The sequence below is a fragment of the Actinomyces sp. HMT 175 genome (genome assembly GCF_016694895.1).
Lineage (GTDB): Bacteria > Actinomycetota > Actinomycetes > Actinomycetales > Actinomycetaceae > Actinomyces > Actinomyces oris.
Genome location: NZ_CP068012.1, coordinates 1,783,494 through 2,014,179, shown reverse-complemented (window position 1 = coordinate 2,014,179; position 230,686 = coordinate 1,783,494). Strand labels below are relative to the sequence as shown.

The 230,686-nt window shown below is 69.4% G+C and carries 183 protein-coding genes and 1 riboswitch (1 of these 184 running past the window's edge); of the genes, 132 read left to right on the top strand and 51 right to left on the bottom strand.

The annotated features are described in order from the left end of the window. Positions 1-259: 259 nt before the first annotated feature. A complete protein-coding gene (locus tag JJJ14_RS08545; RefSeq protein WP_009747840.1) occupies positions 260-628 on the bottom strand; it encodes a cupin domain-containing protein in 369 nt (122 codons plus the stop codon). A gap of 317 nt (positions 629-945) precedes the next feature. Between JJJ14_RS08545 and JJJ14_RS08540 the strand changes: the two genes are divergently transcribed. The 4 genes from JJJ14_RS08540 to JJJ14_RS08525 all read left to right on the top strand — a co-directional run bounded on the left by JJJ14_RS08540 (position 946) and on the right by JJJ14_RS08525 (position 4,144). Then, positions 946-1,584 carry an ATP-dependent Clp protease proteolytic subunit gene (locus JJJ14_RS08540; protein ID WP_003786603.1) on the top strand — a complete coding sequence of 213 codons (639 nt, stop codon included), beginning with the start codon at positions 946-948 and terminating at the stop codon, positions 1,582-1,584. 1 nt (position 1,585) lies between these two features. Next, positions 1,586-2,260 (top strand): ATP-dependent Clp protease proteolytic subunit, encoded by a 675-nt coding sequence (locus JJJ14_RS08535; RefSeq protein WP_003786600.1) that lies wholly within the window; start codon positions 1,586-1,588, stop codon positions 2,258-2,260. Between the two features lie 253 nt (positions 2,261-2,513). Further along, the gene (gene clpX, locus JJJ14_RS08530; protein WP_003786598.1) at positions 2,514-3,815 is read left to right on the top strand and encodes an ATP-dependent Clp protease ATP-binding subunit ClpX; all 1,302 of its coding nucleotides are present in this window, start codon (positions 2,514-2,516) and stop codon (positions 3,813-3,815) included. Then, positions 3,812-4,144, top strand: a complete 333-nt coding sequence (locus tag JJJ14_RS08525) for a chorismate mutase (protein ID WP_201443866.1) — start codon at positions 3,812-3,814, stop codon at positions 4,142-4,144. Before clpX ends, JJJ14_RS08525 begins: the two co-directional genes overlap by 4 nt. Positions 4,145-4,259: 115 nt before the next feature. Here the strand turns inward: JJJ14_RS08525 and JJJ14_RS08520 are convergent, their stop codons facing one another. Then, positions 4,260-6,161 carry an AMP-dependent synthetase/ligase gene (locus tag JJJ14_RS08520; RefSeq protein ID WP_201443865.1) on the bottom strand — a complete coding sequence of 634 codons (1,902 nt, stop codon included), beginning with the start codon at positions 6,159-6,161 and terminating at the stop codon, positions 4,260-4,262. A gap of 47 nt (positions 6,162-6,208) precedes the next feature. After that, positions 6,209-8,101 carry an AMP-dependent synthetase/ligase gene (locus JJJ14_RS08515; protein WP_201443864.1) on the bottom strand — a complete coding sequence of 631 codons (1,893 nt, stop codon included), beginning with the start codon at positions 8,099-8,101 and terminating at the stop codon, positions 6,209-6,211. A gap of 312 nt (positions 8,102-8,413) precedes the next feature. Between JJJ14_RS08515 and JJJ14_RS08510 the strand changes: the two genes are divergently transcribed. From JJJ14_RS08510 to JJJ14_RS08490, 5 genes are all read left to right on the top strand, one after another. Further along, entirely contained in the window at positions 8,414-9,706 is a 1,293-nt protein-coding gene (locus JJJ14_RS08510; RefSeq protein WP_201443863.1) for an ABC transporter substrate-binding protein, read from the top strand. Between the two features lie 81 nt (positions 9,707-9,787). Further along, positions 9,788-10,825, top strand: coding sequence for a carbohydrate ABC transporter permease (locus JJJ14_RS08505; RefSeq protein ID WP_201443862.1), 1,038 nt, complete (start codon positions 9,788-9,790; stop codon positions 10,823-10,825). Next, entirely contained in the window at positions 10,822-11,685 is an 864-nt protein-coding gene (locus tag JJJ14_RS08500; protein ID WP_075418664.1) for a carbohydrate ABC transporter permease, read from the top strand. Before JJJ14_RS08505 ends, JJJ14_RS08500 begins: the two co-directional genes overlap by 4 nt. 191 nt (positions 11,686-11,876) lie before the next feature. Next, entirely contained in the window at positions 11,877-13,655 is a 1,779-nt protein-coding gene (locus JJJ14_RS08495; RefSeq protein ID WP_201443861.1) for a glycoside hydrolase family 13 protein, read from the top strand. Further along, positions 13,636-14,649 carry a LacI family DNA-binding transcriptional regulator gene (locus tag JJJ14_RS08490; RefSeq protein ID WP_201443860.1) on the top strand — a complete coding sequence of 338 codons (1,014 nt, stop codon included), beginning with the start codon at positions 13,636-13,638 and terminating at the stop codon, positions 14,647-14,649. Before JJJ14_RS08495 ends, JJJ14_RS08490 begins: the two co-directional genes overlap by 20 nt. 26 nt (positions 14,650-14,675) lie before the next feature. On the opposite strand, the gene JJJ14_RS08485 is transcribed toward JJJ14_RS08490, so the two are convergent. Together JJJ14_RS08485 and valS are read right to left on the bottom strand one after the other, a co-directional pair. Then, entirely contained in the window at positions 14,676-15,221 is a 546-nt protein-coding gene (locus JJJ14_RS08485) for a GNAT family N-acetyltransferase (RefSeq protein ID WP_075379528.1), read from the bottom strand. A 113-nt stretch (positions 15,222-15,334) separates the two neighbouring features. Further along, positions 15,335-18,151 carry a valine--tRNA ligase gene (valS, locus tag JJJ14_RS08480; protein ID WP_201443859.1) on the bottom strand — a complete coding sequence of 939 codons (2,817 nt, stop codon included), beginning with the start codon at positions 18,149-18,151 and terminating at the stop codon, positions 15,335-15,337. A gap of 191 nt (positions 18,152-18,342) precedes the next feature. Between valS and arc the strand changes: the two genes are divergently transcribed. The 11 genes from arc (at position 18,343) to JJJ14_RS08425 (ending at position 33,535) form a co-directional block, all read left to right on the top strand. Further along, complete coding sequence (arc, locus tag JJJ14_RS08475) at positions 18,343-19,992, top strand: proteasome ATPase (RefSeq protein ID WP_201443858.1); 1,650 nt, start codon at positions 18,343-18,345, stop codon at positions 19,990-19,992. A 5-nt stretch (positions 19,993-19,997) separates the two neighbouring features. Further along, complete coding sequence (locus JJJ14_RS08470) at positions 19,998-21,773, top strand: proteasome accessory factor PafA2 family protein (protein ID WP_236592783.1); 1,776 nt, start codon at positions 19,998-20,000, stop codon at positions 21,771-21,773. Continuing rightward, positions 21,770-21,958 carry a ubiquitin-like protein Pup gene (locus JJJ14_RS08465; protein WP_003786115.1) on the top strand — a complete coding sequence of 63 codons (189 nt, stop codon included), beginning with the start codon at positions 21,770-21,772 and terminating at the stop codon, positions 21,956-21,958. The genes JJJ14_RS08470 and JJJ14_RS08465 overlap by 4 nt, the downstream gene beginning before the upstream one ends. Then, positions 21,955-23,499, top strand: a complete 1,545-nt coding sequence (locus JJJ14_RS08460; RefSeq protein WP_201443857.1) for a proteasome accessory factor PafA2 family protein — start codon at positions 21,955-21,957, stop codon at positions 23,497-23,499. Before JJJ14_RS08465 ends, JJJ14_RS08460 begins: the two co-directional genes overlap by 4 nt. Before the next feature lie 404 nt (positions 23,500-23,903). After that, complete coding sequence (locus JJJ14_RS08455) at positions 23,904-24,539, top strand: ECF transporter S component (RefSeq protein ID WP_201443856.1); 636 nt, start codon at positions 23,904-23,906, stop codon at positions 24,537-24,539. Between the two features lie 70 nt (positions 24,540-24,609). Continuing rightward, positions 24,610-26,943 carry an ATP-binding cassette domain-containing protein gene (locus JJJ14_RS08450; protein ID WP_201445137.1) on the top strand — a complete coding sequence of 778 codons (2,334 nt, stop codon included), beginning with the start codon at positions 24,610-24,612 and terminating at the stop codon, positions 26,941-26,943. Positions 26,944-26,953: 10 nt separating this feature from the next. Then, positions 26,954-28,789 (top strand): ABC transporter ATP-binding protein, encoded by a 1,836-nt coding sequence (locus tag JJJ14_RS08445; RefSeq protein WP_201443855.1) that lies wholly within the window; start codon positions 26,954-26,956, stop codon positions 28,787-28,789. Positions 28,790-28,791: 2 nt separating this feature from the next. Further along, the gene (locus JJJ14_RS08440; protein ID WP_201443854.1) at positions 28,792-30,531 is read left to right on the top strand and encodes an ABC transporter ATP-binding protein; all 1,740 of its coding nucleotides are present in this window, start codon (positions 28,792-28,794) and stop codon (positions 30,529-30,531) included. Positions 30,532-30,744: 213 nt separating this feature from the next. Continuing rightward, positions 30,745-31,698 (top strand): ABC transporter ATP-binding protein, encoded by a 954-nt coding sequence (locus tag JJJ14_RS08435; RefSeq protein ID WP_201443853.1) that lies wholly within the window; start codon positions 30,745-30,747, stop codon positions 31,696-31,698. A 117-nt stretch (positions 31,699-31,815) separates the two neighbouring features. After that, entirely contained in the window at positions 31,816-32,625 is an 810-nt protein-coding gene (locus JJJ14_RS08430; RefSeq protein WP_070513803.1) for an ABC transporter permease, read from the top strand. Positions 32,626-32,731: 106 nt separating this feature from the next. After that, complete coding sequence (locus JJJ14_RS08425) at positions 32,732-33,535, top strand: TetR/AcrR family transcriptional regulator (protein ID WP_101559659.1); 804 nt, start codon at positions 32,732-32,734, stop codon at positions 33,533-33,535. Positions 33,536-33,634: 99 nt separating this feature from the next. On the opposite strand, the gene JJJ14_RS08420 is transcribed toward JJJ14_RS08425, so the two are convergent. From JJJ14_RS08420 to JJJ14_RS08380, 9 genes are all read right to left on the bottom strand, one after another. Then, complete coding sequence (locus tag JJJ14_RS08420; RefSeq protein ID WP_101559658.1) at positions 33,635-34,321, bottom strand: sirohydrochlorin chelatase; 687 nt, start codon at positions 34,319-34,321, stop codon at positions 33,635-33,637. After that, entirely contained in the window at positions 34,318-35,361 is a 1,044-nt protein-coding gene (locus JJJ14_RS08415) for a sulfite exporter TauE/SafE family protein (RefSeq protein WP_201443852.1), read from the bottom strand. The genes JJJ14_RS08420 and JJJ14_RS08415 overlap by 4 nt, the downstream gene beginning before the upstream one ends. A gap of 42 nt (positions 35,362-35,403) precedes the next feature. Beyond that, positions 35,404-36,195 (bottom strand): uroporphyrinogen-III C-methyltransferase, encoded by a 792-nt coding sequence (cobA, locus tag JJJ14_RS08410; protein WP_201443851.1) that lies wholly within the window; start codon positions 36,193-36,195, stop codon positions 35,404-35,406. Between the two features lie 3 nt (positions 36,196-36,198). Beyond that, positions 36,199-37,557, bottom strand: coding sequence for a sulfate adenylyltransferase subunit 1 (locus tag JJJ14_RS08405; RefSeq protein ID WP_201443850.1), 1,359 nt, complete (start codon positions 37,555-37,557; stop codon positions 36,199-36,201). Beyond that, positions 37,557-38,567 (bottom strand): sulfate adenylyltransferase subunit CysD, encoded by a 1,011-nt coding sequence (gene cysD / locus JJJ14_RS08400; protein ID WP_236592782.1) that lies wholly within the window; start codon positions 38,565-38,567, stop codon positions 37,557-37,559. The genes JJJ14_RS08405 and cysD overlap by 1 nt, the downstream gene beginning before the upstream one ends. Continuing rightward, a complete protein-coding gene (locus JJJ14_RS08395) occupies positions 38,564-39,355 on the bottom strand; it encodes a phosphoadenylyl-sulfate reductase (RefSeq protein WP_201443849.1) in 792 nt (263 codons plus the stop codon). The genes cysD and JJJ14_RS08395 overlap by 4 nt, the downstream gene beginning before the upstream one ends. Continuing rightward, positions 39,352-41,055, bottom strand: a complete 1,704-nt coding sequence (locus JJJ14_RS08390; RefSeq protein ID WP_201443848.1) for a nitrite/sulfite reductase — start codon at positions 41,053-41,055, stop codon at positions 39,352-39,354. The genes JJJ14_RS08395 and JJJ14_RS08390 overlap by 4 nt, the downstream gene beginning before the upstream one ends. A 466-nt stretch (positions 41,056-41,521) precedes the next feature. Further along, positions 41,522-42,346, bottom strand: a complete 825-nt coding sequence (proC, locus tag JJJ14_RS08385; protein ID WP_201443847.1) for a pyrroline-5-carboxylate reductase — start codon at positions 42,344-42,346, stop codon at positions 41,522-41,524. 89 nt (positions 42,347-42,435) lie between these two features. Beyond that, positions 42,436-43,803 (bottom strand): Na+/H+ antiporter family protein, encoded by a 1,368-nt coding sequence (locus JJJ14_RS08380; protein ID WP_201443846.1) that lies wholly within the window; start codon positions 43,801-43,803, stop codon positions 42,436-42,438. Between the two features lie 116 nt (positions 43,804-43,919). Between JJJ14_RS08380 and JJJ14_RS08375 the strand changes: the two genes are divergently transcribed. The 6 genes from JJJ14_RS08375 (at position 43,920) to JJJ14_RS08350 (ending at position 52,716) form a co-directional block, all read left to right on the top strand. Beyond that, positions 43,920-44,711, top strand: coding sequence for an SDR family NAD(P)-dependent oxidoreductase (locus tag JJJ14_RS08375; RefSeq protein ID WP_201443845.1), 792 nt, complete (start codon positions 43,920-43,922; stop codon positions 44,709-44,711). Positions 44,712-44,839: 128 nt separating this feature from the next. Further along, complete coding sequence (locus JJJ14_RS08370; RefSeq protein ID WP_201443844.1) at positions 44,840-45,733, top strand: hypothetical protein; 894 nt, start codon at positions 44,840-44,842, stop codon at positions 45,731-45,733. 155 nt (positions 45,734-45,888) lie between these two features. Beyond that, positions 45,889-46,836, top strand: a complete 948-nt coding sequence (locus tag JJJ14_RS08365) for an aldo/keto reductase (RefSeq protein ID WP_201443843.1) — start codon at positions 45,889-45,891, stop codon at positions 46,834-46,836. A 127-nt stretch (positions 46,837-46,963) separates the two neighbouring features. Then, positions 46,964-47,953: an IS481 family transposase gene (locus tag JJJ14_RS08360; RefSeq protein WP_201443842.1), complete on the top strand. Its 990-nt coding sequence runs from the start codon at positions 46,964-46,966 to the stop codon at positions 47,951-47,953. Between the two features lie 553 nt (positions 47,954-48,506). After that, positions 48,507-51,866 (top strand): isoleucine--tRNA ligase, encoded by a 3,360-nt coding sequence (gene ileS / locus JJJ14_RS08355; protein ID WP_201445134.1) that lies wholly within the window; start codon positions 48,507-48,509, stop codon positions 51,864-51,866. A gap of 412 nt (positions 51,867-52,278) precedes the next feature. Beyond that, complete coding sequence (locus tag JJJ14_RS08350) at positions 52,279-52,716, top strand: ATP-grasp fold amidoligase family protein (protein WP_236592781.1); 438 nt, start codon at positions 52,279-52,281, stop codon at positions 52,714-52,716. Here JJJ14_RS08350 and JJJ14_RS08345 read toward each other — a convergent pair. Then, positions 52,694-54,082: an IS30 family transposase gene (locus JJJ14_RS08345; RefSeq protein WP_201443841.1), complete on the bottom strand. Its 1,389-nt coding sequence runs from the start codon at positions 54,080-54,082 to the stop codon at positions 52,694-52,696. The genes JJJ14_RS08350 and JJJ14_RS08345 overlap by 23 nt on opposite strands. Positions 54,083-54,130: 48 nt before the next feature. Between JJJ14_RS08345 and JJJ14_RS08340 the strand changes: the two genes are divergently transcribed. The 11 genes from JJJ14_RS08340 to JJJ14_RS08290 all read left to right on the top strand — a co-directional run bounded on the left by JJJ14_RS08340 (position 54,131) and on the right by JJJ14_RS08290 (position 68,143). Then, positions 54,131-54,691, top strand: coding sequence for an ATP-grasp fold amidoligase family protein (locus tag JJJ14_RS08340; protein WP_236592780.1), 561 nt, complete (start codon positions 54,131-54,133; stop codon positions 54,689-54,691). A 356-nt stretch (positions 54,692-55,047) separates the two neighbouring features. Then, positions 55,048-56,292: a polysaccharide biosynthesis tyrosine autokinase gene (locus tag JJJ14_RS08335; RefSeq protein ID WP_233431764.1), complete on the top strand. Its 1,245-nt coding sequence runs from the start codon at positions 55,048-55,050 to the stop codon at positions 56,290-56,292. Positions 56,293-56,985: 693 nt separating this feature from the next. Continuing rightward, complete coding sequence (locus JJJ14_RS08330; protein WP_236592779.1) at positions 56,986-58,911, top strand: polysaccharide biosynthesis protein; 1,926 nt, start codon at positions 56,986-56,988, stop codon at positions 58,909-58,911. Beyond that, positions 58,911-60,122: a DegT/DnrJ/EryC1/StrS family aminotransferase gene (locus JJJ14_RS08325; RefSeq protein WP_070512981.1), complete on the top strand. Its 1,212-nt coding sequence runs from the start codon at positions 58,911-58,913 to the stop codon at positions 60,120-60,122. The genes JJJ14_RS08330 and JJJ14_RS08325 overlap by 1 nt, the downstream gene beginning before the upstream one ends. Further along, positions 60,119-60,805, top strand: coding sequence for a sugar transferase (locus JJJ14_RS08320; RefSeq protein WP_201443840.1), 687 nt, complete (start codon positions 60,119-60,121; stop codon positions 60,803-60,805). The genes JJJ14_RS08325 and JJJ14_RS08320 overlap by 4 nt, the downstream gene beginning before the upstream one ends. 31 nt (positions 60,806-60,836) lie before the next feature. After that, complete coding sequence (locus JJJ14_RS08315) at positions 60,837-61,619, top strand: glycosyltransferase family 2 protein (RefSeq protein ID WP_101559640.1); 783 nt, start codon at positions 60,837-60,839, stop codon at positions 61,617-61,619. A 65-nt stretch (positions 61,620-61,684) separates the two neighbouring features. Beyond that, positions 61,685-62,836: a glycosyltransferase family 1 protein gene (locus tag JJJ14_RS08310; protein WP_201443839.1), complete on the top strand. Its 1,152-nt coding sequence runs from the start codon at positions 61,685-61,687 to the stop codon at positions 62,834-62,836. Positions 62,837-62,845: 9 nt separating this feature from the next. Further along, positions 62,846-63,952 carry an EpsG family protein gene (locus JJJ14_RS08305; protein WP_101559638.1) on the top strand — a complete coding sequence of 369 codons (1,107 nt, stop codon included), beginning with the start codon at positions 62,846-62,848 and terminating at the stop codon, positions 63,950-63,952. Between the two features lie 108 nt (positions 63,953-64,060). Beyond that, positions 64,061-65,500, top strand: a complete 1,440-nt coding sequence (locus JJJ14_RS08300; protein WP_180806263.1) for a lipopolysaccharide biosynthesis protein — start codon at positions 64,061-64,063, stop codon at positions 65,498-65,500. A 290-nt stretch (positions 65,501-65,790) separates the two neighbouring features. Beyond that, positions 65,791-66,732, top strand: a complete 942-nt coding sequence (locus JJJ14_RS08295; RefSeq protein WP_236592778.1) for a polysaccharide pyruvyl transferase family protein — start codon at positions 65,791-65,793, stop codon at positions 66,730-66,732. 7 nt (positions 66,733-66,739) lie between these two features. Continuing rightward, on the top strand, positions 66,740-68,143 hold the full coding sequence (locus JJJ14_RS08290; protein WP_236592777.1) for a lipopolysaccharide biosynthesis protein: 1,404 nt from the start codon (positions 66,740-66,742) through the stop codon (positions 68,141-68,143). A 23-nt stretch (positions 68,144-68,166) separates the two neighbouring features. On the opposite strand, the gene JJJ14_RS08285 is transcribed toward JJJ14_RS08290, so the two are convergent. Then, on the bottom strand, positions 68,167-69,489 hold the full coding sequence (locus JJJ14_RS08285) for a UDP-glucose dehydrogenase family protein (protein ID WP_201443837.1): 1,323 nt from the start codon (positions 69,487-69,489) through the stop codon (positions 68,167-68,169). Between the two features lie 362 nt (positions 69,490-69,851). Here JJJ14_RS08285 and JJJ14_RS08280 point away from each other — a divergent pair, with 362 nt between their 5' ends. The 3 genes from JJJ14_RS08280 (at position 69,852) to ndk (ending at position 73,187) form a co-directional block, all read left to right on the top strand. Continuing rightward, a complete protein-coding gene (locus JJJ14_RS08280; protein ID WP_201443836.1) occupies positions 69,852-71,660 on the top strand; it encodes a bifunctional folylpolyglutamate synthase/dihydrofolate synthase in 1,809 nt (602 codons plus the stop codon). Positions 71,661-71,978: 318 nt separating this feature from the next. Next, positions 71,979-72,659 carry a dihydroxyacetone kinase subunit DhaL gene (gene dhaL / locus JJJ14_RS08275; RefSeq protein WP_201443835.1) on the top strand — a complete coding sequence of 227 codons (681 nt, stop codon included), beginning with the start codon at positions 71,979-71,981 and terminating at the stop codon, positions 72,657-72,659. An 87-nt stretch (positions 72,660-72,746) separates the two neighbouring features. Further along, positions 72,747-73,187: a nucleoside-diphosphate kinase gene (gene ndk / locus JJJ14_RS08270; protein ID WP_201443834.1), complete on the top strand. Its 441-nt coding sequence runs from the start codon at positions 72,747-72,749 to the stop codon at positions 73,185-73,187. A gap of 121 nt (positions 73,188-73,308) precedes the next feature. Here the strand turns inward: ndk and JJJ14_RS08265 are convergent, their stop codons facing one another. Together JJJ14_RS08265 and JJJ14_RS08260 are read right to left on the bottom strand one after the other, a co-directional pair. Further along, positions 73,309-74,553: an ABC transporter permease gene (locus JJJ14_RS08265; protein ID WP_101559632.1), complete on the bottom strand. Its 1,245-nt coding sequence runs from the start codon at positions 74,551-74,553 to the stop codon at positions 73,309-73,311. Beyond that, complete coding sequence (locus JJJ14_RS08260; RefSeq protein WP_201443833.1) at positions 74,553-75,500, bottom strand: ABC transporter ATP-binding protein; 948 nt, start codon at positions 75,498-75,500, stop codon at positions 74,553-74,555. The genes JJJ14_RS08265 and JJJ14_RS08260 overlap by 1 nt, the downstream gene beginning before the upstream one ends. Before the next feature lie 170 nt (positions 75,501-75,670). Between JJJ14_RS08260 and smc the strand changes: the two genes are divergently transcribed. The 3 genes from smc (at position 75,671) to ftsY (ending at position 81,508) form a co-directional block, all read left to right on the top strand. Then, positions 75,671-79,450, top strand: coding sequence for a chromosome segregation protein SMC (gene smc, locus JJJ14_RS08255; protein ID WP_201443832.1), 3,780 nt, complete (start codon positions 75,671-75,673; stop codon positions 79,448-79,450). A 161-nt stretch (positions 79,451-79,611) separates the two neighbouring features. After that, positions 79,612-79,986: a hypothetical protein gene (locus JJJ14_RS08250; protein ID WP_010613567.1), complete on the top strand. Its 375-nt coding sequence runs from the start codon at positions 79,612-79,614 to the stop codon at positions 79,984-79,986. Positions 79,987-80,347: 361 nt separating this feature from the next. Continuing rightward, complete coding sequence (gene ftsY, locus JJJ14_RS08245) at positions 80,348-81,508, top strand: signal recognition particle-docking protein FtsY (protein WP_201443831.1); 1,161 nt, start codon at positions 80,348-80,350, stop codon at positions 81,506-81,508. 23 nt (positions 81,509-81,531) lie between these two features. Here ftsY and JJJ14_RS08240 read toward each other — a convergent pair whose 3' ends face one another. The 4 genes from JJJ14_RS08240 to JJJ14_RS08225 all read right to left on the bottom strand — a co-directional run bounded on the left by JJJ14_RS08240 (position 81,532) and on the right by JJJ14_RS08225 (position 85,270). Further along, a complete protein-coding gene (locus JJJ14_RS08240) occupies positions 81,532-82,143 on the bottom strand; it encodes a response regulator transcription factor (RefSeq protein WP_009407399.1) in 612 nt (203 codons plus the stop codon). A 79-nt stretch (positions 82,144-82,222) separates the two neighbouring features. Continuing rightward, on the bottom strand, positions 82,223-83,380 hold the full coding sequence (locus JJJ14_RS08235; RefSeq protein ID WP_201443830.1) for a sensor histidine kinase: 1,158 nt from the start codon (positions 83,378-83,380) through the stop codon (positions 82,223-82,225). 22 nt (positions 83,381-83,402) lie between these two features. Continuing rightward, positions 83,403-84,131, bottom strand: coding sequence for an ABC transporter permease (locus JJJ14_RS08230; RefSeq protein ID WP_201445130.1), 729 nt, complete (start codon positions 84,129-84,131; stop codon positions 83,403-83,405). Between the two features lie 146 nt (positions 84,132-84,277). Beyond that, positions 84,278-85,270, bottom strand: a complete 993-nt coding sequence (locus JJJ14_RS08225) for an ABC transporter ATP-binding protein (RefSeq protein WP_236592775.1) — start codon at positions 85,268-85,270, stop codon at positions 84,278-84,280. A 351-nt stretch (positions 85,271-85,621) separates the two neighbouring features. Between JJJ14_RS08225 and ffh the strand changes: the two genes are divergently transcribed. Next, positions 85,622-87,307, top strand: a complete 1,686-nt coding sequence (ffh, locus tag JJJ14_RS08220) for a signal recognition particle protein (RefSeq protein ID WP_201443829.1) — start codon at positions 85,622-85,624, stop codon at positions 87,305-87,307. A 13-nt stretch (positions 87,308-87,320) separates the two neighbouring features. Here ffh and JJJ14_RS08215 read toward each other — a convergent pair whose 3' ends face one another. From JJJ14_RS08215 to JJJ14_RS12615, 5 genes are all read right to left on the bottom strand, one after another. Then, entirely contained in the window at positions 87,321-87,932 is a 612-nt protein-coding gene (locus JJJ14_RS08215) for a response regulator transcription factor (protein ID WP_010613576.1), read from the bottom strand. Beyond that, positions 87,929-89,023, bottom strand: a complete 1,095-nt coding sequence (locus JJJ14_RS08210; protein ID WP_201445126.1) for a sensor histidine kinase — start codon at positions 89,021-89,023, stop codon at positions 87,929-87,931. Before JJJ14_RS08210 ends, JJJ14_RS08215 begins: the two co-directional genes overlap by 4 nt. Before the next feature lie 134 nt (positions 89,024-89,157). After that, on the bottom strand, positions 89,158-90,042 hold the full coding sequence (locus JJJ14_RS08205) for a hypothetical protein (RefSeq protein WP_201443828.1): 885 nt from the start codon (positions 90,040-90,042) through the stop codon (positions 89,158-89,160). A gap of 56 nt (positions 90,043-90,098) precedes the next feature. Beyond that, a complete protein-coding gene (locus JJJ14_RS08200; protein WP_201443827.1) occupies positions 90,099-91,109 on the bottom strand; it encodes an ABC transporter ATP-binding protein in 1,011 nt (336 codons plus the stop codon). A gap of 106 nt (positions 91,110-91,215) precedes the next feature. Continuing rightward, on the bottom strand, positions 91,216-92,472 hold the full coding sequence (locus tag JJJ14_RS12615; protein ID WP_236592773.1) for a hypothetical protein: 1,257 nt from the start codon (positions 92,470-92,472) through the stop codon (positions 91,216-91,218). Positions 92,473-93,083: 611 nt separating this feature from the next. Here JJJ14_RS12615 and rpsP point away from each other — a divergent pair. From rpsP to JJJ14_RS08135, 12 genes are all read left to right on the top strand, one after another. Then, positions 93,084-93,566 carry a 30S ribosomal protein S16 gene (rpsP, locus tag JJJ14_RS08190; RefSeq protein WP_009407308.1) on the top strand — a complete coding sequence of 161 codons (483 nt, stop codon included), beginning with the start codon at positions 93,084-93,086 and terminating at the stop codon, positions 93,564-93,566. 1 nt (position 93,567) lies between these two features. After that, positions 93,568-93,804 (top strand): RNA-binding protein, encoded by a 237-nt coding sequence (locus JJJ14_RS08185; protein WP_003786440.1) that lies wholly within the window; start codon positions 93,568-93,570, stop codon positions 93,802-93,804. 310 nt (positions 93,805-94,114) lie between these two features. Then, positions 94,115-94,660, top strand: a complete 546-nt coding sequence (gene rimM, locus JJJ14_RS08180; protein ID WP_201443826.1) for a ribosome maturation factor RimM — start codon at positions 94,115-94,117, stop codon at positions 94,658-94,660. Beyond that, positions 94,657-96,075, top strand: a complete 1,419-nt coding sequence (gene trmD, locus JJJ14_RS08175; RefSeq protein WP_201443825.1) for a tRNA (guanosine(37)-N1)-methyltransferase TrmD — start codon at positions 94,657-94,659, stop codon at positions 96,073-96,075. Before rimM ends, trmD begins: the two co-directional genes overlap by 4 nt. Beyond that, a complete protein-coding gene (lepB, locus tag JJJ14_RS08170) occupies positions 96,072-96,980 on the top strand; it encodes a signal peptidase I (RefSeq protein ID WP_201443824.1) in 909 nt (302 codons plus the stop codon). The genes trmD and lepB (JJJ14_RS08170) overlap by 4 nt, the downstream gene beginning before the upstream one ends. A gap of 243 nt (positions 96,981-97,223) precedes the next feature. Continuing rightward, positions 97,224-97,571 (top strand): 50S ribosomal protein L19, encoded by a 348-nt coding sequence (rplS, locus tag JJJ14_RS08165; protein ID WP_003786428.1) that lies wholly within the window; start codon positions 97,224-97,226, stop codon positions 97,569-97,571. A 111-nt stretch (positions 97,572-97,682) separates the two neighbouring features. After that, positions 97,683-98,903: a signal peptidase I gene (lepB, locus tag JJJ14_RS08160; RefSeq protein WP_201443823.1), complete on the top strand. Its 1,221-nt coding sequence runs from the start codon at positions 97,683-97,685 to the stop codon at positions 98,901-98,903. Then, on the top strand, positions 98,900-99,622 hold the full coding sequence (locus tag JJJ14_RS08155; protein ID WP_201443822.1) for a ribonuclease HII: 723 nt from the start codon (positions 98,900-98,902) through the stop codon (positions 99,620-99,622). Before lepB (JJJ14_RS08160) ends, JJJ14_RS08155 begins: the two co-directional genes overlap by 4 nt. A gap of 108 nt (positions 99,623-99,730) precedes the next feature. Continuing rightward, positions 99,731-100,039 (top strand): DUF2469 domain-containing protein, encoded by a 309-nt coding sequence (locus tag JJJ14_RS08150; RefSeq protein WP_003781502.1) that lies wholly within the window; start codon positions 99,731-99,733, stop codon positions 100,037-100,039. A 162-nt stretch (positions 100,040-100,201) separates the two neighbouring features. Beyond that, on the top strand, positions 100,202-100,762 hold the full coding sequence (locus tag JJJ14_RS08145; RefSeq protein WP_201443821.1) for a YraN family protein: 561 nt from the start codon (positions 100,202-100,204) through the stop codon (positions 100,760-100,762). Continuing rightward, complete coding sequence (locus JJJ14_RS08140) at positions 100,753-102,324, top strand: YifB family Mg chelatase-like AAA ATPase (RefSeq protein WP_201443820.1); 1,572 nt, start codon at positions 100,753-100,755, stop codon at positions 102,322-102,324. Before JJJ14_RS08145 ends, JJJ14_RS08140 begins: the two co-directional genes overlap by 10 nt. Beyond that, complete coding sequence (locus JJJ14_RS08135) at positions 102,321-103,709, top strand: DNA-processing protein DprA (RefSeq protein WP_236592772.1); 1,389 nt, start codon at positions 102,321-102,323, stop codon at positions 103,707-103,709. Before JJJ14_RS08140 ends, JJJ14_RS08135 begins: the two co-directional genes overlap by 4 nt. A 135-nt stretch (positions 103,710-103,844) precedes the next feature. Here JJJ14_RS08135 and JJJ14_RS08130 read toward each other — a convergent pair whose 3' ends face one another. From JJJ14_RS08130 to JJJ14_RS08120, 3 genes are read right to left on the bottom strand one after another with little or no spacing between them, the layout of a single operon-like run. Then, positions 103,845-105,107, bottom strand: coding sequence for a serine/threonine-protein kinase (locus tag JJJ14_RS08130; RefSeq protein ID WP_236592771.1), 1,263 nt, complete (start codon positions 105,105-105,107; stop codon positions 103,845-103,847). Further along, on the bottom strand, positions 105,107-106,735 hold the full coding sequence (locus JJJ14_RS08125) for an FHA domain-containing protein (protein WP_201443818.1): 1,629 nt from the start codon (positions 106,733-106,735) through the stop codon (positions 105,107-105,109). The genes JJJ14_RS08130 and JJJ14_RS08125 overlap by 1 nt, the downstream gene beginning before the upstream one ends. Continuing rightward, on the bottom strand, positions 106,732-107,097 hold the full coding sequence (locus JJJ14_RS08120) for a serine/arginine repetitive matrix protein 1 (RefSeq protein ID WP_201443817.1): 366 nt from the start codon (positions 107,095-107,097) through the stop codon (positions 106,732-106,734). The genes JJJ14_RS08125 and JJJ14_RS08120 overlap by 4 nt, the downstream gene beginning before the upstream one ends. A gap of 455 nt (positions 107,098-107,552) precedes the next feature. Here JJJ14_RS08120 and JJJ14_RS08115 point away from each other — a divergent pair, with 455 nt between their 5' ends. Continuing rightward, complete coding sequence (locus tag JJJ14_RS08115) at positions 107,553-108,476, top strand: tyrosine recombinase XerC (protein WP_201443816.1); 924 nt, start codon at positions 107,553-107,555, stop codon at positions 108,474-108,476. 25 nt (positions 108,477-108,501) lie between these two features. On the opposite strand, the gene JJJ14_RS08110 is transcribed toward JJJ14_RS08115, so the two are convergent. Next, a complete protein-coding gene (locus tag JJJ14_RS08110; RefSeq protein ID WP_236592770.1) occupies positions 108,502-109,155 on the bottom strand; it encodes a M23 family metallopeptidase in 654 nt (217 codons plus the stop codon). A 656-nt stretch (positions 109,156-109,811) separates the two neighbouring features. Between JJJ14_RS08110 and rpsB the strand changes: the two genes are divergently transcribed. The 13 genes from rpsB (at position 109,812) to JJJ14_RS08045 (ending at position 122,961) form a co-directional block, all read left to right on the top strand. Continuing rightward, on the top strand, positions 109,812-110,660 hold the full coding sequence (gene rpsB, locus JJJ14_RS08105; RefSeq protein ID WP_009747744.1) for a 30S ribosomal protein S2: 849 nt from the start codon (positions 109,812-109,814) through the stop codon (positions 110,658-110,660). Positions 110,661-110,768: 108 nt separating this feature from the next. Continuing rightward, the gene (gene tsf, locus JJJ14_RS08100) at positions 110,769-111,608 is read left to right on the top strand and encodes a translation elongation factor Ts (RefSeq protein ID WP_003786404.1); all 840 of its coding nucleotides are present in this window, start codon (positions 110,769-110,771) and stop codon (positions 111,606-111,608) included. Positions 111,609-111,865: 257 nt separating this feature from the next. After that, positions 111,866-112,618: a UMP kinase gene (gene pyrH / locus JJJ14_RS08095; protein ID WP_201443815.1), complete on the top strand. Its 753-nt coding sequence runs from the start codon at positions 111,866-111,868 to the stop codon at positions 112,616-112,618. A gap of 155 nt (positions 112,619-112,773) precedes the next feature. Continuing rightward, positions 112,774-113,331: a ribosome recycling factor gene (gene frr / locus JJJ14_RS08090; protein ID WP_003786400.1), complete on the top strand. Its 558-nt coding sequence runs from the start codon at positions 112,774-112,776 to the stop codon at positions 113,329-113,331. Between the two features lie 72 nt (positions 113,332-113,403). Then, positions 113,404-114,333 (top strand): phosphatidate cytidylyltransferase, encoded by a 930-nt coding sequence (locus tag JJJ14_RS08085; protein ID WP_009407305.1) that lies wholly within the window; start codon positions 113,404-113,406, stop codon positions 114,331-114,333. Between the two features lie 71 nt (positions 114,334-114,404). Further along, complete coding sequence (rlmN, locus tag JJJ14_RS08080) at positions 114,405-115,667, top strand: 23S rRNA (adenine(2503)-C(2))-methyltransferase RlmN (RefSeq protein WP_060957681.1); 1,263 nt, start codon at positions 114,405-114,407, stop codon at positions 115,665-115,667. Beyond that, positions 115,664-116,209 carry a DivIVA domain-containing protein gene (locus JJJ14_RS08075; RefSeq protein WP_003786395.1) on the top strand — a complete coding sequence of 182 codons (546 nt, stop codon included), beginning with the start codon at positions 115,664-115,666 and terminating at the stop codon, positions 116,207-116,209. The genes rlmN and JJJ14_RS08075 overlap by 4 nt, the downstream gene beginning before the upstream one ends. 41 nt (positions 116,210-116,250) lie before the next feature. Continuing rightward, a complete protein-coding gene (dxr, locus tag JJJ14_RS08070; protein ID WP_201443814.1) occupies positions 116,251-117,543 on the top strand; it encodes a 1-deoxy-D-xylulose-5-phosphate reductoisomerase in 1,293 nt (430 codons plus the stop codon). Beyond that, complete coding sequence (locus JJJ14_RS08065; protein ID WP_201443813.1) at positions 117,540-118,874, top strand: M50 family metallopeptidase; 1,335 nt, start codon at positions 117,540-117,542, stop codon at positions 118,872-118,874. Before dxr ends, JJJ14_RS08065 begins: the two co-directional genes overlap by 4 nt. A gap of 102 nt (positions 118,875-118,976) precedes the next feature. Continuing rightward, positions 118,977-120,158, top strand: a complete 1,182-nt coding sequence (ispG, locus tag JJJ14_RS08060; protein ID WP_201443812.1) for a flavodoxin-dependent (E)-4-hydroxy-3-methylbut-2-enyl-diphosphate synthase — start codon at positions 118,977-118,979, stop codon at positions 120,156-120,158. 48 nt (positions 120,159-120,206) lie between these two features. Beyond that, positions 120,207-121,196, top strand: a complete 990-nt coding sequence (locus JJJ14_RS08055; protein WP_201443811.1) for a GNAT family N-acetyltransferase — start codon at positions 120,207-120,209, stop codon at positions 121,194-121,196. A 101-nt stretch (positions 121,197-121,297) separates the two neighbouring features. After that, positions 121,298-121,588, top strand: a complete 291-nt coding sequence (locus JJJ14_RS08050; RefSeq protein WP_101559606.1) for a hypothetical protein — start codon at positions 121,298-121,300, stop codon at positions 121,586-121,588. Next, positions 121,585-122,961: a tripartite tricarboxylate transporter permease gene (locus JJJ14_RS08045; RefSeq protein ID WP_101559605.1), complete on the top strand. Its 1,377-nt coding sequence runs from the start codon at positions 121,585-121,587 to the stop codon at positions 122,959-122,961. Before JJJ14_RS08050 ends, JJJ14_RS08045 begins: the two co-directional genes overlap by 4 nt. 171 nt (positions 122,962-123,132) lie before the next feature. Here JJJ14_RS08045 and fni read toward each other — a convergent pair whose 3' ends face one another. Genes fni through mvk form a run of 4 tightly spaced genes read right to left on the bottom strand, consistent with a single transcriptional unit; the run spans position 123,133 to position 127,341 of the window. Next, complete coding sequence (fni, locus tag JJJ14_RS08040; RefSeq protein ID WP_201443810.1) at positions 123,133-124,221, bottom strand: type 2 isopentenyl-diphosphate Delta-isomerase; 1,089 nt, start codon at positions 124,219-124,221, stop codon at positions 123,133-123,135. After that, on the bottom strand, positions 124,218-125,363 hold the full coding sequence (locus tag JJJ14_RS08035) for a phosphomevalonate kinase (protein WP_201443809.1): 1,146 nt from the start codon (positions 125,361-125,363) through the stop codon (positions 124,218-124,220). Before JJJ14_RS08035 ends, fni begins: the two co-directional genes overlap by 4 nt. Beyond that, positions 125,354-126,382, bottom strand: coding sequence for a diphosphomevalonate decarboxylase (gene mvaD / locus JJJ14_RS08030; protein ID WP_201443808.1), 1,029 nt, complete (start codon positions 126,380-126,382; stop codon positions 125,354-125,356). The genes JJJ14_RS08035 and mvaD overlap by 10 nt, the downstream gene beginning before the upstream one ends. After that, positions 126,379-127,341, bottom strand: coding sequence for a mevalonate kinase (mvk, locus tag JJJ14_RS08025; protein WP_201443807.1), 963 nt, complete (start codon positions 127,339-127,341; stop codon positions 126,379-126,381). Before mvk ends, mvaD begins: the two co-directional genes overlap by 4 nt. A gap of 259 nt (positions 127,342-127,600) precedes the next feature. On the opposite strand from mvk, the gene JJJ14_RS08020 reads away from it, so the two are divergent. Next, positions 127,601-129,433 carry a proline--tRNA ligase gene (locus JJJ14_RS08020; RefSeq protein WP_201443806.1) on the top strand — a complete coding sequence of 611 codons (1,833 nt, stop codon included), beginning with the start codon at positions 127,601-127,603 and terminating at the stop codon, positions 129,431-129,433. Positions 129,434-129,445: 12 nt separating this feature from the next. On the opposite strand, the gene JJJ14_RS08015 is transcribed toward JJJ14_RS08020, so the two are convergent. Genes JJJ14_RS08015 through JJJ14_RS08005 form a run of 3 tightly spaced genes read right to left on the bottom strand, consistent with a single transcriptional unit; the run spans position 129,446 to position 133,763 of the window. Beyond that, on the bottom strand, positions 129,446-132,472 hold the full coding sequence (locus JJJ14_RS08015; RefSeq protein WP_201443805.1) for a DEAD/DEAH box helicase family protein: 3,027 nt from the start codon (positions 132,470-132,472) through the stop codon (positions 129,446-129,448). A 3-nt stretch (positions 132,473-132,475) separates the two neighbouring features. Continuing rightward, positions 132,476-132,712, bottom strand: a complete 237-nt coding sequence (locus JJJ14_RS08010) for a hypothetical protein (RefSeq protein ID WP_020991649.1) — start codon at positions 132,710-132,712, stop codon at positions 132,476-132,478. Between the two features lies 1 nt (position 132,713). Then, complete coding sequence (locus JJJ14_RS08005) at positions 132,714-133,763, bottom strand: Tat pathway signal protein (protein WP_201443804.1); 1,050 nt, start codon at positions 133,761-133,763, stop codon at positions 132,714-132,716. 124 nt (positions 133,764-133,887) lie between these two features. On the opposite strand from JJJ14_RS08005, the gene rimP reads away from it, so the two are divergent. From rimP to infB, 4 genes are all read left to right on the top strand, one after another. After that, entirely contained in the window at positions 133,888-134,406 is a 519-nt protein-coding gene (gene rimP, locus JJJ14_RS08000; protein WP_201443803.1) for a ribosome maturation factor RimP, read from the top strand. A gap of 193 nt (positions 134,407-134,599) precedes the next feature. Then, positions 134,600-135,640 (top strand): transcription termination factor NusA, encoded by a 1,041-nt coding sequence (gene nusA, locus JJJ14_RS07995; protein ID WP_003786363.1) that lies wholly within the window; start codon positions 134,600-134,602, stop codon positions 135,638-135,640. Positions 135,641-135,758: 118 nt separating this feature from the next. Next, positions 135,759-136,091: a YlxR family protein gene (locus JJJ14_RS07990; RefSeq protein WP_003786360.1), complete on the top strand. Its 333-nt coding sequence runs from the start codon at positions 135,759-135,761 to the stop codon at positions 136,089-136,091. A 91-nt stretch (positions 136,092-136,182) separates the two neighbouring features. After that, positions 136,183-139,143 carry a translation initiation factor IF-2 gene (gene infB, locus JJJ14_RS07985; RefSeq protein ID WP_201443802.1) on the top strand — a complete coding sequence of 987 codons (2,961 nt, stop codon included), beginning with the start codon at positions 136,183-136,185 and terminating at the stop codon, positions 139,141-139,143. A 119-nt stretch (positions 139,144-139,262) separates the two neighbouring features. Here infB and JJJ14_RS07980 read toward each other — a convergent pair whose 3' ends face one another. Continuing rightward, positions 139,263-140,834, bottom strand: a complete 1,572-nt coding sequence (locus JJJ14_RS07980) for a molybdopterin-dependent oxidoreductase (protein WP_201443801.1) — start codon at positions 140,832-140,834, stop codon at positions 139,263-139,265. Positions 140,835-141,198: 364 nt separating this feature from the next. Between JJJ14_RS07980 and JJJ14_RS07975 the strand changes: the two genes are divergently transcribed. Genes JJJ14_RS07975 through JJJ14_RS07965 form a run of 3 tightly spaced genes read left to right on the top strand, consistent with a single transcriptional unit; the run spans position 141,199 to position 145,345 of the window. Continuing rightward, the gene (locus tag JJJ14_RS07975; protein ID WP_075253314.1) at positions 141,199-143,541 is read left to right on the top strand and encodes a nitric-oxide reductase large subunit; all 2,343 of its coding nucleotides are present in this window, start codon (positions 141,199-141,201) and stop codon (positions 143,539-143,541) included. Then, the gene (locus JJJ14_RS07970) at positions 143,541-144,470 is read left to right on the top strand and encodes a hypothetical protein (protein WP_101559593.1); all 930 of its coding nucleotides are present in this window, start codon (positions 143,541-143,543) and stop codon (positions 144,468-144,470) included. Before JJJ14_RS07975 ends, JJJ14_RS07970 begins: the two co-directional genes overlap by 1 nt. A gap of 50 nt (positions 144,471-144,520) precedes the next feature. After that, on the top strand, positions 144,521-145,345 hold the full coding sequence (locus tag JJJ14_RS07965; RefSeq protein WP_003786350.1) for a slipin family protein: 825 nt from the start codon (positions 144,521-144,523) through the stop codon (positions 145,343-145,345). Here JJJ14_RS07965 and rarD read toward each other — a convergent pair. Next, positions 145,296-146,288, bottom strand: coding sequence for an EamA family transporter RarD (rarD, locus tag JJJ14_RS07960; protein ID WP_101559592.1), 993 nt, complete (start codon positions 146,286-146,288; stop codon positions 145,296-145,298). The two genes, JJJ14_RS07965 and rarD, sit on opposite strands and share 50 nt — an antisense overlap. Positions 146,289-146,485: 197 nt before the next feature. Between rarD and rbfA the strand changes: the two genes are divergently transcribed. From rbfA to JJJ14_RS07945, 3 genes are all read left to right on the top strand, one after another. After that, positions 146,486-146,983, top strand: a complete 498-nt coding sequence (gene rbfA / locus JJJ14_RS07955; protein WP_075378340.1) for a 30S ribosome-binding factor RbfA — start codon at positions 146,486-146,488, stop codon at positions 146,981-146,983. Continuing rightward, positions 146,980-148,074 carry a tRNA pseudouridine(55) synthase TruB gene (truB, locus tag JJJ14_RS07950; protein ID WP_101559591.1) on the top strand — a complete coding sequence of 365 codons (1,095 nt, stop codon included), beginning with the start codon at positions 146,980-146,982 and terminating at the stop codon, positions 148,072-148,074. Before rbfA ends, truB begins: the two co-directional genes overlap by 4 nt. A gap of 71 nt (positions 148,075-148,145) precedes the next feature. After that, positions 148,146-148,448: a hypothetical protein gene (locus JJJ14_RS07945; protein ID WP_009406136.1), complete on the top strand. Its 303-nt coding sequence runs from the start codon at positions 148,146-148,148 to the stop codon at positions 148,446-148,448. 22 nt (positions 148,449-148,470) lie between these two features. Here the strand turns inward: JJJ14_RS07945 and JJJ14_RS07940 are convergent, their stop codons facing one another. Both JJJ14_RS07940 and JJJ14_RS07935 read right to left on the bottom strand, forming a co-directional pair. After that, a complete protein-coding gene (locus JJJ14_RS07940; RefSeq protein ID WP_101559590.1) occupies positions 148,471-149,292 on the bottom strand; it encodes an ABC transporter ATP-binding protein in 822 nt (273 codons plus the stop codon). A gap of 11 nt (positions 149,293-149,303) precedes the next feature. Continuing rightward, the gene (locus JJJ14_RS07935; protein ID WP_201443800.1) at positions 149,304-151,634 is read right to left on the bottom strand and encodes an FtsX-like permease family protein; all 2,331 of its coding nucleotides are present in this window, start codon (positions 151,632-151,634) and stop codon (positions 149,304-149,306) included. 302 nt (positions 151,635-151,936) lie between these two features. Here JJJ14_RS07935 and JJJ14_RS07930 point away from each other — a divergent pair, with 302 nt between their 5' ends. From JJJ14_RS07930 to JJJ14_RS07915, 4 genes are all read left to right on the top strand, one after another. Then, on the top strand, positions 151,937-152,962 hold the full coding sequence (locus JJJ14_RS07930; RefSeq protein WP_075374516.1) for a bifunctional riboflavin kinase/FAD synthetase: 1,026 nt from the start codon (positions 151,937-151,939) through the stop codon (positions 152,960-152,962). 220 nt (positions 152,963-153,182) lie between these two features. Further along, the gene (gene rpsO, locus JJJ14_RS07925) at positions 153,183-153,452 is read left to right on the top strand and encodes a 30S ribosomal protein S15 (protein WP_003786006.1); all 270 of its coding nucleotides are present in this window, start codon (positions 153,183-153,185) and stop codon (positions 153,450-153,452) included. A gap of 538 nt (positions 153,453-153,990) precedes the next feature. Then, the gene (locus JJJ14_RS07920; protein WP_075374518.1) at positions 153,991-156,348 is read left to right on the top strand and encodes a polyribonucleotide nucleotidyltransferase; all 2,358 of its coding nucleotides are present in this window, start codon (positions 153,991-153,993) and stop codon (positions 156,346-156,348) included. A gap of 185 nt (positions 156,349-156,533) precedes the next feature. Beyond that, positions 156,534-157,940: a M16 family metallopeptidase gene (locus tag JJJ14_RS07915; RefSeq protein ID WP_201445118.1), complete on the top strand. Its 1,407-nt coding sequence runs from the start codon at positions 156,534-156,536 to the stop codon at positions 157,938-157,940. A 253-nt stretch (positions 157,941-158,193) separates the two neighbouring features. Here JJJ14_RS07915 and JJJ14_RS07910 read toward each other — a convergent pair whose 3' ends face one another. Then, positions 158,194-159,126 (bottom strand): oxidoreductase, encoded by a 933-nt coding sequence (locus JJJ14_RS07910; RefSeq protein WP_201445116.1) that lies wholly within the window; start codon positions 159,124-159,126, stop codon positions 158,194-158,196. A 169-nt stretch (positions 159,127-159,295) separates the two neighbouring features. On the opposite strand from JJJ14_RS07910, the gene dapB reads away from it, so the two are divergent. After that, positions 159,296-160,048 (top strand): 4-hydroxy-tetrahydrodipicolinate reductase, encoded by a 753-nt coding sequence (gene dapB, locus JJJ14_RS07905; RefSeq protein WP_201443799.1) that lies wholly within the window; start codon positions 159,296-159,298, stop codon positions 160,046-160,048. A 40-nt stretch (positions 160,049-160,088) separates the two neighbouring features. On the opposite strand, the gene JJJ14_RS07900 is transcribed toward dapB, so the two are convergent. After that, complete coding sequence (locus tag JJJ14_RS07900) at positions 160,089-160,841, bottom strand: GNAT family N-acetyltransferase (protein ID WP_201443798.1); 753 nt, start codon at positions 160,839-160,841, stop codon at positions 160,089-160,091. A gap of 121 nt (positions 160,842-160,962) precedes the next feature. On the opposite strand from JJJ14_RS07900, the gene dapA reads away from it, so the two are divergent. Beyond that, positions 160,963-161,859, top strand: coding sequence for a 4-hydroxy-tetrahydrodipicolinate synthase (dapA, locus tag JJJ14_RS07895; protein ID WP_201443797.1), 897 nt, complete (start codon positions 160,963-160,965; stop codon positions 161,857-161,859). Between the two features lie 22 nt (positions 161,860-161,881). Further along, a complete protein-coding gene (locus JJJ14_RS07890) occupies positions 161,882-162,328 on the top strand; it encodes a pyrimidine dimer DNA glycosylase/endonuclease V (RefSeq protein ID WP_201443796.1) in 447 nt (148 codons plus the stop codon). Positions 162,329-162,368: 40 nt separating this feature from the next. Here JJJ14_RS07890 and JJJ14_RS07885 read toward each other — a convergent pair whose 3' ends face one another. The 3 genes from JJJ14_RS07885 to JJJ14_RS07875 all read right to left on the bottom strand — a co-directional run bounded on the left by JJJ14_RS07885 (position 162,369) and on the right by JJJ14_RS07875 (position 168,930). Next, the gene (locus JJJ14_RS07885) at positions 162,369-164,153 is read right to left on the bottom strand and encodes an AMP-binding protein (RefSeq protein WP_201443795.1); all 1,785 of its coding nucleotides are present in this window, start codon (positions 164,151-164,153) and stop codon (positions 162,369-162,371) included. Positions 164,154-164,228: 75 nt separating this feature from the next. Next, complete coding sequence (locus tag JJJ14_RS07880; RefSeq protein ID WP_201443794.1) at positions 164,229-166,154, bottom strand: AMP-binding protein; 1,926 nt, start codon at positions 166,152-166,154, stop codon at positions 164,229-164,231. 160 nt (positions 166,155-166,314) lie between these two features. Next, on the bottom strand, positions 166,315-168,930 hold the full coding sequence (locus JJJ14_RS07875; protein ID WP_201443793.1) for a HelD family protein: 2,616 nt from the start codon (positions 168,928-168,930) through the stop codon (positions 166,315-166,317). A 494-nt stretch (positions 168,931-169,424) separates the two neighbouring features. Here JJJ14_RS07875 and JJJ14_RS07870 point away from each other — a divergent pair, with 494 nt between their 5' ends. Further along, on the top strand, positions 169,425-170,363 hold the full coding sequence (locus JJJ14_RS07870; RefSeq protein ID WP_201443792.1) for a PAC2 family protein: 939 nt from the start codon (positions 169,425-169,427) through the stop codon (positions 170,361-170,363). Positions 170,364-170,423: 60 nt separating this feature from the next. On the opposite strand, the gene JJJ14_RS07865 is transcribed toward JJJ14_RS07870, so the two are convergent. Continuing rightward, positions 170,424-171,260 carry a spermidine synthase gene (locus JJJ14_RS07865; protein WP_236592769.1) on the bottom strand — a complete coding sequence of 279 codons (837 nt, stop codon included), beginning with the start codon at positions 171,258-171,260 and terminating at the stop codon, positions 170,424-170,426. 87 nt (positions 171,261-171,347) lie between these two features. Here JJJ14_RS07865 and dinB point away from each other — a divergent pair, with 87 nt between their 5' ends. The 25 genes from dinB to JJJ14_RS07740 all read left to right on the top strand — a co-directional run bounded on the left by dinB (position 171,348) and on the right by JJJ14_RS07740 (position 203,406). Continuing rightward, positions 171,348-172,610, top strand: a complete 1,263-nt coding sequence (dinB, locus tag JJJ14_RS07860; RefSeq protein WP_201443791.1) for a DNA polymerase IV — start codon at positions 171,348-171,350, stop codon at positions 172,608-172,610. Positions 172,611-172,734: 124 nt separating this feature from the next. After that, complete coding sequence (locus JJJ14_RS07855) at positions 172,735-173,142, top strand: DUF3040 domain-containing protein (protein WP_201443790.1); 408 nt, start codon at positions 172,735-172,737, stop codon at positions 173,140-173,142. Between the two features lie 635 nt (positions 173,143-173,777). Then, positions 173,778-174,209 carry a division/cell wall cluster transcriptional repressor MraZ gene (gene mraZ / locus JJJ14_RS07850; protein ID WP_201443789.1) on the top strand — a complete coding sequence of 144 codons (432 nt, stop codon included), beginning with the start codon at positions 173,778-173,780 and terminating at the stop codon, positions 174,207-174,209. Positions 174,210-174,475: 266 nt separating this feature from the next. Then, on the top strand, positions 174,476-175,603 hold the full coding sequence (gene rsmH, locus JJJ14_RS07845; protein ID WP_201443788.1) for a 16S rRNA (cytosine(1402)-N(4))-methyltransferase RsmH: 1,128 nt from the start codon (positions 174,476-174,478) through the stop codon (positions 175,601-175,603). A 107-nt stretch (positions 175,604-175,710) separates the two neighbouring features. Next, positions 175,711-176,175 (top strand): hypothetical protein, encoded by a 465-nt coding sequence (locus tag JJJ14_RS07840; protein WP_075374531.1) that lies wholly within the window; start codon positions 175,711-175,713, stop codon positions 176,173-176,175. 6 nt (positions 176,176-176,181) lie between these two features. Continuing rightward, the gene (locus JJJ14_RS07835) at positions 176,182-177,981 is read left to right on the top strand and encodes a peptidoglycan D,D-transpeptidase FtsI family protein (protein WP_075374532.1); all 1,800 of its coding nucleotides are present in this window, start codon (positions 176,182-176,184) and stop codon (positions 177,979-177,981) included. A gap of 106 nt (positions 177,982-178,087) precedes the next feature. Beyond that, positions 178,088-179,674 (top strand): UDP-N-acetylmuramoyl-L-alanyl-D-glutamate--2,6-diaminopimelate ligase, encoded by a 1,587-nt coding sequence (locus JJJ14_RS07830; protein ID WP_201443787.1) that lies wholly within the window; start codon positions 178,088-178,090, stop codon positions 179,672-179,674. Beyond that, positions 179,659-181,110, top strand: coding sequence for a UDP-N-acetylmuramoyl-tripeptide--D-alanyl-D-alanine ligase (locus JJJ14_RS07825; RefSeq protein WP_201443786.1), 1,452 nt, complete (start codon positions 179,659-179,661; stop codon positions 181,108-181,110). The genes JJJ14_RS07830 and JJJ14_RS07825 overlap by 16 nt, the downstream gene beginning before the upstream one ends. Continuing rightward, the gene (mraY, locus tag JJJ14_RS07820) at positions 181,107-182,207 is read left to right on the top strand and encodes a phospho-N-acetylmuramoyl-pentapeptide-transferase (protein WP_003786289.1); all 1,101 of its coding nucleotides are present in this window, start codon (positions 181,107-181,109) and stop codon (positions 182,205-182,207) included. Before JJJ14_RS07825 ends, mraY begins: the two co-directional genes overlap by 4 nt. A 102-nt stretch (positions 182,208-182,309) precedes the next feature. After that, the gene (murD, locus tag JJJ14_RS07815) at positions 182,310-183,869 is read left to right on the top strand and encodes a UDP-N-acetylmuramoyl-L-alanine--D-glutamate ligase (RefSeq protein WP_201443785.1); all 1,560 of its coding nucleotides are present in this window, start codon (positions 182,310-182,312) and stop codon (positions 183,867-183,869) included. Next, positions 183,866-185,395 (top strand): FtsW/RodA/SpoVE family cell cycle protein, encoded by a 1,530-nt coding sequence (locus tag JJJ14_RS07810; RefSeq protein ID WP_201443784.1) that lies wholly within the window; start codon positions 183,866-183,868, stop codon positions 185,393-185,395. The genes murD and JJJ14_RS07810 overlap by 4 nt, the downstream gene beginning before the upstream one ends. Then, positions 185,379-186,638 carry an undecaprenyldiphospho-muramoylpentapeptide beta-N-acetylglucosaminyltransferase gene (gene murG, locus JJJ14_RS07805; RefSeq protein WP_201443783.1) on the top strand — a complete coding sequence of 420 codons (1,260 nt, stop codon included), beginning with the start codon at positions 185,379-185,381 and terminating at the stop codon, positions 186,636-186,638. The genes JJJ14_RS07810 and murG overlap by 17 nt, the downstream gene beginning before the upstream one ends. Continuing rightward, a complete protein-coding gene (gene murC, locus JJJ14_RS07800; RefSeq protein WP_201443782.1) occupies positions 186,635-188,209 on the top strand; it encodes a UDP-N-acetylmuramate--L-alanine ligase in 1,575 nt (524 codons plus the stop codon). The genes murG and murC overlap by 4 nt, the downstream gene beginning before the upstream one ends. Then, positions 188,206-189,444, top strand: coding sequence for a cell division protein FtsQ/DivIB (locus tag JJJ14_RS07795; protein WP_236592768.1), 1,239 nt, complete (start codon positions 188,206-188,208; stop codon positions 189,442-189,444). Before murC ends, JJJ14_RS07795 begins: the two co-directional genes overlap by 4 nt. Before the next feature lie 267 nt (positions 189,445-189,711). Further along, positions 189,712-191,085, top strand: coding sequence for a cell division protein FtsZ (gene ftsZ, locus JJJ14_RS07790; protein ID WP_178388634.1), 1,374 nt, complete (start codon positions 189,712-189,714; stop codon positions 191,083-191,085). A 29-nt stretch (positions 191,086-191,114) separates the two neighbouring features. Then, positions 191,115-191,930, top strand: a complete 816-nt coding sequence (locus JJJ14_RS07785) for a polyphenol oxidase family protein (protein WP_101559569.1) — start codon at positions 191,115-191,117, stop codon at positions 191,928-191,930. A gap of 151 nt (positions 191,931-192,081) precedes the next feature. Then, positions 192,082-192,546 carry a cell division protein SepF gene (locus tag JJJ14_RS07780; protein ID WP_009747222.1) on the top strand — a complete coding sequence of 155 codons (465 nt, stop codon included), beginning with the start codon at positions 192,082-192,084 and terminating at the stop codon, positions 192,544-192,546. 12 nt (positions 192,547-192,558) lie between these two features. Next, positions 192,559-192,855 carry a YggT family protein gene (locus JJJ14_RS07775; RefSeq protein WP_003786269.1) on the top strand — a complete coding sequence of 99 codons (297 nt, stop codon included), beginning with the start codon at positions 192,559-192,561 and terminating at the stop codon, positions 192,853-192,855. 165 nt (positions 192,856-193,020) lie between these two features. Continuing rightward, positions 193,021-193,629, top strand: a complete 609-nt coding sequence (locus JJJ14_RS07770) for a DivIVA domain-containing protein (protein WP_003786267.1) — start codon at positions 193,021-193,023, stop codon at positions 193,627-193,629. Positions 193,630-193,885: 256 nt separating this feature from the next. Continuing rightward, positions 193,886-194,695, top strand: coding sequence for a signal peptidase II (gene lspA / locus JJJ14_RS07765; protein WP_201443781.1), 810 nt, complete (start codon positions 193,886-193,888; stop codon positions 194,693-194,695). Continuing rightward, positions 194,692-195,612 (top strand): RluA family pseudouridine synthase, encoded by a 921-nt coding sequence (locus JJJ14_RS07760; protein WP_070511262.1) that lies wholly within the window; start codon positions 194,692-194,694, stop codon positions 195,610-195,612. The genes lspA and JJJ14_RS07760 overlap by 4 nt, the downstream gene beginning before the upstream one ends. Positions 195,613-195,669: 57 nt before the next feature. After that, a complete protein-coding gene (locus tag JJJ14_RS07755; protein WP_201445112.1) occupies positions 195,670-196,272 on the top strand; it encodes a GNAT family N-acetyltransferase in 603 nt (200 codons plus the stop codon). 62 nt (positions 196,273-196,334) lie between these two features. Continuing rightward, the gene (locus JJJ14_RS07750; RefSeq protein ID WP_201443780.1) at positions 196,335-197,303 is read left to right on the top strand and encodes a ketopantoate reductase family protein; all 969 of its coding nucleotides are present in this window, start codon (positions 196,335-196,337) and stop codon (positions 197,301-197,303) included. Positions 197,304-197,479: 176 nt separating this feature from the next. After that, positions 197,480-201,073: a DNA polymerase III subunit alpha gene (gene dnaE / locus JJJ14_RS07745; RefSeq protein ID WP_003786255.1), complete on the top strand. Its 3,594-nt coding sequence runs from the start codon at positions 197,480-197,482 to the stop codon at positions 201,071-201,073. A 308-nt stretch (positions 201,074-201,381) separates the two neighbouring features. Beyond that, positions 201,382-203,406, top strand: coding sequence for a BCCT family transporter (locus JJJ14_RS07740; protein ID WP_201443779.1), 2,025 nt, complete (start codon positions 201,382-201,384; stop codon positions 203,404-203,406). A gap of 34 nt (positions 203,407-203,440) precedes the next feature. On the opposite strand, the gene JJJ14_RS07735 is transcribed toward JJJ14_RS07740, so the two are convergent. Next, a complete protein-coding gene (locus JJJ14_RS07735) occupies positions 203,441-203,707 on the bottom strand; it encodes an RNA-binding S4 domain-containing protein (protein WP_020991635.1) in 267 nt (88 codons plus the stop codon). A 186-nt stretch (positions 203,708-203,893) separates the two neighbouring features. Between JJJ14_RS07735 and JJJ14_RS07730 the strand changes: the two genes are divergently transcribed. The 11 genes from JJJ14_RS07730 (at position 203,894) to JJJ14_RS07680 (ending at position 219,745) form a co-directional block, all read left to right on the top strand. Next, positions 203,894-206,377, top strand: coding sequence for a right-handed parallel beta-helix repeat-containing protein (locus tag JJJ14_RS07730; RefSeq protein ID WP_201443778.1), 2,484 nt, complete (start codon positions 203,894-203,896; stop codon positions 206,375-206,377). Positions 206,378-206,451: 74 nt separating this feature from the next. After that, positions 206,452-206,820, top strand: a complete 369-nt coding sequence (locus JJJ14_RS07725; protein ID WP_201443777.1) for a hypothetical protein — start codon at positions 206,452-206,454, stop codon at positions 206,818-206,820. A 64-nt stretch (positions 206,821-206,884) separates the two neighbouring features. Further along, positions 206,885-206,969: riboswitch (SAM riboswitch) on the top strand. A gap of 4 nt (positions 206,970-206,973) precedes the next feature. Next, positions 206,974-208,182, top strand: coding sequence for a methylenetetrahydrofolate reductase (locus tag JJJ14_RS07720; protein ID WP_201443776.1), 1,209 nt, complete (start codon positions 206,974-206,976; stop codon positions 208,180-208,182). Continuing rightward, entirely contained in the window at positions 208,179-210,566 is a 2,388-nt protein-coding gene (gene metE, locus JJJ14_RS07715) for a 5-methyltetrahydropteroyltriglutamate--homocysteine S-methyltransferase (protein WP_201443775.1), read from the top strand. The genes JJJ14_RS07720 and metE overlap by 4 nt, the downstream gene beginning before the upstream one ends. Positions 210,567-210,658: 92 nt before the next feature. Further along, positions 210,659-211,999 carry a histidinol dehydrogenase gene (gene hisD, locus JJJ14_RS07710; protein ID WP_201443774.1) on the top strand — a complete coding sequence of 447 codons (1,341 nt, stop codon included), beginning with the start codon at positions 210,659-210,661 and terminating at the stop codon, positions 211,997-211,999. 380 nt (positions 212,000-212,379) lie between these two features. Continuing rightward, positions 212,380-212,628: a hypothetical protein gene (locus JJJ14_RS07705; protein WP_232211289.1), complete on the top strand. Its 249-nt coding sequence runs from the start codon at positions 212,380-212,382 to the stop codon at positions 212,626-212,628. Continuing rightward, positions 212,628-214,208 (top strand): glycosyltransferase family 2 protein, encoded by a 1,581-nt coding sequence (locus JJJ14_RS07700; RefSeq protein ID WP_201445111.1) that lies wholly within the window; start codon positions 212,628-212,630, stop codon positions 214,206-214,208. Before JJJ14_RS07705 ends, JJJ14_RS07700 begins: the two co-directional genes overlap by 1 nt. Beyond that, positions 214,205-214,918, top strand: a complete 714-nt coding sequence (locus JJJ14_RS07695; RefSeq protein ID WP_201443773.1) for a hypothetical protein — start codon at positions 214,205-214,207, stop codon at positions 214,916-214,918. Before JJJ14_RS07700 ends, JJJ14_RS07695 begins: the two co-directional genes overlap by 4 nt. An 84-nt stretch (positions 214,919-215,002) precedes the next feature. Continuing rightward, positions 215,003-216,205, top strand: coding sequence for a non-hydrolyzing UDP-N-acetylglucosamine 2-epimerase (gene wecB, locus JJJ14_RS07690; protein WP_201443772.1), 1,203 nt, complete (start codon positions 215,003-215,005; stop codon positions 216,203-216,205). Beyond that, on the top strand, positions 216,202-218,157 hold the full coding sequence (locus tag JJJ14_RS07685) for a DUF2334 domain-containing protein (RefSeq protein ID WP_201443771.1): 1,956 nt from the start codon (positions 216,202-216,204) through the stop codon (positions 218,155-218,157). The genes wecB and JJJ14_RS07685 overlap by 4 nt, the downstream gene beginning before the upstream one ends. 94 nt (positions 218,158-218,251) lie before the next feature. Next, positions 218,252-219,745 carry a Tat pathway signal sequence gene (locus JJJ14_RS07680; RefSeq protein WP_075378306.1) on the top strand — a complete coding sequence of 498 codons (1,494 nt, stop codon included), beginning with the start codon at positions 218,252-218,254 and terminating at the stop codon, positions 219,743-219,745. 48 nt (positions 219,746-219,793) lie between these two features. On the opposite strand, the gene JJJ14_RS07675 is transcribed toward JJJ14_RS07680, so the two are convergent. Continuing rightward, positions 219,794-222,127 carry a RecQ family ATP-dependent DNA helicase gene (locus tag JJJ14_RS07675; RefSeq protein ID WP_201443770.1) on the bottom strand — a complete coding sequence of 778 codons (2,334 nt, stop codon included), beginning with the start codon at positions 222,125-222,127 and terminating at the stop codon, positions 219,794-219,796. A 54-nt stretch (positions 222,128-222,181) separates the two neighbouring features. Here JJJ14_RS07675 and JJJ14_RS07670 point away from each other — a divergent pair, with 54 nt between their 5' ends. The 4 genes from JJJ14_RS07670 to JJJ14_RS07655 all read left to right on the top strand — a co-directional run bounded on the left by JJJ14_RS07670 (position 222,182) and on the right by JJJ14_RS07655 (position 226,982). Beyond that, positions 222,182-224,116: a cation:proton antiporter gene (locus JJJ14_RS07670; protein WP_201443769.1), complete on the top strand. Its 1,935-nt coding sequence runs from the start codon at positions 222,182-222,184 to the stop codon at positions 224,114-224,116. Positions 224,117-224,217: 101 nt separating this feature from the next. Then, positions 224,218-225,360, top strand: a complete 1,143-nt coding sequence (locus tag JJJ14_RS07665) for a histidinol-phosphate transaminase (protein WP_201443768.1) — start codon at positions 224,218-224,220, stop codon at positions 225,358-225,360. A 111-nt stretch (positions 225,361-225,471) separates the two neighbouring features. Further along, positions 225,472-226,071, top strand: coding sequence for an imidazoleglycerol-phosphate dehydratase HisB (gene hisB / locus JJJ14_RS07660; protein WP_003786233.1), 600 nt, complete (start codon positions 225,472-225,474; stop codon positions 226,069-226,071). Continuing rightward, entirely contained in the window at positions 226,071-226,982 is a 912-nt protein-coding gene (locus JJJ14_RS07655) for a hypothetical protein (protein ID WP_201443767.1), read from the top strand. The genes hisB and JJJ14_RS07655 overlap by 1 nt, the downstream gene beginning before the upstream one ends. 46 nt (positions 226,983-227,028) lie before the next feature. Here the strand turns inward: JJJ14_RS07655 and JJJ14_RS07650 are convergent, their stop codons facing one another. Next, the gene (locus JJJ14_RS07650) at positions 227,029-228,612 is read right to left on the bottom strand and encodes a serine/threonine-protein kinase (RefSeq protein WP_201445110.1); all 1,584 of its coding nucleotides are present in this window, start codon (positions 228,610-228,612) and stop codon (positions 227,029-227,031) included. Between the two features lie 425 nt (positions 228,613-229,037). Between JJJ14_RS07650 and hisH the strand changes: the two genes are divergently transcribed. The 3 genes from hisH to JJJ14_RS07635 form a co-directional block, all read left to right on the top strand. Beyond that, on the top strand, positions 229,038-229,676 hold the full coding sequence (hisH, locus tag JJJ14_RS07645; RefSeq protein ID WP_040321356.1) for an imidazole glycerol phosphate synthase subunit HisH: 639 nt from the start codon (positions 229,038-229,040) through the stop codon (positions 229,674-229,676). Positions 229,677-229,717: 41 nt separating this feature from the next. Next, entirely contained in the window at positions 229,718-230,470 is a 753-nt protein-coding gene (gene priA, locus JJJ14_RS07640) for a bifunctional 1-(5-phosphoribosyl)-5-((5-phosphoribosylamino)methylideneamino)imidazole-4-carboxamide isomerase/phosphoribosylanthranilate isomerase PriA (RefSeq protein ID WP_009406038.1), read from the top strand. Between the two features lie 83 nt (positions 230,471-230,553). Further along, on the top strand, positions 230,554-230,686 hold the start of the coding sequence (locus JJJ14_RS07635) for an SseB family protein (protein ID WP_236592766.1). 770 nt of this gene lie beyond the right edge of the window; 133 of the gene's 903 nt are visible here — the first part of the coding sequence; the start codon lies at positions 230,554-230,556; its stop codon lies off the right edge, out of view.

The following is a 230,686-nucleotide window of genomic DNA, read 5'->3' as shown; positions in this document are numbered from 1 at the left end:
GTTTTCCTACAAGGAAGGGTGAGTTGGCTTACCGTCGTCTCGCGCCTGTGGGAGCGAGTGATCCGCGACACCGGGCGCGATACGTCAGGTGGTGCTTGGTCGGCCGGCGTCTGTACTGCGGCCGGATGAGGTGCTCGACTTAGTGGAACTCACAAGGAAACGGGATGGGGGCGAAGGCTCGGCGCCTCGCTCCCATCCCGCGCGGTGGTGGCCGTCAGTCGGACGGCTCCCGATCGGTAGGCGGTTGCCCGCTCCCGGGCTACTTCTCGTTCGCTGCTGCGGCCTTGTCGACGTCGACCATCACCAGCTGCATGCGGCACGGCGTCACGGCCGTCAGCGCGTGACGGTCACCGGGTGCCAGGTAGATGACGTCCCCGGCGCCCATCCGCTCGGTGCGCTCGCCGATGGAGAAGTCCATCTCGCCCTCCAGGAGCGTGACGATCACCGCCCTGGGGGAGGAGTGCTCGGTGAGGACCTGACCGGCGTCGAAGGTGAAGACGACGGTGCGCAGAATCTCGTTGTTGACGACGACCCGTGAGGTGGTCGCCTCCTCGGAGATGGGCAGGGCGGCGTTGAGGCCGAGTCGGAACAGGGACTCGGTGGAGGGGGTGCTGGATGAGGGGGACATGTGTGCTCCTACGGTGTTGGGTGGACAGGACTGTGAGGGTTGTATGGCTGTGAGGGCTGGGCCGAGCGCGTTCCGAGGTGACGGCGTGCCGGGCGTCGGATGATGCTGTTATGGCAGACAGTACTGGTGACAAGACTGAGGGGCGCGATCTGCCGAGGTGCTGACCGTCGGGAATGGTGCCGTGATCGTGAGGAGGCTCGAGGAGATGCGCCCCGTGGTCGTCACACCTGCGCCGTGGGCGAAAAGGGTGCGACGGCGGGCATGGTGGCCGAGGGGGTCGCGTTAGCGTTGGTGACACCGACCATGAGAGGACTGACGTGAGCGAGCTCTACACACCCGCTGCGGTCGCCCCTCCCCAGGCAGCCGACGCCGCAGGCGCGGGTCTGGGGTTGACCGACTCCATCTACAACCGCCTCCTCAAGGAGCGCATCATCTGGCTCGGCTCCGAGGTGCGTGACGACAACGCCAACGCCATCTGCGCCCAGATGCTGCTGCTGGCCGCCGAGGATCCCGAGCGGGACATCTACCTCTACATCAACAGCCCCGGCGGCTCGGTGACCGCCGGCATGGCCATCTATGACACCATGCAGTACGTCCAGCCCGACGTCGCCACCGTGGCCACGGGGCTGGCCGCCTCCATGGGACAGCACCTGCTGTCGGCCGGCGCCAAGGGCAAGCGCTACCTCACCCCCCACGCCCGCGTGCTCATGCACCAGCCCTCCGGTGGTGCCGGGGGCTCGGCCACCGACATCCGCATCAACGCCGACCTCATCATCAAGATGAAGCAGGAGCTGGCGGAGATCACCGCAGCCAACACCGGGCACACGGTGGAGGAGATCATCGCCGACTCCGACCGTGACCACTGGTTCTCGGCCCAGGAGGCCCTGGAGTACGGGTTCGTCGACCACATCGTGCGCTCCAGCCGGGAGATCGGCAAGCAGAACGGAGACAACTGACATGTCCTCGACCCGTCCCTACTTCGAGGCCATCGCCCGCCAGGCCGGTGCCATGCCGCAGGCCCGTTACGTGCTGCCCCAGTTCGAGGAGCGCACCGCCTACGGCTTCAAGCGTCAGGACCCCTACGCCAAGCTCTTCGAGGACCGCATCGTCTTCATGGGTGTCCAGGTCGACGACGCCTCCGCCGACGACATCATGGCCCAGCTCCTGGTCCTGGAGTCCCAGGACCCAGACGGTCTCATCACCATGTACATCAACAGTCCCGGCGGATCCTTCACGGCGCTGACGGCCATCTACGACACCATGCAGTACATCAAGCCGCAGGTGCAGACCGTCTGCCTGGGGCAGGCGGCCTCCGCCGCCGCCGTGCTCCTGGCCGCCGGCAGCGAGGGCAAGCGTCTGGCCCTGCCCAACGCGCGCGTCCTCATCCACCAGCCCGCCATGGAGGGGATGCAGGGCCAGGCCAGCGACATCGAGATCGTCGCCAATGAGATCGACCGCATGCGCTCCTGGTTGGAGGACACCCTGGCCGCGCACACCGGACGGGACCGCGAGAAGATCCACGCCGACCTCGAGCGCGACAAGATTCTCACGGCCGCCGCCGCCAAGGAGTACGGGATCGTGGACCAGGTGCTCACGTCCCGCAAGGCCCCGGCCTCTCCGCACTCCTCCTGAGGAGTGCCGGGATGCAGGCCGGGCCTTCGGTGCCGTGCTGAGGCCGTGTGTGGCGCTCCCTCCCATGACCGGTGGGAGCGCCACACACGCAGCCGGTGGAAATAAGTCCAGCAAACCCTGGCAGCATGGCGCCCAACGTGGCATATTGCGGACTGGACACGCCGCCATGCACTCGGCGCACCTGCCGTCTGAGCCCGTAGGCTGACGCAGGGCCGCCCGGGCGCGGGGGCCGATGACGAACCTGGAGGAAACTGTGGCACGTAACGCTGAGAGTGTGGATCTGCTCAAGTGCTCCTTCTGCGGCAAGAGCCAGAAGCAGGTCAAGAAGCTCATCGCCGGGCCCGGTGTCTACATCTGCGACGAGTGCATCGAGCTGTGCAATGAGATCGTCGACGAGGAGCTGAGCGACTCAGGAGCCGGAGTTCCTCTCGAGCTGCCCAAGCCCCAGGAGATCTTCGACTTCCTCAACCAGTACGTCATCGGACAGGAGGCCGCCAAGCGCGCCATGAGCGTGGCGGTCTACAACCACTACAAGCGCGTCCAGGTCAAGGAGCGCTCCGTGGCCGAGGGGGACGGCCTGGAGCTGGGTAAGTCCAACATCCTTCTGCTGGGGCCCACCGGAACCGGTAAGACTCACCTGGCCCGAACCCTGGCCCGCCTCCTCGACGTCCCCTTCGCCATCGTCGACGCCACGGCTCTGACCGAGGCGGGGTATGTCGGCGAGGACGTGGAGAACATTCTCCTCAAGCTCATCCAGGCCGCCGACGGCGACGTCAAGCGCGCTGAGAAGGGCATCATCTACATCGACGAGATCGACAAGATCGGTCGCAAGGCGGAGAACCCGTCGATCACCCGCGACGTCTCGGGTGAGGGCGTCCAGCAGGCCCTGCTCAAGATCATTGAGGGGACGACGGCCTCCGTGCCGCCCGGCGGCGGGCGCAAGCACCCGCACCAGGAGTTCCTGGAGATCGATACCACCAATATTCTCTTCATCGCCGCAGGCGCCTTCGCCGGTATTGAGGAGATCGTGCGCCAGCGTCAGCGCAAGGAGTCCGGGGCCCAGATGGTGGGCTTCGGGGCGCAGCTGACCGGCAGCACGGGATCGCAGGACGTCTTCACCTCACCGGTACGCCCCGAAGACCTTCACAAGTTCGGCCTCATCCCCGAGTTCATCGGCCGCCTGCCCGTCATCGCCACGGTTCAGGACCTGGGGGTGCGTGAGCTCGTGCGCGTCATGACCGAGCCCAAGAACGCTCTGGTCTCTCAGTACCAGTACCTCTTCAGTCTCGACGGCGTCGAACTCGAGCTGACCGATGCCGCTATCGAGGCGGTGGCCTCCCTCGCCCTGGAGCGCAAGACCGGCGCCCGGGGACTGACCTCCATCGTCGAGGAGGTCCTGGGACAGGCCATGTTCGAGGTTCCCTCCCTGCCCGAGGTCGGGCGCGTCGTCGTCGACGCCGATGCCGTCCGGGGTACCGGCAAGCCCAGCTACCAGTCCGGTTCGGGAACGCTGCGCTCGACGAACAAGATGGGGGAGCGGAGCCGGACCGCATGAGCGAGGAGCAAGGCGGCGTCCCCCCTCAGCTGGCCGTCTATCGGGCCACCATCGACAACCTCGACGCCGCCCTCGTCCATCTCCTGGCTGAGCGCTTCCGCTGCACTCAGCAGGTGGGCCTGCTCAAGGCCCGACTTGACCTACCGCCGGCCGACCCCGGGCGCGAGCGGCAGCAGGTGGCACGTCTGCGGGCACTGGCTGAGGAGTCCGGCCTGGACCCGATCTTCGCCGAGAAGTTCTTCACCTTCATCGTCGCCGAGGTCATCCAGCACCACGAGGAGATCCGCGACGACCATGAGGCCGAGCGGGCCAAGCAGACCGAACTGTAGGAACCACCGGAGGCATCCGGTCAGGTGAGTTCTCGGTGACTCGCAGCGACACGAGCCAGAAGGATGGCCCCGGAGCAGCCGGCGGGCCGAGCCCGGTGGGCTCTCGCGGCGGCCTTCAGTCCTGCGACGGTGAGACGGTGGTGCCGGGGATGAGCGGCGTGCGCGTGTAGAGAGCCTCGATCTCGGCCGAGAAGCGCTTCTCCGCCTCGGCGCGGCGTACCTTGAGCGAGGGGGTCAGCAAGCCGTTGGCCACGGTGAAGTCCGTGGGCAGTACCTCGAAGGTGCGGATCGACTCCGCCCGTGAGACCGCCTCGTTGGCCCGGGCCACCGCCTTCTCCAGGGCGGCGCGCACCCGCGGGTCCCGGGCGGCGTCGACCACCGTCATCTCCTCCAGCCCGTGGGAGGACAGCCACAGTGGCAGCATCTCCGCATCCAGGGTGAGCAGTGCACCGATGCAGGGACGGTTCTCCCCGACGACGAGTACCTGGCTGACCAGCGGGTGACCCCGCAGGCGGTCCTCCAGAGGGGCTGGGGCGACGTTCTTCCCACCTGCGGTGACAATGAGCTCCTTCTTGCGCCCCGTGATCCGTAGGAAGCCCTCGGCGCCTTCGAAGGAGCCGATGTCCCCGGTGCGCAGCCAGCCGTCGTCGGTGAAGGCCTCGGCCGTGGCCTCGGGGTTGTTGTGGTAGCCCGTGAAGGTGCCGATGCCCCGGACCAGGATCTCCCCGTCGTCGGCCAGGCGGAGCGAGCAGCCGGGCAGTGGGGTGCCCACAGTCCCGATCCGGGTGGCCTGGGGCAGGTTGACGCTGCACGGACCCATCGTCTCGGTCAGGCCGTAGCCCTCCAGGACGGTGACTCCGGCGCCGCGGTAGAAGTGCCCCAGGCGCTCGCCCAAAGGCCCGCCCCCGGAGACCACGTGCGTGACCTGCCCACCCAGTACGGAGCGCAGGGTGGAGAAGACGAGCTTGTCGAAGGCGGCGCGCTGAGCCTTGAGCCGGCGTGATGGGCCCTCAGGGGTGTCCAGGGCCCGGGAGTACGCGATCGCGGTCTTGGCCGCCAGCCGGAAGACCTTCTGCTTGGCGCCGGTCGCCTTGGCGTCGGCGGCGTTATAGATCTTCTCGAACACCCGGGGGACGGCCAGGACCGCGGTGGGCCGGAAGGAGCCCAGGTCGTTGAGGAGATTACGCACGTCGGGCACGTGCCCCAGTACGCCCGCGCGCGAGCAGACGACCGCGATCTCCACGAACCGGCCGAGCACGTGGGCCAGGGGCAGGAACAGCAGGAAACGGACCTCGGCCCCGCCCAGGACCTCGGGCACGTGCGGGCAGACGTTGACGCACAGGTGCACGAGGTTGCCGTGGCTGAGCTCGACGCCCTTGGGGCGGCCGGTCGTCCCGGAGGTGTAGACGATGGTGGCCAGGGACTGTGAGGTCAGGGCCGCGCTGCGCCGGTCGAGCTCGCCGGCATCCACGCCTCGACCGGCCTTGATGAGCCCCAGGACGTCCTCACGCTCGATGCACAGCACCTGCAGGCTCTCGAGCTCGGGCACGGTGGAGGTCAGCGCGCCGACCATGGAGGCCATGGCCTCGTTCTCCACGACGATGAGCTTCACGCCGGCGTCGGTAAGGATCCACTGGGCCTGCTCGGCCGAGGAGGTCTCATAGACGGGGACCACGACGAGGCCCGCCTCCCAGGCGGCGAAGTCCAGCAGCGTCCACTCGTACGACGTGTGCGACATGATGCCGACGGCGTCTCCGGGCTGAAGCCCGCGGGCCACCAGACCCGCGGCCACCTCACGCACCTGGGTGCGGAAGGCACTGGCGCTCATCTCCCGCCAACGCCGCCCCAAGGGGGACTTGCGGGCGATGAGCCCGCCGTCGGGGCTGCGGCGCACGCGCTCGGCCAGCGCCCAGGGCGTCGTCATGCCGTCGTGAACCGGGACCAGGAGCTCGGTGGCGTGCTCCTCGGAGGAGGCGGAGGGGCTGGAGTCGGCCGGTCGGGCGGAGGCGTCGGTCATGATGGCAAGTATGCCCGCCCGAGGCCGCCGGCGAGGCTTGCTCCCGTTTACTCCTGCGGCCCTTTGCGCGTGGAGCTGTAGATGTCCGCGATGACGTCGGCGTGGGCCTCCATGACCGGGCCGCGCTTGACCTTCAGCGACGGGGTGAGCAGGCCGTTGGCCTCGGTGAAGTCGGTGGCCAGCACCCGGAAGGTGCGGATCGACTCGGCCCGCGAGACCGCGCGGTTCGTGCGCGCCACGGCCCGGTCCAGGGCGGCGAGCACCTGCGGGTGGGAGGAGGCCTCAACCACGTCCATCGCCGCCAGCCCGTGGTTGCGCAGCCACTGGGGGAGCATCTCCTTGTCCAGGGTGATGAGGGCGGAGATGAAGGGCTCCCCGTCCCCGATGACGAGCACCTGGCTGATGAGCGGGTGACCGCGCAGGCGGTCCTCGAGCTGGGCGGGGGCGACGTTCTTGCCTCCGGCGGTGACGATGAGCTCCTTCTTGCGTCCGGTGATGCGCAGGTAGCCGTCCTCGTCGAGGGCGCCGATGTCACCGGTGCGGAACCATCCGTCGGCGGTGAAGGCCTCGGCGGTGGCCGAGGGGTTGTTGTGGTAGGTGGAGAAGACTCCGATACCGCGGACCTGGATCTCCTCGTCCTCACCGATGCGGATCTCGTTGCCGCAGACGGGCGGGCCGACGGTGCCGATCTTGTTGAGCCAGTCGGTGTTGACGCTGACCGGGCCGATGGTCTCGGTCAGGCCGTAGCCCTCCAGGGTGGCCAGGCCCAGGCCGCGGTAGAAGTGGCCCAGGCGCTGTCCCAGCGGCCCTCCGCCGGAGATGATGAAACGGGCGTTGGGTCCCATGAGTCCCCGGATCTTGCGGAAGACGAGACGGTCGGCCATGGCGTGCGCCCGACGCAGGCCGCGCGAGGGGCCCTGTGGGGTGTCCAGAGCGCGGGAGTAGGCGATGGCGACCTTGGCGGCCCAACGGAACAGCTTGAGCTTGGCGCCGCTGCCGGCCTTGGCATCGGCGGCGTTGTAGATCTTCTCCAGGACGCGTGGGACGGCCAGGATGTAGGAGGGAGCGAAGGACTGCAGGTCGGGCAGGAGGGTCTTGGCGTCGGGGGTGTGGCCCAGCACGCCCTCGCCGGCCAGGGACAGCAGCTGGAGGCAGCGGGCGTAGACGTGCGCCAGCGGCAGGAACAGCAGCAGGCGCACGTTGGTGCCCCACAGGACTCCGGGCAGGTAGCGCACCCCGTGATACGGGATGCCGACGGCGTTGCGGTGGGTGAGCTCGACGCCCTTGGGGCGGCCCGTGGTGCCGGAGGTGTAGATGATGGAGTAGACGTCGTCGACCGTGAGGGCGTTGGAGCGCTGGTCGACCTGCGAGGGGCTGACGCCCGAGCCCGCCTGGACGATGGTGGTGATCGCGTCCGCGTCCAGGGCGAGGACCCTCACCGGCTGCTCGATACCGGCGACGGCGCCGCGCACGAGCTCGGCCAGCGTGCCGCTCTCGGTGATGACCACGCGCACGTCGGCGTCGGTGACGATCCACTCGACCTGCTCGGCCGAGCTCGTCTCGTAGATGGGCACGGAGATGAGGCCCGCGCGGGCGATGGCCATGTCCAGGAGGAACCAGTCGTAGGAGGTGTGCGCCATGATGCCGACGGCGGTGCCCGCCTCCAGCCCCATGCCGATGAGACCCGCGGCCACGTGGGCCACCTCCTCGCCGAAGGCTCGGGCCGACACCTCCTGCCAGTCCCCCGACAGGGGCGACTTGCGGGCCACCAGTGGCCGGTCGCCGCTGCGGGCGATGCGGTCGGCGAGCAGCCACGGCACCGACCAGTGCGCCTCGGGCTGGAAGGGGATCTCGGTGCTGGAGACCCCGCCGGCCATATGGCCGGGATAGCGCGGCGGCCTGGTGCTGGTGGCCTGGGGCGAGGAGGGGTGAGAGCTCACGGCCTCATTGTGTCAGGCGACGGTCAGGGCGGCGCACCGTTGAGGTGAGAGAAGGAGAGCGGTGCTGTGGAGGTTTTCACAGGCGGTACGCGGTGGTCTCGTGGGGATCACGGGGTGCGGGCAGCGGGAGGGCAGTCCGCGGTTCGGAGGTTCCTCTCAAGGATTCCGGGACGACAAGCGCGAATTAGGTTTGACCGGTCGGTTGCAGATGTGTAACGTGCCTCTCATGCCCTAGTCGACGCGCGTCGACGATGTGGGTCCTTCCGGAACGGAGCCGGTGGGCTTCGCAGCAGTTTCAAGGAGGAAACACACATGACACCCCTACCCCGTCGTCAGTTCATCCAGGGCTCGGCCCTGGCTGCGGCACTGGCCTCCGTCGGGGCCTGCGCCACCTCCCACGGAGACGACGACGGACCCGTCACTTTTGAAGGCACCGGACCGATCACCTGGGTCCAGGGCAAGGACAACTCGGGCGGCAAGGTGCAGGCCAGGATCGATGAGTGGAACAAGGCTCATCCCGGTGAGGAGGTCAAGCTCATCGAGCTCTCCGCCGAGGCCGACCAGCAGCGCACCGCTCTCGTCAACGCCGCCAGAATCAACTCCAACGCCTACGACGTCGTCTCCCTGGACAATGTCTGGGTCTCGGAGTTCGCCGCCAACCGGTGGGTGGTCGAGTTGCCCCAGGACGAGCTCAAGAATGACGACATCCTGGAACCCGTCTGGAAGACGGGCGTGTACAAGGACAAGCTCTTCGCGGTCCCCTTCGTCACTGATGCTCCGATGATGTACTACCGCAAGGACTTCCTGGCGAAGGCCGGTGTCGCGGTCCCCAAGACCTGGGATGAGGTCAAGGCCGCCATCGACAAGGTCCGGGCCCTGCCCGACCACAAGGACATTGGTGGGTTCGGCGGTCAGTTCGCCAAGTATGAGGGCCTGACCTGCTGCGCCTCGGAGTTCATCCACACCGCCGGAGGTGGCTTCTACAACGACGACGCCCAGGTCATCCTCGACTCCACCGAGTCGGTCACCGGTCTGCAGTGGCTCATCGACGGCTTCGCCAAGGGCTACATCCCCAAGGAGTCCCTGGAGTGGAAGGAGGAGGACGGACGTAACGCCTTCGAGTCGGGCGACCTCCTCTTCTACCGGCAGTGGCCCTATCAGTACGCCAACAACAAGGAGTCCCTGGGGACGGAGAAGTTCGACGTCGCACCGCTACCGAGCATCGACGGCAAGCCCTTCGTCTCCACGCTGGGTGGGCACAACTGCGCCATCACCAAGGGTTCCAAGAACAAGGCGACCGCCTTGAAGTTCGTCAAGTGGTGGATCAACGAGGAATCCCAGCGCTACCAGCTCAAGACCCAGACGCTCGCCCCGATCCTCGGATCCCTCTATGAGGATCCCGAGCTCCTCAAGGAGTTCCCCTACCTGCCGATCCTCAAGAAGAGCCTCGAGAACGCCAAGAGCCGTCCTCAGGCCGTCTACTACGGCGACGTCACCGCGAAGATCCAGGACAGCATCTATCCCGCGATCCAGCAGCCGGGGAGCCGGTCCTCCAAGGACGTCATCGCCGGCCTGAGCAGCAACCTGAAGAAGCTGGAGGGGTAAGGCCATAGCAACGGCCGCCGCCGCGGGCGGCGCCCCCTGAGACAAACCGGTCATGTCAACAAGGACGGTCAAAGGACAGTCATGAGTACCACGACGCACTCCGAGCAAGTCGTCAATCACCAGTCCAAGAGCTCCAAGGCGCAGGCCCGTCTGGCCTGGATGCTCATCTCGCCCACGGTACTGGTGCTGACGATCGTCATCCTCATCCCCATCGCTCAGTCCCTCTACCAGTCGCTCTTCGGGCGTCCCCGGCTGAAGGACGACGGCTTCTTCTCCACCACCGAGCCCTTTGTGGGCCTGAAGAACTACACCGACATCTTCTCCAGCGCCGGTGAGAGGTTCTGGGTGGCCTTCTACAACACGACCCTCTTCGGCGTGGTCACCGTGGTCCTGGAGACCGTTCTGGGCGTGGCCATGGCGCTCATCATGCACAAGGCGATGAAGGGGCGCGGCATCGTGCGCGCCTCCATCCTCGTGCCCTGGGCGATCCCCACCGCCGTCTCCGCCATCCTGTGGGGGTGGATCTTCAACCAGAACGGTGTCGCCAACGCCATCCTGGGTCGGCACGTCATGTGGGCCTCGGGGGACCTGAGCGCCAAGGCGGCCATCATCATCGCCGACGTGTGGAAGACGGCCCCCTACATCGGGCTGCTCACCCTGGCCGGGCTCCAGCTCATTCCCGATGAGGTCTACGAGGCCGCCAAGATCGACGGCGCGAGCGCCTGGAAGCGCTTCACCTCCATCACCCTGCCGCTGGTCAAGCCCGCGCTCGTCGTGGCCGTGGTCTTCCGTGCCCTGGACGCCCTGCGCATGTTCGACCTGCCCTACATCCTCATCGGCCCCAGGAAGGGCAGCGTGGAGACCCTCTCCATGCTGGTCCAGGACGAGAGCTCCAACTCCCGCTACGGCAGCGCCGCGGCCTACGCCCTCATCCTGTTCCTCTACGTCTTCGTCTTCGCCGTCGCGTTCTTGAAGATCACCAACACCGACATCAGTGGTAACGACGAGGCCCGACGCAAGCGCAATGAGCGCAAGCTGCCGGTCAGCGCTCTCTTCAAGCGCTCCGGCTCCTCCACCCCGGCCTCCCAGACGGCTACTGAAAGGAGCCAGCAGGCATGAGCACCTCCACCGCCGCACCTGTCCGCAAGACCAAGAGGGACTGGGGAAGCCTCTTCTCCACCGTCGGCATCGTCCTCATCGTCATCTACTGCCTGGCGCCCTTCTACTGGATGCTGGTCTCCTCCCTGCGCCCCGACAGTGAGATCTTCGAGAACAGCTGGTGGCCCCGCCACCCCTCCTTCGAGAACTACAAGGCGGTCTTCTCCGAGAAGAACGACTTCGCCAACGGCCTCATCAACTCCCTGGTCGTCTCGATCATCGTGACGATCGTGGCGCTGGCGGTGGCGACTTTCACCGCCTACGCCCTGGCGCGCCTCGACTTCCGGGGCAAGGGAGTGCTCATGCTCCTCATCATCGCCACCTCGATGTTCCCGCTCGTGGCCATCATCGTGCCCCTGCTGAAGAACTTCGCCGCCTGGGGCTGGACGGACACCTACCAGGCGATGATCGTCCCGGATCTGTCCTTCTCTCTGCCGCTGGCGGTGTGGAACCTGACGAGCTTCTTCCGGCAGATGCCCCAGGAGCTCGAGCAGTCCGCCATGGTTGACGGATGCACCCCGGGCCAGGCCTTCCGCAAGGTCATCCTCCCGCTGGCCGCGCCGGGAATCTTCACCACCGCCATCATCATCTTCATCGGCGCCTGGAACGAGTTCCTCGTGGCCGTCACGATGATTATCAACCCCTCCATGCAGCCGGCCACGGTGCTCCTGTCGAAGTTCACCGGGGACTCCCAGTTCAACACGCCCTTCGGCTCACAGATGGCGGCGGGAGTCATCATGACGCTGCCGCTGGTCGTCATGGTGCTGCTCTTCCAGCGCCGGATCGTGGCCGGACTGGCCGCAGGAGGTCTCAAGCAGTAGGGCAGCTGCAGTCCCCGGGCCCGGCTCACCGGAGAGCCCGCCCATCACCCGTTCGTCTCTGTGGGGCGGCACCGCCACCGCGCTGCCGCCCCGCAGAGGGCGTTCGGGACGAGGCCGGCTGCCTCCGACCTCCTACTCCCTCATCTTCACCCACCTGACCGCAGCGCCGCGGCCTGACATAGGACCTGTTCATGACCTCGACCAGTGCCCGCCCGCAGGGCCTCCTGCCGCGCACCGACACCGACGCCTGGTGGCGCGATGCCGTCATCTACCAGATCTACCCGCGCTCCTTCGCCGACGCCAACGGCGACGGTATCGGCGATATCCAAGGGATCCGGGAGCACATCGACCACCTGGTGGCGCTCGGCGTGGACGCCGTGTGGCTCTCGCCCTTCTACCCCTCGCCCCAGGTCGACGCCGGCTACGACGTCTCGGACTACTTCGACCTGGCCCCCGAGTACGGTTCCCTGCAGGACCTCGACGCCCTCATCGCCGACCTCCACGAGGCCGGCATCCGCGTCATCGTCGACCTGGTCCCCAACCACTCCTCCGACCAGCACGAGTGGTTCCGTGCCGCCTTGGAGGCGGGCCCGGGGTCTCCCGAGCGTGACCGCTACATCTTCCGCCACAGTGACGACGGCGCCCCGAACAACTGGGGCTCGCTCTTCGGCGGGCCGGCCTGGCAGCCGGTGGAGCCGCTCACCGGCCGTAGCGAGGACCGGGGGTGGTACTACCTCCACCTGTTCGCAGCCGAGCAACCCGACTTCAACTGGTCCAACGCGGACGTCCATGAGCACTTCCGCACCTTCCTGCGCTTCTGGGTGGAGCGTGGTGTCGAGGGCTTCCGCGTGGACGTCGCCCACGGTCTGGTCAAGGCCGAGGGCCTGCCCGACGACGACCTCGGCCCCGACCGGTGGAATATTGCCGCCTCCCCGGATGAGGACACGGCCCACGAGAAGCTGCCCGATGTCGGACCCGCCTTCAACCAGCCCGGGGTCCACGACATCTACCGCGAGTGGCGCCGTGTCCTGGACGAGGTCGGTGAGGACATCCTCCTGGTCGCCGAGGCCTGGGTGCCCACGGAGGCCGATGCCGCCCAGTACGTGCGCGCCGACGAGATGAGCCAGGCCTTCAACTTCCCCTTCCTGGGTGCCGGATGGGACGCCGACGCGCTGCGCCGTGTCATCGACGTCTCCCTGAGCGAGTACGGTGCCGTGGGGGCGCCCGCCACCTGGGTGCTGTCCAACCACGACGTCGTGCGCCACGCCTCCCGCCTGGCCTACCCCGCCGACATGGACACCGACCCCGGGATCGGCCCCAAGGACCCCCAGCCCGACGCCGAGCTCGGCCTGGCCCGAGCGCGCGCCGCCACCCTGTTCATGCTGGGGCTGCCCGGCAGCGCCTACCTCTACCAGGGCGAGGAGCTCGGACTGCCCGAGCACACCACCATGGAGGACGAGGCCCGCCAGGACCCCCTGTGGGAGCGCACCAACCACCTCGTACCGGGGCGCGACGGCTGCCGGGTCCCCCTGCCCTGGACGCGGGACGGGGCCTCCTACGGCTACAACGCCACCGGCCGCACCTGGCTGCCTCAACCCGAGGGCTGGGGCGAGTACTCGCCCCAGGCCCAGGAGGGACGCGAGGACTCCACCCTCACCCTGTACCGGCGGGCCATCGCCCTGCGCCGCGAGCTCCGACTCGGGCGCGGGTCAGTGGAATGGCTGGACAGCGAGCCCGGGGTCCTGCACCTGCGCAACGGCATTACCGCGATCGTCCTCAACACCACCGAGCAGCCGGTGACGATCAAGGGGGCCGGCAGGCCCCTCATCACCTCCTGGCGCCGGAGCGAGACTGACGGGTCGACTGCAGCGAATGCCGTGGAGGCTGCGGGCGCCGTCGTCGTACCATCCAACGGCGCCTGCTGGCTGGATGTCTCCGCCGGAGGAACCGATGGCGGCGACCCGCGCTGATGTGGCCCGGGCGGCGGGGGTGTCGCCCTCGACCGTCACCTACGTCCTGAGCGGTCAGCGCTCGACGAGCTCGAGCACGCGGGAGCGGGTCATGCGGGCCGTGCGCGACCTCGACTACCACCCCAACACCGCCGCCCGCTCACTGGCCTCGCCGGTGCTGCGCACCGTAGGAGTCCTCTTCCGGCGCCAGCGCTCCACCATCGACGCCAACGACCTGGACTACGTCGATGGTGTGCGTCGCGCACTGACACCCAGCGGAATCCAGGTCGTCATCCCGGTCATGACTTCCTCGGCACCGCTGATCGAGCTGCGCTCGCTCGTGCGCTCCGGCGCCCTGGGCGGGGTGGTTCTCATGGACGTGGCTGACGGTGATGAGCGCGAGGCGATGCTGCTGGAGGAGAAGGTCCCCACCGTCCTCATTGGCTCCTCGGATCGCGCCGGTGGGGCGCCCGGCATTGACGCGGACTTCGCTCAGATGGCCCGCGCCGGCGTGGATCATCTGTCCGAACTCGGGCACCGTCGCATCGTCGCGCTCATGCGGGAGACCGCATCCGATGACGCTCACGCCCGCCAGGACCAGGCCCGCGAGCTCCTGCGCGCCGCGCAGGAGCTGGGGGTGGAGGTCCTGGTGCGTCAGGTGCCGGAGGCGGCGCTGGCCGGCGCCGAGATCGTGGGAGCCGGCGGCCTCATCGAGGGGTGCAGCGCCGTCCTGTCCAACAACCCCGCCGCCGTGGTGGGACTGGCCTGCGCGGCGCAGGCCAACGGGTTGTCCGTTCCCGCCGACCTGTCCGTGCTCACCCTCGGGATCACCCAGGGCAACGGCCGCCACGGGGAGGCCTTCAGCGAGCTCAGCGTGGACCGGGAGGCCATGGGGGCCGAGGCGGGCTCGCTCCTGCTCAGATGCCTCAGAGGAGAACCGGACCCGGCCCAGCACCGCGGGCTCATGCCCGCCGTCCTCACCGACCGCGGCTCCACGGCGCGCCATCAGGAATAGCCGGAGCCGCTACGGATTGCGTCCCCCTACTCCGGGAGCCCCACATACTTGACGAAGCGGAAGGAGAGGTCCTTGTCCATGCCCGGGGCACAGGGGGCGGGGTGATGCTCATTGAAGAACTCCACGATGTGGAAACCGCACTTGTTGACGTAGAAGTGGATGTTGCGCACCTCGAAGTAAGGGGTCACCAGCTCCCACTCCCGCACATCGGGGTACGCCTCCTCGATGGCGGTCCAAGCGCGTGCGCCGATGCCGCGTCCGTGCGCGCTCGCATTGATCGCGAGAATCTCGATCTCTCCGCGATCTCCCTTCACTGTGAGGATGACGCCGCCGACCGCAGTGCCGTTCTCAATGATGCGTAGAGCCTGGGCATCGGACCTGCTGAGTGACTCCTCAATGTCCTCTCGCGGAAGGATCGGAGGGGCGGCGGGGTTGACGGTTCCGTCCTCGAGCAGGGATGTGTCGATGAATGAGTCTCGTGCGTCGCCTACGAAGTGCTCGAAGGCCTCCTGCAGGTCGGCGATGAAGGACTCGCGGTCGGCGGCATCCAGGGGCTTCAGGCTGATCGTCATCGAGACGAGTGTATGAGACCGTCGTCAGGGAGCGCTGAGCAGATCGACGACGACGGTGGCGCCGCCCAAGGGAGACGGCGCCACCGTTCGTCACAGGACCGGGTGCTCGCGGCTCACTTCTTCTTGGCCGGGGCCTCGCCGAGCTCTGCGGCGGTCACGGTCACCGGGGAGGCGCCTTCAACCGAGTCGGCTGCCGGGGCGGCCTGCTCCACAGTGAAGGTGCCAGTCACCTTGGCGGCCTCCGTCAGGTCCGCACGAACCGCCTCGATGGCCTCGGCGTACTCGGGCCGGTCGGCGGCAACGGCCAGCGCCACTGAGAGGATCGGCGTCTTCTGACTCGTCTTGGCCTCCGACTTCACCTTGCGCAGTGCCGCCAGGGCGACTCCCGCACGGGCCACCAGCTCGGCGTCGGCCCCGGTGGAGGCCTCCCGCAGACCATCGGACTGCGGCCAGGCGGCCCGGTGCACCGAGCCGGTGCGGTACCAGCTCCACACCTCCTCGGTCGCGAAGGGCAGGAAGGGGGCCAGCAGGCGCACGAAGGTGTCCACGGCGATCGCCAGCGTCGCCCGCGCCGAGCGGACGGCGGCGGCGTCGTGAGATCCGTCGAAGTCATTGGCCCGGTTCTTGACCAGCTCGATGTAGTCATCGCAGAAGGTCCAGAAGAAGGACTCGGTGACCTCCAGGGCCCGGGCGTGACCGAACTCCTCGAAGGCCGCCGTGGCGGCGTCGACGACGTCGGCCAGAGCCGCCAGGACCGCACGGTCGATCGGCTCACTGACCACCGAGGCGTCCAGGCAGGGGGCGGGGGCCGCGGCCACGGTGGCCTCGTCGGCGTCCCAGGGGATCCCCATGGACAGGGCGAACTTGGAGGCGTTGAGGACCTTGATGGCCAGGCGACGGCCGATCTTGATCTGGGTCTCCTCGAAGGCCGCGTCCAGGCCCAGGCGGGCCGAGCTGGCCCAGTAGCGCACGGCGTCGGAGCCGTACTGCTCCAGCAGGCCCATGGGGGTGACGACATTGCCCTTCGACTTGGACATCTTCTTGTGGTCGGAGTCCAGGATCCAGCCCGACAGGCCGGCATTCGTCCACGGCAGGGCCGCAAACTCCAGGTTCGCGCGCACCACCGTGGTGAACAGCCAGGTGCGGATGATGTCCTGCCCCTGCGGGCGCAGGTCCATCGGGTAGACCCGGCCGAAGAGGTCCTCGTCGCTCAGCCAGCCCGAGGCCAGCTGGGGAGAGAGGGAGGAAGTGGCCCAGGTGTCCATGATGTCGAGCTCGCCGACGAAACCACCGGGCTCGCCGCGCTGGTCCTCGGTGTAGCCGGCCGGGACGTCGGAGGAGGGGTCCACGGGCAGCTCGGACTCGGCCGGCGTCAGGATCGCGTCGTAGTCGACCTCGCCGTCGGCCCCGACCTGGTACCACAGCGGGAAGGGGACGCCGAAGAAGCGCTGACGCGAGACCAGCCAGTCGTTGTTGAGGCCACGCACCCAGTTCTCGTAGCGCACGCGCATGAAGTCGGGGTGGAACTCCAGCTGGCGGCCGCGCGCGAGCAGCTCCTCGCGCAGGTCGGTGCCGGAGGCCGGGTTCGTCCACTCCTTGCCGCCGTTGCGGATGTACCACTGGCGGGAGGTGACGATCTCCAGGGGCTTGTCGCCCTTCTCGAAGAAGTTGGTCTGACGCACCGTCTTGACGGGCTCGCCGCGCATCTCACCGGTCTGCGCCAGGCGGGCCACAAGAGCCTCACGGGCCGAGAAGGTGGTCTTGCCGGCCATGGCCTCGTACATCTCGCGGCCGGACTGGGAGGTGATCCACTCGGGGGTCTCGGTCTCGATGCGCCCGTCCTTGCGAAGGATCGCTCGCAGCGGCAGCTGCAGGTCGCGCCACCAGTCGATGTCCGTGGTGTCACCGAAGGTGCAGCACATGGCGATGCCGGCGCCCTTGTCCTTCTCCGCGGCCGGGTGCGGCAGGACCGGCACCTCGACGCCGAAGACGGGGGAGGACACGGTGGTGCCGAACAGGGGCTGGTAGCGCTCGTCGTCGGGGTGGGCCACCAGGGCCACGCACGCGGGCAGCAGCTCGGGGCGGGTGGTCTCGATGCACACGTCGACGCCGTTCTCCACCGGGGCGCCGGCGGCCTCGGCCTTGGCGGCGGCGGCCTCATCGACGATGTGGAAGGCCAGGCGGTGGTAGAAGCCGGGGTACTCGCGCGACTCCAGCTCGGCCTGAGCCACCGCCGTCTGGAAGGTGACGTCCCACAGACCGGGCGCCGCGGCCTGGTAGGCCTCCCCGCGCTCGAGGTTGTGCAGGAAGGCGGTCTGGGCGACCTTGCGGGCCCGCTCGCCAATGGTCTGGTAGGTGTGCGACCAGTCCACACTCAGGCCCAGGCGACGCCACAGGGCCTCGAACTGCTTCTCGTCCTCCACCGTGAGGCGCTCGCACAGCTCGACGAAGTTGCGACGCGAGACCGGCACCTGGTCGCGCGCCTTGATCGACTTGCCCTCCCCGCCGGTGTGCGGGGGAGTGAAGTCCGGGTCGTAGGGCAGGGAGGGGTCGCAGCGCACCCCGAAGTAGTTCTGGACGCGGCGCTCAGTGGGCAGGCCGTTGTCGTCCCAGCCCATGGGGTAGAACACCGCCTTGCCGCGCATGCGCTGGAAGCGGGCCACGGTGTCGGTGTGCGTGTAGGAGAAGACGTGCCCCACGTGCAGGGAGCCGGAGACCGTCGGCGGCGGAGTGTCGATGGAGAAGACCTCGGCGCGCTCGGCGCTGCGGTCGAAGGCGTAGGTCCCCTCGGACTCCCAGCGCTCGCCCCAGGTGGTCTCCAGGCCGTCGGTCGACACCTTGGCCGGCACTCGCGGGCTGTGGGGCTCGGAGGGCAGCAGACGGCTGGACGATGACGGGGGAGCGGAGTGGCTCGTGGGGATCTCAGACATGGGTCGATTCTGTCACGGCGTGGCCCAGGGCCTCGACCGGCTGCGGTGTGAGGTCGGCGGGCGTTAACGCCGCTCCGCCTGACTCATGGATACGGATACGGGTTACGAAACGGGCGCGGATTGGTACGCTTGTACCAATATGGATCGAAGGGGATCGCAGCGGCCCCGAGCCGCAGTCGAGGAGGACGCGCATGGATGAGGAACCGGTGGAGCACAAGGACCCAGTGGCGCAGACGCTGACGGGCGTCTCCCAGGCCCCGTTAGCGCAGGCAGGCGGCCAGCCCGGAGGGGACGTCACCGATCGCCTGCGGGAGCTCAGCGAGCACGCCGGCGTCCTCAGTCGCAAGAACACTCATCTGGCCAACGCCCTCAGGGCGGCGCGCCAGGAGCTGGCGGCCCTCCACGAGGACATCAAGGCCCTCCAGCTCCCGCCCCTGGCGCACGCCACCGTCCTGGCCGTGGACGCAGGCGCGCGCACAGCCGACGTCTCCATCGCCGGGCGGCGCCACCGGGTGGGCGTGGGGCCCGCCGTCGTGTCCTCCTCCCTCCACCCGGGCGACGACGTCGTCCTCAACGAGCACCTCGTCATCACCGCCACCTGCCCCTCACCGCGCTTCGGGGAGGTCGTCACCGTCAAGGAGACCTACGGCGACGGCACCGTCCTGGTCCTGGCCCGTCACGACGAGGAGCAGGTCCTCAGCCTCTCGGAGACCCTGAGCGACCACCGCCCTCGGGTCGGTGACGCCCTCGTGGCCGACCTGGCCGTGCGCATGGCACTGCGTCCCGTGGTGCGCTCCGAGGTCGAGGAGCTCGTCCTGGAGGAGGTGCCCGACGTCGGGTACGGCGACATCGGGGGACTGGGCGAGCAGATCGAGCTCATCCGCGACGCCGTCGAGCTGCCCTTCCTCCACCCCGACCTCTACCGCGAGCACCGGCTCACCCCGCCGCGCGGAGTGCTGCTCTACGGGCCGCCCGGATGCGGCAAGACCCTCATCGCCAAGGCAGTCGCCGCCTCCCTGGGGGCCGGCGGGCGCGGCGAGGCCTACTTCCTCAACATCAAGGGCCCCCAGCTGCTGGACAAGTACGTGGGGGAGACCGAGCGGCGCATCCGCGTCATCTTCGCCCGCGCCCGGGAGAAGGCGGCCACCGGCGTGCCTGTCGTCGTCTTCTTCGACGAGATGGACTCCCTGTTCCGCACCCGCGGGTCCGGACGCTCCTCAGACGTGGAGACCACCGTCGTCCCGCAGATGCTCGCCGAGATCGACGGCGTCGACGAGCTCGACAATGTCGTGGTCATCGGCGCCACCAACCGCGAGGACATGATCGACCCGGCGATCCTGCGGCCGGGCCGCCTGGACGTCAAGATCCGCATCGGACGGCCGGACCGGCGCGGCGCCGCCGAGATCCTGGCGACATACCTGGCCCCCGACCTCCCCATCAGCGAGGAGCTCCTGGCGGCACACGGTGACGCGCAGGGCGCGGTGGACGCCCTCATCGAGCAGGTGATCGATGCCCTCTACACCCGCCGCCGCGCCACCGAGATGGTCGAGCTCACCCGCGCCGACGGGCAGGTCGAGATCCTCCACGTCGCCGACCTCGTCAGCGGCGCCATGCTCGCCAACATCGTCGACCGCGCCAAGAAGGCGGCCGTCAAGGACCTGGTCACCAACGGCAGGCGCGGCCTGACGTCCGAGCACCTGCGCCGCGCCGTCATCGAGGAGATCATGGAGAACGAGGGCCTGCCCGCCACCGTCCACCCCGACGACTGGGCCCGCGTCAGCGGGAGGCGCGGCACGCCGGTGGTCTCCATGAGCGTGCTCCAGCGCTCGAGGGAGGAGTGAGTGCCGTGGCGCCGGCGAGCACCCATCGGATCCCCGGCCGTGAGGTCACGGTCATGGGCCTGGAGACCGAGTACGGCATCCTCGGGGCCGAGCCCGAGGACGTCGTGGCCGCCTGCCTGGAGGCCGAGGGTGAGGCCGGGCGCAGCCGAGGCGTGCGCTGGGACTACTCCGGGGAGTACCCCCTGCGTGATGCCCGCGGCTTCGAGATGGACCGCGCAGCGGCCGACCCCTCCATGCTCACCGACATCCCCGGAGCCGCCTCCGTCGAGGCCCCCGTCCCCGGACGGGTGCGTACCACCGCCGTCGTGCGCCTGACCGCCCAGGAGGAGGCCTGGCAGCGCGGCACCGCCACCTGCGTGGGCACCGGCGGGCGCCTCTACGTGGACCACGGTCACCCCGAGTACGCCACACCCGAGTGCACCGGTGCCGCGCAGGTAGTCCTGGCCGACCGGGCGGGGGACCTCCTGGTGGCCAGCGGGGCCGAGCGGCTGCGCCGCGGGGGCGTGAAGGCCCGGCTGTTCAAGAACAACGTCGACGGCAAGGGCGCCACCTACGGCACCCACGAGAACTACCTCGTGCCCCGCGCCCTCGACTTCGACGACCTCGTCCAGGCCCTGGTCCCCCTGCTCGTGGTCCGCCCGCTCCTGGTGGGCTCGGGCCGGGTCGGCACCGGCGCTATCGCCCAGGGCGCCGACTTCCAGATCAGCCAGCGGGCCGACTACCTGGAGAAGGTCGTCGGCCTGGGCACCACGGTGGACCGCCCCCTGGTCAACACCCGCGACGAGCCCCACGCCGACCCCCAGCGCTGGCGCCGTCTTCACCTGGTGGCCGGTGACGCCAACTGCTTCGACACCATCGGCTGGCTCAAGCTCGGCATGACCGCCCTCGTCCTCCAAGTGCTGGCCGACGGCGTCCCCGCCGCCTGGCGCCGCCTGCGCCTGGCAGACCCCGTGGCCCAGGCCCGGGACGTCTCCCGTGACACCCGCCTTCAAGGCACGCTGGAGCTGGACGACGGGCGGCGCCTGAGCGCCCTGGAGATCCTGGAGCACTACCTTCAGACGGTGCGCAGCCACCTGAAGGACCACGGCCGCCCCGCGCCGGCGCCGCAAGGCGACCCCCTGCGCCCGGACCTGGCCGCGCTGGCCGACGGCGCCGACACCGATGGCGCCGAGACCGGCGCGATCCTCGCCTTCTGGGAGGCCTCACTGGCCTCCCTGCGCGAGCTGCAGGCCCAGTGCGCCGGTGGCCACGAGCCGGGGGAGTCGCAAGGAGCGGCCGGGCACCTGGAGTGGGTCGCCAAGAAGCAGCTCCTGGACGCCACCGCCCGCCGCCATCCCGGCGCCGGCGGACACGACGTCCTCCATGCCGTCGACCTGGCCTGGTCCGAGCTCTCCCCGGCCGGGAGGGGCCTGGCCGAGCGGGTGCCAGCCGGCGTCGACGCGCGAGGCGGGCTCAGTGACGAGGTGGTGGAGACGGCCCTCGCCGAGCCTCCCACCACGACCCGGGCCTGGCTCAGGGGTAGGCTCGTGAGCGACTTCCCCGGGCAGGTGGTCGCCGCCGGCTGGCACTCCATGGTCCTGGAAACCGGTGAGAGGGCCCAGCGCCGCCTGCCCCTGACCGGCACCCTGGCCTTCACCCGCACCGCCACGGCGCCGGCCCTCAAGGACGCCGCCGACGTCGTCGAGGTCCTCTCTCGCCTCACGGGCGAGCGTCCCGGCGACCCGGGGCGAGCCACCGAAGCAGTGACCACATCCGCCACCCTGTCAGGAGAGCAGACATGAGTGAGTTCGCCCAGCCGTCCCGCAGCCGCCAGGACGACCCCGCCCCCGACGACGACCCGACCCCCGCCCCCGCCGGCCCCGCCCGGGGCCAGGGCCTGGACTCGGTGCTGGACATGATCGACGACGTCCTGGCCGTCGACGCCCAGGAGTTCGTGCGCGGCTTCGTCCAGAAGGGCGGCCAGTGAGCACCAGCGCCCCGGGGCCGCGCGTCACCGGCCTGGAGACCGAGTTCGGCCTCCTGTGCGCCCCCGCGGGGCCGTCGGAAGCGACTAAGAGCGACCTGCCGGATGTCGAGCGGGCGGCGGCGCTCATCTTCCGTCACCGGCCGGTCGGCTACCGCAGCACCAACCTCTTCCTGCCCAACGGCGGGCGCCTCTACCTCGACATCGGCGCCCACCCCGAGTACGCCACCGCCGAGTGCGTGAGCGTGCGCGACCTCGTCGCCCAGGACCAGGCCGGCCGGGCGATCCTGGCCGACATGGCCACGCGCGCCGCCGCGGGCCTCGCCCAGGAGGGGACCGCGGTCCGCTTCCACCTCCTGGCCAACAACACCGATTCGGCCGGCCACACCTACGGCTGCCACGAGAGCTACTCCGTGCCCCGCAGCCTGCTCGACGCCACCAACGACGCATCCGGCGCCAGCAGTGAGACCACCATGGCGGTCCTCACCTCCTTCCTGGCCACGCGCCCCGTGCTGGTCGGCTCCGGGCGCCCACTGGCAGGCGGCCCGACGGAGCCGAACGAGGGCGGCCGGGGTGCGGGGGAGGAGACCGCCTGGGGCCTGTCACCGCGCGCCCCCCACCTGCGGGCCCTGACCTCGGCCGACACCACCGGGCAGCGCGCCCTGGTCAACACCCGCGACGAGCCCCACGCCGACGCCACCCGCCTGCGCCGCCTGCACATCACCTGCGCCGACACCACCATGGCCGAGCCGACAACGGGCCTGCGCAGCGCCGTGACCCTGCTGCTCCTGGACGCCCTTGAGGCCGGCTGGGACTTCACCGACCTGATCCTGGCCGACCCTCTGGTCACGCTGTCCGCACTGGGGGAGAGCCCCTGGGGGGACGTGCCCGCCACCACCGTCCAGGGCCGGTGCCTGAGCGCCGTCGACATCCAGGAGGCCTTCCTGGAGCGGCTGACCTCCTACCTGGACGACGCCGGAGTGCCGGACTTCCTGCGCGGCGCCGAGCATCTGCTCACCGACCTGGCGCCACGCGTCATCTCCGCGCTGCGCCGCCACGACGACAGCGCCATCGACACCGAGATCGACTGGGCCATCAAGCGTCGCCTCATGCGCGCCCAGCGCGAGCGCCACCCCCAGCTGAGCGGCCAGTCCCTGGAGACCCTGCGCTCGCGGGTGGACCTGGCCTACCACGACCTCAACGCCGAGACCGGACTGGTTCCGCGCCTGGTCGCCCAAGGGGCCATGGTGAACCTGTGCGATCCGGAGGAGATCGAGCGCGCCCGCCAGACGCCCCCGGCCACGCGCGCCGCCCTCCGGGGGGCCTTCGTGGCGGCCTGCCTGGAGGTGGGAGTTGACTTCTCCGTCTCCTGGGAGAGCTTGCGACTGGACTCGCCGCCCACTGCGCCCGTGGACCTGCCGGACCCGCTGGAGACGGCCCACGAGGCCGCCGAGTCCCTGACCCAGCGGGTGCTGGACCTGCGCCCCGAGGAGATGCACCGCATCGACCTCGTGGGACGCGGAGGCCTGGGTGCGCCGGGCTGAGACTCCTGAGGGCCTGGGCCTCGTCGCCCTTCAGTGCTGTCCACTACTAGTTTCTCCCGTCTTTTCAACGGTCGGGACCGGGTGCTCCCTGACGGCCCGGTGCCTGGTTGACCCTTGCGTGAAGTCCCGAGAAGGAGTAGACACTTAGGTGTGCCTCACCAAAGCCGCGAGGCGTGCTGCCTCTCGGGGTGACACACCTGGGTGGCTCGTTCGACATGACGATCGCACCGCTCGGGTCAAGCATTTCTCTGAGCAAGTCAATAATGATAATGATTTGCAAAATGGGGTGGTGGCGGAGTAGATGTGCGGTCATCACGTCGGCGTGCCCGCCCAGGCTCGCCCCGGGGCTCCGGCACGAGGCCGGAGCGGTCACCGTGACCCGTGAGAACACGCAAGGAGACAGCATGAGCACCACCAACCGCACGCCGGCCGCCACCGAGCAGGACAAGCCCTCGGTTCACACCTCATCGCGCTCAGGTCTAGCCGACTCCGCCCTGGGAACCCGAAACCTCATGATGATCGCCGCACTGGCGGTCGTCTGCATGATCCTCATGGTCCCCCTGAACTACCTGGCCCCGGCGGCGGGAGCCTCCCGGGACGCAGTTCTTCTGGGCTGCGCGATCATGGGACTGTGGCTCGTTCCGTTCCTGCTGCCCGCCACCGTCGTTCGCCGCCCCGGCGCTGTCATGATCGCGGCCCTTCTCATGGGGATCATGAGTGTCTTCACCACTCCGACGGGTCCCGCCGCCATCGTCGGCACCCTCATCGGCGGAGTCTTCGTCGAGGCGCCCCTTGCCCTCATGCTCTACCGGAAGTGGACCTGGTGGTCCTTCCTCATCTCGGCGGCAACCTTCGGCCTGCTCAACGGCATCATGTACGTCTCCGTCATGAGTGCCTCAGCGGGAATGGCCTCGGCGAGCGCCGGCGTCATCATCGCCGTGGTCTCGGCACTTGTCGGTGGTGTCGTCACCATTGTCCTGACCCGGCTGCTCAACCGCGCCGGCGTCGGCATCGATCACCGCGCGACCGGCCGTGCCTGAGGCAGTGCCCGCCGCACCGGCTGCTCTCGGGGCGGAGCAGCCTCAGGGAGAGCCGGCCGATCCGGCACTGGTGAGCATCGAGGGCCTGAGCGTCCACTACCTCGGACGCGAGAACTGGGTCCTGGATGCCGTCGACCTGACCCACCTGCGCGCTCAGGTCACCGCCGTCATCGGCCCCTCGGGATGCGGCAAGACCACCCTCGTGCGCGCGCTGTGCGGCCTCATCCCGCACTGCCTGCCCTCGGAGTACGCCGGCAGCCTGAGACTGGCCGGCACCGAGGTCGCCGACGCCACCGTCCAGAACCTGGCCCAGACCGTCGCCTACGTCGGCCAGAGCCCCGACGCCGCCGTCGTCACCCGCACCGTCCACGACGATGTCGCCTTCCCGCTGCAGAACCTGTGCCTGACCAGGCCGGAGATCACCGCGCGGGTCGAGCAGGCCCTGCGCGCGGTGGGACTCATCGAGCGCATCTGGGACGACCCCTGGACGCTCTCCGGCGGACAGCGTCAACGACTCGCGCTCGCCGTCGCCCTGGCCATGCGCCCACAGCTCCTCGTGCTCGACGAGCCGACCAGCACCATCGATGCCACCGGCCGGGAGGAGTTCTACACCCTCATCTCCTCCCTGACGGCCACGGGCACGGCGGTCGTCGTCATCGACCACGACCTCGACCCGGTACTGCCCATCGTCGACCAGGTCCTCGCCCTCAACGCCGACGGGCGGACCATCGCCGTCGGCTCGCCGCGTGAGGTCTTCATGAGCCACCGCCGCGAGCTGACCGACGCCGGAGTGTGGATGCCCCGAGCCCTGCGTGAGGCCGGCGACGACCTCCCCGCGGGGATGCAGGCCTCGGAGGCGGCGCTGACCTGTGCCAAGGCCGGAATCCGGGTGCCCCGGCTCGCCGACCTGTGCGCCGAGGGCGAGGTGCGCTACCTGGAGAAACAGGCGCCCGGCTCCGCTGAGAGCTGGCAACAGGTCGAGGCCATCGACACCCGCGAGGTACTCGCCGGCCGCCCCCGGCCCGAGCCCAGAACCAGTGTCGAGCTGGTCGACCTCGAAGTGCCGGGACGCTCACCCCGGGTGTCCCTGCGTCTGGGTGGCGGCGAGCTCGTGGCGCTGCTCGGCCCCAACGGCGCGGGCAAGTCCTCAATCCTGTCCGCCCTAGCCGGACTTGTGCGCTCCGCAGCATCCAAGGCGGTGGTCGGTGGCCAGGATGTCGGCAAGGGCAGGCACCTGGTCGGCTACGTCTTCCAGAATCCTGAGCACCAGTTCGTGGCCACCACCGTCGGGGCAGAACTCGCCGTCGGAGGGACCTCGCCGCAGCGGGTCGATGAGCTCCTCGAGCAGTTCCACCTGACCGCCCACCGGGACCACCATCCCCTGACCCTCTCGGGCGGCCAGGCCCGCAGGCTCTCAGTGGCCACCATGGTCAGCGAGGAGCGCGACGTCGTCGTCCTCGACGAGCCCACCTACGGGCAGGACTGGGACAACACCTGCGAGCTCATGGACTTCATCGACCAGCTGCGCCACCAGGGGCGCACGGTCATCATGGCCACCCACGACCTCGAGCTCGCCCTGGCGCACTGCACCCATATCGTCGCCCTGCCCGGGGCGGCCGGAACCGGAGCAGCGGACTCGCGCGCCGGTCTGCCCGAGCCCGCCCCGGTACCGCCCCGGCCCCAGCCACGGCCAGGCCTGTTCACCTCGCTCAACCCCTTCACCCTCTTCGCCTCGGTCCTGCCGGTCATGGTGATGGTCTTCGCCCTGCGCAACCATCACCTCAACTTGGGCATCCTGCTGACATCCTCGGTCCTCATCGTCGCCGCGCGCGCCTCTCTGAGACGCACCATGGCCTCGGTGGTCGCCCCCTGGGTGGTCGCCGCGCTCATGACCTGGATCTTCAGCAGCGGGGTCCACCACCAGGAGACGGCCGCGCGCCTCTACGACCTGGGTGACGCGGTGACGGGAGGCACCGGTATCGGCGCGCTCGTCGCACTGGTCCTCGTCTCGGGCGTCTCCACCGACCCCGAGGCCCTCATCCGCACCCTGACCACTACCTTCCACATGCCCTACCGCCTCGGGGCGGCGGGGACCGCGGCCATCGCCTTCATCACCCGCTTCCACGGCGACTTCGTCCTCCTGCGCACCGCCAGGGCGCTGCGCGGGGTCGGCGGCCGCTGGGGGATGCTCGCGCCTGTGGTCCGCTGGATCGGCTCCATCCTGCCGCTGATGATCCTGGCCATCCAGCACGCCGAGCGCGTCGCCCTGTCCATGGACTCACGCGCCTTCGGCGCCCACCGACGGCGCACCGAGATGGCTGACGAGCCCTGGAGAGGACGCGACTGGGGAGTCGTCGCTCTCACCTGGGCGCTGGCCCTCATCATCTGGAACACCCTCCGCTGAGGAGACAACCATGCCTAAGCAATCGAGTCACCAGGAGGACGCAGGCGTCACTGTCGGCGAGCTCATCCGGCCGGCGCGCCCGGCCATGATCGCGACCGGGCTGCTGACCACCCTCGGAGCGCTGCTGTCCATCGTCCCCTTCGAGGCCATGCGCAACCTGGCAGCCATCTGGCTGGGCGAGACCTCACCGCAGGGCTGGCGCGGCAGCCCATGGACCTGGGCGGCCATCGCCGTCGGAGCGCTCTTCGCCTCCCAGGCCCTCTACCTGGCGGGCCTGGGGATCACGCACCTGGCCGAGGCCCGGCTGCGCCACCACCTGCGTGAGCGAGTCGTCGAGGCCATCAGCGGCCTGCCCCTGGGTCGGGTGGCGCAGATCCCGCACGGCACCATCCGCAAGATGGTCTGTGACGACACCACCTCCATCCACACCCTCGTCGCCCACGTCCCCGGTGACGCCACCAACGCCGTCGTCATGGCGGCGGCGGGGACGGCCTACCTGCTGTGGACCGACTGGCGCCTGGCCTGTGCGCTGGTGGGGCTGTGGGTCCTCGCCCTGGGAGCGATGCTCCTGACCATGTCCGGCCTGTCGGGCATCACCGAGCGCTTCGGCGCCGCTCAGACCGCGCTGGCCGCCGCGACCGTCGAGATGCTCGAGGGCATCAAGGAGATCAAGGGCTTCCAGGCCACCGACGCCTCCCGCACCCGCTTCAGCCAGGCGCGCACCGAGTTCTCCAGCCTGTCCTACGAGTGGGTGAGCAGGTCCGGGAAGGCCATCAGCGCCATGACCGCCGTCCTGCGTCCCTCCACGGTCTTCGCCACGGTCGCGCTCCTGGCCGTCCTGTTCACCTCCCAGGGCTGGACGCCCCTGTCGGCCACCCTGCCGTTCTTCCTGGTGGCCCTCGGGCTGCCGGAGGGACTCATGACCCTCATCGGCCTCATGCAGCACATGTACGAGTCCAGGATGGCCGCCCAGGCCACCGCGGACCTGCTCTCCCTGCCACCGATGCCTGAGGGAACCCATGACGAGGGCGAGGGACTTGCGCCCGGGCGCGTCGACGTCGAGGACGTCACCTTCTCCTACGAGGCCGGCTCCCCGGTCCTGCACGGCGCCTCCTTCACCGCCGAGCCCGGAACCGTCACTGCGCTCGTCGGCCCCTCCGGCGGGGGCAAGTCGACCCTGGCCCGCCTCATCGCCCGCTTCTACGACGTCGACGACGGAGCCGTGCGCATCAGCGGCGTCGACGTGCGCGAGGCGACTTTCCCCTGGCTGCTCTCGCGCGTGGCGGTCGTGCTGCAGGACGTGGCCCTGGCCCACGAGTCCGTCCACGACAACATCGCCCTGGGACGCCCCGACGCCACCCGGGAACAGGTCGAGGCAGCTGCCCGGGCGGCCTGCATCCACGAGCGCATCGCACGTCTGCCCCATGGCTACGACACGATCCTGGGTGAGGAAGGCGGGTTCCTCTCCGGAGGGGAGCGCCAGCGCGTCACCCTGGCGCGCGCCTACCTCCAGGACGCCCCCATCCTTGTCCTGGACGAGGCCACCGCCCAGGCCGACCCGGCCTCCGAGCGCGACATCCACCAGGCCCTGTCCCGGCTCGCCGCCGGGCGGACCGTCATCATCATCGCCCACCGCCTGTCCACGATCCGCGACGCAGACCAGATCCTCGTCGTCGACGCCGGACGCATCACCGAGCGCGGCACGCACGAGGAGCTGCTGGCCGCCGGCGGACGCTATGCCGCCATGTGGCGCAGTCAGGACCTGAGTGAGGAGACCGACGCCGCCGCACTGACCGCCCAGATCGACCGGCTGAGAGCCGAATCCGCTGGGCAGGAGGAGAAGTAACCATGTGGAAGCTGCTGACGCGAGTCGTCAACGCCGACGAGATGCGCACCATCATCGCCTGGTTCGTAGCCTCCGCCGTCCTCCAGGGCCTCACCCTGGCCCTCATGATCCCCTTCCTGCGCGCCCTCTACTCCCGCTCGCAGTTCCTGACCGCCTGGCTGGTCGCCGTCGTAGTCATGGCAGTCAGCGCCGCGCTGGTCGAGACCATCGCCATGCACCGCTCCTACCGGGTCAGTGTCTTCGAGGTCTGCGACACCATGATCGACCGCGTCGCCGATCACGTCCTGACCCTGCCGCTGGGCTGGTTCAGTGCCGAGCGGGAGGCCGCCGTCGTCAACGCCACCTCCAAGGAGGTCAACACCCTCTCCCACCTGGCCTCCATGGTGATCCCCAACCTGTGCAACGCCTTCATCGTCCCGCTGGTCATGCTCGGGGCCACCGCCGTCGTCGAATGGCCCCTGGCGCTCATCATGGCCGCCGCCATCGTCCCGCTGGTCCTGACGTGGCGGCTCATGGGCGCCGCGACCACTCGCGCCAACGAGATGGAGGACCGCACCTCGAGCGCCGCGGCCGGACGCCTCGTGGAGTTCGCCCGACTCCAGCCCGTGCTGCGCGCCACCGGTGCCACCAAGACGGGCTGGGCGCCGGTGCAAGCCGCCCTGGAGGCCGACTCCGCCTCCACCCTGGACGGCCTACGGGTCAAGGGCAGGCCCGGGCAGTACTTCAACCTCATCGTCAACATCGCCTTCGCCCTGGTCATGGCGATGGGGCTGGCACGGGTCAGTGGGCACCGGCTCGACGTCGTCGCATACCTGGCGATCATGGCCGTCACCGCGCGCACGCTCCTGCCACTGACCAAGGCCGCCATGTACGGATCCGAGGCCGACAACGCGAAGGTCGCCTTGCGGGCCGTGGGGGACATTCTCGACGCGCGTCCCCTGTCCGACCCCGAGCCCGGTCAGGAGATCGAGCCTCGGGGGACCACGATCGCCCTGAACGACGTCTCCTTCTCCTACGACGCAGGCCGCCCCGTCCTGGCGGGCGTCTCCTTGAGCGCACCGCAGGGGAGAGTGACCGCCCTGGTGGGCCCGTCAGGGGCGGGCAAGTCCACGATCCTGCGCCTGGCGGCCCGGTTCTGGGACGTCGACGACGGGACCGTCACCATTGGCGGCGCACCGGTTCGCTCCATGCGCGCCTCGACGATCATGGGCATGACCTCCATGGTCTTCCAGGACGTCTACCTGTTCGACACCACCATCCGGGAGAACCTGCGCATCGCCAGGCCCGAGGCCACCGACGCCGAGCTGGCCGAGGCCGCCCGGCGCGCCCGCCTGGACCGCGTCATCGAGGCGCTGCCGCACGGGTGGGACACGCAGGTCGGTCCCGGCGGGCTGAGCCTGTCCGGTGGGGAGCGTCAGCGTGTCGCCATTGCCCGGGCCTTCGTCAAGGACGCCCCCATCCTGCTGCTCGACGAGATCACCTCGGCCCTGGACGGGGAGAACGAGTCCGCCATCACCGAGGTGGTGCGCGAGCTCTCCGAGGGGCGGACCGTCATCGTGGTGGCCCACCGCCTGTCCACCGTCCGCCAGGCCGACGAGGTCGTCTTCCTCGAGCCGACTCAGGCCGGCGCCCGCGTGGCCCAGCGTGGTACGCCCCAGGAGCTGGCGGCCGTTCCCGGCCCCTTCCGCGAATTCATCGAGGCCTCCACGGCCTCCTCGCGCTGGCACATCCGTCAGGGGTGAGGCGGGGCCGCTTCAGGTTAGACGACAGGGTGGGCAGACGCTGTCCCGTACCGGTTGGTATGGGACAGCGTTTCTGTTGTTATGAGAACCCTCAGGGTCCTGTGAAACCTTCTGGTAGTACTGAGTGGTATGTTAGATACCAACCGGTACGGATCGGTCTGATGGTCGATCAGGTGCTCGGTTCCAGGTAGTTGAACGAAAGGAGGGGGCTTCATGGCCGACGTACTAGCCATTGAGGACCTTCACAAGCACTTCGGAAGCGGGCCTCACGCGGTAAGGGCCAACGCCGGTGTCACTATGCGGGTGGGTGCTGGCGAGGTGGTCGGGCTCCTCGGCCACAACGGTGCGGGCAAGACCACGCTGGTCAACCAGGTGGTGGGGCTCTTGCGCCCGACCTCCGGGAGCATCAGGCTCGACGGGGTTGACGCCGTCGCCAACCCCGCTCTCGCCCGCCGCCTCACCAACGTCCAGGCACAGGCCAACGTCCCCATCACGGGACTGACGCCCCTGACGGCAATCAACCTCGTGGGGCGCATGCGAGGAGGGCGCCCGCGTCAGACGCGCAGACGCGCCGAGCAGCTCATCGAGGCTCTCGACCTGGGGGAGTGGGCGAGGACTCCCGCTCAGAAGATCTCCGGCGGTGTTGCCCGTCTGACTGCCTTCGCCATGTGCGCCGTCGTCCCCGGGCGCCTAGTCATCCTCGATGAGCCCACCAACGACGTCGACCCGGTACGTCGGCGCCTGCTGTGGGACCAGATCCGTCTTCTGGCCGAGGCCGGCGCGGCGGTCCTCCTGGTGACCCACAACGTACGGGAGGCCGAGCGGGCGGTCGACCGGCTCACCATCCTGGACCACGGCCACGTCATCGCCGAGGGAACCCCTGCGGCACTCGTGGCCGGCCACGGATCCTCCTTCGTCCTGGAGATCAGCCGGGCCCCCGGCCGGCGGATCGAGCCGCTCGCTGGAATGAGCCTGACGCAGCACGACGCCGTGCGAGCATCCGTGGCGGTGGACTCTGACTGTACGACCCAGGCCGTGGAGTGGGCCGCTCATGCCCTCAAGGACGGAGTGATCGAGCGCTACGAGCTGTCACCGATCTCACTGGAGGACGTCTACGTGGACCTGACTGGGAGTACCGGCGAGGAGGTGAGCCGTCATGCTGCCTGAACTGTGTGAATCCGCGGAAGGCCCGATCCGTCCCGATGATTCGCGTCGCCCCCGCGCTGGCGCGAGAGCGCGGTGCGACTCCCGTCCCCAAAGAATCAGGAAATGAAGGAGAACATGATGTCTACTCCAACCAGTACGACGGCTGATCCGGACCAGGCCAGTGGCACCGGCCTCGGGGAGGTGTCTCGGGCGACTCCGCTCCGATACCAGCTCGGCCTGCTCATCCAGTGGCAGTTCCGACGTAGCCTCCCCATGCTGCCCCTGTTCATCATCGTCCAGACGCTGCTGTCCGTCTCCATGGTCCTGGGATACGGGCTCATCGCGGGACACCCAGACCGCGAGGCGAGTCTCTACCTGGCCGGCGGCGGCCCGGCGATCGCGCTCATCTCGCTGGGACTCATCATGACGCCCCAGTGGGTCTCCCAGTCCCGCACTGAGGGCAGCCTGGACTGGATGCGCACCCTGCCCGTCCCCAGGATCGCCTTCCTCCTGGCAGACCTCGCGATCTGGACCACTCTTGCACTGCCCGGTCTGGTTGTGGGCGTCATCGTCGCCAACGCCCGCTTCGACGTCGACCTCGCCCCGCAGTGGTGGCTGGTGCCCGGCGCTGTACTGGTTGCCCTGACAGCAGCCTGCATCGGATACGCCATCGCCACGCTCCTGGCTCCGGCCCTGGCTCAGATCCTCTCCCAGGTGCTTGCCTTCAGCATCATGTTGTTCTCGCCCGTCAGCTTCCCCGCCGACAGGCTCCCCGACTGGGCCCAGGAGATCCACCGCTGGTTGCCCTTCGAGCCCATGGCTCAGGTGGTGCGTGCCGGTCTGTTCTCCCACGATGCCACCATGCCCGCCCGTTCCTGGGGCCTCCTGGGCGGATGGTGCCTGGTGGCCGTCGCCGGAGCGTCATGGGCCCTGGGAAGGCGGCCCTGAGTCGGCCGGGATGCCCGAATGGTTGGAGCCCGGTGGGGGAAGTGACGAACGTGGAGGGGGAAGTGCCGTGAACCCCTTTCTGAGGGGCCTCCTCTACAGTGGGGGCATGACCGCCAGGAGCTCCGCCCGTGGGCCGAACAGTGACAGTGATGACTCCGGGGCCTCCGCCTCTGATGACATCAGGGAGGCGACGCGCGCCCTCAATGAGGCGATCACCGCCTTCTCCCGTGCGGTGGGGGCGGCCGGTCAGGGTGCGCGTCGGAGCAGTGAGAGTGCGGTAGCGGCCTCCCTGGAGTTCGCCTCCCGGAAGCTGGCCTCCGCCTCCACTGCAGTCAGCGGCGCCGCCCCGAGTCGGAGCGGCGGGCGCCGTCGGAGCGAGGAGACCAGGGCGCGGATTCTTGCTGCTGCCAGGGAGGTCTTCGCTGCCAAGGGCTACGAGGGGGCGTCGGTCAGTGACATCGCCTCGGCGGCCGGATTCACCAAGGGCGCCTTCTACTCCTCCTTCCCCTCCAAGGAGGCCCTGTTCCTGGAGGTCGTCACCTGTGGTGAGGAGAGTCCGGATGAGGCCGCTCGCCAGATGGCGAGCCCCGAGCAGTGGGGCGAGCAGCTCCAGGAGCTTCCCATGGAGGATGTTGTCCTGCACCTGGAGACCTGGCTCTACGCGATTCGTCATGAGGACTCCCGGGACCGGCTGGCCGGCAGCTGGCGCCGCTGGCTGAGAGAGACCTCCCTCCTGGTGGCCCGTTCCCATGGACGCCGTGAGCCGAGCCAGCAGGATGAGGAGACGGCCTTCGGACTTCTGGCGGTGGGCATCTTCGGCCGCGTGAGCGCCGCAGCCACCACCTCGCAGGAGGTCGAACCCATCATCCAGCGCCTGTCCGAGCGGCTCCTTGAGGATGGCCGTGACTGATATGCCTCTCCGCCGAGAGCGGCATGTTTCGCGTAAAGACACGGACAACGGTTGTCTTACGCGAACAGTGTCCTTCTCGATGGAGGAAGGGGCTCGCGGTCAGGCGACCTGCTCCCGGTAGCGGAGGGCCACCAGCTCAGCGACCGCCGGGTGGTCGCCGATGGGAGCGGCTACGACATCGGCGCCCGTGGAGTGCAGGGTCCGGTGGAAACGTCCCTCCGCCAGCAGGTAGGTGGCCACACCCACCCGCCTGGCACCCTGGGCCCGGGCCGAGCTCACCGCGTCACGGACGCTGGGGCGTGCAGCCGAGAGGTAGGCTGGCGTTACCTTGCGCCCCAGACGTGCCTCGAGCAAGTGGGTGATGGCCTCGACCTCCTCCAGCGCCGCCGCCTGACGCGACCCGGCTGCCCCCAGGACGATGTGGTCGAGCCCTGGGAGCCCGCCCAGGGGCGCGGAGGCCTCCTGGAGCCGCTGCGTGACGGCCTCCACCAGGTGCTCCTCGACGCCCAGGTGCCCGGTGACCGTCCCCGACCCGTGTCGTTCCACTGCGGCCGGCACGTCATGGACGACGTGATAGCCGCGGGCCAGGAAGAAGGGCAGCACCACCGGATCCACCAGCCCCTCCAGGGTCGTGGCCGGGTCCGGGGACTGGAGCTCGACGTAGCCGGTGCGCACCTCCACCCCCGGCAGGATCGTGCCGACGCGCTCAGCGGTACGCGACAGGACCGAGGACGGCCCGGGCCGGCGCGAGCCGTGGGCCAGCAGGACCAGGGGACGAGTGCTCATGCCGGCTCCACCACCAGAACCGCGTGTGCGTGAGGACGAGTCGGCTCGACCGGCCTCGGGGTGACGGGACCGCCGGCGGCGATCGCCTCCTCCAGGACAGTAGCCTCAGGCTCGTGGCCTCGTGGAGGATCAGCGTGGACCTCCTCAAGCACCTGCTCTGTCTCCTCTCGAATCTCTGTGGCAGCGGCGCGTGCCTTGCGGACCGCCAGGGTCAGGAAGGCCGCCCAGATCACCCCGAGCGCGCTGTACAACACGACCCCGGTTTGAGCCGAGGCCTCGGCCCAGGACAGTAGCACCCGCAGGTTCGTGGCCAGGATCAGCCCGCCGACGGCGGTGCCCAGCACCGCTCCGGGCAGGCGGGAGACCAGCCAGGCGGAGATCGGTGCGGCCACGAGCCCGCCGGCCAGCAGGGTCAGGACGATCCCGAGGCTGATGCCTGCGGTGCCTAGTCCGGTGAGGAATCCGGCTGAGGCCGCCACCGTCACCAGGAACTCCGAGGCCCCCACCGAGCCGACCACGGTGCGCGGCGCTGTGCGACCACCCGTGAGCAGTGTCGTCGTCACGACCGGCCCCCAGCCGCCACCACCGGTGGCGTCAACGAAACCGCCCACCAGTCCCAGGGGAACCAGGAGCCGCCTGCCGTGCGGCGAGCGCCGGCTACCGGATCCGCTGGGCGGGCGCAGTGCGAAGCGCCCCAGGACATAGGTCCCCAGCAGGATCAGCAGGCTCGCCGTCACCGGGGTCGCCGCGCGGGTCGACAGGTGAGACAGAACCGCGGCACCGCTGAAGGCCCCCACCGCGCCGGGCAGCCCCAGCCGGACCACCAGGCGAGGATCGGTGTTGCCCAGCCTCCAGTGGGAGGCCCCCGAGGCCAGGGTCGTGCCGATCTCGGCCAGGTGCACGGAGGCCGAGGCCAGTGCCGGGCTCAGCCCGGCCAGAAGCAGCAGGGAGGAGGAGGTCATGCCGTACCCCATCCCGAGGGAGCCGTCGACCAGCTGGGCGGCCAGGCCGACGAGGGCGAGAAGAACAAGCTTGCGCATCAGTGACTCCGGGACATTCAGTCTGCATGCGCCGAGGAGGACTCACACGGCCGGGTTCGCCGGCCGGGCCTCCTCGACGACTCGGTCAGCCCAGTACGGGCTCAGGGTGACGACGTCGCCGATGACGATGACCGCGGGGGCGGTCACGCCGTACCGGGCGGCGACGTCGGCCAGACATCGCAGCTCGGTGGTGGTCACACGCTGGTCGGGGTGGTAGCCGCGCTCGATGATCGCCGCTGGAGTGGCCGGGTCGCTGCCGGCCTCCAGCAGGGAGGCGACCGAGTCCCGCAGCCGGGAGACCCCCATGAGCAGGATGAGGGTGTGGTCGCGGCGCTGGGGGAGCACCCCCAGATCCGCGTGAGCCGTGATGACCGAGAAGCCGCGCGACAGTCCCCGGTGGGTGACGGGGATCCCCGCTGCCGCGGGCACGGCGATGGCGCTGGTGATCCCCGGGACGACCTCGACGGCCACGTCGGCTGCACGGCAGGCGGCCGCCTCCTCCCCGCCGCGCCCGAGTACGTAGGGGTCGCCGCCCTTGAGACGGACCACCCCCTTTCCGTGGCGGGCCAGGTCGACCAGGAGCGCGTCGATCTCCTCCTGGCTCATGACGTGTCGGCCGCGACGCTTGGAGGCGTCGATGATCTCGGTGCCGGGGTCAAGGTCCTCCAGGAGGTCGCGGGGGGCCAGCGCGTCGACGACGACCACGTCCGCCCGGCCCAGCAGCTCCAGGCCACGGGCGGTGATGAGGCCGCTGCTGCCCGGGCCGCCGCCCACCAGCGCCACCCAGCCATCCGCGGAACCGTCGGGTCCATGGGGAGAGACGTCGTGGGTCATGCCTCAGCCCCTGCCTGAGGAGGCGGCCGCAGCCGGTTCTGCGCGCCCTGCGCCTGCCAGCTGCACCATGCCCGCCCCGAGCGTGCCGCCCTCGTGGGCGTCGATGAGGAGGAAGGCGCCGTCGGAGCGGGAGACCGAGTAGTCGGCCAAGGGCACCGGCGAGGCCAGACGCAGCCGAACCAGGCCGATGTCGTTGAGCTCCAGGCGGTCAGTGGGCACCGTGGACAGGTCATCGAGGTCGAGGCGCCCCTCAATGGCGCGTACGATCGCCTGGACCGTCTGGGCGCCGTGCTTGAGCAGCACTCGCGCCCGGGGGCGCAGGGGCTCCTCGCTCAGCCAGGACACGCGGGCGTCGACCTCGGTGAGCACCTGGGGCGCGTCCCCCGCCGCGGCCAGAGTGTCACCGCGGGCGACGTCGATATCGTCGGTCAGGCGAACCGTCACCGACTGGCCCTCGACGGCCTCCTCCAGGCTGCGCTCGCCCAGGTTGATGCCGGCCACGCGCGAGTGCCTGCCCGAGGGCAGCACCACCACGGGGTCGCCGACGCGTACCGTGCCCGAGGCGATCCGCCCGGCGTAGCCGCGGTAGTCGCGCAGCTCGGGCGCCGGCGCCGCCCCCTGGGGACGGATGACCAGCTGGACCGGCAGGCGGAAGGCGCCCTCCTCGCGGGCGGTGGGCAGGGACTCCAGCAGCCCCAGCAGGGTCGGCCCCTCGTAGAAGGGCGTGCTGGTCGAGGCCTCGACGATGTTGTCCCCCAGGAGCGCGGAGGTCGGCAGGACATGGATCTCGGCCACGCCCAGCTCGGCGGCCACGGCACGGATATCGGCCTCGATGGCCGCGTAGACCTCGGCGGAGAAGTCCACCAGGTCGATCTTGTTGACCGCGACGATGACGTGCGGGACCCGCAGGAGGGCGGCGACCGCCAGGTGGCGGCGCGTCTGCTCCAGGACCCCGTTGCGGGCGTCCACCAGCAGCACGACGACATCGGCCGTGGAGCAGCCGGTGACCGTGTTGCGGGTATACTGCACGTGCCCGGGGCAGTCGGCCAGGATGAAGGAGCGCTGCGGGGTGGCGAAGTAGCGGTAGGCGACGTCGATCGTGATGCCCTGCTCCCGCTCGGCCCGCAGACCGTCGGTCAGCAGCGCGAGGTCGGCGCTGGTCAGGCCCCGATCCAGGCTGACCTGCTCGACGGCGGCCAGCTGGTCGCGCAGCACGGACTTGGAGTCGAACAGCAGGCGGCCCACGAGCGTGGACTTGCCGTCGTCGACGCTGCCGGCCGTGGCCAGTCGCAGCAGTGAGCCGGTGGCGGCGGCGCGAGCCTCGGCCTCGGCGGGGATGTCGGTGAGGGTGGGGGTGCTCATCAGAAGTAGCCCTCCTTCTTGCGGTCCTCCATGGCCGCCTCGCTCAGGCGGTCATCGGCGCGGGTGGCTCCCCGCTCGGTCAGGGTGGAGGCGGCGACCTCCAGAACGATGTCGTGGTTGGTGGCAGCCTCGGACTCGACGGCGCCGGTGCAGGACATGTCGCCCACGGTGCGGTAGCGCACGGTGCGGGTGACGACATGCTCGCCGTCGCGCAGCCGGTTGACACCGCCGGCCGCCAGCCACATCCCGTCACGCAGGAAGACCTCGCGCTCATGGGCGTAGTAGAGGCCGGGCAGGGCGATGTTCTCGCGCTCGATGTAGCGCCACACGTCGAGCTCGGTCCAGTTGCTCAAGGGGAAGACCCGCACGTGCTCGCCGGGGCGATGGCGGGGGTTGAGCAGGTTCCACAGCTCGGGGCGCTGGTTGCGCGGGTCCCACTGGCCGAACTCGTCGCGCAGCGAGACGATGCGCTCCTTGGCCCGGGCCTTCTCCTCGTCGCGGCGCCCGCCGCCGAAGACGCCGTCGAAGCCGCCCTCCTCGATGGCGTCGAGAAGCGGGATGGTCTGGAGCGGGTTACGGGTGCCGTCGGTGCGCTCACGCAGACGGCCGTCGTCGATGTAGTCCTGGACGCGGGCCACCACGAGCCGCAGACCGAGCTCCTCGACCGTCCGGTCGCGGTAGGCCAGCAACTCGGGGAAGTTGTGACCGGTGTCCACGTGCAGGACGGGGAAGGGGATCGGAGCGGGCCAGAAGGCCTTGCGCGCCAGGTGCAGCATGACCACGGAGTCCTTGCCCCCGGAGAACAGCAGCACGGGGCGGCGGCACTCGGCGGCGATCTCCCGGATGACGAGGATGGCCTCGGCCTCCAGGACGTCAAGGATGTCCAGGGCCTCAGTGGTGACGGGGGCCCGGGAGAGGTCGGCCAGGCCGGCCGGTTCGAGCTCCGGCGTCTGATGGGGGGCGGAGGAGGGGGCTGGGGCCGGACGGGTGTGGGTCAGGGTGATGCTCATAGGTGGATTCCGCATTCTGTCTTGGTGAATCCGGCCCAACGGCCGGAACGGGGGTCGTCTCCGGGCTTGACTCGCGCCGTGCACGGGGCGCAGCCGATCGAGGGGTAGCCGTCGTACAGGAGGGGGTTGATGAGCACGCCGTGCTGGTCGGCGTAGCCGGTCAGCTCCTCCATGCTCCAGGCAGCCAGGGGATTGATCTTGACGATCTCGTGGGTGGCGTCCCATCCGATCAACGGTGTGTGGGTGCGGGTGGGGGCGTCCTCGCGGCGCACCCCGGTGGCCCAGGCCTCGTAGCCGCTCAGGGCCCTCGCCAGCGGCTCGACCTTGCGCAGACGGCAGCAGGCGGCCGGGTCCCGCGACCACAGATCCGGCCCGTAGCGCTCGTCCTGCTCGGTCAGGCTCAGCTCAGGAGTCACGTCGACGACGGTGACGTCCATGGTGGCGGCCACGGCGTCGCGGGTACCCACGGTCTCGGTGAAGTGGTAGCCGGTGTCCAGGAAGAGGACGTCGACGCCGGGCAGGACCCGGGAGACCACGTGCGGCAGGACGGCGTCGGCCATGGAGCAGGCCACGGCCAGCGTGTCGGGGAAGTTCTGGGCCGCCCACTGGGCGACGTCGAGGGCCGGGGCATCGTCACCGAGCTCGCGCGCACCGGCCTCGGCCAGGGCGCGCAGCTCCTCGGTGGACCGCAGCGGGGCCGAGCCGGCTCCCCGTGACCTCGAGGCGGCAGGAGCACGGTGCGCCACGTTCAGGGATGCCTGGGCGCGGTCAGTGGTTGTGGCGCTCACTGCAGGGCCTCCTCATCGGCTCGGTGCGCCCATTGGGCGAAGGTCTCCTCAGGGAGGCGCTGGTCCAGGTAGCGGCGCACCAGGCGCTCGACGTAGTCGGTCAGGCCGGAGGCGGGGACCTTCAGGCCCCGCACCGTGCGGCCCAGGCCGGCCTCGGCGCGTCCGTCGGTGGCCAGGCCGCCGCCCAGGTGCACCTGAAAGCCGGGCATCTGCTCGCCGTCGACCGTGATGATCTGGCCCTTGAGGCCGATATCCGCGATCTGGATGCGGGCGCAGGAGTTCGGGCAGCCGTTGACGGTCAGGGTGATGCGCCGCTCCAGGTCGGTGTCGGCCAGGCGCGCGTCGAGCTCGGCCGAGACGCGCGCCGCCAGCTTCTTGGTCTCCACGATCGCGAACTTGCAGAACTCCAGCCCGGTGCAGGCCAGGGTCGAGCGGGTGAAGGCGCCCGGATCGGGATCGAGCCCCAGCTCGCGCAGGCCGGCGACGGCGTCGTCGACCTTCTCGGCGGGCACGTCCAGGAGCAGCAGGTTCTGCAGCGGGGTGGTGCGCACCCGGTTGGAGCCGACCCGCTCGGCCAGGTCGGCCAGACCCAGCAGGACATCCCCGCTCAACCGGCCGACGGGCGGCTTGGCCCCCACCCAGAAGCGGCCGTCCTTCTGCTCGTGGACGCCGATGTGGTCGGAGTCCCCGCTCGGCTCCTCAGGGGCCGGGCCATCGGGCAGGGCGCGCCCCAGGTAGTCGTCCTGGAGGACCTGTCGGAACTTCTCCGGCCCCCACTCGGCCATGAGGAACTTCAGCCGGGCCTTGTTGCGCAGGCGACGGTAACCGTAGTCGCGGAAGATGCGGATGACGCCGTACCAGACGTCCAGGGCATCCGCCGGCGTGACGAAGGCCCCCAGCCGCTGGCCCAGACGCGGGGCGGTGGACAGGGCTCCGGCCACCCACAGGTCGTAGCCGGGACCGAGCTCGGGGTGGTTGACGCCCACGAAGGAGATGTCATTGATCTCGTGGAGGATGTCGAGGCTGGGGGAGCCGGTGATGGCCGTCTTGAACTTGCGGGGCAGATTGGCCAGCTCGGGGTCACCCAGGTAGGTGTCCTTGATGGCGCGGGCCAGCGGGGTCGGATCGATGACCTCGTCCTTGGCGATGCCGGCCACCGGGGAGACCAGGAATCCCCGAGGCGTGTCCCCACAGCCCTCAATCGTGGTCAGTCCCACCGACTCCAGGCGCTGCCATAGCTCGGGCACGTTGTCGATCTCCACCCAGTGCAGCTGGATGTTCTGGCGGTCAGTGATATCGGCGGTGCCGCGGGCGAAGTCGTTGGAGACCGAGCCGAGCACTCGCAGCTGCTCGCGGCTCAGGCTGCCACCATCCAGGCGCACCCGCTGCAGGAAGTAGCGGTCGGACAGCTCCGAGGCCTCCAGCTGGGCGGTGCGGCCGCCGTCGATCCCCTGCTTGCGCTGGGTGTACAGACCCCACCAGCGGAAACGGCCGTTGAGGTCATCGGGCGCGATGCTCTCGTAGCCGCAGGGACCGTAGATGTTCACGATCCGGTCGCGCACCGCCAGCGGGTCCCCGTCCTGCTTGAAGGCTTCGTTGTCATTGAGCGGCTTGCGCCCGTCGAGGGCCCACTGGCCGTTGGAACGGGCCTTGCGCGGTGGGCGCAGGGTGCGGGCGGGTGGCGTGACGGTGGTGGTCATTGCTCCTCCATGACGGTGGCGTGTCATTGGCGTATGAGGAGCGTCCGGGGGGCGGCCTGGTGTGCTGCTGCGTGGAGAGCCTGCAGGGCCGTTCGGTTGGCGTCAGCCGTCTCAACGGGGCCTTCCGGACGCTTCATTGCGCCGGATACCTCGTTGCGGGGGAAGTCCCCGTGGTGTCAGGCGCTGGTCAGGCCCGACAACACATGACCGCATGGGCACGCAGAAGATCAGCGGGATAGGTACCGCTGAAGAGCGCTGCGTGAGAGAAGGTCATGGCCGAAACATTAACCATGCATTTACCTGGCGACAAGCAGGAATGATCTGTGCTTCGAGTCACGGCAGGGGCGTTGGGGGTGCACTTTAACCCGTCAGGACGCGGAATAAGATCGCGCTGCCGCACACGGCACCGGTGGTGGTCTGCGGCAGCGGATAGGCGGGAAATGGGTCCTTGGGCCTGGGACTGCGATCAGGCGCCCAGCTCGCGGTCCCTCTCGGCAATGGCCTCGAAGGCGCGCACGACGGCGTCGGAGAAACCGGCCCGCTCCAGGGCCACCATGCCCGCCACTGTTGTCCCTCCGGGGGAGCAGACCGCGTCGATGAGGTCGGCCGGGGTGCGGCCGTGACCTCCCTCAGCGGTGCGCTGAGCCTCGGTCTGCACGGTGCGGGCGGTCCCCAGCACCGCCTGTGCCACGATCTGGACGGCCTGGTCCTTGGGGATGCCTCCCATGACGCCGGCGCGCGCCAAGGCGTCGATGAAGGCGCACACCAGGGCGGGGGAGGAGCCCGCCAGACCGATGAAGGAGGAGAAGTCCTTCTCCTCCAGGACCACGGTGCGACCGATGGTCTCCATGAGGGTGCGTACCGTCTCCAGGTCCTCGGCACTCGCACTGCTGCCAGGGGCCAGTGCCGTCATCGACTCGCCCACGGAGGCGGCCATGTTCGGCATGGTGCGCACCACCCGGGTACCGCTCGGCAGCATCGACTCCAAACGCTCCAAGGGCACACCGGCCGCGATGGAGACCACCAGGGGGTGGCTGGCGGCGATGGCCTCCGACAGCCGGGGCAGGACATCGGGGATGACGTAGGGCTTGAGGCCCACGATGAGGACGTCGCTGCGTGAAACCAGGTCGGCGGCGTCGGGAACATGGACGGCCCCGACCTGCCCGGCCAGGCGCTCCGCGGAGCCGTGCTTGCTGGTCAGCAGCAGGTGCCCGGCCGGTGTTCCCGCGGCCACGGCCCCTCGCACAATGGCGCTGACCATGTTGCCGGCGCCGATGAACCCGATACGCATGAAGGCCTCCTGCTCGTGAGCGACATGAGGCCATCACCGTACCGCGGCGGCGCGCTGGGCAGTGCGACTTCCGGGGCGCCGGTCGGCCTTCAGAGCACCAGTGCGGCGATCCACCCGGCGATGAGTAAGGGGATGTTGAAGTGCAGGAAGGTCGGGATGACCGAGTCGCGCATGTGGTCGTGCTGCCCGTCGGCGTTGAGCCCGGCCGTGGGCCCCAGCGTGGAGTCCGACGCCGGTGAGCCGGCGTCCCCCAGGGCCCCAGCGGTCCCGATGAGGGAGACCGTGGCGACCGGCGAGAAGCCCAGCGAGACGCACAGCGGCACGTAGATCGCCGAGATGATCGGCAGGGTGGAGAAGGACGAGCCGATGCCCATGGTCACGATGAGGCCCACGAGCAGCATGACGAAAGCGGCGGCGGGCTTGGAGCCCGCGAACAAGGAGGTCGCCGACGTCACCAGCGGCTCGATCTGCTTGGTCTCCTTGAGGACATTGGCGAAGCCCTGCGCCGTTATCATGATGAGCCCGATAAGGGCCATCATCCGCATGCCTCCGGTGAAGACGTCGTCGGCCTCAGCGATGGTGACGACCCGGGTGGCCATGAACAGCAGCAGACCGATCAGGGCCCCGACCAGGAGCGGGTCGGCTTTGGACTCCGTCCAGGTCAGGATCGTCTGGACCACGAAACAGGCGAGAACAGCGATCAGTGCCACGACGACCTTGACAGGCTTGACCTCGACCGGGCCGGAGACCTCATCGCCCGAGCCGGCGTTGCCGCCGGTGTCGATCCGGTAGACGCGGGGCTTGCGGTAGGTGACGAACACGGCGATGAGCAGCCCCGCGAGCATGCCCAGCGCCGGGATCCCCATGGCCTGGGTGGCCGGGATGTTGGAGACGTCCAGGCCCGCCTCCTCGATGTTGGCGTAGAGGATGTCATGGAGGAAGACCCGCCCGAAGCCCAGGGGCAGGAACATGTAGGTGGTCACCAGACCGAAGGTGATGGCGCAGGCCACGGCGCGACGGTCCAGCTGCAGACGGCTCATGACGATGAGCAGCGGAGGGACCACCAGTGGGATGAAGGCGATGTGAACCGGGATGAGGTTCTGACTCATGACAGCCATGGCCGTGAGTCCGCCCAGCACCAGCATGGTGGTGGTGCGCACGGCCCTGCGGGAGGCGGACTCGTCCTTGTTCTCAATGCGGCCGATGAGCCAGTTCGCCAGCAGCTGGGGCAGACCGGAGTGCGCCACCGCCATGGCGAAGGCTCCCAGCAGCGCGTAGGACAGGGCGATCTTGGCCCCGGCGGCCAGCCCGTCCTGGAAGGCGACCATGGTGCGGCTGATGCCCAGGCCGGCGCTCAGTCCGCCCGCGAGCGCGCCGACGAACAGGGACAGGACCACATGGACGCGCAGCATCGCCAGGATGAGCATGACCAGGACGGCGAGGATGATGGCGTTCATGGGGGCCTTCCGATGTGGGGCCGAGTGTGCTGGGCTTCGCGAGCGGGTCTGGGTGAACCCGTGCGAATCGAGGCCGATTGTGCCAGGCGAGCGTGACGGGGACGTATCGTGGACCAATGAACGAGAACCCGAAGAACGTCACCGTCGACTCCGCCGTCTCCGCACCGGTCCGCCGCGCCGTGGTCACCGGCGCCTCCACCGGCATCGGTGCCGCCACCGTCCGCCTCCTGCGCTCCCACGGGTGGGAGGTCGTCGCCACCGCGCGGCGGGTGGAGCGTCTTGAGGTGCTGGCCGCCGAGACCGGCTGCACGTGGGTGGCCGCCGACCTCCAGGAGCCCGGCGACGTCGAGCGCCTGGCCGGTGAGGTGCTGACCGGCGGAGCTGTCGACGCCGTCGTCAACAATGCCGGTGGCGCGCTGGGGGTCGACCCGGTCGCCGAGGGCAGCGCCCAGGAGTGGGCCACCATGTATGAGCGCAATGCGCTCGCGGCCCTGCGCGTGAGCCAGGCCTTCCTGCCCGGGCTTCGGGAGCGGGGAGGGGACCTGGTCTTCCTCACCTCCACGGCGGCCCACGACACCTACCCCGGTGGGGGCGGATACGTGGCGGCCAAGCACGCCGAGCGGATCATCGCCAACACGCTGCGCCTGGAGCTGGTGGGGGAACCGGTGCGCGTCATTGAGATCGCCCCCGGCATGGTGGCCACCGAGGAGTTCTCCCTCAACCGTCTCCACGGGGACGCCGAGGCCGCCGCGAAGGTATACGCAGGTGTCGCCGAGCCGCTGAGCGCCGACGACGTCGCCGCCTGCATCGTCTGGACGCTGGAGCTGCCCGCCCACGTCAACATCGACTCCATGGTGGTGCGGCCGCGGGCCCAGGCCTCCAACACCCTGGTGGCCAGGGATCAGTAGGGATCAGTAGGGGAGCGGCGTCGTCGCACATAGGTGGTCCACAGGCTCGACCTGCCCCGGGCACAGCGCGGGTTCCTAACGTCTCTTCCAGCCCCGGCCGGGCCGGGAACCAGACTGAAAGGACACCCATGACCAAGCACGTCTCCTCCTGTGGCGAGGCCACTTCCTCCCCGCGCGACGCGGCCACGGAGAGCCTTCCCATCAGGGAATCCGCCGACGCCGCCGATGCCGCTGCGCAGCACCTGCCGCAGGGCGCCGTAAGCGCCCCCGGCAGTGATGGCAACACTGCCGGCAATACGGACGGCAGCACGGACGTCAAGGACCTCAAGGACACGGCGGGTAGCGCTGGCTCAGAGGCGGTGAGGACCGAGGCTCTCTCCAAGGACGTCACGCCGGACTCCGCCAAGGGCTCCGGGGCGACTCACTCGGCTGCTGGCAGCAGCACTGCCGACACCCGGCTGGGCGGGGCGTGGGCATCTCCGGATGCTCAGAACGCCGCGACCATCGGCGTCGTGCCCTCCACGTCCGCGGCGGCCAAGAAGGCCCGGACCAAGGCGCGTGGGCCCTGGTACCGCCGTCGCGCCGTCGTGGGCGCTGCCGGGGTGGCGCTGCTGGCGGGCTCCTTCGGGGCTGGGTGGGGGACCAACGAGCTCCTCAGCTCCCACTCCCAGCACGGTCAGGCCCAGCAGCAGGGGGCCGGCAACGGTCAGGGCATGCCCGGAGGGGGCCAGGGAGGCCCCGGCGGGGGAGGCCCCGGTGGTCAGGGCGGGCCCGGTGGGCAGATGCCCGGAGGCGGCCCCGGCGGACAGGGAGGCCCGGGCGGCAAGAACGGCCAGGGCGGTCCGGAAGGAGGCTCTGGTGGAGCCGGCCGGACCACCCCCAACGGGGACGCCTCCAGTGGCTCGGGCTCGAGTGGTGGCCAGCAGTCGGGCTCCGGCTCGGGTGATGGCAACCAGAAGGGTGGCTCAGGCTCCTCGGGCGTCCTCCAGCAGCAGGACGCCTCTCCGAGCACGCAGAGCTGAGGCCGCCGGCACGGCCGCCCACAGATCACCATTTTCTTCACAGGCGACGCGTATTCGTGTCGCCTGTGAAGTTCTTGTCGGTGTGTGCAGATTCGGTTACGGTCGCTGGCACGCCTCGCAGCGCTCACCCTGATGACACGGAGGAGAGGAACCCGATGACTGACGCACACCCCCGCATGGCGTTGGGCACCATGCACTTCGGAACCCGCCTGCCTGCCACCCAGTCCCGTGAAATCCTCGACGCCTACCTGGAGCTGGGCGGCCAGTGGATCGACACCGCGAACTGCTACGCCTTCTGGGGAGCCGAGTCCGGCCTCGGGGGCCAGAGCGAGACCGTCATCGGCCAGTGGCTCGCTGATCGCGGCGTGCGCGACCAGGTGAAAATCAGCACCAAGGTCGGTGCGGAGCCGACCCGCCCCCACGGCTTTCCGGGCGCCGTGGAAGGGATGGGTAGGGGCACCGTCAACCAGGCCATCCGGGACAGTCTGCAGCGCCTGCAGACGGAGCGCGTCGACATGTACTGGGCCCATATGGAGGACCGGGAGCAGTCGGTCGCGGATGTCGCTGAGAGCTTCGGCGCCCTGGTTGACCAAGGGCTGACCGCACGGATCGGGCTGTCCAACCACCCGGCCTGGTACGCCGCCGCAGCCAACGTGCACGCTCAGCAGCGGGGCTCGGCCGGCTTCAGCGCCCTGCAGCTGCGGGAGTCGTACCTCCACCCGAGGCCGGATACCCCGGTAGAGGGCGAGGACCACCCCCACGGGATGATGACCAGCGAGAGCAAGGACCTCGCCGAGCGCTGCGGGCTGGACCTGTGGGCCTACACGCCGCTGCTGACCGGCGCCTACGAGCACCCAGAACGTCCGCTGCCTGAGGCATACAGGCACCCGGGGACTGACAAGCGGTTGACAGCGCTGCGCACGTGGTCGGAGTGTCTTGCCATGAAGCCGAGCCAGGTCGTCCTGGCCCTTCTCAACGCCCAGCAGCCGACGATCACCCCGATCGTGGGCGTCAGCAGTGTCGCCCAGCTCACTGACGCCATCGAGGCCACGCGCTTCAGCCTCCCTCAGGAGGCCGTCGAGGAGCTCAACGCAGCCGGCTAGATGTACTGATCGGGAGGGTTGGTTGAGGGGGTGTGATCTGAGTCTTTGAGGTGAGGAGAGCGCCTTGGGCTGGTTGAGTGGAGGTGTTGCAGTTCCCCATCAGCCAGACACGAAAGGTGCTCTCCTCATGTCCCACGCTAACGCAGCCCTGACCCCGCGTGCTCGTTTGAGGGTCGCCCGTCTGGTGGTTGAGGAGGGCTGGCCCGTCAGCGAGGTTGCTGCCCGGTTCCAGTGCTCATGGCCCACCGTCAAGCGCTGGGCCGACAGGTACAGGGCCGGCCAGCCCATGACCGACCGCTCCAGCCGCCCACGCTCGTGCCCTCACCGCACACCCAAGGCAGTGGTCAAACGGATCGTCTCGCTGCGCATGCGCCTGCGTGAGGGCCCCGTCCAGCTCGCTGCCCGCACCGGGGTCGCGGCCTCGACCGTCCACCGCATCCTGCGAGCCGCCCACCTCAACCGCCTGTCGTACACCGACCGGGCCACCGGTCAGGTCGTGCGCCGCTACGAGCACCCCTACCCCGGATCTCTTGTCCACGTCGACGTCAAGAAGATCGGCAACATCCCCGACGGTGGTGGATGGCGCTACGTCGGTGCGCGCCAGGGCGCGCGCAACCGCGCCTCCACCCCCGGCAAGGCCCGTAGCCAGGCCAGCCGCAGACCGGTGATGGGCTACGCCTGCGTGCACTCGGTGATTGATGACTACTCCCGCGTGGTCTACAGCGAGATCCACGACGATGAGAAGGCCGATACCGCCGTCGGAGTGCTCCAGCGCGCGGTGTCATGGTTCAGCGCCCGAGGAGTCAAGGTGGAGCGAGTCCTGTCCGACAACGGTTCTGCCTACCGTTCCCAGGCCTGGCAAGCCGCCTGTCAGCAGCTGGGCATCAAGGCCAAGCACACCCGCCCCTACCGCCCCCAGACCAACGGCAAGATCGAGCGCTTCCACCGCACCCTGGCCGACGGCTGGGCCTACGCCCGCCACTACACCTCCGAGACCCAACGCCGCCAGGCCCTACCCGCATGGCTGCACCTCTACAATCACCACCGACCCCACACCGCCACCCAAGGCCACCCACCCATCACCCGCCTAACCAACCTCCCCGATCAGTACAGCTAGAGGTACGGCTAGACCGAGCGGCTCCGAGCCGTCGACCAGCAGGACCACTGCCCACAGACCAACATTTTCTTCACAGGCGACGCGTATTCGTGTCGCCTTTGAAGTTCTTGTCGGTGTGTGCAGATTCGGTCGCTGGCGCTGGGGTCGGGTCTGGGCTAGGGAAGGTGGTGCCCGCCGCTATTCCACCGCCGGGTGTGGGGAGGATGACGCCGCCAAGCCGCGGCGTGAACTGGCCCCGGCGGCACGCTCCCCACTACACTCCCCGGAGCAAAGGCAGTGACCCGGCCATCACCGGCGAGCCTCCGGAAGAACCGGACCCCGGCGCACCAGCGTCGTCGGCCCTCAGTAGAACCGGACGGGACAGCCCGTCACAGCTGGAAACGAAGCGGTCGTGCACACCGTCCCTCTCAGGGCGCGCAGCACGGCAAGCGAGGTGGTACCGCGGTGCGGCACCAGCCGGGCACCAGTCCCGGTCGGGAGCCGACGTCGTCCTCGTCAGGCCCCGGGCACCCGCCCGAGGCGGCAGGAACGAGTGAGACGAGAGCACACCGCGATGGCTGAGAAGATGGCTGACAGCACCACCGCCGACGGCAGCGAGCCGACCGGCGCCGCCTTCTACCCCCTGCACCGCCCGGGGGAGCAGATCGACCCCTCGCCCTCCTTCCCCGCCATTGAGGAGGACGTCCTGGCCTACTGGAAGGCCGACGGTACCTTCCATGCCTCCATCGACAACCGCGCCGAGCCCTGCGACGAGTTCGTCTTCTACGACGGACCGCCCTTCGCCAACGGCCTGCCCCACTACGGCCACCTGCTGACCGGCTACGTCAAGGACGCCGTCGGGCGCTACCAGACCCAGCGCGGCAAGCGCGTCGAGCGCCGCTTCGGCTGGGACACCCACGGCCTGCCCGCCGAGCTCGAGGCCCAGCGTCTGCTCGGCATCGACGACGTCACCGAGATCACCCGCCCCGGCGGCATCGGCATCGAGAAGTTCAACGAGGAGTGCCGCAGCTCCGTCCTGCGCTACACCAAGGAGTGGGAGGACTACGTCACCCGCCAGGCCCGCTGGGTCGACTTCGACAACGACTACAAGACCCTCGACCCTGACTACATGGAGTCGGTGCTGTGGGCCTTCAAGCAGCTGTGGGACAAGGGGCTGGCCTACCAGGGCTACCGCGTCCTGCCCTACTGCTGGCACGATCGCACCCCCTTGAGCAACCACGAGCTCAAGATGGACGACGACGTCTACCAGGACCGCCAGGACAACACGGTCACGGTGGGCCTACGCCTGGAGGAGCCCCTGCGCCAGGGCGCCGAGCGCCCCGAGCTGGTCCTCATCTGGACCACCACCCCCTGGACGCTGCCCTCCAACCTGGCCATCGCCGTGGGCCCCGACGTCGAGTACGCGATCGTCCACGTCGACGAGGACCTCGACTCGCCGGTGGCCGGTCAGGACGTCGTCATCGCGAAGGACCTGCTGGGCTCCTACGCCCGCGAGCTCGGCGAGGACCCGCAGGTGCTGGCCACCTGCACCGGGGCCGACCTGGTGGGGCGGCGCTACCACCCGATCTTCGACTACTTCGACGACGCCGCCCACCGGGCCGAGGGCGCCGCGCCCGGGCCGAATGCCTGGACGATCATCGCCGCCGACTTCGTGACCACCTCCGACGGAACCGGCCTGGTGCACATGGCCTCGGCCTTCGGTGAGGACGACATGATCGCCTGCTCCGAGGCCGGCATCGAGACGGTCGTGCCCGTCGACGACGGCGGCTGCCTGACCGAGGAGATCCGCGACTACGCCGGGTTGCAGGTCTTCGAGGCCAACAAGCCCATCGTCGCCGACCTGCGCGACGGTACCGGCCCCCTGGCCCGCCGTGACGAGAACCAGCGGGCCGTCCTGGTGCGCCAGGCCTCCTACGTGCACTCCTACCCGCACTGCTGGCGCTGCCGCAAGCCGCTCATCTACAAGGCCGTCTCCTCCTGGTTCGTGCGCGTCTCGGCGATCCGCGACCGCATGGTCGAGCTCAACCAGGACATCGACTGGTACCCCGGCCACATCAAGGACGGCATCTTCGGCAAGTGGCTGGCGAACGCGCGCGACTGGTCGATCTCCCGCAACCGTTTCTGGGGCGCGCCCATCCCGGTGTGGGTCAGCGACAACCCCGACTACCCGCGCACCGACGTCTACGGCTCCTACGCCGAGCTCGAGCGCGACTTCGGTGTCAAGGTCACCGACCTGCACCGCCCCTTCATCGACACCCTCGTGCGGCCCAACCCCGACGACCCCACGGGTAAGTCCATGATGCGCCGCATCCCCGACGTCCTGGACTGTTGGTTCGAGTCCGGCTCCATGCCCTTCGCCCAGGTGCACTACCCCTTCGAGAACGTCGAGTGGTTCGAGTCGCACTACCCGGGCGACTTCATCGTGGAGTACATCGGCCAGACCCGCGGCTGGTTCTACACCCTCCACGTCCTGGCCACCGCCCTGTTCGACCGGCCCGCCTTCACCTCTTGCGTCTCCCACGGCATCCTCCTGGGTAACGACGGGGCCAAGATGAGCAAGTCGCTGCGCAACTACCCGGACGTCTCCATGGTCTTCGACCGCGACGGGGCCGACGCCATGCGCTGGTTCCTGCTCTCGGCGCCGGTCATGCGCGGAGGCAACCTCGTGGTCACCGACAAGGCCATCCGCGACACCGTGCGCCAGGTGGTGCTGCCGCTGTGGAACACCTGGTACTTCTTCGCCCTCTACGCGGGCCAGGTGGGCCAGTCCGGCTACGTCACGAGCGGCGTCGACCTGGACGACGCGAGCCTGTTCGCCAAGCACGGCGGCCTGCACGTCATGGACCGCTACGTCCTGGCCCGCACCAAGGACCTGACCGAGACGGTGGCCGCCCAGATGGACGGCTACGACATCACCGGGGCCTGCGCCACGATCCGCGACTTCCTCGACGTGCTCACCAACTGGTACCTGCGCACCTCGCGCCAGCGCTTCACCGACGGCGAGACGACCGCCTTCGACACCCTGGCCACCGTGCTGCGGGTGCTCACCGAGGTCATGGCGCCGCTGGCGCCGCTGGTGAGCGAGGAGATCTGGCGGGGCCTGACCGGTGGGCGCTCCGTGCACCTGACCGACTGGCCCGTGCTGCCCGGGCATGTTGCCAATGCCGAGCTCGTGGCGGCCATGGATGAGGCCCGAGCCGCGGTCTCGGCCGCCCTGAGCCTGCGCAAGGCCGAGAAGCTGCGCGTGCGCCAGCCGCTTCGCAGCCTGACCATCGCTACCGCCGACCCGGCCGGGCTGGCCCCCTTCCGCGAGCTCGTGGCCGAGGAGGTCAACGTCAAGGAGGTACGGGTCCTGGACGCCGAGTCCGCCGGCTACGAGGCCCGAACGGACCTGGCCCTCAACCCGCGCGCCTTCAGCCCCGAGGTCCGCAAGCTCACCTCCAAGCTCTTCGCCGCCGTCAAGGCGGGCCAGTGGGAGCTCACCGAGGACGGGGACGTGCGCTTCAACGACGTCCTGCTCGATGGCGCCCCCGTGGTCCTGGAGGCGGAGGACTCCGCCTTCACCCTGACCACCCGCATCGAGGTCGACGATGACTCCCTGGCCGCCACCATGCTGCCCTCGGGGGCCTTCGTGGTCCTGGAGACGGCCCTCGACGACGCCCTGGAGGCCGAGGGCTGGGCCCGCGACCTGGTGCGTCTGGTCCAGGACGAGCGCAAGGCTGTCGGCCTGCACGTGGGGGACCGGATTCGCCTGGAGCTGAGGGTTCCGGAGGACAAGGGCGCCTGGACCGGTGCCCACCTGGACCTCATCAAGCGGGAGGTCGGCTGCGTGGACGCCTCCGTTGTGGCCGACCCGGCCGTGAAGGAGCCCACCGCCACGGTTGAGAAGGTCACCGAGGCGAGGGAGAGCTGACCCAGCCGGCGAACGGGCCGCGTCGTGGGGTCGGCCAGACCGATGAGCTCGGTCTGGCCGGCCCCACTCCTGCATCCAAGTCCGAGAGACGAGCTGAGGTTCTCCCGCCCCAGCCCAGTGATGTCGTCGTGGCGATGAGCTGCCGGGAGGGGCGCTGCGCACGGCGACGCGGAGCCGATCCGACACGCCGGTAGGTTAACTTTCCTATTACCTGAGGTGTGAGGCAGAATAATCCCGTTGCTCGGCCACCAGGACCTGGTTGAGCGACGGTGCTCCTCCTCCCGCGGTTCGCCTCTCCCATCTCCCGGTCAGCATGCCTTCTACCGCCATGATGGCGGTAGGGGAAGCGTCGTGCGCAGCCTTCTCCCTGGAGCAGGCTCGCTGGTGACCTTGGTTGTGAGAGGTGCGGACGATGAGTATCAAGGGTGCTGCAGAAGCAGTTCTTCCCCCGCCGGCTCAGGGATGGTTGAAGCAGGCGATCTACCACCGCAACTGTCACCTGTCGCCGCCCCAGTACCGTGCGGCCCTCAAACACTGGTACTGGCTCTTCAAGGGACGCCCCTGCCACCTGGAGGCGCCGCGCACCATGACTGACAAGATCCACTGGCTCAAGCTCTATGACTCCACACCCCTCAAAGGGCGTCTGGCGGACAAGTTCCTGGTGCGCGAGTGGGTCGCTGACACGGTGGGGGAGGAGTACCTCGTACCTCTGCTGGGTGTGTGGGACTCGCCTGATGAGATCGACTTCGCCTCCCTGCCGGCCAGCTTCGTCCTCAAGGCCACGCACGGCTCGGGGTGGAACATCCTCGTACCGAACAAGGGTGGGGTCAGGTGGTGTTTGCACCGTTGATGATGTCGTTGAGTTTCTCAGTTGGGGTCTGTCCGTTCAAGACGATGCGGGGTCGGCGGTTGAGGCGGTCCTGGATGGCTTGGACCTGGGTGTCGGTGACGTCGGTGAAGCTGGTGCCTTTGGGGAGGTACTCGCGGATCAGGCGGTTGGTGTTCTCGTTGGTGGGGCGCTGCCAGGGGCTGTGGGGGTCGGCGAAGTAGACCGGGATGTCGGTGGCGGCGGTGAAGTCGGCGTGCCGGGCCATCTCGCTTCCCTGGTCCCAGGTGATCGAGGCCCTTACGGCTCGGGGCAGGTCAGCGACCATGGTCTGCAAGGCGGTGGTGACGGTCTGGGAGTCGTGGCCGGCGCCCAGGCGGTGTATGAGCACGAAGCGGCTGGTGCGCTCCACCAGGGTGATCAGGGCGCTGCGCCCGCCGGCGCCGATGACCAGGTCGCCCTCCCAGTGCCCTGGCACGGCCCGGTCGGCGGCCTGGGGCGGGCGCACACTGATCTGGGCTCCTTCGATCCAGGGACGGTTGGATCTGCGGGGCAGGCCGGCCAGTGGTGAGCGGGGCAGGCGCCGGGTGCGTCCTGAGCGCAGGGCCTTGTCCACCCGCAGCTGCTGGCGCAGGCTCCCGGCGCCCTGGACGTAGAGGGCCTGGTAGATCTGCTCATGGGATATGCGCATGGACTCATTGTCGGGGTGGGCCCAGCGCAGGCGCGCGCTGATCTGGCGGGGGCTGGCCCCGTCCTCGAGCAGGGCCACCACCTCGGCGCGCAGGACGGGATCGGCGTCGAGCCTCCTGGTCTTGGGGCGGGCCAGGCGCTCCTGGGCCGCAGCTGAGGCCCCCGGGGCCCGGTAGACCCCGTCAGGGCCGGTGTTGCGGGTGATCTCTCGTGAGACGGTCTGACGGCACCGCCCCAGAATGCGGGCGATGGCGGCGGCCGACTCCCCGCGGGCCCGGCCCTGAGCGATCAGGACCCGCTCGGCGTCGCTGACGCGCTGCCCGCGCCCGACCCGCCCGGCGCAGGCCGACGCCGACCAGCCCTCACGCCCCCGCCGCCCCGACGAGCGTCCTGACGAGCGTCTTGATGCTGTTGCTGCGTCCTCCATGGCCTGATCGTGCCAGTACCGCCTGGCGGTGTCCCGAGTCACCCCGGCCTCGGCTCCCGCTCGGGTCAGGGACGCTCCGGCCAGGACGGCCTGAACGACCTTGGCGCGTCTGGCCTGGTCAGCCTCGAGCGTGCCGCCCTTGGGGCCGCGCACCAGCTCCACCCCCGCCGCCTGGCACCACCGGCTCACCGTCCCACGCCGGTACCCCAGAACCCGACCCACCGCCGAGGCCGACTCACCAGCCACCACCCGCGCCACCGCATCACGACGCACATCCTGACCAACCCCAGTACCAGACACAAAACACCCCTCCCACGAGTGGTGCATCCACCACCAGACCCCACCAAGAGTGCTCTTGATGAGGAGTGGGCCCGTGGACGCCTCAGGGAGTGGCTCGGCCTGCGCCAGGCGATGAAGGGCGGCTTCGAACTGCACTACGAGTACTGTGAGCCGCGCATCGTGTGCGAGCGCTTCCTGCGTGACGGCACAGGGGGCCTGAGGGACTACAAGTTCATGGTGTTCGACGGCGTCGTCCAGTTCGCCTTCACCGTGGACAGGCGTGCGGGGCTCGCGATGCGGGGGACCTACCTGCCGGACTGGACCCGAGCCCCCTTCGAGTACACCTGCGAGGCTGTCCGTGCCCCGGACGTTCCCCCGCCGAGCGGCCTGGAGACCATGCTCCGGCTCGCCAGCAGGCTCGGGAAGGGGTTCGCCTGCGCGCGCGTTGACTTCTACCAGGTGCGGGGACGTGTCTACTTCGGTGAGATCACCTTCACCGACGCCGATGGGTTGTCTGAATTTGCTCCCGCTCGCTACAACCGTATATTCGGTGATCGAATCGTCCTTCCTGAGAAGAAGTCGTTCAAGGGCATCATCCTGTGATGGTTTAATGCTCAGAGAATGGTGTCTGTAGATTTTCTACGAAGATCGTCGTGCTCGGTGAGTGAGACCTCTCAAGTCTCTCGATGTGCGTGAGGGCTTTCTCATTAAATCCGTCGGTTACTTGCTCTGTTCGGGCTCTTGCGTGTTACTGTCTGTGTCATTAATTCTGGCGCTCCTTCGTGGGGTATCGTGACTGTCGCTTCATGCTGGTGAGTGCTGTGTCCTATCAGTCCTGAATAATGACAGGTGGTATGCGGATGACGCTCGAGGACCTTCTTCATCTAACTCGTCGACGCTTTGGATCTCTCGCGCTGGCGATCGTGATCTGCGTACTTTTGTCAGTAGCGTTCGCTTTCGTGACGCCGAGTTCCTACACGGCGACGGCTCAGGCCTACCTGCACGTGGAGGTGGGCGGAGACCCGGGGCTGAACACGCAGTCCCACTACAACGCCGCACAGCTCGCCGACTTGAAGGCCGACGCCGCCGTTCCGGTCTTCACCTCGGAGGCGGTCGCCCAGCGCGTGATCGAGTCCCTCAAGCTGGATGTCACCCCGGAGGAGCTGGCCTCCTCGGTGTCGGCGGTGCGGACGCCTGAGACCGTGTCGGTGCAGGTCTCCGTGGAGGCCTCCACCTCGCGTCAGGCTCAGGTTCTGGCCGATGAGGTCGTCCGCCAGACGGCCGAAGAGGTGACCGAGCTGGAGGGCAGTGACTCTCCGGTGAAGATCTCCCTGCTGTCCTCCGCTGAGCTGGTGAGTGCCACTCGGTCCCCTGCCCTGGTCACCTGTGTGGGTGTGGGGCTGCTGGCCGGTCTGGTTCTGGGTTACGTGTGGATTCTCGTCCAGGAGCTGCTCGACAAGAGCCTCAAGGGGCCGGAGGATGTGCGCAAGGCCCTGTCGACGCCCGTGCTCGGTGTGCTGCCGAAGGATCCGTCGCCTCTGCGGCTGGGGCGTGGTGCGCAGACGGAGGTCGAGGAGCGGCTTCGGGCCGCTCGCACCAACGTGCTTCACGCCCTGTCTCACGGGGCTCGGCAGGTCGTGGTCGTCACCTCTGCTGGTCCGCGGGAGGGGGCCTCGACGACGGCTGCGGGTCTGGCGCGGGTCCTGGCTCTGTCCGGTCATCGGGTCGTCCTGGTCGGAGGAGACCTGCGCTCGCCAAGTGCGGTCGGCGCCCCGGGTGCCCCAGGGCTCGCGGAGGTCCTGGTGGGGACGGCTCGTCTCAGTCAGGTCCTGGTCGAAGGCGAGGTGCCGGGCCTGGAGCTCCTGCCTGCCGGCGACATGCCCGGGAACCCCTCTGAGCTGCTCGGGGGCCGCAACATGAGTGACCTCCTGCATCATCTGGCCGCAGACCGCATCGTGATTATCGATGCGCCTCCGGTGTGCCGCTTCACCGACGCTGTGGTGCTGGCCGAGTATGCCGGTGGCGTCCTCCTCGTGGCGCGAGCCGGGCGCACGTCTGCCGAAGAGCTTCGCGAGGCCGCGCTGGCCGTGGGGCAGGGAGGCGGGCACATGCTCGGCGTGGTGCTCACCAACGTGTCCGATCTCGGGCGCGGTAGTCGGAGTGCCCAGACCGCCGTCACTCATGCGGAGAGTGCCACCGTCTGACCCTTCCTTCCCTGAATGCGGCACGTGCGCAGAGAGCCGAGCCGTGACGTCAAGGATGTTTATCCAAATGTTACTTTGCAGTCGCACTGACGTTAGTCGTTGGGGCGTGTGCTCCGGGGTCCCGCTGGAATGAATCTTGACGCTTCAGGCTCTCAGGTCCAGTCGCCTGTGGATTTATACCATTGTGTCGAAGTGGATCTGTTGGTAAACGATGATCGAGGAGTAGCATCCTCAAAATCTTCCAATCGGTGACTCTCGGTGTTAGATTAACGCTGAGCATTAAATACGGAATCTAATAGTGATGATTCAATGGGTTCCGCATGCCCTTTTCTGTGCCGTCTCCTCCTGTTGAGCAGTAGGAGCCGCATCCCCAAGTCCGTCCCGCGAAGCAGTGAAACCTGCTCGCCCATATGCAGATTGAAACCCTGATGACATTTGAAATCTGTCGCTCCTGCCAGCGTCAAACGCTTGATCGGAGTTCCTCACTCTCAGGCGGTGTGTCCCATGCTCCTCAGCAGACTCAATGGAGCGTGACGACTCATGGCTGAAGCACATCAGGACTCCCATGGCACCGCCGGCCGTGATGAGCGCAGTACCGAGGTTGGTCGCCCTGGCGCACCTCAACCCGCACGATCCCTCGCAGCGCCCGGGGGTGCCACCGCGGGCGCCCCTTCAGCACCGGGCTCAGCGCCCGTGAGACCGTCGGACTGCGGCGCGCAGCGGGGAGGCTTCGCCCTGTGCCGGCTCGAGCCCCTCGCCTTGATGGTCATCGACTTCCTGGCCACGTATATGGCGCTGTACTCCGCGGCCTGGGGGACCACGAAGTGGGCGACCGCCACAGGGGCGACCGGCGGCCTCCTGGCCGTCGGGGTGCTCGGGATCGTCAACGTGGGCGTCTTCGCCACCTTCAAGATGTACAACAGCCTGTGGCGCTACGCCTCGATGGCGGAGGCGCTGAGGATTCTGTACGCGACCGTCGTCGGCTCGATCTGCGGCGACCTGCTCTTCTCCCTGGCCTTCGATGGTGGGCTGTCAGTGCGTTCCTACGTCATGGCCTGGGCGCTGCTCGTCATCATGACCGCGGGGACTCGCCTCGCCGCCCGGGCGCTGTGGCACAGCCGCGCCCAGCGCAGTGCTCGCGCAGGTGAGCCGGGCTCCCGCCCCCGTACCCTCATCGTCGGAGCCGGGCAGACCGGTTCTCTGACCATCAAGCGCATGCACCTGGGGGACGAGGACATGTGCGGAGAACCGGTGGCCCTGGTCGATGACGACATCACCAAGCACGGTCGCCACGTCCACGGCGTCAAGGTCTACGGTGCGAGTGACGACATCCCCCGCATCGCCCAGGAGTGCCGGGCCGAGCAGATCGTCCTGGCCTGCCCCTCGGCGCTGGCCTCCGAGCGCCAGCGCATCCTGTCCATCTGCCTGACAACGGGCCTGAGGATCCTCACCCTCCCGAACGTACGGGACCTGGCTCAGCAGGATGACGGGCGGATCGCACTGCGGGAGGTCGAGATCTCCGAGCTGCTCTCCCGTGACGAGGTCGCCTTCGACTCCACGGGGATGGGGTACGTGCGCGACCAGGTCGTCCTGGTCACCGGCGGTGGTGGCTCCATCGGCTCTGAGCTGGTCCGTCAGCTCATCGAGGCCCGGCCTAGCCAGATCATCATCTTCGACGTCTACGAGAACACGGCCTACGAGCTGCTCCACGAGATGCAGCCCAAGGCGACCGAGCTGGGGGTGACGCTCTCGGTCGTCATCGGCTCGGTGACCAACGAGCGCATCGTCCGCGACTGCTTCCAGCGGTACCGGCCCAAGGTCGTCTTCCACGCGGCGGCCCACAAGCACGTGCCGCTCATGGAGGACAACGCCCGTGAGGCCGTGGAGAACAACGTGCTGGGCACCTGGGTCGTCTGCCGTCTGGCGGAGGAGCTCGGCTGCAGCCACTGCATCCTGGTCTCCACCGACAAGGCGGTCAACCCCACCAACGTCATGGGGGCCACCAAGCGGCTGTGCGAGCTGGAGATCCAGGCCCTGGCCCAGACCAGCCGCTCCACCGTCTTCGCCGCCGTGCGCTTCGGCAACGTGCTCGGCAGCCACGGCTCGGTCATCCCGCTGTTCAGGCGCCAGCTCAGATCAGGTGGGCCGCTGACTGTCACCCACCCCGACATCACCCGCTACTTCATGACGATCCCCGAAGCGGCCCAGCTGGTCATCACCGCCGGCTCCATGGCCCAGGCCGGAGAGATCTTCATCCTGGAGATGGGCAAGCCCGTGCGGATCTACGACCTGGCTGTCAACCTCATCAAGCTCTCGGGCCTGCGGGTGGGGCGTGACATCGAGGTCGTCTTCACCGGGCTGCGTCCTGGCGAGAAGCTCTACGAGGAGCTGCAGATGCACGATGAGGATCTGCACCCCACTCAGAACCCCTCGATCCTCGTCTCCACGGCACCGCCTCCCACCAGGCTGGAGGTGGAGGACAAGATCGCTCGGCTCATGGCCTGTCTGCCCCAGGGCGGTGAGCAGATCAAGCGGGAGCTTGCTCGCGCGGTGCCCACCTATCACCCACGTTTTGACAACAGTACGAATCCGTCGCCAACAGTGAGGACAGCTGACTGATGCGTGTTGATTTCTCGCCTCCAGACATCACCGACGCCGAGTGCCAGGAAGTGGTGGATGCACTGCGCTCTGGCTGGATCACCACCGGACCGCGCACCAAGACCCTGGAGAAGCAGGTGGCGCAGCGCTGTGGAACCACCCGGGCCGCCTGTCTGAACTCCGCGACCGCCTCGCTGGAGCTGACCCTCCGGGTCCTGGGCATCGGTCCCGGAGACGAGGTCATCGTCCCGGCCTACACCTACACGGCCTCTGCCTCCCCGATCGTTCATGTGGGCGCCACCCCCGTGATCGTCGATGCCGGCCAGGCCGACGGCGGCTACGGGCTGGACCCCGGCGCCCTGGAGGCCGCCATCACCCCGCGGACCAAGGCCGTCATCCCGGTCGACATCGGTGGTCGCATGTGCGACTACCCGGCGCTGCGCGCGGTCGTCGACAGCCACAGCCATCTGTTCACACCGGCAGGGGCAGTCCAGGAGGCGCTGGGACGTGTCGCCCTCGTCGCCGACGGCGCCCACAGCTTCGGTGCCCGGCGCGACGGCACGCCCTCGGGCAGCGCCGCCGACTTCACCACCTTCAGCTTCCACGCCGTGAAGAACCTGACCACCGCGGAGGGCGGTGCCGTCACGTGGAGGCCGGAGCTGGGCCTGGACGAGGAGCTCTACCGCCAGTACATGCTGCTGTCCTTGCACGGGCAGAGCAAGGACGCCCTGTCCAAGACCCGCCTGGGGGCCTGGGAGTACGACGTCGTCAGCCCCGCTTACAAGTGCAACATGACCGACGTGTGCGCCGCGATCGGCCTGGCGCAGATGACCCGCTACGACTCGATGCTCGAGCGTCGGCGCCAGATCATCACCCGCTACGACCAGGCCCTGGCGCCGGCGGGCGTGACATCGCTGCGGCACTACGAGGACGGGAGCGTCTCATCCGGGCACCTCTACCTGGCGAACCTGCCGGGCCTGGGGGAGGAGGCGCGCAACGAGTTCATCGAGCGCATGGCGGGCGCGGACGTGGCCTGCAACGTCCACTACAAGCCGCTGCCCCTGCTGAGCGCCTACCGCGACCTCGGCTTCTCCATTGAGGACTTCCCGCAGGCCTACGCCCTCTACGCCAGTGAGGTGAGTCTGCCTCTGCACACCTCACTGACCGACGAGCAGGTCGACTACGTCATCAGCTGCGCGCTCGAGACGCTCGCGGCGATGGGCCGCTCATGACGATGCCGCCCTGGGAGGAGCTGCCGGCCTCCCTGCGTACCGAGGAGGTCCGCCCCTACTACGAGGCACTGGCCCGGCGCGGTCTCCAGCTGCGGCTCAAGCGCCTGCTCGACGTCGTCGGAGCGACGATCCTGATGGTGCTGCTCGGGTGGCTGTTCATCATCCTGGCGGCCCTCATCAAGCTGGACTCGCCCGGACCGGTGTTCTTCCGCCAACGGCGGGTCACCCAGTTCGGGCGCGAGTTCCGGATCGTCAAGTTCCGCACCATGACGCACCGGCCGGCAGATCCCGGTGACCAGATCACCCGGGGCAACGACCCCCGGGTCACCAAGGTCGGGGCGGTGCTGCGCCGCTACCGGCTCGATGAGATCAGTCAGCTCATCGACATCCTGCGCGGCACGATGAGCTTCGTGGGGACCAGGCCGGAGGTGCCCGAGTACGTCCAGCAGTACACCCCGCAGATGCGGGCCACCTTGCTGCTGCCCGCCGGAGTCACCTCCACAGCCTCCATCGAGTTCAAGGACGAGGCCGAGATCCTGGCGGCCGCCCCGCCGGGCCAGGACGCCTACCTCACTCAGGTCCTGCCGGCCAAGATGCGCCTCAACCTGCGTGACGTCCAGAACTTCAGCATCGGACGAGATCTGTCGATCGCGCTGAGGACCGTCCTGGCGGTGGCCAGGTGAGGCGCGCAACGACGACACCTAAGGAGCAAGCATGACAGCAGGCACTGAGCACGATCACGAACTGGACTCCGACCTGGTCTCCATCATCATGCCGACGTACAACTGTGGCGCCTTCATCGCCGAGACCATCGCCACCGTCCAGGCCCAGACCCACCCCCGCTGGGAGCTGATCGTCGTCGACGACTGCTCCACCGACGACACCACCGATGTCGTGGAGGCCCTGGCCAAGGACGACCCGCGGATCCGGTACGTACGGCTGGAGACCAACAGCGGTGCCGCCATGGCCCGTAACCGGGCGATGGAGCTGGCCCAGGGGCGCTACATGGCCTTCCTGGACTCCGACGACCTGTGGCACCCCGACAAGCTCAGGCGCCAGATCGACTTCATGACCTCGCGTGACGTGGCGATGTCCTGCACCGCCTACGCCCAGATCGACGAGCAGGGCGTGCCCACCGGCAGGATCGTGCGCAGCCCGGCCAGGATCAGCTACAACCGCCTGCTCCTGGACTGCCCGGTGGGCAACTCCACCGTCATGTACGACGTGGCGCGCCTGGGCAAGTTCGAGGTTCCCAACATCCGCAAGCGCAACGACGACGCCCTGTGGCTGCGCATGCTCCGCACCGAGCCCTACATCTGGGGGATGCCGGTGGTGCTCATGAGGTACCGGCTCCGCTCGGGATCGGTGTCGGCCAACAAACGGAGCCTGGTCAAGTACCACTGGACGCTCTACCGCGACATCGAGCATCTCAGCGTCCCCCGCTCCGTCTTCCACATCGGCGTGTGGGTCCTCATCAAGACCCTCAAGGTGAAATGAGGACCGGCGTTAGCAGGACGAGCAGTTCCCCGGACCGATCCGGGGCCGACGGAGGCAGACAGGCAATGAGCCAGGAACAGTCATCGACCACGCGGGACCTTGGGGGCGGCCCCCTGCGGGTCCTGCAGATCAACTCATCAATCTCCCGGCGCTCCGGAGTCATGAGCGTGCTCATGAACTACCTCAGGCACATGGATCGCTCGCAGGTGGTGTTCGACTTCTTCTGCTACGCCACGCCCGATGAGACCCACCGCGAGGAGATCGAGGCACTGGGCGGGCGCTGCTACGTCATCGATGCCGGGAACCATATCGGACGCATCCGATCATCCCTGGGGCAGGTGCTGGAGCAGCGTGCAGGGCAGTACCCCGTGGCGCACCTGCACGACCCTATCCTGTCGCGCTTCCTCTACCCGGTGGCCCATCGCCACGGGGTGCGGTCCCTCGCCGTCCACTCCCATGCGACGGCGTACTCCGACTCCCGGCTGCGGAGCCTGCGCAACTGGCTCGTCTGCCGCAATATCGGGGCCTACTCCGACGCGCGCCTGGCCTGCTCCCGGGCGGCCGGTGACTTCCTGTTCGGCTCAGGCCGCTTCGAGGTGGTTCCCAACGCGATCGACGTGGAGACCTACCGCTTCAACGAGTCGGTCCGTGCCCAGGTGCGCTCCCGGCTGGGGCTGGGGGAGGCACCCGTCGTCGGCCATGTGGGACGGTTCAGTGAGCAGAAGAACCACCGGTTCCTCATCGATGTGTGCACCGAGCTGTTCCGTGCGCGCCCCGAGGCCCGTCTCATGCTCATCGGCGACGGCCCGCTACGGCCGGGCATCGAGGCCGTGGTGGCCGAGCGCGGCCTGAGTGACCGCGTTCTGTTCCTGGGGGACCGCAAGGACGTCCCTGACCTCTACCAGGCGATGGACATGTTCCTTCTGCCCTCCCTCTACGAGGGGCTGCCGATGGTGGGGGTGGAGGCGCAGTGCGCGGGGCTCCCGCTGGTGTGCTCCGACGAGGTGACCGATGAGGTCACGATCGGGGAGGTCTCCTTCCTGCCGCTGGACATGCCGGCGCCTCAGTGGGCGCACCATGTCAGCCAGGCCCTCGACCACGGGCGGGACCCGCGGCGCAGGGCGGAGGCAGAGCGGGCCACGCGCGTCGCGGGTTTCGACATCACTCACGAAGCCGAGCGGCTGGCGCACCGTTACCGTGCGCTGGCGGAATGGTGATGCCGGAGCATGTGGATTCACTTCGCGCTCTTCGCCGCCCTTCTCCTGCCAGCAGCTCTCCTGGGGCTGCGGGGCAATGCCGGTCGGCGGGGCTCCCGGGTCATTCTGGTCGTGGCCTTCGTGGCCTTCGTGGCCTTCTCCTCCATGCGAGCCGTCAGCGTCGGCAACGACACGGTTGAGTACCACCGGGTCTTCGAGGAGATCAAGGCGACGACCTCCCTCCAGGAGGCCTTCACCGTCAGTCGCTTCGAGTACGGCTATGTCGTACTCAACTACCTGGTCAGCCGCATCACGGACAGCTTCAACATCCTGCTACTCATCATCTCGGTGTTCGTCTACGGATCAGCGGTGCTGTTCATCAAGCGCTACGCCGCCAACTACTCCCTGGCGGTCCTCCTCGCCTTCGGCATATCCGCCTTCTACGACTTCACACTCTTTACCCGACAGAGCGTTGCGGTGGCGATCTTCCTGCTGGCCGTCCCCGCGCTCATGGAGCGCAAGCTGTTGCGCTACGCCCTGCTCATCGCGCTCGCCTCCCAGTTCCATCTCAGCGCCCTGCTCCTGCTCGTCATCTACCTCGTCTCCGCCATGAGGCTGAGTACCTTCGGTGACTGGATCAAATGGGGCGCCCTCATCGGGACCAGCATGCTCTCACTGAGCTGGGTGATGAACTCCCTTGCGGCGTCCTCCGCCTACTACGGTCACTACCTCAACAGCGACTACGCCGACGGCGGGGTGCGCTCGGCCACCGTTCTGCTGATCGTAGTGCGCATCTTCCTCATACTTCTGGCCTCCACCTGCGGATGGGAGGCCGCCGTGGAGGAAGACCCCTCCGGGCGTACCCGCAGTCTCCTGGCACTGGCCGTTGCCGATATAGCCATGGTGACGGTGTCCCTGGGCTTCAACCTCGTCGATCGTCTCGAGATGTACCTGACCATGCCCTTCGTCGTCGGTCTGGTGAACCTCACCGTGCGGGGCCGCCGACCGGAGCGCTCCTACATCGGCGCCCTCCTGGTCATCATCGCCTTCGCAGCCTCCACGATCTTCTTCCTGTACCGGCCCGAGTGGTACCACCTGTTCCCCTACCGAACCGTCTTCGAGAAAGGGATCCCGTGATGGAATCTGTCCGTTCCGCGAGTTCGTGGAGAACCGGTGTCGGTGATCTGAGTGGCGGCTGCCTGCGGGAGAGACGCGACGCCAGCCCGACGTGGGAGGTGCACTTCGATGCCGGCGAGCTATAAGAACCGCATCGCATTCCTGCTGGGCAACACCCTGGTCTTCGCGCTGGGGGGCCTGGCGATCAAGGCCGTCTCCCTGGTCCTCATGCCGTTGTACACGACTGCGCTGACGGCTGGTGAGTACGGGACGGCCGAGCTGCTCAACAGTGCGATCGAGATTGTGCTGCCGCTACTGTCGGCGGGCGTGGTGGAGGCCCTCTACCGGTTCTCCATTGACGACGACGTTCCCAAGGATGAGCTCTTCGCCGGCTCCCTGGTGGTCCTGGGGGGAGGCGTCGTGTGCGCTGGGGTGGCGTGCGCCTTGGGGCGCGTCTTGTGGAATATGGAGCACGCGGGTTCCTTCTTCGTCCTGTTCTGCTCGGTGTGCGTCTTCAAGGCCACGACCCAGCTCGCCCGTGGGTTGGGGCATGTGCGCCGCTTCGTGGCCTACGGGCTCATCAATGCGCTCGCCATGGTGGTGTCCACCTACCTGCTCCTGGTCCGCGCGCACCTGGGCGTGGAGGGGTACCTGTGGTCCTTCACCATCGGCTACCTGGTAGGTGGTCTTGTCGCCTTCCTGGGGTCGGCCGAGTACCGGCTCCTGGCTCCGTTCCGGGTCGATCGCGACCTGCTGCGCCGGATGCTCGTCTACAGCCTGCCGCTCGTGCCCAATCTGCTGTCGTGGTGGCTGGTCAGTGTCTCCGGCCGGTACGTGGTCCTGTGGGGCAGCGGAGTCGTGGCCGCGGGGCTCTTCACCGCGGCGAGCAAGATGCCTGCGCTGGTTAACATCGTGGCCTCCGTCTTCCAGCAGGCCTGGCAGTACTCCACCGCCCGCGAGATCGACTCGCCCGACCGCGGCGCCTTCTTCGGCGTCGTGATGAGGGGGTACTCGCTGGCAACTCTTACGGTCGCCGGGCTGGTCATTGCACTGAACCGGCCGATCTCCAGGGTGATGCTCCAGGCCGAGTTCGCCGAGGGGTGGCGCTACGTCCCCCTGCTCATGCTGGTCGCCTCCTTCGGGGTCATCAGCATCTTCTTCGAGAGCTTCTACCAGGCCTTGAAGAACAGCGGTGTTCTCATGGCCTCGACCGCACTGGGCGCGGGGGTCAACGTGGTCCTCGGGGTGGCTCTCGTGCCGTTCATGGGGCCGTGGGGCGCCGGCCTGGCCGGAGCAGTGGCTTACATGCTCGTCCTGGTGGTGCGGGCACGAGACCTCAGGCGCCGCATCAACCTGCCGATAGACCGCCTTCGTCTCAGCTACCAGCTCGCGCTGCTCATCAGTATCACCGCATGTATGTCCTTCGACGGCGGCTCATGGCTGACTGCTGTGGTCTGGGCATGCCTGGCGCTGCTGGCTACCAGCGACATGACAGTTCTCACGAGCAGTGCTCAAGCCGTGACGGAGTCCCTGAGGCACAGGAGCGGGGGGCTGATGCGCCAGCTCTGACACGGGGCTCGGCGCAGGATGTGCGGGGTATAACGGCTCTGTGTGAAAAGCGACGATTCGCTGCCCTGCTTGTGAAAATGCTTTGGTGTCAACCAGTGCGTTTTGTCTTAACTGCACAGTGTGATGATCCCTGTTGTCTTTTCGTGACGTCTATGGGAAAGCGGGTCCGTCGATACGACGTATCCTTGCCGGGCCGATCTGACTGGTTGAGCTGAAGTATCTTGCTGACGCAAGAAGGGAAGGTTATGAAGCGTATTCTGCTTTTGGATACATCCGTTGGATCTCTCAATATGGGGGATGAGATCATTGGGCGATCCATTGAGATGAACTGGCGCGAGCTGTTCTCATCGAACTATGTCATGCGCCTTGCCACTCACACCCCGATGTACACGCCGGCGCAGTATTTCCTGTCTAAGCGCCGGCTCAGCATCTTCAAAGGAGCCGACATCAAGCTCCTGTGCGGCACCAACGCCCTGTACACGAATATGCTGCGGCCCCTGCCGACCTGGAACATCAACTACCTCAACTGCGGGATGGCCACAGGCACGGTATGTCTGGGCGTGGGTGCGGGGGCCAACTCCTCATCGGTCAACCTCTACACGCGGGCCCTCTACCGCAAGGTGCTGTCCCGTGACCTGGTGCACTCGGTGCGTGACGAGCGCACCAAGCATCTCCTGCAGCGGGTGGGGCTGCGAGCCTGGAACACCGGCTGCCCCACCCTGTGGGGACTGACCCCTGAGCACTGCGAGACCATTGCCCGCACCAAGGGCGACGAGGTGGTCTTCACGCTCACCTCCTACCACCCGAACCCGCGCAAGGACCGGGCAATGGTCGACGTGCTGCGCAGGAGCTACTCGCGACTGCACTTCTGGCCCCAGTCCATCGACGACCTGGACTACCTGCAGTCGCTGGGAGCGGCCGACGGCGTCGAGATCGTCACGCCGAGCCTGGCAGGTTTCCGGGAGGTGCTCGACCGGGGCGTCGACTACGTGGGGAACCGCCTGCATGGGGGCATCTTCGCCCTGCAGCGCAAGCGGCGCGCCATCATCGTGGCCATCGACTACCGCGCGCGGGAGATGGCCAAGGACTACTCCCTGCCGCTGGTGGAGCGCGACTCCATCGAGACCGATCTGGCCGACCTGATCGAGTCCTCCTGGCCGACCGCGATCCACGGTCTGGACTTCGACCGCATCGAGAAGTGGAAGGCCCAGTTCGATGTCGGCAAGCCATAAGGGGCGCATGAGACTCCTGCTGGGCAACACCCTGGTCTTCGCCCTGGGGGGCCTGGCGGTCAAGGCCGTCTCACTGGTCCTCATGCCCCTGTACACAACTGCGCTGACGGCTGGTGAGTACGGGACGGCCGAGCTGCTCAACAGCGCGATCGAGATCGTGCTGCCGCTGCTCTCGCTTGGTGTCGTGGAGGCCCTCTACCGCTTCTCCATTGACGACGACGTTCCCAAGGATGAGCTCTTCGCCAACTCCCTGGTGGTCCTGGGCGGCGGCCTCGTCTGCACCGGGGTGGCGTGCGCCTTGGGCAGCGCCTTGTGGAACATGGAGCACGCGGCAGCGTTCTTCGTCCTGTTCTGCTCGGTGTGCGTCTTCAAGGCCACGACCCAGCTCGCCCGTGGGCTGGGGCACGTGCGCCGCTTCGTGCTCTACGGGCTCATCAACGCGCTCGCCATGGTGGTGTCCACCTACCTGCTCCTGGTCCGCGCGCATACAGGTATCGAGGGCTACCTGTGGTCGTACACCATCGGCTACCTGGTGGGTGGTCTTGTCGCCTTCCTGGGGTCGGCCGAGTACCGGCTCCTGGCCCCATTCAGGTTCGATCGGGCGCTGCTGCGCCGGATGCTCGTCTACAGCCTGCCGCTCGTGCCCAATCTGCTGTCGTGGTGGCTGGTCAGTGTCTCCGGCCGGTACGTGGTCCTGTGGGGCAGCGGCCTGGCGGCTGCCGGGCTCTTCACCGCGGCGAGCAAGATGCCCTCACTCATCAACATCGTGGCCTCCGTCTTCCAGCAGGCCTGGCAGTACTCCACCGCCCGCGAGATCGACTCACCCGACCGCGGCGCCTTCTTCGGCTCCGTCCTGCGGGGCTACTCGCTGGCCACTCTGTCGACCGCCGGCCTGGTCATCGCCTTGAACCGGCCGATCTCCAGGGTGATGCTCCAGGCCGAGTTCGCCGAGGGGTGGCGCTACGTCCCCTTGCTCATGCTGGCGGCGACCTTCGGGGTCATGACCATCTTCTTCGGCACCTTCTACCAGGCGCTCATGAACAGTCGCATGCTCATGGTCTCCACCATGATGGGGGCGGTGGTCAACGTGGTCCTCGGCGTGGCTCTCGTGCCGTTCATGGGGCCGTGGGGCGCCGGCCTGGCCGGAGCGGTGGCCTACGCCCTCGTCCTGGTGGTGCGAGCCCGGGACCTCAGGCGCCGCATCGACCTGCCCATGGACCGCTCGCGCCTGACCTACCAGCTCGCGCTGCTCAGCGTCATGGCCGTGTGCACGTCCTTCGACGGCGGCTCATGGCTGAACGGGGCGGTCTGGGTCTGCCTGATCCTCCTGGCGACCAGCGACATGTCAGTGCTGGGTGGCGGCGCTCGAGCCGTGGCCGCAGCGTTCGCCGGCAGGCTTGGGCGGCGCTGAGGAGCCCGCGCCGCCCAAGCCGCTCACCGCCGTCCGATACCGCGGTAGTTCCAACCGGCCGCCTTCCAGGCCTGCGCATCCAGGCAGTTGCGTCCGTCGATGACGTAGCGGTTACGTGCCAGACCGGCCGCCTGGGCGGGGTCAAGATCCTGGTACTCGCGCCACTCCGTGCCGATGATGACCAGGTCGGTTCCCTCCAGGGCGGACTGCGCTGAGGCGGCAACCTCGTAGGGGCGGTTCGTCCTCTGAGCGAGGATCGGGCCGGCGGCCGGGTCGTGCACGACGACTCGCTCGACCATGCCCGACAGCTCCACGGCGAGATCCAGGGCGGGGGAGTTGCGCATGTCGTCGCTGTCCGGTTTGAAGGCGGCCCCGAGGACCGTCACCGTGGCCACCGACGTGTGCTCGCCGAGAAGCTCTGCGACTGTGCGGATGACGCCGGCACGCATGGTGTCGTTGACGCGATCGACCTCCGCGAGGAAGGCCAGGGCATCGCCGACGCCGAGCTCACCGGCGCGGGCCTGGAAGGCACGGATGTCCTTGGGCAGACAGCCTCCGCCGAAACCGATACCGGCGCGCAGGAACCGGCGCCCGATACGGTCATCCATGCCGATCGCCTCAGCGAGGGCCGTCACATTGGCACCCGCGGCGTCGCAGACCTGGGACATGGCGTTGATGAAGGAGATCTTCGTGGCCAGGAAGGCGTTCGCACTGATCTTGACCAGCTCGGCGGTGGCGTAGTCCATGACCAGGCGCGGGGTGCCGGCGGCCAGGATCTGCGCGTAGACCGCGTCCATCGTCTCCTGGGCGCGGCCGGCGGCGTCGGGATTCTCCGGCAGGCCGTAGACCATCCGGTCCGGACGCAGCGTGTCCTGAACGGCGAAGCCCTCCCGCAGGAACTCCGGATTCCACAGCAGAAGCGCCCCGGTCGGCTCGATCAGCTGGGACAGACGGGCGGCGGTGCCAACGGGAACCGTGGACTTGCCGGCGACCACCTCAGGGCCGCTGGTGCAGTGCCCCAGGTGGGGGAGCATGGCGGTCACGGCTGCGTCGACGTACGTCATGTCCGCCGCCCCCGACTCGGACTGCGGTGTGCCCACGCCGATGAAATGGACCTGGGCTCCCTTAATGGCGGAGAAGTCCTGAGTGAAGGTCAGGCGTCCGGCCTCCACGTTACGGGCCAGAAGCCCTTCCAACTCGGGCTCGAAGAACGGCGCCCTGCCGTTACTCAGAAGATTTACCTTGTGGGCGTCGACGTCCACGCCCACCACATCATGCCCGAGCTCCGCCATTGACGCAGCGTGAACAGCACCGAGATATCCGCAACCAATCACTGACAAACGCATGGAGGAAGCCTAGGCAGGCATGTGGGGGGTATGTCTACCCCTATACCCATAGGGTTCCCTGGTGAATTCCTCAAATATTTCACCGAGAATTAGGATGTATTCATCGAGTTTTTGTACAACAATCATGGTAGTCGTATTGTCGATGCCGTCCGAATGGGCTTGTGCCCCGAAAAAGATTTAAGAAGAAATCGTTTTTCGGGTGCGGACCTTGCTGTGAGAGATTGCGCTCACGTGATTCCCCTGCCGATCAGTCGTGACTATGCAGTGGCTGGGAGTCTTCGGGCCTCGGCTAGATTAGGGCTGGGAGGGGGTGCTTGAGAGAGCCTCCGCCCAACCCGTCACGTCGAGCAAAGGATGGCACAGTGCCCGTAGACGACGACTCCAAGCAGGTCAGGCCCGGCGCCGCCTTCGGCATCCCCGAGGGGGCCACGGGGGAGGAGGTCGTCGACGCCGTCTTCGGCCAGGCCGGCATCGACCCCGAGCTCCTGCCCTATCTGGAGGCCGCAGGCGCCCCCGACCTGGCCGAGGGCGAGGGGCTGACCGTCTCCGTCTCCGAACTTCAGGAGGCCGGTGCTCAGCGACAGGCCGACGCCGAGTCCCAGGACCGCGAGGACCTTGAGGCTCTGCGCGAGCTCGTTGCCGCCAATATGATCCCTGGCGGTGACACCGATCGCCTCGAGGAGCTCCTGGCTGAGGTGGACGCCGACGACTCCGACGACTGGGACTCCTGGGAGCCCCAGCTCGCCGACGACTCCGAGGGTGAGCACCTGCGCGATCTGCAAGCCGCCGCCCGCGGCGTCGAGGTCACCGCCCGCATGCGCGAGGTCGAGGCCGAGATCCTCGCGCGCGCCCCCGAGCACCAGGTCCAGCCCTCCCTGGAACGAGTCGAGGCCGTCCTCGACCTCCTGGGCAACCCCGAGCGCACCTACCGCACCGTCCACATCACCGGCACCAACGGCAAGACCTCCACCGCCCGTATGACCGAGCGACTGCTGGCCGCAGGCGGCATGCGCACCGGCCGCTTCACCTCCCCGCACCTGGCCACCATCCGCGAGCGCATCAGCCTCGACGGTGAACCGATCAGCGAGGAGGGCTTCATCGCCGCCTGGGAGGACGTGGCCCCATATGTCGCCATGGTCGACGAGCGCTCCCAGGCCGCAGGCGGGCCCCGCCTGTCCTTCTTCGAGGTCCTGGCCGTCATGGCGCTGGCCGCCTTCGCCGACTACCCCGTCGACGTCGCTGTCATCGAGGTGGGCCTGGGCGGGCGGTGGGACGCCACGAACGTCATCGGCTCCGACGTCGCCGTCATCACCCCGATCGGGCGCGACCACGAGCGCTGGCTGGGCTCGTCGATCACCGAGATCGCCCATGAGAAGGCCGGCATCATCAAGGACGGCTCCACCGTCATCGTCGCCCATCAGGTCCCCGAGGCCGCTGCCGAGATCGAGCAGGCCGTGGCCTCTCACCGGGCCGTCGTGCGCCGGGAGCGGGACCCTCAGGAGGACCCCGCCTCGCCGGAGGCCGGCGTCCTGCAGGTCCTCGACCGCCAGCTCGCCGTCGGCGGTCAGCTGGTCACCTTCGCCACGGCGGCGGCCGTCTACGAGGACGCCTTCGTCCCGCTGCACGGGGAGTACCAGGCCCACAATGCCCTGCTCGCCCTGGCCGCCGCCGAGGCCGTCCACGGCGGGCGCCGGCTGCCGGCGCGCATCGTCGAGGACGGTTTCGCCTCCGTCACCAGTCCGGGCCGTCTGGAGGTGCTGCGCTCCTCGCCCACGGTCCTGGTCGACGCCGGGCACAACCCGCACGGCATCGAGGCCCTCACCGGAGCCATCGAGGAGGCCTTCGGCTTCCAGCACCTCGTCGCGGTCCTGGGTGTCATGGCTGATAAGGATGCCGAGGGCATCCTGGCGGGCCTGGAGCCGGTGACCGACGCCGTCGTGTGCGTCCCCATCGACTCACCCCGGGCCATGGACGTCGAGGACCTGGGCGAGATCGCCCGGGAGGTCTACGGCGCCGACCGCGTCGTGGTGAGCCAGCAGCTCGGCGAGGGAGTGGAGCGGGCGGTCGCCCTGTCGGAGGGGTATGACGCCCCGCTGACCGCCTCAGGGATCCTCATCGTCGGCTCCGTCGTTTTGGCTGCCGAGGCCCGTGCCCTGTTCGGCAGGCCCTGACGGCGGCGGCCTGCTTCTGCGACGGCGCTTCTCGAGTCCCCGTTCCGACTGCGGTGGCACGTGCGTTCGGGCTGGTCGCAGGCCCTGCGGTCATCTCAGCGCGCGAGGCGGCAGGGGGCGTGAGAGGATGGGTGTGCGAGCGGGCGATGTGCACCTCGTCGGCTTGCTCCGGCGCACCCCACGGGCGTTCCCAGGACGCGTCGGGCCCCATCGGGGCCGTGCGGAGCCCGATCATAGCCGCATGGTCGTCCTTCACCCTCGGGTGCGTGGCGCTCATGCCTGGAACCAACACCTGCTAAGACCCGAGAAGGAAGCAGTATGTCCTTAGACGCCGCCTGGGCCCTTGACTGGGCCCGTCGCGCCGCCGAGCTGATCGCTGAGAACCGCGCCGAGCTGACCGAGCTGGACCGAGCGATCGGAGACGCCGACCACGGGGACAACCTGGAGCGTGGCATGACGGCGGTGGTCTCCAAGCTCGATGCCGCTCAGCGGGCCGGAGGTGTCCCGGCAAGTCCCGGAGGGGTCCTCAAGCTTGTCGCCACCACGCTCATGGCCACCGTCGGTGGTGCCGGTGGGCCGCTGCTGGGAACGGCCTTCCTCAAGGCCTCCCGCTCCTGTGAGGCCACTGCCTGGGGTCCTGGGGATCTGGCTCGCGCCCTGGAGGAGGCCACCTCGGGGCTGGAGGCCCGGGGGCACGCCGCCAGCGGGGACAAGACCATGGCCGACGCCTGGCGCCCTGCGGCGGTGGCCGCCAGGGAAGCCGCCGAGATCGGGCAGGATGAGGTCGGTGTTCTCGCCGCAGCCGCTCAGGCCGCATCCACGGGGGCTCAGGACACCGAGCCCCTCCAGGCCCGTCGTGGTCGGGCCTCCTTCCTGGGGGAGCGCTCCTGCGGTCACCGCGATCCCGGAGCCCAGTCCTCCGCACTCATTCTCCAGGCCGCCTTCGATGCCGCCCGCGACCGCGCCGCCGACCCGATCCTGGTTGTCGAACAGGCCTGACTCCACCGGCTCCGCCATGGCGGGTAGGCGCCCGGACCCGTTATGGTCCATTCGGTCCCTCGAATGCCAACCCACCAAGGAGCCCCCATGGCACGCACCTCCCACGTCGGCCGCATCCTCGTCCTCATCAAGCCCGACGCCGTCGAGCGTCGCCTCACCGGTGAGATCCTGCGTCGTATCGAGGCCAAGGGGTACACCCTGACGGCCCTGAAGGTTCTCACTCCCACCGAGCAGATCCTCGCCCAGCACTACGCCGAGCACGTGGACAAGCCCTTCTACCCCGGCGTCGTGGAGTACATGACCTCCGGCAATGTGGTGGCCGCGGTCGCCGAGGGGCAGCGCGTCGTGGAGGGCGTGCGCAGCCTCATGGGCCCCACCGACCCCACCACGGCCGCACCCGGCACCATCCGCGGAGACCTGGGACGCGACTGGGGCACCCCCGCCATCCTCAACCTCGTCCACGGCTCGGACAGCGACGAGTCCGCAGCCCGAGAGATCGCCATCTGGTTCCCCGAGCTGGCCGACTGACCCGCAGCCCCTCCCGCAGGGCGCCTGACGCGCGACACGAGACGACGGTGGTGCGCCTCCTGAGAAGGAAGGCGCACCACCGTCGCCTCATGTGGCCGGCCGCGAGCCGATGAGACCCGGCTCAGGCCTGCTCGGCCCTCCTGAGGACCTCCTTGAGGGGGACGCGGGCACCGGTGCGGGTGACGGCCCTGGTGTAGATCGCCGCCGCCACACGCACCAGCAGCGGCAGGAAGACCAGCGCGAGCCCCAGGGCGATCAGCTGCTCGGTCCAGGAGGAGACCCCCAGCACCAGGCGCGCCGGCATCATGAAGGGGGCGAAGGGCGGCACGTAGGACAGGACCCGGAAGGTCATGCTGTTGGTGTCCCCGGTGGCCATCAAGAAGCTCAGGACGTAAGGGACCATCGAGAGCATGACCAGGGGCATGCTCACCGAGCTGACGTCCTCCTGGCGGCTCACGAGTGAGGCGGCGGCCCCGAAGGCGACCGCGAAGATCGCGTAGCCCACGATCATCCACACGATCATCGCGACGAGCACGCCGTCCAGGTTGAGACTGATGTCCGGCATGACTCCCGTGGCCTTCGCGGCGATGACCCCGGCCACGGCGACAGCCCCCGTGGTCAGGACCGAGGCGATACCGATCCCCAGGATCTTGCCGGCCAGCAACGAGCTGGGCCGCACGCAGGCCAGGAGGATCTCCACGATCCGGCTCGACTTCTCCTCCACCACCCCCTGGGCGATGAACTGGCCACCGCCCATGATGGCGAACAGCAGCAGGACGTCAATCGTCATGAGGATGGCGTAACGCGAGCCGAACTCTGCCGAATCGCGCTGAGGGGCGTGGAGCGCCTTCACCTCGGGCTTGGCGGCACTGAGCTGAGAGGCCACCTGGGCGGGATCGCCTCCCAAGGACGCGATCTGCTGGCCCAGAGCCGACTGCTGAAGGAAGGCCGTGACCCCCGAGACGACCGCGTCGTCGGCCGACTTCTCCACCGTGATGGTGGGGGTCGAGCCGGAGACGTCCAGGACCATGTCCACGTGCGGCGTGCCCTCTGGGGCGTCGTCGGCCAGGACGTCCTTGGCCTGGTGGGCCGAGACATCAACGAGCTTGATCGTCTCCCCGTTGGAGGCGGCAACCTTGTCCAGCCCGGTGGCCTGGGTGAGCGTCACGCCCTTGAGCCCGACCCGATAGGCCTGGTCCTGGCCGGCGGTGTAGAGCTTCACGCCGACGATGCCGCCGACGGCGGCAATGAGCAGCACCAGGGTCAGGATGATGGTCGACTTCTTCAGCAGGTGCGCCCGCAGCTCCCGGCCGGTGACCAGGGCGATCTCCTGACGGCGAGTGATGGGGGTGGTCCGGTCGCTCATCAGTGCGCCTCCTTCGTCTCGTTGCTGTCTGCGGGTCCCTCGTGGGAGGTGGTGGTCAGAACCTCTCGGAAGATCTCGGTGAGCCGGTGGCGCACCGGGCCGAGCTCGCGCACCGTCCCCAGGCGCTGGGCAGTGCTCAGCAGCGCCTGCTCATCGGCTCCCGCCGCGGTGATGACCAGGCGGCCGGCATCATCGAGCTCGACCGTGGGGGCGGGCAGGTTCAAGGAGGCCGCCTCCACCGGTGGGCTCCCCGCGGCCTGCTCGACGGCGACCCGCCACCGGGGCGTCGCGGTGGCCTGCAGCTCGGGAATCGTGCCGTCGGCCACGAGCCGGCCTGAGCGGATGATGACCACTCGGTCGCACAGGCGCTCGACGATGTCGAGCTGGTGGGAGGAGAAGAGGGTGGGCACGCCTGCGGACGCCCGCTCCAGGAGGACCTGGCTCATGACGTCCACGGCCACCGGATCCAGGCCGGAGAAGGGCTCATCGAGAATGAGCAGCTCGGGGTCGCTCACCAGCGCGGCGGCCAGCTGGACGCGCTGCTGGTTGCCCAGCGACAGGCTCTGCACCTCGTCGCCGCGGCGCCCCTCCAGGCCCAGACGCTCGGTCCACCGCTCTGCAGCCGCCTTGGCGGCGGAGGCGGACAGTCCGTGGAGGCGGGCCAGGTAGACGAGCTGCTCGGCTACCTTCATCCGGGGGTAGAGGCCGCGCTCCTCGGGCATGTAGCCGATGGTGCGTCGGATGGCGGCGTCCACGGGGGCACCCATCCAGGTCACGGCGCCGGAGTCGGCGGCGAGCACCCCCATGACGATGCGCATCGTGGTGGACTTGCCCGCCCCGTTAGAACCGACGAAGCCGACGATCTCGCCGCGGTCCAGGGACAGGGAGAGATCATCCAGGGCCTGAAGGCTCCCGAAGCGTTTGGACAGGCCGGACAGTTCGAGCATCGTGGCTCCTTCGGGTTCGGGGACGGGGCGACAGGGCCGGTCGAGCGGGTGCATGAGCCCCGTACCCGACCGCCTTAATATGGAAAGTCTGCTTGTCTATCGCGGTCATGTCAAGTCCCTTTGTCGTGCCTGTCCCCGCCTCAACCGCCCGCGCTGTTAGGGTGGCACCCGTGCACCTCAAGACGTTGACGATCAAGGGATTCAAGTCCTTCGCCTCGTCAACCACCCTCCGCCTGGAGCCCGGCATCACCGCGGTGGTCGGCCCCAACGGCTCCGGCAAGTCCAATGTCGTCGACGCCCTGACCTGGGTTATGGGGGAGCAGGGCGCCAAGAACCTGCGCGGCGGCTCCATGGCCGACGTCATCTTCGCCGGTGCCGGCTCCCGCCCGGCCCTCGGGCGCGCCGAGGTCTCACTGACCATTGACAACACCGACGGCGCCCTGCCGATCGACTACACAGAGGTCACCATCTCGCGCACCCTGTTCCGCGGTGGCGGGTCGGAGTACCGCATCAACGGCAGTCCCTGCCGCCTCCTCGACGTCCAGGAGCTCCTCAGTGACACGGGCCTAGGGCGCCAGATGCACGTCATCGTCGGGCAGGGGCAGCTCGACGCGGTCCTGAGCGCCACGCCTGAGGACCGCCGCGGCTTCATCGAGGAGGCCGCAGGCGTCCTCAAGCACCGCAAGCGCAAGGAGCGCGCCCTTCGCAAGCTCGAGTCCATGGCCGCTGACCTCGCCCGCGTCGCCGACCTCACCCAGGAGCTGCGTCGCCAGCTCGGCCCCCTGGCCCGGCAGGCCGCCATCGCCCGGCGCGCCCGGAGCATCCAGGTCGAGGTCCGTGACGCCACCGCCCGGCTCCTGGCCGACGACGTCGTCCAGGCCCAGTCCCTCCTGGAGGCCGGTGACGAGGATAAGGAGGCCCTGGCCCGGCGCCGCAGCGCCGTCGAGGAGGCCGAGCGCGTCGCCAGGGCGCGCCTGAGCGAGCTGGCCGCCATCGAGACCACCTCCGCCCAGCGACTCGCCCGGGCCGGCAGCATCTGGGAGGAGCTCACCGGCGCGGCCCAGTCCCTCGGGGCGCTCGCGGACGTGGCCGGCGAGCGGATCCGGCTCCTGGCCTCCGCCCCGGCCCCGAGCCACGGCACCGATCCTGAGGAGCTCGAGCGGCGGGCCGAGGCCGCGGGCCGTGAGGAGGCCGAGCTCGCCGACACCCTCGAGGCAGCCCGCACCGCGCTCAGCGACGCCACCCGGGTGCGTGCGGACGCGGAAACCGCCGAGAAGGCAGCCGACCAGGAGCTCTCAGCGGCTCAGCGTCGCGTCTCAGAGAGACGTGAGACCATCGCCCGAGCCGGCGGACGCGTCGCCTCGGCCCGCAGCCGCCACGAGGCCAGCCTGGCCGCCCTCGAGCAGGCGCGCAGCGCGCTGCGCGCCGCCGAGGCTCGCGAGGACAGCGCCCGGGCCGCCCTGGCCGAGGCCGGGGGAGAGGCGGAACCGGCGCAGGCGGCCGCCGGTGGTGCGCGGGACGCCGTCGTTCCAGCGCAGGCACCTGCCGAGGCCGGCGCGGCTGCCGACGCGGCGGTGCGGGCCGCCGCCGTGCATGACGAGGCCGCACGCCGCCTGGCCCAGGCCCGTGAAGCGGTCGCGGCCGCGACTGACGCCCGCCGGGAGGCGGCCTCCGACCGGGCCACCTGGACTGCCAGACGCGACACCCTGGCCATCTCCTTGCGTGGCCAGGACGGCACGGCCGCGCTGCTGCAAGCCGGTATCGACGGTCTCCTCGGACCGCTTGCCGAGCACCTCAATGTTGAGCGCGGCTGGGAGAACGCCGTCGCCGCCCTCCTGGGAGCGCTCGCCGAGGCCGGCCTGGCCACAGATGCCGAGGCGGCCCTGGCCGGGCTGGATCATGCCCGAAGCCAGGACCTCGGAGCGGTGCGACTGGTGCTGGCTGACGACCCCTCACTGGGGGGCGCCGACGCCGATGATGAGGCGGAGCCGGCTCCCGTTGACGGGGCCCTGGCGGCTCGCGGCCTCGTCAGTACCGCGCAGCTGGGGCGCCTCGAGCAGGTCCTGGACCGGCTGCTCAAGGACTCCTGGGTGGTGGAGGACCTCGAGGCCGCCAGGGCCCTGCGCGCAGAGGTGCCCGACGACGTCGTGGCCACCCGCAGCGGCGACGTCCTGGCGCCCGGCTGGGTCGCCGGGGCCGGCCGGGGGGCCTCCTCGGTCCTCGAGCTCACCGCGGCCCACGAGGAGGCCGACGCTGAGGCCGCTGCCGCCGCACAGGCCGAGACTGAGGCCGACGCGGCCCTGGAGGAGGCCCGTCGCCAGGAGGACGCTGCTCGCCAGGTGCTCAGCGAGGCGCTGTCCGCCCTGCGTCAGGCCGACGCCGAGGCCGCCCGGGCTGCCGAGGCGATGGCCCGCCTGACCTCCGCCGCCCACGCCGCCGCCGAGGAGACCGGGCGTGCTCGCCGGGTGTTGGAGCGTGCCGAGGCCGAGTCGGTCCAGCGCACCGCCGAGCTGGCAGCCGCCACTGCCGCACTGGCCGAGGTGGAGGGCGGGGATGAAGCCGCAGAGGCTGTCGAGGGCGCCGACGGTACGGGTGTCTCGGGGAAGAGTGGTGCCGACAGCCTCGAGCGCGCCCTGGAGGCTGCCCGACAGGAGCGCGAGGCCGCTGCGGATGCTGCGCGCCAGGCCCGTGCCGCCGAGACCGATGCCAGGCTCGCCCTGCGCACTGCAGAGGAGCGCGAGCGCTCCGGCCGCGGGCGCGCCGACTCGCTGCGGGCGGCCGCACGGCGTGAACGCGACCAGCGCGCTGCTGCCGAGCGGGCCCAGCAGCGCCGCAGCGCCCAGCTGGCGGTCGCCACCCACGTGCGGGACCAGGCGCGCGCGGCCGCCGAGGCGGCGCGCACCAGTGTGCAGCAGGCGGCCGATGAGCGCGCGGCCATCGAGACCGAGCGCTCCCAGGCCCTGGCTGCCACCAACGAGGTTCGCGAGGAGATCGACCAGCTGACCAAGGAGCTGGGCAGTCTCACCGATGCCGCCCATCGCGAGGAGGTGGCCCGGGCCGAGCAGCGCATGCGACTGGAGGCTCTGGCGGAGCGCGCCATGAGCGAGCTCGGCCTGGAGTTGGACCCCCTCGTGGAGGAGTACGGACCGCACATGCTCGTCCCCGAGCTCAACGAGGAGGCTGATGCCGCCTCCGACCCTGGCTCCGCCGCGGAGCAGGACGCCGCTCAGGCGTCGGCCGGCGGCTCAGGCCATCTGGGCCGCCCCTACGTGCGTTCCGAGCAGGAGAAGCGCCTGGCCAAGGCCTCGCGCGATCTTGCCCGGCTCGGCAAGGTCAACCCGCTGGCCCTGGAGGAGCACGCGGCTCTGGAGCAGCGTCACCAGTTCCTGGCCGAGCAGCTGGCCGACCTCAAGCGCTCGCGGGACGACCTGCTGAGCATCGTCGAGGAGATCGACGCGCGAGTTCAGGAAGTCTTCGCCCAGGCCTACGAGGACACCGCCCGTCAGTTCGCCTCCGTCTTCGATCGGCTCTTCCCCGGCGGGGAGGGGCGGCTGGTGCTCACGGATCCCGATGACATGCTCACCACCGGCATCGAGATCGAGGCGCGCCCCGCCGGCAAGAAGGTCAAGCGACTCTCCCTGCTCTCAGGAGGGGAGCGCTCGCTGGCCGCCGTGGCACTCCTGGTGGCGATCTTCAAGGCACGGCCCTCGCCCTTCTATGTCATGGACGAGGTCGAGGCGGCCCTGGACGACACGAACCTGGGGCGGTTGCTGGAGATTTTCACCGAGCTGCGGCGCTCCAGCCAGCTCATCATCATCACCCACCAGAAACGGACCATGGAGGTGGCCGACGCCCTCTACGGCATCACGATGCGCGACGGGGTCACCAAGGCTGTCTCGCAGAGGCTGGCCCAGCCCGACCGCGGTACGGCTGTGACTCCTGATGTCTGAGTGAAACGTGATGGGAATGTGATAGACTGCTGACAGCATGACGCTCGTTTTCAGATATGAGCCATTGTTGTGTCAGGAAGTTGTCAGGTTTTGTTGTTGATTGGACGACAAGTGCGTGCAAAGTCTGGTCAGATCGTAATTCGCAAGGCAGAATCCTAACTATGGGTGTCATGATTCTTCCCCTCGTTGTCGTGCTGGTTGCCGGCCTGCTTGTGCTCGGCATGGTTTGTGCTGAGCGCTTCCCGGTGCGCTCTTGGCCCTCACGCATTCGCAGCGTGGTCCGCAACTCCCAGGAGGTGCGCCTGGCGGAGCAGGACGTCGAGGTCGAGGTCGTGCCCCAGGAGGTCAGCCTGTCCGACCTCATGACGCGTGAGGGGCCGGCGGCCTACGCCGGCACCGAGGGCTTCGGAGGGTTGGTCGGCGTCGTCGGAAAGGCGATGGACGCTGCCGAGAGGACCCGTGGCTCCGCCGGCGCCCGGCGTCGCGCTCAGGCGCATGAGCCGGCAACCGGTGGTCTGTCGCAGTCTCAGAGTTGAGTAGCGGCGGCCTTCTCGTGAAATACTGCGGTCAACGTTTTTTTCACGACTATGCGATGCCGCGATGACGCTACTTCTCGATGAAATCCTGGCCGTGGGAGATCGCCGCTCCGATACCCTCTCGCACTTTCTCTCACTGTCCTAGAGCCGCCTTGGTCTCAGGGCGATACGGCTCAATGGGCAATGCCGCTACGACGGCGGCCCATCCTGCAGCACGTCAACAGGCGTGCTGCAGTTTTCTTCATGCCACAGCTGCGTCGCACGCCGATAACCCCCATGCCGTCGTGCCGTCCGCGGGTGAGAGGCGACCCGGGCAGGCCGACCCCGCCACAGGGAGCCCATGATCGGGCATGATGGGCCCATGGAACCGATCCTCATCGTTCTCGGCATCATCCTGGTCATCGTCATCGGAGGAGGGCTGTGGCTCTACACCGGCCGACGGCGGGGCCAGGTCTCCGACGAGATCAGCGCCCACCAGCCGATGTCCGTGGAGGACCTTCTGCCCTCGGAGGGCGAGGACACCGATGAGGATGCGGAAGGGGCGGGCGCCGCCAAGCCGGCTGCGACGCTGGAGTCCCCCGAGTCCATCCCGGGACGCATGCAGCGCCTGCGCGCCCGCCTGGCCGGTGCCGGCGGCTTCGGCAAGGCGGTCCTGTCCGTCCTGTCCCGAGGAGACCTCACCGAGGAGGACTGGGAGGAGATCGAGGACACCCTGCTCACCTCCGACCTCGGCATCGAGGTGACCACCTCCCTCATGGACGAGCTGCGCACCCAGGCCAAGGTTCTGGGAACCTCCGACCCCGAGGCGGTTCGCACTGTCCTGCGCGCCGAGCTGCTCAAGCTCGTCGACCCCTCCCTGGACCGCTCCCTCAACCTGGAGCGCCCCACCCCGGCCGAAGGGGCCCAGGGCAAGCCCGCGGCAGCCATCCTCATGGTGGGGGTCAACGGCACCGGCAAGACCACCACCTGCGGCAAGCTCGCCCGCGTCCTGGTGGCTCAGGACAAGACCGTCGTCCTGGGAGCGGCCGACACCTTCCGCGCCGCGGCGGCCGAGCAGCTGAGCACCTGGGGCGAGCGCGTGGGCGTTGATGTCGTGCGCTCCGAGAAGGAGGGCGCCGACCCCGCCTCGGTCGCCTTCGACGCAGCCCGTGAGGCCGCCGATCAGGAGGCTGACGTCGTCGTCGTCGACACCGCCGGGCGCCTGCAGAACAAGGCCGGCCTCATGGATGAGCTGGGCAAGATCAAGCGTGTCATGGAGAAGATCGCCCCGGTCGGCGAGATCCTCCTGGTGCTGGACGCCACCACCGGCCAGAACGGCATGCGTCAGGCCCAGGTCTTCTCCGAGGCCGTGGGCGTCACCGGCATCGTGCTCACCAAGCTCGACGGCACCGCCAAGGGCGGCATCGTCGTCACTGTCCAGAAGGAGCTGGGCGTGCCCGTCAAACTCGTGGGCCTGGGGGAGGGCGCCGACGACCTGGCCCCCTTCGACCCGGAGGGCTTCGTCGACGCGCTGCTGGGCTGAGCCCGCGAACCGACGCCCCAGCGCTACTCGATGATCCACCCCTTCTGGGCGGCGATGTGCACCGCCGCGGCCCGGGTGGGGGCTCCGGTCTTGGCCATGGCCTGGGACAGGTGGTTCCGGGTGGTTCCCTCCGAGAGATGGACCCGCCGGGCGACCTCGGAGACGGTGGCGCCGTCGGCCGCCGCCTGAAGAACCTCGGTCTCCCTGGCGGTCAAGGGGGAGTCCCCGAAGATGAGCGAGTCGGCGGCCAGTGCCGGGTCGACGACGCGCAGCCCGGCATGGACCCGGCGCACCGACTCGGCCAGCTCAGTGGCCGGGGCGTCCTTGACGACGAAGCCGTGCGCCCCGGACTGAATGGCGCGCCGCAGGAATCCGGGACGCCCGAAGGTGGTGACGATGAGGACCCTCGTGGCCGGCAACCGCTCCAGGAGGCTCGCGGTCGCGCTCAGCCCGTCGGTGCCGGGCATGTCGACGTCCATGAGGACGACGTCGGGCCGGTGCTCGAGCGCGACGGGCAGAACATCGTTCCCGTTCCCGACCTGGGCGACGACCTCGATATCGGTCTCCAGGGCGAGCAATGCGGCCAGTGCCCCGCGCACCATGGCCTGGTCGTCGGCCAGCATCACTCGGATCATCGCTCAGCTCCGTCTACTCAAGGTTCCTCAGGGCCGACGACACGAGTGCTCGCCGGAGTTCGGGATGCGCGCGACCGGGTCACTGGCCCGCGTCGGGCGCCATAGGTGAGGATAGACGGCGGGCGCGCACCCTCAGGACGGTGCCGCTGCCACTGGAGGGGGCCTCGATGGTGAGGTCGGCGCCGTTGTCCTCGCAGCGCTGGCGCAGCCCCTCCAAGCCGTGACCGTCACCGGCGGCGGCCGAGTCGAGCCCGATACCGTCGTCGGCCACCTCAATGGAGTCGGCGCTCAGCACCACCCTGCAGTGCGAGGCGTGGGCATGGCGCACGATGTTGGTGACGCCCTCGCGCACCACCCAGGCGAAGAGCTCGCGCAGCTCGGGATCGACGATCTCGACGGTCAGCGGGAGGTCGGCGCGGATGCCGGCCGAGGTCAGGACGTTGGTGGCGCGCGCCAGCTCGCCGGCCAGGCTCAGCTCGCGGTAGCTGTTGACAGTGGCGCGCACGTCGGCCAGGGCAGAACGTGCCAGGGACTGAACCTCGGTCAGCTCCGCCTTGGCCTGATCGGGTGCGGCATCGACGAGTCTGGTGGCGAGCTCGGTCTTCAAGGCGATGACTGTCAGCGAGTGCCCCAGGATGTCGTGCATGTCCCGGGCCATGCGGTTGCGCTCCTCGTTGATCTCCAGCTCGTGGGTGCGCTGCTCCAGAACGCGGGCCACCCGCCGCTGCTCCATGATGTAGCGCCCGAAGACGCAGGCGCCGCCCGCGCCGAGTAGAGCGATCCAGGCGCCTTCACTTGCGGACCAGGAGGGACTCATCCTGGGAACGAGGAACAGTGTGCCAGCGAGGATCGCGATGGGGCCGATGGCCGCCTGCCAGGGCAGGGAGAAGGCCAGGACGACGGCCAGGAAGACCACCAGCTGCAGGCTCTGAGGGCCCACGCCGAGGGCGGCCCCGATCGCTGTGAGTGCGCCGACCACGATGAGCAATGGACTCAGGCGGCCGGGCCAGGTCAGCCCTTGCCGCACCCGTCTCACGCTGAGCGAGCAGGCGGCATACAGGCACGCGCAGGAGACGATGGCGCTGACAGCGCCCCACACCCCGCCGCTGGTTCCTCGGGTCAGCCCCTCCCTGACGACCGGAACCATGGAGGCGGCCCACGCGATGCCCCAGCCGACTGCCACAACGCGGGTGCGGCGCGCCCGCGCCTCGGCCAAGGAGGAGGCGCGGGCTTTCATGACCCTGATGGTACTCACGGTCTCACACCCGGGCGGTGTCCCGGCCCATCTTCCAGGCGGCCCCGCCCAGGAAGACGGCGAGCCAGGTCAGCACGTTGACCACCCACCACCAGGAGAAGCTCTCTGCGCCCATGGGCCACAGCGCCAGGTTGTGCAGCCCGTACATGGGCGTGAAGCTGCCGATGCGATCCATGGTGGAGCCCGGTGTCAACGGGATGAACATGCCGCCGAGGAAGGCGAGCAGGGCCATGAGCGGGCCGACCACCTGCATGGCGTTGTCCGAGGGCAGGAGGTAGCCGACGAACAGTCCGAAGGCGACGAAGACCAGGGAGCCGAGCCAGATGATGAGAGCCGAGGAGATCCAGACCTTCGCAGGCATCTGCGCGTGACGCAGGGGGCCGCAGGCGTAGACGGCGCCGATGGCCAGAGCGCTGATGAGCATCCCCACGATCGCCTTGGCGGTGATGTAGGCGATGGGCTTCAGCGGCGTCAGACGCAGCTGGCGGCTCCAGCCCGAGGCCCGCTCGTTGCTCACAGCCGCCCCTGCCCCGGTGGTGGTCATGAGGGCGCCGTACAGGGCCATGCCGATCATCATGTTCGCCACGACATTGCCGTTGCCGTAGGGCATGGCCGAGTAGTCGGTGGTGGTGAACATGAGGAAGAAGGCCACCGGAAGAACGATCGAGAAGATGACGGAGCGACGGTTGCGCAGGCGCCGGCGCACCTCGAGCGACAGCAGGGGAAGGCTCAACCCTCCCAGCGGGGGCGTGGTCCGGGAGGACAGATCGAGGCGCTTGACTACTGATGAGGCGGAGGAGGACTGAGAAGAGGACATTGCGGTTCCGATGGAGGACGTGGACGGGAGGGTGACGGTGCTGCTGGGGCGGACGGAACGGCTCATGCTGACGCTCCGGTACTGGGGGCGGAGGCACTGTCGCTGGTCAGGGCCATGAAGGCGTCCTCCAGGCCTCGGCTGGTGATCTCCAGATCCTTAGCCAGGTGATCGCTAAGCAGGAGCGCGGCAACGGCGTCGCTGTCGGTCGAGCTCAGGGCGAGCGTGCTGCCCAGGATCTCGACGTCGTGGACCTGCCCACGGTTCTGCGCATCGGCCAGGGCGTCGCGCAGCCTTTCGGGAGCGCAGGTCAGGGTGGCCCTCAGGGTGCGGCCGCTCACGGAGGCACGGATCTCCGCGGCGGTGCCGTCGGCGATGATGCGCCCATGACGCATCAGGACGATCCGGTCAGCGAAGGCGTCGGCCTCCTCGAGGTAGTGCGTGGCGAAGACGATGGTGCGCCCGCGCTCGGCATCGGCGTGGATGGCCTCCCAGAAGCTGCGGCGCCCCTCGACGTCCATGCCCGTGGTCGGCTCATCGAGGATGAGCAGTGCCGGATCGCTCACGAGCGCCATGGCGAAGCGCAGGCGCTGCTGCTGGCCTCCGGAGCACTTCTTGACGATGCGCGAGGCGAAGTCGGTGACGCCGGCGCGGTGCATGGCCTCCTCGGCGTCGATCCGATGGGAGAAGAGACTCGCCGTCAGCTGCACCGTCTCACGCACGGTGATGTCGGGCAGGAGCCCGGCGGTCTGCATGACTGCGGCGACCAGGCCCCGGTCGACCGCTTGGCGCGGGCTCATCCCGAAGACTCTCGCATCGCCGTTGGTGGGGCGGCTCAGTCCCAGGATCATGTCGATCGTCGTCGTCTTGCCTGCGCCGTTGGGGCCCAGGAGGGCGACGACCTCGCCGGGGCGGATGGTCAGGTCGACACCGTCGACGGCGGTGACGTCACCGAAGGACTTGTGCAGATCGGTCAGTCGGACGGCGTCCATGTGGTCCGTCCGGGGGTCTTCCGTGACGGTGGCCTCCAGGCCGGTCCGAGGCGTTGCTGTGCTCATGGCTCAAGACTCGCCCCGCGTCGGCTGCGGTCCATGGCCCATCGGTCATCACCTGCTCATGACATATCTCAGGGGTCACCGGTCGGTGAAATACGGCGGAATACCGGGAGAAAACCTGTGTTCGAGGTGGAGGGGGCCGGGACCCTGGGACATGACGCGGGGGAACGTATCCGGCTGGAGAGTGTGGGGTCAGTCCCGGTCCGGGCGCGGGGGAGAGGACGGGCCCCTCTTGCCGCTATCCTGGGTCACAGTCGAGGTGAGCGCCATGGCCCATGGGCCTGGACGCTCCACCCTCACCCGCCCTGAAGTCTCCCGACCAACGCGCCCGACGGCGCCAGGAAGGACCATCGCGTGTTCGGCAACCTCTCCGATCGCATCACCGCCTCCTTCAACCAGCTGCGCGGCAAGGGTCGTCTCACTGAGGCCGACGTCAACGCCACGGTCACCGAGATCCGCCGCGCCCTCCTGGAGGCTGACGTCGCCCTGCCCGTGGTGCGCGCCTTCACCGCAGCGGTGCGCGAGAAGGCGGTCGACGCCGCCCGCTCTCAGGCCCTCAACCCGGGCCAGCAGGTCGTCAAGATCGTCAACGAGGAGCTCATCGAGGTCCTGGGAGGCCAGACCCGGGAGATCCACTGGGCCGACCGCGGCCCCACGATCATCATGCTCGCCGGTCTCCAGGGTGCGGGTAAGACCACCCTGGCCGGAAAGCTCGGACGCTGGCTGCGCGACCAGGGCAAGCGCGTCCTGCTGGTGGCCTCCGACCTCCAGCGCCCCAACGCCGTGACCCAGCTGAGCGTCGTCGCCGAGCGCGCCGGGGTGCACGTGTGGGCGCCCGAGCCCGGCAACGGCGTGGGCGACCCGGTGGCGGTGGCCCGCTCCGGCGTCGAGCACGCGCGTACCAGCGGTTACGACGTCGTCGTCGTGGACACCGCCGGCCGCCTGGGTGTGGACGCCGAGATGATGGACCAGGCGATCCGCATCCGCGATGCGGTCTCCCCCCACGAGATCCTCTTCGTCCTGGACGCCATGGTCGGTCAGGACGCCGTCAACACCTCGGTCGCCTTCCGCGACGGCGTCGGCTTCACCGGTGTGGTCCTCTCCAAGCTCGACGGCGACGCCCGCGGTGGTGCGGCCCTGTCCGTGCGCGGCGTGACCGGCGCCCCGGTCCTGTTCTCCTCCACCGGTGAGGGCCTGACCGACTTCGAGCGCTTCCACGCCGACCGCATGGCCTCGCGCATCCTGGACATGGGTGACCTGCTCACTCTCATCGAGCAGGCCGAGCGGACCATGGACCGCCAGGAGGCCGAGGACGCCGCCGCCAAGCTCGCCAAGGGAACCTTCACCCTCGACGACTTCCTGGGACAGCTGCGCCAGATCCGCAAGATGGGCTCCATGAAGAAGCTCCTGGGCATGATGCCCGGGATGGGGCAGATGCGTGAGGCTCTGGACAACTTCGACGAGCGCGAGGTCGACCGTATCGAGGCGATCGTGTGCTCCATGACGCCCGCCGAGCGCAAGGACCTGTCCATCCTCAATGGCTCTCGCCGCAGCCGTATCGCCAAGGGCTCGGGGACCACGGTCCAGGCCGTCAACGAGCTCGTGGACCGCTTCGAGCAGGCCAAGAAGATGATGGAGGCCATGGCCTCCGGCGGCATGGGCGGACTCGGTGAGGGCGGTCCCATGCCCGGCATGGGGTCGCTGCCTGGCATGGGCAAGCACTCCAAGGCCCGTCAGGCCCCCAAGGCCAAGCGCGGCAAGGGCGGCAAGAAGGGGCGCAGCGGCAACCCCGCCAAGGCCGCCCGTCAGGCCAAGGAGGCGGCGGCCGCCAAGCAGGCAAAGATCGAGGGCGGACAGGGGGCTGCGCCCGCAGCCGGCTCCTCCTTCGGGCTCGGAGGTGGCCAGGGCGATGCCTCCGGCTACGGGATCATGCCTCAGGCCCAGCCGCAGGCCCAGACCGGCGCACAGCCCTCGGGCGACGACGTCGCCGACGCCATGAGCGCCCTGCCCGAGGACCTGCGTCGCCACCTCGGGCTGTAGGAGCCAGGCCCGCTTACAACCAGCCGTTGGTCTCGGCGGTGCGGGCCGCCTCGGTGCGGTTACGAGCGTGGGTCTTGGCGATCGCCGAGGACAGGTAGTTGCGCACCGTGCCCTCACCCAGGCTCAGCCGCGTCGCGATCTCTCGGGCATCCGCACCCGTGGCCGCCGCCAGCAGAACCTCCTTCTCCCGCTCGGTGAGAGGATTGGGGCCGAGCAGTACCGACTCCTGGGCGAGCTCGGGGTCGATGACCCGCAGGCCCGCGTGAACCTTGCGGATCGCCTCGGCCAGCGCCTCGGGAGGGGTGTCCTTGACGATGAAGCCCGCAGCCCCTGCCTCCATGCCCCGTGAGAGATAGCCCGGGCGACCGAAGGTCGTCACGATGAGGCACCGGCACGGCAGATCCGAGTCGACGACCTCGGCGGTGGCCGCCAGCCCGTCGCGCCCCGGCATGTCGATATCCACCAGGGCAACGTCCACGGTGTGCTCGCGCACTGCGTCCAGGACCTCGTCGCCCCGCCCCACCTGGGCCACGACCTCCAGATCGCTCTCCAGTCCCAGAAGCGTCGCCAGAGCACCGCGCACGAGGGCCTGGTCATCGGCGATGAGCACGCGGATCGGGCTCACGGCAACCTCACCTCCAGTCTGGTTCCGCCGGTCGTCACGCCAGCGGAGTCTGTCGTGCCGGTGCCGGATGAGTCAGTGCGAGGGGTGAGTGGACTAATGATGGTGAGGGAACCGTCCTCCTGCTCGCAACGGGCACGCAGGCCCGCCAAGCCGTTGCCGGGCTTGTCACCGGCCAGGCCGACACCGTCATCGCTCACCCGCAGCAGCCCCGGCTCCAGATGCACTGCCACAGTGGCCGCCTTCGCGTGCCGGACGACGTTCGTGGTGGCTTCACGCAGGGCCCATGCCATGAGGGCACGCTGACGCTCAGGAATGTCCTGGGCGCTGCCGGTCACATCCACATGGATCCGGGCGGCGCTCAAGACGGTACGCGTGGCCTCCACCTGGCTGGCCAGGTCCGGGGACCGCAGGCGTGTCACCGTGGAGCGCACGTCGGCAAGGGCTCCACGGGCCAGGGTGATGACCTCGTCGAGCTCTCGGGAGGCGGCGGCCGGGTCACGCTCGATGAGCCGGCGGGCGACCTCGGCCTTGAGAGTGAGCACCGTCAAGGAGTGCCCCAGGATGTCGTGGACGTCGCGCCCGAGCGCCTCTCGCTGGGAGACAAGGGCGAGCTCGCGCTCGGCGGCTGTTCTGCGCTCCTGAAGCTCCAACGCGATGCGGGCGATGATGATGGTCAGTCCCGATAGTGCCGCGCCCAGCCCCAGCCAGCGTGACTCCGAATGCGTGTTCCATGCCAAAGAGGTAGCCGTCAAGACAACGACCGCGGTGATGACGGTCGGGATTCCCCGACGCAGCGTCGTGGAGAACAGGACCAATGAGCACAAGAAGGGGAAGAAGTAAGCGGTCCACCAGCCCAGAGCCGGCAGTGCCAGCACAGTGAAGACAATCAGGGCCGCCAGTTTGCCCAGAAGGACGCGAATCGGGAGATCAGGCAGAGGCTTCCCTGCCCGCACCACGTGGGGGTCCTGTGTGGAGAAGGCCCAGACGTAGGTGACGATGAACCCTATGACTCCGGTGATTCCCAGCAGGCGCTGCCACTGGGCGAAGGAGCCGAGGAGAAGCTGGACGAGGGGAATGACCAGGCAGAACACCCACACTGTGGCGTCCCAGACGATATGACGGCGATAGCGGTGCCAGGGGCGGGAACGGGACCGCTGTGCCCCAGACGATGATGCCGTCAGGTCGGCTGAGTCATGCAGAGGCTGCGACATGGCCATCTCTGGTCTCACCGGCGCCTGGTCGCCCGACGTCGGGCCCCGTTCACCAGCAGCCCGAAGATGAGTGTCCACACCACCAGGTTAGCCAACGGCATCCACAACGGGTCCTGAACACCCGCTTGCCGATCCGGCACGTAGGCCCACCCCTCACCCAGCGGCCACCTGGCCAGCGCCGTTGCCCCGTACATCGGGGTGAAGCGACTAATCGTCAACAACGTGTGGCTCAGGGGCATGAAGGCGTTGCCGATGAAGGCGAACAAGGAGACCAAGGAGGTCGCGATACCGATCGATGCCGAGGACGGCAGCCACATCCCGGCGGCCAGCCCCCACAGGACGAAGGGCAGAACCCCGATCAGGCAGATGAGGGGACTGACGGCCCAGACCCAGCCCTCCATCCGCGAGTCCGTCAGTGCCCCGGCGGCGAGCACGACGACAACGGGAAGAGCCGCCGTTCCCACCGCGGTGCCGGTCTTGACCACCAGGTAGCCGCGCAGGCCCCGGGAGGTGACAGCCATCTGCCGGCCCCAGCCCGCAGACTGCTCGACAGCGGCCGCCGCCGAGGCGCTCGTGGCACCCAGACAGGCGCTGAAGGAGGCCATGGCGAGCATCACCGATGCCGAGACATTGCCGTGAGCGTGCGGGCCGTAGTCCCCGGCGGAGGCGTTCAACCGGCCGAAGACGAGGTACATCGCCAGAGGGAAGGCGATGACGAAGAAGAGGTTGGCCGGCTCGCGCAGGCTCCGGAAGAGGTCCAGCCAGAGGTAGGTCAGGAGGGGGCGCGCGGGTCTGAGTCCTCTCGGACGAGGTGATCGGCCTGCGAGCTCGCCCGCGTCGGGATCGACAGGGGAGCTGGATGCTGAGGAATCAGAGGGTGCTTGGGATGTCGCGATCATGATGCGGCCTCATTGCAGGTAGTGATGGTGGTCAGGGTGAGGTGTGGCTCAGGCCTCTACAGGGCTGCCTCATCAGAGCCGTCGGAGGTCAGTGCGGTGAAGACCTCGTTGAGGCTCGCGGCGCCGATACCCAGGTGCTCGGCGGGGGTGGCGCTCAGCAGCCAGCGGGCAACGGCATCGGAGTCCGTCGTGCGCAGCTCCACGTGCTCACCGTGGATGACCGCGTGCTTGATGCTGCCGGCCGCGGGGCAATCGGCCAGGTGCTGCCCCAGTGACTCCTCGGAGAGCCCGGGCCAGGTGGCGGTGACCAGGGCGCCATCGCCCAGGGCCCGGATCTCATCGACGTTGCCGTCGGCGACCAGGCGGCCGTGGGCAATGATGACGATGCGGTCGGCGAAGGAGGCCGCCTCCTCCAGGTAGTGGGTGGCGAACAGGACGGTGCGGCCGCGGCGGGTCTGGGTGCGCATCGTCTCCCAGAAGGCGATCCGGGCGCTGACGTCCATGCCGGCGGTGGGCTCGTCCATCACGAGGAGGTCGGGGTCTGGCAGCAGAGCAAGGGCCAGGCGCAGGCGCTGGCGCTCACCTCCCGAGCAGCGGCTCACTCTGCGGGTGAGGAGCTGGCCAAGATTCGCCTGGTCGACGACGTCGTCGAGCCTGGAAGCGTGCGAGATGCTGTCGCAGTGCCGGGGTCCCATCGAGGCCACGACCCGCAGGGTCTCCCCAACGGTGAAGTCGTCCAGGAGCCCGCCGTCCTGGAAGATGACACCCACGCGACTTGCCTGGACCGCCTGGTCGGGGGAGGTCCCCAGAAGCTCGATCGTCCCGGCGTCGGGCCGGGCCAGCCCCAGGACCATGTCGAGGGTGGTGGACTTGCCCGCGCCATTGGGGCCCAGGAAGGCGACCACCTCTCCGGGCCGGATGGTCAGGTCGAGGTTGTCGACGGCGACGATGCTGCCGAATGTCTTACGCAGACCACGGGAGTTGATCGCGGGGGCTGGAGGCGTGCGCCCGACCTGAGGGCAGGAACTCGGGGAGCGAGTGACGGGGGCTGCGGTGGTTCGGATCATGGCCCCAGGTTCCCGCCGGCCCGCGGCTCCCGGTACTGAGCGCTGTCACCGCTGCCGCATGACACCTGTCATGCAGCAGCGGGCTGTGCGTCATGCCGTCGTGTCCTCAGGACTGCGGTGCGTAGCCGACCAATGTGGAGCCGTCGATCGCGACAATGAAATCCTGGCGCCAGACGGGGATGACTGCTCCACGGGATGTGATGGGCAGAGGAGCCATCGGCGTCTTCGATGCCGTGTCGATGATGAACACCGCACCGATCTCACTGCTGGCGGAGCGGCCGCGTATGGTGAGCGTGCGCTTGTCGGAGCTCAGTTTCCAGGAGCTCTGGAACTGCGCACGGGCCGGGGTGTTCCACGTGGCTACATCGTCGGACAGCGTCAATGGGTATCCATGAAGACTGCAGTGCGTGGCATCGGTGCAGGTGAGGTCGATATCGGCCCAGCTCGTGTCACCCGACTCGTAAGCGGCCCTGAACTGGGACAGCGAGGGTTGGTGGCCATCCTTGATGAGGAGGGACGCAGTGGAGCCCCTGAGGGTGAAGGACTCCGCGGGTGCCCCATTCTTGGAGAAGGTGGATGCTGTCGAGCTGTCTGGATCGATAGTGACCCAGCCGTCACTAGCGGAAAGCAGCTGAATGGGGCGCCCTTGACCGTTCTTCTCCGGTGAGAGGGGCACAAGGGAGCCGTCGCTCGTCGAAAGAACTCCGATTCTGGAAGAGTCTTTGGGGGAGCTTTCAACGGACACCGCGATCGACTCTGATGATGGTGTTCCATCGGCATGGTGCCAGAGTGGGTGGACTGATGTGAAGTCGTAGGTCTGCTGCCAGCGCTGAGTCGGCTCGCCGTTATTCCAGTCCCAACCCGTGCAGGTGCTGTTCGCGTCCGAGTACGAGGAGCTGCATGAGACGGCTGTGTTGTCATTGGCGACGAAGCTTAAAGACTGGAAACCCGATGGGAGTTCAGTCGTCCTTCCTGTTGTGGGGTCAAGAACCTGGCCGTTCAGTAGCAGTTTCCCTCCCCACCAGTGTCGGTAGCCGGTGGTGAACGTATATCCTAGCGATGTCGACCAGATCTTCTTGAGCTTATTGCCTTCAATGTGGAATCCTGTCAGATCTGTCTTATCGTCGTTCTTGTGGTGAATGACAACGATATAGTGCCCGCACGCGTAGGTGTCCCACGTGAAATCGTTCTCCCATTCCGGGAGACCGGTGTTAAGACTCCACGTCTTCTTCCATGAAGAGCCTTCCGTTTGATGTCCTTCCATCTCGCAGGAGGCAGGCGGAGGTGGTGGAGGAGAGGCGCTCGGTGCAACGTGTGACGTGGAGTTCACGGCCACTCGCCCAGCAATGACCAGTGCCGCCACGCAGAAGGTTCCAAGAAGGATCGCGGGCCACAGCCCTACTGCGTGGTGGGGCTTCACGGACTGTGCGTTCCCGGTCAGGGGCTGTGGGGTGCGCCGGGTGTGCTTCGGTCCGGTCGTGGCGCTCTCGTGGTCGGCGCCTGAGGGCAGTCCGTCCGTCGAGGGGGTGCTGGGAGGGCGGATCGACGTCGGAGTGCCCTGTCCGGAGCGTGGTGGTCGGATCGATGAGCTCTTGCCGGGCGGCTGGATGCCGCGGTTACCGAAGGGGAGAAGCCTCATGGGCGAAGCATGCCCCGGCGTCGTGGGCCGCGCTGGGGTTTGACCGGTGCGAACCGTGCGGGTTGAGTCTATCGGTGTGGTGCCCCATTGAAGGGGCACGCGCAGGCTCGGAGTCGACGTCGCCTGTGGGCGATCTCGCACCGAGTGGTGGGGCGGCGCCCCCGGCTCGGGCTGGCGACCTCCTCGGAGGCTCTGGCAGAATGTCCGGCTGTACTCGGTCGGACGTCGGTCCCTCTCCCGGCCCCGGTCGCGTCTCGGCTCACGCCGGAAACCGTTGCTTGACCCCACCGGGGACCAGCGCGCGCCAAACCATCCAGAACCAGGAGTTCAACCAAGTGGCAGTCAAGATTCGCCTCAAGCGCATGGGCAAGAAGTTCGCCCCCTTCTACCGGGTCGTCGTCCTCGACTCCCGCAAGAAGCGCGATGGCCGTGTCATCGAGGAGATCGGCGTCTATGACCCGATGCAGGAGCCCTCGCTCATCAGCATCGACTCCGAGCGCGTCCAGTACTGGCTCGGCGTGGGCGCTCAGCCCTCCGACGCTGTCTACAAGCTGATTAAGATCACCGGCGACTATCACCAGTTCAAGGGCCTCAAGGGTGTTGAGAGCACCCTCAAGGTCAAGGACGCCGACGCCGCCGCGGTCGCCAAGCAGGCCGCGGTCAAGGCCGCCGCCGACGACGCTGAGAAGCGCAAGGCCGCCGCCGCCAAGGCCAAGGCCGACGAGGAGGCCGCTGCAGCGGCCGAGGCCGCCGAGTCCAAGGCCGAGGAGTCCGCCGAGGACCAGGCCTCCGATGAGGCCGCCGCCGAGGAGGCCTGAGATGCTGGCCGACGCCCTCGAGCACCTCGTACGGGGCATCGTCGACAACCCTGACGACGTCACCGTCACCTCCCGGTCGCTGCGCCGTGGCGACCTGCTGGAGGTGCGGGTCAACCCCGAGGACCTCGGCCGAGTCATCGGCCGCTCGGGCCGTACTGCTCGAGCACTGCGCACAGTGGTCGGAGCGCTGGCGGACTCGCCGGTGCGCGTCGACGTCGTCGACACCGACCGCCGCTGAGCGCAGGGCCTTCAGGTCGGTGCAGTAGGCCGCCTCGGCCTCGGCCGGTCTGATCGATCAACGCCGGTGCCCGGTCCCCGCCCAAGGGGGCCGGGCGTCGTCGTCCCTCGGGGCGGGCGCTCCTGCGCCACCGGCGCAACCACCGCGGCCAACAGGAGAATGGTCCGCATCGAGTTGGCCAACCTCACTCCGGCGGTGCGCCACCTCATCCCCGCGGCCGATGGGAACGCAGACCACGGCGCGGTAGGTTGGCCGCAGACATCCAGACCTTCCGGACAAACCGTTCCATGCCCCGATCCCAGGAGAACAGGTGCTGCTCACCCTTGCTGTCGTCGGTCCCGCCCATGCCCTCAAGGGCGAGGTGCGTCTCGAGATCCGTACCGATGACCCCGAGGGCCGTCTCGCACCTGGAACCACCGTCCCCACGGAGCCGGCCCACGCGGGCCCGCTGACGGTCAGCCGTCTGCGTTTCGACGGCTCGCGCTGGTTCGCCGCCTTCGAGCAGGCGCGCGACCGCACGGCTGCCGAGGCCCTGCGAGGAGTGAGGCTCCTGGTCGAGACCGACGACGACCAGCGCGGTGAGGGCCCTGAGAACTCCGAGGAGGCCTGGTACCGCCACGAGCTCGTCGGTCTACGGGCACTGAGCGTCTCTGGTGAGGAGCTGGGAGAGGTCACTGACGTAGAGCCCGGCGTCGCCCAGGACCGGCTCGTGGTCACCACCCCTGAGGGGGACGATGTGGCCGTGCCCTTCGTTGAGGCTCTCGTACCGGCCATCGACCCCGAGGCCGGCACCGTGACGCTGGCCCCGCCCGGTGGCCTGTTCCCCGGACGCGGCCAGGCGGAGGAGGCCAGGTGAGGATCGACGTCGTCACCATCTTCCCCGACTACCTCAAGGTCCTCGACCTCTCCCTCATCGGGAAGGCGGCCGACCGCGGCCCCCTCGACCTGCACGTCCACGATCTGCGCGACCACGCCCACGACCGGCACCGCACCGTTGACGACACGCCCCTGGGCGGTGGGGCCGGCATGGTCATGAAGCCCGATGTGTGGGGCGAGGCTCTCGATGAGGTGCTCGCCGTGGACACCCCCGGTGCGCCCCGTCAGGTCCTCATCGTCCCCACCCCCGCCGGGGAGGTCTTCACCCAGCGCACCGCCGAGGACCTGGCCGGTGCCGAACGCCTGGTCTTCGCCTGCGGCCGCTACGAGGGCATCGACGCGCGCGTGCCCGAGCACTACGCCTCCCGCGGCATCGAGGTGCGCGAGCTGAGCATCGGCGACTACGTGCTCAACGGGGGAGAGGTCGCCACCATTGTCATGATCGAGGCCATCGCCCGACTCCTGCCCGGGGTCCTGGGCAACCCCGAGTCCCTGGTCGAGGAGTCCCACGGAGTCGCCGGCCTGCTGGAGTACCCCGTCCACACCCGCCCCACCCGGTGGCGAGGCCTGGAGGTCGACCCCGTCCTGCTCTCCGGCGACCACGGCCGTATCGCCCGAGCCAGACGGGACCAGGCCCTCACCCGCACCGTCGAGCGCCGACCCGACATGATCCGGGCCCTGGACCCCGCCGGCCTGGATCGTGAGGACCGTGCGCTCCTGGCTCGCCTGGGGTGGGCGGTCCCGGCCGGGGCGGACCACCCGGTTCCGGTGCGCCTTCGCAACGCCACCGCCGACGACGCCCACGCCCTGGCCGAGCTCGCGGCGCGCACCTTTCCCGATGCCTGCGGTAACGTCATCGACCCCGAGTTCCTCGAGCGCCACATCGCCACGAACCTGGTTCCCGAGCTGTTCGCCACCTGGGCCGACGACGACCGCGTCGACCTTATTCTCGCCGAGCTGCTGGAGCCCCCGTCAGTGCGGGACGGCGGCCTCGAGGGGAGGGCGAGCACGAGCACCGCTCCGGCCCTGGTCGGCTACGCCGCAGTGCTGCGCGAGGAGGCCGACTCCGACGGGGAACAGCCCCACGGGATCGACCCCCGTCCCGCCTGCGTGCGGCCAGCCGGGGGAGAGGCCGTCGGCGAGCTGTCCAAGGTGTACGTCGACGCCGCCATGAGGGGATCCGGGCTGACCCCCGCGCTCATGGACGCCGTGACACGCCAGGCCGGCGCCCACGGAACAGACCTGCTCTGGCTCGGCACCCACGTCACCAACAAACGCGCCCAGAAGGCCTACAAGCGGGCCGGCTTCCGCCAGGTCGGCACCCGCACCTACAACGTCGGTGGCCAGGACGCCCACGACGTCGTCATGACCCGGCGGACAGGAGAAGGCCTATGAGCAGCGCACCCGACCAGAGCCCTCAGGGCAGGATCCATGATGAGGCGGATGAGGACGTGACCTCGGGCAGGCACCTGCGGACCGACCATGACCGCCGGAACAACCACCGGCACAAGGACCGCGCCGGCGAGGACAGGGCCGGGGCCGGCGAGGCCACTGAGCCGGCCTCGATGGGGGAACGGATCGCCTCCCGCCTCAAGCAGTGGGGCATTACCCTGTCCTACCTGGTCGTCGCCGTGGCGATCATCGCCCTCATCCGCACCTTCATCATCCAGAGCTTCACCATCCCGTCGGGCTCGATGGAGAACACCCTCAACGAGGGCGACCGCGTCACTGTGACGATGTACGACTCCGACAAGGTCCACCGGGGTGACGTCGTCGTCTTCACGGACCCTGACCACTGGCTGACGACCCAGGAGCCCACTGGCCTGCAGGGCGCCGCACAGGACTTCCTCGTCGCGATCCGTATCTTCCCCCAGAACGCCGGCCACCACCTCATCAAGCGGGTCATCGGAATGCCCGGTGACCACGTCGTGGCCGATGGGAAGGGCTCCTTGACCGTCAACGGCGTCGAACTCCATGAGGGATACCTCAAGCCCGGCCGGTCGGCCTCCGAGGTCGCCTTCGACGTCACCGTCCCCGAGGGCTACATCTGGGTCATGGGCGACAACCGCTCCAACTCCTCGGACTCCCGCTACCACCAGAACGATGTCCATCGCGGCTTCGTACCCCTGAGTAACGTCGTCGGCGTGGCCAAGAACGTCGTATGGCCCTATTCCCACTGGTCCAGCCTCACCTCCGGGCAGGAGGTCTTCTCCCAGGTTCCCAAGCCGACCTCCACCCCCACGGCGCTCCCCGCCGGAGCGGCCGCGCCGGCGAGCAGGCTGGCGGGCTCCGGGGACTGACCGCCCCGAATGCGTACCGGGGCGTGAGAAAGGCGTGAACTCAGGCACGTCGAGGCTGACGCTCTCGTCCGTGGACTGAGCCTGTGGCAAACTGAGCGGGCACTTGGGTCCTGCGGCTCCTCTGCCACTGGGGAGGCGGCCGCTGTGAAGGAGCCCGGGAGCGTCCACCTCCGGCGCTGCCCCGCACGGCGCGGCGCCGCCGAACCAGCACTCCTGACCAGTGGCACGGGTGTGGAGAGAAACATGAACCTGATCGACGAGATCAACGCCGCATCACTGCGTGACGACATCCCCTCCTTCCGTCCTGGGGACACCCTCAAGGTCCACGTCAAGGTCGTTGAGGGATCGCGTACCCGCGTCCAGGTCTTCCAGGGCGTCGTTATCGCGCGCCAGGGCGGCGGCGTCTCGGAGACCTTCACCATCCGCAAGGTCTCCTTCGGCGTCGGTGTTGAGCGCACCTTCCCCGTCCACACGCCCTCCATCGAGAAGATCGAGGTCGTCACCCGGGGCCAGGTCCGCCGCGCCAAGCTCTACTACCTGCGCAACCTGCGCGGTAAGGCCGCCAAGATCAAGGAGCGTCGCGAGGACTGAGCGCCTGCACTCTCCAGGCGGCGCCCGGAGCCCACGGGTTCCGGGCGCTCGCCATCTCCCACCGCCGTGCAGCGGTGGACCCATGTCCATCAATTCCGGGGAAGGAGCACGGTGAGTCCGGTGCAGGATGGGGCCGACGACGTCGGGCTGGACCTGAAGCGGGCCGATCCCTCTCAGATCGGCCGGACCTCCAGGTCCGCGATCACACCGGCCTGCAGCTCCCCGTCAGCGGACTCCCCCCAGGAGAGCCGCACGGCTCCTGAGGCCGCCGAGGAACCTCCCAGTGCGGCCCCGGTCGACGACAGCGAGCAGTGGGACTACGACCCGTTCATCGACCCCGACGCCGAGCCCGAGCCCGATGACGAGCCCACCGAGCTGCCCCCTTCCATCCCGCCCCGCCGGCAGGTGGCCCCCGCCATCCCCCCGCCGCAGGCCAGCCCGCTGTACCAACGGGTCATCAGACTGGTGCTCGTCGTGGTCGTCGTCATCCTGGTGCCGGCTCTTCTACGGTCCTACGTCGTCCAGATCTACGAGATCCCCTCGGGCTCCATGGAACGCACCCTGCGTGACGGGGACAAGGTCGCCGTGCCCATGTACGGCTCCGACGACGTCGAGCGGGGTGACGTCATCGTCTTCTCCGATCCCGACGACTGGCTTCACGTCAAGGAACCGACGGGGCTTCGCGGCGCCACCCAGAGGCTCATGGTCTCAGTGAACCTTTTGCCGGAGAACACCGGCCATCACCTCGTCAAACGGGTCGTCGGTGTCGGCGGTGACCATGTGGTCGCCGACGGGAAGGGGACACTGAGCGTCAACGGTGTCGCGATCAAGGAGCCCTACGTCAAGGACGGTCAGTCCCCGTCCCTGACCTCCTTCGATGTCACCGTCCCCCAAGGCTACGTGTGGGTCATGGGGGACAACCGCTCCAACTCGGCCGACTCCCGCTACCACCGCGACGACGCCCATGGCGGCTTCGTGCCGCTCAAGAACGTCGTCGGGGTGGCCAAGGTGGTCTTCCAGTGGACGCACCTGAGCCGGTGGGGGCTGCTGTGGGGAGGGGAGCGCGCCTTCTCAGACGTCCCGGCGCAGGAGGCGACGCCGCCGGCACCTCCCTCGTCTCCCGCTGCCCCCACGGGTGACGGGGAGACGGGTTCCGAGGAGGAGGCCCCCTCCCCGGCCCCCGAGGGCAGGGACTCCGATGACGTTGGCACTGGTGGCGAGGGGGCCGGTGTTGATGACGGGCCGCAGACCGGACCCGGCGGGCCGGCTGACGTCCCGGACGTCTCCGTACACTCCTCCGGCCAGGAGCAGGCTGCGGGGAGAACGAGGTGAGTCCTCGAGGACGCACCCGCCCCGACCGGTCCCTGGAGAAGGCGCTGCTGGAGACCTACGACTACGTCGGCGGTCTGGACGAGGTCGGTCGCGGGGCCCTGGCCGGACCGGTCAGTGTCGGGCTGGCGATCGTGGCGCGGCGCACCGACGATGACTTCCCCGAGGGACTCGCCGACTCCAAGCAGCTGACGGCCCGGGCCCGAACCGGCCTGATCGAGCCCGTGCGCGGCTGGCTCGTGGACCACGCCGTCGCCCACGCCTCACCGGCGGAGATCGATGAGCACGGCATCATCGGGGCCCTTCGGGTGGCGGGTCTGCGGGCCCTGCAGCAGGTCGCTGATCGCGGTCACGCCCCCGGCGTCATCATCCTCGACGGCGTGGCCGACTGGCTCACCGCCGCCCAGCCTGACCTGCTCACCGCCCTGGAGGGCACTTATGCCCCAGAGGACAGTCCCGAGCCCGCTGAGGTTCCCTCCACCCCGCCGGTGCGCATGGAGGTCAAGGCCGACGCCCGGTGCGCCGTCGTCGCCGCGGCCAGTGTCCTGGCCAAGGTCGAACGCGACCGCCTCATGGCCGATCTCGATGACCCCGGCTACGGCTGGGCCTCCAACAAGGGCTATGCCTCACCGGCCCACGTCCGGGGACTCACCGCCCTAGGGGCCAGTGACCAGCATCGACGCAGCTGGCACCTGCCCGGCCTGGACAGGCGCCACCGCTGACGGCGCCGCCTGACGCGGGTGTGCGGCCCTGAGGGCGAGGTGCGGGCAGGGCCGACTCGCCCCCGCTGCCTGCCGCCTCCAGCGGCTGAGGCCAGGCATGATGGCCCGGTGAGCGCAGAAGACCTCGAGTCCTATGAGAACGAGCTGGAGCTCTCGTTGTACCGGGAGTACCGCGACGTCGCCTCCCTGTTCTCCTACGTGGTGGAGACTGAACGGCGGTTCTACCTGGCCAACGCCGTTGACGTCCAGGTACGCACCAGCGGCGGGGAGGTCTTCTTCGAGCTGACCCTCGAGGACGCCTGGGTGTGGGACATCTACCGGGCCTCCCGGTTCGTCAAGTCCGTCCACGTCGTCACCTTCAAGGACGTCAACGTCGAGGAGCTCACCAAGCTCGAGATGGACATCCCCTCCTCCTAGCGTCCTTCCCACGCCGCGCCACCTCAGAAGGCTCCGTTCGGCTGTCCCTCCCCGCTCGCCGGGGGCCACAGCTCGTCTTCTGACAGCGCCTTCCACAGAGCCGATCGGGCCATGACGCGCACCGGCTGATCCGGCCTCACGCTAGTGGCGGAGGTGATCGGGATGACCGAACAGGTCGTAGCAGCCACAAGGGGACGAACGGTGATCGCAGCCAGGTGCGGCGATCACGCGCTTACGCCGCCGTTCCAGGGCCCGGGAGGCGCAGAAGCTGTCCGCGCAGGGGCGTCCCGCCAGAGCACCGGACGGCGTGGAGAGGATCTTGCCGCCACCTACCTGGAGGACATCGGCTGGCAGGTCCTGGAGCGCAACTGGCGTCCGGAGCACGGCCTGCGCGGAGAGCTCGACATCATCGCCCTGGAACCCGGTCACGCGCACCGCGAGCCGGGCAGTGAGTCCGTCACCGACCCAGCTCAGGGGTGGGCAGGAGCAAGGCTCGTCATCGTCGAGGTCAAGACCCGCAGCTCCCTGCGCCAGGGGCCGCCGGCCGCCGCCGTCGACGCCCGCAAGGTCGCCCGACTGCGGGCCCTGGCTGCCGCCTGGGCGAGTACCCACGAGACCCCGCCGCACGCCGGCATGCGCCTGGACGTCATCTCCATCCTTATGCGCGACGCGCGTCCTGCGCTGCTGCGCCACCACCGGGCGGTGGATGCGTCATGGGGCTAGCTCGTACGCTCGCTGTCACGCTGACCGGGCTGGCCGGGCACATCGTTGAGGTCGAGGCTCATGCCGCCCAGGGCCTGCCCGGATTCACCCTCGTGGGCCTGCCCGACGCCGCCGTGCGTGAGTCGCGCGAGCGCGTCCGGGCCGCGTTGAGCACCTGCGGCGTCACCTGGGGTGAGCAGCGCCTGACCGTCAACCTCTCCCCAGCGGACCTGCGCAAGACCGGGACCGGGCTGGACCTGGCGCTCGCCCTGGCCGTCCTGGGGGCCCGCGGGCGGCTCGGACGGAGCGCGGCCGGGCTCCTGGGACGGACCGTCTACATCGGCGAGCTCGGGCTGGACGGCTCCGTGCACTCGGTGCGCGGTGTCCTGCCCAGCGTCCAGGCCGCGGTGGCCGCTGGGATCGAGGAGATCGTTGTCGCCCAGGAGGCCGCCGCCGAGGCCGAGCTCGTCCCCGGCGCCCGCGTCACCGCCGTCAGGCACGTCGGTCAGCTCGTCGAGCGTTATGGAGGGCGCCTAAGCGCGGCCGTGGCCGCCGCGCTGGAGCAGGTCACCGAGGCCGCCACAGACGATGCCCCCACGACCCCGCCGCAGGATGCCGAGCAGCCGGACCTGGCCGACGTCGTCGGGCAGTCCGAGGCCCGCCAGGCCCTCGAGGTCGCCGCCGCCGGGGGACATCACCTCATCATGGTGGGGCCCCCGGGAACGGGCAAGACCATGCTCGCCGAGAGGCTCCCCTCCATCCTGCCGCCCCTGGAGCAGGCCGATGCTGTGACCGTCACTTCCTTGCACTCCGTGGCCGGCATCTTCGATCCCGCCCGCGGACTTATCACCCGGCCGCCGTTGCGCGCGCCGCACCACACGGCGACCCGGGCCGCCGTCGTCGGGGGAGGCTCCGGCCTGCCCCGCCCCGGGGATGTCTCCCTGGCTCACCGCGGGGTGCTCTTTCTCGATGAGGCCCCCGAGTTCAGCGCCGGCGTCCTGGACTGCCTGCGCCAGCCGCTGGAGTCGGGAGTGGTCACCATCGACCGGGTGGGTGGGCGTGCCAGTTACCCGGCCGCCTTCCAGCTCGTCCTGGCCGCCAACCCCTGCCCCTGCGGCAAGGCCGGCGGCCGCGGCCTGGAGTGCACCTGCACCTCCCTGCAGCGGCGGCGCTACTTCTCACGACTGTCCGGTCCACTGTTGGACCGAGTCGACATCCAGGTCGAGGTCGGTGCCGTCAGCGCCGCCGACCTCGCTTCCACCGGCCATGGAGAGTCCAGCGTCGAGGTGGCGCGGCGCGTCCTGCGTGCCCGCCGGGCCGCGGAGCGCAGGCTGGCCGGCACCCCGTGGCGCCTCAACGCCGAGGTCCCCGGCTCCTACCTCAGAGGACCCGACGGCGGACTCAGCGTTCCACTCAGCCGCCGCCTCATGACCGCCCTCGAACGCGGCGACCTCTCCCTGCGCGGGGTGGACCGGGTCCTCAGACTGGCCTGGACCCTCGCCGACCTCGAAGGGCTCGACACCCTCTCCCTCGCCCACATCGGGACCGCCCTGGCCCTGAGAACCTCAGGAGTGCGGCCATGAAGCCCATGACGCCCATGACGCCCATGACACTGCCCTACGACATCGACGATCCGGCGTTGGCACGCGCGACCTGGTCCCGCCTGGCTGAGCCCGACAACGCCACCGCAGCCATGGTGGTGGGCCGGCTCGGGCCGAGTCCCGCCCTGAGGTGGCTTTTGGAGGAGGCCATCGACCCCTCCGGACAGGTGCGCGGCTCCCCGCGGCCACCGGTGCCGCAGCCGCCCCCGGGGATGTCCGGCTCCGCCGATATCAGCGCCTGCTGGGCCCAGGTCGCCGCCCGGTGGGCGCCGCGCCTGGAGGGACTCGACATTCGCCGTGAGCTCGATGTGCTTGACCGCCTGGGTGGCAGCCTCATCCTCCCGGGGGAGCCCTGGTGGCCGCCGGGACTCGACCAGCTTGAGCACCCGCCTTTCTGCCTGTGGGTGCGCGGCGACCCCTCGCTGCTGGTCAACGCCGCGGACCTGAGGGACAAGGGCCCTGAGGACGCCGAGCCCGGAGCTGTTGGAGACGACGGCGCTCCACGTGTCGCGGGCGCTGGTCATCCTGTACGTGAGCAGCGGATGCCGGTGGGACCGGCCAGCGGACTGTGCCTGGCACTGGTGGGGGCCCGGGCCTCCACCCGCTACGGTGAGAGCATCGCCACCTCCCTGGCCTCAGGGGTGACGGCCAAAGGTGGCCTCATCGTCTCCGGGGGAGCCTTCGGCATCGATGCCTGCGCCCACCGGGGGGCACTGCAGGAGGGACCAACGGTGTCAATCTCAGCCGGGGGAGTGGACCGCCTCTACCCGGTGGGAAACACCGGGGTGCTGGAGGCAGTCATCGCCTCCGGGGCCCTGGTGGCGGAGGTACCGCCGGGCTGTCAGCCCGGCCGACACCGGTTCGTCTCACGCAACCGCATCATCGCGGCGATCTCCCAGGCGACGATCGTGGTGGAGGCGGCCTGGAGATCAGGCGCCCTGTCCACTGCCCACCGCGCCCTCGAGCTGGGCAGGCAGCTGGGAGCCGTTCCCGGCCCCGTGACCTCCATGTCCTCGGTCGGATGCCACCGGCTCCTGCGCAAAGGGGCGGTGTGCATCACCGATACCGACGACGCCCTGGAGCTGCTGACGCCCCTGGGCACCGTCGACGCGGACGCCGCCAAGGAGCAGGACCCCGAGCTGAGAGGCAGTGGGCTCCTCGATGGCCTGGACCCGGCCGCCTCGCTGGTCCTGGACGTCATGCCGGCCCGGGCCGCGGCGAGTACCGAGTCCATCGTCCGCTCCGCCGGGCTGTCCCCGAAGGAGACCACCTCGGCACTGGGGATCCTGGAGCTCTCAGGGAAGGTGGAGCGCACCGCCTCCGGATGGAGGCGACGCCCCCGGAAGGGCGCAGGTGGTCGGGGCTGAAGAGCGTCCTGCCACGACGGCGGGACCATGATGGACAGGTCCTGCCCCACCCTTGTGAGGCATGCGAGCGACATGCTCCGGTGCGCCTGAGCCAGGGCTCGGGGGTGAACTCGTCATGATCGCTCCTTCTTCCATTCACATCACCGACCACACTCCGATCGCGCTCAGGCAGACCATGACGGCGGTGCCCACCACGGTGACGGCCACGGCTCGCCCCGACGGGCGCCTGCGCCGCCGCAGGCCCGCCTCGGTTTCCTTCGAGCCCGGGTCGTCTCTCGTGACCTCGGCCTCATCGTCCTGGGTCGGGAGAGCGGAACCGGGACGGGGACGGTCGCACGGCGAGGCGGAGCCGGTGGGCTGAGCCTTGACACGACGAGGCGCGAAGGTCGTGGTGGCGTCGTCGTGCCGGTGTGCGGCGGGCACGGTTCCGGTCGGTCCGTCCGGGTCCATTGTGACGGCCGGCCGCAGCATCGTGGAGTCCTGGTTTCGGTTCCCGCTCATGTGTCTTCCGGACGCCTCCTCCATGACATCGAGCTGGGTGATGGTCAGGCACAGGTCGGTCTGTACCTGTTGCAGCGCCCGAGCCAGGGCGACGGCGCTGGCATACCGTCCGCGGGGAGACGTGGCCATCGCCGTGGCCAGGACCCGCTCGAGCTGCTCGGGTATGTCGTGTCGCCCGATTGGGGGGATTTGTCGGTGGAGCACTCGGTCGATCATCGAGAGCTGGTCGTTGCGGTCGGCCCCTGAGACATCGACGTGGGGTGAGCGTCCCGCCAGCAGCGTGTAGATGGTCGCGGCCAGGGCGTAGACATCCGAGGCCGGAGTCAGGCTCTCCCGGTCGAGCTGCTGCTCGGGTGAGGCCCACGGCGGGGACGCCCCTCCGAACTCGTCCTTCTCGATGCTGAGCCCGATGGGCGCGGCGATCCCGAAGTCGCCGAGCACCGGACGCCCGAAGGGGGTGAGCAGGATGCTGGCAGGCTTGATGCTGCGGTGGAGGTAGCCGACCCGGTGAATGGTCTCCACCGCGCCCGCCAGCTGGATACCGATCTCCAGGGCGCGTGTGAGGGGCAAGGGCTGCGAGGCGGCCAGCTTGCCCAGGTGGGGAGGGGGACAGTACTCCATGATGAGGCAGCTGCGCTCCTCCTCCACCGTCCCGGCCCCGTAGACCGACACGATGGAGGGGTGCGATGACAGACGGGCCATGAGGTCCGCCTCGGTGGTGAACCGGTGGTGGTCGCGCTGGCTGCCTCCTGGCCGCAGGATCTTCACCGCCACGTCGCGGCGCGGCACCCGCTGCTCATACAGGAAGACATCGGCGAAGCCCCCGGCGCCCAGGAGGCGCTTGGGGCTGGCTCCGGGGATCGGCGGTCCCTGCGGGGCGGAGCTCGGGGAGGACATCACGCCTCACGCTCCACTGTCAGGGTGGTGCCATCACCGATGTCGATGATGTCGCCGGCTCGCAGGAGGAGCTGCTGGTGCTCGGGCACGCGGCGGGGCTCCTCCCCGGCGCGCAGCAGGAAGGTCCCGTTGGTGGAGCCCAGGTCCTCCACGCGCATGTCCCAGCCTTCGACCCTCACGGCGCAGTGAGTCTTCGAGATCGCCTTGCCCGGGCTGGGGACGGCCAGCAGGCGGGGGCGCTGAGCGGCGGTGCTGCTCGTGCCCTGGGGCAGTCGGCCGATGATGACATCAGTGTCCAGGATCGCTGTGGCGCCTGAGGAGACACGCAGAACGCCCAGGACCGGTCGCTCGACCTGGCCGGTCCTGGAGGTGATGGTGCTGTCGCACTCGCGGCACGAGGAGGCGTGCACCGGATTGGGGTGCCCCGCCTCGCAGAAGACGGCCATCACGCTGGGGCCGGTGCCGGAGGGCTCGTCGAGCCCGGTCTGCCCGCCTAGTGCGTTCCTGGCGGCATGAAGTCCTACAGCCGAGACGGTGCGCCCGTCGTGCTTGCCCTGCGCGCCCGAGGGCGCTGAGCCATTCGGGGACGCTGCATCTGCGCCGCCGTCCGGGGCCTGCCGCTGAGCCGGGAGCGGCTCAGCGGCCTGTGACGAGTGTCGGCCGGAGGCGCTCTCGCCCAGGGGGGAGGCCCGGTGACGTCCGGGCCCTGCGGCGAGCCGGGCCAACGGATCCATGTCCTGGGAGGAGGCCGGGCCGACGGCTGCCTCGGCCCCCTGCATCATCGTGTGCTCAACAAGTCGACCGGCCTTGTCGTCCTGGGCCTGCTGTCCATGCGCCTGCGGGGCTGCGGCCTCGGCCGCCGGAACGTCGTCGGGTCCCAGCACCGCGGCCGGATCCCCCGCCCCGGTCCCCTGCGGGGAGCCCGCACTGTCCATCGGGCCCATGGACTGCGGTTCCAGCGTCTGTCCGGGATTGGGGCGGGACTGGTGGGCGGCCTTCCCCTGCTCCTGCCTCGCAGGTAGCGATGACGACGGTGGTGGGTCGTCCCGCTCGGGGGCGCCGTCGTCCTGAGCCTGTTGGAGGATCTCCTGGGCCGCCGATGGTTGCGGTGCCCTCTGACCCCCGTGAGCGCCGGCCTGAGCCGGTGAGGACAGTGGGAGCTGGTGGTCTCCGAAGCCGATGTGCAGCTGCGAGGCTCGGACGATCCCCGAGCGCAGGGGAAGGAACTCGTCGAGCCCTTCGGGACCGGCTGGGTGTCTGGTGGCCGGGGTGAGCTCGAGGATGCACTGGTTGACCCGCTCATAGCGGGACTCCTCCCACACGACGACCTCGGAGGCACTGAAGCTGCGCTCGCCGTCGGCAGTGTCCAGGTGGAGGCAGAAGCGGCCTCGGGCGGCCACTCGCAGCTCCTGGCCGTCGATGGCCATCATGAGGAAGTCGGGGAGGGTGAAGACCTCGTTGTCGTGCAGCCGGCTCAGGCTTTTGAGCAGGTCGCCGAGGCAGCGGTGCTCACCGAGCTCGGTCCACATCGCTTCCATCGCCTGCGTGCTCCCGTCGAGGGCGAGAACGCCGCCGTCCCCGACGGCGACCAGGATGTCGCCGGGTACCCAGCGTGTCAGCATGTTCATGGACGAAACCTCCTGGAGACGAGGGTGGGGACGGTGGAGCTGGAGCCGGTGGCCCGGGGCGGCGTGATGTCGTCGATCTGCGTGTAGGTGTCCGAGGAGGCGTCGGACATGACGACCTGGGAGCCGGACTGGTCGACGTCGAAGCTCGTCGAGGAGGTGCGCAGGCCCCTGTTGAGCGTCTGCGAGCGGTAGCTGAGGTGGGCGACCATCGCCATCTTCCCGTTGGTCGCCCGCACTCCACCGTCATGAAGATCGACAACATGGGTGACCATCCCCGGGTGCAGGACGACGGCGATCAGAGCGGCAGCGGTCAGGACCGCGATGACGCCGACGTGGACGCCGCGCCTGGAGAACCGTTTCACAGTGCTGCGCTCCAGCAGGAAATAGGGATGAGCCAGGAAGGGATGGAGTTCGTCAGAACGACCAAGATTTTAACTTCCTCGTTGGACGGCAACAAATGCTCCGAATGTGGGGAAATACAGAGGAAAGATGGGTTTTTCGTTGGGATCAAGGAGAAGGGGAGATTGGTATCCGTAGTGCCGCCTGGATGGTTGTTATGAACTTGTGATTCGAGTGGTGAGATTGTGCGTTGAATCAAGGTGGCGATTGTCTGCCCGGCGGAGATAGTGATCTGAGGCGGACGTGGTTAGTGGCGAGGGTGTCGCCGAGACCCCCGTGCTCGGGCAGAGCCGGGGCGCGTCAGAGCGGCGTCACCGGGCTGTGCGCTGCCGATGCCTGCGGCGCGTATTCCGTGGAGGGCCCGTCCCGGCGCCGTAGTCTTCAGGTGTTCTTGTCGCCAGCGGGGAGGAGGGAGCACATGTCGAGGACGCGTGCCGAGCTGCTCGACTCCTACCGCAGCTACCTGGCCCTGCAGCGGGACCTGTCCGGGCACACCGTGCGCGCCTATCTCGTCGACATCAGCGACCTGCTGAGCTTCCTCGGTGTCGGTGAGGGTGGCGCGGAGCCAGTCGATACCGCCCTGGCCACCCTTGACCTGGCGGACCTGCGGGACTGGCTCGCCGCGATGGCCGCGAGCGGTCACTCGCGCGCCACCCTGGCCCGGCGCTCGGCCTCGGTGAGGACCTTCTCCTCCTGGGCCTTCGAGACGGGACTGCTCACCTCCGACGTCGCCGCGCGTCTGCGCGCGCCCCGCGTCGACAACCGCCTGCCCGGAGTGCTGACGACCCAGCAGGCCTCGCAGCTGCTCAAGACCGCCTCGGACCTCGCCTCTGACGGGCACGTCCTGGCCGTGCGTGACCTGGCCATCATCGAGACGCTCTACGCGACCGGAGTACGGGTCTCCGAACTCGTTGGCCTGGATGTCGCCGACCTCGACCACTCCCAACGGACCCTGCGAGTCCTGGGGAAGGGCCGTAAGGAACGGACCGTCCCCTACGGGCTGCCCGCCGCCAAGGCACTGGAGGCATGGCTGCATCGGCGCGGTGAGATCTGCGCCGTCGATGCGGGAGGCGCCCTCTTCCTCGGGGCCCGAGGGCGACGCATCGATCCCCGGGCGGTGCGCGACGTCGTCCACCGCCTGTGCGCGGCCGCCCAGGTACCCGACCTGGGCCCGCACGGACTGCGGCACAGCACCGCCACCCACGTCCTGGGCGGGGGAGCGGACCTGCGCAGCGTCCAAGAGCTCCTCGGTCACTCCTCCCTGGCCACCACCCAGCGCTACACCCACGTCTCGGCTGAGCGCCTGCGCAGCGTCTACGAGCAGGCCTTCCCCCGTGCCTGAGCGGAGCCCGCGTGTGGCCGCATTCTCAGTGAAGGGGCTTGAGACGGATGACGGCAGGTTGCAGCAGGCGCAGCGGGTTGATGTACGTCTTGGGACCGGTGCGCGCCCCCCAGTGCAGGGCGCAGACCCCGTCCGAGCGGTGCCCCGCCAGCAGGGTGCCGATGATCTGCCCCGCAGCCACCGTGTCACCGGCGCTGACGGCCGGTTCGACCGGCTCATAGGTGGTGCGGATCCCGTCGGTGTGGTCGATGGATACTACGGGGCGCCCGGCCACCATGCCGGCGAAGGCGACCGTCCCCGCGGCGGCGCTGCGGATCTGCGTGCCCTCAGCGGCCGCAAGATCCACTCCCCGGTGTCCGCGTCCCCACACGACGGCGGGCGGGTCGAAGTCCTCCACCACGGTGGCCGGCGCGCCGGTCGGCCACTGATAGCGACCCCGTGGGCGCCGGGGACCCGCAGACCGGTTCGTCGGCGCCAGGCCTGCCGTCCCCGTGCCATTGATGAGCGGGGAGGAGGGGGTGAGGCGTGTCACGAGCGAGGTTGACGAGCTCAACCAGTGGGCCGCCCCGGTCGGCCCAGACGCGCTGCCCGCCCGCTCGAGAGGCAACGGAGCCTGCGCCCACGGAGCCCGAACCGTGGCCATGGCAGTGTCGGTGGCTGGGCCGGAAAGGGTGCTCATGCCCTGAGCCGGCGGCGTACCGGGCAGGGCGGTCAGCGCGCCGCAGGCGATCAGGGCCGTTGCCAGCGCCGCGAGACGTCGGGGCGAGTGGTGGGCAGGAGAGGACGGCGTGCGAGGATCTCGGAGGTGGCGGCTTTGCCGAGGCTGCTGTGGCTGCATGCCCTCAGAGTGCGCGCCGAGCGGCCCTCGGCGCCGAGGACGTCGTCGGCCCTGTGGAAAGCCCCTCGAGGAAGCGGCCTGTGGTGACCGGGACGACTCCGAATACCGCGGATTCGGCCTCGGCCGCTGGTCCAGTCCTGTGGTAGCCTCGCCTCCGCAGCATTCTGCGGATCGCTCCGGCGTCAGCGGGAAACGGGCCCGGAATGCTGACTTCGCGTGCCTGCACCCGAGCATCTCGGGACGTCCCTCCGGGCGACACGGTCGCGGTCCCGGTCATCACGGTTCGCCACGGTGAACGGGTGGCCGTGCGTCGCAGGCACCAGGCCCCATCCGCGCCGGCTCCCAGCCGGTCACCGGCTCCGGTACGCGTTCGCAAGCGTGCGGAACCACGGGGAAGAACCCAGAAGAAGAACCCTGGGACGCGTCCGGGCGCAGCTCGGCCGTCCCCCGAATGATCGTGCGTCGAGCAACCTCTCGGCACACACGGAAGGACCGTCATGGCCGTCGTTACCATGCGCCAGCTCCTTGACAGCGGTGTCCACTTCGGGCACCAGACTCGTCGCTGGAACCCCAAGATGAAGCGCTTCATCCTCACCGAGCGCAACGGCATCTACATCATCGACCTCCAGCAGTCCATTGAGGGCATCAACACCGCCTACGACTTCGTCAAGGAGATCGTCGCTCGCGGCGGCAACATCCTGTTCGTCGGAACCAAGAAGCAGGCCCAGGCCGCCGTGGCCGAGCAGGCCCAGCGCGTCGGCATGCCCTACGTCAACCAGCGCTGGCTGGGCGGCATGCTCACCAACTTCTCCACCGTGCGCGCCCGCCTGGACCGCATGAAGGAGCTCGAGCAGATCGACTTCGACGACGTGGCCGGCTCCGGCCGCACCAAGAAGGAGCTGCTCATGATGCGCCGCGAGAAGGACAAGCTCCAGCGCACCCTGGGCGGTATCCGCGACATGAGCAAGCTCCCCGCGGCCGTGTGGGTTGTGGACACCAAGAAGGAGCACCTGGCCATCTCCGAGGCCCAGAAGCTCGGGATTCCGGTCATCGCCATCCTGGACACCAACTGCGACCCGGACGAGGCCACCTACGGCATCCCCGGCAACGACGACGCCATCCGCGCCGTCACCCTGCTGACCCGCGTCGTCGCCGACGCCACCGCCGAGGGCCTGCTGGCCCGCTCCGGCGGCCGCGCCCGCACCGGTGAGGAGGCCGAGGTCGCACCCGCCGACGCCGAGCCGCTGCCCGAGTGGGAGGCCCAGCTCCTCGCCGGAGCCGAGGCCGACGCCCCGGCCGCTGAGGCTGCTGAGACCGCCGAGGCCCCCGCCGCCGAGCAGGCCTGAGCCCGTCCCTCAGCTCCTCGCTCACAGCGCGGCGTCCCCGCGCTGTGAGCACCTCTCACTCGTCCTTTTTCACACGTCTATTAGTCACTGACTGACCAGGAGACATTCATGGCGAACTACACCACCGCTGACATCAAGGCGCTGCGCGAGAAGACCGGCGCGGGCATGCTCGACGTCAAGAAGGCCCTCGACGAGGCCAACGGCGACGCCGAGAAGGCCATTGAGATCATTCGCGTCAAGGGCCTCAAGGGCATTGCCAAGCGCGAGGGCCGCGCCGCCTCCGCCGGCCTCATCGCCGCCAAGGTCGTCGACTCCGGCAACGGCCAGGTCGGCGTCCTCGTCGAGATCAACGCCGAGACCGACTTCGTGGCCAAGAACCAGAAGTTCCTCGACTACGCCGAGCAGGTCCTCACCGCCGCCCTGGACTCCGGCGCCACCGACGCCGAGGCCCTGGCCGAGGTTGAGGTCGACGGCTCCACCGTCAAGGAGCTCACCGACGGCATGCAGGCCGTCATCGGCGAGAAGATCGTCGTGCGCCGTGTCGGCCGCCTCGAGGCCGACAAGATCGAGCTCTACCTGCACCGCACCAACCCCGACCTGCCCGCGCAGGTCGGCGTCCTGGTGGGCACCGACGCCAAGGCCGCCGAGGTGGCTCACGACGTCGCCATGCACATCGCCGCCTACTCCCCGGCCTACGCCACCCGTGAGGACGTCCCGGCCGAGGTCGTGGACAAGGAGCGCGCCATCGCCGAGGAGACCACCCGCGCCGAGGGCAAGCCCGAGAAGGCCATCCCCAAGATCGTCGAGGGTCGTCTCAACGGCTTCTTCAAGGAGAACGTCCTGGTCGACCAGGCCTTCGCCAAGGACCCCAAGACCACGGTCGGCAAGGTCGTCGAGGCCACCGGTGGCGAGCTGACCGGCTTCGTGCGCTTCCGCGTCGGCGCCTGATCCGCTCACTGATCGGGGCGGGGGCGCGAGCATCATGCTCGCGCCCCCGCCCCGTTTCTCTCCCCACTCATCGGCATCCCTCACCGTCTGCTCCCCGGGGCACCCTCCTCGAGCACGTCTTCTTCGTGGCCCTGGTCCCATGGCACGGTCCCATGGTGTGCCTGACCGCCGGGGTTGACGCTCATCGTGGCCCGGCACCCGCCCGGACGGGGTAGGCTGTGCCAAGCCTGCCCACCGAACCCAGGAGACATAGCGCAATGAGTCAGGAACCGGCTCGTGACGACCGCGTCGCCCACGGCACGCACCCCAGACGTGTTCTACTCAAGCTCTCCGGTGAGGTCTTCGGTGGCGGATCCATAGGTCTGGACCCCGACGTCGTCTCCGACGCCGCCCGCCAGATCGCCGAGGCCGTGCGCGCCGGAGTCCAGGTCTCCGTCGTCGTCGGAGGCGGCAACTTCTTCCGCGGCGCCGAGCTCTCCTCGCGCGGCATGGACCGTGCCCGCGCCGACTACATGGGCATGCTGGGAACCGTCATGAACGCCCTGGCCCTTCAGGACTTCATTGAGAAGGCCGGGGTGCCAGCCCGCGTCCAGACCGCCATCGCCATGGGACAGGTCGCCGAGTCCTACATCCCCCTGCGCGCCATCCGCCACATGGAGAAGAACCGCGTCGTCGTCTTCGGCGCCGGTGCCGGCCTGCCCTACTTCTCCACGGACACCGTCTCGGCCCAGCGCGCCCTGGAGACCCACTGCGACGAGCTACTCGTGGGCAAGAACGGGATCGACGGCGTCTACACCGCCGACCCCCGTAAGAACCCCGATGCCCGGCGCCTGGACCAGCTTACCTACGAGCGCGCCCTGGCCGACGGCCTCCAGGTGGTCGACGCCTCCGCCTTCGCCCTGTGCCGCGACAACGGCCTGACCATGCGCGTCTTCGGCATGGGGGAGCCCGGCAACATCACCCGAGCCCTGCTGGGTGAGAGAATCGGGACACTCGTCAGCTGCGACTGACTCGGCTGCGAGCTCCGACGGGCCGCCGAGGGCCCCTTCGAGCTCCGTGACCGCGTGCGGCGCAGACGGCCGGCACACCCTCCCAACCCGCAGCCATCCCCACGATGGCCGATCACTACCTGACGAACCCACGACCGCCCAGTAAAGGAAGCACCATGATCGACGACGTCATGCTCGAGGCCGAGGACAAGATGGACAAGGCCCTCCAGGCCGCCAAGAGCGAGCTGGCCACCATCCGCACCGGCCGCGCCAACCCCTCGATGTTCAACGGGATCGTCGTGGACTACTACGGCGCCCCCACCCCGCTCCAGCAGCTCGCCTCCCTGACGATCCCCGAGGCCCGCACGGTCCTGGTCAGCCCCTTCGACCGCTCCGCCATGAAGGACATCGTCACCGCCATCCGCGAGTCCGACCTCGGCGTCAACCCCACCGATGACGGCACCGTCATCCGCGTCACCCTGCCGGCACTGACCGAGGAGCGCCGTAAGGACTATGTCAAGCTCGCCCGCTCCCGCGCCGAGGACTCCCGCGTCCAGGTGCGCGGTATCCGCGGCAAGGCCAAGAAGGAGCTCGAGGCCATCAAGAAGGACGGTGAGGCCGGCGAGGACGACGTCAAGCGCGCCGAGCACGAGCTCGACGGCCTCACCAAGCGCTTCGTCGAGCAGATCGACGCCGCTCTGAGCGCCAAGGAGGCCGAGCTCCTCGAGGTCTGAGCCGCCTCGTCCCGGGAGCGGCCGCGCCACCACCCGGCCTCCCGCCCTGTCCCGTCAACCCCTGTGAGCCCCGTGTCGCCTCTGCTGAACCCGCGCCCCACGCGCAACCACGACCCCCTGCCCGCCACCGGGCGGGCGGGACGCAACCTGCCCGCCGCCATCGGGGTGGCGGTCGTGCTCATCGCCGTGGTCCTGGGGTCCTTGGCCTTCTACAAGGTCATCTTCGTGGGCGTCGTCGTCCTGGCCGTGTGCGGTGCGCTGTGGGAGCTGGCGGCGGCCTTCGCCCGCAAGCGCATCCGCCTGCCCCTGGCGCCGCTGTGGCTGGGGACCCTGGGAATCTCCGTGTGTGCCTGGGAGGTGGGAGCGGAGGCGGCCTTCGGTGCCTACGTCGCCACCGTCGGCGCCTGCGTCTTGTGGAGCTTCATGGACCAGGCCGAGGCGGAGGTCGGCACCGTCCTGGAGCAGGCCGGCCACGATATCCCCCGCACTGAGGCCCACGATGAGGTCCGCCGCTCGCGCTCCAGCGCCGCGGCCGCCTCGGTCTTCGCCGCCACCTACCTGCCCTTCCTGGCCGGCTTCGCGGTCCTGCTCCTGGTGCAGGAGCACGGAGTGGGAAAAGTCATGATGCTCATCGCCCTGGCGGCCGCCAACGACACCGGCGGGTGGATGGCCGGCATCACCTTCGGCCGTCACCCCCTGGCGCCCTCGGTCTCACCCAAGAAGTCCTGGGAGGGGCTCATGGGCTCCCTCATCGCAGCCGTCGCCACCGGTGCCGGCTGCGTCTGGGCCATCGGCGGCCCCTGGTGGACCGGAGCCGCACTGGGTGCCTGCACCGTGATCGTCTCCACCCTGGGCGACCTGGGGGAGTCCCTGCTCAAGCGGGACCTGGGACTCAAGGACATGGGCACGCTCCTGCCCGGGCACGGCGGAATCATGGACCGGCTCGACTCGATCCTCGTGGCCGCTCCACTTGTCTACGCCTTCACCCTCCTGGTGAAATAGGGACGCATGCCGCACCCACCCCTATCGACCAGCCCGGCCCTCCCCAGCCCCGGGACACGAGGAGCACGAGCGTGAGTCCATCGCGAGCACAGCAGCGCCCCCGGCGCCCGCAGCCCGTCAGCATCACCGGACGGCCACATGACGGCCGGGTCCAGGTCATGCCCACCGACCAGCCCCCGGAGGGCGCCACCAGCCCCGACGCCAAACCGCGCCTGTCCTTCGCGGTGCCCGCCGCGCGTGGCAAGGCCCCCCGCCACCTGGCCGACCTCGACCTGGCCGGGCGCAAGGCCGCCTGCAAGGACTCGGGCCTGCCCTCCTTCCGGGCCGACCAGCTCTCACGCCACTACTTCACGCACTTCACCCGCGACAGCGCGGACATGACCGACCTGCCGGCCGCCCAGCGCGAGCAGCTGTGCGCCGAGCTGCTGCCCGAGCTCATCACCCCGGTACGCGCCCTGAGCGCTGACGGCGGGCGCACCATCAAGCACCTGTGGGAGCTGCACGACGGCGTGCGCGTCGAGAGCGTCCTCATGCGCTACAAGGAGCGCACCACCCTGTGCGTCTCCTCCCAGGCCGGCTGCGGCATGGCCTGCCCCTTCTGCGCCACCGGTCAGATGGGCCTGACCCGCAACCTGTCCACCGGGGAGATCGTGGAGCAGGTGCGCCACGCCGCCCAGGCCTCGGCCGCCGGGGAGCTGACCGGGGGACCGGCCCGCCTGTCCAACGTGGTCTTCATGGGCATGGGCGAGCCGATGGTCAACTACAAGAACGTCGTCGGCGCCCTCCACCGGCTCATCGACCCGGCCCCGGAGGGCTTCGGCCTGTCGGCGCGTGGCATCACCGTCTCCACCGTGGGACTCGTCCCCCTCATCCGCCGACTCGCCGGCGAGGGGCTGCCGGTGACCCTGGCCGTCTCCCTGCACGCCCCCGACGACGAGCTGCGCGACGAGCTCATCCCCGTCAACTCCAAGTGGAAGGTCGGCGAGCTGCTTGACGCCGCCCACGACTACTTCCTGGCCACCGGCCGGCGCGTGTCCATCGAGTACGCGCTCATCAAGGACATGAACGACCACGCCTGGCGCGCCCAGCTGCTCGCTGACGAGCTCAACCGCAGGGACACCGGATGGGCCCATGTCAATCCCATCCCGCTCAACCCCACTCCGGGGTCCATCTGGACCTGCTCGGAGGTTGCGGTTCAGGATATGTTCGTCGACACGCTCCGGCGTGCCGGAATTACCACGACAGTGCGAGACACTCGAGGCAGCGACATCGACGGTGCCTGCGGTCAGCTCGCGACCGAGGTACTCAACCAGGAGAGGGTCAAGACGACATGAGCGACATGTTCCCCAAGTCAGCGCTCCTGCGACCGGGCTACCGCCCCGAGCAGGTGGACCGCTACTTCGAGACGGCTCACGAGATCTACGACGCCGGTGAGCTCGACGAGATGGACTCCGAGGGTGTGCGCACTGTCGCCTTCGACGTCGTCCTGCGCGGCTACCAGCCCCAGGCCGTGGACGCCGCCCTCGACCGGCTTGAGGCCGCCTTCCTCCAGCGCCGTCGCGCGGCCTTCGTGGCCAAGAACGGCCGCCAGGCCTGGATGGACCAGGTCACCCAGCTCGCCACCACCCTCTACCCGCGTCTGCTGCGCCCGGCCGGCGAGCGCTTCGCCCCGGCCTCCGGCCAGGGCTACGACAAGACCGACGTCGATGCCCTCATGGACCGTATCGCCGGCTACTTCGACTCCGACACCACCCTGACCTCCAGCGAGGTGCGCGGAGCGGTCTTCCGCCGCGCCCGGGGGAACAAGGCCTACGGTGAGCCCAGCGTCGACCGTTACCTGGCGCGCGTCGTCGAGGTCCTCCTGTCCGTCGAGTGAGTCACGCCCGTCGAGCCCGTCCTGAGGAAACCCGCCACCCCATGACCAGCCACGCAGCAGCGCCCTCCCACAACCCACAGCGACTGGTCCTCCTGGGATCCACCGGGTCGATCGGCACCCAGACGCTCGAGGTCCTCGCCCGCCTGGGGGAGCACGCCCCGCGAGTGGCCGCCCTGGCCGCCGGCGGATCGCGCCCGGAGCTCCTGGCCCGCCAGGCCATCACCTGGGAGGTTCCCGTCCTGGCCGTCACCGGCGGGGGAGAGGACCTCGCCGGCCGCCTGCGCCAGGCCCTGAGAGCCGCAGCCGTCCAGGCCGGCCGCCCCGACCCGGTCACCACCATCCTCACCGGCCCCGACGCCGCCACCACGGCGGTCCAGACCGCCGAGCTCGGGGCAGGCGACACGGTCGTCAACGGCATCACCGGCTCGGTGGGACTGCTGCCCACACTGGCCGCCCTGGCCAGCGGAGCCCGCCTGGCCCTGGCCAACAAGGAGTCCCTCGTCGTCGGGGGCGCCCTGGTCCGCCAGGCGCTGACCCGACCCGGCCAGATCGTCCCCGTGGACTCCGAGCACTCCGCCATCGCCCAGGCCCTGGCCAGCGGGCGCCACGAGAAGGGACTGACCAGCCCCGTCCTCAGCGGACGCAGCGAGGTCAGGCGACTGGTCCTGACCGCCTCCGGCGGCCCCTTCCGCGGGCGCAGCCGCGCCGAGCTCACCGGGATCAGTGCCGCCGCCGCCCTCAAGCACCCCACCTGGGACATGGGGCCGGTGGTGACCATTAACTCCTCGACCCTCATCAACAAGGGGCTCGAGCTCATCGAGGCCCACCTCCTGTTCGACGTGGCACCCGAGCGGATCGACGTCGTCGTCCACCCCCAGTCCGTCATCCACTCCATGGTGGAGTTCACCGACGGCGCCACCATCGCCCAGGCCTCCCCGCCCAACATGCGCCTGCCCATCGCCCTGGGCCTGACCTGGCCCGAGCGCCCCGACCTGTCGGGCCTGGTGGCTCCCAACGACTGGCGCGAACCGGTCAGCTGGACCTTCGAGCCGCTGGACGGCGCCGCCTTCCCAGCCGTCGACCTGGCCCGCAGCGCCGTGGCGGCCTCGGACACCCACCCGACCGTGCTCAACGCGGCCAACGAGCAGGCCGTCGCCGCCTTCCTCGCCGGTGGCCTGGAGTGGCTCGACATCGTCGAGATCGATGCGGCCGTCGTCGGCGAGCACGAGGGCCTGACCGGCCCGGGCCTCGACGACGTCCTGGCCGTGGAGACCTGGGCACGCGCCCGCGCCGACGAGCTCATCGCGGCACGAAACGGAGGAACGCACTCGTGAGCACCACCCTGGCCTACATCCTGGGCATCGTCATCCTCGTCATCGGGATCGGTGTCTCAGTGGCCCTTCACGAGCTCGGGCACATGATCCCCGCCAAGAAGTTCGGTGTGAAGGTACCCGAGTACTTCATCGGCTTCGGACCCAAGATCTGGTCGTTCAAGCGCGGGGAGACCGAGTACGGCGTCAAGGCCATCTGGCTGGGCGGCTACGTCAAGCTCGTCGGCATGCTGCCGCCGGCCAGGCCCGGCAGACCGGACCGCCGACGCAAGGACGGAAGCCTGGGCATGGTGGGCGAGGCTCGCGCCGAGGCCCTGGAGGAGATCCAGCCCGGCGAGGAGCACCGGGCCTTCTACCACCTCAGCGTCCCCAAGAAGCTCGTCGTCATGGCCGGGGGAATCCTCACCAACCTGGTCCTGGGGATCGTTCTGCTGGCCGTGGCCGTCGGCGTGGTCGGCATCCCCGGACGCACGACGATGCTGTCGACCGTGGCGCCCTGCGTGTCGTCCGACATCGACGCGGGCGCCCCCTGCCAGGACTCCGACCCGGTCGGCCCCGCCAGCGCCGCCGGCATACGGGTCGGCGACAGGATCGTCTCCTGGGGCGGGGTGAAGGTCTCCACCTGGGAGGAGCTGCAGGCCCGGATCGCCGCCCAAGGCACCAGCCCCACCGAGGTCGTCATCGAGCGCGACGGAGCCGAGCGCACCGTGAGCGTCACCGCGGTCGAGGCCCAGCGCACCGTTCGCGATGCGCAGGGCGCCCCGGTCAAGGACGCCTCCGGGGCCGTGCGCACCCAGGCCCGCCCCTATGTCGGCATCTCCCCGTCGCTGGGAACCATTCCCCTGAGCCCCACCAAGATCCCCGGCATCATCGGGCAGGCCATCGGTGGGACGGTCAAGGCCATCGCCACCCTTCCGGTGGGCCTCTATCACGCCGTTCAGGCGGCGCTGGGCGTGGAGCAGCGCAGCGCCGACAGCGGCGTCGTGGGCCTGGTAGGCATGGGGCGAATGGCCGGAAACGCCACCAGCGGCGGTGTGGCCGGAGGCGGGGCGGTCCCCCTGTCGATGCGAGTGAGCACCATGCTCATGCTGCTGGGCAGCCTCAACCTGGCACTGTTCGCCTTCAACCTGGTGCCCCTGCTGCCACTGGACGGCGGGCACGTGCTCGGAGCCTGCTGGGAGGGCATCCGGCGCTCGATCGCCAAGGCGCAGGGCAAGCCCGATCCGGGCCCGGTGGACACGGCCAGGATGCTGCCCATCGGTCAGGTCGTCTTCGGTCTGCTCATCGCCATGGCCCTGGTCCTGGTGTGGGTGGACATCGCCGCGCCGCTGTGAGGCCCGCAGGGTCTGGCAGGGCGTGAGCAAATCGGTACCGGCGGGAGCGATGCCACACACCTGAGGTGCAGGGCCGGGCAGGGCGGGTGACATACTGGACGGGTGACTGAAGCGATCGCTCTTGGCATCCCTACGATGCGTGCCCAGGCCCCGGTCCTGGCGGCGCGCCGACCCACCCGCAAGATCCGGGTCGGCAGCCTCAACGTCGGTGGAGACGCCCCCATCACTGTGCAGTCGATGACCACCACGAAGACCCACGACATCGGCGCCACTCTGCAGCAGATCGCCGAGCTGACGGCCGCGGGCTGCGACATCGTCCGCGTGGCCTGTCCCACCGACAAGGACGCCGAGGCACTGCCGATCATCGCCAAGCAGTCCCGCATCCCCGTCATCGCGGACATCCACTTCAACCCCAAGTACGTCTTCGCCGCCATCGACGCCGGCTGCGGTGCCGTGCGCGTCAACCCCGGCAACATCCGCAAGTTCGACGACCAGGTCGCCGACATCTGCAAGGCCGCCTCCGACGCCGGCGTCTCCCTGCGTATCGGCGTCAACGCCGGAAGCCTCGACAAGCGCCTGCTCAAGAAGTACGGGAAGGCCACCCCCGAGGCGCTCGTGGAGTCGGCCACCTGGGAGGCCGGCCTGTTCGAGGAGAACGACTTCCACGACTTCAAGATCTCCGTCAAGCACCACGACGTCGTCACCATGGTGCAGGCCTACCGGCTCCTGTCGGAGGCCGGTCGCTGGCCCCTCCACCTGGGCGTGACCGAGGCCGGCCCCGCCTTCCAGGGCACTATCAAGTCCTGCGCCGCCTTCGGCACCCTGCTCGCCGAGGGCATCGGTGACACCATCCGCGTCTCTCTGTCCGCGCCTCCGGTCGAGGAGGTCAAGGTGGGCACCAAGCTCCTGGAGTTCATGGGCCTGCGTCAGCGCCAGCTCGAGATCGTCTCCTGCCCCTCCTGCGGCCGCGCCCAGGTGGATGTGTGGACCCTGGCCGAGGAGGTGGAGGCCGGGCTCAAGGAGGTCACCGCCCCGCTGCGCGTGGCCGTCATGGGCTGCGTCGTCAACGGCCCCGGTGAGGCCCGTGAGGCGGACCTGGGCTGCGCCTCGGGCAACGGCAAGGGGCAGATCTTCGTACGCGGCCAGGTCGTCGAGACCGTCCCCGAGGACCAGGTCGTCGAGACCCTTCTCAAACACGCCGAGGGCATGGCCGCCGAGATGGCCGAGGAGCTCGGTGAGGAGGCCCTGGTCGGCACCAGCCCCATGGTCTCCGCCGCCGGTTGAGGACCGGTGAGGGCGGGGGCGCCGAGGCCCCGCTCGAACCTGGTGGGTATGAGCTTCCTGCGACACCGCGATCGCGGACGCGTTCAGCGCGGCGCTGACCGTTTGACACCGGTCCCCTCCGACCAGGTGTCAGGGGTCATGTCTCTGTGCGCCCTCGAGCCGGTCAGCGCCGTGGGCCTGGTCCAGCAGATGCAGCGCTGGTCTCGTTGGGGCCGCGGTGACGTCGTCGCCCTGGGTGGCCTGGCCCACCCCATCGCGGCGGCGTGGGCGGTCGGCTCGCTCATGCCCTTGGGCCTGGCCGGACGCCCCGAGCACAGCCTGCGAGCCGCGGACTCCGGAGAGATCTGGGCTCTGGCCGAGCATGCCAGACCTCGGCTGTCCCGTCGCGGCTCAGTCTCAGGACCGGCCCAGGACGTCGCCGCCGTCTGGGGCGCTCTGAGCGAGCAGGGGCAGCGCTCCCGCCACGAGCGCTGGAGGCAGCCGGTCCTCACCGCCCCTCACATGGGGGGTGGGCTGGTGAGCGCGTACCTGGGGCGTCGTTCGTCTCAGGCGTGGGTGGTGCAGGCGGTTCGTCCGGCCCGGCCGGACGAGGAGGAGCTGGTCCTGCCGGCCTCGGTGGACATGTTCGTCGGCGAGCTCGGCTACGACCCCACCGCCGACGGCCTCGGATACAGGCGCCACGTCAGCTGGCTCATTGAGCAGGGACGCAGCTACATCGTCCTCGACGACGGCGCAGGCCACCCGATCCGGCCCGGATCGCCCCGGGAGGTGGCTTTCAAGGCCGACGTCGGAGCCCTGTGGCGCTCCCCGTCCGGCGGCGTCGCCCAGCTGACCGGAGTGTGGACGCGCCCGGACCTGCGTGGGAGAGGAGTGGGGGCGGCGGCGCTGGCCGGCGTCGTGGATGCCGTCTACCGAGACCATGTCGGGGCCGACGGCGTCGTGAGCCTCTACGTCAACGACTACAATGCCGCGGCCTTGGCGCTCTACCAGTCCCTCGGCTTTCGACAGGTGGGCCTGTTCGCCACCGTGCTCCTGTAATACCGGTGAGGCAAGACGATGTTCCTTGGCACAGGGCGCCTGCAAAGCCATGGTGAACAACATATGGAGCACCCTGGGCAACTCGCCTACGATGACCAATCGTGCGCAATACGGTCGAAGTCGACTCCGAGAGCACGGAGCGTCAGAATAATATCGAGGTCTGGAACGATCTCGTCTCGCCCAGAGATTTGCTCATCTGTCTTCTGATTTCGGTGATGTGTATCGTTGCGGCGGTACTTTTATCCGCCTCTTTCGGGGGAAAGCCGCTGTTCTGGGGGCTGGGAGCCTCAACGATCGGATTTATCGCCTGCTGCTTCCTGGTGAGTCCCAAGCGCGAGGTCACCATTGTCGAGGAGCTGAGCATCGGCACGAGTGAGGGGGCGGACCAGTGACCGTGAGCCTTCTTCTCATGATGGTGGCCGCCATTCTGGCCGCCGTGGTGCTGTACACGTTCATCGGGTTCATTCCCGGCACCGATGAGACCGGGGTGCTCGCGCCCGTCACCCTGGCGATCATCCTGGCCGGAGCCCCGCCGCACGTGGTCCTCGCCTTCTTCATCTCCGCAGTGGTCACGCTCAACCTCATGAACGGCATCCCAACGGCGCTGGTGGGCCTTCCCGGCGGGGTCATGTCCGCTCCGCTCATGGATCATGCCATGGTGCTGCGCACCAAGGGCCTGGCCTCCGACACGATCCGGAAGATGGCGGTGGGCTCGGCCATCGGAACCCTCATCTCCATTCCCCTGAGCTTCCTCCTGGCCAGTCTGCTGCTTCCCATGGCCGACTGGATCAAGACCCATTCCGATATCGTCCTTGCGGCCGGAGCCGTGGTCCTGGCCCTGCTCGGAAAGAATCGCATCCTCTCACTGGTGTCGATTCTTCCCATGGCGCTGCTGTTTCAGGCGCTTCCGGCCCTCTACCGGGGCGCGGGCATCATCCCGGAGAAGGCCAGCGTCAACACCTCCTTTTTCCTCGGGATCACTGTGGGACCCATGCTCCTGACCCTCCTGGAGCTGCTCAACGCCAAGCGCCGGGAGGAGCTGCCGCACGGTAACCGCACCAAGGCCGAGCTGCTGCGCTCCGGTTTCGGCCGACAGGCGCTGCGGCCGGGTCGGCTCATCACCAGGTCCGAGGGATGGTGGAGTGCTGCTATGGCCGCCGCCTCCACCCCGCTGTTCATTCTCAGCCCGGTGGGCCTGACCTTCTTGCTGGGGGAGGCCTCCGTGGCCCGCCAGAACGAGGGCCGGGTGCCCCGCGCACAGCGTGCGGTGACCGTTATGAGCGCCCTGGCCCACTCGACCTACCTCGCCGGCGTCATTATCCCGTTGGTGGCGCTCGGGGTCCCGATCTCCGGGGTGTCCGTCGGACCCGCCGGCCCGCTGTTCAATGCGGGCTCGGTCTACACCAAGCAGCACAACCTGCACCACCTGCTGGACTTGCCCGGGTTCATCATCACCGTGACCATTGGGGCTCTGATCGCGGTTGCGATCACCTACGTCATTGCGGTGCGCTGGTCCTCGCAGATCACCTACTTCGTCATGCGTCGGATCCCTCACGAGGCGGTACTGGCGCTGTTCGTCGCCTTCGTCATCCTGCTGGCCTACATCGACGCTGACCAGAAGGCGGGCCTGGCCAACGTCTTCGGGGTCCTGCTCGTAGGAGTCGTGTGCGGATCACTCAACCGCCTGGGAGTTGCCTACGGCGTCCAGTTCATGTCGCTTTACGCCGCCCCCGGCATCGTCAAGGCGCTGGCGGCGTTGGCCTGAGCGGCCCTCCAGAGGGAGGCGGCGGAGGCTGGGGACGGGCCTCCGCCGCACGTCTGTTGCGATCGGCCACGCGAGACTTCCGATGCTGAGTCCTGATACCGGCACTCTATGAGTCAGTCAGAGTAAGGGGCAGAGGGGACGATCCCCCTTGACGGAAGCACCTGGTGACGGTTAGGTATCGCTGCGGTGCGCCAGACGGGTCAGGTCGACGCCGAGCAGACGCGCCTGTTCGGCGGTGCGTCCGGTCACGACCACATCGGTACGGCGCAGCTGGGCCACATCGGCCGCTCCCAGCAGGGTCATGAGTGTGCGCACGTGGTCGCCCCAGGTGCTCAGTTCGCGGCACAGGGCCTCGGGGCCCTCCTTGACCAGGGTGCGCAGCACGTGCCCGGAGGCCCCGACGGCGCAGGCCCCCAGGGCCAGTGACCGCACGACGTCGAGCGGGTTGCGCACGCCCCCGGAGGCCAGCACCGGCAGACCGACCGGGTCATCGACCGCCACAGACTCCAGCAGGCACAGCGCCGTCGGCTGCCCCCAGCCGACCATGTAGGACAGGTCGCGCTGCGGGCGGCGCTCGTTCTCGATGGCGATGAAGTCCGTGCCCCCCGCCCCGGCCACGTCGACGGCCGCGACACCGGTACGCGCCAGGGACTCGATGCTCCGGCGTGAGAGCCCGAAGCCCACCTCCTTGACCACCACCGGGACGGGCACGGCCGCGACAATGGTGGCGACCGCCTCCTCCCAGCCGCTGAAATCACGGTCGCCCTCGGGCATGACCAGCTCCTGGGCCGCGTTGAGGTGGATCTGCAAGGCATCGGCCTCAAGCATCTCCACGGCCCGCGCCGCCTCCTGCGGGCTGACCGTCGGCCCGACGTTGGCCAGCACGAAGGCGCCCGGGGCCCGACGGCGGATGACGTGGAAGCCATCTGCCCGCTCGGGGTCGTGCAGGGCCACGTGCTGGGAACCGCAGGCGATCGCGACTCCGGCCTCAGCGGCCGCCTCGGCCAGGTCGGCGTTGATGGCCGCCGTCGCCTGCGTCCCGCCGGTCATGGCGTTGATGTAGAACGGGGCCTCCCAGCGGGAGCCCAGCACGGTGGTGCCGATATCGACCTGCTCAGCGCTGACGCCCGGCAGGCTGTGGTGGATGAAGGAGACGTCGTCGAAGGCGTTCGCACGGTCCTGGCGGTGCAGGTGCACCGCCAGCTCCAGGTGCTCGTCCTTGCGGGAGGCCCGCTGTGAGTCGGTGGACTCGTGGCTCATGAGGTGACCTCCATAGGGGGCACGGGGGAGTCGTGGGTGTAGATCGCCAGGTCCAGGGGCTGGATACTGGCCGCCCACCAGGCGGAGCTCATGGCGGCGATGTCCTTGTCCGGCGGGCACAGGGCGATACCGCAGTCCCCGCCGCCGGCCCCCGAGCTCTTGGCTGCGGCCCCGTGATCGCGGGCGATCTCGACCAGCCGCGTCAGCTCGGGAGTCTCGATGACACGGCCGCTGATCCGTCCGAGCTGCGCCAGAAGCACCCGGTTTCGCGTGATTGCGCTCATGACCTGGCCGGCGTCGTCGTCCTCGATGGCCGTGGTCAGGGAGGCCAGGGTGTCCTGGCTGGCGCGCAGGAAGGACGAGTAGACGTCGTCGGCCCCGCGGGAGCCCGCCTGGACGCCGGCAACCAGGGCCGGGGTGGAGGCGGGAGCCCCGGTCCATCCCACCTGAAGCCTCACGGAGGGAACCGGCAGTCGACGCAGGCACAGGCCGGGCCAGTCGGATTCCAGCAGGTCTCCTGTGCCGCCACGGGCCTGCGCCCGTTGCCTGGCCCGGCGCAGCCACACGCGGTCGGGTGAGGCGTAGTCCACCCAGCCGGTCACGGCGCTGGCCGCGATGTCGCCCCCCGAGCCGATCGGCTGGACCGCGTCACTGGCCAGCATCGCCAGCTTGTAGACACGCGAGTCGTCCAGACTCAGGCCGTAGAAGCCCGCGACGGCGCGCACCGTCGCCACGGTCACCGCCGCGGAGGATCCCAGGCCCAGCTTGCGCCCGTCCGCCTCGTCCAGCTCGCTGGAGATGCCCAGGTTGAAGGACCCCAGCCGGCCACCACCCTCGGCCACCAGCGCCTCGACGACGCGGATCGCCGAGATCACGTAGTCGTCATCACCCCCGACAGCCTCAGCCAGGCCGTCCTGCGGGCGGTGACGCCAGGGCCTGGAGCCGGTGTCGTAGAGCCGCGAGCTGATCGTGCCCGCGTACCCGCCGGCGGGGGAGCAGGGCGTGATGCGCACGGTGATGAATCGGTCGACGGCGACCAGGACCGCTCGGTGGCCGGGCTCGACGACGGCGTACTCACCGGCGATGTAGAGCTTGCCCGGCGCCCTGGAGACCACGTCGCCGCCGTGAGAAGTCAGGGGCATGGGCCCTCCTCGATACGCACGCCGCCGCCGGGATACCTCACCGAGACGGTGGTGCCGGGCAGACGGTCGCGCAGCGCGGCGGCGACCTCCTCAGCCCGGGCACCCTCAGTGAGCACCTTGACATTGGGACCCGCATCGATCGTCGCCCACACGGGCAGTCCTTCATCGCGCATGGCGTGGATCGCGTGCAGCGCCGCAACGGTCTGCGGCAGCCAGTAGACGATGCCCGGGCGGGTGGCGATCATCGTGGCGTGCATCCCCAGGGCGTTGCCCTCGACAACCTCCCCGAGCCGCTCCAGGTCACCGGTCCGGACCGCGTCCAGCGCCACCTGAAGGTCCCCTCTGCTGGCTTCGACCCAGGCAGGGAAGAGTGGAGAGGTCGCCATGGTCGCCCGCATGGCCCGGGTGGAGCTGATGGGCTTGTAACGCTGCGAGAGCACGACGACGACCATTGCCAGGTCCATCTCGCACCCAACCGGCTCGGCGTAGGAGGAGGCGTCGTCGTGGCCCGCGTTCCACAGGACCAGCCCACCGAAGACGGAGCGCGTGGCCGACCCCGACCCGCGCCGGGCCAGCCGGGAGAGGGCACGGTCGTCGAGGTTCATGCCGGCGGCGCGGGAGGCGGCCGCCGCAAGCGCCGCAAAGCCCGCCGCCGAGCTCGCCAGCCCGGCCGCCAGCGGCACCGAGGCCCGGGAGATGACGGTAGCCGGTGTGGTGACGCCTGAGCGGGAACGTACCAGGTCGAGGAACCGGCTGACCCGGGCGAGCTCGGTGCCGGTCGGGCAGGAGCCGTTGATCGTCACCGAGTCTGCGGCGCCGGCACCGCCGTCGAAGGAGACCGTCGTCGTCGTACGGGTCCCTGCGAGGGTGAGGGACAGGCTCGAGGTGGCGGGGATCGCCAGCGCCTCATCCACCTTGCCCCAGTACTTGATGAGCGCGATGTTGGTGTTGGCGCTGGCTGTCGCCGTCGGGGCAGCGGCCGGGGAGAAGCCCGCGGTGGCTGGGGAGGCGGTGCTCACTCGCCCACCTGGCTCAGACGCATCCGGTAGCTCCACGTCGCCGCGGCGCCGGCCCTCTCCAGGGCGGCGCGAACCCGGCGCGTGGCCGGCTGTCCGGCCACCAGGGCGATGACGCAGCCACCAAGCCCCCCGCCGGTGAGCTTGGCGCCCAGAGCCCCGGCTCTTCGGGCGGCGTCGGCGAGGTCGTCGAGGATCGGCAGACTCAGGCTGAGCTCGGTGAGCAGCGTGTGCGCCTCATTCATGACGGCCCCGAGGGCAGGGGCGTCGGCCTGGTCCAGTGTCATGATCGCGATCTGGGTGAGCGTCCCCAGGTGGTTGATGCGCGGCCCGATGTTTTCCGGATCGTTCTCGTAGCGCTGGCGCAGGCCACTGACGGCCTCGCGGGTGGAGCCGTGGACGCCTGAGTCGGCGATGACCAGGAAGGCGTTGTCGATGCGCTGGCTTAAGGGGCGCATCTGTCCGCCCTGGAACCGGATGGGGCACGGTGAGCAGGTGGCGGCGGCGTCCAGCCCCGAGGGCTTGCCGTGCGCGATCTGCTCAGCCATCTGCGTCAGCGCGAACAGCTCATCGGAGCTGGCCTCGCGCCCGCAGGCGTCTAGGACAGCGCGAATGATCGCGCCGGCCGCCGCCGCCGACGAGCCGAGCCCGCGCTCATGGGGGAAGTCACTCACGGTGGTGATATCGAAGGCCTGGACCAGGCCCCCGGAGAACTCGCGGGCCACCTCGAAGGCCCGTGCGACACTGGCGAACCGGGACCCGGCCTGGTCCAGGGGCCCCGAGTAGTCCAGGCTGCTCAGCGTGGAGGGACCCGAGGTCGGGCTCGCCGTGGCTCGCATCCGCAGGTCCTGCAACGGTACGGCCACAGCGGGGTGCCCGTAGACGACCGAGTGCTCACCCAGGAGAATGGCCTTCGCCCACGTCTGGCCGTGTCCCTCACGGATGGAGGAGTGCCTGTCCATATGTTTCCTTGCCTGTGGCCCACGCGTCGGGAAACCGTGATGCGGGCCGGGTTCAGGGATAAGAGGGCTTGACGAACCCTTTGATGGGATCGAGCGTATCGGGCGCTTCTCGAGGGCTGCAAGTCCTACCTGACCAGCATCGAGACGGTTCGCGCGTAGCCGTGGACACAGATGCGCTGTGACCCTTTGCTCCCGTGATTTCGCAGGGCCGAGCGGGCCCCGTTGGGGCGGCGGCTCTGGGACCCCGTAGGATCGCCCTGTGCTGCACAGACTCTCCACCTCCTTCATCCGAACCCTGCGCGAGGACCCGGCCGACGCCGAGGTCGCCAGCCACCGGCTGCTCGTGCGTGCCTGCTACGTCCGCCGGGCCGCCCCCGGTGTGTACACCTGGCTGCCGCTGGGCCTGAGGACGCTGCGCAAGATCGAGGACATCGTGCGTCAGGAGATGGACGCCATGGGCGGTCAGGAGGTCCACTTCCCGGCCCTCCTGCCGGCCGAGCCCTATCAGGCCACCGGGCGCTGGAACGACTACGGCCCCACCCTGTTCAAGCTCCGCGACCGCAAGGACGGGGACTACCTGCTGGCCCCCACCCACGAGGAGATGTTTACCCTCGCGGTCAAGGACCTCTACTCCTCCTACAAGGACCTGCCGGCCGTCATCTACCAGATCCAGACCAAGTACCGCGACGAGGCCCGCCCCCGCGCCGGCATCATCCGCGGCCGCGAGTTCGTCATGAAGGACTCCTACTCCTTCGACATCGACGACGCCGGCCTGGCCGCCGCCTACCAGGCCCACCGTGACACCTACGAGCGGATCTTCACCCGCCTGGGCCTGGACTACGTCATCGTCAACGCCATGGCCGGCGCCATGGGCGGATCCCACTCCGAGGAGTTCCTCCACCCCTGCGAGATCGGTGAGGACACCTTCGTGCGCTCCTCAAGCGGCTACGCGGCCAACGCCGAGGCCGTCACCACCGTGGTCCCCGAGGCCGTGGACGCCTCTGGGATCGGCCCGGCGCGCGTGGTCGACACCCCCGACACCCTCACCATCGACTCCCTGGTCGAGCTGTGCAACCGGGCCTACCCGCGCTCCGACGGGCGGGCCTGGACGGCCGCCGACACCCTCAAGAACGTCGTCGTCACCCTCATCCACCCCGGCGGCGAGCGCGAGCTGCTGGTCGTCGGCGTGCCCGGGGACCGCGACGTCGACATGAAGCGCCTGGAGGCCGCCGTCGCCCCCGCCGAGGTCGAGATGGCCGGCGACACCGACTTCGAGACCCACCCCGAGCTCGTGCGCGGCTACATCGGCCCCACCGCCATCGGCCCGAACTCCCCGCTGCGGCGCGTGGAGAAGCGCGAGGACGGCACCGAGGTCCTCACCGGCTCCGTGCGCTACCTCGTCGACCCTCGGATCGTGGAGGGAACCAGCTGGGTCACCGGCGCCAACACCGACAAGAAGCATGTCCTGGACCTGGTCATGGGCCGCGACTTCACCGCCGACGGCACCATCGAGGCCGCCGAGGTCCGTGAGGGCGACCCCGCCCCCGACGGCTCCGGCCCCCTCCACCTGGCCCGCGGCATCGAGATCGGCCACATCTTCGAGCTGGGACGCAAGTACTCCCAGGCCCTGGGACTGACCGTCCTGGACGAGAACGGCAAGGCCCGCGTGGTCACCATGGGCTCCTACGGCATCGGCGTCAGCCGTGTCATGGCCGCCCTGGCCGAGGCCAACCACGACGACAAGGGACTGACCTGGCCCGTCCAGATCGCCCCCTACCACGTGCAGGTCCTGGCCACCGGCAAGGACCAGGCCGTCTTCGACGTCGCCGAGCAGATCGCCTCATCCCTGGACGCCGACGGTGTTGAGGTCCTCTACGACGACCGCCGCAAGGTCTCCGCCGGTGTGAAGTTCGCCGACGCCGAGCTCCTCGGCCTGCCCTACACGCTGGTCGTCGGCCGGGACCTGGCCAAGGAGGGGACCGTGGAGATCCGCGACCGTCGCAGCGGCGAGCGCCGCTCCGTGCCCGCCGACGCCGCGGCGACCGAGCTCAGCTCCACCGTCCGCGCCGCCCTGGAGGCCGCCCGTCACTGAACGGCACGATCCTCAGTCCTCCATCCAGCGCCTGGTACGACGCAGCTCGACTCGTCCGGTGGGACCACCGCTGCCGAGGCAGGACAGGAGCGCTGCCGCGTCATCGGCATCGGCAACCAGGTGAAGCCGGCACGGCCCCACCCGTGTGGACCAGGAATGGAGGAAAGCCTCCATATCGGCTCGTGAGCGGGCCAGGGCCGTCGGAACCGCAAGGTGAACACTGTCATCGTGGTTCCATGCCCCCAGCGCCAGCAGCCTTCCCAGGAGACGCCGCAGCCCGTTCAGAGGCTGCTCGGCCGTGCCCTGCGCCAATGTTGCGGTAGTGGCCTCGAGGATGAAACGAGGACGGCGCCCCGGGGAGCTCAGGAGCTCGGTGAGGATGTCGGCGAACCGAGCGCTCTGACGGGTCCCCACCCCGTCCAGGCCGATCAGCACCCGCGGACGGGAGCCGCCGAAAGAATCGGTGGGACTCTCGCGAACCACGAGGTCGGGGCGGGGCCCGTCAGCGGAGTCCCCGTCCGCAGTGAGGTCGTATCGCGACAGGGCAACATCGAGAACGGCGCGAGCCGCCGCACTCCAGAAGGCCGTGGGCGATCCCCGGCGCAGCAGGTCCGGGGCAGTCGTGATCTCGACCGCCTCCAGCACGCGGCCACGGCCGCGTCGTGACACCCGGTCCGCCGCGGGTGCTTGAGCGAGCCATCGCCGCGACTCGACCTGACGATCGAGGCCTGCCAGGGTAACGGAGTTGAGGGCATCAATATCCTCCGGGGCGGCGCCGTCACCCAGTTTGTCGAGAAGGCGGCGCTGGACCGGTGGCAGCATGGCATCGAGCCCCGTCTCGACAACAGGAGCGTCACAAGGCTCACCGGAGGCCGACACCGGGGTGCTCGCGGGATCATCGATCCGCACCAGTGACCACAGGTGCTCGGCCTTGCGACGCAGTCGGTTCAGGTCCGGGTTGGAGCGCAGTCGGGGATGGCTTGGCAGGAGGCAGGTGACGGACCAGTTGTGAGCGACCTTGTCGACCCAGCCAGGGTCCAGACGCATCGTGCGACCGCGCAGCTGCTGCGTTGAGGCAGAGGTCGTTGCCGCCGTGAGATCGATGAGCGTGTTGACGGCAGGGCAGTCCCAGCCCTCTCCGAGAAGCCCCCGGGTGCCCACGACGAGTCGTACCTCCCCGGCAGCGACCAGTTCACTGACGGCCAGGACGAGCCCGGCACTGCCAACTCCCTGCCCGGTGACTGAGAGCATCCAGCCGTCATCGGTGGCGGGGAGTGCGAGACCGGTACTCCGACGCAGCCGATCCAGCAGCGAGGTGTCACCACTGGCCAGGCTCAGGCGGGAACTGGTCAGCAGCACCGGGTGCAAGGAGCGCAGATCCGCATCACTGAGCAGCGTACTCATGCAGCGCGCCGCGCCTCCCGCAGGGCCGGGGCGTGACGCCGGGCCCAGGATGTCGAGCGCCCGGTGAGGAGCTGAGTGCTCGGCCGCATCGGTGACGACCACTGCCCGCAGCCGTTCGCCAATGGAGTCGAGCTCGTGACGCAGGATGTCGACGACGGCCGTGTCCTTGGCCCTGGACGCGGCAGTGATGGTATCCACCGGGGATCGTCCCGCCCGGATACCGGAATCGGTCAGGTACAGCCCGAAACCTCTCAGCAGCTCGCGTGTGGACTCCCAGTCCCGCCGGCGCTCCGGCGCCGCCAGAAGCCGGTCATGAGCGTATCGGCCCAGGAGCCGGAGCTCATCGTCAAGATCAAGCAGGTCGAGCTCGGGCAGGAGCGGAACAACTCGAGTACTCAGAGCCGTGCCCCGGTAGCTGCCTGTTTTGCGCAGCAGCGCTGTTGCGGACGCGGCCAGCAGCGGGTCGGCGTCGAAACCCGCGACGATCCGACGCACCAGCTCGTCCTCCTCAGGAGGCTTCGCTGTCGCGGAGACATGGTGGTCATCCGCTCCAGCGATGCGAGGCAACGGCCCCGACCCGCTCCCGCCACCGGGAGCCGTGGACGACATGGGCGGGGCGACAACCTCAAGCAGGTAGTCGATGCCGTCGGGGCTCAGCAGCAGCTCGCCCACCCGGTGATGGAGCTCCTCTCCGGCGGTGGCCAGGAACGTTGTCTCCTCCGTGGACGGGAGCGTGAACCAGGCCAGTTGACGGCAGGGGGCGAGGTGACCGGCGCGGATGACGGCCGGAACCGGTACCTCAGCGTCGACGTCGCCCAGGAGCGCACGATAACGTCGGGCCGACCGGTCCTCACCCGAGGGCTCAGTGGCCGTCAGACCGATGAGCGTGGGGGACAGGCCCGCTCGTTTCAGACGCCGTACGAGGTAGTGGACGACGATGGCCCAGTGGGCCTTCAGGTGATGGCACTCGTCGAGGACGATGGTGGCGACTCCCGCGGTGATGAGTGCGTCCAGGCGTGCCCGGGCGCCGGGACCCAGAATCGAGTCGATGGCATCGTCGTCGAGCTCATCGACCTGACGGCGGATGGTGGTAGCGCGTGAACGGAGTCCACGGTTGTAGGCCCGGGGATTATCGGCTTCCAGGCGCTTCAGCCACGCCTCGGCGCTCCCGGCGCTTCGTCCGTCGGCCGTGAGCTCAGTGAGCCAGTGCGAGCGGGCTGCGTCGCTCCAGGCAGGGGAGGAGCCGACGGCGGCCAGGGACTGATAGGTCAGCACCGTCAGGTCCGCGGCTTCTGCAGCCTGTTCTGGACGTGCGCTCGGCAGGTGGGTGCCGACGGAACCAGTGACCGACGGGGATCCGACGGCGGGAGAGATGAAGAGCTTTCGCGCTTGATGGATCCACTGGGCCCCGATGACCGTGGTGGGTACGAGGACGAGCGCACGACGGCCGTTGCGCACGGCCAGCTCCAAACCCATGAGGGTCTTACCCGATCCGGGCGGTGCGAGCAGGTGAAGCGTGGATCCGTCGTCGGGATGGAGCCGGTCAAGGAGACTCTGCTGGTAGTCGCGTAACGGCACTCGACGTGTCCACCGGCGCAGCGGGCGTTGCGTGGTGGGGGCGGCTGCGCTCGTCATGCCTCACCTCGGGGCCACGTCGCCCTGGATATCGGCCAGGCGCTCCTGGGTCTCCTGCTGCTCAACCACGTGCTCGTGGGCCGGGTTGAAGACGTCGTCGATGGGACCCAGCAGGGCGCCACGGGGGTCGCGCTTGCGGCGCCGCCAGTAGATCCAGCCACGGCGCTCCATCCACAAGAAGAGCTGGTCCACGGCCGCCAGGGCGGCGATGACGGCTACGGCCGCCACGAGAAGACGCATCTCAGGCGGCGTAGCCGGGCAGGGAGGAGAAGTCCGCACCCCAGGCGGTGGCGCGCCGGGCGGCGTCGACCGCACCGGTGACGGCCGCCTCGCGGGCCGGGCTGGAAGCCTTGGCGGAACCGGCCTCCTGCACCTCCGACGACACGATGGCGGACCACACCTGCCGTGCCCAGAGCACCTGGGTGCTCACACTGGGATCAGTCGACTCACTCGGAGGGGCGTAGGCGCTCATCCGCTTGTCCTCAGAGCCCGCGGCCACCGCGGCGTTGACCACGGAGGTGGCGGCCTTGGCGTCGGCGATCGCCCGAGTGCGCTGGGAGTCGTCGCTGCGCGCGGCAAGCTCCTCCATGGCGTAGCGGGCCGCGTCATAGGAGGTCAGCAGACCGGAGCTGATCTTGGAGCCCTGCGCCACCTCCACCCGCGACTTGTCCGCCGAGCTCGGCGGCTGGAAGAGATCATGCTGGAGACTCCAGGCCACCGTCAGCGAGGTGAAGAGCCGGGCATCCTGCTCCGAAGCTGCGGCGATCGCCGCGCGGCGAGCCAGCGTCGATCCATCGGCCAGGGCCGTGGCCAGGTCCTGTGCGGAGGCACCCGCTGAGGCCGATGGCACGGGAGCCACCGTGGGGTAGGCGGAGGGCACCTGAGAGGGCCAGGGCTGCCACACCCCGCCCAGGGTCTCGAGCTGGGCATCGGCCGTCTGCTTGACCCCCTCGGCCAGGCCCGTCGTCGTGGCATCCCCGCCGCCGGCCTGCGCGACCACGCCGGCGGTGGAGGAGATGAGCGCAGCCTGCCTGGCCAGTCCATCACGAGCAGTCTCTGCCGCCGAGGTCGACGGCAGAGACGCCGGGGAGCCCTTCCCCAGGCGCAGCCCGCAACCGCTCAGCGCCGCGGTCACAGCCGTTCCTACCGCGAGCACCATGGCGCGGCGCGTCAAGCCGTGGCCCGCCGCACCGGTGTCGCCACTGGTACGGGGCCTGGCGCCGACCCGGTCACTGGAGGGCGGCTGAGAGCCGTTCGACTGGGCGGGGAGGGGAGCGCGGCGAGTGTTCACCGGGGAATCCTCCCACAGACGGCAGGTAGCATGATCCCGACCTCGACCACCTCGACCATGTTGACTATGTTGACCGCGTCCGTCCGAGCCCTCGGCTCGGGCCAGTACGGGAGGAAGAACGACCATGGCAGCCCATGAGCCGCGCAAGGATCCGCGCCAGCGCGCTGACGCTCTGGCCCGCAGTCTCACCGATCTGCTCGCTCCGATCGTCAACGACGCCGGGCTCCATCTCGAGAGCGTGGAGACCACCCGGGCGGGCAAGTACTCGGTCGTGCGCGTCTTCGTGGATCTGGTCGACGGTCCCGGAGACCTCGATCTCGACGCCCTGGGGCCCGTGACCGCGGCCATCTCCCAGGCCCTCGATGAGGCCGACCCCGTCAAGGGTCAGTACACCCTCGAGGTCTCCACCCCCGGAGCCGAGCGGGAACTGACCACCCTGCGTCACTTCCGACGTGCCGTTGGTCATAGTGCCCGGGTGCGCACGGCCGATGACGAGCTCACCGGCGTCGTCACCGCGGCCGATGCGGACGACGAGGCCGACGAGCACAACGGCGGCATGGTCGGGATTGAGGTCGATGGCGTCGAGCACCGCATCGCGCTGGGGGACATCACCGAGGCGCGGATGGTGGTGGCTGGGCTCTAGAGCCGGGCAACAGGCCGAAAATCCATAAGATGCTCCCCACGGATAGCGACCGGGAATAATGTGTGTCCTGATAACTGATAGGTTGACGGACCGGCCCGGACAGACGTGATGGACCATCCGACCCGTCGCGGGCTACCGTCGACGGGAACCCAGTGCACACCCGCTCAGCGGAGCAGAGAGGACCCAAGGACCCATGGACATCAATATGCCGGAGCTGCGAGGCGCTGCCGACGAGCTCGGTATTGACCTGGACAACCTGCTGCCCGCTATCGAGGACGCCATCCTGGGGGCCTACTCCAAGGTTCCCGGGGCCATCCGTGGCGCCCACGTCGAGATCGACCGTCGCACCGGGCACATGAGTGTCCTGGCCCCGGAGGTCGACGAGGAGGACCAGCCCACGGGGGAGTACTTCGATGACACCCCCGACGACTTCGGCCGCATCGCCCAGGCCACGGCCCGCAGCGTCATCGTCCAGCGCATTCAGGACCGCCGCGACTTCGAGGTCCTGGGCGCCTTCAAGGACAAGACCGGCGAGCTGATCTCCGGCACCGTGGAGCAGGGGCGCGACCCCCGTATCGTCTACGTGCGCCTGGATGAGGAGCACGAGGGCATCATGCCGCCCCATGAGCAGGTACCCGGTGAGCGCTACCGCCACGGAGACCGCGTGCGCGCCTACGTCACCGACGTCTCGCGCGGCACCCGAGGAGCTCAGATCATCCTGTCGCGCACCCACCCCGGTCTCGTCCGCAAGCTCTTCGAGCGCGAGGTTCCCGAGCTCTCCTCGGGCGACGTCGAGATCGTCTCCGTCGCCCGGGAGGCCGGCCACCGCACCAAGATGGCCGTGCGCTCCAAGGTCCGCGGCGTCAACGCCAAGGGGGCCTGCATCGGCCCCATGGGGCAGCGGGTGCGCGCAGTCATGACCGAGCTCGGTGGAGAGAAGATCGACATCGTGGACTACTCCGAGGATCCGGCGCGCTTCATCGCCAACGCCCTGTCCCCGGCCCGTGTGGCCGCTGTGGGCGTCATCGACGCCGAGGAACGCACCGCGCGCGCCATCGTCCCCGACTTCCAGCTCTCCCTGGCCATCGGCAAGGAGGGGCAGAACGCCCGTCTGGCCGCGCGCCTGACCGGGTGGAAGATCGACATCCACGCCGATGCCGAGTCCGGTGAGATCACGCCCGGCCAGGGCTCCCAGTCCGACGACGTGACAGGTCCCTCAGAGCTGGGCGACTGAACCGCCCTGCGGGGCGATGTAGACTTTCCGGCGGACCTTTGCGGGTCCTGCGCCGAGATTTCTCGGCTGCGGTACCCGCGTCAGCGGTTGCAGAGCAGCGGAAGGACGCCGACGGACGGTGGTCACCATCCCCCACGTGCCCGAGCGCACCTGTATCGGCTGTCGACAAAAGGCCCCGCGGACGCAGCTGCTGCGTCTCGTCCTGACGCCGAGCGGTGAGCTCGACGTCGATGCCCGGGCCGTCAGACCCGGGCGCGGCGCCTGGATCCACCCGGATCCGGCGTGCCTCGACCTCGCTGAGCGACGACGCGCCGCTCCACGCGCTCTGCGCACCGGCGGACCACTGGATGTGGCCCGGGTGCGCGGGTTCCTGGAGCGGAGGATGGTCAACGACGGCGAGGTCCCCGCTGCCCGACCGGGTGAGCGGACCACCGATAGCGAAGGCGGGTAGGAAGCCGATGGGCACCCGATGAGTACCCAGCGATGAGCTGCCTCTAGAAGCACCCACCCCTGTCCGGGGTGGGAAACCGGACAGGAGAAAAGTGGCTAAACCACGCGTTCATGAGCTCGCCAAGGAGCTCGACCCCACTGGCAAGAAGGTCACCTCGAAGGTGATCCTGGCCTGGCTCAAGGACCAGGGAGAGTTCGTCAAGGCGGCCTCCTCAGCCGTTGAGCCCCCCGTCGCTCGCCGGGTTCGCGAGCACTTCGCCGCCCAGGTGCAGGAAGCACCGGCGGACACCCAGGCCGACAAGCCGGCCAAGACCGACTCTCAGGCCCCCAAGCCCTCCAAGAGCGCCCCCAAGCCGGGAGCTCGGGGAGCCAAGCCGGGAGCTGCCGGTGCTCAGGACCAGGCTCCGAGCCCTGCCGCCAAGCCGGCCGCCCCCAAGCCGGGAGCCGGCGCACCCAAGCCAGGGGCTCAGGCCGCCAAGCCGAGTGACCCCACTCCGGCCCCGGCGGCCGCCGCCAAGCCTGCGCCCCAGCCGAGTGCCGCTGCTGAGGCACCCAAGGCCCCCAAGCCCGGAGCCGGCGTACCCAAGCCTGCGGCCGCCTCTGGCGCCCCGACGCCCGGCGCGCGCCGCAACGCCCCGACCCCGGGGCCCCGCCCCAGCGCGCCGCGCCCCGGCAACAACCCCTTCGCCACCTCCCAGGGCATGCCCCGCCAGGGTGGTCAGACAGGCCGAGGAGGCCAGCGCTCAGGCCAGTCGCGCTCTGGCGCGCCGCGCCCCGGCAACAACCCCTTCGCCACCTCCCAGGGCATGCCCCGACCGGGTGGCTCCGGTGGCCCCCGTCCCCAGGGCGGTCCGCGCCCCGGTGGCCCCCGTCCTCAGGGCGGCGCACGGCCGCAGGGCGGTGCACGGCCTCAGGGAGCCGGACGCTCCGGTGCCCCGCGTCCGGGCGGTCCGCGTCCCAACCCGGGCATGATGCCCGGCCAGTCCTCCATCGGGCGCCCCGGTGCCCCCGCACGAGGCGGTGCCGGCGGCGGTGGCCGTGGCTCGCGTCCCGGCGGCGGTCGTCCCGGTGGCGGCGGTCGTCCGGGCGGCGGCTTCGGCGGACCCCGCGGTGGCCGCGGCGGTCGCGGTTCCACCCAGGGCGCCTTCGGGCGCGGTGGCGGTGCCCCGCGGGGACGCAAGTCCAAGCGGGCCAAGCGCCAGGAGTTCGAGCAGCAGAGCGCGCCGTCGATCGGCGGTGTCATCGTCCCGCGCGGTGACGGCTCCACCCCGGTGCGCGTGCGCCAGGGAGCCACGCTCACGGACCTGGCCGAGAAGATCAACGCCAACCCCGCGGCCCTGGTGACCGTCCTGTTCCACCTCGGTGAGATGGCCACGGCCACCCAGTCCCTCGACGAGGACACCTTCGCCCTCCTGGGCGCCGAGCTGGGCTACAACGTCCAGATCGTCTCGCCCGAGGACGAGGACCGCGAGCTCCTGGAGTCCTTCGACATCGACCTTGAGCCCGACGAGGACGACGCCAACCTCGTGCCCCGGCCCCCGGTGGTCACGGTCATGGGCCACGTCGACCACGGTAAGACCAAGCTGCTGGACGCCATCCGCTCCACCGACGTCGTCGCCGGTGAGGCCGGGGGCATCACTCAGTCCATCGGCGCCTACCAGGTGCGCGTCAACCTGAACGACGAGGAGCGTCCGATCACCTTCATCGACACCCCCGGTCACGAGGCCTTCACTGCCATGCGTGCCCGCGGCGCCGAGGTGACCGACATCGCCATCCTCGTCGTGGCTGCTGACGACGGCGTCATGCCTCAGACCGTCGAGGCCCTCAACCACGCCCAGGCGGCCAACGTGCCGATCGTCGTGGCGGTCAACAAGATCGACAAGGAGGGCGCCAACCCGGACAAGATCCGTGGCCAGCTCACCGAGTACGGTCTGGTTCCCGAGGAGTACGGCGGCGACACGATGTTCGTGAACATCTCCGCCAAGCAGCGTCTTCACATCGACGAGCTCCTCGAGGCCGTCCTGCTGACCGCGGACGCCGCCCTGGACCTGCGGGCCAACCCGGACACCGAGGCTCGCGGCGTGACCATCGAGGCCAAGCTCGACAAGGGCCGCGGCGCCGTGAGCACCATCCTGGTCGAGCGCGGCACGCTGCGGGTCGGTGACCCGATCGTGGCCGGAAGCGCCTACGGGCGTGTGCGTGCCATGTTCAACGAGCACGGGGAGAACCTCACCGAGGCCGGCCCGGCCCGCCCGGCCCTGGTCCTGGGTCTGACGAACGTGCCCAGCGCCGGTGACTCCTTCATCGTCGCCCCCGACGACCGCACGGCCCGCCAGATCGCCGACAAACGTGAGGCCGCCGAGCGCGCCGCCCTGCTGGCCAAGCGCCGCAAGCGGGTCTCCCTGGAGAACCTCACCGATGTCCTCAAGGAGGGCAAGGTCGACACCCTCAACCTCATCCTCAAGGGCGACAGCTCGGGTGCGGTCGAGGCCCTCGAGGACTCCCTGCTCAAGATCGACGTCGGCGAGGAGGTCGCCCTGCGCGTCATCCACCGCGGCGTGGGTGCCATCACGCAGAACGACGTCAACCTGGCCACGGTGGACTCCGCCGTCATCATCGGCTTCAACGTCCGGCCTGCCGAGCGCGTCTCGGAGATCGCCGACCGCGAGGGCGTCGACATGAAGTTCTACTCGGTCATCTACAACGCGATCGAGGACGTCGAGGCCGCCATGAAGGGCATGCTCAAGCCCGTCTACGAGGAGGTCGAGCTCGGTACCGCCGAGATCCGGCAGATCTTCCGCTCCTCGAAGTTCGGCTCCATCGCCGGCTCCATCGTCCGCTCGGGCATCATCAAGCGGGGCACCAAGGCCCGCCTGGTGCGCGACGGCGTCGTCATCAACGGCGATCTGTCCATCGAGACGCTGCGCCGTGAGAAGGACGACGTCACCGAAGTCCGCGAGGGCTACGAGTGCGGTATCAACCTGGGCTTCAAGGACCTCGCCGAGGGCGACGTCATCGAGACCTGGGAGATGCGCGAGAAGCCCCGCGACTGAGAACGACAGCGTTCATCAACGGTGGCCGGCCACCCCGCACTGGGGTGGCCGGCCACCGTGTCAGACGGACCCGCATCGCCTTGCCCGCGAGAGAGAAAGTGCGGGTGGGGCGATGAGCGTCAGATGCGCGCGTTGACGTCCTGGTACCCGGAGTCCTCACGGGTCCCGCCCATGCCGTCACCGACCTCGCTGTAGTGACGGATCAACGTCACCGACCGGACCCACTTAATCATCTTGTAGCCGTGGCTCGTTTCGCAGCGCAGGCGCAGCGGAGCACCGAACATGCCCGACAGCGGCGCGTCATTGCGGTCCCAAGCCAGGATCGTGTCGTCCTCGAGGGCCATGTCCAGAGGCAGGCACGTGTAGTACGGCTCGACCGGACGGCCGTCGTGCATGTGCTGGGCCATGCCGAAGGACTCGAACATCACCCAGCCGGCCTCGGGATCGATCTGACCGACCTGCGCGAGCAGGTCCCGCACACGGATCCCCGTCCACTTGGCGATCCCCGTCCAGCCCTGCATGCAGGTGTGCATGGTGATCTGGGACTGGCTGGCGATCGCCTTGAGCTCCGCCAGGGAGAAGGACGCCGGCGCCGAGACCATGCCACCCACCTCGAGACGGAAGTCGGCGAAGTCGTTCGCCGCCAGCTCCTGGTACTCCGGAGACTCCTCCCGTGAGGGGGTGCGGGTGTTGACCCAGTGGAACGTGGAGATGTCCTTCTCCGTCCAGGGCTTCTTAACGGCCTGCTGAGAACTGAAGCGGTCCACCGTGAGGCGGCGGATCCCCCGCGTGGCGTCCCACAGGATCCGCTGGCTGCGACGGGTGTCCGTCAGCGTCCAGTAGGACATGGCGATCCACAGCGCCACCACGACGACGATCGTCCCGATCACGGTGACGTAGGCCTGACCCACCCGGCTGGGGTCGTAGTAGCCGAAGACGATGTGGGTGAGGTTGTGGGGAGCGTGCACGATGAACACCAGGCCCACGTGAACGATGGCGAAGCCCAGGTAGATGAACATGCCGATCAGGTGCAGGGATCGGGCGGCCTGGCGGCCACCGAACATCTTGGCGTACCAGGGGAAGCGACCCACGACGGCGGGGGACATGACCGGTCCCGTGACGATCATCAGCGGAGCGGCGATGAAGACGATGAAGAAGTACCCCAGCTGCTGGAGGCTGTCGTAGGGGGTGAAGTCGCACAAGGACGGGGTGCGCAGGTGCGCGTAGGTCAGCAGGGAGTCCCAGGCGTCGGGCAGGATCCGCCACGTGGTGGGAACCAGACGGTGCCACGCCCCGGTGCCCACGAGGAAGACGACGTAGATGACGCCGTTGAGCAGCCAGAAGCTGGTGGCCACCCCGTGCCAGGCGCGCCCCAGCCCGATCTTGGCCCGGCCGGGCAGGGACAGCAGGGGAGAGAGGTCGCGCTGATCGTCCCGGGCGGTGAAGGCCCCCTCCTCGAGGGGCACCTTGTCCTTGGTGAACCGGATCCACTCTGATCCGGGCTCGCACTGGTCCTTGAAGTAGAAGCGCGGGTGCGAGGCGATGACCTCAATCCCGGAGCGGATGAGCACGCCCATGAGGAGGAAGTTGATGAAGTGGGTGACGCGCAGCCAGAGCGGGAAGGTCTCAGTGTCCACGCACTGCTGGGCGACGTCGTTGGCGGTCTGTGCGGCTAGGGGCAGAAAGGACATCATCGTGCCTTACAAACGGGGTGACAAATCTTCCGTATAAATCATTGTACTGCTGTGTGCCGGTTCTATACAGGGGGTGATGACAAGGTGTCGCGATCGGGTGGCGATGCGGCGGAGAGGAAGTTATGTCAGCCTTTCATAAATACGAAATAAATGGCTGATTTAAATCGGCGAAGCTCTGGTTGTCATGTTGTTCCACACGTTGAATACCGACGGAGAGAATCTGAGGAAATGGGAGCGATCAGTCGTTATATCGACGGAGAAGTCCCGGATCGTTCCCCCACAAAGCTCTGCAAGGCTTGTACGGTGGCTGTGACGACGCGGAAGACATCCGCCGTCTCCTGAGATACACGGAGGTAATCTCATGTCATCCGCTGCCACGACTGAGGGGGCGTCCTCCCGACGCGCTCGCCTCATCGGCAAGGGGTGGATCCAGGGGGTCGCCCTGGTCATGCTCTTCGGATTCACTGTCATGGGCCTGCTGGCCTACCGCACCTACACCAATTCCATGCCTCAGCCGCAGAAGGTGGTCACCGAGAGCGGCGAGACCCTCTTCACGACGCAGGACATCACCGAGGGGCAGAAGCTCTTCCAGGCCAGAGGTCTCATGGAGTACGGCTCCATCCTGGGGCACGGCGGCTACCTCGGTCCGGACTTCACCGCCGAGTACCTCCGCATGGAGGCCACGAGCGTCAAGAAGCAGCTCGCCGCCCAGGGGGTCGCCGACCCGGCGGCCGCCACCAAGGAGATGATGCGGACCAACCGCTACGACCCCTCCACGGGAACCCTGGTGTGGACCGATGAGCAGGTCAAGGCCTACAACGAGGCCGTCAGCCACTACACCACGATGTTCGGGCCCGACGCCCACAGCCACGGCCTCAAGCCGGATCTCATCACCGACCCCGTCCAGGTCAAGCAGGTGACGGCCTTCTTCGGCTGGACCGCCTGGGGCTCGTCAGCGCAGCGCCCCGGCCACGACTACTCGTACACGAACAACTGGCCCGCCGAGTCCCTGGTCGGCAACGCGCCCACCGGTGACCTCATGATCTGGTCGGTCCTGTCACTGATCGTCCTCATCGGTGGAACCGGGGTCATGTTCGCCATCTACGGCCGCTGGAGCCAGAAGATCGGCTGGCACTCCGAGGAGGCCCCGGCCCTGTCCTTCCGACAGCCCGAGGAGGTCGGACTGACCAAGTCGCAGCGGGTGGTGGCCTGGTACGTCTTCACCATCGCCGCCCTCTTCCTCGTCCAGACGCTCCTGGGGGCCCTGGCCGAGCACTACCGGGCCGACGTGCTGTCCTTCTTCGGCTTCGACCTGGGCCGGCTCCTGCCCTTCTCCCTGGCCCGCACCTGGCACGTCCAGCTCTCCTTGTTCTGGACCGCCATCGGGCTGCTCGCGGCCGGGCTGTTCCTGACTCCGTTCATCGCCAGGCGCGAGCCGAAGAAGCAGCACGTGCTGGTGTGGACCCTGTTCATCGCCGCCACGGTCGTCGTCGTGCTGTCTTGCCTGGCGGAGGGGGCCAGCCAGCACGGCCTGAGCTGGGCCAAGGGACCGCTGTTCGCCCAGCAGTGGGAGTACCTCGACCTGCCCTTCGTCTTCCAGGTGCTGTTGACCCTGGCCCTGTTCGTCTGGGTGTTCATCATCTGGCGCGCCATGCGCTCGCGCCTGAGCAACGAGCACGTGGCCAACATGCCCTGGTTGTTCATGTTCGCGGCCCTAGCGATCCCCGCCTTCTACGCCGTGGGGATGATGGCGCGCACCGGAACCCACGTGACCGTCGCCGAGTTCTGGCGCTTCTGGGTGGTGCACCTGTGGGTCGAGGACTTCCTCGAGCTGTTCACCACCGTCATGGTCGCCTACGTCTTCGTCCTGCTGGGCGTTGTCCGCGAGAGGATCGCCCTTGGCATCATCTTCATGGACATCATCCTGTACTCCGCCGGCGGCGTCATCGGCACTATGCACCACCTGTACTTCTCCGGCACGCCGGTGGAGCACATGGCCCTGGGCGCCTTCTTCTCAGCCGCCGAGGTGATCCCCCTGACCTTCCTGACGGTGGAGGCCTGGGCCTTCATGCAGCTGGGAGCCAACCGCCACGGCAAGGAGGCCGGTCCCTTCCCGCACCGCTGGGCCGTCATGTTCCTCATGGCTGTCGGCTTCTGGAACTTCCTGGGGGCCGGTGTCTTCGGCTTCCTGGTCAACCTGCCCATCGTGTCCTACTACGAGATCGGGACCGCGCTGACGGCCAACCACGCTCACGCCTCCATGATGGGCGTGTACGGCTTCATGGCGCTGGCGCTGGGGATGTTCGCCCTGCGCTACCTGGTGCCGGCCGACAAGTGGCCCGAGAAGCTCGCCAAGACCTCCTTCTGGAGCCTCAACATCGGTCTGGCCTGGATGTGCTTCGCCACCCTGCTGCCGCTGGGCATCCTCCAGCTGCGCTACTCGGTGAGCACGGGCTACTTCGAGGCCCGCCAGCTCACCTACGTCACCAACTCTGTCAACACGATCATTGAGTGGGGGCGGATGCCCGGAGACCTCATCTTCATCCTCGGCGGAGTCCTGCCCTACCTCTACATCGCCTTCCTGGGACTGAGGAACTGGCGTCGAGGGCGGACGGTGGACACCTTCGCCGAGGATGCCCTCTACGAGGAGATCCAGGGTGGGCGCAAGGCCTGGCGTGGTGAGCGCGCGGAGCTGAACGACTGATGGACTCACCCGACCTGAGCGTGTGGCTCATCGCCGTCTACGCGCTCATCATGCTGGCTGCTGCGTGGGCCGTGGACGTCCTCGGCTCGCGCAGCGCCCGGCATTCCATGTCCTGGCGGCACTCGGACTTCATGTACCACGACGACGTCGACGGCTGGAGGTGCCACGAGGACCAGTGGCTATGGCCCACCGCCTTCGACCCGGACAAGCGCGTCATCCGCTATGAGGGCGCCCATGCGATCTGCGGGCGCTGCCCGTCCAAGGACAGCTGCTCGCCCACCCCCGGCCCACGGGAGATCACCCGGCCCGTCGACCCGTGGCCCTACTCCGACGCCGGACGCTTCCACCGCGGTGTGGGCCTGGTCATCGCCTGCGTCGGTGTCTTCATCCCGGTGCTGCTCATGGTGGCCTTTCACGCCGCCGGTGACCTCATCGTCCTGGGCACGACGACCGTCGTCGTCATCGTGGCCGGAGTCCTGCCGCTGGCCCGTCACCTGTGGAGCACCCCCGACAACGCGCCGGCCCACCTGCCCCACGTCGGCTCGCAGGAGTACCAGGAGGCGGAGGAGGCTCGTCGCTCATCGGGCACCGGGCCCGTCCCGGTGTCGATCAGCGCACGCCCCTCGGGATACCGCTCAGTGCGTGAGGCGGCCGAGGCGATCGCCACCGCTCAGGCCCGTGCAGCCGCAACGGGGCGCACCGTGCATGTCTCCTTCCTCTCCGGGGCTGACGGCACCGGGAAAGCGGACGGCGGGACTGTCGCCTCCGCTGCCTCCGTGGAGCCCGAGCTGCGTCGCGTCACCGCCCTGCGCACCCGCAAGCGCGTCCCGACCACTGGCGCCGAGAACGGGGCGGATGGAACCCGCGGCGGGGCCCGGCGCTCATGGTCCTCGGCGTGGAACGAGGCCACCGACACCACACGCAGATGATTCGGGCCCAGCCCTGAGCCACGTCGACTTACCTTCCTGAAGGACCCTTCATGACTACCACCACCACCGCCATTGCGGCCCTGGCCGTCCTCGTCCTGCTTGTCCTGGCCCTCTCGCTCAAGATCATCACCCAGTACGAGCGGGGCATCGTGTTCAGGTTGGGGCGCCTGCGACCTGTCTACGACCCCGGCCTGCACCTGGTCGTTCCCTTCCTCGAGCGCCTGGTGCGGGTCGACACCCGCGTGGTCACCCTGACCATCCCGCCCCAGGAGGTCATCACGGAGGACAACGTGCCGGCGCGCGTCAACGCCGTCGTCCTGTTCAACGTCACTGACCCGGTCAAGGCCGTCATGGCGGTGGAGAACTACGCGATCGCCACCTCCCAGATCGCGCAGACCACGTTGAGGTCCGTCCTCGGCCGGGTTGACCTGGACACCGTGCTCGCCCACCGCAGCGCCTTGAACGCCGACCTGCGAGACATCATCGAGAAGCTCACCGAGCCCTGGGGCGTGGAGGTCAGTGTCGTCGAGATCAAGGACGTTGAGATTCCCGAGCAGATGCAGCGGGCCATGGCTCGTGGGGCTGAGGCCGAGCGTGAGCGCCGCGCCAAGATCATCAACGCCCGTGGTGAGCTCCAGGCCTCCGAGGAGCTGCGTCAGGCGGCCGACACGCTCTCGAAGTCACCGGCCTCTCTCCAGCTGCGCTACCTGCAGACCCTCCTGGAGCTCGGCGCCGACCAGAACTCCACGGTCGTCTTCCCCCTGCCAATGGACATCATCGGACCGCTCCTGGAGCGCTTCGGTCCCCAGGGCGGCCTGCCGGAGGCTAACGAGGGCGAGGGCGGCGAAGGAGCTGGCGCACCGCGTCACCGATGAAGACTGCGACCGCCGCCCACACCAGGACCATGGCCGCCCATCGGGCCGGCGGGATCCGCTCATGGAAGGCGCCCCAGGCCAGCAGGAACTGGATGGTCGGGGCGATGTACTGCCCCATCCCGACCACGGACAACGGCACGCGCCTGGTCCCGGCGGCGAAGAGCAGCAGGGGCACGGCCGTGACCGGGCCGGCCACCACGAGCAGTGCCAGGATCCACCACCCTTGATCGGGGGCCTGCCAGGCCGACTGACCCTGCCAGGCCAGGTGGCCCAGGTAGGCGAGCGCGACGGGAGTCACGACGGCGCTCTCCACCGTCAGCCCGGTCAGCGCGTCCACGTCGGGCCCGAGCTGCTTCTTGACCAGCCCGTACAGGGCGAAGGAGAAGGCCAGCGCCAGGGAGATCCACGGCAGCGCGCCCTGCAGCACCACGAGGAGGGCCACTCCAGCGCCCGCCAGCGCGATTGAGACCCGGTGAGCGGGGCGCAACCGCTCATGCAGCACCAGCGAGGCCAGGGCCACCGTCACCAGCGGGTTGATGAAATAGCCCAGGGCGGCGTCGGCCGTGCGTGCGCTGTTGACGCCGTAGACGTAGACGAGCCAGTTGACTGAGACCAGCAGCCCGCAGACGGCCAGCATCCCCAGCAGGCGCGGTGAGCGCACCACGTGAACCAGCTGCGCCCAGCGGCGCCGCAGGGCGATGAGCATCAGGCAGGAGACGAGCGTCCAGAGGATCCGGTGACCGATGATCTCCACACTGCCGGCGGCCGAGAGAAGGTGGAAGTAGAGGGGGAAGACGCCCCACAGGGTGTAGCAGCCGATGACCAGAGCCATCCCAGTGCTGTCGAGCGTCCCTGACGCCGAGGTCGCCGCGGCCTCAGGAAGGGCCGGTGGCGTAGCGGTGGGGCCGTCTTTCGAGGAGGATGCACCGGGGGAGGAGCTCATTGTGATCTGTTCCTGATCCGTTCGCGCTCGGGGATGGCTGCGGTGACCGTGTCGCCGCTCCGCGTAGCATAGTGAGGCGCACTGGACCGCCTCGGAAGGGGCCGCTCTTTCGCGGGTGAGGACGGCGCGCCGATCGGTCCCGATCGCTCAGCCCCGGGCCTGACAGACCCGGACCCCGCACGTGAAGGAGCCCCGCCATGGCCGACGCCGCCCGCGCCCGCAAGGTCGCCGACCGCATTCATGAGACTGTCGCCCGCCTCCTTCAAGGGCGAATCAAGGACCCGCGCCTGGGCTTCGTCACCGTCACCGACGTCCGTGTCACCGGCGACCTCCAGCAGGCCACCGTGTTCTACACCGTCTACGGCAGCGATGAGGAGCGGGAGGAGACGGCCAAGGCGCTGCGCTCAGCCAAGGGACTCATCCGCTCCGAGGTTGGTAAGGCCCTCGGCATCCGCCTGACTCCTTCACTCTCCTTCCAGCTCGATGCCCTGCCCACCACCGCTAAGACCCTCGAGGACGCCCTGGCCCAGGCCAGGGTGCGTGACGCCCAGATCGCCAAGGTCGCCGAGGGAGCCACCTACGCCGGTGACGCCGACCCCTACCGCCACGATGAGGAGGATGAGGAGGCCGAGGACGGCGAGCCGGAGGCTGAGGAGAGCGACCACGAGCCTGCAACGGACGCCGAGGACCTGTGAAGGCCTCTGAGCGGGCCGAGCCCGTGGAGCGGACCGGCGCACGTCGTCGCCCCGACGTCCCCCGTGGCGCGGTCACGGCGGCCGACGGGATCCTCCTGGTGGACAAGCCCCGGGGGCTGACCAGCCACGACGTCGTCGGCGCCACCCGCCGCCTGGCCGCTACCCGCAAGGTGGGGCACGCCGGCACCCTCGACCCCATGGCCACCGGCCTGCTGCTGCTGGGCATCGGGCGCGCCACCCGCTTCCTCACCTACCTGGTGGGAGCCGACAAGACCTACGAGGCCACCGTTCGCCTCGGGGTGGAGACCACGACGGAGGACGCCGACGGGCAGATCGTCGCAGCCCGCGGCTGCCGGATCGAGGACGTACCCGAGGCCCGCCTCCAGGAGGCGCTCACAACCCTGACCGGACCGATCCAGCAGGTGCCCAGTGCAGTCTCCGCCATCAAGGTCGACGGCGTGCGAGCCTACCAACGCGTCCGTGACGGTCAGGACGTCGAGCTGCAGGCCAGGCCCGTGACCATCCACGAGCTGCGCCTGACCGCGGAGCCCCGGAAGTCGATCGTCGAAGCTGACGGCGCCCTCGGTGACGGCCCAGACGTGGTGGAAACGGTCGATGTCGACATCCTCGTCTCCTGCTCGTCGGGCACCTACGTGCGCGCCCTGGCCCGGGACCTGGGCCGGGCGCTGGGCTGCGGGGCTCATCTGACCGCGCTGCGGCGCACCGCAGTGGGCCCCTTCGACATCAACGAGGCCTACACCCTGACGGACCTGTCCGCCCAGGTCGAGACCGACGCCTCCAACCCAGAGCCTCACGGGGTCACCACGCTGCGGCTGGAGGAGGTCGGCCGGCGCTGCTTCGAGCGCCTGAGCCTGACCGAGGACGAGGCGCGCGCACTGCGATACGGCCAGCCCCTTGACGCCGAGGTCCTGGAGAGGGGTGAGGCACCCGAGGGCCGGCGGCTGCAGGCCTCTGCGAAGACGGCCGAGCAGTGCGTCGTCGCCGGATTCGCCCCCGGTGGGCGCCTCGTGGCACTGTTGAGGCACCAGGGCCCACGTGCGCGCCCGGTACTGGTCCTGGACCCGGCCTGAGACGCGCACTCGGGCCGCCGGCCCGTCCGGCGAAAGCACACCCGATGAGCACCTTTGCGTGAGGAGACATGATGAGCCAGACCGGAGGATGCCGCTGCGGATGCGGCGGGCACGGCAAGCGCAACGAGCAGGACGAGCGGGCCGCCGCGCCCGCAGTCGCCCAGCCGGTGGGTGAGGGATACCGGCCCGAGCCCGCGCAGACCTCCCCGGAGGTCGTCGACGCCGTCGCCATCGCCTCAGCGGTGACGACGGCCCTGGGAGCGGGAGCGCCGCAGGGCGTCACCCCCGGGCACAAGGCCGGTAACCTGCTGGGCCTGCGTGATGTCTCTGCCTCCGCCTCGGGCGGTGGCGGTTGCGGCTGCGGGGGTCACTGAGGAGGCCACTGACCCGGCCCCGTCACACGCTGTGGCGCTGGAGGGCCTCGGTGACCGTCGTCAGGCGTGCGGGGCCGTCAGCCTCCTCGTATCGTCCCAGGAGCAGGTCCTCCGTGATCTGCCCGTCCACGAGCACCAGGACACGGTCGGCCCGGGCCGCCACCTGGGAGTCGTGGGTGACCATGACCAGAGTCGTCCCCGAGGCGTGAATCTCCCCGAGCAGGTCGAGGATCTGCAGCGCGGTAGCGGAGTTGAGCGCTCCTGTGGGTTCGTCGGCGAAGACGATCCCGGGGTCGTTGATGAGGGCCCGGCAGATGCCTGCGCGCTGCAGCTGGCCGCCGGATACCTCGGTGACGCCGCTGGTGGCCAGCTCGGCGATCCCCATGCGCTCCATGAGCTCCTCTCCACGCGCCGTGACCTCGGAGCGCGGACGCAGACCCGCCAGGAACCCGGGCAGGACGATGTTGTCCAGCAGGCACAGGGTGGTCAGGAGATGCGCCTGTTGGAAGACGAATCCGAAACGCGTCAGTCGCAGCGCCGCCAGCTCCTTCTCACTCAGGCTCGTGATCTCCTGGCCGCCCAGGAGTACGGAGCCGGTATCGGGCCGGTCCATACCGCTCAGGCAGTGCAGAAGGGTGGACTTCCCGGACCCGGAGGGCCCCATGATGGCGACGAACTGCCCCTGCTCGACATCCAGGTCGAGGTCTCGCAGGACGGGGGAGTGGTAGCTCTTGGACAGGTGCTGGGCCCGCAGAACCGGTTGCCCGGCTCCCACGGGGACAGCCGGTCCCGCGGCTGCTGATCCGGTGCGCCATGGGGAACGCGATGGGGTGGAGGCACGCATTCTGTCTCTCCTTACTCGCCGGTGCTCAGGGTCATGGTCAGGGGCATGGTGCGTAGGCGTCTGAGTGCCAGGGCGACAGCACCGACGACGGTGGCCAGCAGTGCCCCTGGTAGGACGAGCCCCACCAGCCACCAGTTGGGGAGGAGCTGAAGGTCGGGGGCTCCGCGCGAGGCCATGACCGCCCCGATCGCGGGGCTGCCCAGAGCGGAGGCCCCCAGGAGCCCTAGGGCAGTCCCCAGCAGCGCCAGGAGGCCGAAACGGATGAGGTACTGCCCCGCAACTGCCCGTCTGGTGCACCCCAGCGCCATCAGGACGCCGATCTGAGGTCGCTCCCGCGAGACGATGAGGACGGTGAACAGCACCGTGATGAGGAAGGACAGCCCCAGCGCGATGGCGCAGGCCAGCGTGGTGACGATGCGGACCTGGGAGCCGGTGGCCCCGAAGAACTGGGCGGCATACTGATTCATGCTGACCGCCTGGATCCCCGGGTACTCGCCGCTCAGCTGCTTGGCGAGGGTGCTGGCCTGCTGAGTGGAGCCGGCGTCGGCGTAGACGATCTGCCACAGTGCGGGGGCACCGTCGTCGAAGGTGGCCTTGGCGGTATGCCCGTTGTTGGTGATGTCCTGGTAGACACCCGTGACCGTCAGGTCCTTGTCACCGTCGGCGGTCCGGACGGTGACCGTGGCGCCCTCCTTGGCCCCCGTGTCCTGGGCCTGGCTGAAGGACAGGGCGATCTCGTCGTCGGTGGTGGGGGCGCGCCCGGAGAGGTACTCCATGGGGAAGGCCTCATGGTCCCCGATATCAATGAGCGCCGTCTCCGAGCCGCCGGCGGCAGTGGACATCTTGTAGCTGCGGCGCAGCATCGTGGTGTGCCGGGTGACGCGGGGGTCGGAGTCGACGGCCTTCTCCACGGCGGCCAGGTCCTGGACCCCGGTGCGTACGTCGATACGCAGGTCGGCCCGACCGGCCCCCAGGTAGGTGGCCACACGTGAGTCGCTCAGAGTCGAGGAGACATTCGTCGGCAGCACCATGGTGAAGGTGCACAGCGCCAGAACACCGAGCATCAGGGCGTTGGAGGGGCGCAGTGCCTCGCGCGCCCCGAGCCACACCTGAACCGGAAGGCGGCGAAGGGTGGTCAGTCTCCAGCGCTGCCGGCGTGGGCGCAGGGAGGCGCTGGTGCCGCTGCGCAGAGCCTCGATGGCCGAGATGCGGCCGATGCGCCGCAGAGCCAACCAGGTGAAGCCGATGACTCCGAGCGCCAGAACCAGAACCGTGAGGATCGGCAGCCCCACGCTCCACAGGGTGGTCGCGGGCCGGCCCAGGTAGAGGGTCGTCGGGGCCTCCAGGGCAGTGGCGAGGGGCTGGCCGGCCACGTAGCCCAGGGCCGCCCCCAGCGCTGACAGAGCCAGGTACTTGACCACGTAAAGGCGGCGTATCCGTCTCAGTGGCGCCCCGATGGCCTTGAGCACGGCGATCTGAGCCAGGTCCGTCTCGACGGCCGCCAGCACCGTGTAACGCAGGGCGAGGACGGCGACAACCGCCAGAATGACAGCCACCACCAGGGCCACTGCCACGATGAGCATGGCGTTGAGTGAGTTCATGAGCTGGATCATCGAGGCGCTGACGTTGATGCCGTTACTGGGCAGACCCGCCTCCTTGTAGGCGTCGATGACGCCGCCGGGACGGGCGGAGTCGGTCAGGCTCATCTCAATGAGGTACTCGGGCTCGGTGATCTGCTGCTCCAGGGCGGAGAAGTCCTCGGGCGAGACCACCAGGCGCTTGGAGGGGATCATGGCGGCATTCATCTGAGCGTCGCGGGCGAATCCCACGACGGTCAGGGCCGTGGTCCTGCCGGCGCTGCTGACGGTCACGGTGTCGCCGACATCGGCGCTGTTGATCGCCCGGTAGTGGATCGGCAGCACCACCTCTCCCGGCCCCGGGCTGACGGGTTCGCCGTCGTCGTCGAGCAGGAGGTCGAGGTGCTTGGGAGAGGTGACGAAGGCGGGCTCGTTGTAGGACTCGGACTGGTTGACACCGTTGATGGACAGCTCCTGGCGCGCTACCGGAAGGGTCTTGATGACCTCGTGGTCGGTGACGTCGCTGCGCGCCTGCACCCACGTCTCGATCGCCTGCCGGTCGCGGTCGTCAATACGGCCGGAGTGCATCTGCACCAGGTCCGGCAGCTTGGCCCGCTGCGAAAGCCGGTGCGTGGCCGACAGGCTGTCCACCACCAGGGACGTCCCGGCCGACATCAGTGTGGCCGCCAGGGCGATGAGGGCGGTCAGGGTAGCGGCCACGACGGCGCCGCGCGCCAGGTCCGCCTTGAGAAGTCGCATCAGCATGACAGCAGCCTCCTTGGAGTCTGTCCTCGGTCTTGCGGGCTCTTTCCCGGATGAGGGATTCCCAGGTGAGGGAACGGTTTTCGACACTAATCGACTGACAGTCGATATCGAGAATAGACTGACGGTCGAAACGCGTCAAGGCGTGTCGAGGGCGGCTGGTTCGCATCCGGCTGCGCCCCCGTGGCAGGGTTGTCCCGCGCACGCTCCTCTCCCGACCCGGCGGGGTGGGCGGGGGCGTGCGGATGCGGATGAAGACAGGGGCGCGGTGCGCCCACGGGCCGATGAGAGCAGGAACAGCGACAGTGGAGGTCTGGTACGGCGCCGAGCAGGTGCCAGCGAGCCTGAGCGCTCCGGGAGGGCCGGGCGCCGTGGTCACGATGGGCATCTTCGACGGCGTCCACCGCGGGCATCAGGCGGTCCTGGGACGCGTCGTCGAGCTCTCCCATGAGCTCGCCCACGACGACCGGCGGCCCCTGGCCGTCGCGGTCACCTTCGACCCCCACCCCCGTAGCGTCCACCAGCCCGAGGCCGACCTGCCCCTCATCGCCTCCCTGACCGACCGCCTGGCCTCCCTGGGGGACCTCGGTCTCGACGCGGTCCTGGTCATCACCTACACCCTCGACTTCGCCGCCCAGAGCCCGCAGGACTTCGTGCGCACCTGGCTGGAGGAGCTGCTCGGGGCCCGCGCGGTCGTCGTCGGCGACGACGTCCGCTTCGGTTGGCGCAACTCCGGGGACGCCGCCACCCTGGAGCAGATCGGTCGCCAGGACGGCTTCGAGGTGGAGATCGTCTCCACCATCTGCTCCGACGAGGGGCGTCGCTGGTCCTCGACGTGGATCCGCCAGTGCCTCAAGGACGGGAACATGCGGCAGGTCAGCCGGGTCCTGGGCCGTCCCCACCGGCTGCGCGGCGTCGTCGTGCGAGGTCTGCGCCGCGGCCGCGAGCTCGGGTTCCCCACCGCCAACCTGGAGGCCGCCACCGCCGGTGTCGTGCCGCCCGACGGGGTCTACGCCGGCTGGCTGATTCGCGGCTGCGCAGACGAAGGCGATGTCCAGCGGCTGCCCGCCGCCATCTCGATCGGCACCAATCCCACCTTCGACGACGTCCCCCAGCGCACGGTCGAGGCTCATGTCCTGGGGCGAGCCGACCTCAATCTCTATGGCGAGGAGGTGGGGGTCGAGCTCGTCGAGCGCCTGCGCCCCATGCTCGCCTTCGATGGGCTCGACGCGCTCCTGGTGCAGATGCGCGCCGATATCGAGGACACCGCCCGGATTCTGGGAGTCCCGGTCCCCGAGCCGATCCGTCCCGAGGACGTCACCGCGCAGTAGCTCCGGTGGCGGGGCAAGGCCATCGCGGGGGTCGTCGCCGTCGGAGCCTGACCGTCGCATCCCGCTTCCGCCCCGGAACTGTGCCGGTTCGCACAGCCTCTGGCGTGATCGGAGGGAAGCGGCGCTGGTAAGGTTGGCGGGCCGTCGATCGGCCACGGATACCTCATGCCCGGGAGAACCTGCCCCGGCGCTCCGTGCAACGAGACCCGAAGGAGTCCGCATGTCGGTTACCGCAGAGCGCAAGCAAGAGATCATCGCCGAGTACGCCACCCACGAGGGTGACACGGGCTCCCCGGAGGTCCAGGTCGCCATCCTCACCGAGCGCATCTCCAACCTCACCGAGCACTTCAAGGGCCACACCCACGACCACCACTCGCGTCGCGGCCTCTACCTGCTCATCGGTAAGCGCCGTCGCCTGCTCGACTACCTCATGAAGGAGGACATCGAGCGCTACCGTGCCCTCATCGCCCGCCTTGGCATCCGCCGCTGAGCGCGCTGACAGCCTTGAGCCGTGCGGCCCGGCCCCCTGGAGGGGAGCCGGGCCGCACGGCGTTTCCGGGCCGCCTCGCCCGCGCTCAGAGCAGCGAGGTGTAGAGCGCCTTGATGTCCTCACGGGTCGCGGGGCGCAGGCCAGTTTCGTCCTGCCGTTGGTCACCACTTTGTCACGATCGAGTAAGACCGGTCCAGGAAGGCATCGGTTCCGCGCGTCCCATCTCACGTGGCATCCGGCGGCGCTGATCGGCATCACGGGACCGCGCACGATAGAATCTGCGCGGCTGTGCCCTCGTGTACTCGCCGGCTCATCGATGCTCTCCCAGCGTGCGAGCCGGCCAGGAGTGCGCAGGTGGCGCAGTCCGCCCCCGGGAAGAGACCCGGGGAGCGGCCGGCCCCGTCGGTTTTCGGTGGTGGCCTCCGGAACCGTGCTCGCGCCGTCGGATCAAGGAGATCCGCGTATGGCAGCACTCGGCTCCGTGGGCCTCGATCGAAGGCCACGGACCCGGCACGACGATCGCGAGAAGAGAGACTTCATGTTCATTGACGACCCCGAGGTCACCGCCGCCGAGGCAGTGATCGACAACGGCTCCTTCGGCAAGCGCGTGGTGCGCTTCGAGACGGGCCGCCTGGCCAAGCAGGCCGCTGGAAGCGCCATGGCCTACCTCGACGGTGAGACCGCCGTCCTGTCCGCCACCACCGTGGGCAAGCACCCCAAGGACCAGTTCGACTTCTTCCCTCTGACCGTGGATGTCGAGGAGCGCCAGTACGCCGCCGGCCGCATCCCCGGCTCCTTCTTCCGCCGCGAGGGCCGCGCCGGAACCGCCGCCATCCTGGCCTGCCGCCTCATCGACCGTCCGCTGCGCCCCTCCTTCGTCAAGGGCCTGCGCAACGAGGTCCAGGTCGTTGAGACCGTCCTGGCCATCCACCCCGACGACGACTACGACGTCCTGGCCATCAACGCCGCCTCGATGTCCACCCAGATCGCCGGCCTGCCCTTCTCCGGGCCCGTGGCCGGTACCCGCCTGGCCCTCATTGACGGGCACTGGGTGGCCTTCCCCCGCTACTCCGAGCAGCAGCGCGCCACCTTCCAGATGGTGGTGGCCGGCCGCGTCCTGGAGTCCGGCGACGTCGCCATCATGATGGTCGAGGCCGGCGCCACCGAGCACGCCTGGGAGCTCATCAACGCCGGGGCCGTCGCCCCCACCGAGGCTGTCGTCGCCGAGGGCCTGGAGGCCGCCAAGCCCCACATCAAGGCCCTGTGCGAGGCCCAGCTCGAGGTCGCCCAGCACGCCTCGAAGCCCACCGCCGAGTTCCCCCTCTACCTGGACTACTCCGACGAGCAGTACGACGCCGTGGAGAAGGCCGCCGAGGCCCACGGCCTGGCCGCCGCCATCGCCACCGAGGGTAAGCAGGCCCGCGACCTGGCCACCGACGCCGTGCGTGACGAGGTCCTGGCCGAGCTCGCCGAGTCCTTCCCCACCGAGGAGGACACCAAGGCCCTCAAGGCCGCCTTCCGCTCCGTGACCAAGAAGATCGTGCGCCACCGCACCCTCACCGAGGGCGTGCGCATGGACGGTCGTGGCCTGAAGGACATCCGCACCCTGGCCGCCGAGGTCGAGGTCCTGCCCCGCGTGCACGGCTCGGCCATCTTCGAGCGCGGCGAGACCCAGATCCTGGGCGTGACCACCCTTAACATGCTGCGCATGGAGCAGCAGGTGGACGACCTCTCCCCGGTCACCCACAAGCGCTACATGCACAACTACAACTTCCCGCCCTTCTCCACCGGTGAGACCGGCCGCGTGGGCGCCCCCAAGCGCCGCGAGATCGGCCACGGCAACCTGGCCGAGCGGGCCCTCGTGCCCGTCCTGCCCACCCGCGAGGACTTCCCCTACGCGATCCGCCAGGTCTCCGAGGCCCTGGGCTCCAACGGCTCGACCTCCATGGGCTCGGTGTGCGCCTCCACCCTGTCCCTGCTCAACGCTGGTGTGCCGCTGCGCGCACCCGTGGCCGGTATCGCCATGGGCCTCATGCACGAGGTCATCGACGGCGAGACCAAGTGGGCCACCCTCACCGACATCCTCGGCTCCGAGGACGCCTTCGGGGACATGGACTTCAAGGTCGCCGGAACCCGTGACTTCATTACGGCCCTCCAGCTGGACACCAAGCTCGACGGCCTGCCCTCCGAGGTGCTGGCCGGCGCGCTCGGCCAGGCCCGCGACGCCCGCCTGTTCATCCTCGACGTCCTGGCCCAGGCCATCGACGCCCCCGACGAGATGGCCCCCACGGCCCCGCGTGTCCTGGCCGTGCGCATCCCGGTGGACAAGATCGGTGAGGTCATCGGCCCCAAGGGCAAGATGATTAACCAGATTCAGGAGGACACCGGGGCGGACCTGACGGTCGAGGACGACGGCACCGTCTACATCGGCGCCTCCGACGGCCCCTCGGCCGAGGCCGCCCGCGACGCCGTCAACGCCATCGCCAACCCGCAGATGCCCGAGATCGGTGAGCGCTTCGTGGGTACCGTGGTCAAGACCACGACTTTCGGCGCCTTCGTCTCGCTGACCCCCGGCAAGGACGGCCTGCTCCACATCTCCCAGATCCGCCGGCTTGTCGGCGGCAAGCGCGTGGAGAACGTCGAGGACGTCCTGGGCGTCGGGGACAAGGTCCAGGTCGAGCTGGCCGAGATCGACCAGCGCGGCAAGCTGAGCCTGCACGCGGTCCTCACCGACGAGCAGCTCGCCGCCGAGGCCGAGGGCGAGGCCTCCCGCAAGGCCTCCCGTGAGGGCGGCTCGCGCCGCGAGGCCAAGGACGAGGACGGCGAGCAGCCGCGCCGCGAGCGTCGTCCGCGCCGTCGTCGCATGCGCAGCGCCGAGTCCTCCGAGGAGGAGTGAGACCCGTTCAGCGGCCCTAGCCGACTGATGCATCTCTCCGGTGTCCCCGTCCGGTCCTCTGGGCCGGGCGGGGACACCGTCGTCATCGGGGCAGTGCGTTCGCTGCGCGCGGCAGGACGCGGCCGGGTGCGGGAACGACACTGGGCCCGCCAGCCCGCTAGTCTTCGCGGGTGACCAACCCAGACATGCGCGCCGGATCAGCCCGGCCGGCGGCCTCTCAGCCCTCCACGACCCCCGCGACCGGGCAGTCCTCGAGCCCGACTGACTACGCCGAGGTGGAGCTCGGGCGTGGGCGGCCCGGCCGTGACGGCACCGAGCTGACCCTGCACGACGACGGGGCGCTCACCCGCCGCTCGGTCCTGCCCGGTGGGGTGCGCGTCATCACCGAGTCCGTGCCAGGGCTGCGCTCGGCCTCGATCGGCATGTGGTTCGGCGTCGGCAGCCGCGACGAGGTGCCCGGCCAGGAGGGCTCCACCCACTTCCTGGAGCACCTGCTGTTCAAGGGCACCGCCACGCGGGATGCCCACGAGATCGCCGAGGCCTTCGACATGATCGGCGGGGAGTCCAACGCCGCCACCTCCAAGGAGCACACCTCCTACTACGCCCGTGTGCTCGCCCCTGACGGTATGCAGGCCCTTGACGTGCTCGCCGACATGGTGACCTCCTCGCTCCTGGAGCCCGCCGACGTCGAGACCGAGCGCGGTGTCATCGTCTCCGAGCTGGCCGATGCCGCCGACGACCCCGCCGACGTCGCCCAGGAGGCCTTCGCCCGCGCCGCCTTCGGTGAGGACACGCCGCTGGGCCGCCCCATCGGCGGCACTAACGAGACCGTCACCGCCGTCCCGCGTGACGCCGTGTGGGAGCACTACAAGCGCACCTACGCCTCCGACACCCTCGTGGTGGCCGCCGCCGGCGCCGTCAACCACGACGAAGTCTGCGAACGGGTCCTGGCCGACCTGGCCGCGGCCGGCTGGGACGCCTCGCCTGACGCCGTCCCGCGCGAGCGCCGCTTCGAGATCGAGCCCTTCGCGGCCCTGGACGTTCACGACATCACCGTCCCGCGTGAGAGTGAGCAGACCCACCTGTACCTGACCTGCCAGGGCATCGCCGTACGCGATGAGCGGCGCTGGGCCATGAGCGTGCTCACCACCATCCTGGGTGGGGGCATGTCCTCGCGCCTGTTCCAGGAGGTGCGTGAGAAGCGGGGGTTGGCCTACACCACCTACGCCTTCGACACCTCCTACGCCGGTGCTGGCGCCTTCGGGCTCTACGCGGGCTGCGCCCCCGGCGACGTCGACGAGGTGTGTGCCGTCATGATCGGCGAGTTTGAGAAGCTTGCCGAGCACGGCGTCACCGAGCGGGAGATGATGCGTGCCCGCGGTCAGCTGCGCGGGGCCATGGTGCTTGGGGGAGAGGACTCGCTGGCGCGTATGGGTCGTCTGGGGCGGGCCGAGGTCGTTACCGGGCGCCTGCGCTCCATGGGGGAGAACCTGCGCCGCCTGGAGGCCGTCACCCCTGAGGAGGTCCGGGAGATGGCCGCCTGGCTGGTGGAGCAGAAGCGCGCCCGCATCCTCGTGGGTCCGGTTGGCTGACAGCTGCCGACAACCGATGGGGTCCATGACCTGCTCATCGAGTACCGCAGGAGTCAGAAGAGGGGCTGAGTGTCCAAATCGGTGACAAAGGCGCGGATCGCTCTCATCCAGCCGATGCGCAACCCCATGATTCCAAGGTTCTTCAGCCTGCGCTCTAAGAGATGGAGGTCCTTTGTATCCGAAATGGACACCAACAAGCTGATTCCAGTCGTCGGCCCCTGGTGCTACTGGTCAGTGTGGGCCTGAGCGTTGCTCAGCGCCGGAAGCCGAAGGCGGCACCGATGAGCTGATCGAAGACCCGGTCGGGCAGGACTCGACGCGCGGCAATGAGCGGCTTGGCCATGAAGCCCACGGCGTAGCGGGTCCGGGGGTGACGGGCGGTGACGATCTTGCCGACGGTACGAGCGATGACCTCCGGCGGGGAGTAGTGCCGCCGGTTCGACTCGCTGCGCATGGCTCCGGCCACGTCTCGGATCTGGTCGGCGTAGGCACTGCCCTCGGCCGTTGCCTCCAGGTGGTCGGCGGCGATCGATGCCCATTCGGTGCGGATGCCGCCGGGCTCGACCACGACGACGTCAATCCCGAAAGGAGACAGTTCGATGCGTAGCGCGTCGCTCAGGGCCTCGACGGCGTACTTGGTGGCGTGGTACCAGCCGCCCAGTGGTGTGGTCAGCCTCCCGCCGATGGAGGAGATGTTGATGATGGTGCCCGAGCCCCGGGTTCGCATGTGCGGGGTGATGAGCTGGGTGAGGCGCGCCAGACCGAAGACGTTGACCTCGAACTGGCGGCGGGCCTCGTTGATCGGGACGTCCTCGATGGCGCCGTAGGAGCCGTAGCCGGCGTTGTTGACCAGGACGTCGATGCGTCCGGTCTCTTCCAGGATGCGGTTGACGCCGGAGCTCATGGAGGCGTCGTCGGTGACGTCCATGGCCAGCGGGCGGATGCCGTCGGCGGTCAGGGCCTGGAGACGGTCGGAACGACGGGCTGCGCCGTAGACGATGTAACCCAGTGCCCGGAGCTTGCGGGCGGTGTCCTCGCCGATGCCGGAGGAGGCGCCGGTGACGAGGGCGACCCCGGTACCGGGCGCCTTGGAGAATGCCTGGGGCGCGGCGGCTGGTGCTTGCTCCGCGGTTGTAGTCACGAGCGGTTCCCTTTCTGATGATGTGGGAGTGCCTTCAGCATCCATCATGATTGGTGACTCTGTTCGGATCGACTCCCGGCTGCTCCCCCGTGGGGGACGCATTCAGTCTCCCACCTGAGGCGGATCCCGAGCGTCCAGGCGCTGGACAACCGGAGTCGGTGTCGGGAGGCGGACGTGACCTCGCGGTGGGCGGGTGAGTCGCTAGGGTGGGGCCATGACGATTCGCGTAGCCGTTGTGGGCGCCGCCGGGCGCATGGGATCGACCGTCTGCCAGGCGGTCCAGGACGCCGAGGGTCTCGAGCTCGTGGCCCGCCTGGACGTGGGGGACACCCTCGACGCCGAGCACCTGGCGGGCGCCGACGTCGCCGTCGACTTCACCGTCCCCAGCGTCACCGAGGCCAATGTCCATGCCCTGCTCGACGCCGGAGTGGACGTCGTCGTGGGCACCACCGGCTGGACCGAGGAGTCCTACGGGCACGTCCGCGAGCACCTGGCCCGGCCCGAGGCCGCCGGCCGCAGCGTCCTCATCGCCCCGAACTTCGCCCTGTCCGCCGTGCTGGCCATGAGCTTCGCCGCGAAGGCCGCCCCCTACTTCGAGTCCGCCGAGGTCATCGAGCTCCACCACCCCAACAAGGTCGACGCGCCCTCGGGCACCGCGGTCGCCACCGCCCAGGGCATCGCCGCCGCCCGCGCCGAGGCGGGCCTGGGCGCCATGCCGGACGCCACCCAGACCGACCCCGACGGTGCCCGCGGTGCGGTGGTCGACGGCGTCCACGTCCACGCCGTGCGTCTGCGGGGGCTGACCGCCCACGAGGAGGTCGTGCTCGGCAACCCCGGCGAGCAGCTGACCATCCGCACCGACTCCTTCGACCGGGCCTCCTTCATGCCCGGCGTGGTCCTCGCCGTCCGGCAGGTCTCCAGCCGCCCCGGCCTGACCATCGGCCTGGACGCCCTGCTCGACCTCTGAGACGGGAGCCAGTCGGGGCCGGGTAGGGGCCGGTGAGCTGCTACAGCGAGGCCGCCCAGCAGTCCTCAGTGATGCCCTCGCCGACGCCGAGCACCCGGTGGGCGCCGGTGGGCGCCATGCCCACCGAGCTCAGGAGCCGGCTGACCGACTCGTCCCCGCGCACCGCCCAGGCCACGAGCGCCCTGGCCCCGTCCTGACGGGCCAGGTCCACGGCAGCCGCCAGGAGCCGGGAACCGTGCCCACGGCGCTGACTAGCCGGCTCCACGCCCAGGGCCGTGACCTCCACGGCCTGCACCCCGGCCTCGTCGACGTGGCCCTCGGCATCCATGGACTGGGTGGGGGCCAGACCCAGCAGGCCTACCACCGTCCGGTTCGCAGCGTCCGCCTGGGCGGTGGTGGCCACCAGGACGTGGTGCTCGGGTGAGGGCGGCGCGCTCACCGCCGTCTCCCAGCCCGCCGCGATGACCGGGGCTGCGATCATCGCCTGCACACCCTCGGGCAGGGGCGCACCGTGCTCGGCGGTGTGGCCGGCCTGCAGGGAGGCCAGCATCGTGGCGGCCTGGACCTGCCCGATCGCCGTCAGGTCCTCCGCCCGAGCCGGGCGCACGAAGCCCCCCGACGCCTGGGGGCCGTCATGGTCATGCGGGTTGTGAGCGCCGGGGGAGTGGCGGTGCGGGGTGCGCGTATTCGCATCCGGGTTCAGCCCGGCCAGAGGATCGGCGCCCAGGACGGAGCCGTCCCGGCTCCCGGAGGACGATGACGGCGATGCAGGCGAGGGGGTCGTGGAGGTCATGGACCGAGCCTAAGTGACGGCCCTTCCGGGTCCCTGAGCGTATCCGGGAGTGGGGAGGTACCTATGAGACAGATCATGAGAAGGGCCTCTCGGCTGGCCGGGTGCACGTTAGGGTGGCGCCATGAGCTCAGCCCCCTCCCGCAGCTTCGGTTCCGTCGGCGTCGCCATGGTCACCCCCTTCACGCCTAGTGGGGAGGTCGACTACGACGCCGCCCGGGCCCTGGCGGTCAGCCTGGTCGATGACGGCGCCGACCTGATCCTCCTGTCGGGCACCACCGGTGAGTCCCCGACCACCCACACCCCTGAGAAGCAGGAGCTGATCCGCCAGGTCAAGGACGCCCTGGCCGGACGCGCCATGATTATGGCCGGCGCCGGCTCCAACGACACCGCCCACGCGGTGCGCATCGGCGTGGCCTCCCAGGAGGCCGGCGCAGAGGGCCTGCTCATCAACGCCCCCTACTACAACCGCCCCAGCCAGGAGGGCGTCTACCGGCACATCAACGCCGTCGTGGAGGCCACCGACCTGCCCGTCATGGTCTACGACATCCCCGGGCGCACCGGCGTGAAGATCACCGAGGAGACCCTCGCCCGCCTGGCCGAGAACCCCCGCGTCAAGGCCGTCAAGGACGCCACCGGCGACGTCGAGCAGGGCTTCCGCCGCATGGAGTCCACCGGCCTGGAGTACTACTCCGGCGACGACGGCCTCAACTTCGCCTGGCTCACCCACGGCGCCTCCGGCGTCATCTCCGTGGCCGCCCACGCCGACGCCCACTCCTGGCGCCAGATGATCGACGCCGTCGACGCCGGCGACCTGGCCAGCGCCCGCACCCTCGCCCGGAGCCTGCGCCCCCTGGTCCATGCCATCATGGGTGGCGGGCAGGGGGCCGTCATGGCCAAGGAGGCCCTGCACCTCCAGGGACGCCTGCCCAGCCCCGCCCTGCGCCTGCCCCTGGTGCGCGCCGAGGAGGCTGAGGTTGCCGCCCTGCGTGAGGTCCTGGCCGCCTCCGGGCTGCTCTGAGAACCGGAAGGGCACGCTCGCGATGCGCATGTGGTCGCTGCACCCGAGCCACCTGGACCGTGCGGGCCTGGTGGCCTGCTGGCGCGAGTCGCTCCTGGCCCAGGCGGTCCTGGCCGGACGCACCCGCGGCTACCGCAACCACCCCCAGCTCGAACGCTTCCGCGCCGTTCCAGATCCGGTCACCCCGGCGGTGGCGGTGGGTGCCTACCTGTGGGGGCTGCGCGAGGAGGCCGTCCGGCGCGGCTACCGCTTCGACGTCACCCGCATTGACCTGCCTGAGCCGGAGTGCACCGGCGTCAGCCTGACGGTCACCGAGGGGCAGATGGATCTGGAGCGCAGGCACCTTGAGGCCAAGCTGGCCGGCCGCGCCCCCGATCTCCTGCCTCTGCCGGAGCGGCTTGAAGCGCACCCGATCTTCCGGGTCGTCCCCGGCGACGTCGAGCCCTGGGAGCGGGCACTGACCCCGTAGGCCCCAGGGCGGGCGCAGAGGCGACCGGTACCGCGGCCGCTCAGCCCTCTGCCGCAGCTCTGGCGAGCACTTTCTCTCGCACGACGCGGCGCAGGATCTTGCCGATCTGGGAACGGGGCATCTCCTCAATGACCTCCAGGCGGTGCGGCAGCGCGTAACGCGGGATCGTCCGCTCGGCATGCTCCTGCACCGCTTCCAGGGTCACCGACCCCGGCGCGGCCCCCTCGGTCAGGACCACGGCGGCGCACACGAGCTCGCCCATCGCGCCGTCGGGGAGCCCCACCACGGCGACGTCGGCCACGCCCTTCATGGAGCGGATCGCCGCCTCCACCTGACTGGGGTAGACGTTGAAGCCGCCGGTGAGGATCAGCTCGCGCTTACGGTCGGCCATCCACAGGAAGGAGTCCTCCCGGCGCACGATGTCGCCCGTGCGCAGCCAGCCTCCCGGCAGGATCGCGGCCTGCGTGGCCGCCTCGTCCTCCCAGTAGCCGGCGAAGACCTGGGGGCCACGCACCAGCAGCTCGCCCGGCTCGCCGTCGGGCACCTCCCGGTCAGGGTCCGGGTCCTCGGGGTCCACAACGCGCACGTCCGTGGAGGGGAAGGGCAGGCCCAGCGCACCCAGGCGGCGCGAGGGCCCCATGGGCGTGCCCGCGACGATCGGACTCGTCTCAGTCATGCCGTAGCCCTCGACGAAGAAGCCGCCGGTCGCCTTCTCCCAGCGGGCCCCGACCTCCGGCGGCATCGGGGCCGCCCCGCACACCCCGTAGCGCAGGGTGCCCAGGTTCGTGCCCCGCTTCTGTGCACCGTCGAGGATCCGTTCGAACATGACCGGCACGCCGACGAAGAAGGTGAAGGGGCGCCGCTCGTGCGCAGCGAGCACCTGATCCACCGAGAACTTGGGCAGCATCACCTGGGTGGCGGCCTTCTGCACCGCGCAGAAGAGGTTGAAGGTCAGCCCGAAGGCGTGGAAGAAGGGCAGCAGGCACAGGAAGTTCTCCCCGCCCTCGTGCAGCATCGGCACCCAGGCGATGGCCTGGTTGGCGTTGGCCCGCAGGTTGGTGTGCGTGAGCATCGCCGCCTTGGGGGTGCCGGTCGTCCCGCCGGTGTGCAGCAGGACCGCGATGTCGGAGCCGGTCGGGTAGGGGAATCGTGAGGGGATCCGGTGAGCGCCGGCCACCTCCTTGTCCCAGGAGCGCACCCCCGCCGGCAGGCTCTGTGCCCGGAAGGCGGCCCGCTGCCGCCGGGCCCGCTCCACCGGAAGACGCAGCGCGGCGCGCAGACGCACCGGCATTGCGGCTGAGAGGTCCACGCTGAATACCGTGCGCCCCTGGAGCGCATCGCCGTCGGCGCCTGAAGCCGGATGGGGATCGGTGACGAGGCCGACGCCCTTCTCCCACACGATGATGACGCGGGCTCCGTGCGCGTCCAGCTGGGAACGGATCTCCTCGGCGGGCGCCAGTGGGTTGTGCTCGGCCACGACCGCGCCGATGCGCAGCGCCCCGTAGAGGGCCACGGCATGCTGCGGACAGTTCGGCATAATGAGGGCCACCCGGTCGCCCTTGTGCACCCCCGAGGTCCGCAGCACCTGCGCCGCCCGCTCCGAGGCCTCCAGCAGCTCGCGGTAGGTCATCGCCGCACCCAGGAAGTCGATGGCGACCCGATCGGAGTAGAAGCGTGCCGCCGTCTCCAGCAGCTCGCTCAACGGTGCGTCGGGAACCTCGATCGCCGCCGGGATACCGGGCTGGTAGTGAGGGCGCAGGTAGTGGCGGTGGTCCTGGGTGGCCCGCTGCGGCGAGGCGGCGGCGTTGATCGTGTTGTCAGTCATGTCTGTGGAGTCGAATCGGGCTGTGGGTGGGAGCAGTCAGGTGATCTGGGGCGGCTGCGATCTGAAGGCGCGCCCTCAGCGGGAGGCCGCGCTGTCATGCGGCCCGGCCTTGCTGGCCTTGCTGTCCTGGCCGCCCTCCGGCTGACCGCCGTCCTTGCGCTCACCCCGGCCGGGGAAGTGCTCGACGATGGAGACGGCCGCCGCCGTCGCCGCTCCGGAGGCCGCCTCCCGGGCCGCCAGGAGCTCGTCGCGCACCACGCGCCGCAGCACCTTGCCGATCTGGGAGCGGGGCATCTCGGTCAGGATCGCGATCTGGCGCGGCAGGGCGTAGTTGGACAGGTTCTTGGCCGCCCACTCGCGCACCTGCTCCAGGGTGACCGTCTGGCCCTCCTTGGGCAGGATCGCGGCGACGACGGATTCATTGCCGGCCTCGGCCGGCAGCCCGACGACGGCGACCTCCTCCACCTGCGGCATCGAGCGGACCGCGGCCTCCACCTCCGTGGGGTAGATGTTGAAGCCCCCGGAGATGATGAGCTCCTTGCGGCGGTCGGCGATGACGTAGAAGCCGTCCGCTTCCTGACGCACCAGGTCGCCCGTGCGCAGCCAGCCCCCGTCCAGCAGCACCTCGGCGCTCTCCTCGGGGTTGTCCCAGTAGCCGGTGAAGACCTGGGGGCCGCGTGCCAGCAGCTCGCCGACCTCCCCGGGAGCCACCTCGCGCTCAACGTCCTCAGGGTCCACCAGGCGCACCTGCGTGGAGGGGTAGGGCACCCCCAGGGTGCCGGGCCGACGCGCCGGCGAGATCGGGTTGCCCAGGATGATGGGGGAGGACTCGGTCATCCCGTAGCCCTCGATGATGGTGCCACCGGTGGCCTCCTCCCAGGCCTGCGCCACCGCCAGCGGGTTGGGGGCCGCCCCGCACACGGCGATCTTGCAGGAGGACAGGTTCGCCCCGGTGGCCCGCGCCCGGGTCACCAGACGGTCGAACATGACCGGCACCCCCGGGAAGAAGGTGGCTGGGCGCCGCTTCCAGGCGGCCAGCACCAGGTCCGCCCCGAACTTGGGCAGCACCACCTGGGTGGCGGCCAGCCCCACCGCGCACAGCAGCGACAGGGACATGCCGAAGGCGTGGAAGAAGGGCAGGACCGCGTAGAAGGTCTCCTTGCCCGCGCTCGTGGTGCCCGACGCCCAGGCCAAGGACATCTCGGCGTTGGAGCGCAGGTTCTCGTGGGTGAGGCACACGGCCTTGGGCGTGCCCGTCGTCCCGCCGGTGTACAGCAGGGCCGCCGCCTCCGAGACGCTCGGCAGCGGGAAGCCTGTGGCCAAGGGGATGGCGGAGGCGGCCAGGTCGTCCCAGGAGCGCACCCCGGCCGGGATCCTGCCGCGCAGCTCGCGGCGCTGGGTGCGGGCGGCCGCCACCGGCAGCCTCAGGGCCAGGCGGCTGCGCAACGGAAGATGACGGGACAGGTCCACCGAGTACACGCTCAGGCCCCCCAGGCCCGCCGCCTCCAGTGAGCCCACCGCCGCCACAAGGCGCTCGAGGGTCTTCTCCCAGGCGATGATGACGCGCCCACGGTGGATGTGGAACTGCTCGCGCAGCTGGGCGGCGGGCGCCAGCGGGTTGTGCTCGGCCACGATCGCCCCGATGCGCCAGGCCGCGTAGGCCACGACCACGTGCTGAGGGCAGTTGGGAAGAATGACCCCGACGACGTCCCCTCGCCCGACCCCCAGGCCCCGCAGGGCCTCCGCGGCCCGCGCCACCTGGGTCTCCAGCTGGGAGTAGGTCGTCGGGGCGCCTAGGAAGTCCAGGGCCACCCGGTCCGGGAAGTCCCGGGCGGCGTCGCGCAGCATGCAGGACAGGGGCTCCCTGACCGCAGGGATCGTGGAGGGCACCCCCGCCTGACGGTAGACGGCCTCAAGGGCCTCATGACCGGAGGCGTCCGAGCCGGCCGCCGACGCGGCGCCACGCGTGAGCGCGGCTACCGACGTGCGTGAAGCACTCATGGGTCTTCCCCCTTGTCTGCCGTGAGCCTTCCCCCGACGGGGAGGGTTTCGCCCGCCGCGGGTGCCGCCCGCGAGCGACGATGAGAACTCAGGAGCAACCGTAACCTACGGTGGCGTAACCTGCGTGGTCGGTGGCGTTGACAACCCTGTGCGATCCGGCTCACCGACCGGAGGAACGCGGCTCCAGGCCCCGGAGGAGCGGTAGGCGACTGACCACCCGCAGGCGGCGCGTGGGACGAGTCATCGCCACATACAGGTCTCCCGCGCTGCGCTCACCGATCTCAGCGGGATCCACGAGCACCACGACGTCGAACTCCAGCCCCTTGGACAGCACCGGGTCGACCACCAGCAGTCGCGAGCGCAGCACGTCGCCTCCCGGAGCCTCCATCGCCGCGGCCAGGTTCGGGTCCTGACGCAGCAGCGCCTCGGTGCGGCCGGGGGAGGGGCAGATGACCGCGATGCGCCCGACGCCGGCCCCCACCTGGTCATCCAGGCGGGCCGACTCCTGGGCCACGACCTCGCGCAGGAGACTCGCCCAGGCCTCGGGCTGGGCGCCTTCAGGGGACTGCGACAGGTCGGTGACCTCCAGGCAGTCGGGCAGGTCGCGCACCGAGCGCACCGGGTAGACCGGCGGGTGGCCCAGCTGCGTCACCGTCTCCTCGGCCGCCTCCATGATCGTGGCCGGCGTGCGGTAGCAGACGCTGAGGGCCTCCTCGCGCAGCGGGGTCGACCCTCCACGCGAGCGCCCCGACTGTCGGCCCTGCCGCGAGCGCGAACGGGCCCGGTGACGCGACTGCGACCGGGACCGGCCCTGGGCCTCCGCAGCACCCTCAGCCGATGCCGTCCCCAGGGCGGTGAGCACCTCGCCCCAGCTGCCCGGGGCGTGGGGGCCCGAGTACTGGGCCAGGTCCCCCACCACCGTGAAGGAGCGCACCGGGCAGCGACGCGCCAGCGCCCGCCACGCCATGGTGCCCAGTTCCTGGGCCTCATCGACGACGACATGCCCGTAGGTCCACGTCCGATCGGCCCGGGCCCGCTCGGCCAGAGTCAGAGTCGGGCCGCCCTGGGAGACCCGGTCGGCCAGCATCTCGGCACTGACCATCCCGCCGCCCAGCTCCTGGGACTCGATCGCCTGGGCCGCGTAGGCCACCAGGTCCTCGCGGCGGCGGGCCTCCAGTCGGGCGCGCCGGGCCTGGGCGTCCTCGCTGGGGCCCAGCAGCTCGGCCAGCTCGTCAATGAGCGGGATGTCCGCCGCACTCAGAGCGCTCCCGGGCTCACGGTGCAGCAGCGTGCGCTCCTGCTCGCTCAAGGATGGCGCCACCTGCTCCAGGAGGGCGGGCCGGCTCCACAGCCGCTCCAGCAGCCCCTGGGGCGTCGTCGGCATCCAGCACAGGTTGATCTCCCGACGGGCGTCACGGGCGGTACGGATGTCCTCCCGGATCCAGGCGCGCGTGTCAGCGTCCGAGGCGTCCTGGTTCGTGGCCGCCGCGTACTGGTCGGTCAGGCGCTCCAGCAGCCAGATCACGAAGGCCTCGCGGGCCAGGTTGTGGGGCTTGCCGCCCCGACGGGCCCGGGAGGCCGCCTCACGCACGTCGTCGGGCTCCAGGGACAGGCGCACCCCCTGGACCTCGATCTCACGGGGAGCATCCGGGACACGCTGCAGGCCCCGCACCGCCCGCTCCAGGGCCTTGACCCACACCGAGCGACCTTTGAGCTCGGCGACGCGGGCGTCCTCCTGGGCTGTGGCCCGCACCCCGGGAACCAGGTCGCCAATCGTCGTGGAGACCACCCCCGTCTCACCCAGGGAGGGCAGCACCTGCTCCACGTAGCGCAGGAAGGTGCGTGATGGCCCCACCAGGAGCACGCCGGAACGCTCCAGGCGCTCGCGCTCGGAGTAGAACAGGTAGGCCACCCGGTGCAGCGCCACCGCCGTCTTACCCGTGCCCGGGCCGCCCTGGACCACGAGCACACCCCGGCCCGAGGAGGTGACGACCCGGTCCTGCTCGGCCTGAATCGTGGCCACGATGTCACCCATGCGGCCGTCACGGGCGCTGGACATCGCGGCGATGAGCGCCCCCTCGCCCTGCAGGTCCCCAGCGGCCACGGAGGTCCCCGACGAGCCGGACGGGGCCTGGCCGGCCTCGAGGGCGGCCAGGTCCAGGACCTCGTCCTCCACCCCGAGCACCTGACGGGCCCGAGTGTCGATGTGCCGCCGGCGCACCAGCCCCATGGGCTCGGAGGCCGTGGCCTGGTAGAAGGCCCGGGCCAGAGGGGCGCGCCAGTCCAGGATCACCTCACGGTGCTGGGCGTCCTGCAGACCGATGCGCCCCACGTAGTGGCGCCGTCCCCCGTCCGTGACCGGGGAGGAGCCGCCCGTGCCCCTGCCAGAGCCGGAGACTGCGGCCGGGGCCCGCCCGGAGGCCCCCGAGTCCGACGCGTCATCGGGCGAGGTGCTCATATCCATCCGTCCGAAGACCAGACGGTCCTCGACCCCCTCCAGGGAAGAGACCAGCGACGAGTAGTGCACGGCGTAGGCGTCCCGCTCCCCGCGGGACTGGTGGGTGCCGCTGACGCCCTGGGCCTCGGTACGGGCCAGGGAGTGGCGGGCCTGAGCCAGCTGGCGATCCAGCTCGCTGTAGGCGAGGTCGACGACGACCTGCTCACCGCGCATCTCGCGCTCGCGGACACTGCCCGCATCTTCCTCCGCCCGCGACGGCGCCTCCTGCTGGGAGTGCGGTGGGCGAGAGGGGATCGTCTGACTCACAAGGCCTCGCATCGGTTCTGGTTCTGGCAGGCATGCGCGTGGGGTGCACTGGCCGGCTCTGGTTGACGCTGACGGGTACTGGGGTCGGTGATGGCTTCAGTACGGTCGACCCATTATTCTCCTGCTGACGCCCCGACGGGGACGCCGAGGGCGAACAAGGCGCCCCAACCCGGCGCGGGCGGGAACATCGACAATCCAGAAGGTGTTGGCAGGAGTGCCCAGGACGCTAACCGCCGTTCCCGGGCACTCACCCGGACGAATCCTGATAAAACGCCGAATCGTCTCACTGAGCCGATGATGCTCGACGTCGCTCGACCATGGAGCGACTCAAACGGGATCGCTCCGGGTGCCGAACCCAGGCCATGCCTAGACCATGACCATCGCACGACACGGACACGCCCTCCCCGGCGCCGTCGGTCTCGCCGCCCGTCACCTCGGGCGGCGAGCGCACCAACGGACCCATGCCACGGGAGGATGAACCAGACCAGACAGGAGGAGACGGGCTCGTGAGACCACTGTTCACCATCCAGCACCCCGCGGATCAGCCGATCTCCCCGAGGGTCCTCATCCACTACTTCGAGGGCGCCATGGACGCCGGCAACGCCGGCGCGCTGGCCGTCGACCAACTGCTCATGACGCTCCCCAGCGAGCGTGTCGCCACCTTCGACATCGACGCCCTCGTGGACTACCGCGCCCGGCGTCCCACGATGACCTTCGTTCATAACAACTACTCCTCAGTCACCATGCCCGAGATGGTCCTGGATCTCCTCCATGACGACGACGGCGAGGACGTCCTCCTGCTCCACGGCAGCGAGCCGGACTACCGCTGGGACGAGTTCGTCGGAGCCGTGGCCCACCTGGCCGTCTCCATGGGCGTGAGCCAGGCCGTCGGCATGAGCGGCATCCCCATGGCCGTGCCCCATACGCGCCCGACCTACGTCCACCACCACGGCAGTCAGCCCGACCTGCTGCCCAACCAGCCCGAGCTCTTCGGGCACGTCGAGCTGCCCGGGTCGATGTCGGCCTACCTCGAGCTGCGTCTGGGCGAGCTGGGTCTGGACTCCCGGGGAGTCTCGGCCGCGATCCCGCACTACGTGGCCCGCGACGAGTTCCCGCAGGGGGCCTCGGCACTGCTGACCGCCGTCGTGCAGGCCACCGGCCTGGCGCTGCCGGTCGGGGACCTCGAGGCCGCCGCCAGCATCAACCGTGCCGAGATCAACGCCGAGGCCGCTCAGCAACCGGAGGTCAGCGCCGTCGTCTCCGCCCTGGAGGCCCAGTACGACGCCATGGCCCCCAGGATCGCCATCGACGAGGTCGACACCTCCGCGCCGATCCTCAACCTGCCCAGCGCCGAGGAGATCGGCGCGCGCCTGGAGGCCTTCCTGGAGGCCAACGACTCCGGGGACCTGGGGTCCCAGGGCTGGAACCCCGGCCGCGGGAGCTGACCGGTACCGAGCGCTGCTGGCGCCCCCGGACCGGCGGCCGGTCAATTGCCTCGTGCGGGTCTAGCGGACCCGGACACCCTCAGGGCACGGTAGGGCGGCGTCATCGAGCGCCCAGGTGCGCACCGGCAGCGGCAGGCGGCGCACTGCGCGCTCTGCCTCCTCGAGCTCGCCTTCCGTGAAGGGGTCCTGGCGGGCCACCAGCACCAGGTTGCCCCGGCGCCGGCCACGCGCCGCGGCGGGATCGGCGACGATGAACGCGCGGGAGGTGTCCCCGTCCAGGGCGCCGGCGAGCGTGGCGATCTCAGCGCCGGCCAGGGCACGCGGCATGGAGGCGGTGTTGACCAGCAGCAGTCCTCCTGGAGCCAGCGCCCTCAGGCAGGAGTCGAAGAACTCCCGGTTCCTGCAGGAGGCCGGCACGCTCCCACCGTTGAACACGTCGCGCACCACGACGTCCCACTGGCCCGGCCGCAGCCCTGCCACCACCTCGGCGGCGTCGCCGACCCGGATCCGCAGCCTGGGGGACCGGGGCAGGTCGAACCAGGTCCGCACCTGGCTCGCGAGGATCTCATCGATCTCGACGGCGACCTGCTGGGAGCCGGGGCGGGTCACGTCCCACGCCCTGGCCAGGGCACAGCCCGCCCCACCCAGGTGGAGCGCCCTGAGGGGGTCGCCCTCGCCGCGCAGGGCCGAGAGCACCGCGTCCATCTGCTGGTGGTACTCGAAGTCAAGGTGGGAGGGGTCGCGCAGGTCCAGGAAGGAGGACTCCGCGCCGTCGAGCATGAGAAGGATCCCGGTGTCTCGCGCCACGAGCTCGGCCGTGGCCAGGGAAGTGCGCACCGGGCCCTGGGGCAGATCGGTCAGCGCCGGGGCCCCGGAGCTCCTGCGTCTACGTGTCACAGCCCCACGGTAGCCTGAGAGGAGTGCGGGCGGACTCCTCGGGGGCCGTCAGCCGGTGAGTCCGTCGCACTCGTTGAGGAGGTGGAGATGAGCAGAGCACCCCGTTCCCAGGCCGCGCGCCGGTCCTGGGGGGACGATGACTCCGCCACCCCTATCATCCACGTCGACATGGACGCCTTCTTCGCCTCGGTCGAGCTCCTCGAGCACCCCGAGTTGGCCGGCCGTCCCGTCATCGTCGGCGGCAGCGACGGCCGGGGCGTCGTCTCGGCAGCCTCCTACGAGGCCCGCGCCTTCGGCGTCTCCTCGGCGATGTCCATGGCCGAGGCCTCCCGCCGCTGCCCCCAGGCCGTGGTCCTCCCCGTGCGCCACGGCCTCTACTCCCAGGTCTCCGCCCAGGTCATGGCCGTCCTGGCCGAGGTCACCCCCGCCCTGGAGAAGGTGAGCATCGACGAGGCCTTCCTGGATGTGAGCGGGGCCAGGCGCCGCATGGGCTCCCCGGTGACCATCGGCCGCTGGATCCGCGCCGAGATACGCCGGCGAGTGGGCGTTCCGGCCTCGGTGGGCATCGCCTCCACCAAGTTCATCGCCAAGCTCGCCTCCTCCCACGCCAAGCCCGACGGACTACTCCTGGTGCCGGCCGTCGCCACGCAGGACTTCCTCAACGTGCTGCCGGTCGGGGCCCTGTGGGGCGTTGGCACCCGGACCCAGGAGGTCCTGGCCAGATGGGGGATTCAGGATGTGCGCACCCTGGCGGGCACTGACGTGCGTCACCTGGAGAAGATCCTCGGCCGGGCCGCCGGGCGCCACCTGCACGAGCTGTCCCACGGCGTCGACCCCCGCCGGGTCGAGCCGGTGCGTGAGGAGAAGTCGGTGGGCACCGAGACCACCTTCTTCGAGACCCTCACCGACCGGGACCACGCCCGGCGGGTCCTGCTGGACCAGACCCACCAGTGCGCCGCCCGTCTGCGCGCGGCGGACCGGCGCTGCCGGGTCGCCGTCCTCAAGGCCCGAGGGGCCGACTTCACCACCGTCACCCGCTCACGCACCCTGGCCACCCCCACCGACCTCGCCCAGGACATCTGGGAGACCGTCTCCTCGCTCTACTCCGCCCTGCCCACCCCGCCCGGTGGCTTCCGCCTCCTGGGGGTGCGGGTCGAGGGACTGCTGCGCCCCGACGACGGTGTGCAGCTCCTCCTGGACGAGGACCCGCGGCGCGGCGCCTCCGAGCGGGCCGCCGACGCCGTGCGCCGCAGGTGGGGAGCTCACGCAGTGGCCCCGGCCAGCCTCCTGTCAGGAGACGGCCCCACCAAGGCGCCGCCCGGGCAGGAAGGGCGAGGTCGTCGTCGGTGACCCGGGTGGGGGAGCCGTCTGCGTCCCGGCCAACCTCGTCGGTGAGTTTCTCCTGAGCCCCCACAGCGCCTATCCTGGCAACTACGGCGCAGATCCCCGGCCCCGCCCGGAAGCAAGGAGCATGATGGCACTGTCAGAGCGAGAGCAGCAGGTCCTGCGAGACCTGGAATCGCAGCTCCATGAGGATGACCCCGAGCTGGCTCAGACGTTCCAGCGTGAGGAGCGTCGGCTCTCACGGCCTTCGCCCCGCCATATCGGCGGCGGCGTGGCCCTGGTCCTGGTCGGTCTGGCGCTCCTCATCGCAGGGGTCTCGGTGCCCCACAGCCTCCTGTCCATCCTGCTGGGGGTCGCCGGTTTCCTCGTGGCCGTCGGAGGTGTCGCAATGGCGCTGACCCGGGTCGAGAGCACGTCGAGCTCAGGTCAGTCCGCGGCAGGACGGGGCAGGCCCGCCAAGGGCGGCGGGAAGAAGCGCTCCTCCTTCATGGACCGCCAGTCAGAGCGCTGGGATCGCCGGCGCGACTCAGAGGACTGACCGGCCCGCATCCACCTCCCCGAGCCCCCCACTCCTCTCCAGCCGCTCCACCACGCCCGCGCCCCTGCAGCTTTGCTGGCGTACGCCGATCCCCACATCCCTCCACTGCCCCCACTTCCCTCCACCTCCATATTCCTCCCGCCGGCACGGCTCCACAGGTCCTGTCTCCAACGCTCACCCGTTGCAGACAGGACCTGAGTATCTGCAGACCCCGATCAGCCCTCTGCGGACCTCGTCAGGTCGGGACAGAATCCTGAGAATCTCAAGGAATTCCTTGGACTCGGAAGAGCTGCCTCGAGAGCGGTGCGGCTCCGCTCGTACCTCTGCTCCGAGGACCTGAGGCCAACCGGAACCCTGCGTGCAGGCCGAGTGGAATCTGCTTTTTTCCTGGATGTTCACCACGCCGAGGAGGGTGGTGGTGAACGCCTCCCTCCACCTGTCCTCCACCTCCCTCCACCTCGCGTAAGTAGGCGGTGAACTGCTGTGATTCCAACGAAAAGTCAGGGGTCTGGGGTGGTGGTGCCGTCGTTGGCGATACCCAGCTGTGATGCTCTCGAAGAGGAGGGGTGGGAGAAAAGGGAGGGAAGTGGAGTAGGGTGGGGTGCACGGGGTCGTCGAGGGGAAGGAGGTGGCTCATGTTCTTGGGAACGCATGCACCCAAGCTGGACGAGAAGGGCCGTCTCATCCTCCCGGCGAAGTTCCGTGAGGAGCTTGCGGGCGGCGTGGTTCTGACTCGAGGTCAGGAGCACTGCCTGTACGCCTTCACCGCCGCCGAGTTCGAGCGCATGTACGCCCAGCTGCGTGAGGCCCCCCTCGCCCAGAAGCAGGCGCGTGACTACGTGCGCGTCATGCTCTCGGGGGCGGACTCGCAGATCCCGGACAAGCAGGGGCGGATCACTCTGCCGGCCCCACTGAGGGCCTACGCGGGCCTGAAGAAGGACCTGGCGGTGATCGGAGCCGGTGCCCGGGTGGAGATCTGGGACTCCGAGTCCTGGAGCACCTACCTGGACGCCCAGGAACAGGTCTTCGCCGACACGGCCGAGGAGATCATCCCCGGTTTCTTCTGACGCCTCGACCTCTTCGACAACTGAACGAACCCGACGGACCGCACGCAGATGCCATCAGGGCTCTGGCGAACCATCTCGTGAGGTCTCCGCCCGATGTCGAGTCCGACGCCTCTTCCCCGGCGCCGGAACCACGGGAGGAGTCCTGGCGAGATGGCCGCCCCGCCCGGTGCGCCGGGGAGGGACGGATGTCGAGGGCTTATCAGCAACTGACAACCAGCCGGGTACCCGGACCGGGGCCGGGCCAGCACCAGAAAGGAGCACGCCTTATGACCAGCTCTCAGGCGCAGGCATCCGCTGCCGACGCCGTCGGCCGGCACGAGCCGGTGCTCCTGGAGCGCTGCCTGGACCTGCTAGCGCCCGCCATCGAGGGCGCTGCCGGCGGCGCGGCGGCGCCCGGCCCGGCCCAGCCGGTCATGATCGACTGCACCCTGGGCATGGGGGGCCACACCGAGGCGGCGCTCGAGCGCTTCGCGACCCTCAAGGTCGTGGGCATCGACCGTGACCCCGAGGCGATCGCACTGGCCTCGGCGCGCCTGGCCCGCTTCGGGGACCGCTTCGTCGCGGTTCAGGCGACCTACGACGGCGTCAGCCGGGTGGCTCGTGAGCACTCCGTTCGTGCGGAGGGGACCGTGGACGCCGTCCTCATGGACCTGGGGGTCTCCTCCCTTCAGCTCGACGAGGCCTCGCGGGGCTTCTCCTACGCCCGCCCGGCGCCTCTCGACATGCGCATGGACCAGGGTTCAGGAATGACCGCCCAGGACCTGCTGGCGCATGCCGACGCCGCCGAGCTCACCCGCATTCTGCGCACCTACGGCGAGGAGCGCTTCGCCTCCCGTATCGCCGCCGCCATCGTGCGCCGCCGCGAGTCCGGGGATCCGGTGGCCAGTACCCAGGACCTGGCCGAGCTCGTCCGTCAGTCCGTGCCCGCGCCGGCGCGCCGCAGCGGCGGGCACCCGGCCAAACGGACCTTCCAGGCGCTGCGCATCGCCGTCAACGCCGAGCTCGACGTCCTGGAGCGGGCCGTGCCCCGGGCTCTCAACAGCCTGCGTGTGGGAGGGCGCCTGGTGGTGGAGTCCTACCAGTCCCTGGAGGACCGCATCGTCAAGCGGGCGCTGGCCCACGGAGCCACCTCCCGGGCGCCCCAGGACCTGCCGGTCGTCCCCGAGGCGGACCGCCCCTACCTGGAGCTGCTCACCAACGGCGCGGAGAAGGCCGACGCCCGCGAGCTCGACCACAACCCCCGCTCAGCACCGGTGCGACTACGAGCAGCCGTCCGCCTGCGTCCGGCCGACCAGGCCCCTTCGCCAGAGGCCTCTGCGCCCGCCGGCGGCCGAGGACGGGACCCCGGGCGCCGCAGTGGTCAACGCACCGCCCGCCGTCGCCACCGCAGCTAGGCGGCCCAGCCGCTCCAGACGCCGGCGGACCGCCCCAGGCGGCCAACGATTCCACTGCACCATCGTCCATCCACACCAGTCCAACTACGCACAGGGAAGGCACATTGATGAGCGCCACTGCTACTGCTCGAGTCACCCGCCCGATCGCGACGCGGCGCACCGCCCAGGCAAGTGGTTCCACCAGCACCCAGGGACGCGCCGAGGCGGGCGCCGTCAACCGGCCCCAGCTGCGGGTCGTCAGCGGCGCCTCCCGGGCGGCCTCGTCCTCCCTTCCCTTCCTGACCGTCATCATCCTCGTGCTGGCCGGCGCTCTCATCACCTCGATGCTCCTCAACGCCAAGATGGCCGACACCGCCTACCGGATGAAGGAGAAGCAGATCGAGCTCAACGTCGCCGAGGACCACGTCGAGACGCTGCGCACCCAGGTTCAGGAGGCCTCGGCGCCCGACGCGCTGGCCGGCCGCGCCAAGGAGCTCGGGATGGTACCCGCCGCCGCCCCCGGCGTCGTCGACGTCAACAAGGGGCAGCTCACGGAGGGAACCCCCGCCCACGCCGCCAAGAACGGGAAGTAGGCGCCTGTGAATCCCTCGCGTCGTCAGGCGCTCCAGCTCGGAGGGCTGCTCGTGTTCACCGCACTGACCGGGCGCACCGTCTACGTTCAGGCGATTGAGGGGCCGGAGCTGGCCCAGAAGGCGAAGGCCGAGCGCACGGTCACCTGGGTCAACCGAGCCCCCCGAGGCGACATCACCGGGCGCGACGGCACCGTCCTGGCCTCCTCGGCGGTCAGCTACGACGTCGGCGTCAACCAGCCCGCCATCGCCCAGTACGAGCGCACCGAGATGCGACTCAACGAGTCCACCGGTGTCAACGAGAAGGTCGTCGTCGACTACGGGGCGACGGCGGTCGCGGCCCAGCTCGCCCCGATCCTCGACGTCGATCCCCTGGAGCTGGGAGCCAAGCTCGTGGGAAATCGGAGCTACGAGGTCATCGCCCAGGAGGTCTCTCCTGACACCTGGCGCAAAATCAAGGCCCTGGACATCCCCGGGGTCGAGCCCGACCAGCGCACCCGACGCACCTACCCGGCCGGGACCGTGGCCGGCAACGTCCTGGGCTTCACCCACGAGGGCGAGCACAACCGCGAGCTCATCGGGGCGGCCGGGCTGGAGCTCACCCAGAACAAGCTCCTGACGGGAACCGACGGCAAGGGCAGTGAGGAGGTTGGGCGTAGCGGCGTCATCATCCCCACCGGTGAGCAGGAGGACGAACCGGCCAGGCCCGGTGCCACGGTGCGCACCACCCTCAATCCCGACCTGCAGTCCATCGCCCAGGAGACCATCGACAAGACGGTGGCCGCCCAGCACGCGGACTGGGGCATCGTCATGGCCATGGAGCCGGCCACAGGCAAGGTCGTGGTCCTGGCCGACTCCAACTCGGTCGACCCCTCCGACCCCTCGGCCACCTCCGAGGAGAACCGCACCGCCCGCAGCGTGCAGGCCGTCTTCGAGCCGGGAAGCGTCGGCAAGGTCGTCACCTTCGCCACCGCTCTGGAGGAGGGCGCCGTCAAGCCCGAGGACACCTGGACCGTCCCCTACACCTGGACCTCGGCCAACGGGCAGACCTTCAAGGACTCCCACGAGCACGAGACCCAGACCCTGACCACCGCCGGAGTCCTGGCGGAGTCCTCCAACGTCGGCACCGTGCAGATCGGCGAGAAGCTCGCCGACGACGTCCGCTACGACTACATGAAGCGCTTCGGCTGGGGGCAGGCCACGGGCATCGAGATGCCGGCGGAGTCCGACGGCATCCTCTACCCGCCCAGCTCCTGGGACGACCGCACCCGTTACACCACGATGTTCGGGCAGGGCGTGGCCGGTACCACGCTCCAGTCCCTCCAGGTGCTGGCCACCGTGGCCAACAAGGGCGTGCGCGTGGCCCCACGCGTCATCGACGCCTGGATCGACGCCGACGGCAAGGAGACCCCCCAGGACCGCCCCGAGGGGGTGCGGGTCATCTCCGAGGCGACGGCCAAGACCCTCACCGAGATGCTCATCGGCGTCACTCAGGAGGGCGGTACCGCGGAGTCGGCCTCCATCAACGGTTACCTGGTGGCCGGTAAGACCGGAACCACCGAGATCCTCACCGACGACTCCACCGTGGCCTCCTTCGTCGGCTTCCTGCCTGCGCGCGACCCGGTGCTGGCGATCGCGGTCATCGTCAACCGTCCCGAGGGGATCTACGGAGGCACCGTTGCCGCCCCCGTCTTCCGGGAGGTGGCGCTGGCAGCCATGCAGGCGCTCAACATCGCCCCGGACCCCAGCGTCGTGGCGGCCCGGGCGGCTCGCAACGGGGCCGGAGGAGAGAGGGACGCGAATCAGTGAGGACGCCTATAGGTAGATGAGCGTGACCACCAGCACCTCGGCGAAGTGGGCCGGAGGGGCTCTTGTGGAACATCGACAGTGGAAGGTCGCGATAGATTGAGGAACTATGAGCAACCACGCCTACGAGTCGGCCGCCGCCCTACGGCCGAGCTCCAATGGTCCCATCCCCATCAGCACCTTGTGCGAGCGCTTCTCCCTGGCTCCCGCCTCAGCTGAGGACGCCGCGACCCTCAACGACCTGAGCATCCTGGGGGTCAGCGTCGACTCCGCTGACACCGCCCCGGGCGAGCTCTTCGTGGGACTGCCCGGTTTCACCGTCCACGGCGCCCGCTTCGCCGCCGATGCCGTCGCGTCCGGTGCCGTTGCCGTCCTGACCGATGCCGACGGCGCCCAGATCGTCCACCAGGTCGCTCCCGGTACCCCCGTCCTCGTGCACAGTGACCCCCGCGCCGTCGTCGGCCCCCTGAGCGCCGAGGTCTACCACCACCCGGCACGCGGCCTGGTCACCACCGCCGTCACGGGAACCAACGGCAAGACGACCACCGCATACTTCCTCGACGCCATCCTGTCCGCTCACGTCGGAGGCTGCATGGTGGCCGGAACCGTCGAGCTGCGCGTGGGGGAGCGCTCCGTGGAGTCCCCGCGCACCACCGTCGAGGCCCCCGTCCTGCAGCGGATGATGGCCCTGGCCGTGGAGGACAAGGTCGGCGCCGCCTCCCTGGAGGCCTCCAGCCACGCCATCGTCCTGCACCGGCTCGATGGGATTGTCGTCGACGTTGCCGGCTTCACCAACCTCCAGCGCGACCACCTCGACTTCCACAAGACCATGGAGGGCTACCTGGAGGCCAAGGCGCAGCTGTTCACCCCCGAGCACGCCCGCCGCGGCGTGGTCTGCGTCGACGACCAGTGGGGCGCGGCCCTGGCCGCCGAGGCCCCCATCGAGATCGACCGCGTGCGCGCCTACCCCGGTGAGACTCCCGCCGACTGGTGGGTCAGCGACGCCGCCGTCTCCCTGACCGACTCCGCCACCACCTTCACCCTCCACGGGCCCGACGGCGAGAAGATCGAGGCCTCCTGCCCCCTTCCCGGAATCGTCAACGTGCAGAACGCCGCCCTGGCCCTGGTCATGGCCATCCGCGCCGGGGTGCCCGCCGCTACGGCCGCCGCGGCCCTGGCCGGTGCCCACAACATCCCCGGCCGCATGCAGCGCATCAGTCAGCGCGACGGCCGACGCGGCCTGTGCATCGTTGACTTCGCCCACACCCCCGAGGCCATGGAGCTGGCCCTCAAGGCCGTGCGCCCCATCACCCCGGGGCGCCTCATCGTGGTCTTCGGCTCCGACGGCGACCGCGACCAGGGCAAGCGGCCCATGCTGGGCGAGGTGTGCGCCCGCCTGGCCGACGTTCTGGTCGTCACCGACGAGAACCCCCGCAGCGAGGACCCCCAGCTCATCCGCAACGCCATCCTCGAGGGGGTGCGCGGCGTGCGCCCTGACCTGACGGACGTCGAGGAGATCACCACCTGGCGCGGCGACGCCGTGCGCCGGGGTGTTGAGCTGTGCGGACCCGACGACACCGTCATCGTCACCGGGAAGGGCCACGAGCCCTTCCTGGAGATGGCCGGGGAATTCATCCGCTACAACGACGCGCCCGTGATGGCTGACGCCGTCGAGGAGAAATGGGGACGGGCATGAGGCTCAGCCTGAGTCAGATCGCAGCCGCCGTCGGCGGAAGGCTCATCGGCCCTGACGCGCCGGTGACCGGACCGGTTGTCACCGACTCCCGCCAGGCCGCCGAGGGCTCACTGTTCGTCGCCGTGCACGGCGAGCGCACCGACGGCCACGCCCACCTGGGATCGGCCCGCGACCTGGGCGCCGTCGGCGCCATCGTCTCCGACCTGGAGGCCGCCCGCAGCGGGCTGTCCCAGGGGCAGGCCGAGGAGGTGTCCATGGGGCTCGTCCTCGTGGAGGACACCGTGGCGGCCCTCGGCGCGCTGGCCCGCACCCACCTGGAGGCACTGCGCCAGGCGGCAGCCGAGCAAGGCGATCGTCTCACCGTGGTGGCGATGACCGGCTCGGTGGGCAAGACCACCACCAAGGACCTCACCCGTCAGCTCCTGGCCGCCTCCGGCCCCACGGTGGCGCCCCGGGCCAGCTTCAACAACGAGATCGGGCTGCCGCTGACCGTGCTGGAGGCCGACGAGTCCACCCGCTACCTCGTCCTGGAGATGGGGGCCTCCGGACCTGGCCACATCGCCTACCTCACCGACATCGCCCCCCTGGACGCGGCCGGGGTCCTCATGATCGGCCACGCCCACATGGGCGGGTTCGGCTCCATCGAGGGAGTCGCCGCGGCCAAGGCGGAGATCATCGCCGGCCTGCGGCCCGAGGGAATCGCCATCCTCAACGCCGACGACGCCCGCGCCGCCGCCATGGCCGAGCTCGCACCGGCACGCGTCCTGACCTTCTCCGCCCAGGGGCGACAGGCCGACCTGAGGGCCGAGAACGTGGACCTGGACGCGGCTGCCCGAGCGGCCTTCGACCTCCACCTGCCCGGTCTCGCCGAGCCCCGCCGCGTCCAGCTGGCCGTGGCGGGAGTGCACAACGTGTCCAACGCCCTGGCCGCCGCGGGGCTGGCCCTGGCCGCAGGCATCGCCCCCGAGCTCATCGCGGACAGACTCGGCTCGGTGAGCATCGAGAGCCCCCACCGGATGGATATTTCGGAACTCAGTGGTGATCTTCTCCTTATCGACGACTCCTACAACGCCAACATCGACTCCATGACGGCGGCACTGGCGGTGCTGCCGGCTCTGGCCGGGGACCGGCGTCGCGTCGTCGTGATTTCCGAGATGCTCGAGCTGGGGGAGTCCTCTGCGGCCGATCACGCGCGCACCGGAGAGCTCGCGGCCCGAGCCGGAGCCGCTATGCTCATCGGCATCGGCTCCACCCAGGAGGCACTCGAGGCGGCCAGGGCGCGAGGGGTCGAGGTCGTCGGTTTCGATGATGCCGCGACCGCCATCTCCCAGATCGACGCCCTGCTCTGCGACGGCGACGCCGTCCTGGTCAAGGGTTCCAACGGCTCGGGCGCCTGGCGCCTGGCCGACCACCTCAAGGAGGTTCGTCCCCGATGACCGCCATCCTCATCTCCGGTGTGGTCGGACTGGTGGGCACCCTGCTGGGGACCCCCCTGCTCATCCGCTACCTCCACGCCAAGGAGTACGGACAGTTCATCCGCCAGGACGGGCCCCAGGGACACTTCACCAAGCGCGGCACGCCGACCATGGGCGGCCTCGTCATCATCATCTCCACTGTCCTGGGCTACACCCTGGCCAATCTCAGCCAGCTGCGCACACCGCGCGCCTCCGGGGTCCTGCTGCTCTTCCTCGTCGTCGGGCTCGGGCTCATCGGATTCCTGGACGACTTCGAGAAGATCTCCAAGCAGCGCTCCCTGGGACTGAGGGCATGGCAGAAGATCGTGGGGCAGGCGCTCATCGGCATCGGATTCTCGGTGGCGGCCCTGCACTTCGCGGACCGCAACGGACTGACCCCCGCCTCCGCCCGGATCTCCTTCGCCCGGGACTCGGCGATCAACCTGGCCTTCGCCGGTAGCGTCGTCGGACTCATCCTGTTCATCCTGTGGGCCAACTTCCTCATCACCGCCTGGTCCAACGCCGTCAACCTGACCGACGGGCTTGACGGACTGGCCGCCGGCGCCTCGGCCATGGTCTTCGGTGCCTACACGCTCATCGGCGTGTGGCAGACCAACCAGTCCTGCAACTACGGCCACGAGACCATGGTCCCCACCACCTGCTACCAGGTCAGGGACCCGCGAGACCTGGCCATGATCGCCGCCGCCCTCATGGGGGCCTGCTTCGGCTTCCTGTGGTGGAACGCCTCACCGGCCAAGATCTTCATGGGCGACACCGGGTCCCTGGCCCTGGGAGGGGCGGTAGCCGGCCTGTCGATCCTGACTCGAACCGAGTTCCTGGCTGTCATCCTGGGTGGACTGTTCCTGGCTGAGGTCATGAGCGACATCATCCAGATCGTCTCATTCAAGTCGACAGGCCGACGCGTCTTCCGCATGGCTCCACTGCATCACCACTTCGAACTGGGAGGATGGACCGAGGTCAACGTGGTGATCCGCTTCTGGATCATCGCCGGCCTGTGCGTCATCGCGGGACTCGGAATCTTCTATGCCGAGTACCTGCGCCAGCTCATCTTCGGATGAGCCAGGACGCCCGGGCCACTGCGACCCGAACCATTGAAGCAGTCTTCTCCTACCGGAAGCCCCGTCAGGAGAAGTGAGGAACCAGGAGCGTGAGCCCGCACCGTGACCAGCCTGACTGAAGTCCCCGGTGAGCCGTCCAGCGCCGTCACCGGCCCCGGCGGGCCCCTGAGCGACCAGCTCGACGGCGCCCACGTGGCCGTCGTCGGCCTGGGGCGCACCGGGCGCGCCGTCGTCGACGCCCTGGCCACGCTGGGTGCCCGCATCCACGTCTTCGACAGCCGCGAGTCCTCCGTCGAGATGCTGCAGACCCCCGTGGCCTCCACCACGGTCGCCGACGCCGAGGCGACCGCGGCCGCCCTGGCGCAGTCCCCGGCCAGGCTCCTCGTCGTCTCACCCGGGGTCCCGGCCACCGGGCCGGTCCTGCGAGCCGCTGCGGCGGCGGGTATCGAGACCTGGAGCGAGGTCGAGCTGGCCTGGAGGATTCAGCAGGACTCAGCGCGTCCGCACGTGCCTTGGCTGACTCTGACCGGAACGGACGGCAAGACCACCACGGTCAGCATGCTCTCGGCGATCCTTGAGGCCCAGGGGCTCACGGCTCCGGCCGTGGGCAACATCGGCACCCCCGTCATTGAGGCGGTGCTGGCCGGCAGTGCCGACGCCCTGGCCGTAGAGCTGTCCAGTTTCCAGCTGCACACCACCAGAACCCTGGCGCCCCTGGCCTCGGCCTGCCTCAACCTGGCCGCCGACCACCTCGACTGGCACGGGGGCCTGGAGGCCTACGCCCAGGACAAGGCCCGCGTCTACTCCCACACCCGGCTCGCCGCCGTCTACAACCTCGCCGACGCCGCCACCGAGGACATGGTCCGCCAGGCCGACGTCGTCGAGGGCTGCCGAGCCGTCGGCTTCACCTTGGCCGCGCCGGGGTTGGGACAGGTCGGCATGGTTGAGGACCTGCTGGTCGACCGCGCCTTTCACGCCGAGCGGCGCTCAAGCGGCGTCGAGCTGGCCACGACCGCCGACCTGGCGCACCTGGCCCCCGGGCGGCGTGCCCAGAACCTGCCCGCGCACCTGCTGGCCGACGCCCTGGCGGCCGCCGCGCTGGCCCGTGCGGCCGGAGCCGACCCGGAGGCGGTCGCCGCCGGACTGCGCGCCTACAGCCCCGGAGCCCACCGGATCGTCACCGTCGCCGAGGCGGAGGGCGTCACCTGGGTCGACGACTCCAAGGCCACCAACCCGCACTCCGCCGAGGCCGCACTGACCTCCCTGCCGCAGGGGACCGGCGTGTGGATCTGCGGCGGCGACACCAAGGGCGCCCAGTTCTTCAACCTGGTCCGCACGGTGCGCCCCCACCTGCGCGGCGCCGTTGTCATCGGCAAGGACCAGAACGACATCCTGGCGGCCCTGGAGCGGGAGGCCCCCGGCCTGCCCGTCACCCGCGTCAGCGACGGCAGTGCCGAGCAGGTGAGCGCCGCCGCGGTGGAGGCCGCCGGCGCCATGGCTCGCAGCGGCGACACCGTCATGCTGGCCCCGGCCTGCGCCTCCTGGGACCAGTTCACGTCCTACGCCCAGCGCGGCGACCTCTTCGCCGCCTGCGCCCAGGCCTACACCCGAGGCGATGGCACCCGGGACGCGGATGTCTCCGGCGACCAGGAGCAGCTGTGAAGACCGGGTCCACCTCGGCCACCAACGCCCGCTCGTCGACCTCCTCGTCGTCAGGCTCCTCGCGAGCCCCCGGAGGTTCGTCGCGGGGGGCCGGTGCCGGCCGCAAGCCGGAGCGGGCCGCCCCCGGGAAGGGTGCTGCCACGGCGTCCAAACAGACCAGGAAGCCCTCCGGCTCCCGGCTCACGGGAGCGGGCAGTCGCCTGGGTGACGCCTGGCGCAAGCGCCTGACGCGCTGGGGCGAGCGGCTCTCACGACCTTGGGACGGCGGGGGCCCTCAGCCCGAGGGCACCCCTAAGGAGCGTCGTCGGCGTCCCTCCGGCGGGTCCGACTCCCCCCAGAGCGCCGAGCAGGTGACTCTGACCTACTACTGCCTGCTCGTGTCCACCCTGGTGCTGGAGACCTTCGGGCTCATCATGGTCTTCTCCGTGCAGTCGGTGACCGTGGCCGCCAACGGTGGCAACGCCTTCACCGACTTCGCCAAGTACCTCATCTTCGCCGCGGTGGGGACGCTGGGCATGGTGGGGGTCTCCCGCATACCGCTGTCCTGGTTCCCCAGGATGGCCTGGGGGCTTCTGGTGCTGACGATCGCCCTGCAGTGCCTGGTGTTCACACCCGTGGGCGTCAACGTCTACGGTAACCGCAACTGGATCCAGGTCCCGGGGGTCGGTACCGCCCAGCCCTCGGAGTTCATCAAGGTGGCCCTCGCCCTGGTTCTGGGCACCCTGGTGACCTGGTACGCGAACAAGCGCCCCCGGGACCGGGCGTGGGTGGCGGGCTGGGGCGGTGTCGGAGTCGCGATCGCGAGCGTCCTGGGCGGACAGGATCTGGGAACCGTCATCATCCTGGTCATCATCGTCGCCGGGGCCCTGTGGGTGGGCGGAATGCGCAAGCGCTGGTTCGCCTTCCTGGGGGCCGGCGGCATCGTCATGTTCGCGGCCGCCTCCATGCTCAGTGCCAACCGCCGCGCCCGGATCACCGCCTGGATCCATCCCGAGGGCGCAGACCCCATGGGGGTGGGCTACCAGCCCAAGCACGGGATGTGGGCGCTGGGGACCGGGGGCTGGCTCGGCGTGGGGCCGGGATCGTCGCGCCAGAAGTGGGGCTACCTCACCCAGGCGGACTCCGACTACATCTTCGCTGTGCTCGGCGAGGAGTTCGGGCTGGTGGGCACCCTCGTCGTCATCGCCCTGTTCGCCGTCATCGGCGCCTGCTGCCTGCGGCTCATGAGACGCCACACCTCCCTGTACGTCGTGGCCACGACCTCGGCCATCGGTGCGTGGATCGTGGGGCAGGCGATCATCAACATGGGGGTCGTCACCGGTGCGCTGCCGGTGCTGGGCGTCCCGCTTCCCCTCGTCAGCCGTGGAGGCACCGCACTGGTGTCGGTCCTCCTGGCCATCGGGGTGCTTCTGGCCTTCGCGCGCCACGAACCCGGTGCGCAGGAGGCCCTGTCCACGAGTCCCGGGGCGCTGCGTCGTTCCCTGGCAGTCATTGTCCCTAGGAGGAACCGTGCCCGAGACAAGTGAGAGCGCAGGCTCGCCCCAGCAGGAGCGTCCCAGCGGCTCGGAGCGGCCCCGGCCGTTGCGGGTGCTGCTGGCCGGCGGGGGCACCGCCGGCCACGTCAACCCGTTGCTGGCCACGGCTGCGGCCCTGCGGGACCCGGCCCTGGGCGGTGACCCCGGCACGCAGATCCTCGTCCTGGGGACCGCCGAGGGACTGGAGAAGCGGCTCGTGCCCGAGGCCGGCCTGGAGCTGGCCCTGGTCCCCAGAGTCCCTCTGCCGCGGCGCCCCAGCGGTGACCTGCTGCGTCTGCCGCACCGGCTGGGCAAGGCGATCAGCGCGGCTACTGAGGCCATTGAGAAGGTCAAGGCCGACGTCGTCGTCGGCTTCGGCGGCTACGTGTCGACCCCCGCCTACCTGGCCGCCAGGAAGGCCGGGGTTCCGGTCGTCATCCATGAGCAGAACGCCCGCCCGGGCCTGGCCAACCGGCTGGGCGCCTCCTGGGCCCAGGCCGTCGCCCTGACCTTCGCCTCGACCCGTCTCAAGGCCTCCAAGGGCTGCACCGAGGTCACAGGACTGCCGCTGCGCCCGGCCATCGCCACCCTGGTCGCGCAGCGTGCCACGGACGAGGGGACCCGCCAGGCCCGCGTCGAGGGCGCTCAGGCGCTGGGACTCGACCCCGACCTGCCCACGCTGCTGGTGACGGGCGGATCCCTGGGGGCCCAGCACCTCAACGAGGTCCTGAGCGAGTCTCTGCACTCCCTGCCAACCGGCCTGCAGGTGCTGCACCTGACCGGTAAGGACAAGGACGCCCCGGTGCGCGCCGCCCTCGAGGCGGCAGTGGCCTCGGGTGCTGCGCAGGACCTCGCTGAGCGGTACCACGTGCTTGACTACCTGACCACGATGGAACAGGCCTATGCCTGCGCCGACGGGGTCTTGTGCCGCTCCGGTGCCGGTACCGTCGCAGAGATCACGGCCCTGGGGCTTCCAGCGCTCTACGTCCCCTTGCCGATCGGCAACGGCGAGCAGCGTCTCAACGCCGCCGACGTCCTGGCCTCCGGAGGCGGGCGCATGGTGCTCGACGCCGAGCTCAAGCCCTCGGACATCCTTGACTTCGCCATGCTCATCTCCGACCCTGAGCGACAGGCCGCCATGGCCCGGGCCGCGGCCTCCACCGGCGTCCAGGATGCGGCGGCCCGCCTGGCCGCCCTCATCCGGCAGTGCGCCTCCATCCACGACACTCCCACTGACGAGGAGAATGCGGCATGACCGCCACAACATCCCAGGACGCCTCCCGCACTTCGCACCGATCGACCGACGGTGACCACTGCACTCTGGCAGACCGGGCCTTCCACCTCATCGGCATCGGGGGAGCGGGGATGAGCGTGGTCGCTCAGCTGCTCGCGGCCCGCGGCGCCCAGGTCTCCGGCTCCGACGCCCACGGGGGTCCCGCCTTCGACCACCTGGCCGATCTGGGCATCACGACCCACCTGGGGCACGACGCCGCGAATGTGCCCGAGCGGAGCACTGTTGTGGTCTCCACCGCGATCAAGGAGACCAACCCCGAGCTCGCCGGGGCCCGCCGGCGGGGCCAGGACGTCATCCACCGGTCCCAGGCGCTGGCGCTGGCCGCTCGGGGCCTGGACTTCGTCGCCGTGGCGGGTGCGCACGGCAAGACCACGACCTCGGGCATGCTCGCCGAGGCCCTCACGGAGGCCGGAGCCGACCCCTCCTTCGCCATCGGCGGGGTTGTGCGGGCCCTGGGCACCGGCGCCCACCTGGGCAGCGGCCCCGCCCTGGTCGCCGAGGCCGATGAGTCCGACCGCTCCTTCCTCAACTACACCCCGCGCGTGGAGATCGTCACCAACGTTGAGCCCGACCACCTCGACAGCTACGGCACCGCGGAGGCCTTCGAGACGGCATTCGTCGACTTCGCTCACCGGCTGGTGCCCGGGGGTCTGCTGGTCGCCTGCGCCGCCGACGCCGGCGCGCTGCGCCTGGCGCAGTCCGCTGCCGCCGAGGGCCTGCGCGTCGTCACCTACTCCTTCGCAGGCCCCGACACCCTCCCCGGCGGAGTGCTCGTGGGGGAGGGGCACGTCCACCTGGACATCCAGGAACGTGGGGCCTCATCCACTCGGGGACTGCTGACCCTCACCACGGCCGACGGCCGCGAGCCCGCCGGAGGCACGGGCGAGGAGCCTCATCACGGCCCGGTCGAGCTGGTGCTGGCCGTACCCGGGGACCACGTGGCCCTCGACGCCGCCGGAGCCTGGGCCGCGGGCATCGAGCTCGGCGTCGAACCGGCCCTGATGGCCCGGGCACTGGGGGCCTTCGGGGGGACGGGCCGGCGCTTCGAGGACCGGGGCGAGGCCGACGGCGTGCGCGTCATCGACGACTACGCCCACCACCCCACGGAGATCGAGGCCCTGCTGCGCACGGCGCGCGGCGTGGCCCAGGAGCGCGGCGGTCGGGTCCTGGTCCTGTTCCAGCCGCACCTGTTCTCCCGCACCCGGGCCTTCGCCGACCGCTTCGGACAGGCGCTGGCCCTGGCCGACGCCGTTGTCGTCACCGACGTCTACCCCGCCAGGGAGACTCAGGCGGACTTCCCCGACATCACCGGGGACACGGTCGCCCAGCGCGTCCCCGGTGGCACCGCCAGGTTCGTCGCCGAGCGCCTCGATGCCGCCCACGCGGTGGCCGATCTGGCGCGCCCCGGCGACCTGCTGCTGACAGTCGGTGCCGGAGACGTCACCGAGCTCGCCGGCACGGTACTGGGCGACCTGGCGGCACGCGAGGGCGGTGCAGCCCCCTCGCCCGCGGACCGGGACGAGCGGGCATGAGGAAGCCCTCGGCCCCCCGCCCCGAGCGCTCCAACCGCGCTCAGGACGCCCCGGCCAGCATCCCGCCGCGCCGCTCCGGCCCCAGGCGTCCGCGTCCTTCCCGCTCGGCGCAGGGACCATCCGCGCCGAGCGCCCCGTCGGCGCATCACGGTACCGAGCAGGCCGGGCCGGCGGCCCCCGCCAAGCGGCCCCGGAGCGCTTCGGCCCCCAGGACCCCCAAGGAGCCGAGCGGCGGCGCCGGGTCGGCCTCGCGACCCAGGCGTCCGTCGACGTCGAGGGGCGCGTCCAGCTCCTCGCCGGCTCCGCGGCGCGGTGGCGAGGGCGCCGGCCGCACCAGCCCCCGCCAGGAGTCCTCCAGCCCCGACGCGGCGGCGAGCACCGAGCTGACCGTCTTCGGCCGCAGGCAGGTGGCTCTTTCCCGTGGAGACGACCGGGTCGTCTCCACGGGACTGGCCGATCGGCTCAAGGAGCGTCAGGCCGCCGTGCGCCGGTTGCGGCTGCGACGGGCGGTGAGGGCCGCCGTCGTGGTGGTCGCCATCGTCGTGGCGGTCTGGGCCCTGGCCTTCTCACCCCTCCTGGGTCTGCAGGCCCGGAGGATCTCCGTGGCGGGTTCGGACGGCAGCGTCTCGGACCAGCAGGTCCGCGAGGTTCTGGCCGCCTATGAGGGCGACTCGTTGCTGCGGCTCGACACCGGCCGGCTCTCCACCCAGGTCAGTGACAAGCTGGTCCGGGTGCGCCGGGCGCAGGTGACCAGGGCCTGGCCCCACGGGCTGCGGGTGCACCTGACCATGCGCGTGCCGGTGGCCACCGTGCAGGACTCGGACGGCTACCAGGTCCTCGACAACGAGGCCGTGGTCCTCGAGCGGGTCTCCGAGCCGCCGTCGGGCTTGGTGAACATCGTGCCCGATCCGGCCGCGCAGGCATCGGGGCCACAGAGGATCTCCGCCAAGCAGGTTGCCGCCGTCACCCAGGTGGTGGGTTCTCTCACGCCGGAGACCCTGGCCCAGGTGAGCAGCGGCAGCGCCACTGAGGCGGGGCAGGTCACACTGACCCTGTCCAGCGGGGCCAGCGTGGTCTGGGGCAACAACCAGGACAACGCGCTCAAGGCACGCGTCCTGGCGACTCTCATGACCACCACCGCCTCCATCTACGACGTCTCCTCGCCGCATCGCCCCACCACACGATCCGCTGACAGCGCCGGTGCGACCCCCGTGGCACCATCGCCGACGTCCTGAACGGCTGCTGCGCTCCGACGCTGCGCGGCATCTCCAGGAACAGCGGGGCACGCAGCAGCATGCCCCCGTGAACCTTCAGGTTCATCGCAGGTAAATTGCAGTGATATAGCAGGGAATCCGCAGGCAACTGCACACGAACACGCCGGGCTTCAATGCGATGCGACGTCCTGGATGTCTCATAGCGTTAAGCCCGTCGTTCAGAGAATGACATAAGTATTGACCTTAACTTGAGGTTGAGGTTTGAGGGGAGTCCTCGTCGGAGGGCTCATGACGAAACTCGCGGAGGGGACGCCAGTGGTCGAGAGCATGGCTGTGGACGACTCACAGCACTACCAGGCAGAGATCAAGGTCGTCGGTGTTGGCGGCGGCGGTGTCAACGCCGTCAACCGCATGATCGAGGCCGATCTGCGTGGCGTGGAGTTCATCGCCGTGAACACCGACGCCCAGGCGCTGCTCATGTCCGACGCTGACGTCAAGCTCGACGTCGGGCGGGACCTGACTCGAGGGCTGGGAGCGGGGGCCGACCCGGCGATCGGCCGCAAGGCCGCCGAGGACCACGAGTCCGAGATCCGCGAGGCTCTCGACGGCTCGGACATGGTCTTCGTCACCGCGGGCGAGGGAGGCGGTACCGGCACCGGTGCAGCCCCCGTCGTCGCCCGTCTGGCCAAGAGCATCGGCGCGCTGACCATCGGTGTGGTCACCCGTCCCTTCTCCTTCGAGGGACGCCGCCGCTCGGCCCAGGCCGAGGACGGCGTCCAGGCGCTGCGCGAGGAAGTCGACACCCTCATCGTCATCCCCAATGACCGCCTCCTGCAGATCGCCGACAAGAACATCTCCGTCGTTGACGCCTTCAAGCAGGCCGACCAGGTTCTTCTTCAGGGTGTCCAGGGCATTACCGAGCTCATCACGACCCCCGGTCTCATCAACGTCGACTTCAATGACGTCAAGTCCGTCATGCAGGGCGCCGGCAGCGCGCTCATGGGTATCGGCTCGGCCACCGGTGAGGGGCGCGCGATCACGGCCACCGAGGAGGCCATCGCCTCGCCGCTGCTGGAGACCTCGATCGACGGCGCCCACGGCGTGCTGCTCTTCTTCCAGGGCGGTTCCGACCTGGGTCTGTTCGAGATGAACGAGGCCGCGAACCTGGTGCGCGAGGCCGTCCACCCCGAGGCCAACATCATCGTCGGAAACGTGGTCGACGGTGCCCTGGGAGACGAGGTGCGGGTGACGGTCATCGCCGCCGGCTTCGACTCCGAGCCGGTCGTTGGTGGCCTGGCCGACCCGATGACTCGACTCTCGCGCGCCGCCGCGGTGCCGCCAGTGCCCTCCTCCCCGGTCGACGACCTGCCCCCGGCCCCGGCTCCTCGTGGTGGCGCCCATGCCGCCCAGAACCCGGTGACTCGTCCGGTCCCGCTGGCTCCGCCGCCCTCCTCCTCTCCGGCGGCCGCGGCGCACCTGTCGGAGGTCAGTGCGGCTGAGGCCCTCTCCTCAGGAAGCATGCCGGCCTATGTGGATGAGTCCTACGGCTCCTACGGCTCGGTGCCGGCGCAGCAGCACTCGGTCTCCGATCTTGAGGTTCCTCAGGTGATCGGGGTCGACGCCGACGATGACGGCATCGACCTGCCCGACTTCCTGCGCTGAGCGGCATCGCTGTCCGGGGGCGCGGCAACATGTGCGATACCACCGCCGTTGAGGCCTCGGATCTGATCGAGGTGGATCTGGGTCCGCGGGCTCGTGGGTTCTTCACCACCCGCGGCCTGCGGGCCCGTCCCGTCTCGGCCCCGGGTGGCGGCGCTCAGGACCGGGGTGCGGAGCGCGAGGAAGGGACCGCATATGACGGGTGGAACCTGGCGCTCCACGTCGGGGACGACTCGCAACGTGTTCGTTGTCATCGTCGTCGGCTCGAGGAGCTGCTCGGGCTCGAGCAGGGGCGCCACCTGGCCTGGATGAACCAGGTTCACTCCGCCGTCGTGGCCACGGCTCAGGCCGGTGACGTTCCCACTGCGGACGCCCTCGTCCTGGACTCTCGGACGGGCGGGGCGCCTGCAGGCTGCTGCGTTCTCGTGGCCGACTGCGTCCCCGTCCTGCTCGCGTCCCGGGACGGAGCTCTGACAGCCGCCGTGCACGCCGGTCGGCGAGGCATGCTCGACGGCGTCGTCCCCGCCACCATCGACTTCCTTCGGCGCAGCGGAGTGGAACCGGTGGATCTGTGGGCCGCCGTGGGGCCGTCGATCTGTGGCTCCTGCTACGAGGTCCCCGAGGAGATGCTTGCCCTGTCCGCGCAGCGCGAACCGGCGTGCGCCTCGCGCACATCGTGGGGGACGCCCGGCCTTGACGTTGCGGCAGGGGTACTGGCTCAGCTCGAGCGCGCCGGTGTTGGTCACATCAGCGCTGGTCAGTGGTGCACCTACGAGGACCCTCGCTTCTTCTCCTACCGCCGTGACGGAGTGACTGGACGTCTGGCAGGCATTGGAGTTCCGCGATAAGGCCCGTCTGCTGAGTAACTCCTGGGCGTGACCTTCCTGAAACCTGAGGTGGGGGACACGCCGAGGTGAGGTCCCCGTGCGGTGTCACGGGGACGGATACCGTCGCAGCACATCCGGAACGCAGGGGACCGGACGAACCAAGGAGCGATAAATGGGCGCGCTGCGCAGTATGACCAGTTTCCTCGGCTACTCGGAGCCGGAGGAAGAGACCTACGAGGACAGCTACGAGGCTGCCGATGCCGGTTACGCCGTGCAGGAGCACGAGCAGGACTTCGTTGACGAGGGGTACGAGGACTTCTCTGCCCCGGCTGCGCCCGATCCCGTTGTCGCTGCCCCCGACCTTCGCCGCATCGTCACGGTCCACCCCTCGACCTACAACGAGGCCAGGATCATCGGCGAGTCCTTCCGTGACGGCGTCCCCGTCATCATCAACCTCACCGGCATGAGCGAGTCCGACGCGCGTCGCATGGTGGACTTCTCCGCCGGTCTGGTCTTCGGGCTGCACGGTGCCATCGAGCGTGTCACTCCGCGCGTGTTCCTGCTGACTCCGGCCAGCGTGGAGATCGACGGCGGCGAGGTCGCCGAGGCCCGCGGCCGCTTCTTCAACCAGAGCTGAGCTGACTCGTACGTGAACCTCGTCTCTGCGGTAGCCGGGATCCTGTCGAGCATTCTGAGCCTGTACTTCCTCATCCTCCTGGTCAGGGTCGTGCTCGACTGGATTCAGGTATTCGCCCGCCAGTGGCGTCCCCAGGGGGTCGTCCTGGTGCTGGCCAACCTTGTCTACGCTCTGACGGATCCTCCTCTGCGAGTGATCCGTCGGAGGGTTCCCATGGCACGCCTGGGAGGGGTCGGTATCGACCTGAGCTTCCTGGTCCTGGTCTTCGGGATCTGGATCATCCAGTGGTTCCTCGGGCTTCTCATCTGAACAGGTGTGAAGTTGCGAGCGAACCGCTAGAGTGCTGTTCTCACGTCAGCGTGAGATAGCGCGCTTGATGTGGCCTGAACCTCGAGTTCAGGTACTCTGTCCGCATGAGTGACCGGATGCCCGGTGCTCGTGACCTTATCCGTAACGACACCGAGGTGACGACCCATGACGCTGCTGACAGCAGACGACGTCCTCAACAAGAAGTTCCAGGCGACCAAGTTCCGTGAGGGCTACGAGCAGGACGAGGTCGACGAGTTCCTCGACGAGGTAGTCGAGGCCATGCGTCAGCTGGAGGCTGAGAACGCCGACCTCAAGGCCAAGCTCGAGGCCGCCAACCGCCGAGTGGCCCAGCTCGGCGAGGGGGCTGCCATCCCCTCCGCACCCGCTTCCCCCGTATCTCCGGTTCAGGCGGAGCCTGCCATGTCCATGCCGGCCGTCTCCGCCGGCGAGACCGGCGGCCAGGGCCCGGCTGCTGCCTCCGGCATGCTCGAGCTGGCCCAGCGCCTTCACGACGAGCACGTCGCCAACGGCAAGGCCGAGGGCGAGCGCATCGTCACCGAGGCCCGCTCCACCGGTGAGCAGATCGTGCGCGAGGCCGAGGACCAGCGCAACCGCACCCTCGCCCAGCTGGAGAAGGAGCGTGCCAACCTCGAGCACAAGATCGACGAGCTGCGCCGCTTCGAGTCCGACTACCGCACTCGCCTCAAGAGCTACCTGCAGAACCTGCTGGCCAACGTCGAGGACGGCGGCGAGAGCTCCATCTCCAGCCTGTGATCCTGCAGGGGTCGTGATCCTCCAGGCCGTGATCGCCTCCCGGCCCATCCCCGTGAGCACCTTCGGGAGTGGCCAACGGAGCCCCATCACGACGGTCCCCATCCGATCAGGATGGTTCCGCTCCACCAGTCACCAGTGACACGGCCTCCTACGAAGGGCGGCGACCCGCACGGGTCGCCGCCCTTCGCTGGGTACACAGCCCATTCGTCACCCGTTCTCCTCTGATTCTCCTCTGAGCACAATGCGAGAAAGCCCCATGCCTGACCACGTCGATCCCGCATCCTTAGCACAGGAAGCCGCCGGCAGTGCCGCTGACGGCGGTAACGCCGACCACGCCGATAGCGCCGTCCCGCTGCCCACGGACAATCCCTTCAGCGCCATGGATAAGGCCATGACGTCGCAGGAGCGGTCAGCGGACGCGAGACGATCCAAACGCCTCCCCGTGATCGTGCTGTGGCTGGTGGCGATCATTGTGATCGTCGTGGACCAGGTCTCCAAGCAGTGGGCGCTCTCAGCCCTGTCCGACGGTCGGCACACGGCGCTGTTCGGCCGGGCGCTTGGCCTGGTCCTGGTGCGCAACCCGGGCGCCGCCTTCTCCTTCGCCACCGGGCAGACGTGGATTTTCGCGCTCATCGCCTCCTGCGTCGTGGCCATCATCATCCGTGTCTCCCGGAACCTGGCGTCTGGCTCCTGGGCGGTGGCCCTCGGCCTGGTCCTGGGCGGCGCGGTCGGCAACCTCATCGACCGCCTTCTGCGCGAGCCAGGCTTCCTGCGCGGCCACGTCATCGACTTCATCGACTACGGCGGCTACTTCGTGGGCAATGTCGCCGACATCGCCATTGTGGCGGCAGCCGCGGGCATCATCATCCTGTCCCTGGGAGGCTGGGAGATCGACGGCACGCGTGCCAGCGCCTCAGACGACCCGGAGGCGGAAGGCGGTGGCGCACCGCCCTCCTCAACCCGCCGAGGAGTTCGGGCCCGCGGGAAGGATCGCGCCGAGGCGTCCTCCAAGCCGGGGGAGCCCTTGGATGCATCGACGCAGGCGACTCCCGTGGAGCCGCAATGAGCGTGCGCCTGCTGCCCGTTCCCGACGGCTTCGACGGCGAACGCGTCGATGCCGCGCTGGCCCGGATGACGGGATTGTCCCGCAGCCGGGTCGAGGACCTGTGTGAGGCCGGAGAGGTGCGCCGAGGCGGCGAGACGCTGGCCAAGTCCTCTCGTCTGCGCGCGGGCGAGCTCCTCGAGGTCGACCTGCCCGACCCCCGTCCCGTCGAACCGGTCGCCACTCCCGTGGAGGGCATGGAGCTGCTCTACGAGGACGAGGACATCGTCGTCGTCGACAAGCCCGCGGGCGTGGCCGCGCACCCCTCCATGGGGTGGGACGGCCCCGACGTCCTCGGCGCCCTGAAGGCCATGCACGTGCGAGTGGCCACCTCCGGCGCCGCCGAGCGCCAGGGCATCGTCTCGCGCCTGGACGTGGGCACCTCGGGCGTCATGATCGTGGCCAAGGGGGAGCGGGCCTACTCGGTGCTCAAACGCGCCTTCCGGGAGCACACGGTGGACAAGGTGTACCACGCCCTGGTTCAGGGCCACCTCGATCCCTCCAGCGGCACCATTGACGCCCCCATCGGCCGTCACCCCAGCCGAGAGTGGAAGATGGCCATCATCGAGGGCGGGCGGGAGTCCATCACCCACTATGACGTCATCGAGGCGATGCCCGGGGCCTGCCTGGCCGAGATCCACCTTGAGACCGGGCGCACCCACCAGATCCGCGTCCACATGGCCGCCGTCGGCCACCCCTGCGTCGGAGACGCCACCTACGGCGCCGACCCGGTCATGAGCGCACGCACCGGTCTGATCCGCCAGTGGCTCCACGCCCGCGAGCTCGGCATCGCCCACCCCATCACCGGTGAGCACATGGTCTTCACCTCTGACTACCCCGACGACCTCGTCCACGCCCTCGATGTCTTGCGCCTGCCGTGAACAGGCTCTCCGTGGAGGTGAATGAGAGCAGTGACTGATCGCCTGCGTCGCTCGACCATGGCCCCGACGACGAGGCCGAGTGCTGACGAGGCGGTCTCGGAGACTCCCACCCTCGAGATCCGCCCGGCCACCGCCGTCCACGAACCCATTGGCTTCGCAACCGCCTGTGGCGATGAGACGGGCCCCGAGGCCGACCGGCTCCGCAGGTCCGTTGCCGACGTTCGTCTTGAGGTCTTCGTTGTTGAGCAGGCGGTTCCCCTCGCCCTGGAGATCGACGCCCGCGACGAGGAGCCGACCACGATCCATCTCCTGGCCAGTGGAGCTGACGGAACACCCCTGGGCGCCGGACGTCTCCTGATGGAGCCCGAACACCCCGGTCGGGTCCATCTGGGCCGCTTGGCTGTACGGAGCATCGTGCGTGGTACGGGGTTGGGTGCCCGCATCGTCGCTGCCCTCGAGCAGACTGCACTGCGCCACTCCGGCCGGCCCCGTGTGGAGGTGGTTCTCTCAGCTCAGGAGCAAGCCATGGGCTTCTATGAGCGCTGCGGATACCGGGTCCTGAACGGTCACCGCTACCTCGACGCCGGTATCTGGCACCAGGACATGGCCCGCATCGTCAGCAGCATCAGCACCGAGGACAGTTCCGGCCGTACCGCCTAGGCCGGTCGCTGACTCCCGGGTGTACGTGCTTGTGCGGACAGCAGGACTGAGAGGAGAGACACATGAGGATCGTTGTCATCGGTGCCGGGGGCATCGGAGGATGGCTCGGCGCCCGTCTGGCCGCGAGCGGCCAGCAGGTCGGCTTCCTCGTCCACGATCGCACCCTGGCGGCCCTGCGCTCGGGCGGGCTGACGCTGCGGGACTGCTCCCGGGGCGATCCCGGTACCGTGACCGCCCGCATCGAGACGCCCCTGGCCAGTGAGGATCCGCAGGCTCTCAACGACGCCCTGGGCGGTGAGCCTGACCTGCTCCTGGTCACCACGAAGGTCGATGCGCTACCGCAGCTGGCCTCGGCGCTCAGAGTTCTGACCGGCCCCGACACCGGTGTCGTCTCCACCCAGAACGGGATCAGCGCGCCCGAGCTGCTCGCCGACGCCGTCGGAAAGGAGCACGTCCTGCCCGGAGTCGCCCGGGTCTACTCCGCTATCACCTCGCCCGGGGAGGTCCGCACCATCGGCAACGCCGGCTCCCTGGCCCTGGGGGAGTGGGACGGTGCCGCCACCGCTCGCTGCGCCGCCGCCGTCGAAACCCTCGAGGCGGCCGGAATCCGGGCCTGGATCCCGGACTCCATCTGGGCCGAGCTGTGGCGCAAGGTCTCCTTCGTCGTCGTCCAGGGGGCCCTCGGCGCCGCCACGAACGCGCCCATCGGCGTCCTGCGCAGCGACCTGAGAGACGCCTTCACCCGGGCCGTGAGCGAGGTCGTCGCCGTCGCCGCGGCACTGGGCCACGACCTGGCCACCGACGATGCCCCCGACCCGGTCGCTGCGGCCCTGCGCATGGCTGATGCTCAGCCGGCCGGAGCCACCACATCGATGCAGCGGGACATCGCCTCAGGCCTGCCCAGCGAGCTCGACGCCCAGCTCGGTGCCCTGTGCCGCGCCGGAGACGAGGCGGGTGTTCCCACCCCCGTGCTCGACCTTGCGCTCAGCGTTCTGGCTCCGCGAGAGGCCGCCGCCCGGGCGGGCACCTGAGCCCGAAGTCCCTCTCGGAGGTAGTGGGAAGGGCGCCGCCCAGCAGAGGATTTCTCCCCCGGCTTAGCCGCTACCTCGGCGGTGTCCCGTCATGGCTGGGCAAGGCCCTGCCTTCGCGCTGGAGCACGCTGGGCCCCTCCAGGAGACATGGTGCCGGGCGGGCCTAGGATGGGGCCATGGCGGAGATGAGCAGTCAGGAAGAAGCAGCCCCCAAGGACGACTTCGTCCACCTCCACGTCCACACCGACTACTCCATGCTGGACGGCGCCGGGAAGATCAAGGACTACGTGGCCGAGGCCAAGCGGCTGGGCCAGCCCGCCCTGGCGATCACCGACCACGGCTACATGTTCGGAGCCTACGAGTTCTACGCGGCCGCCACGGCCGCCGGTATCAAGCCGATTATCGGGGTCGAGGCGTACATGACTCCGGGCACCTCCCGCTTCGACAAGACCCGTGTGTTCTGGGGCGATGAGTCCCAGCGGAGCGACGACGTCTCCGCCCGCGGCTCCTACACGCACATGACGCTGCTCTCACGCAACAACGAGGGCCTGCACAACCTCATGCGCATGGACTCCTTCGCCTCCCTGGAGGGTCAGTGGGGCAAGGCGCCGCGCATCGACCGCGAGCTGCTCTCGCGCTATGCGAGCGGCCTCATCGGCTCCACCGGCTGCCCCTCCTCGGAGGTCCAGACCCGCCTGCGCCTGGGCCAGTGGGACGAGGCCCTGCGCGTCGCCGGGGAGCTGCAGGACATCTTCGGCAAGGAGTTCTTCTACGTCGAGCTCATGGACCACGGCCTGGAGATCGAGCAGCGCGTCACCAAGGATCTGCTGCGCATCGCCAAGGAGATTGGGGCCCCGCTGCTGGCCACCAACGACTCCCACTACGTGCGCCCCGAGGACCGCACCATCCAGGACGCGATGCTGTGCATCAACTCCGGCTCCGTGCTTTCCGATCCTGATCGCTTCAAGTTCGACGGTGACACCTACTACCTGCGCCCCGGCGCCGAGATGCGCCGCCTCTTCTCCGAGATGCCCCAGGCATGCGACAACACCCTGCTCGTGGCTGAGCAGTGCGACGTGCACTTCCGTACCGTGGACGAGGGGGCCTCATACATGCCGGCCTTCCCCGTCCCCGAGGGGGAGACCGACGAGTCCTGGTTCATCAAGGAGTGCTGGCGCGGCATGGACCGCCGGTTCAACGGCGACATCCCCGAGGACTGCCGCAAGCAGGCCGAGTACGAGATCAGCGTCATCACCCAGATGGGGTTCCCCGGCTACTTCCTCGTTGTGGCCGACTACATCAACTGGGCCAAGGCCCACGGCATCCGGGTCGGGCCGGGGCGTGGATCGGGAGCCGGCTCCATGGTTGCCTACGCCATGGGCATCACCGAGCTCAACCCGCTGCGCCACGGGCTCATCTTCGAGCGCTTCCTCAATCCCGAGCGCATCTCCATGCCCGATATCGATGTCGACTTCGACGAGCGTCGGCGCGACGAGGTCATTGAGTACGTGCGTGAGAAGTACGGCGCCGACCGCATCAGCCAGGTGGTCACCTACGGCGTCATCAAGGCCAAGCAGTCCTTGAAGGACTCCAGTCGTGTCATGGGCTACCCCTACGCCGTTGGCGACCGGCTCACCAAGGCCATGCCCCCGTCCGTCCAGGGCAAGGACATCTCCATCAAGGGCATCTTCAACCCTGCCGACGAGCGCTACGGCGAGGCCGAGGAGTTCCGCAAGCTTCACGCCGAGGACCCCGACGCCCAGAAGATCGTCGAGCTGGCCAAGGGGCTGGAGGGCATGACCCGTCAGTGGGGCGTCCACGCCTGCGCCGTCATCATGTCCTCAGCCACGCTGACCGACATCATCCCCATGATGCAGCGCCTGCAGGACGGCGCCGTCATCACCCAGTTCGACTACCCCACCTGCGAGCACCTGGGCCTGCTCAAGATGGACTTCCTGGGACTGCGCAACCTCACGGTCATCTCCGACGCCCTGGAGAACATTGTCGCCAACGGCAAGCCGGCACTGGACATCGACCACGTCGAGCTCGACGACCGCGCCACCTACGAGCTGCTCTCACGCGGTGAGACCCTGGGCGTCTTCCAGCTCGACGGCGGGGGAATGCGTACGCTGCTGCGCCTGATGAAGCCGGACAACTTCGAGGACATCTCCGCCGTCGGCGCCCTCTACCGGCCCGGCCCCATGGGGGCGGAGTCCCACACCAACTACGCGCTGCGCAAGAACGGCCTGCAGGAGGTCATCCCGATCCACCCCGAGCTCAAGGAGGCCCTCGACCCGATCCTGGGGACCACGCACGGTCTCATCGTCTACCAGGAGCAGGTCATGAAGATCGCCACCGACCTGGCGGGATTCTCCATGGGCAAGGCCGACGCGCTGCGCAAGGCCATGGGTAAGAAGAAGATGGACATTCTGGCCAAGATGTTCGTCGAGTTCGAGGCCGGGATGGTTCAGTCCGGCTTCTCCAAGGAGAGCGTCAAGACTCTGTGGGACGTCGTCGTCCCCTTCGCCAAGTACGCCTTCAACAAGGCCCACTCGGCCGCCTACGGCGTCGTGTCCTACTGGACGGCCTACCTCAAGGCGCACTATCCGACCGAGTACATGGCCGCCCTGCTCACCAGCCAGAAGGACAACAAGGACAAGCTGGCCGTCTACCTGGGGGAGTGCCGCCACATGGGCATCACCGTCCTGCCCCCGGATGTCAACGCCTCGCGGGCCCAGTTCTCCGCGGTCGGTGAGGATGTGCGCTTCGGGCTGTCCGCAGTGCGCAACGTCGGCATCAACGTCGTCGACGCGATCGTGGCCGCCAGGGAGGACAAGGGCGAGTTCACCTCCTTCGAGGACTTCCTCGACAAGGTTCCCGCGGTCGTGTGCAACAAGCGCACCATCGACTCTCTCATCAAGGCCGGGGCCTTCGACTCCCTGGGGCACACCCGGCGCTCCCTGCAGGCCTGCCACGAGGACTTCGTCGATGAGGTCATCGGCGTCAAGCGCAACGAGGCCGCCGGCCAGTTCGACCTGTTCGCCTCCCTCATGGGTGGGTCCGACGACGCCGACGACTCACCCTTCGGCAACGGCCCGGTCTTCTCCTCCGACGTTCCCAACCTGCCGGAGTGGGACAAGAAGGACAAGCTCGCCTACGAGCGCGACATGCTGGGCCTCTACGTCTCCGACCACCCCCTCATGGGCCTGGAGGGGCTGCTGGGCAAGCTCGCGGACAAGGAGATCTCTGAGCTCCACGAGAACGATGAGCTGCCCGACGGCGCCATGGTCACCATCGCCGGGCTCATCACCTCCCTGACCCGCAAGACCACCAAGCAGGGCAACCTGTGGGCCATCGCCCAGGTCGAGGACCTGGCCGGAAGCATCGAGGTGCTCTTCTTCCCCCAGACCTATCAGACCGTCTCCACCATGCTGGCCCCGGACACGGTGGTCACGGTGCGCGGACGTCTCAACCGGCGTGACGGGCAGGTCGCCCTCTACGCCCAGGAGATGACGATCCCGGACATCTCCAGCGCCGCCCACGAGGCGGTCCTCATCACCCTTCCCACCAACCGGTGCACCGGGCCTCTGGTGGAGCAGTTCAAGGACGTGCTCACCAAGCACCCGGGTGGCTCGACGGTCCGTCTGACGCTGACCAGCCCGGGGCGCGAGGTGCGTACCCAGCTGGACGCCTCGCTACGGGTGGAGGCCTCGCCCGCCTTCTACTCCGACATCAAGGCCCTTCTTGGACCGGGGTGCCTGCGCCACTAGAAAGCCGTTTCCCAGGGAGTGGATCGCCCGCCCCGATGGGGACGTCGAACAACCGATGCCAGCCCGAGCGGGTACCGTTCGCAAACCCGTTCGTGATCTCACTGCGTCCTCATCAGTGCGCCACACGCCGGCTTTCCTCAGGGCGGCAGGTCCGCCTTCGGGAAGGTGGAAGCCGGTTTTGAGGCGGTATTCCCACAGGTCGTGCCACCTCCACCAGGGTTGGTGCTCACGTGGCGCCCCGTCTTCATCTTGATACTCTCGTAATGTCCACAAGCAGTCGGTGACTGTATTGTCTATGAGGTAATTTGATGAGTGACGAGGATTTCAACCCTCCAACGTTGACGCAGCAAGAGGAGCGGGACGCCGGCCCGCAGGAAGGACGGACAGGGGAGGTCCTCCAGGGCGCGGCGGCCGCGACGCCGGCCTTCCAGACCTCCCCGGCAACCGTGAAACGGCGCCAGCGTCACCTGCTCGACCGCCTGAGGAGATCGGTCTCCCGCCAGCCCCACGACGTCGGTGAGGGAATGGACAAGGTGGTCTTCGGCGTCGCCGCGGCCGCGACCATCGCCTTCGTCGTGTGGGGCTTCATCTCTCCGCACGGGCTGGGGAGGGCCTCCAAGTGGGCCCTGGGGGGAACGATCAGCAACTTCGGCTGGCTGTTCGTCCTGTCCTCGACCCTGTTCGTCGTCTTCGTCGTCTTCGTGGCGGCCTCCCGTTTCGGCAAGATCCCCCTGGGCGGGGACGGAGAGGAGCCCGAGTACTCCACCGGCTCCTGGGTCTCCATGATGTTCGCCACGGGAATGGGGATCGGACTGATTTTTTACGGGGTCGGTGAGCCGCTCTACTTCTACGTATCTCCCCCGCCGGAAACGGTCGACCCTCAGACCGCCCAGGCCGCCAGTACCGCCCTGGGCACGGCCATGTTCCACTGGACCATCTACCCGTGGGCGATGTACGCCCTGGTGGGGCTCGGGATGGCCTACGGAACCTACCGACTGGGACGCTCCCAGCTCTTCTCGGCCATGTTCACCTCCCTGTTCGGGCGCCAGGCCATCGACGGGATCGGCGGGCGCATCATCAACATCCTGGCGATCGTCGCCACCCTGTTCGGATCGGCCTGCTCCCTGGGGCTGGGCGCCCTGCAGATCGGCGGGGGCATGGTGTCGACCAACCTCGTCACCAAGTCCACCCCCGCGATGATGGTCGGCATCATCGCGATCCTGACGGCCTGCTTCGTGGCCTCCGCGATCTCCGGCATTGAGAAGGGCATCCAGTGGCTGTCGAACATCAACATGGTGCTGGCTGTGCTGCTGGCGATCATCGTCTTCATCGGCGGACCCACCCTGTTCATCCTCAACATCATCCCCTCGGCGATCGGCAACTTCATCGACGAGCTGCCCGCCATGGCCTCGCGCACGGCGGCCGTGGGCAATCAGGACATGGCCCAGTGGCTGTCCTCCTGGACGATCTTCTACTGGGCCTGGTGGATCTCCTGGACGCCCTTCGTGGGAATGTTCATCGCCCGCATCTCGCGCGGCCGCACCATCCGGCAGTTCGTCACGGGGGTCATGCTCGTCCCCTCGGTCGTCTCCCTCATCTGGTTCGCCATCTTCGGTGGCGGCGCCATCGGGCTCCAGGAACGCGCCGAGCGCGCCGGCCAGGCGGCGCACGCCCTCGTCCATCTCAAGGCCGATGGCACGCCCGACCTGAACTTCGACACGATCCTGTTCGACCTGCTCAACGCCATGCCCGTGCACAAGGTGGTCCTCATCGTCCTCATGGTGCTGGCAGTCGTCCTGGTGGCGATCTTCTTCGTCACCGGTGCCGACTCGGCCTCCATCGTCATGGGAGGGCTCTCGGAGAACGGTGCCACCGATCCGAGCCGCTTCACGGTCGTCTTCTGGGGCGTGGCCACAGGCGGCGTGGCCTCAGCCATGCTGCTCGCCGGTGGGGACGATCCGCGCGAGGTCCTCACCGGTCTGCGGGACATCACGATCGTCTCGGCGCTGCCCTTCGTCTTCGTGATGCTGCTGCTGTGCGTCTCGCTCTACAAGGATCTCAACAACGACCCCATGCTGCTGCGGCACTCGCTGGCCAACCAGGTCCTGGTCGACTCGGTCACCACCGCGGTCACGACGGCCAACGAGCCGCATGAGGTCGAGACCATCGAGCTGCACACCAGCCTGTCATCGACCACTGACGGCGACGACGCAGCCGGTGAGGGCTGCCAGGACAGCACCGACGAGGCCGCGCAGGACCCGAGTGCCGATACTCGCGCCGTCGCCGGTGCCGAGGACGCACCGACGGGATCGGAACGGAGGCAGGAGGGCTAAGTCGGCCGACTGCTCCTGGTGCTGGGGTCCGGGCTCATTGCCCGGGCCCCAGCTGCTCGACGGCGGCGCCCACCTGACCTGCGGGGTGATCGACGACAACGACGTCTCCACCGGCCAGGTGGTGCCCGCGACGCGTCTCCACGACGCCGTTGACAGTGACGTCTCCGGACTGGATGGCGATGCGCGCCTGTGCGCCGTCCTCCACCAGGCCCGCCAGCTTGAGGAACTGGCCGAGCCGGATGCTTCCGGACACTGAGATGAGTGGGTACCGGGATGGGCGCTGAGATGTTGCGTGCGTCATAGGTGGATCCTCGCAGACAGGGCACGAGATGCGCACGTCGGAGCAGGTAGCGCCCCGGCAGAGCGGCCGGCGACGAGTCGAGTGAGAGAAGCGTCTCTCAGAAGTATGCGGATATAACGGATGCCAAACAAAATTTATCACGGTAGGGTAACGGCGTTCTGATAACACTACGGAGACGGAGACACCATGAAGCGTCGAATCGTCGCCCAGATGGCGATACTCGCTCTATCGCTGTCGGCGCCTGTTCTGGCCGTGACTCATGCACCACAAGCCGCCGCCGCCGACGGCAACATCATTCATGTCTCGGCCGAGGGAGGCTCGGACGCGGGAGACGGAACCGCTGCCAAGCCCCTTCAGACCATTGGAGCCGCCCTGAAGAAGGCCGGCGGCGGAGACACCATCGAGCTGGCCAACGGCACCTACCGTGAGGGCGAGCTCGCCGTCGACAAGGGCGTGACCATCAAGGCGGCCGAGGGTGCTAAGCCGGTCCTCACCGGTGCCGAGGTCCCCAAGAGCTGGAGTGCCGGCGGTGACGGGAAGTGGTCCACGGGCAAGGACATGGTCCGCTTCTGCACGGTCTGCACCATCAATGCCGATCCCGCCAAGGAGGGGATCGCCGCCCACCCCGAGCAGGTGTTCGTGGACGGTAAGCCCCTGACCCAGGTGCTCAGCCGCGCCGAGGTCACCGAGTCCACCTTCTACGTGGACGACCCCGACCCGGTCACCCTGAAGAACCCGAAGAACAACCAGGCCGGCTACAACGTCAAGCCGCACCGGGGCACCTCCTACGTCATCGGTGTCGACCCCAACCAGCACCAGGTCGAGGTGGTCCAGCACTCCCGCGCCCTGTCCTTCAACACCGACAACATCACCCTGTCGGGGCTGACGGTGGAGAAGTACTCCGCGGTGCAGCGCTGGGACTACGAGGATCCCGAGATCGGCACCATCTCCGGTGGCGGAATGGTCGTGGCCGCTCACGGTGCTCCTCGCATTGAGAACTCCACCTTCCGCTACTCCTCGACGGCCGGTGCGCTGCAGGTCATCGACTCGACCAACGCGGTCGTGTCGAACAACCTGTTCGAGAACAACGGCTCCAACGCCTTCGGCATCAACGACTCCAGCGGTGCCAAGGTGGAGAACAACATGTGGAGGAACAACAACACCTCCGGCTTCATCACGAAGGACTGCGGCGCCTACTGCACCCTGGCCGACACCAAGATCACCCACTCCAAGAACATCCGCTTCGCCAACAACACCGTGGACTACTCGGCCACCGGCACGGACATCTCCGACCCCTCGGCCTATGACCAGAACCGGGCCGCGGGAGTCTGGTTCGACGAGGGCGTGATCGACTCCGAGATCGTTGGCAACTACTTCGTCAACGTCCCGGTGGCGATCTTCAACGAGGTCTCCTCCAACAACCTCATCGCCTCCAACATCGTGGCCGGGGCCGGCATCGGTATCCACGTCTCCGGGTCCAACGACACCCGCGTGTGGAACAACACCGTCTCCCACGCGCTCACCAGCCTGTGGATCCAGGAGGACACCCGTTCCGACGGCTGCAACGCCCGCAACGCCCAGGGTGTGTGCACCCAGGTGCAGAAGTGGAGCGCCGAGCATGGACTGAGCTGGGACACCACCAACACCAAGGTGATGAACAACATCTTCTCCTCCGAGCAGACCACCCCCATGCCCGGGGACCCGTGGCGCTACTCCGCCATGGTCCAGGTCCTGGGTGGGGCCAACCAGGACGGCTCCGGCGCGGTGTACGCCAATGAGATGGTCTCCAGCATCGACTACGACGTCTACTACCGCCACGAGAACCCCCAGACCCTGTCGACCACGGTCCTGTGGAACTGGGGCGCCGACCGCATGAACCAGTCGGTCAACGCCGAGAAGCTCTCGGACTTCACGGCCAGCCCGAGCGTCAAGGCCGAGGGCAAGGAGTCCAACGGTCTGGACCTGCACGGCTCCCCGGAGAACAACCCGTTCTTCGTCAAGGAGTCCGCCAACCCGATGGACAAGACCTCGGACTTCCACCTCAAGGAGGGAAGCCCCGCCTCCGGTAACGGTCACGCCCTGCCCGAGGACATCGCCAAGACCCTCGGCGTCAACGCCAACGTCCCCGTGGACCGCGGTGCGCTGGTCAACGTCGCCTGGGGCGGCGGCGCCGTTCCCGGTGCCGGGGACGCCCCCGCTGACAACGCCAACAACGGTGGCAAGGCTGCCGATAATGGCGACAAGGCCGCCAACAACAATGGCGGCAACGGCGGCAACGCCAATAACGGTGACAAGGCCGCTAACAACGGCGGCAACGCCAACAACGGCGGCAAGGCCGACAACAACAACGGCGGCAACGCCAACAACGGTGGTAAGGCCGACAACAACGGCTCGACCGTCACCGACGGGGCCGCCGGTACCGACGGCAACGACGCACAGGGCGCCAACCCCTCCAACTCCAAGGCGGGGGCCGGTCAGAAGAACTCCGGAATCGCCAAGCCCGGCGGCAACGCTCAGGGCGGTCAGGGCCAGGCCGCTGCGGCTGCAGCGGCTACCGGTGATAGCCGTCTTCCGCTCACCGGTGCCAGCATGACCGGCATCGTCCTCGCGGTGGCCGCCATCGCCCTGGGCGGCGGATTCATCCTGGTGCGCCGTCGCATGGCCAGCTGATCGCTGCTGGCCTCGGGGTGAGGCGCAGCGAGGGCGAGCTTGTGAAGAGCCCGGACAACCCGGATCATCACACCGTGACTGAGTCGCTCGCCATCACCGTCGGTGACTACTTCCCCGTGGGGCACAGGATGCGCCGACTCACCCCGAGGCTGGCTGAGGCCACCAACGCAGCACGCTCCGTCCTGATAGAGGTCGCACAGCACCGTGAGGTCATCACCTACGGTGAGCTCAGCGACTCGATCGGACGGAGCGTGCTGCCGCGTCATATGGGGCCGTTGCTCTCCATGATCGCCCATGACTGCGCTGCTCGAGGCGAACCGAGCCTGGCCTCCCTGGTGGTCTCGGCGACCACCGGAGAGGTCGGCACCGGGGACTCGAGCTGGGCCCCGCCGCAACGGCTCGCCTGCTGGGCACGATGGGGCGAGAAGTGGGCCAACGGCTGAGCGGATCGGTTCTCGCTATGTGGGACGGCGGCGGGGCTGGGAAACAGTCGTGGTTTGATACGCTCGACCATCCAGAGCGGCCGAGAGACCTGGTTCCATGACGCCGCAGCAACCCGGTACGCGGGTGCTTCAGCCAGGATCGATGGAGACGACGTGCACGACAACGAGCCCACCGGGCCCACCGCCGCGGCCAGCAGTCGCGGCGAGGCCTTGAGCAGCGCCGAGACCGGAACCGCTCGGCGACTGCCCACCGTCAGCCTGGAGCTGTTCCCCCCTCGACCGGGTAAAGCAGCCTCGGCCACCTGGGGCCGCATTGACCGGCTCCTGGCCACCGGGCCCGACTTCGTCTCGGTGACCTACCGGCCGACCTTCGTCACTGACCCTGCCGGCGGGGTCACTGGCGGCGGGCGCCAGGGGAGCGCGCATGAGCCGGAGGCGGGCCGGTGCGAGGCCCCCCGCGTGCGCGCGGTCCAGGAGCAGACCAACCCCTCCGAGTGCGTGCTCGCCCACGTGCTGGACTCCAGCACCATCCCCCTCATGGCTCACCTGACCTGTATCGGCTATCGCAAGCAGGAGGCCGTCGACATCGTCACTCGCTTCCTGCGCATGGGAGTACGGCGCTTCCTCGCCCTGCGCGGCGACCCGCCAGCCGGCACCCGGGCCGAGGATGTCGCCGGGGAACTGCGCCACGCCGACGACCTCGTCCGGGTCATCCGGGAGGTCGAGGCCGACTTCTTCGGTGACGGCAGGCGCCACGTCACGATCGCCGTGGCCGCCTACCCGGCCACCAACGACCACATCGAGGCCATTGAGGTCCTGGCCGCCAAGCAGGCCGCCGGGGCCGACATGGCGATCACCCAGGTGTTCTACGACGCGGCCGACTATGTGGCGCTGACCAACGCGGCCTCCTACGCGGGGGTGAGCATCCCGATCCTTCCCGGCGTGATCCCACTGACCGACCTGCGTCGGCTCACCCGTCTTGAGGCGCTCACCGGGGTGCGCGTGCCCGCCGGCCTGCGATCCTCGCTGGGATCGGCCAGCGGCGCCACCCTCGTGGAACGCGGCATCGGCGCGACGCTCGACCTGGCCACAGCGCTGCTGCGCGCCGGCGCCCCCGGTCTGCACCTGTACACCTTCAACCGCACCCGACCGGCCCTCGACGTCATCAGCCACCTGCGTCTGGGCGGCATCCTGGCTGGAGCCGCGCCCGATCGGGAGGTGCGCGACGCCGTCGATCGCGGATACCTCCAGGCCACACCCGGCCGAGGCCCTTCTTTCCTGCGCCGTGGCTCTGCCCGCGCAACAGTGTCTTCCCACCACCCCGTTCAGCCCCTCACCACCATCACCAAGGAGAATGCATGAGCGCCACCCCTGAGTCGGTCGCCCCCGCCTCGCCGGCTGAGATCGCCGTGACCGAGTCACAGGTCCCCTCCGCCCCCCTGCCGGGGGCCACCATCCTGGGATACCCCCGCATCGGAAGGGACCGTGAGCTCAAACGCGCCGTGGAGTCCTTCTGGAAGGGGAACCTGAGCGTCGAGGAGCTCAAGCACGCCGCTGCCGAGCTGCGCGGGGCGACCCGCTCGCGCCTGACGGACCTGGGGCTGACTCAGCCCGCCTCGGTGCCGGCGGACTTCACCCTGTACGACCAGGTTCTTCAGGTGACCGCCACCCTGGGCGCTGCGCCCGCCCGTTTCCGCGACCTGCTGAACGCCGACGGCGCCCTCGATGTCGAGGGCTACTTCACCCTGGCCCGTGGTGAGGGCGCCCGTCCCGCCATGGAGATGACCAAGTGGCTGGACTCCAACTACCACTACCTGGTCCCCGAGATCGACGCCTCCACCCCCATCGACTACGTCGACACCGCCATCGCCGACCAGGTCCGCGAGGCCAAGGCCGCCGGGACCGAGGTCCGCCCCGTCGTCGTGGGCCCGGTGAGCTACCTGCTCATGGCCAAGCCCTCCGACGAGGCAGCCGAGGACTTCCACCCCCTGGACCGCCTCAGCGACGTGCTGCACGCCTACGGCCACCTCCTCATGGACCTGCACGAGGCCGGCGCCACCTGGGTCCAGCTCGACGAGCCCGCCCTGGTCTCCGACTCCTGGAACGTGGAGCGCCAGCGCGTCCTCGACGCCGTGCGTGACGCCTACACCTGGCTGGGCGCCATCGTGGAGCGCCCCCAGATCCTGGTGGCCGGAACCTACGGCTCCCTGGGCGACGCCCTGCCCGTGCTCGCTCAGACCCCGATCGAGGCCGTGGGCCTGGACCTCGTGGCCGGCGCCCTGCCCGAGGCCGGCGACCTGGCCGCCCTGGAGGGCAAGACCGTCGTCGCCGGCGTCGTCTCGGGCCGCAACATCTGGCGCACCGACCTGAACCGGGCCATGGACGTGCTCGAGCAGCTGCGCGAGCGCCTTCCCGAGGGCACCCCCATCACCGTGGCGACCTCTACCTCCTTGCAGCACGTGCCCCACGACGTCGAGCGCGAGACCGCCATCGACCCGGAGATCCGCTCCTGGCTGGCCTTCGCCGACCAGAAGGTCGGGGAGGTCATCACCCTGGCCAAGGGTCTGGAGCAGGGGCGTGACGCCATCGCCGCTGAGCTGTCTCAGGACGCCGACCTGCGCAAGCAGCGCGCCGCCCACCCCGGCGTGCACCGCGACGAGGTCCGCACCGCCGTCGGCGCCGTCACGGACGCCGACCGCACCCGCGCCCCCTACGGTGAGCGCAAGGCGGCCCAGGACGAGCGCCTCGGCCTGCCGGAGCTTCCCACCACCACCATCGGCTCCTTCCCGCAGACCGCCGAGATCCGTAAGGCCCGCGCCGCCTGGCGCAAGGGCGAGATCGACGACGCCGCCTACGACGCCGCCATGCGCGCCGAGATCGCCAGCGTCGTTGCCCTTCAGGAGCGCCTCGGCCTGGACGTCCTGGTCCACGGTGAGGCCGAGCGCAACGACATGGTCCAGTACTTCGCCGAGCTGCTCGACGGCTTCGTGACCACCGAGCACGGCTGGGTCCAGTCCTACGGCTCGCGCTGCACCCGTCCCTCCATCCTGTGGGGTGACGTCGCCCGCCCTGAGCCCATGACGGTGACCTGGTCGGCCTACGCCCAGTCCCTGACCGACAAGCCCCTCAAGGGCATGCTCACCGGCCCGGTGACGATCATGGCCTGGTCCTTCGTACGCGACGACATCCCGCGCGCCCAGGTCGCCGACCAGCTGGGCCTGGCCCTGCGCGCGGAGGTGGCGGACCTCGAGGCCGCCGGCATCGGCGTCATCCAGGTCGACGAGCCCGCCATCCGCGAGACCCTGCCGCTGCGGCGCGCCGACCGTCCCGCCTACCTGGAGTGGTCCGTCGGCTCCTTCCGCCTGGCCACCGGAGGGGCGGCTCCTGCCACCCAGATCCACACCCACCTGTGCTACTCGGAGTTCGACGTCGTCATCGATGCGGTCGACCACCTGGACGCCGACGTGACCTCCATCGAGGCCTCCCGCTCGCGCATGGACATCCTGCCCGCGGTGGCCGAGCACGGCTTCGAGCGTCAGCTCGGCCCGGGCGTGTGGGACATCCACTCCCCGCGCGTGCCCAGCCAGGCCGAGTGCACCGAGCTGCTCCAGCGGGCCGTCGACGCCCTGGGCGGCGAGAAGGTCTGGGTCAACCCCGACTGCGGTCTCAAGACCCGCGGCTACACCGAGACCGAGGCGAGCCTGACCAGCCTGGTCGGTGCCGCGCGCGCCGTGCGCGAGGCCTGATGAGCTCTGACTCGACTGCAGGCGCCTGAGGCGGCCCGGGAGACAACGTGCTCTCCCGGGCCGCCTTGTGCACGGCCGGTAGGCTTACGGTCATGCTCACCCGCACCGATCTGCGCAGTACCCGACTCTCCGCACGCCAGCTGGCACAGGCCCTGCCCCGGGCCGCCCTTGACGTCACCGCCGCCCAGGCCGCCGTGGCTCCACTGATCGAGGACGTCCGCCGTCGCGGAGCGGCCGCACTGCGCGACGCCGCCGAGCGATTCGACGGCGTGCGACCCGTTCACCTGCGTGTGCCCGCTGCTGCCATCACCCAGGCGCTCGACGACCTGGACCCCGCGGTGCGCGAGGCCCTCGAGCTGTCCATCGCCCACAACCGGGCCGGGCACGCCGCCCAGGTGCCCGCTGAGCGCAGCACGGAGGTGGTCCCCGGAGGCACCATCACCCAGCGCTGGATCCCCGTGGAGCGGGTGGGGCTCTACGTTCCCGGAGGACTGGCGGTCTACCCCTCCAGCGTGGTGATGAACGCGGTGGCCGCCCAGGTCGCCGGTGTCGAACAGATCGCTTTGGCCAGCCCGCCTCAGGCCGAGTTCGCGGGTCTGCCCCACCCCACGATCCTGGCGGCGTGCGCGCTGCTGGGGATCACCGAGGTCTACGCCGTCGGCGGCGCCCAGGCCATCGCGATGCTCGCCTACGGCGCCGACGCCCAGGACGACACCGACCGCGCGGACGCCGGGGGAGAGGTCCTGTGCCGGGGCGTGGACGTCATTACCGGTCCCGGCAACGTCTACGTGGCGGCCGCCAAGCGAGCCGTCATGGGGGCGGTCGGCATCGATGCCGAGGCAGGACCCACCGAGATCGCCGTCCTGGCCGACGCCGGGGCCGACCCCGAGTACGTGGCCGCCGACCTGCTCTCCCAGGCGGAGCACGATCCCAATGCCGGCAGCGTCCTCATCACCGACTCCCCGCAGCTGGCGGACGCCGTCGATGCGGCGCTCGAGCGCAGACTGAGCGCGACCCGGCACCGGGAGCGGGCATCGACCGCATTGAGGGGTCCGCAGTCGGGAACCGTCCTGGTGCGTGACCTCGCCCAGGCCATCGAGGTCGCCAACGCCTACGCGGCCGAGCACCTGGAGATCCACACCTCCGACGCCCCTGGGGTCGCGCGTCGGATCCGTAATGCCGGAGCCATCTTCGTCGGGCCCTGCAGCCCGGTGCCCCTGGGGGACTACCTGGCCGGCTCCAACCATGTCCTGCCCACCGGGGGCACCGCCCGGTTCGCGGCCGGGCTGAGCGTGATGGCCTTCCTCAAACCGGTCCAGCTCATCGAGTACAGCGCGAGCGCCCTGGAGTCCATGACGCCGGCGCTGGAGGTCCTGGCGAGCTGCGAGGATCTGCCCGCCCACGGGGAGGCGGCCCGTGCCCGAAGGCAGTGAAAATGCCTGCTGAGCAGGCCGATTGAGATCGTCCTGTGACCTTCTGGTGACCGTGCTCTGCCGCGTCAGGGGACGGCGCTGGAGCGAGGCGCGGATTCGTTGGCGATTCAACTGGCGGAATCCTGCCGTTTCCCTCTCTTGTGAGCCACCTCCAAGAGGGCGCTTATTGCATGGTCGAATAACACAGTGTTGCAAAGCGTTACTCTATTGTTATATTTGGTGGTGACGCACGGTGCGCCGTGCCCGACGGGCTGAGTTCCCACATCCCGTCATCCCCGGGCGCGCCGCACCGAGGCGTTGGTTGCCGACCTGGCCTGCTCGCGCATGCGGTGATGACGGTCGGCGCCGGCCCTACCCCTTGGATCCAGATGGATGGCCTCATGCACTACTCCCCATTCGCCGCCGGAACCGGACTGTTCGTCGTGTGGTATGTCGCCCCGGCAGGTTCCCTTCCCGCTCTCGTCGCTCGTTTCCTCATTGACTGCGCCGGCCTGGTGTTCGTCGCCATCCTGGCCTTCTTCCTGCTGACCAACCTCTATGGCGCGGCCCGCGCCCTGATCCCGCACTCCAGGCGCTCCGCCGGGCGTCACGCGCAGCAGCGCAGCGGCCTGATGAGTCTGCGGGCGTGATGGTGACGCAGACCCCGTTCCTGCCCATGAGCTTCGATTCCTCGAGCCCTCTGGGAGTCCTCGACCGCATCGGTTGGTGGGGAGCCCTGGGGATGATCGCAGTCGCCCTTGCCTACACCTTCTTCATGCTCATCGCCTCGCGCGGGGCCCCACGGCACGGCGGTCCCTCGCATCCGGATGCGCCGCTGCTCGTCGTCATCCTCATGCCCTGCCTCAACGAGGCCGCGGTCATCGGCGCCAGCGTCCGGCGGCTCACCTCCATCCCGGACCCCGGCCTGCGCATCATGGTCATCGACGACGGCTCCGACGACGACACCGCCCAGGTGGCCGCCCAGGCCGGCGACGAGCGCGTCGAGGTAGTTCGCCGTCGTCCTCCCCACGCCCGCCTGGGAAAGGGGGAGGCCCTCAACGACGCGCTGTCGATCGTGCGCTCCCGGTGCACCACGGTGTCCTCCTCACGAGTCGTGGTAGGAGTCATGGACGCCGACGGCAGGCTCGACCCCCACGCCATCGGGGAGGTGCGCAAGGCCTTCGCCCCGCAGGAGGTCGGTGCTGTCCAGATGGGGGTGCGCATCAACAACCGCTTCGGCTCCCTGCTCGCCCGCATGCAGGACATGGAGTTCGTCATCTTCACCGAGGTCTTCCAGCGAGGCCGGCGCCGGGTCCGCAGTGTCGGCATGGGTGGCAACGCCCAGTTCGTCCGCCTCAGCGCACTCGACGCCCTGGGGCCCCGGCCCTGGACCCGGTCGCTGACCGAGGACTTCGACCTGGGGATCCGGCTCAACGCCACCAGCTGGACCAACGAGTTCTGGCGCGCGGCCTCCGTTCACCAGCAGGGCGTGACCAACATGCGCCGCCTCCTGCGTCAGCGCACCCGCTGGTTCCAGGGAAACCTCCAGGCGCTGCACCTGCTGCGCTCCGTGGCCCGCGAGCAGCGCGGCCTGGGGCGGGCCGACACGCTCTGGCAGATCCTCACGCCCTACCTGCTCCTGACCGGCTCCCTGCTGACCCTGTCCTTCCTCATCACCATGGTGACCGCCGGGGTGGCCGCGGTCCTGAGGTGGGAGCAGTCATGGGCGTGGCTCGTGGGGGCCTATGTCATCGCCTTCGGGCCGGCGCTCATCTACGCCTGGATCTACTGGCGCATCGAGCGCAGTGAGGGCCTGAGCCTGCTCAAGTCCGTGGGCTACGCGCACCTGTTCGTCCTTTACGGCCTCCTTCCCAGCCTCTACGGCTGGCGAGCAGTCGCCCGGGAGCTGACCGGACGCACCGGGTGGGCCAAGACCGCGCGGGAGGCGGAACCGGGGCAAGGAGCGCAGGGCACACCGAGCGCACCTAGCGCACCGGTGGCCGGCTCCAACGGATCGGCAGCCATGGGCTCACCGGTACCGAGCAAGCAGCGCCCGCCCAGCGGGCCGGAGAGGGTGCAGCCCCTCGCGTCCCCCCAGGCCGCGGGGCCGGGCAGAACCGTTCCGGCCACCCCGACCGTGCCGACCCGCCCCGTGCTCAACCCCACCGCCGTGATCGTGCGCCGGCCCCGTCCGACATCCAGCAGCCTGACCAATGAGGAGATGAGATGACAGCTGCCAACGCACCTCAGCACGCAGGAGCCGTCGACGGCTCTCGTCGCGGCAGGTTCCTGCGTCGCGCCCTCCTGACGGTCTGCGTCCTGGCACTGGTTCTAGGAGTCACCGTGTACTGCCACGCCCGAGAGACCGACGCACCGGACTGCTCCCAGTGGGAGATCATCTTCGACGGTTACGGCGAGGCCTCGTGCTCCGACGGCCTGCTGCGCCTCAAGCCGACGTCGGCCAACTCCCACGACACGACCCACGCCGGTCTGGCCACATCCTCCACGGTGAAGATCGAGGCGGGAGGCGTCCAGACCATCCACACCACGATGACCACTGTCAGGCAGCTGCGAGAGGACGGCGACCCCAACGCCTGGGAGGTCGCCTGGCTCCTGTGGAACTACACCGACAACAACCACTTCTACGCCCTGGCCCTCAAGCCCAACGGCTGGGAGGTCTCCAAGCAGGACACCGCGTACCCCGGGTACCAGCGATTCCTGTCATCGGGCAACACGCCCGTCTACCCACCTGGGAAGAGCCACGACGTCACCGTCACCATTGATACGACCAAGCCCTCAGAGGCGACCTTCACCATCACCGTGGACGGGCAGGAGCTCGGAACCGTCACCGACGAGCAGTCCCCCTACCGCTCCGGCAAGGTGGCGGCCTACTGCGAGGACTCCGACGTCACCTTCACCCCGATCATCGAGGACGAGTAAGGCATGCCCGCATCTACGGCGCCGGACTCGACCACCACTGAGGCCCAGCCCGTCCCACTCCCGACACACGACCAGGAGAACCCCATGACCACCGAATCCACGCCAACGGGCGGGCCCCTGAGGGTCATGCTCGTCTACGGCACCCGCCCGGAGGCGATCAAGCTCGCCCCTCTGGTGGCCGCCATGCGCGACGACGAGCGTTTCAATCCGATCGTCGTCGTCACCGGGCAGCACCGCGAGATGCTCGACCAGGTGCACGAGTTCTTCGGAATCGTGCCCGACGACGACCTCGACATCCACTCGCCGGGGCAGACCCTCACCCAGATCACCAACCGCTGCCTGCAAGGGGTGGGGCAGGCCATCGAGGCCCACCGGCCCGACGCCGTCGTCGTCCAGGGGGACACCACCTCCGCCTTCGCCGCCGCGCTGGCGGCCTTCTACCACGAGGTCCCAGTCCTTCACGTCGAGGCAGGCCTGCGCACCGGGGACATCTCCTCACCCTTCCCCGAGGAGGCCAACCGGCGGCTCATCAGCCAGGTGACCGCCCTGCACCTGTGTCCCACCACCACCAGCCGGGACAACCTGCTGCGCGAGAACACCGATCCGCAGACCGTCAGCGTCACGGGCAACACGGTCATCGACGCGCTCCTGGTCGCCGTCGACCGCCGGGTCCCGCCCCCGGACGAGGAGCTGGCCGCAGCACTGAAGGACGCCTCCCGGCGAGTCGTGCTCGTCACCGCCCACCGCCGTGAGTCCTGGGGCGAGCCGATGCGGGCCATTGGCCGCGCCGTCGCGCGCCTGGCCGACAAGCACCCCGAGGTGCTCTTCGTGCTGCCGGTCCACCGCAACCCCAAGGTTCGTGAGGATCTCCTGCCCCAGATCGAGGGCCACGCCAACGTCATCTGGTGCGACCCGCTGGAGTACGGCGCCTTCTGTGCACTCATCGACCGCTGCGACGTCGTGCTCACCGACTCCGGCGGCGTCCAGGAGGAGGCGCCCGCGCTGTCCAAGCCCGTCCTGGTCATGCGGGACAACACCGAGCGTCCCGAGGCGGTCGCCTTCGGGGTCGCCGAGCTGGTCGGGACCGACGAGGAGCGCATCGTCGAGAGGGTCTCCACCCTGCTGACCGACGAGGCGGCCTACACAGCCATGGCCCAGGCCGCCAACCCCTACGGCGACGGACACGCGTGCAAGCGCATCCTGGCCGCCACCGCAGCCCTGTTCGGCCGCGGTGTCCCCCTTCCCGAGTTTGAACCGGTTCCCACCTCATCGAAGGAGCGTTCATGATCCCCCCGACCCTTATGACCGCACGACGCCGCCGCTGTGCACTGGCCGCCATCGCGGTGTGCCTGGGCAGCTCCATCGCCGCAGTCGGCCCCGCTCAGGCCGCACCCGCCGCCGGCGCGCAGGTGCCGGCCGCGATCCAGGCCGCCGCGGCCAAACCCGCCGACGGGGCCCAGGCCAATGACGCCGACCCGGCCAAGAACCCGCTTCCGGCTCCGCCCGAGCCGGCCGCCGCGGCCAAGAAGGAGCTCCCCCTCAAGGGCGACAAGCAGGCCGACGTGAATCTCAACAAGCCCGCGCCCGCCGCAGGACAGGTCAAGATCCGCGACCTGAAGCAGAACGCGCCCGAGGTTCCTGTCGGAGCGGTGAGCTTCTCCAACCAGGAGGCGGGGCCGGCATCGACCCTGGTCCTGTTCGACACCACCGGTGACTACGCCAAGCTGGGGGAGTACTACGCCCTGAGCATGGGCACCCTGGCCAGCCACTCCGGGACCGTGACGACCCTCCCGGTCAAGGACTACGTCGCCGGCCTGGCCGGTCGCTTCACCAACGTGGTCTACATCGGCTCCACCTACGACGAGCCCCTGCCGCGGGCCTTCATCGATGACGCCCTGACCGGCAACGTCCCCGTCATGTGGTCCGGCTTCAACATCTGGCAGCTGGCCAAGACCGACGCCGACCGCGCCGCCTTCACCCAGCGCTACGGCTGGGACGCGGCCACCTCCTACATCGACTCCACCGACCGGGTCACCAAGATCAGCTACAACGGCGCCTCGCTGAAGCGCAACGAGCTCAACTCCGGCGGGATCATCGCTCCGCACATCGTCCGGGACAAGGACGTCAAGGTCCTGGGGCGCGCCGAGTGCTCCAAGCCCGACGGCGCGGCCACCGCCTGCGCCTCCGTCGCCCAGTCCGGCACCACCTCCTTCCCCTGGGCGGTCAGCTCCTCGGGAATGACCTTCATCGGTGAGATCCCCCTGACCTACCTGGGGGAGCAGGACCGCTACATCGCAGCCGCCGACATCCTCCTGGACTTCCTCCAGCCCGGTGCCCAGCAGTTCCGTCAGGCCGCTGTGCGCCTGGAGGACGTGACCCCGGACAGCGACCCCGAGGAGCTGCAGGCGATCGTCGACTACCTCCACAGTCAGAACGTGCCCTTCCAGATGGCGGTGGTGCCCAAGTACATCGACCCCAAGGGCACTGAGAACAACGGGACGCCCAAGGAGCTCACCCTGAAGGACGCCCCGGAGCTGGTGGAGGTCCTGCAGGACGCGGTGAACAAGGGCGGAACGATCGTTCAGCACGGCACCACCCACCAGTTCGGGACCCTGGACAATCCTTACAACGCCGTCTCCGCCGACGACTTCGAGTTCATCCGCTCGTGGTGCTCGGCCACCAACGACACCAAGGCCCCACCCATCGACTGCCAGGACAAGTCCTTCGTGCAGATCGGAGGCACCCTGCCGGGTACCTCCCAGGAGTGGGCTTCCGAGCGCGTGGAGCAGGGGCGCCAGATCTTCGGCGAGGTCGGCCTGCCGACTCCGGAGATCTTCGAGACCCCGCACTACTCGGCCACCCGTGAGGCCTACTACGGCATCGGCGAGCACTACCCGGTGCGCTATGAGCGCGAGCTCCTCTACGCCGGCACCCTGACCAATACCCAGGCCGGTCCCCACGACTACTACGGGCAGTTCTTCCCCTACGCGGTCAACGACCCCTACGGGACTCACGTCCTGCCCGAGAACCTGGGCAACTTCGAGCCCAACGAGATCAACCAGCACCCGCCGCGCCTGGCTCAGGAGGTCATTGACGCGGCCAAGCTCAACCTGGTCAACACTCACGCCACCGCCAGCTTCTTCTTCCACCCCTACTACCCGCTGGCCGAGCTGAAGAAGATCGTCGCCGGTATCAAGGCCGAGGGGTACACCTTCGTGCCGGCCTCGGAGCTGAGATGACCGCGGCGCAGGCTGTGAGATTCAGCAGTCTCCGAATCACGGAAATAGGGCCGTTCGGTCGAAATCTCTTTCAGAAGACTGGGATACTGCTTCCATGACAATCGAGACCAACCGCAGAAGGGTGCTGGCGCTCCTGGGCACCGGGATTCTGGGAGCGTCAGTGTCCTCCTGTGGGCACGCGAACGTGACTCCGACGGCCATGGGGGACGGGGCGACCACCCATGTGAGCCTTCACGTCAGTGATGCGCAGGGCAGTGCCCTCAACCTCGAGGCGCTGCGACGCATTCAGTCCAACGGCAAGGGCGAGGTCGGCTATGACGACGCGCTGCTGGATGCCAAGACCCTGGAGGTCATCGCCGTCGGCCCCCTCTACCAGGATGAGGGTGGTGCCATTGGCATCGATGTGCCTGCCGGGCGTGAGTGCACGCTGACCCTGTCGTGGCCGACCAGCCACGGGTACTCGGCACTCATGGCGGATCTACCGGCCTCCGGGGAGCACGATCTCCTGGAGCTGGCGGCCCGAACCCTCCACGGTCGGCAGGCCGAGCGCCTCGCGCAGGCCACTGCGAAGGGCTTCAAGGGCGCTGACGAGGCGGAAAAGCTGCGGGCCTCCGCCCAGCAGTCCCTGGATGCCTGTGCCAAGGCCCAGTCATGGACGGAGCGGGGCCGCCTGGCGAACTCCGCCCTGGAGTCGGCTGCCGGGGCCCAGCTCTCCCTGGACCGGGCGCTGTCCGCTCAGGCGCCGCAGGACGCCGTGATCGGGGTGACCTTCACCCGGGTGCCCACCTCCGTCGAGATCGCCGCAGCACTGGCCCCCAGCGGACCGGGAGGCGGCAAGCGGAAGGTCTCAGCCCGCCTCGTCATCGGCGACCCCAATGACGCCGAGGAAATGACCGGTTGGCGCAACACGGTGGAGGCCCTGCACGCGCAGGGCGGGCAGGCCCTGGTCCAGATCTGCGACTCCCACGACCTGGCCGCCCTGACCGACTCCGCCTGGGACACGCGGGTCGACACCCTTATCAAGGCGCTTCCCAACGTCGACGCCTGGGAGATCGGCAACGAGATCGGTGGGGACTGGCTGGGCACCGGGCCGGTGGCCAAGGCCCAGCGAGCGGCCAAGGCCGTGCGCGAGCGCACCAGCGCCACGACGGTGCTCACCCTGTACTACCAGCTCGGGCAGGCGGACCCGACCTACTCCCTGTTCAGCTATGCAGCCAGGGAGCTCCCCGCATCGATCAGGGAGCTGATCGACGTCGTGGGACTGTCCGTCTACCCCCAGCTCCATCCGCTGGGAACAGCCGCCGACCGGGTTCTCAGCACCCTGGAGGCCGCCTTCTCCTCCTCCCGGATCGCCGTGACCGAGCTCGGGTACGGGGGAGCGGACCTCAACGCCGGTCCCTGGTGGTTCGGCTCGGCCTCCGACCCCGTGGCGGCCCGCACCGCCGTCGCCGAGCACGTCACCGGCGCGGCACTGGGGCGCTCCGACGCCTGGGGAGCCCCCTTCTGGTGGTACTACCTCGAGGATCAGGTCGGAACCCCCGGAGGCCAGGTGGCTCCCGCACTGGCCGCCGTCTCCACGGGTTTCTAGGACGCCGGTGCCGGGGGCGCTGCCTGCTCAGGCAGTGCCCACCGGCACCTACCTCTGCGCCAGCACGAAGGGGTGGACCGCCGCCGCCCCCGCCTCGCGCAGGAGGAAGGCGGCCGTCGTGAGCGTCCAGCCGGAGTCGCTCCAGTCGTCCACGAGGACCACGGTGCGCTCGCGCAGCTCGTCAAGGGCCTGGGCCGACCAGCCCTGGAGCGTCAGGCTGCGGGCCACCTGCGTCAGGCGAAACGCAGAGCCCACATCGTGCTGCGGTGGTTCCTGACCGGACAGGCCCACGACGCCCAAGGCCCGTGCGCCCAGCCGTGCGACCACGGCGTGCCCCAGCCGGCGGACCATGCGGGGGCGGGTGCGGGAGTCCACGACGACGACGGCCGGCTCTCCGCTCGGCGGCCCGTCGGAGCCGGCGGCCTCCTGCTCGTCGCGGATGATCTCAGCGAGCCGGTCCACCGCCTGAAGCACCTGTGGCCTGAGCGCCACCGGGACCTCGCCGTCGGAGGCGCAGGCCACCAGCTCGCGCAGCACCACCGAGGTCCCCAACCCATCCAGCCTGCCCACCGCCAGCCCGGTCGCCGCCTGACGGTCGGCCCCGATACGACCCTTGAAACGACCCAGGCCCAGCCGATCCATCCCGGTGGGCCACTGGCGACGAGCCTGCAGCTCGACCCCCACCCGTCCGAGCGCCGCTCGGGCGGCACCGAGCTGCTCCTGGTCAGGGGCGTCAGGCAGGTCCAGGCCCCCGCACAGGTCGCAGGCTCCGCAGCGCCATCCCTGCTCAAGCAGGGGATCATCGAGTACTGACCTCAGAAAGGCCATCCGGCACGACACGGTTGTCCGCCCAGGGCCGGTATCGGTCCCGAGGCGCTCATAGGCGACCATCGCCTCCTGCTCGGCCCGGCGCGCGTCCTCGACTCGCGCATAACGCTGCGCGTCATAGCGCCAGGGCCGGCCGGTGGACTCCCAGCCGCCACGAACCCGGCGTACGGCGCCGTCGACATCGAGGACCTTGAGCATGGACTCCAGCCGGCTGCGCCGCAACGAGGTCGCCTTCTCCAGCACCGCCGTCGAGATCGCCCCGCCGCCCGCGGCCCTGCGCTCCTCCAGAGCATCGAGGACCACGCGAACCTGCTCCTCGGGCGGGAAACCCTGCGAGCCGAACCACTCCCAGATGGCCCGGTCCTCTTGGCCGGGCAGCAGGACCACTTCGGCCCGCTCCACTCCGCGGCCGGCGCGCCCCACCTGCTGGTAGTAGCTCACCGGCGAGGAAGGAGCCCCCAGGTGCACCACGAAGGCCAGGTCCGGTTTGTCGAAGCCCATGCCCAGAGCGGAGGTGGCCACCAGCGCCCTGACCCGGTTGGCCTTGAGATCCTCCTCCAGGCGCTCGCGCTCGGCGGCGTCGGTCTGCCCCGTGTAGGCGGCCACCTCCGCGCCCGCCGCACGCAGGTGCTCGGCGACCTCCTGCGCCGCCGAGACCGTCAGGCAGTAGATGATGCCGCTGCCGTGAGCGCGGCGGATGTAGGCGGTCAGCCAGGCCAGGCGTGAGGCGGCATCCGGCAGCATCCTGACTCCCAGGTGGAGGGAGCCGCGCTCCAGGGTTCCCCGCAGTACCAGGACCTGCTCGCCGTCCGCCCCGCCTGCCTCCACAGACGCCCCCAGCTGCTCAGCGATGTCGGCACTGACCCGTCGGTTCGCGGTCGCCGTCGTGGCCAGGACCGGGGTGCGCGGCGGCAGACCGGCCAGCAGGGTGGCGATGCGCCGGTAGTCAGGGCGGAAGTCGTGGCCCCAGTCCGAGATGCAGTGGGCCTCGTCGATGACCACCAGTGCGGCGCCCGCAGCCAGGTGGGGGAGGACCTCATCACGGAAGACCGGGTTGTTGAGGCGCTCCGGGGAGACCAGCAGGACATCGACCTCACCACCGGCCACCTGGGCCTGAATCTCATCCCACTGCGTGACATTGGCCGAGTTCATGGTCACGGCCCGGATCCCGGCGCGCTCGGCGGCGGCCACTTGGTCGCGCATGAGGGCCAGCAGCGGCGAGATGATGACGCTCGCCCCGGTGCCGGAGCGCGCACCGGGGGATGGCGGTGGGGTGTCCGGGCTCCAGCCTCCCCAGCCCTCTCGCAGCAGCACCGTCGCCACGAAGTACACCGCCGACTTCCCCCACCCGGTGCGCTGGACCACCAGAGCGCGACGGCGCGAGATGACAAGCGCCTCGATCGCCCGCCACTGGTCCTCACGCAGGCGCGCGTCGCTGCGGCCCACGAGCTCGCGCAGGACTGCCTCGGCCCGCTCACGCACGGGCGAGTCGAGCGGATCGGGGTGCACGGAACGCTCAGCGTCCTTAGGGTCCTGGGGGCCTGTGATCGTCACAGAACCACGGTAGCGTGGACGATCAAGACGGCACTGCCTAGATAGTCTTGGCCCATGGACCTCCTCATCATCGCCGTGCTGGGCACTTTGGCCATCGCTGCGGCCTCTCAGCTCAGCGACCGCATCGGTGTCGCCCCGGCGCTGATCCTCCTGGCGGGCGGCACGGCGGTGGGCTTCCTGCCCTTCATCCCGGCGATCGAGCTGGACCCCCAGGTGGTCCTGGAGGGGATCCTCCCTCCGCTGCTGTTCTCCACCGCGGTGAGCATCTCCACCATCAACTTCCGCCGCGAGCTCGCCCCGGTGGCGGTGCTGGCCATCCTGCTGGTGCCCCTGTCCGCCGCGGTGATCGGCGCGGTCCTCACCCTCCTGATTCCGGGGCTCTCCCTGGCCTGGGCCATCGCCATGGGGGCGATCCTCAGCCCCACCGACGCCGTGGCCATCTCCATCGCCCGCCGGCTGGGAGTCTCCCAACGCATCATCACCGTCCTGGAGGGGGAGGGGCTGCTCAACGACGCCACCGCCCTGGTGGTCCTGTCCTCCGCCGTCTCCGCGGCCACCTCCGGCGGAGTGAGTGTCGGAGGCGTCCTGGGCGGTTTCGCCCTGGCGGTCCTCGTGGCCCTGGGGGTGGGGTGGCTCGTCGGCGAGGCGAGCCTACGGGTGCGCTCCCACATCACCGACCCCACCGTGGACACGGTGGTGTCCTTCACCGTCCCCTTCCTCGCGGCGATCCCTGCCGAGCACATGCACGGCTCGGGTCTCGTGGCAGCCGTCGTCGCCGGGCTCATCACCGGCCACCGCGGTCCCCGGATGCTGCCGCCGGCCCACCGGGTGGCCTCACGCACCAACTGGCACACCGTCGAGCTCACCTTGGAAGGACTCATCTTCCTGGTCATGGGGCTGGAGTTCTTCGGCGTCGTGGAGAAGGTCGGTGCCTCAGCTCTCGGTATTGTCCGGGCCATCGCGGTCGCTGTCGTCGCCGGCGCGCTGACGGTCGTCATCCGGGCGCTCGTGGTAGCACCCATGCTCAAGCTCCTCAGCCACCGGACCGCGCGCTGGGCGATTCACTGGCAGGAGAACGAGGAGGCCATCCACCAGTTCCAGAACCGCTGCTCGGCCATCGTGCGCGGAGAGTCCGAGATGCCCCCGGTCCCCTGGGACCGGCGCCCCTTCGCACAGGTCCAGCGCAAGCTCCGCCAGGCGACCAACCACGAGAGCATCGCTCGGCGCGCACGCAGCCTCTCCAGTCGAGTCAGACGCCGGGGCGCCGACCTGGACTACTTCGCAGCCGAGCCCCTGGGCAGACGCGAAGGCGCCGTCATCGTCTGGGCGGGCATGCGCGGCGCCATCACCCTGGCAGCCGCCCAGACCCTGCCAGTCACAACGCCGCACTACTCCTTCCTCCTCCTGGTGGCCATGCTCGTGGCCGCCGGCTCACTGACGATCCAAGGACTCACGCTGCCCGCCCTGGTCCGCGTCGCCAGACCCGCCATGGCTGGGCCCGCCGACGAGGAGGAGAAGGCCGCGGTCATCTCGCTGCTGGTCAACGCCGCCCGCGACGTTGCCTCTATCGACACTCACGGCGCCTCCCAACAGGCCGCCCCCACAGGGCTCACCGGCGCCGCAGACCCCGACGCCTCGGACACACATACGACCATGAGCGCTCCCGGCCTGGACAAGGTCTCACAAACCGCCCCCGACCCAGAGAACAACGAGAGCCTCAACCCCACCACTGAGCAGCACGGCCTCGTACGCAGGCAGGGCAAAGACGTCATCGTCTCGCCGGCAGCCGTTGCCAAGGCCTGGGCCGACCCCACCTGGCGCCACGACGAGCTCGCCCCCATGCGAGAACGCGCCCTGGACATGATCCGAGCCCAGCGCGAGGCCCTTCTCGATGCCGGCGACGAGGGCCTCTACTCGGCCGACTCCCTGGAGCACGCCCTGAACCGCCTCGACTACCAGGAGATCATGCTCACCAGCGATCCGCACTGACAACACCGCCAGCAGGACACTGCGACCGCCACCCTCGGCGCCGCAGTACCACCGGATGGGCGGCCCAACCGCTGGAGCGGACCGAGCCGTAGACTCCAGGCGTGAACGCGAACCTGCCCCTGAGACCGGACCTGGAGGGCGAGGCCCCCTACGGGGCCCCCGAGATCGACGTCCCCGTGAGACTGAACGTCAACGAGAATCCCTACCCGCCCTCGGCCGCGGTCATCGAGTCGATCGCCACCGCCGTGGCTCAGACCGCCCAGGGACTCAACCGCTACCCGGAGCGGGACTTCCCCCGGCTGCGGGCCGCGCTCGCGGACTATCTCGAGGCCGAGTCCGGCGCGCACCTGACGCCTGAGCAGATCTGGGCGGCCAACGGCTCCAACGAAGTCATGCTCCACGTGCTCCAGGCCTTCGGCGGCCCCGGGCGCACCTGCCTGAGCTTCACCCCCACCTACTCGATGTACCCCGAGTACGCCCGCGACACACTGACCGACTACGCCACCCGACCGCGCCGCAAGGACTTCACCCTCGATACGGACGCCGCGGTGGCCGCGATCAAGGAGCTGCGGCCGGCCGTCGTCATCCTGGCCAGCCCCAACAATCCGACCGGAACCGCCCTGCCGCTGGAGGACATCAGACGGATCCTTGAGGTCGCCCGCGGCCACGGCCCCATGCTCGGAGCCGAGATCGGCTCGCCCGCCCGGGCCAGCGACTGCGTCGTCGTCATCGATGAGGCCTACGCCGAGTTCCGCCGCCCGGGCGTGCCCAGCGCCCTGGAGCTGGTGGGGCCGGACAACCCGCACCTGGCCGTCACCCGCACCATGTCCAAGGCCTTCGGAGCGGCCGGCCTGCGCCTGGGCTACCTGGCCGCCGACCGCGCGCTGGTAGACGCCCTGCGCGTGGTGCGCCTGCCCTACCACCTCTCCGCCGTCACTCAGGCCGCCGCCCTGGCCGCCCTGTCCCACCGCGATGAGCTCATGGCTCAGGTGGCCTCCCTGCGCGATGAGCGCGATGCCTTCGTGGACTGGCTGCGCACCCAGGGCCTGAGCGCGCACGAATCGGACGCCAACTTCGTCCTGTTCGGACCCTTCCCCGACCGGAAGGCCGTCTGGCAGGCCCTGCTCGACGCCGGGGTCCTTATCCGTGTCGTCGGCCCCGAGGGCTTCCTGCGGGCCAGCATCGGAACGCCGGAGGAGATGGCACGCCTGCGCGCCGCCCTGACCTCAGCCATCGGCAGGTGAGAGGGATGCCGGCAGCGATCGGCGCCTGGGACCGGTAGGGTTGCTATCGATTGAGATACCTATCAACCACTGTGCAGAAGAAGCACGACACCCGATGCTGAGGAAGCACCTATGAGCCGTACCGCGCGCATTGAGCGAGCCACGAGCGAGTCGAGCGTCGTCGTCGAGATCAACCTCGATGGCACGGGCCAGACCGACATCTCCACCACCGTTCCCTTCTACGACCACATGCTCACCGCGCTGGGGCGCCACTCACTCATCGATCTGACGGTGCGCGCCACCGGTGACACCGAGATCGACGTGCACCACACCGTGGAGGACACCGCCATCTGCATCGGTGAGGCCCTGCGCGTCGCCCTGGGGGACAAGCGCGGCATCCGCCGTTTCGGCGAGGCCAGCGTTCCCCTGGATGAGGCTCTGGCTCATGCCGTCGTCGACATCTCCGGACGCCCCTACCTGGTGCACGAAGGGGAGTCCGAGGCCTTCGTCCACCACCTCATCGGGGGTCACTTCACCGGTTCCATGGTGCGCCACGTGCTGGAGGCCATCGCCTACCATGCCGGCATCTGCCTGCACGTGCGGGTCCTGTCCGGGCGCGATCCCCACCACATCGCCGAGGCCGAGTTCAAGGCCCTGGCCCGTGCCCTGCGCGCAGCCGTGGAGGACGATCCCCGTGTCGAGACCATCCCATCGACGAAGGGAAGCCTGTGATGGACCAGACCCCCCGACCCGACGAGAGCCGCGACGACCACCAGGACCACCAGCGCGACCTGGACGCCGAGTTCGCCGCTCTCATGGGCGACGTGGACATCCCCGACGACCTCTCAGCCGAGGACCTGGGGGCTGTGCAGGAGGCCGGCAGCGAACCGGGCCGGCAGACCCCGGTGGAGGACGGCTCCGTATCGGCCGGCTCCGCGGGGGAGAGCGGACCGGCAGACATCAGGCCCGACGACGTCCCCCACAACACCTACCGTCCCCTGAACGGGGGAGACGAGACAACGGAGGACTCCGACCGCTCCCGGCTCACCGATGCCCAGGAGGCGCAGATCGCCGCCGCGGCCGAATCCCTGAGCTCCTACGTGCCCGATCAGTCCGAGGACCAGGCTCCCCGGGCGGTCAAGGTCGCCGTCGTCATGACTCCGCTGAACCGGGCCGACGGCCTGGCCGGAATGTGCTCCCTGCTGGACCTTGACTGCACCGTGGTGCCCTCCTCCAGCGGGGCCTTCGCGGTCAAGCAGTTCGTCTCCGCCCACTCGGACTGGGACGTGGCCGAGCTGCTCGGCGGTTCCGACTCCGAGCCGGCCGAGGCCGCGGAGCTGGCCGCCCAGCTCTCCCGCCTGTCCCGGGCCGGCGCCGTCCTCATGACCGCTGACCTGGCCACCGACGTCGGTATCGAGTCCGGCCTGTCCGGGACGATCACCGCCCGCCACTTCACCAACGGCCAGCCCGGCGAGGAGGCCTCGGCGGGGCTCCTGCTGGCCTCCATGGACCAGGTCGTCGAGGACGTCCTCCTGGGAGTCATCGACGCCGACGACGTCCCCGGAGCGGTGAAGTCCTCCGAGATCCAGGCGCCCCGGGCGATGCGCTGGTTCGGACGCGGCCTGCGCCGTCCCCCGCAGTGACCACGCCGACACGCGCCGCCCGCCGCCGACCAGGGGCGGGCGGCTCCTAGCCGGCGTAGGAGCTCGTCCGCTGCCCGTCCTTGTCGGAGGCGATGCAGGAGAAGCCCCGCTTCCCGGCGTTCCAACCGGCCTCCCCCGGTCCCAGGACCGATGTGCTCGGATCGGCGGCCCCGTACTGCTGGGCGGCCTGCGCGGTACAGGTGGCCTGCACGTTGGGATCGGCCGCCAGGTCGTCATCACTGGAACCCGAGGTGCTTTCCGCCAGGGTCCCCACCTGGTAGACCTCCCAGGAGTGGGGCTCGTTGCAGCTGACCTTTCTGGCCGTGGTCTGGCCCGAGATCGAGGTGGTGCCCGCCAGGCAGGTACCCACCGGATGCGGTGGGGTCGAGGCGTTGTCCTGACCCGACGATGAGGGCTGGGACACGGCTCTTGACGGGCCAGTGGCACTGGCCGCAGGAGCCAGACGGGCACCCGCCACCCATCCTGCGCCCAGACCGACGACCAGGCCGGCAACCGCGCCGACCGCTGCGGAGCGCAGCGTGATCCGCCGACGTTCTCGGCCGGAGAGTCGCAGCGACTGACTCCGCTGTGCTGACACGGGCGCGTTCAGCAGCGCCTTGTCGGAGTGCTCCAACCCGCCTGAGACGATGGAGGGCGCCGAGGCGGCGGACCCCGAGGAGCCGGTCGGGCGGACCGGGAAGACGGAGTCCGATGCCGCCCACTGCGATGCACTGCTGGGAGCGTAAGAGCTGGGTGAGCCCGCCTCTTCACTGCGCGGAGGCGGTGCCAGCCCGGCCTCAACCAGTCGCAACGAGGTCACCGGCCCGCGGACGGCCAGGTTTCCCGTCCCCAGAGCCTCACGGATCTGCCCCAGGGCCTCCGTGAGCTCCGTACCGTTGCGGTAGCGGTGCGTGGGATCCGGAGCCATCGCCTTGCTCAGGATCGGCAGCAGGAGCTCGGGGACGTTCGGGTCGGTGAGGTTGAGGGGGTCGTCGAGGGAACGGACGATCTCCGGCAGGCTGCGCTGCACGCCGTCGGGACCGCGCCGGGGGCCTCGGCCCGTCAGCAGGGCGAAGAGCACCGCACCCATGGACCACACGTCCCCCTCGGGGCCGGGGCTGGCCAGCATGAAGGCCTCCGGCGCGGCGAAGTCGGGGGTGAGGCACTCCAGGGTCACGGTGGGGTCCTGACCCTCGCGCTGGACAGCGGCGATACCGAAGTCCGACAGCCGGGGAGAGCCGTAGGAGTCCAGAAGGATGTTGGCGGGCTTGACGTCCCGGTGCATGACGCCGGCCGCATGGGCGGCCCCCAGGGCCGAGGCAGCGGCCTCCACGAGGGCCACGGCGTCGGAGGCGGGGGTCGGCCCGCGCGAGACGAGGTCATAGAGGCTGCCGCCCGCGCACAGCTCCATGACCAGGTAGGGGCGCAGATCGGGCAGCTTGCCGGTGTCGACCAGCGAGACCACGTGAGGATGCCCCGAGATTCTCGAGGCCGCCTGCACCTCACGCATGAACCGCCGCTCATTGCGAGGATCATCCAAGGGGCGGGAGTCCACCTTGACGGCGACCGGACGCTCCAGGGAGTCCTGAACCCCGGCATAGACCGTGGCGAAGCCACCGCGCCCCAGCACTGAGGTGATCCGCACTCCGGGAATGGAGAACGGCGCAGCGCTGCGCGATCCGCTGGAGCCGCCCGAACCTGTCCCGGCCGCGGCGGGGGAGTGGGGCGAGGACGCCTGCGAATGCGGTGGGGACGGGGGTGCCGGCCAAGGCGGCGCAGAGGCCTGGCCGGAGGGGAACTGCATGCTCACGGATGAATACTCGCCCATCTTGGGTGATTCGTGAAAGGAAGCCGACGACCCGGATTCGGGATCGCACATTTGCCCCGGCCTTCTCACTGTCCCCGCGCGAGGCCACGATCAGGGCGACGTGCCCGGAACCGCTGCTCCAAGGTTGTTGCCGCGGCGCTGCCGGTGCTGGTTCTGCGCACGTCACAGGGCGTTTCAGAGTGTGGAGGATACTCAGAACGATCTACCGGGACGGTAGGCTGTGTCACATGCAAGCGCCGCGCGTCACCCTCCTGTCCTACGGATCCGGCAATGTCCGCTCAGCGATGCGTGCTCTGGAACGCGTCGGAGCGCAGGTGACCTTCTCCTGCGAACCGGACGATGTCACCGAGGCCGATGGGCTCGTGGTCCCCGGGGTGGGTGCCTTCGGCGCGGTCATGAGGCAGCTGCGGAAGGTCGATGCCCCCCGTCTCATCGAGCGGCGCCTGGCCGGTGGACGGCCGGTCCTGGGAATCTGCGTGGGCATGCAGGTCATGTTCGAGCGCTCCGACGAGCACGGGACCGCGGAGGAGGGGCTGGGGCAGTGGCCCGGCACTGTGTCCCACTTGAGAGCCGACGTCGTTCCGCACATGGGGTGGAGTCTGGTCCGCCCTCCCTCGGGCTCCGTCCTGTTCGACGGCGTCGCCGAGGAGCGCTTCTATTTCGTCCACTCCTATGCGGCCACCCAGGACCCCGCCGAGCTGCTCGGCCCCGGTCCCACCCGCCTGCCGCAGGTCACGTGGGCCACTCACGGCCACGACTTCATCGCCGCCGTAGAGAACGGTTCCCTGAGCGCCACGCAGTTCCACCCCGAGAAGTCCGGTGACGCAGGGGCTCAGCTGCTGCGCAACTGGTTGACGACCCTCTGAACCCCACCTGAGCCATCCCACGACCACTGCAGGAGAAACGCATGCTCACTCTACTTCCCGCCGTCGACGTCGCCGATGGCAAGGCCGTCCGTCTCCTTCAGGGAGAGGTCGGCTCAGAGACGGACTACGGCAGCCCCGTCGACGCCGCCCGGGACTGGGTGCGCGCCGGGGCCGAATGGATCCACCTGGTGGACCTCGACGCCGCCTTCGGGCGCGGCTCCAACCATGAGCTGCTCGCGCGCATCGTCGGCGAGGTCGGCATCAAGGTGGAGCTGTCCGGGGGCATCCGTGATGACGCCTCACTGGCCCGGGCCCTGGCAGCCGGCGCCGCCCGGGTCAACCTGGGCACGGCGGCGCTGGAGGACCCCGAGTGGACCGAACGGGTCATCGCCGAGCACGGGGAGAAGATCGCGGTCGGCCTCGACGTGCGAGGCTCCACCCTGGCGGCCCGCGGCTGGACCAAGGAGGGCGGAGACCTGTGGGAGACTCTCGAACGGCTCAACGCCGCAGGATGCGCGCGCTACGTCGTCACCGACGTCACGCGCGACGGCACGCTGAGCGGCCCCAACACAGAGCTCCTCACCGAGGTCTGCCAGCGCAGCCCTGCCCCGGTGGTCGCCTCCGGCGGTATCGCCCACCTCGATGACCTGGTCGCGCTGCGTCGCCTGGTGCCGCTGGGACTGGAGGGCGCGATCGTCGGCAAGGCGCTCTACAACGGCAACTTCACCCTCCAGGAGGCCCTGGCCGTGGCCGGTGATGAGGACAAGAGGCAGCCCTCAAAGGCTCGTTCCTGACTACTCCGGGCCTCTGGCGCCCCGGTTCCCGCATCGCCGGCAGCTACCGGCGTCAGGGACAGGGGGACGCCAAAGGCGCTACCGTGAGGGCCGTGAGCCAGTCAGCGCAGAATCAGCAGGCAGTTCCCGCACCAGCGCCCGCGCCGGTCGGCGACTCGACGGCCGAGCCCCCGCAGGACCCCCAGGTGGCGGCGGCCGTGGCCGCACGGGCCAAGC

What these genes read in the sequence shown, in the direction of transcription:
- rplS (WP_003786428.1), top strand. Translation starts at nt 97,224, where the DNA reads ATGAACCTGATCGACGAGATCAACGCCGCATCACTGCGTGACGACATC.
- mraZ (WP_201443789.1), top strand. Translation starts at nt 173,778, where the DNA reads ATGTTCTTGGGAACGCATGCACCCAAGCTGGACGAGAAGGGCCGTCTC.
- rimP (WP_201443803.1), top strand. Translation starts at nt 133,888, where the DNA reads ATGGCAGCCCATGAGCCGCGCAAGGATCCGCGCCAGCGCGCTGACGCT.
- JJJ14_RS08360 (WP_201443842.1), top strand. Translation starts at nt 46,964, where the DNA reads ATGTCCCACGCTAACGCAGCCCTGACCCCGCGTGCTCGTTTGAGGGTC.
- JJJ14_RS07730 (WP_201443778.1), top strand. Translation starts at nt 203,894, where the DNA reads ATGAAGCGTCGAATCGTCGCCCAGATGGCGATACTCGCTCTATCGCTG.
- JJJ14_RS08380 (WP_201443846.1), bottom strand. Translation starts at nt 43,803, where the DNA reads ATGAACGCCATCATCCTCGCCGTCCTGGTCATGCTCATCCTGGCGATG.
- JJJ14_RS08110 (WP_236592770.1), bottom strand. Translation starts at nt 109,155, where the DNA reads ATGAGCACCCTTTCCGGCCCAGCCACCGACACTGCCATGGCCACGGTT.
- JJJ14_RS08265 (WP_101559632.1), bottom strand. Translation starts at nt 74,553, where the DNA reads ATGAGCGACCGGACCACCCCCATCACTCGCCGTCAGGAGATCGCCCTG.
- JJJ14_RS08485 (WP_075379528.1), bottom strand. Translation starts at nt 15,221, where the DNA reads ATGACGATCAGCCTGAAGCCCCTGGATGCCGCCGACCGCGAGTCCTTC.
- rbfA (WP_075378340.1), top strand. Translation starts at nt 146,486, where the DNA reads ATGGCCGACGCCGCCCGCGCCCGCAAGGTCGCCGACCGCATTCATGAG.
- JJJ14_RS08505 (WP_201443862.1), top strand. Translation starts at nt 9,788, where the DNA reads ATGAGTACCACGACGCACTCCGAGCAAGTCGTCAATCACCAGTCCAAG.
- JJJ14_RS08125 (WP_201443818.1), bottom strand. Translation starts at nt 106,735, where the DNA reads ATGAACATGCTGACACGCTGGGTACCCGGCGACATCCTGGTCGCCGTC.
- rpsO (WP_003786006.1), top strand. Translation starts at nt 153,183, where the DNA reads ATGTCGGTTACCGCAGAGCGCAAGCAAGAGATCATCGCCGAGTACGCC.
- JJJ14_RS08305 (WP_101559638.1), top strand. Translation starts at nt 62,846, where the DNA reads ATGTGGATTCACTTCGCGCTCTTCGCCGCCCTTCTCCTGCCAGCAGCT.
- dinB (WP_201443791.1), top strand. Translation starts at nt 171,348, where the DNA reads ATGAGCAGAGCACCCCGTTCCCAGGCCGCGCGCCGGTCCTGGGGGGAC.
- JJJ14_RS07785 (WP_101559569.1), top strand. Translation starts at nt 191,115, where the DNA reads ATGTGCGATACCACCGCCGTTGAGGCCTCGGATCTGATCGAGGTGGAT.
- JJJ14_RS08520 (WP_201443865.1), bottom strand. Translation starts at nt 6,161, where the DNA reads ATGACCGACGCCTCCGCCCGACCGGCCGACTCCAGCCCCTCCGCCTCC.
- JJJ14_RS08240 (WP_009407399.1), bottom strand. Translation starts at nt 82,143, where the DNA reads ATGATCCGAGTGATGCTGGCCGACGACCAGGCCATGGTGCGCGGGGCA.
- rpsB (WP_009747744.1), top strand. Translation starts at nt 109,812, where the DNA reads ATGGCCGTCGTTACCATGCGCCAGCTCCTTGACAGCGGTGTCCACTTC.
- JJJ14_RS08200 (WP_201443827.1), bottom strand. Translation starts at nt 91,109, where the DNA reads ATGATCCGAACCACCGCAGCCCCCGTCACTCGCTCCCCGAGTTCCTGC.
- JJJ14_RS08145 (WP_201443821.1), top strand. Translation starts at nt 100,202, where the DNA reads ATGACCGAACAGGTCGTAGCAGCCACAAGGGGACGAACGGTGATCGCA.
- JJJ14_RS08205 (WP_201443828.1), bottom strand. Translation starts at nt 90,042, where the DNA reads ATGATCGCGACATCCCAAGCACCCTCTGATTCCTCAGCATCCAGCTCC.
- JJJ14_RS07980 (WP_201443801.1), bottom strand. Translation starts at nt 140,834, where the DNA reads ATGTCCTTTCTGCCCCTAGCCGCACAGACCGCCAACGACGTCGCCCAG.
- JJJ14_RS08015 (WP_201443805.1), bottom strand. Translation starts at nt 132,472, where the DNA reads ATGACGAGCGCAGCCGCCCCCACCACGCAACGCCCGCTGCGCCGGTGG.
- JJJ14_RS08525 (WP_201443866.1), top strand. Translation starts at nt 3,812, where the DNA reads ATGAGCGAGGAGCAAGGCGGCGTCCCCCCTCAGCTGGCCGTCTATCGG.
- JJJ14_RS08035 (WP_201443809.1), bottom strand. Translation starts at nt 125,363, where the DNA reads ATGCCCCTGACTTCTCACGGCGGCGACGTGGTCTCCAGGGCGCCGGGC.
- dnaE (WP_003786255.1), top strand. Translation starts at nt 197,480, where the DNA reads ATGGCGGAGATGAGCAGTCAGGAAGAAGCAGCCCCCAAGGACGACTTC.
- cysD (WP_236592782.1), bottom strand. Translation starts at nt 38,567, where the DNA reads ATGAGCATCACCCTGACCCACACCCGTCCGGCCCCAGCCCCCTCCTCC.
- frr (WP_003786400.1), top strand. Translation starts at nt 112,774, where the DNA reads ATGATCGACGACGTCATGCTCGAGGCCGAGGACAAGATGGACAAGGCC.
- JJJ14_RS07940 (WP_101559590.1), bottom strand. Translation starts at nt 149,292, where the DNA reads ATGCGTGCCTCCACCCCATCGCGTTCCCCATGGCGCACCGGATCAGCA.
- JJJ14_RS07680 (WP_075378306.1), top strand. Translation starts at nt 218,252, where the DNA reads ATGACAATCGAGACCAACCGCAGAAGGGTGCTGGCGCTCCTGGGCACC.
- JJJ14_RS08375 (WP_201443845.1), top strand. Translation starts at nt 43,920, where the DNA reads ATGAACGAGAACCCGAAGAACGTCACCGTCGACTCCGCCGTCTCCGCA.
- murC (WP_201443782.1), top strand. Translation starts at nt 186,635, where the DNA reads ATGACCGCCACAACATCCCAGGACGCCTCCCGCACTTCGCACCGATCG.
- JJJ14_RS07770 (WP_003786267.1), top strand. Translation starts at nt 193,021, where the DNA reads ATGACGCTGCTGACAGCAGACGACGTCCTCAACAAGAAGTTCCAGGCG.
- ftsZ (WP_178388634.1), top strand. Translation starts at nt 189,712, where the DNA reads ATGACGAAACTCGCGGAGGGGACGCCAGTGGTCGAGAGCATGGCTGTG.
- nusA (WP_003786363.1), top strand. Translation starts at nt 134,600, where the DNA reads ATGGACATCAATATGCCGGAGCTGCGAGGCGCTGCCGACGAGCTCGGT.
- JJJ14_RS07655 (WP_201443767.1), top strand. Translation starts at nt 226,071, where the DNA reads ATGGACCAGACCCCCCGACCCGACGAGAGCCGCGACGACCACCAGGAC.
- JJJ14_RS08415 (WP_201443852.1), bottom strand. Translation starts at nt 35,361, where the DNA reads ATGCGCAAGCTTGTTCTTCTCGCCCTCGTCGGCCTGGCCGCCCAGCTG.
- JJJ14_RS07695 (WP_201443773.1), top strand. Translation starts at nt 214,205, where the DNA reads ATGACAGCTGCCAACGCACCTCAGCACGCAGGAGCCGTCGACGGCTCT.
- JJJ14_RS08010 (WP_020991649.1), bottom strand. Translation starts at nt 132,712, where the DNA reads ATGCGTCTTCTCGTGGCGGCCGTAGCCGTCATCGCCGCCCTGGCGGCC.
- ndk (WP_201443834.1), top strand. Translation starts at nt 72,747, where the DNA reads ATGGCACGCACCTCCCACGTCGGCCGCATCCTCGTCCTCATCAAGCCC.
- JJJ14_RS08250 (WP_010613567.1), top strand. Translation starts at nt 79,612, where the DNA reads ATGGGTGTCATGATTCTTCCCCTCGTTGTCGTGCTGGTTGCCGGCCTG.
- JJJ14_RS07915 (WP_201445118.1), top strand. Translation starts at nt 156,534, where the DNA reads ATGCGCGCCGGATCAGCCCGGCCGGCGGCCTCTCAGCCCTCCACGACC.
- JJJ14_RS07935 (WP_201443800.1), bottom strand. Translation starts at nt 151,634, where the DNA reads ATGCTGATGCGACTTCTCAAGGCGGACCTGGCGCGCGGCGCCGTCGTG.
- JJJ14_RS08365 (WP_201443843.1), top strand. Translation starts at nt 45,889, where the DNA reads ATGACTGACGCACACCCCCGCATGGCGTTGGGCACCATGCACTTCGGA.
- JJJ14_RS08435 (WP_201443853.1), top strand. Translation starts at nt 30,745, where the DNA reads ATGGCCGACGTACTAGCCATTGAGGACCTTCACAAGCACTTCGGAAGC.
- JJJ14_RS07880 (WP_201443794.1), bottom strand. Translation starts at nt 166,154, where the DNA reads ATGAGTGCTTCACGCACGTCGGTAGCCGCGCTCACGCGTGGCGCCGCG.
- dhaL (WP_201443835.1), top strand. Translation starts at nt 71,979, where the DNA reads ATGTCCTTAGACGCCGCCTGGGCCCTTGACTGGGCCCGTCGCGCCGCC.
- JJJ14_RS08315 (WP_101559640.1), top strand. Translation starts at nt 60,837, where the DNA reads ATGACAGCAGGCACTGAGCACGATCACGAACTGGACTCCGACCTGGTC.
- mraY (WP_003786289.1), top strand. Translation starts at nt 181,107, where the DNA reads ATGACCGCCATCCTCATCTCCGGTGTGGTCGGACTGGTGGGCACCCTG.
- JJJ14_RS08430 (WP_070513803.1), top strand. Translation starts at nt 31,816, where the DNA reads ATGTCTACTCCAACCAGTACGACGGCTGATCCGGACCAGGCCAGTGGC.
- JJJ14_RS07740 (WP_201443779.1), top strand. Translation starts at nt 201,382, where the DNA reads ATGAGTGACGAGGATTTCAACCCTCCAACGTTGACGCAGCAAGAGGAG.
- JJJ14_RS08055 (WP_201443811.1), top strand. Translation starts at nt 120,207, where the DNA reads ATGAGCTTCCTGCGACACCGCGATCGCGGACGCGTTCAGCGCGGCGCT.
- JJJ14_RS08545 (WP_009747840.1), bottom strand. Translation starts at nt 628, where the DNA reads ATGTCCCCCTCATCCAGCACCCCCTCCACCGAGTCCCTGTTCCGACTC.
- JJJ14_RS07970 (WP_101559593.1), top strand. Translation starts at nt 143,541, where the DNA reads ATGGACTCACCCGACCTGAGCGTGTGGCTCATCGCCGTCTACGCGCTC.
- tsf (WP_003786404.1), top strand. Translation starts at nt 110,769, where the DNA reads ATGGCGAACTACACCACCGCTGACATCAAGGCGCTGCGCGAGAAGACC.
- JJJ14_RS08510 (WP_201443863.1), top strand. Translation starts at nt 8,414, where the DNA reads ATGACACCCCTACCCCGTCGTCAGTTCATCCAGGGCTCGGCCCTGGCT.
- JJJ14_RS07910 (WP_201445116.1), bottom strand. Translation starts at nt 159,126, where the DNA reads ATGGATGCTGAAGGCACTCCCACATCATCAGAAAGGGAACCGCTCGTG.
- rsmH (WP_201443788.1), top strand. Translation starts at nt 174,476, where the DNA reads ATGACCAGCTCTCAGGCGCAGGCATCCGCTGCCGACGCCGTCGGCCGG.
- JJJ14_RS08320 (WP_201443840.1), top strand. Translation starts at nt 60,119, where the DNA reads ATGACGATGCCGCCCTGGGAGGAGCTGCCGGCCTCCCTGCGTACCGAG.
- JJJ14_RS08440 (WP_201443854.1), top strand. Translation starts at nt 28,792, where the DNA reads ATGTGGAAGCTGCTGACGCGAGTCGTCAACGCCGACGAGATGCGCACC.
- JJJ14_RS08405 (WP_201443850.1), bottom strand. Translation starts at nt 37,557, where the DNA reads ATGAGCACCCCCACCCTCACCGACATCCCCGCCGAGGCCGAGGCTCGC.
- JJJ14_RS08285 (WP_201443837.1), bottom strand. Translation starts at nt 69,489, where the DNA reads ATGCGTTTGTCAGTGATTGGTTGCGGATATCTCGGTGCTGTTCACGCT.
- JJJ14_RS08295 (WP_236592778.1), top strand. Translation starts at nt 65,791, where the DNA reads ATGGGGGATGAGATCATTGGGCGATCCATTGAGATGAACTGGCGCGAG.
- JJJ14_RS08445 (WP_201443855.1), top strand. Translation starts at nt 26,954, where the DNA reads ATGCCTAAGCAATCGAGTCACCAGGAGGACGCAGGCGTCACTGTCGGC.
- JJJ14_RS07780 (WP_009747222.1), top strand. Translation starts at nt 192,082, where the DNA reads ATGGGCGCGCTGCGCAGTATGACCAGTTTCCTCGGCTACTCGGAGCCG.
- JJJ14_RS07900 (WP_201443798.1), bottom strand. Translation starts at nt 160,841, where the DNA reads ATGACCTCCACGACCCCCTCGCCTGCATCGCCGTCATCGTCCTCCGGG.
- JJJ14_RS08225 (WP_236592775.1), bottom strand. Translation starts at nt 85,270, where the DNA reads ATGAGCACAGCAACGCCTCGGACCGGCCTGGAGGCCACCGTCACGGAA.
- cobA (WP_201443851.1), bottom strand. Translation starts at nt 36,195, where the DNA reads ATGACCCACGACGTCTCTCCCCATGGACCCGACGGTTCCGCGGATGGC.
- JJJ14_RS07670 (WP_201443769.1), top strand. Translation starts at nt 222,182, where the DNA reads ATGGACCTCCTCATCATCGCCGTGCTGGGCACTTTGGCCATCGCTGCG.
- JJJ14_RS08500 (WP_075418664.1), top strand. Translation starts at nt 10,822, where the DNA reads ATGAGCACCTCCACCGCCGCACCTGTCCGCAAGACCAAGAGGGACTGG.
- arc (WP_201443858.1), top strand. Translation starts at nt 18,343, where the DNA reads ATGGATGAGGAACCGGTGGAGCACAAGGACCCAGTGGCGCAGACGCTG.
- JJJ14_RS07975 (WP_075253314.1), top strand. Translation starts at nt 141,199, where the DNA reads ATGTCATCCGCTGCCACGACTGAGGGGGCGTCCTCCCGACGCGCTCGC.
- JJJ14_RS08325 (WP_070512981.1), top strand. Translation starts at nt 58,911, where the DNA reads ATGCGTGTTGATTTCTCGCCTCCAGACATCACCGACGCCGAGTGCCAG.
- JJJ14_RS08350 (WP_236592781.1), top strand. Translation starts at nt 52,279, where the DNA reads ATGAGTATCAAGGGTGCTGCAGAAGCAGTTCTTCCCCCGCCGGCTCAG.
- fni (WP_201443810.1), bottom strand. Translation starts at nt 124,221, where the DNA reads ATGAGCCACGAGTCCACCGACTCACAGCGGGCCTCCCGCAAGGACGAG.
- JJJ14_RS07685 (WP_201443771.1), top strand. Translation starts at nt 216,202, where the DNA reads ATGATCCCCCCGACCCTTATGACCGCACGACGCCGCCGCTGTGCACTG.
- JJJ14_RS07700 (WP_201445111.1), top strand. Translation starts at nt 212,628, where the DNA reads ATGGTGACGCAGACCCCGTTCCTGCCCATGAGCTTCGATTCCTCGAGC.
- JJJ14_RS08290 (WP_236592777.1), top strand. Translation starts at nt 66,740, where the DNA reads ATGAGACTCCTGCTGGGCAACACCCTGGTCTTCGCCCTGGGGGGCCTG.
- JJJ14_RS08140 (WP_201443820.1), top strand. Translation starts at nt 100,753, where the DNA reads ATGGGGCTAGCTCGTACGCTCGCTGTCACGCTGACCGGGCTGGCCGGG.
- JJJ14_RS08130 (WP_236592771.1), bottom strand. Translation starts at nt 105,107, where the DNA reads ATGTCCTCCCCGAGCTCCGCCCCGCAGGGACCGCCGATCCCCGGAGCC.
- JJJ14_RS08390 (WP_201443848.1), bottom strand. Translation starts at nt 41,055, where the DNA reads ATGACCACCACCGTCACGCCACCCGCCCGCACCCTGCGCCCACCGCGC.
- JJJ14_RS07890 (WP_201443796.1), top strand. Translation starts at nt 161,882, where the DNA reads ATGCGCATGTGGTCGCTGCACCCGAGCCACCTGGACCGTGCGGGCCTG.
- hisD (WP_201443774.1), top strand. Translation starts at nt 210,659, where the DNA reads ATGCTCACCCGCACCGATCTGCGCAGTACCCGACTCTCCGCACGCCAG.
- JJJ14_RS07830 (WP_201443787.1), top strand. Translation starts at nt 178,088, where the DNA reads ATGAGCAACCACGCCTACGAGTCGGCCGCCGCCCTACGGCCGAGCTCC.
- JJJ14_RS07920 (WP_075374518.1), top strand. Translation starts at nt 153,991, where the DNA reads ATGTTCATTGACGACCCCGAGGTCACCGCCGCCGAGGCAGTGATCGAC.
- JJJ14_RS07760 (WP_070511262.1), top strand. Translation starts at nt 194,692, where the DNA reads ATGAGCGTGCGCCTGCTGCCCGTTCCCGACGGCTTCGACGGCGAACGC.
- JJJ14_RS07855 (WP_201443790.1), top strand. Translation starts at nt 172,735, where the DNA reads ATGGCACTGTCAGAGCGAGAGCAGCAGGTCCTGCGAGACCTGGAATCG.
- JJJ14_RS08495 (WP_201443861.1), top strand. Translation starts at nt 11,877, where the DNA reads ATGACCTCGACCAGTGCCCGCCCGCAGGGCCTCCTGCCGCGCACCGAC.
- JJJ14_RS07945 (WP_009406136.1), top strand. Translation starts at nt 148,146, where the DNA reads ATGAGCCAGACCGGAGGATGCCGCTGCGGATGCGGCGGGCACGGCAAG.
- JJJ14_RS08075 (WP_003786395.1), top strand. Translation starts at nt 115,664, where the DNA reads ATGAGCGACATGTTCCCCAAGTCAGCGCTCCTGCGACCGGGCTACCGC.
- ftsY (WP_201443831.1), top strand. Translation starts at nt 80,348, where the DNA reads ATGGAACCGATCCTCATCGTTCTCGGCATCATCCTGGTCATCGTCATC.
- dapB (WP_201443799.1), top strand. Translation starts at nt 159,296, where the DNA reads ATGACGATTCGCGTAGCCGTTGTGGGCGCCGCCGGGCGCATGGGATCG.
- JJJ14_RS08310 (WP_201443839.1), top strand. Translation starts at nt 61,685, where the DNA reads ATGAGCCAGGAACAGTCATCGACCACGCGGGACCTTGGGGGCGGCCCC.
- hisH (WP_040321356.1), top strand. Translation starts at nt 229,038, where the DNA reads ATGCAAGCGCCGCGCGTCACCCTCCTGTCCTACGGATCCGGCAATGTC.
- ileS (WP_201445134.1), top strand. Translation starts at nt 48,507, where the DNA reads ATGGCTGAGAAGATGGCTGACAGCACCACCGCCGACGGCAGCGAGCCG.
- JJJ14_RS07840 (WP_075374531.1), top strand. Translation starts at nt 175,711, where the DNA reads ATGAGCGCCACTGCTACTGCTCGAGTCACCCGCCCGATCGCGACGCGG.
- JJJ14_RS08465 (WP_003786115.1), top strand. Translation starts at nt 21,770, where the DNA reads ATGAGTGAGTTCGCCCAGCCGTCCCGCAGCCGCCAGGACGACCCCGCC.
- priA (WP_009406038.1), top strand. Translation starts at nt 229,718, where the DNA reads ATGCTCACTCTACTTCCCGCCGTCGACGTCGCCGATGGCAAGGCCGTC.
- JJJ14_RS08115 (WP_201443816.1), top strand. Translation starts at nt 107,553, where the DNA reads ATGTCGAGGACGCGTGCCGAGCTGCTCGACTCCTACCGCAGCTACCTG.
- JJJ14_RS07885 (WP_201443795.1), bottom strand. Translation starts at nt 164,153, where the DNA reads ATGACTGACAACACGATCAACGCCGCCGCCTCGCCGCAGCGGGCCACC.
- JJJ14_RS07825 (WP_201443786.1), top strand. Translation starts at nt 179,659, where the DNA reads ATGGGGACGGGCATGAGGCTCAGCCTGAGTCAGATCGCAGCCGCCGTC.
- lspA (WP_201443781.1), top strand. Translation starts at nt 193,886, where the DNA reads ATGCCTGACCACGTCGATCCCGCATCCTTAGCACAGGAAGCCGCCGGC.
- rarD (WP_101559592.1), bottom strand. Translation starts at nt 146,288, where the DNA reads ATGAGCTCCTCCCCCGGTGCATCCTCCTCGAAAGACGGCCCCACCGCT.
- JJJ14_RS08260 (WP_201443833.1), bottom strand. Translation starts at nt 75,500, where the DNA reads ATGCTCGAACTGTCCGGCCTGTCCAAACGCTTCGGGAGCCTTCAGGCC.
- JJJ14_RS08135 (WP_236592772.1), top strand. Translation starts at nt 102,321, where the DNA reads ATGAAGCCCATGACGCCCATGACGCCCATGACACTGCCCTACGACATC.
- JJJ14_RS07755 (WP_201445112.1), top strand. Translation starts at nt 195,670, where the DNA reads ATGGCCCCGACGACGAGGCCGAGTGCTGACGAGGCGGTCTCGGAGACT.
- pyrH (WP_201443815.1), top strand. Translation starts at nt 111,866, where the DNA reads ATGAGTCAGGAACCGGCTCGTGACGACCGCGTCGCCCACGGCACGCAC.
- JJJ14_RS07750 (WP_201443780.1), top strand. Translation starts at nt 196,335, where the DNA reads ATGAGGATCGTTGTCATCGGTGCCGGGGGCATCGGAGGATGGCTCGGC.
- JJJ14_RS08235 (WP_201443830.1), bottom strand. Translation starts at nt 83,380, where the DNA reads ATGAAAGCCCGCGCCTCCTCCTTGGCCGAGGCGCGGGCGCGCCGCACC.
- JJJ14_RS08420 (WP_101559658.1), bottom strand. Translation starts at nt 34,321, where the DNA reads ATGAGCACTCGTCCCCTGGTCCTGCTGGCCCACGGCTCGCGCCGGCCC.
- JJJ14_RS08490 (WP_201443860.1), top strand. Translation starts at nt 13,636, where the DNA reads ATGGCGGCGACCCGCGCTGATGTGGCCCGGGCGGCGGGGGTGTCGCCC.
- JJJ14_RS08185 (WP_003786440.1), top strand. Translation starts at nt 93,568, where the DNA reads ATGCTGGCCGACGCCCTCGAGCACCTCGTACGGGGCATCGTCGACAAC.
- hisB (WP_003786233.1), top strand. Translation starts at nt 225,472, where the DNA reads ATGAGCCGTACCGCGCGCATTGAGCGAGCCACGAGCGAGTCGAGCGTC.
- JJJ14_RS08425 (WP_101559659.1), top strand. Translation starts at nt 32,732, where the DNA reads ATGACCGCCAGGAGCTCCGCCCGTGGGCCGAACAGTGACAGTGATGAC.
- JJJ14_RS07795 (WP_236592768.1), top strand. Translation starts at nt 188,206, where the DNA reads ATGAGGAAGCCCTCGGCCCCCCGCCCCGAGCGCTCCAACCGCGCTCAG.
- metE (WP_201443775.1), top strand. Translation starts at nt 208,179, where the DNA reads ATGAGCGCCACCCCTGAGTCGGTCGCCCCCGCCTCGCCGGCTGAGATC.
- proC (WP_201443847.1), bottom strand. Translation starts at nt 42,346, where the DNA reads ATGCGTATCGGGTTCATCGGCGCCGGCAACATGGTCAGCGCCATTGTG.
- JJJ14_RS08370 (WP_201443844.1), top strand. Translation starts at nt 44,840, where the DNA reads ATGACCAAGCACGTCTCCTCCTGTGGCGAGGCCACTTCCTCCCCGCGC.
- mvk (WP_201443807.1), bottom strand. Translation starts at nt 127,341, where the DNA reads ATGGACAGGCACTCCTCCATCCGTGAGGGACACGGCCAGACGTGGGCG.
- JJJ14_RS07875 (WP_201443793.1), bottom strand. Translation starts at nt 168,930, where the DNA reads ATGCGAGGCCTTGTGAGTCAGACGATCCCCTCTCGCCCACCGCACTCC.
- JJJ14_RS08535 (WP_003786600.1), top strand. Translation starts at nt 1,586, where the DNA reads ATGTCCTCGACCCGTCCCTACTTCGAGGCCATCGCCCGCCAGGCCGGT.
- wecB (WP_201443772.1), top strand. Translation starts at nt 215,003, where the DNA reads ATGACCACCGAATCCACGCCAACGGGCGGGCCCCTGAGGGTCATGCTC.
- JJJ14_RS07735 (WP_020991635.1), bottom strand. Translation starts at nt 203,707, where the DNA reads ATGACGCACGCAACATCTCAGCGCCCATCCCGGTACCCACTCATCTCA.
- lepB (WP_201443824.1), top strand. Translation starts at nt 96,072, where the DNA reads ATGAGCAGCGCACCCGACCAGAGCCCTCAGGGCAGGATCCATGATGAG.
- JJJ14_RS07965 (WP_003786350.1), top strand. Translation starts at nt 144,521, where the DNA reads ATGACTACCACCACCACCGCCATTGCGGCCCTGGCCGTCCTCGTCCTG.
- valS (WP_201443859.1), bottom strand. Translation starts at nt 18,151, where the DNA reads ATGTCTGAGATCCCCACGAGCCACTCCGCTCCCCCGTCATCGTCCAGC.
- dxr (WP_201443814.1), top strand. Translation starts at nt 116,251, where the DNA reads ATGACCAGCCACGCAGCAGCGCCCTCCCACAACCCACAGCGACTGGTC.
- JJJ14_RS07705 (WP_232211289.1), top strand. Translation starts at nt 212,380, where the DNA reads ATGCACTACTCCCCATTCGCCGCCGGAACCGGACTGTTCGTCGTGTGG.
- dapA (WP_201443797.1), top strand. Translation starts at nt 160,963, where the DNA reads ATGAGCTCAGCCCCCTCCCGCAGCTTCGGTTCCGTCGGCGTCGCCATG.
- JJJ14_RS08300 (WP_180806263.1), top strand. Translation starts at nt 64,061, where the DNA reads ATGCCGGCGAGCTATAAGAACCGCATCGCATTCCTGCTGGGCAACACC.
- JJJ14_RS08455 (WP_201443856.1), top strand. Translation starts at nt 23,904, where the DNA reads ATGAGCACCACCAACCGCACGCCGGCCGCCACCGAGCAGGACAAGCCC.